A 225,083-nucleotide genomic window follows, 5' to 3' on the forward strand; every position below is an offset into this window, starting at 1 on the left:
CTGGCCGGGCATGTGATGGTCCAGGGCGACGGCATCGATACCGCCCTGCGCCAGCCGTGCCAGCCCCGCGGCGCCGTCGGGACAGATCTCGACCGCGTAGCCCCGGGCCTCCAGGGCGCGCCGGACCAAGCGACCGAGGCCTGGATCGTCGTCGATGTAGAGGATGCGTGCCGCCGCGGCGGTCCCGTCCCCGCTGACACGCCCGGTGCTCATGGGTTCTGGGGAACCTGCATGACCGAGAAGAACAATCCGAGCTGACGGATCGCGTTCGCGAAGCCGTCATAGCTGACCGGCTTGGTGATGTAGACGTTGGCCCCGAGATCGTAGCAGCGCTGGATCTCGCGGCTGTCATCCGTGGTGGTCAGCACAACCACCGGGGAGCGCCGCGTATGTGGGTTCGCCTTGACCTTCTCCAGGATGTCGAGGCCGGTCATGTCGGGCAGGTTGAGATCGAGCAGGATCAGCAGATGCCGCCGAGCACTCGCCTCGCCGGTGCCGTCCGCGCCGAACAGGTAGTCCAGCGCCGAGGTGCCGTTCCGGAACGGGACGATCTCGTTGTTGACGCCGGCGCGACGGATGTTGCGCTCGATGAGGCGCGCATGCCCCTCGTCATCCTCGATCATCACGATGCTGACAGGATGCACGGGCGGGCTCCACGCTCATTCGGCGGCGATGGGCGCCGGTTCGGGGTCTATCTGGACCGCTGTAGCCGGAGCGCGGGGCAAGGTCACGTCGAACGTCGTGCCGATGCCGAGTTCCGAACGGACCTCGATCCGGCCGCCGAACGAGCGCACCAGGGCTTTGACATGGGCCAAGCCTATTCCATCGCCCGGGCGATCCTGCAGGCCGGAGCGTCGAAAGAGTTCGAAGACGCGGGCATGATCCCGTGCGGCGATCCCCCGGCCGTTATCGGCGACGGAGAAACAAACCCGCCGGTCTCCGACGGCCGTGGCGGTCACGGTCACGCGTCCCGGCCGGCTGGGGTCGAGATACTTCACGGCGTTGTCCAGCAGGTTCCCGAAGACCTGCTCGACGGCCACGCGATCGGCAACGATCGTCGGCAAGTCGGGGGCGATCGTCACGGTGGCGCCCGTGGCCTCCGTCTGGTGCCTCTGGGCGTCCGCCACGCCGCGCAGCAGATTCGTCATGTCGAGGAGCTCGGGGGAAAATTGCCTCCGCCCTTCTCGGGAGAGCTTCAGGATGGCGGCGATCAGCCCTTCCATCCGGTTCACCGCCGCCTTGATGAAGCCGAGCGCCTCGGCGAGATCGCCGTCGAGCCGCTCCGCCTCCGGGTGCCCGCGAAGGGCCGCCTGGATCTCGGTCCGGGTCGCCTCCAACTCGCTGGTGAAACCCATGACGTTGACGAGCGGCGCGCGCAGGTCATGGCTCACGATATAGGCGTAGCGTTGGATCTCCTCGTTGGACTCGCGCAGATCGGCTTCGGCCTGTCTCTGTTCGGTGATGTCCGTATGGACGCCGACCCATTCGCGGATCGCGCCGCGTGCATCGAGCACCGGAATGGCGCGGATCGCGAAATGTCGCCATGATCCGTCGCGGGACCGGACCCGGTGTTCGTGGACGTAGGTTTGTCGCGCCCGGACGGTTGCGTTCCAGCTCTCGATGGAGGCCTGCACGTCGTCCGGATGCACCGCGTCGGCCCAGCCGTAGCCCTGGTACTCCGCCCGCGTCTGGCCGGTGATCGCGCTCCAGCCGGGCTGGTCGCCGAGCATCCGGCCTTCGGCATCGTTGGTCCACAGGACGCCACGCACGGCCTGCACCGCGGCTCGAAACCGTGCCTCGCTCGCCAGCAATTCGCGTTGCACCCGCTGCTGGTCCAGGGACGAGGCGAGGATCGCCAGGAACAGGATGAGGAAGGTCGCGCCGGCGACGTAGAGCGCGAGATTCTGCTGGCCCTGCACGCTCGTCATCGCATGGGCGGCGTGGGGGGCGCCTTCATCGACGGTGATCGTCGCGGCGGCCATGCCGGTGTAATGCATGCCGGCCACGGCAACCCCCATGACGCAGGCCGCGACAAGCTTCTGCCAGACGCCGTGCTGGTGAAACGAGAGCCACAAGGCCGCGGTCGCCGCGGTCACGGCGATCGCCACCGAGAGCGCGATTATGGGCCGATTGTAGGAAAGGTCGCCGGGGATCCGAAGCGCCGCCATGCCGGTGTAGTGCATGCCGGCGACCCCCAGACCCATCAGCACGCCCGCCACGAGGATGCTGCCGAGCCCCTCCCCGGTCCGCTCCACCCACAGAAAGCCGGCGCCGGTGGCCGCAACGGCGATCGCGAGGGAGAGGAGGGTCAGGCCGATGTCGTAGGTGGTGGGCATGCCGGTTTCGAAGGCCAACATGCCGACGAAATGCATCGACCAGATGCCGCCGCCCATGGCGAGCGCAGCGCCGGTGATCCACGGCCAGCGGGGGCCCGCCGCGACGGGCCCTCGGATGCGACTGCCCAGATCCAGCGCTGTGTAGGACGCAAAGATGGAGAGGCCGATCGACAGGGCGACGAGCGCCGGATTGTAGCCTGTATGGACCATCGACTGGGATCGACGTGTGGAGCGCGCAGATCGGGATGTATCCTGAGCCCTCGAAGCGCGCCATCGGGAATCGAAGGCCCCGTGGTCTCCCGCAGCCAGGATCGTGAGCGCGGGGCCGACCTGCCGGTCGGCTGCGGGTGGCGCGACGTGGCGGAAGCCCGGGCCTTCCCGTCGCCGCGGCGATCGCGCATTGTCCCGCGCGGCGGCCTTCGGCCTGTCCCGACAGGTTGCGGCAAGCAGGAGGAGCGACGATCCATCGTGGCCCCCGCCCGAGCCGAAGATCCGCCGCCCTGACGCGGGGTCGCGGTGGAGGGGGAGCCCAGATGCGGGCCCGATCCGGGCAACCCGACGGCCGGGCCCCGAACGACCCTGGGCGCCGCCGCCGGCGCGCCCATAGACTGCGTAGAAAAATCCGCGTTCGCCAGACCGCGATGGCCTCATCGGTCGCGCGCGCGCGTTCTAGAGTTCCGTCGATCGCTCATCGCGAATGCAGGTTCATGAACGGACACGCTGCGGCACGACTTCCGGACGACCTGCGCGACGCCCTGGCGCGGACCCTTTACGATCACGACCGTCCGGCGGGCGAGGCGTGCGCGGGCTGGGAGGCCGCGGATTTCGAGAGCCGTCACCCGGGTCTGCGCGAGCGCTATCGCCGCTCCGCCGACGCCCTTGCCGACGGCCCGCTCGCCGAATGGCTTCTGAGCCGCCTCGCCGACGAGGAAGAGTTGCGGGTGCTGCGTCGGCAGCGGATGTCGCCGGAGCGGGAGCGCGAGCTTCTGGAGGCCAACAACCGTCTTCTCGCGCGCGCTGAAACGGCCGAAGCGGCCCGGGAGGCGGCCGAGGGAGCGCTCGCCACGCTCCGCCGCGAGCGCGACGTTGCCCGGGAGGCGGAGGCGTTCTGGCAGCAATTCGCCTTCGATGCCGACGATCTCGCGACCCGCCGCCTCATCGAGCAGACGGATGCGCGCGCCGAGGCCGAGCGCCGGGCCATCGCGGAACGGTGCCGAAGGGAGCGCGCGGAGGCGGCGTTGCGCCTGTTCGCCGACCGCGCCGACGTGATGCCGAAGGAAGGCTGGGCCTCGGAACTGGCCCAGGCCAATCGCGACATACCGCTCTGGTGGTTTCACGCGGCGCGCGTCGCCCTGGACCCGCCGGATCTCACCCGGCCAGCCGAAGACGGAGAGGGTTGAGACCCTCAGGCGGCGGCGGACTGCTTGGCGGACTGGTCTCGGAACAGCGCCGTGCATCCGGAACCGCGGTGCATGCTCAGGATCGACGCGCGGTCGATCTCCGGGTGCGACTTGAGCACGTTCTGGACGCAGGCCAGGACACGCTCGTACTGCGCGGCATCGTAGTTCGGCTCGAGCGGACTGACCGCGATGTAGGTCTCCACGACGAGGACGCGCTCGGCGCGGTCTCGGGCGACGTCGACGGCGATCCAGGAGGATTTGATCAGGCTGGTGCTGGCGAGCATGGGCGTTCCTCGTGCAGCGTTGCGACTTTAATCCCGCGGCGGCGGGCCAATTTTGGCGAAATCATGGACCGCCCGGCCGCGAATGCCAAGGGGCGCTCCCACTTGGTCCGAGGCTGCAAGCTGTCTGTTGAGCGCCGCGTCTGGCCGGCTTACGCTTCGTCACGGGCCGCCATAGGCCCGATCCACAATCGGCACTCGCATCCGGCGAATGGCATGTGGTATACAAATTCGAGGACTCGTCACCCAGGGTCCGAGTGACGGTGTCGCGACACGACGAGACCGCGCATTGGGAGGGATAGCAGACATGATCCGTTCGAGGATGAGAGGTCCCTGCCCCGGCGTCGCGCGTTGCCCGTCACCGACCCGTGCAGGCAGCTTGCCGGCATTCCGCGCGGCCTGAGCCGCCCTCCGACATTCCCGAATCCAACTCCAGCTCCGAGACCGATCATGACCAAGGCCCTCGAAGGCGTCCGCATCCTGGACTTCACCCACGTTCAATCCGGCCCGACCTGCACGCAGCTCCTGGCTTGGTTCGGTGCAGACGTCATCAAGGTGGAACGGCCGGGCGTCGGCGACGCCACGCGTCAGCAGCTTCAGGACATTCCTGACGTGGACAGCCTCTATTTCACGATGCTGAACCACAACAAGCGCTCGATCACGCTGGATTCGAAGAATCCGAAGGGCAAGGAGGTCCTCTGGCGCCTCATCAAGGAATGCGACGTCCTGGTCGAGAACTTCGCACCCGGCGCGCTCGCCCGCATGGGCCTCACCTGGGAGAAGATCCACGAGGCCAACCCGCGCATGATTCTGGCCTCCGTGAAGGGCTTCGGTCCCGGCCGCTACGAGGACTGCAAAGTCTACGAGAACGTCGCGCAATGCGCCGGCGGCTCGGCCTCGACCACGGGTTTCCGGGACGGTATCCCGATGGTGACGGGGGCGCAGATCGGTGATTCCGGAACGGGTCTGCACCTCGCGCTCGGCATCGTCACGGCGCTGTATCACCGGACCCAGAGCGGCCTCGGCCAGAAGGTCGACTGCGCGATGCAGGACGGCGTGCTCAACCTGTGCCGGGTGAAGCTGCGCGATCAGCAGAGGCTCGAGCACGGGCCGCTGAAGGAATACAGCCAGTTCGGTGAAGGCATCCCGTTCGGCGAGGCGACCCCGCGCGCCGGCAACGATTCCGGCGGCGGTCAGCCGGGCCGCATCCTGCGCTGCAAGGGCTGGGAGCAGGATCCGAACGCCTACATCTACGTGATCACCCAGGCCGCCGTGTGGGAGCCGATCTGCGACATCATCGGCGAGCCGAGCTGGAAGACCGACCCGAACTACGCCACGCCGAAGGCCCGACTGCCGCATCTCAACGAGATCTTCACGCGGATCGAGGCGTGGACGATGAAGGTGTCCAAGTTCGAGGTGATGGACACGCTGAACAAGTACGACATCCCCTGCGGCCCGATCCTGTCCATGAAGGAGATCGCCGAGGACGAGTCGCTGCGGAAGACCGGCACGATCGTCGAGGTCGACCATCCGACGCGCGGCAAGTACCTGACGGTGGGCAACCCCATCAAGCTGTCGGCGAGCCCGAGCGACGTGAAGCGCTCCCCGCTGCTCGGTGAGCATACCGAGGAGATCCTGCGCAGCGTGCTGGGCTATTCCGAGGCCGAGGTCGGTGAAATCTCCGAGTCCGGCGCGATCGGCGTCGTTCAGAAGATCGCCGCAGAGTGAGCGGCGTGCGGCGATCCCGGGCTCCGGCCTGGGTTCGCCGCCGTCGTGTCCGGGGCCGCACCGTCCCGGACTTCGGATGACGCCGTCCGACCAACGGGGCACGACCGTTCGCCGCCGCGCCCCGCGCTCCGACCGTCCCTTTCCCGGGCCGCCATGGGCCCGGTCGAAGCCCAGGAGATTGCATGCGCATCGCCTTCATCGGCCAACAGGATTTCGGCAAGGCGGTCCTGGAGGCGTTCCTCAAGCGAGGCGATGAGGTCGCCGCGGTGTTCTGCGCGCCCGAGAAGCCCGGCGCCAAGCCGGACGTCCTCAAGACCGCGGCGGTCGAGAAGGGGTTGACCGTCTTCCAGTTCCCCAGCCTGAAGAGTCCCGAGGCCGAGGCCGCGATGCGCGGGCTCGATGCCGACATCGGCATCATGGCCTACGTGCTGCAATTCGCGCCCCAGAGCTTCGTCAATATCCCGAAGCACGGCACCATCCAGTATCATCCGAGCCTGCTGCCGCGGTATCGCGGCCCGTCCTCGATCAACTGGCCGATTGCCCGCGGCGAGCTGCAGACCGGCCTCACGATCTTCCGGCCCACCGACGGGCTCGATGAAGGGCCGGTGATCCTGCAGAAGACCTGCCCGATCGGCGCCGATGCGACGCTGGGCGACGTCTACTTCGACAACCTGTTCCCGATGGGCGTCGAGGCGATGCTCGAGGCGGCCGATCTCGTCGTTGCGGGAGAGCATGTCGAGATCGACCAGGATGAGGATGCCGCCAGCTACGAGGGCTGGTTCCGGGGGGCGGAGGCAGAGATCCACTGGTCCGCCCATGCCGAGCAGATCTACAACCTGATCCGCGCGGCCAATCCGGCGCCGGGCGCCTGGACGACGCTCGACGGCAAGAAGCTCCAGATCTTCGATTCCACCCTGCATCGGGTCCGTAAGCTCGGCGATGTCGTGGGCAAGCCCGGCGAGGTGATCGCCATCGACGACGCGGGGTTCAGCGTTTGCGCGCAGGGTGGTCGGATCGAGATCCGCAAGGTCAAGGCGGAGGGCGGCAAGAAGATCGCGGCCGCCGCGTTCGCCCAGGAGGTCGGGCTGGCGGTCGGGCAGGTGCTCGGGCGGTAGGATGCCCGCGCCGGCGGTGGAGCGCATCCGACCTTAGACGGCGCGGCGCCCGACCGATCCCGCGGGGGCCTCTCGGCTACGCGGTCGTTGAGCCTGTGCTCCCCGCCGCATTCAGCCCATAGCCGCGAAAGCGCTCGACGGTGATGCCGATCTCTTCATCGGACAGGATGATCGGCGTCCCGATCTGCCGGGCGACGGCGTATTGCTGGCAGAGGGTCTCCAGCTCGACGGCGAGCCAGAGGGCCTTCTCCAGATCGGTGCCGGCCGCGATCATGCCGTGGTTGGCGAGGAGGCAGACGTTGCGATCGGCCAGCGCAGTCAGGGCTAGGTCCGAGAGTTCAGCGGTGCCATAGGGCGCATACGGCGCGCAGCGCACGCACGGGCCTCCGAAGGCGGCAATCATGTAATGGATCGCCGGTATCGCCTGACCGCACATGGCGAAAGCGGTGCAGTAGACCGGATGTGCGTGGACCACCGCACCGAATTCCGGACGGGACACCAGAATGTCCCGATGGAAGCGCCATTCCGAAGAGGGCTTCTGATCCGGCGGGTGGGTGCCGTCGAATGCCATCGGGACCACATCGTCCGGTCCCGTCCTGTCGGTGGGCATGCCGGAGGGTGTGATCAGGAGCCCATCGCGGAACCGCACCGAGACGTTCCCCGACGTCCCGCGGTTCAGCCCCTGGGCGTCGAGCGCCCGTGCCGCCGCCACGACGCTCTCCCGCGCGATCCGCTCGTCCCTATCCATACCCGATCTCCGGAAGGCCCGGTCCCCGGTATGCAGGAAGCCCGGCGCCGTAAAGACGGCGCCGGGCTCATTCTCGTCGGTTCGTGTCGCCTGGACCGCGCTACTGGGCCAGAACCGGCGCGAGGCTCGCCTCGGGCTTCTTGGTATAGGCGGCCCGCATCGGCTTCAGGACGAAGAGCGCCAGCAGAGCCGCGACGATGTTGAGGGCCGCTGCCGCCAGGAACACCGCGTGCCAGCTCCCGGTCATGGTCGTGAGCACGCTGGTATAGGGGACGATCAGCGCCGCCGTGCCCTTGGCCGTATAGAGCAGACCGGCATTGGTGGCGGCGTATTTCGAGCCGAACGTGTCTCCGCAGGTCGCCGGGAACAGGGAGTAGATCTCACCCCAGGCAAAGAACACGAGACCGGTCAGAAGCACGAAGGCGATCGGGTTCTGGCCGAACTGGCTGAGCGCGTAGATGCCCAGGCCTTCGATCGCGAAGGACAGGAACATCGTGTTCTCGCGGCCGATATGGTCGGAGACCCAGCCGAAGAACGGACGCGTCACGCCGTTGAGCACCCGGTCGAGCGTGGCCGCGAAGGTCAGCGCCGGCAGCGTGATCCCGAGCAGCGAGACCGGAACGTCGGCGATCTTGAAGTCCTTGGCGATCGGGCCGAGCTGCGCGGTGGCCATCAGGCCGCCGGCCGCCATCATGACGAACATCGCGTACATGACCCAGAAGATCGGCGTGCGGACCATCTCGGAGGGCTTGTAGTCGCGCTTCGACTGGCTGACCCGGGCGATCTCCGGAACCTGCCCCTTCGCGGGCGACCGCAGGAACAGGGCGATGAGCATCACGATGACGCCCTGCCCGATACCGAAGTAGAAGAACGCCGCCTCGTAGCCCTGCGACTTGATCATGGCCTGGATCGGCACGACGGTCAGGGCCGAGCCCGCGCCGAAGCCCATCGCGGTGATGCCCGCGGCGAGGCCGCGGCGGTCGGGAAACCACTTCAGCGAATTGCCGACGCAGGTTCCGTAGACCGCACCGGCGCCGGTGCCGCCGATCGCGGCCGCGATGTACAGCACGGTGAGCGAGTCGGCGTAGGAGTTGATCACCCAGGCGATGCCGCAGAGCAGGCCGCCGAACAGCGTGACGATCCGCGGGCCGTACTTGTCGACGAACCAGCCCTCGATCGGGACCAGCCACGTCTCGGTGACGACGAACAGCGTGAACGCCACCTGGATCGCCGCGCGATCCCAGCCGTGCCGCTCCTGCATCGGGTTCACGAAGAAGGTCCAACCGTACTGCATGTTGGCGATCATGCACATGCAGACGACGCCGAAGGCGAGTTGCAGCCAGCGGCCACGCCCCGCCGGTTTGACGATCTCGGACATACCCATCCCTCCTTGGCAGTATTATTGTTGGGGTCTGTGCTCAGACCGGCTGTATGCCCTGCCGCGGCCCAGCTTGGCAGAACAAGATGACCGGGATTCTTCGAAAAATTCTTGGCCCGCAGGCAAATAAAGTCTCAAGTACTCGAGCATCCGCATTGAACTCAGCAGCGCGGGACTGATGGTCGACGGTATGCCAGCAGGATGCTGCTGGTATCCCTCCGGTCTGTCAATCGAACCGGCATAAAAATACACGTTTCGATGCTGGGATTAAAACCGATCGGCCGAACGTGCGGTCAAAACGGGGGATGGGGAGCCGCGCCTGCACAACTTCCACGAGGCGAAAAGTCGGCAAAGGTCACAGGTCTGTGGGGCCGCCCCGCAATTGACTAGGATCTGGCCAAGGTTTGGGTTAGTCCGCTTGGGAGCGCACGACAGAGAATGCGTGCGAGACATCATACGTGTGAGCTGACTGGACGAGGGATGTCGAATTCCGAACCGCTGAGCGTGAAGCCCATCGTCGCCAGCTCCAGTCTCCGGACCTTGGCCTACGAGGCGCTCAAGACAGCCATCACCAACATGGACATCTACGGACGTCCGGACGAGGTCCGCCTCGACGAGCGGAAGCTGTCGCAGGATCTCGGCGTCAGCCGGACGCCCGTGCGCGAGGCGCTGACGGTTCTGGAGCAGGAAGGCTTCGTCCGGTCCGAGGCGCGGCGCGGTGTCTTCGTGATCAAGAAGAACAAGCGCGAGATCGTCAGCATGATCCACGCCTGGACGGCGCTGGAAAGCATGGCGGCTCGCCTCGCCTGCACCCGCGCCACCGATGCCCAGCTTCGCGCCCTGCGGGAGTCCTTCCCGGAATTCTTCGAAGGACAGCCCTCAGAGCACATCGATGAGTACTCGGACGCGAACATCCGCTTCCATCAACGCATCATCGCTCTGGGACACTGTGATGCGATTGCCGATCTGACCAGCAATCTCCTGATGCATGTGCGGGGCATCCGCAGCACGGCGCTCCGGCAGGGCGACCGGGCCGAGCGTTCGATCCGGGAGCACGTCGCCATCATCTCGGCGCTGGAAGCCCGAGATGCCGACCTGGCAGAGCGTCTCGTGCGCGAGCATGGCCTCGGGCTGGCTCAGCACGTCGACACCTACGGCGACTACCTGGACTGATCGGCGTCGAGGCCGTCCCACAGGGTCCTTTTCCACCTACAAAGCCTCGCCGACCGCATCGGGAATTGTCGGCGAGGGCCGCACGGTCGTGCGCGTCGGCTGCGACAGCACCGACCGACCCGGTGCTCAGAACCCCGACCGAGCGCTGGTCACCAATTAAATCGCGCACAAACATTGCCGCACTGCAAAAATTTTGAAAGGCGCGCAGTCCCTCTGCTCCCCTCTCAACTGCGAGCGTGGCGCATGCGAGGTGTGGCTTCTGTGTGGAACGAGGGCGCATCTCCGTCCTCCATGCATAGGCCGCATGAACGGTATTCGTTATCTGGCATACCAGTTTGCGGGGCGGCATGACATCTCTCGCACCGCAACATATTGCGGTGCCCGGCCGCCCTGGAGAGTCCGATGATCGCCAGCTTCCTCGCCATCTTTGTCGCTTTCGCCGTTTGCCAGGCGCTGCTGACCGTGAAGTTCGCCGACTTTCTGAGCTCCGAGCGCACGTCCGGTCGTTCGACCGTCGCACCGACCGGCGACGTCGCCTCCGCCAAGCTGGCCTGACGCGATCCGTCGATGTTTCGGTGAGGGCGCCGAGCACGGTTAACGCTTTCCTCAAAACTTGCGCGTAGGGTAAATGGATCGTTGACCCTGCGGGCGAGGAGCGACCGCGTTGGCCCTCGGCGCCGCATCGCGATTCTCGGACGGCCCCTACGTCCTTCTGATTTCGGATCGCCCATCCGAGCAGAGAGCCCTTGAGCGCGCGATCGCGCTGGTGATGGATTGCCGGGCGCTCTCGCCGGGCGCGCCGATCCCGGCCGAGCGGCCCCACCTCGTGGTTCTGGATCTTCCACCGGTCCAAGCCGCAACGTTGCGGACCACTCTCGACCGGTACAGGCCGTCACTCCCGCTCCTGGTTCTCGTACGCGGCGAGCCCATGGCGGGTGCGTCCAACCTCCGCCAGCTCCCCGCCGCGGCACCGCGCCAGATCGTCCTGGCGAATGTCTTCGCCATGATCGAAGAGGCGACGCGGTCGGCCGAGGCGCGTCGGCGACAGCTCGCGGAGCGCGTCACGGGTGCCACCGCAATCGTCGCGGACCTGTTCGACAGCGCCGCCCTCGGCGCCCGACTCCGCCGTGCCGACGTGGAGCGGGGAACCGAGCTGGTCCTCGCTGCCGTTTCCGAGGTCGGCATCGGTGCGTGGCTCGCCGAAGTCTGGCGCCACGAGATCGGCGTCTATCAGCACACGCTCGGCGTCGCCGGACACGCTGCGACCTTCGGCGCGCAGATCGGCCTTAATCGGACCGACCTCGCGCGACTGGTTCGATCCGCGCTGCTGCACGACATCGGCAAGTCGCGCATTCCGGTCGAGATCCTCAACAAGCCGGGGCCGCTCAATCCTGAGGAGATGCGGCTCATGCAGCGCCATCCCGATATCGGCGCCGACCTGCTGGTCGCTCAGGGTGAGTTCGAGGCGGCAATCATCGATGTGGTCCGTCATCACCACGAGCGCCTGGACGGCAAAGGTTACCCCGACGGCCTGGCCGGCTCGGCCATCTCGGACCTCGTGCGCATTGTGACGATCTGCGACGTGTTCTCGGCCCTGACCGAGCGGCGCACGTATCGGCAATCGGCGACCCCCGCCGACGCCCTGGCGACGATGGTCGGCGGCACCGGTCATCTGGACCTGGATCTCCTCCGCGCCTTCGCACCCTCGATGCTGGCCGGCATGTCCCTGGCGGCGTGATCACGCCGGGTGCGTGGCGCGTGTGCCACGCGCGAGTGCGGCATCGTGCGGGCGCGCCGCGTGCCGCGCTTTCGCCGCAACCGCCCTGGAGGGAGGCGGGTGTCTGTCACCGATCGCCGTCCGGACCGTGCCGAAATTCAAGTTCGCCCTCGCCGCCGCCCTTCTGATGAGCCTCACCGCATGCGGCGGCGTCTCCGTCATGCCGGATGCGTCCATTGAGAATGCGACGCATACTGCCGTGCTCGACGAGGTCGCGGCCGCGGCCGCGATTTCGGCCTACCGGGTTCAGAACGGCCTGAGCCCCGTCGTGGTCGATCCGGTTCTCGTGAAGGCGGCGGCCTTCCAGGCCGGCAACAACGCGCGCCACGGCCAGCTCAGCCACGAGATCGGCGGCAGCTTCACGTCGCGCATGGCCTCCGTCGGTCTGGCGAAAGCCTGGGCGGCGGAGAATCTCAGTGCCGGCTCCGAGACCCTCGAGCAGGTGCTCGCCCGCTGGAAGGCGAGCCCCGAGCACAACAAGAATATGCTGCTGCCGCAGATCCGCAGGATCGGGATCGCCCGCGTGGATGCGCCGACCACGCGCTACAAGCGGTTCTGGGCCCTTGTCATGGCAGGAACCTGACGCAGCGGCTCTCAGGGGTCCACCGGCGCCAGATCGACGATCCGGAGCTGGGCCCGCTCGGCCCCGCGCCAGCGGTCGCAGGACAGCGTTCCGGCCACGTGCAGTTCCCGACCGATCCCGTTCAGCAGCGCGAGGCCGAGGGGGCGCTCGGCGGCACGGAAGCAGATGGCGCCCACCGCCTGTCCGTCGCGGCTGCGCAGGCGAGCCCTGACATGGCTCGACCCGACCACGCCGGCATCGACCAGGCGATGGCGACCGAGGGCGAAGATCGGCTCCGGCGCGCCCTGTCCGAACGGTCCGGCCTGCTGGAGCAGCCGGACCGTTTCTGCGGTGGCGCCCCCGGCGCTGAGTCCGCCGTCGATCAGCAGGGCGTCGGCCGCCCGCGCCACGGTCACGCTCGCCCCCAGCAGCATGACGAGATGCGCCTCGAAGCGGGGGATGTCGTCGGTCCGCACGGTGACGCCGGCCGCCATGGCGTGTCCGCCCCCCTTGAGGGCGATCCCGGCCTCGACGCAGGCGCGCACCGCAAGCCCGAGATCTGACCCCGGGATCGAGCGACCCGAGCCGGTGGCGCTGCCGTCGGGTCGGATCGCGAAGGCGAAGGCCGGGCGGTTGAACCGTTCCTTCAGGCGCGACGCGATGAGTCCGACGATGCCGGGATGCCACTCAGGACTGGCCGTGACCAGCACGGTGCGGGTCGGGTCGAGCGTCAGAGCACGGTCCATCTCGGCCTCGGCCTCGGAGACGGCCTGCGCCTCGATCGCCTGACGCTCGCGATTGAGGCGATCGAGGTCGGCGGCGATCCGGGCCGCTTCGTTCGGGTCCGCCGTCGTCAGGAGCCGGGCACCGAGGGCTGAATCGCCGATGCGGCCACCGGCATTAATCCGCGGCCCGAGGACGAAGCCGAGATGCCACGATTCCGGCGGTTCGCTCAGCGAGGCCGCGTCCAGCAGGGCCGCCAGGCCGATGCGGCCGCGATGGCGCATCACCGTCAGGCCCTGCGTCACGAAGGCCCGGTTGAGACCGGTGAGGGGCACGACGTCGGCCACGGTCGCCAGCGCTACGAGGTCGAGGGCGTCGGTGAGCTGCGGTTCGGGGCGGTCCGGCCCGAAGAAGCCCTCCAGCCGCAGGGCACGGTTCAGTGCCACCAGGGTGAGGAACACGATCCCGGCGGCACAGAGATGGCCGAGGCCCGACAGGTCGTCGAGGCGGTTGGGATTGACTACGGCGCGGGCCGGCGGCAGCACCTCGGAGGCCGCATGATGGTCGAGGACGATCACGTCGAGGCCCGATTTCTCGGCTTCTTCCAAAGGTGCGTGGCCGCTCGTGCCGCAATCGACGCAGACCAGAAGCGTCGCGCCGTCCGCCGCCAATGCGGTGATCGCAGCGATGTTGGGGCCGTAGCCCTCGGTGATCCTATCGGGGATGTGGATCGGAGCCCTCAGGCCCACACCGCGCAGGTAGCCGGCGAGCAGGGCCGCGCTCGCAGCGCCGTCCACGTCGTAGTCGCCGAAGACCGCCACCGTCTCGCCGCGGCGCACGGCCCGGACGAGCCGGCGGACGGCGGCGTCCATATCGAGCAGCGTATTCGGGTCCGGCATCAGGTCGCGCAGACGCGGCGCAAGGTGGCGCGGCGCGGCCTCCGGACCGATCCCGCGCCCTGCCAGCACACGGGCGAGCAATTCCGGCAGGCCGTGGGCCTGAACCATCTTGGCGATGTGATTCTGGACTGCCGCGCCGCCACAGCGCTCCTGCCAGCGCCGGCCGGTGATGGAGGCGGCGACCCCCAGGAAGGGCGGCGGATCGACGGAGAGCGGGGCGGATGACACGGATGCCACCCTACACCGGGTGGGCCGCGGAATCTTGCGCACCGCCGCAACAGCGTCGGCGAACGCGCGCTGCCGCAACGAAAAAGGGCGGGCATCGCTGCCCGCCCCGGAAATCCGCCCGAGACCCGGGCCTCAGAGCGACTTCAGGATGCTGTCGACGACCTTCTTGGCATCGCCGAACAGCATCATGGTGTTGTCCCGGAAGAACACCTCGTTCTCGACGCCCGCATAGCCGGAACCCATGCCGCGCTTGATGAACAGCACGGTCTTGGCCTTCTCCACATCGAGGATCGGCATTCCGTAGATCGGCGAAGCCTTGTCGGTCTTGGCCGCCGGATTGGTGACGTCGTTGGCGCCGATCACGAAGGCGACGTCCGCCTGCGGGAACTCGCCGTTGATGTCCTCCAGCTCGAACACCTCGTCGTAGGGCACGTTCGCCTCGGCGAGCAGCACGTTCATGTGGCCCGGCATGCGCCCCGCCACCGGGTGGATGGCGTACTTCACGTCGACGCCCTCCTTCTTGAGCATGTCGGCCATCTCGCGGAGCGAGTGCTGCGCCTGGGCGACCGCCATGCCGTAGCCCGGGACGATGATGACCCGCTCAGCATTCTTCATGATGTAGGCGGCGTCGTCGGCGGAGCCCTGCTTCACGGGGCGCGTCTCGACCTGGCCCGTGCCGGCCGCCGCGGTATCGCCGCCGAAGCCGCCCAGGATGACCGAGATGAACGACCGGTTCATCGCATGGCACATGATGTAGGACAGGATCGCACCCGAGGAGCCCACCAGCGAGCCGGTGATGATCAGCGCGAGGTTGCCCAGGGTGAAGCCGATGCCGGCTGCCGCCCAGCCCGAGTAGGAGTTCAGCATCGACACGACCACCGGCATGTCGGCGCCGCCGATCGGGATGATGATCAGGCCGCCAAGGACCAGCGCGGCGATGACGATCAGCCAGAAGATCGCCTTGGACTCGGTGCCGATGAACAGGGCGATGAGCAGGACGAGGCCGGCGGCCAGCAGCGCGTTGATAAGGTGACGCTGGGGCAGCATGATCGGCTTGCCGGACATGCGTCCGTCGAGCTTGGCGAAGGCGATCACCGAGCCGGTGAACGTGATGGCACCGATGGCGACGCCCAGGCCCATCTCGAACAGCGACTGCTTGTGGAAGTGGCCGTTCTCGATGATGCCGAAGGCCTGCGGCGCGTAGAGCGCGCCGGCCGCCACGAAGACCGCGGCGAGACCGACCAGCGAGTGGAAGGCGGCCACAAGCTGCGGCATCGCGGTCATCGGCACGCGCTTGGCGATCACCGCGCCGGCGCCGCCGCCGATGCCGAGGCCGAGGAGCACGAGGATCCAGGCGCCGAACCCGGCCGGCGGGTGGCCGACCAGCGTGGTGAGGATCGCGAGACCCATGCCGACCATGCCGTACAGGTTGCCCTGCCGGGAGGTGGTGGGGTGCGAGAGCCCCCGCAGCGCCATGATGAACAGGACGCCGGCGACGATATAGAGAAGGGAGGAGACGTTCTCAGACACCGGCTCAGCCCTTCTTCTTGTACATGCCGAGCATGCGCTGCGTGACGAGGAAGCCCCCGAAGATGTTCACGCTGGCGAGCACGATGCCGATGAAGCCGAAGAACCGGGCCAGTCCGGTGCCCTTCTCGATCAGGGGAACGCCGACCGCCAGGATCGCGCCGACGATGATCACCGACGAGATCGCGTTGGTGACCGACATGAGCGGCGTGTGGAGCGCCGGCGTCACCGACCAGACCACGTAGTAGCCGACGAAGATCGCCAGCACGAAGATCGCGAGCCGGAACACCGTGGGATCCACGGCGCCGCCGGTCGCGGCACTGAGCCCGTGGCCCATGCCGTCGGCGATGGCCTGTGCTTGGTCGGCGGCGTTGCGGGCCACCGCGGCCGCCGCGCGCGCGGCGTCGGCCAGCACGCGGGCCTGATCGGCCGCCTGATCGGGAGGGACGATGACGGTTGCCATTCTGCTACTCCTCTCGGCCGGGCTTCACTGTGCGCCGGCCGGAGCGGCCGTGCCGGTCTCCGGCTTGGCGAGCCCCACGGACGCGGCTTCCGAGGTCGCTCCCTCGGTCTTGGGCTGGAAGGATGCGTGGACGACCGAACCGCCGCGGGTGAGGTTCGTGGCCTTCACCAGCTCGTCGTCCCAGTTGATGGCGAGCGCTTTCGAGTCCTTGTCGATCAGGGTCTCGACGAAGGCGTAGAGATTGCGCGCATAGAGGCTCGAGGCTGTCGCGGCGAGGCGCCCCGGAACGTTGACGTGGCCGACGATCTTCACACCGCGGTCGTTGGTGACGACCTCACCGGCCTTGGCGCCGGCGACGTTGCCGCCACGCTCCACCGCGAGATCCACCAGGACCGAACCCGGCTTCATCGAGGCCACCATCTCCTCGGACACCAGCTTGGGAGCCGGGCGTCCGGGGATCAGCGCCGTGGTGATGACGATGTCCTGCTTGGCGATGTGGCCCTTGACCAGCTCCGCCTGCTTCTTCTGGTATTCGGCCGACATCTCCTTGGCGTAGCCGCCCGCGGTCTCGGCCTGCTTGAACTCGTCGTCCTCGACGGCCACGAACTTGGCGCCGAGTGATTCGACCTGTTCCTTGGTGGCGGGCCGGACGTCGGTGGCCGTGACCACCGCGCCGAGGCGGCGGGCGGTCGCGATGGCCTGAAGACCGGCCACGCCGACGCCCATCACGAAGACGCGGGCGGCCGGCACCGTGCCGGCGGCGGTCATCATCATGGGCATCGCCCGCCCGTACTCGGCGGCACCATCGACGACCGCGCGGTAGCCGGCGAGGTTCGCCTGCGAGGACAGCACGTCCATCACCTGGGCCCGGGTGATTCGGGGCATCAGCTCCATGGCGAAACCGTCGAGGCCGGCCTCGGCCATCGCCTTCAGGGCCGCCTCGTTTCCGTAGGGGTCCATGATCGCGATCACGGTGGCGCCGCGCTTCAGCTGCGGCAGCTCCTCGGCGCTCGGTCGGCGGACCTTGAGCACGAGATCGGCGTCACCGGCGGCGTCGGCCGCGCTCCCAGCGATGCTGGCGCCGGCCGCCTCGTACTCGCTGTCGAGGATGCCGGCTCTCTTGCCCGCACCGGACTGCACCACGACGTCGGCACCGAGCGAAATGAACTTCTTGACGGTCTCAGGAACCGCGGCGACGCGCGGCTCCGCGGAGTCCGTCTCGGACAGCACAGCAATGCGCATGCGAGGGTTCCCCTGGAAAAGCTCGGCCTTCGAATGCGCGAACCGGCGACGGTTTTCGAGAGGCGGATCTACGATACCGCGTTGGAAGCGGCCGGAATGTAACTTGTGCTCAATTTAATTGCCAACAATGCGTCAGCGGCCCGCTCGGCGAATGCGAGCGAGCTCCTCATCCGAGGCAGCCAGCGAACCGGCCGCTCGGGCCTCGCTTCAGGCGAAGAACAGGTAGAGGACGAGGAGGATGCCCACGACCAGCGGCGCACGCCAGCCGACGGCCGGCGCCAGGGCACCGACGGCTCCTGCCGCTCCAGCGACGATCACGCCGACGATGGCCAGCAGCCACGCCTCGCGGATTCCGCCGATCGCAAGGGCCAAGACCCAGCAAATCACGACGCCGGTGGCAATTTCGACGAACCGGACGAACCCGCGATAGGTCTGTTCGTGAGTCCTCGCGTCCATCGCCGGGCTGTAGGTGTGCCCGGCCACCGTGTCACTCTCGGCCATCGTGCGCTCGTTTCCCTAAGACGCGACTTCTTGCGGTCAGGGTCGGATGTAGCTCAAGCGTTTATCTGCCGCAATCGGACGCACGCAAGTTGATCGCTCTCTCGGTGGATCTTCGATCCCGATCAGACCGGTTCCGGCAATCCCGCCTCGGCAAGGGCCCGGCCCTGGCGATCCGACAATTCGTCCAGCGAGAAATGCTCGATCTCGGCCTCGAACAACCGGTGGTAGTTGAGTTCCGACCTGAGGTGGAGAAACACCGCGCCGAGGCCGACGGCGGCGCGGTCCATGAAGACGAATTCCTGCGGAACGGTCACGGGTCCGCGCTCCTTCAGCGCCTGGTGGACCTGGAAGGCCTGCCGCCGGCCATATTCTCCGGGCTTCACCCCGTCCGCGACCGTGCGGGTCCGATCCTCCAGCAGGGGGCCGTAGATGAACCGGGCCCAGATGTTCAGGATCTCGATCTTCTCCTTGTCGAGGTCCTTGAAGCCCCACACCTCGTAGGCGTGGACGATGCGGGCCTCGTCGTTCTCCAAGAGGCCGCGATACAGATCCACGACACCGCCCACGAATCGCGGATGGAAGATGCGGACGCAGCCGTAATCGAGCAGGTTGATGCCCGCGGCCTCGCCGCCTTCTGAGAAGACGGTGTAATTGCCGAGATGCGGATCGCCGTGGATCACGGCCGCGCGGCTGAACGGGTGCCACCACGCCTTGAACATCGCCTGGGCGATCCGGTTGCGCACCTCCACCGGCTCGTCGGCGAAGCCCAGGATCTTGTCTCCGTCGAGCCAGCCGAGCGTCAGGAGGCGCTTGGTGGAGAGGTCCGGAAAGACCCGGGGCACGCGCACCGCCGCGATGTCCTTCAGAACGGCTCCGTAGAGTGCCGCGTGCTTGGCCTCACGTTCGTAGTCGAGTTCCTCGCGGACCCGGGCGCCGATCTCCTTGGCGATCTCGCGGGTGTCGAGCCACGTGTTCATCCGGCGATGCAGCGCGAAGGCGACTTCCAGCTGCTTCAGGTCGGCCTCCACGGCCGATTGCATGTCCGGATACTGAAGCTTGCAGGCGAGCCGTTCACCATCCTGGGCGGTTGCACGGTGCACTTGGCCCAACGAGGCGGCGGCTGCGGGTTTGAGGTCGAAGCTGCCGAAGCGGCTCTGCCACCCGGCTCCGAGTTCCGATTGCATCCGGCGCCGGACGAAGGCCGCGCCCATCGGCGGCGCGTCGGCCTGGAGCTTCTGCAACTCGGTGGCGTATTCCGGGGGCAGGAGGTCGGGGACGGTGGCCAGCAACTGCGCCACCTTCATGATCGGACCTTTCAGCCCGCCCAGCGCCTGCGCGAGGGCGGCCGCGTTGGTCGTGCCCTCCTTCCCGAACAGCCGTGCCATGGCCATGCGAGCGGCTACGCCGCCGACATTGGCGCCCACGCTGGCGTAGCGCCCGGCACGGGCGGAGAAGCGGTTGGCTTCGCGGTCGGTCTCGGCCATCTCTCGATCTGCTTGTCGTGTGATGGTCCGGAGATAAGCCGCGCCCCCGCGTGAACCAGGGGCGTGGGGCCCGGCGCCGCGGGGGGGCACCCCGCGGCGTCGCTGTCAGGGCTGTCCTTCCATGCCTTCCAGTTCGGCAATCATCCCTTCGATCATGCCGAGCCCGATCTGCCAGAAGCCCGGATCCTTCGCGTCGAGCCCAAACGGCGCAAGCAACGTTCCGTAGGGCTTGGAGCCGCCTGCCGCGAGCAGCGCGAAGTAGCGCTCCACGAAGCCCTCCTCCGCCTGGGCATAGACGCCGTAGAGCGAGTTCACCAGGCAATCGCCGAACGCGTAGGCGTAGACGTAGAACGGCGAATGGATGAAGTGGGGGATATACGCCCAGAACGGCTCGTAGCCGGAATCCAGCGTGATGGCCGGACCGAGCGACTCGGCCTGCACGGACAGCCACAGGGCATTGATTTGATCGGTGGTCAGCTCGCCCTTCGCGCGGGCGAGATGCACCTTCCGCTCGAAAGAGTAGAAGGCGATCTGGCGCACCACCGTGTTGATCATGTCCTCGACCTTGGCGGCGAGCATGGCCCGGCGCTGGGTCGTGTCGGTGGTGGCGGCGAGGAGCCTGCGGAAGGTCAGCATCTCGCCGAACACGCTGGCGGTCTCCGCGAGCGTCAGGGGGGTCGGCGCCATCAGGGCGCCGTTCGGCCCGGCGAGAACTTGGTGGACGCCGTGGCCGAGCTCGTGCGCCAGCGTCATCACGTCCCGCGGCTTGCCCTGGTAGTTTACCAGGACATAGGGGTGAACCGACGGCACGGTCGGATGCGCGAAGGCGCCCGGCGCCTTGCCGGGACGGGTCGGCGCGTCGATCCAACGCTCATCGAAGAAGCGCTTCGCGATCCCCGCCATCTCCGGCGAGAAGGCATCGTAGGCGGAGAGAACCGTGTCGCGGGCCTCCGTCCAGGGGATCGTCCGCTGCTCGACCCGCGGGAGAGGCGCGTTCCGGTCCCAATAGGGCAGCGTCTCCTGCCCGAACCACTTCGCCTTCAGCTTGTAGTAGCGGTGTGAGAGCCGCGGATAGGCCGCCCGTACGGCGTCGACGAGGGCTTCCACCACCTCGGGCTCGACCCGGTTCGACAGGTGGCGCGCGTCCGCCACGTCCTTGAAGCCGCGCCAGCGGTCGGAAATCTCCTTGTCCTTCGCCAGCGTGTTGGTGATCAGCGTGAAGACGCGCAACTGCCCGCGCAAAACCTCACTGATCGCACCGGCCGCCTCCTTGCGGACGGCTCCGTCCGGATCCTGGAGCTTGTTGAGCGTCGGCTCCAGCGGCATCTCCTCGCCCTGCACGGTGAAGCGCAGCGAGGCGATCGTCTCGTTGAACAGACGGTCCCAGGCGGCGTTCGACGTGACCGACTTCTCGAGGAAGAGCTTCTCGGTCCGGTCGTCGAGCTGGTGCGGCTTCTCCTTGCGCAGGTCCTCGATCCACGGCGCGTAGTGGGCGAGCGGCCCCTCCGCCATCGCGGCATTCATCGCCGCGTCGTCGACGCGGTTCAGCTCCAGGGCGAAGAACAGGAGATCCGCGGAGGCGCTGGTCAGGCGCTCGCGCGTGTCGCCGTAGAACTTGGCCCGTGCCTCGTCGGTGGTATCGCCGGAATAGACGAGACCCGCGAAGGACATCAGCTTGCCCAGCAGGTCCTCGATCCCCTCGTAGGTGCGCACAGCCTCCGCCAGTCGGGCGGACGCCTCCGGTCCCGCGGCGAGCTCGGCTATGCGGCCGGCATAGAGTTCGGAGAACCGGCGGCACTCCTCCTCGGCCCGGGTCATGTCGCCGGAGAATTTGGGGTCATCGAGGCCGGAATAGAGGTCCGACAAATCCCATTCCGGAAGATGGCCGAGGTCGGCAGCCTTCGCGGCGGCGCGCGCGGCGCTCACGCCCTCCGGCAGGCGGACAGTCACCGGCGATGCGGCGTGGCTCGGCATCATGTCGTGCAATCCTCTCTAAGGGCAGCGGCCCCGTACCCTGATATCGAGCGTGCCGCCACGCGTTCAACGCGGCGTGTCGGTTCGAAGCCCCGCGCGATCGTCGACGACACGATGCAAACGTCGTTAAGCGCCACTTTACGTCTGTGGGTCACCCTGCGGCTCGAAACGAAACAGTCGCCGAATCGGAGCCCGTGACGGGGTTGAGCCCATGTCGCGAGTCCGGCCTTCGCGCGCCGTTCAGGGAGCCGCCATGTCCGCCACCGTGCTCATTGTGGACGACGATCCGGTCCAGCGGCGTCTCGCCGAGGCGGCGGTGCGCCGCTTCGGCTTCGAGCCCCGGGTCGCCGAAACGGGCGCGGACGCACTGGCCCTGCTCCGGTCCGAAGGCGCGGACGTCGTGCTCCTCGACCTCGTCATGCCGGGTCTCGATGGGCTTGGCGTGCTGGCCGAGATGCGCAAGAGCGGCCTCGCCACCCCGGTGATCGTCCAGACCTCCAACGGCTCCATCGACACGGTGGTCGGCGCCATGCGGGCCGGCGCCGTGGACTTCGTGGTCAAGCCGGCGGGTGCCGAGCGGCTGCAGGTCTCGATCAAGAACGCCCTGCGGGTCGATACGCTGGAGGAGGAGGTGCGCCGCATGCGCCGCCGGGCCTCCGGGGCGCTGACCTTCAAGGATCTCACGTCCAAAAGCCCCGACATGGAGCGGCTGATCCGCCTCGCCGAGCGGGCGGCGAAATCGAACATCCCGGTCCTGATCGAGGGCGAGTCCGGCGTCGGCAAGGAGGTGCTGGCCCGGGCGATCCAGGGATCCGGCGACAGGCGCGGCAAGCCGTTCGTGACGGTCAATTGCGGGGCGATCCCCGAGAATCTCGTGGAATCCACGCTGTTCGGTCACGAGAAGGGCGCGTTCACCGGCGCGACCGAAAAGCATGCCGGCAAGTTCGTCGAGGCCTCGGGCGGTACGCTCTTCCTCGACGAGATCGGCGAGCTTCCCCTCGACGCGCAGGTCAAGCTGCTCCGGGCCCTGCAGGAGGGCGAGGTGGATCCCGTCGGCGGCAAACGCTCCGTGCGGGTGGACATCCGCCTCGTCTCCGCCACCAATCGATCGCTGCTCGACCTCGTCAAGCAGGGCAAGTTTCGCGAGGATCTCTATTATCGCCTGAACGTCTTCCCGATGACGCTGCCGCCGTTGCGGGCGCGCCGCGAGGATATACCGGACCTCGTTCGCTCGTTCTGCGCGCGGTTCTCGGCCGAGGAAGGCAAGCGCGTGCGGGCCATCACGCCGGAGGCGATGGCGCTGCTGACGCGCTATCCCTGGCCGGGGAATGTCCGGCAGCTGGAGAATGCCCTGTTCCGCGCTGTCGTGCTCGCGGACGGCGACGAGCTGACCGTGGCCGAATTCCCCCAGATCGCCGCGCAGGTGGAAGGCTTCGACGTCCGCATCCCGGCCCTGCCGGTTCAGACGCAGATGCCGGCCTACGCCCCCGAGCCCGTGCGCGAGATCGTCCGCGTGGAGGTGCGCGACCCTCATGCCATGTCCCTCGTGACCGAGGAAACCGGCGAGATGAAGCCGATGGACGTCCTGGAGGCGGAGATCATCCGCTTCGCGCTCCAGTTCTATCGGCAGCGGATGTCGGAGGTGTCGCGTCGCCTCGGCATCGGTCGCTCCACCCTCTACCGCAAGCTCAAGGATCTGGGCTTGGAGGACGACGCGAAGACCGAGGACGCGGCCTGATCGAGCGCCGCGTGCGCTAACGCACCGACCGCATTCGGTCGGCGCGGTGGTGCGGGAAATTCACCTGATGCTGCACGCAATCGACCGACGATTAGGTAGATCATAAGCTGAGCAGCATTAGAAATGACACATTCATCTGCGCGACAGAGGTTCTATTCGCGACGACTGCGGTTGCTGAAAGCCACGCTTGCGCGGATAATCACACTCTGAGCGTGCGGTCCTGCCGCCGCACCCCGGGAGATCACGATGCGCGTCCCGCGCTCCAGCCTCATGGCGCTGGCCGCCCTTCTCTGCGGTACGCTGGCCCCGGCCGCCTCGCTTCGTGCGGAGACCGTCTCGCTGGACCAGCCCTCCGCCGATGTCCCGGCATCGCCAGCCGCCGCGCCGCCTGCGCAGGCGGCTCCCTCGGCTCCGGCCACGACGGCTCTACCCGACTACAAGCCTGAGGCACCGGCGGCCGAGCCGGCGCCGGCCCCCGCCGCCACGGCGCCGGTCGCCCCGACGGATCCGCTCGGTGCTGCGGTCTTCGCCCGCTTCGCGGATCCCGCCCCCCTTCTGCTCCGTCTGACCGGCAAGGATCGCGATGCGATCCGGAGCTTCTACGAAGCCCGCACCTACAAGCCGCTCTGGATCTCCGGCGGGGCGTGGACCGAGGCTGCAAAGGCGGTGTCGGCCCGGCTGGCGGCTGCCGCCGAGGACGGTCTCGACTCGCGTGCCTACACGGTCCCGTCGCTGCCCGATAAGCCGGACGAGAAGGCGCTCGCCGATGCCGATCTCCGCCTGTCCGCGGCGGCCGTGCTTTATGCCCGGGACGCCCGTGGCGGCCGCGTCAACCTGGCCTCGATCTCGCGGCTGATCACGCCGCATCTCGATCTTCCCGCCGGGGACGCGGTGCTGGCGAAGCTCGATGAGGCCGGCGCGAAGGCCGGCGAGGCGCTCCAGGGCTACAATCCGGCGACGCCCGGCTATCTCGCCCTCAAGGCGCGTCTCGCCGCCCTGCGCGGTCCCGTGCCGACCGCCGTGAAGCCGCTGCGCCTTCCGGCCGGACCAGCCCTGCGCGTCGGCATGCGCGATGCCCGCGTGCCGCTGCTCCGGGCGCATTTCAATCTCGAGAGCCGCCCGGCCGGAACGTTCGACAAGCCCCCCGGCGAGCCGGACGAGTACGACTCCGTCGTCGCCGACGCGGTCGCGAAGTTCCAGCGCGGCCGCGGGCTGCCGGGCAACGGGGTCCTGAACGTCCAGACGGTCCTGGCCCTTGCCGATGCCGGTCGCGCCGCACGCCCGACGGGGGGCGAGGCCGAACTCATCGTCAACATGGAGCGGTGGCGGTGGCTTCCCGGCGATCTGGGATCCGACTACATCCTGGTCAACGTCCCGGAATACCGCCTGCGCGCCTACCGGGGCGGCGTCCTGCGCGATGAGGCGCGGGTCATCGTCGGCAAGCCGGAATCGCGGACGCCCCTGTTCTCGGGGCTGATGGAATACGCGGTCGTCAACCCGTCCTGGTACGTGCCGCCCTCGATCCTGAAGACGATGGCGCCGAAGCTCGCCGGCTACGGTGGCAAGACCTGGGGGGGCTACGAGGTCGTCCGCCGCGGGGGGCACATCTCGCTCCGCCAGCCCCCCGGCGAGCGCAATGCGCTCGGCTTCATCAAGTTCATGTTCCCGAACCAGCACGCGGTCTACCTGCACGATACGCCCAACCGCTCGCTGTTCTCAGCCTCGAAGCGGGATTTCAGCCACGGCTGCGTGCGCGTCGACGACCCGTTCCGCCTTGCCGACGCGGTGCTGCCGGACTGGTCTCAGGACAGGTTGAAGAAGCTGATCGGCAAGGGCGAGCGGACGATCCGGCTGCCGGAGAAGCTGCCGGTCCATCTCGCCTACTTCACCGCCTTCGTGGACGATGGCGGCACCTACCGTACCTTGCCGGACCTTTACGGCTACGACGCGCCGATGCGCGCGGCCCTCGGGCTGCCCGGCGGCGGCGGACCGGCGATCGCCCGGCTGCCGGACGAGCCGCCGCGGCGCAAGGCCGAGCCCGCCCCGAAGCCGACCGTGGCGCGGACGGTCCATCGCCGCGCGCCCGAGCGCCCGGTGGCCAATGCCGAGGCGTGGCCCGAAGGGCGCTACGAGGACGCGGACACGCGGCGCCGGTCCCTGCGCCGCGCCGCTCGGGCCGACAGCGCGCCGGAATACGGCGAGCCCGGGCTCTGGACGCCTGCGCCGCAGCAATCGGCGCCGCGCGGGTGGTGGTAGGCCACCCGCGGAACCCGCAACTTTCGCGTGCGCAGACGCACAGCCGGGCACGATTTCGCCACGGTCGAGCCTTAGCCGTTTCGACCGACAGCCCGGGCTGAGATGCGTTCGGGCGAGGGTTTCGGGAGAGGATCAGGACCGTCGTGCCCAGTCTCCCGCGTCCCCTCCGTCACCTCGCCCTGGGCTTGTCCGGCCTCGTGCTCGGAGTGCTGGTCGGGACGGCCGAAACCGAGGACGCGGTGGCCAACGGCGACACCCGCTCGCTGACCATCTACCACACGCACACGCAGGAAAGCGCGACCATCACGTTCAAGCGCGATGGCCGCTACGACCGCGCGGCCCTCGATCAGCTGAACTGGCTGCTCCGCGACTGGCGAATCAACGAGCCCACCAAGATGGATCCGCGGCTGTTCGATACGGTCTGGGAGGCCTATCGCCAGGTCGGCTCGTCGCAACCGATCCACATCGTCTCGGCCTATCGGTCCCCCGGCACCAACGCGATGCTTCGCCGCCGCTCCAAGATGGTGGCCGAGTACAGCCAGCACATGCTCGGCAAGGCGATGGACTTCTTCGTGCCAGACGTCTCGATCGACCGAATCCGCGAGGTCGGGCTCCAGATGCAGCGGGGCGGCGTCGGCTGGTATCCGCATGCCGGAACGCCCTTCGTGCATCTCGATGTCGGTTCCGTGCGGATGTGGCCGCGGATGACCCACGATCAGCTCGCCCGGCTCTTCCCCGACGGCAAGACCGTGCTGCTCCCGAGCGACAACCGTCCCTTCCCGCGCTACGAGGAGGCCAAGGCCGAGATCCTGGCCCGCGGCGGTACCGTCGCGGGGATCACGACCCAGATGGCCGGCGGCGAGGAAGAAGACGGTCCCGGCCTGTTCGGCTTCCTGGCGAGTCTGTTCGGCGGCGGTCGATTTAGCCCCGAGCCCGCTCCGGCACCGCCGCCGGTGGCGGTCGAGAAGAAGGGGCGGCGCGCCCCCGTCGTCGCCGTGGCGAGCGCCGATCCGCAGGATCCGGTGGGCGCACGGACGGCCCTCGCCTATGCGGCCCCCGCCACCGACGACGCGCTGCGCGGTTCGCTGGCGGCGCGGGCTCAGGCGAAGAGCGCGGAGATCAAGCCGTCCGATGCCAAGTCGCTTCTGACGGCCGATCAAACCGCGCCCGCCGACGACGCTATGCCGGCGGTCACGACGCCGCTGCCGCCGCGGCGTCCCTCGGACCTCGCAGCCGCGGTTGCGAGCCTGAACATGCCGCTTCCGCCACCGCGCCCGGTGCAATTCGCCGCGCTCGAGCGCGGGATGGCCAATCTTCCGTCCGCGAGCGAGATCCGCGCCCTCGGCAAGCCCACGGCGCCGGATCCGGTTCGTCCGCGTTCGCTCGTGGCTCCGGACGCGGACGCCAAGGCCCAGCTGCGCGCCCTGTTCGATTCCGTGTCGGCCGGTCCCGTTGCGACGCCGGCGAGCCGCGCTGTCCCCGTGCATGTGGCTGCCACGCGTCTCCGCGGTGCAGCGCCCGACTCGGTCGTCGCTGCGGTTCCGGACCGCGTCACGACGCGGTTCAGCACGCGCAGTCCGGGCGATGACCTGACAACCCGGTTTACCGGCTCCGCCGCGCGCGCCTTGCCCGGAGCACGCTGATCGAGGCGTCGGTCTGACGGGGAGGTGCGCTTCGCCTGCCCGTCTGCGTCGGACGGCTCGTGCAGGATGACCAGCGCGCCCGTTCGATTCAGCGCAGGGGCTTGGACAGGTTGACCGCCAAGGCGCCGACCAGCGTTGCCGCGTAGCTGTCGTCCTGCGTCCCGGCGATGCGTTCGGCTTCGCCACCGCTGTTGGCCGCGACCGACATCATCAGCATCACGGCGGTCACCAAGCCGCCCAGGCCGCCGACCAGGGCGAGATACGCACGGACGGCCGCGCGCGGCACCGACACGGCCGCATCGGTCCCAGTGAGGCACAGCGGCGATGGGCTGTGAGACATCTTGACGGCCGATTCTGACGGGCGACGTTGACCCGACGCAGGCCGAATAGGCGCACGCCAGACCGCCTCGTTCAACGAAAGAACGCCTCACAAAGAGTCGAGTTCAACCGAAAGGCGAGGTTTTTCCACTGGTCTTCATTCGGATGGTTGATCGCCATCCGGAGGCCGCCGCGCGGCGGCCTCCGGCGCGCGCTCAGCCTTCCTTGCCCGAGACCTTGCCCAGCGCCGCCTGGGCGGCCGCGAGCCGGGCGATCGGCACCCGGTAGGGCGAGCAGGACACGTAATCGAGGCCGACCTCCTGGCAGAAGCCGATCGAGGCCGGATCGCCGCCGTGCTCGCCACAGATCCCGAGCTTGATGTTCGGCCGGGTCTTGCGGCCGCGCTCGACGCCGATGCGCACCAGTTCGCCCACGCCTTCCTGGTCGATGGTGATGAACGGATCGGCCGGCAGGATGCCCTTCTGGGTGTACGGACCCAGGAAGGTTGCCGCGTCGTCGCGGGAGATGCCCAAGGCCGTCTGCGTCAGGTCGTTCGTCCCGAAGGAGAAGAACTCGGCCGTCTCGGCGATCTCGCCGGCCTTGAGCGCTGCGCGCGGCAGCTCGATCATCGTGCCGACCTGATAGTCGAGGGTCGCGCCCTTCTCCTCGGCGACAGCCTTCGCCATAGCGTCGATGCGCGCCTTCACGATGTCGAACTCGGCGCGCGTGAACACCAGCGGCACCATCACCTCGGGCGTGACCGGGCTACCGGTATCGGCGGCGGCCTGGACGGCCGCCTCGAAGATCGCCCGGGCCTGCATCTCGGCGATCTCCGGGAAGGCGATGGCGAGCCGGCAGCCGCGGAAGCCGAGCATCGGGTTGTGCTCGGACAGCTCCCGCATCCGGTGCCGGATCTTCTCCTCGGAGACCCCGGTCGCCTTCACGACCTCGGCGACCTCGGCATCGGTATGCGGCAGGAACTCGTGGAGCGGCGGGTCGAGCAGACGGATCGTGACCGGCAGCCCGGACATGATCGTGAACAGCTCGAGGAAGTCCTGGCGCTGATAGGGCAGGATCTTCGCGAGTGCCGCACGGCGGCCCTCGGCGTCGTCTGCCAGGATCATTTCGCGCACCGCGATGATGCGGTCGCCCTCGAAGAACATGTGCTCCGTACGGCAGAGGCCGATGCCCTCCGCGCCGAAGTTGCGCGCCGTGCGGGCATCCGTCGGCGTATCGGCGTTCGCCCGCACCTTCATGCCGCGGAAGGCGTCGGCCCATTCCATCAGGGTGGCGAAGTCACCCGACAGCTCGGGCTCCAGCATTTTCACCTCGCCCTGGATCACCTGTCCGGTGGACCCGTCGATGGTGATCTTGTCGCCGGCCTTGAGCGTGTTGCCGCCGACCGTCAGGGTCTGCGCCTTGTAGTCGATCCGGATGGAGCCGACGCCGGAGACGCAGGGCTTGCCCATGCCGCGGGCGACCACGGCTGCGTGGCTCGTCATGCCGCCCCGGGTGGTCAGGATGCCCTCGGCGGCGTGCATGCCGTGGATGTCCTCGGGCGAGGTTTCGATCCGCACCAGGATGCACTTGCGCTCCGCCTTGCGATGCGCCTCCGCGTCCTCGGAGCTGAACACGATCTCGCCGGTCGCCGCGCCGGGCGAGGCCGGCAGGCCCGAGGCGATGACCTTGCGGTCCGCCTTCGGGTCGATGGTCGGATGCAGGAGCTGGTCGAGCGCCCCGGGCTCGACCCGGCCGATCGCCTCTTCACGGGAGATCAGCCCCTCGCCCGCCAGATCCACGGCAATGCGCAGGGCGGCCTTCGCCGTGCGCTTGCCGTTGCGGGTCTGGAGCATCCAGAGCTTCCCCTTCTCGATGGTGAATTCCATGTCCTGCATGTCGCGGTAGTGCGACTCCAGGATCCCGTAGATCCGGGTCAGTTCCGCGAAGCTCTCGGGCATGGCCTTCTCCATGGAAGGCTTGTCGCTCTCGGCCTCGATCCGGGCTTTCTCGGTGATGTTCTGCGGCGTGCGGATGCCCGCGACCACGTCCTCGCCCTGCGCGTTGATCAGGAACTCGCCGTAGAGCGCCTTCTCGCCGGTGGACGGATTGCGGGTGAAGGCGACGCCGGTGGCCGACGTGTCGCCCATGTTGCCGAACACCATGGCCTGCACATTGACGGCCGTGCCCCAGCTCTCCGGAATGTTGTTCAGCTCCCGGTACTTCTTGGCCCGGGGAATCATCCAGGAATTGAATACGGCGCTGATCGCGCCCCAGAGCTGGTCGTCCGCGACCTGCGGGAAGTCGGATCCGTGCTCGTCGCGCACGATCTTCTTGTAGGTCTGGATGAGCGTCTTCCAGTCCGCGGCGCTGAGCTCGGTGTCCAGCTCGAAGCCCTTGGCTTCCTTGTACTGCTCCAGCGCCTCCTCGAAGGCGTGGTGCTCAACGCCCAGCACCACGTTCGAATACATGGTGATGAAGCGACGGTAGGAATCGAAGGCGAAGCGCTCGTCTTCGGCCTCCTTGGCCAGCGCCAGCACGGTCTCATCGTTGAGCCCGAGGTTCAGGACCGTGTCCATCATGCCGGGCATCGACGCCCGGGCGCCCGAGCGGACCGAGACGAGGAGGGGATTCGTGGCATCGCCGAACTTGCGGCCGGTGAGCGTGCCGATCTGGGCGAGCGCAGCGGCGATCTGATCCTTCAACTCCGGCGGGTAGGACTTCCCGTGATCGTAGTAGTAGGTGCAGACTTCGGTGGTGATGGTGAAGCCGGGCGGAACCGGCAGGCCGAGATTGCACATCTCGGCGAGGTTGGCGCCCTTGCCACCGAGCAGGTCGCGCATCTGCGACTTGCCCTCCGCCTTGCCGTCGCCGAAGGCGTAGACCCACTTCGCGCTTCCGGTCGCCATGTCGATCCCGTCCGTATCTGGTGCCCGGCGCTGGCCGAGCTGATGGGCGGGGTTGGACCATCCCGCAGCGCAACGCAAGATGAACGCGCGATGGCCCTGTGCGTGCGTGGATGACGGGTTCGACGGTCTGTCAGGCCCCCCGCGTCGCGGTGCGGGCGCTGCCCCTCAATGGAGGATTCCGAGCCCGATCACGCCGACGATGATCAGGTAGATCGCGACGATGTAGTTGAGCAGCCGCGGCATCACCAGGATCAGGATCCCGGCAAGGATCGCGATGAGCGGTTGGAGGTTCGAGATGGTGATGGTCACGGGCGCCTCCTGAGGCCGAGCTTGGCCGCCGGTATCGACGCCTTTACCCAACAGAGGTTCCCCGGAGCTTGAGCGGAGCGGCCGGACGGTCCGGCCGCTCCGGTCCGATCACGGCTTCGGCGTCTCGGTGCCGGGAATCGGGTCCTTCGCCTCGCCCGTGGGCAGGTTCGCCGAAATCGTCGGGTGCGACAGTTCCGGATAGGGCTCGATCACGTTGGCGCCGTTGAGCGGCTTGTTGGCGCCGTTGTGACAGGTGGCGCAGTTGATCTTCGGCACGTCGCCCAGAACGCCGAGGCGATTCCGCGGAAAGACCGAGGTCAGCGGCGTCATGTAGTCCTGGTTCAGATCGCGGACCATGCGGATGCCGTACCAGGCATGGACGCGGTTCGGCGTGCTCGTATCCCACTGCGCCACCGAGCGGGTGTTGTGGCAGAAGGTGCAGTTCACGCCCAGTGACTGCGACATGCTGATCATGATTGCGAAGGTCTTCTCCGCGTCCTGGATCGGCTTGCCCTTCGTCTCGGGCAGCGCCGTGGTGGCGTTGACCCGCACCGCATCCTCGGGCGTGTCCTTGTGCTGGTAGAAGGCCTGATAGACGTCGTAGGGCAGCGACGTGTTGCCGACCTCTGCGGACGCGAGATTCTGGCTGTTGTTGCGCGGGATGAAACGCCCCGCCCCCTGAACCGGGTGGTCGAACCAGATATTCGCCGGCACCGGATTGCCGCGGTGACACGTGTAGCAGGTCACACCCGCCTCGTGGACGTGCTTCTCCTTCCAAGTGGAATTGATGTACTGAGTCATCTGCAGCATGCGCCGGGCGACGCGCTTCTGGTAGAGCTCGTCCGAAGCCATGTTCTCGGTGCTGTGGCAGTACGTGCAGCCCTGCTGGGGTGCGACCCACTCGGTGATCGACACCATCAAGCGGTTGAACTGCTCGGCCGAGAGATCTCCCAGCACTTGCACATTCTGGTAGACCGCCGAAGCCTTGTCGCCCCCTGCCTCAGCCGGGTCGGCCGGCGCCGGCGCCACATTGGCCGCCGACAGCGCCGCGTTCCCGGCCCGGGTGCGGATCAGGTCCATGCCCGTTCCGCGAAAGCCGGTCTGCTTGTTCGCCATCGGCGGATGGGTCCAGCCCGCGCCGCCGAACATCGCGATGGTGAGGAACAGGGCCAGAGCCCCGCCGATGACCGCCAGAATCGTCTTCATGACGGCCTCCTCACGGCTTCATGCCGGGTGCGAGATGAGCGGGATCCACGATCGGACCGTAGACCTGGGGATAGGAGGGCGCGACGCCGTGCTTGACCGCCCAGAGGTACCAGTTGTCCACCACGGTCCCGGTGAGCAGGATGCCGATGCCGCCCGTTAGCGTGGTCAGGACCGCGAACCACCAGGCCCAGCGGTGGATCGACTCCATCGTGGCGTTGAAGCCCATGGTCCAGCGCCAGAACAGGGCTGCGCGTTCGGTGGCCGTGCCGCGGTCGACGATCTGATCGATCTCCCGTTCGGCGCCGTAGCGCGAGCAGGCCAGGATCGTGCCGCCATGCATCGCGAACAGCAGCGTCGATCCGTAGAGGAACGTGATCGAGAGCATGTGGAACGGGTTGTAGAACAGGTTCCCGTAGCGGAGCGAGAAGGCCGCGGTCCAATCGAGGTGCGGGAAGATGCCGAAGGGCACGGCTTCCGACCACGATCCCATCAGCACCGGCCGGATGAAGCCGAGGACGAGGTAGAGCCAGATCGCCGACGCGAAGGCCCACGGCACGTGGGTGCCGAGCCCGAGCGCCCGCGCCCGCCGATAGAGGTGGACCCACCAGAGGAGGATCGAGGCCGTCAGGAAGAAGCCGGCGATCAGCCACCAGCCACCCTCGTTGAGGGGTGGAAGGACCTTCAGCCCGTACTTCGGGAGCGGCGGCTCCAGGGCGAGCCACGGCAATTGCCGGACGAACTGGACCGGATCCCAATTCACCGAGGCCCACATGTTGAGCCCGATGATCTCGAAGGCGATCAAGCCGCAGACGATCGAGAGCGCCGCGATATAGCCGATATAGATCGGACCGACTTGGCTGTTGCCGATGAGCCCGAACAGGTAGCTGTTGAACGGCTTGCCGATCCGGTCATCGACCGCCACCGGAACGCCGTGCTCCGGTACCAGCGGGCGCACCTGAACCTGCGTGAAGATGTTCTGGTAATAGGCCATGGCCTGCCCTCCCCCGGAGTGCCGCGCGCTCGACGGCGGCGACCCGCGTTATGTCCTTCGTTCCGATCGCGTCCGGCTTGTCATCGCCACACCGGCAGATTGAGCCACCAGCCCCACCATTGCGGCCAACCCTGCGTCCAGAACGGCCCGCTGATCACGATGCAGACCGCACTCCAGAACCCCGCTGAGAGGGCTAGGAACAGGCCGAGGCGGTGAACGCCGAGCGTGCCGATCGAGTAGCCGATCGTGTCGCGGAAGAAGGTGTCCTCGTGCTCCGGCGTCTTCACGACCTCGCCCTTCTTCGGGTTGGTCGCCGATAGGATCAGGCCGCCGTGCATCGCCAGGGCGAGCGTCGTGGTGAAGAAGAACGTCACGGCCAGCATGTGCGCTGGATTGTAGTGGAAGTGCAGATACTGATAGCCGGTGTTGGAAACCCAATCGAGGTGACTGAGGATGCCGTAGGGAAAGCCGTATCCCCAGGCGCCCATCAGGAACGGCCGGACCACCACCAGCGTGAAATACGCGAAGATCGCCATCCCGAAGGCCGCGGGCACGTGGTAGCCGATACCGAGCTTGCGGCAGATCTCGACCTCGCGCAGCGCCCAGGACACGAAGGACCCGAGCGCGCAGAACGTGATGATCTGCCAGAGACCGCCCTCCTTCAGCGGGGCGAGCCGCAGGCCGTAGCTGATATCCGGCGGCGCGATGTTGATCTGCCAGACGTTCCAGGTCGGCCCGATCGCCGCGCCGTAGATGACGAGGGCGGTGCCCAGCACCGTGAAGAACAAACCGACGACCCCGAAGAAGCCGACGAAGAACGGCCCGACCCAGAAGTCGAACAGGTCGCCGCCGAGCAAGGTGCCGCCGCGGACCCTGTATTTGCGCTCGAAGCTCAGCATCGCCATGGCGGCTGCTCCTCAGTCAGGCCGGAGAAAGGGAAGGTTTGGGGTGACCGCGGCCCTCGCGCGCCGCGGTCCGGACCGGCGGTCAGGCCGGCATCTGCGGCAGCGCGAGCGTGATGGTGTTCTCGGCCGCCTTGTTGTTTCTCGGACCGTCAAGCCAGTTGAACCGGTCGGTCGAGAGCAGGATGAAGTGGATCAGCAGCGCCAGGATGAAGAGGAAGGTGAACAGAGCCACCAGCGTGCGCCGCGGATCGAAGAGCAACCAAACCTTGTGCATTCGATCCTCCTCAGCCGATCATCGTGACGAGGGCGTGGGCCGCATCGCGGACGCCGTCGAGAGAGGCGTAGCCCTGCGGTCCGGGAAGCCAGGGGCGCCACAACCAGACGAGGATGTGAGCGACCACGGCAATCGCCGTGAAGATGAGGAAGCTCGTCAGGAAGATCGCATGGAACTCCTTGGCTTCCGGTTCCGTCAGCCCGGACAGGCTGCTCGGTCTTTCTGTTGTGACGGGTCCACTCGCCATCGTTCAGACCTCCGTGTGTTGGCCGCGCCTCTGACGAGGCGCGACGGGTTCAGCCACGATGCCGTGCGGCGGTCGCGGCTCGACTTCCCCCGCGTGACCGGACGGAAGTGTCTCGCTCAGGGGCGTGTCAGCCCATGAAGGCGAAGGGGATCGCCTGAACCGCCATGGCGCGGGCCTCGCCGAAGACCGAGCGCCGCGCCGGTGCCAGGCCAGGACGGGCCGCCTCGCGCGCCGGCCGGAACCGGTTCAGCGCGGCCGCGGCGAGGAAGAACGGGTAGGTCGCCGTCAGGATCAGCCGGAACTGAATGGCTTCCTGATGCTGGCGGCCGGTCGGGACCATCGTTCTCATCGTCAGGTCTCCTCTGGGTGAAACGGAAAGGCGGCTCACGCGGGGATCCCCCCGGCGAGATCGGCCCGGGCCCGCGCCACATGGGCGGGCGCCACGGCGGCGGATTCTGTGTCGCGGGCGGCGCGCTCGGCGGCGTCGCGCAGGCGCTTGGCGGCGGAGATCCGCGCCAGGACCGGCTGGGCCTCCACGAGGCTGTCGAGGGCCTGACGGGCGGCCTCGTCCCAGGGCAGCTCGCGGTGGAGGCGGGCCGGTGTGGCCTCGACCTTGTCCATGTCGCGGGCGAGCGGCAGGATGTGGAAGAGGGTGTCGAACAGGGCGTTGCAGACTTCCTGGACCAGGTAGGTGGCGCCCGCGTAGCCCATGAACGGCGTCCCGGTATGCCGCCGGATGATGGCGCCGGGGAACGAGGCCGGAACATAGGTCGCCCGGGCGCCGCACTCCGCGAGGTACATCCGCTCGTTGAACGACCCGAAGAGAACCAGGGGCGGCTTGGCCGCGATGGCGGCCCGCACGGCGTCGTTGTCGGGTTTCAGCCCGGCGGAGCGGCCGAAGGCGAAATGGCAGGGCAGGCCCATCTCGTCTTCGAGGAAATGGCGCACGCCCCGGGCGTAGGTCTCGGTGGCGACGATGCCGAAGCTCGCGGTACCGAAGAAATCCTGGGTCACCGACCGCCAGAGATCCCAGACCGGCTTGATGGTCGTATGCCGCTCCCGCTCGATGAACGGCTCCGGGTCGAGGCCCAGAATGGCACCCAGCGAGCGCAGGAACTTCGTCGTCGAGAGGATGCCGATCGGCGCCTGCAGGTAGGGCCGCTCCAAGTCTTCGCAGAGCAGGCGGCCGAATTCCCGGTACAGACAGATATTAGCGTCGGCGTTGACCAGCTTGGGCACGTCCGCGAGGTGCGAGCCCAGCGGGAAGGTCAGGTTCACCTCGGCGCCGATCCCCTCCACCAGCCGCCGGATCTCGGCGAGGTCGGAGGGCATGTTGAAGGTGCCGTAGGCCGGACCGATGAGGTTGACCCGCGGCCGCTCGCCGGGCTTGCGCTCCGGCCGGGCCGGGATGCCCTTCTTGGCGAACTTCTTCGCCCCGTATTCCTGCCACAGCCAGCGCATCGCCCTGTCGGCGGCCTGCCACTGGTCCTCGTCGATGGTCCGGGGCAGGAAGCGCTGGAGGCCGGTGCCCTCGGGGGTGACGCCGCCGCCGATCATCTCGGCGATGGAGCCGGTGACGACCACGCTGGGCTGGCCGGGATCGAGGGTCGCGTGAGCGCGCTTCATGGCGCCCTCGGTGCCGTGCCGTCCGAGCTCTTCCTCGGCGAGGCCCGTGACCACGATCGGCAATTCATGGGGCGGCAGCGCATCGGTGTAGTGCAGCACCGACGTCACCGGCAGGTTCTCGCAGCCCACGGGGCCGTCGATGACGACCTGCAGGCCCTTGATCGCCGTGAAGACGTAGACCGCGCCCCAGTATCCGCCGGCCCTGTCGTGATCGAGGATCAGCATTATGCCATCTCCCCGATCGGCTTCTTCGGGCCCTCGATCTTCGGGCCCTGCCGCCGCTGCGGCACCTCCTGCCAGACCCCCGCGGCGTAGCCGGTGCCGACGCCCTCGAAGAAGTCGCGCATGGCATCGAACCGCGCCTTGTTGCCGAGCGCGGCGTTGATCACCGTGGCGAGCGACCCGGCACCGGCCGCGCCCATCAGCGGGCGGGCCGAGATCAGGTTGGTGAAGTAGAGGGCGGGCGTGCCGCGCTCCTTGGCCCGCTGCACCACCGGCGTCGTGCCGATGGCGAGGTCGGGCTTGAGCGTATCCAGGGCGTAGAGATCGTCCTCCAGGGAGGCGCGGTACTGAACCTGCGTGCCCCGCGCTTCCAGCCATGCGCGGTCGGACTCGGACCAGGGCGTGCGCGGGCAGGCGGTGCCGACATAGGGGATCTCGGCGCCGCTCTCGACCAGCAGCCGGGCCACCAGCAGCTCCGAGCCCTCGTAGCCCGAGAGGGTGATCCGGCCCTTGATCGGCATGGCGGCGAGCGCCCCGCGGATGCCGGGCAGGATCCGGTTCTTGGCCGCCTCGACGATGGCGCGGGGCACCGCGCAGGCCTCGCCGATCCGGTCGAGCCAGTCGGCGGTTCCGTCGACGCCCACCGGGGCCGAACCGACGATCGGGCGGCCCGCCGCCTCGAATTCGCGGATGGAGGCGGTGTAGAACGGGTGGATCGCCGCCACGGCGGCGCAGTCGAGGGCGGCGTAGAGCTCGCGCCACTCGCGGGTCGGCACCACCGGGCCGGCCGCGAGTCCGAGCGGCTCCAGGAGCGACGCGATCACCACCGGATCGGCCGGGAAGACCTCGCCGAGGAGCGCCACGCTCGGGCGCTCCGAACGGCCGCCCCGGGGCGCCGCCACCGGTCCCTGCTCGGCTTCCGCGCGGGCGACCTTCAGCATGGCGCCGGCGAGCACGTCCTTCGCCTCGGCATGGGTCGGGACGCCGAAGCCCGGCACGTCGATGCCGATCACCCGGACGCCGTCGATCTCCTTCGGCAGAAGGCGTAGCGGGACGCCGGAGGCCGTGGGCACGCAGAGATTGATGACGACGACGGCGTCGTAATCCTCGGGCTTCGCCGTGGCGTAGACCGCCTCGCGGATATCCTCGAACAGCTTGCCGGTGACCAGGGTCTCGGAATTGAACGGCACGTAGCCGACGCTGCGCCGGGCCCCGTAGAAGTGCGAGGTGAAGGTCAGGCCGTAGACGCAGCAGGCCGACCCGGAGAGGATCGTGGTGGTCCGGCGCATGCGCAGCCCGACCCGGAGCGAGCCGAAGGCGGGGCACATGCTCTGGGGCTGGTCGTGCGGACCCTGCGGATAGTCGCTGCGGAGTTGTGCCAGGGTGTCCGACAGGCCGGCGGCCTCGGCGGCCGCCCGCATCGCGTCCTTGCCGGCGTGGCAGCCGAGCCCGTCGCCCTCGGTGGCGGCGCGATCGATGGTGGGCGCCGCCTGGCGGGCCCGCAGATCGGCGATGTCGAGGGAGACGGCCATCGCTCAGACCTCGTCGTAGACGACTTCGAGGGACGGCTTGGACACGTGGGCGACGCCGCACATGTCCTCGTGGGTCGCAGGCACCAGCACCACGTCGCGGCCGGTGACGTCGCTGGAGAACAGGCCGAGCAGCCCATCCTGTGTCAGCGGGGTCGGCCGGTGCGGCGCGGCGTCGGCGACATTGGCGGCCAGATCCGAGAACAGGCTGCCCCAGCGGCTCTCCGGCCGGCCGATGATCTCGTAATTCGCGCTCTTGCGGCGGATGTCGTCGTCGGCCGGGATCGAGGCGAGGACCGGGATGCCGGCGGCATCCGCGAAGGCCTGCGCCTCGCCGGTGCCGTCATCCTTGTTGATCACGAGGCCGCCGACGCCGACATTGCCGCCCAGCTTGCGGAAATACTCCACCGCCGAGCAGACGTTGTTGGCGACGTAGAGCGATTGCAGGTCGTTCGAGCCGACGACGATGACCTTCTGGCACATGTCCCGGGCGATCGGCAGGCCGAAGCCGCCGCAGACCACGTCGCCCAGGAAGTCGAGCAGGACGAAGTCGAAGCCCCATTCGTGGAAGCCGAGCTTCTCGAGGAGCTCGAAGCCGTGGATGATGCCGCGGCCGCCGCAGCCGCGCCCGACCTCCGGGCCGCCGAGTTCCATGGCGTAGACGCCGTCGCGCTTGAAGCAGACGTCGCCGATGGCGACCGCCTCGCCGGCCAGCTTCTTCTTGGTCGAGGTCTCGATGATGGTCGGGCAGGCCTTGCCGCCGAACAGCAGCGAGGTGGTATCGCTCTTCGGATCGCAACCGATGAGCAGGACCTTCTTGCCCTGCTGGGCCATCATGTAGCTGAGATTGGCGAGGGTGAACGACTTGCCGATGCCGCCCTTGCCGTAGATCGCGATGATCTGGGTCTCTTTCTTGGCCGGGCTCGTCGCGACGGGATCCGGTTCGACCGCGGCCTCGGCGCGGAGCTGCGCGGCTTGGGACAGGGCGGCCTTGTTGAGCTGAACGTTCACGCGGCGTCCCTCCAATCGAGGATCATCTTCAGGCAGGCCGGATCCACGAATGCGGTGCGGTAGGCGTCCTGGGCTCGACCCGCGGGAAGACGGTGGGTGATCAGTCCGTCGAGGGACAGGCGTCCGCGTTCGATCAGCGTCGTCACCGCCGCCGTGTCCTCCGGACGGAACTCGGCGGAGATCCGGATGCGCGCCTCGCGCATGAAGGCGGGCGGGAAGGCGAAGCTCAGGGGAGCCTCGTAGAACCCGGCCAGGACGATCTCGCCGCCGGGCGCCAGCCGGGCAATCAGGTCGTCGAGGCCGGCGGCGTTGCCGCTGACGTCGGTGATCGTCGCGTAGTCGCGGCGCGGGTCGGCGCCGGGCGCCATGACCGCGTAGCCATGGTCTCCCGTGGCCCGGGCCGGATCCGTCTCCCAGACCGTCGGCTCCGCGCCGGCCGCCAGGGTCAGGCGGGCGAGCAGCCGTCCGAGGACGCCGTGCCCGACGATGAGCGGGGTCGCCCCGGGCCGGATCCCGCCGAGGGCGCGATAGGCCGTCGCCGCCAGGGCCAGGAGGCAGGCCCGGTCGCCCAGCGACGCGTCCACCGGCACGAGCCGGGCGGCCGGCGCCACCAGATGAGAGGCCGCGCCGCCGAACAGGCCGCGGACGGAACCGAAGCAGCGTGCCCCCGGAACGTAGACGGTCTGGCCGACCCGAACCGAGGTATCGGCGCCGGCCTCAATGACGGTCCCGACGGATTCGTAGCCGGGTACGAGCGGATATCCCATCCCGGGAAAGGGCGGCATGCGGCCCGACCAGAGCAGGCGCTCGGTGCCGGTGCTGATCCCGCTCCAGGAAATGGCCACCACGGCATCGGCATCGCCGGGCGGCGTCAGAGCCAAGCGCTGAACCGAAAGGTGCTCCGGGTTTTCCAGAATGACGGCCAGAGCGTCCATGGCTGGAATCGTCCACCCTTTGCCTTGCGACTCTCTCTGATGCGAAGCCGCTAAGTGTCATCCTAGATAGACACAGGCCAGCGTCAAGTGACACTTACTTGAGACGGCCTGTTTTTTGGGCTTTCAGAACTCGGGTGAGCAGCGGGCGTCGGGTCGGATGTTCATGCGTCACGGCGAATCCTGCCGTGCCGAGCATCGCGCGAAGCTCCTCGGCACGGCGCGGGCGCCCGGATCCCATCGCCAGAAGATAGAAGCCGAAATAGGCGTCCCCGACCGGTTCCGCGCCCGGCGTTCCGGCCATGGGTTCCGCGAGCAGAAGCGTTCCGCCCGGCGGCAGAGCCGCGTGGGCCGCTCGAAGCAACGCCAGGGCGGGCTCGTCGTCGTGGTCGTGGACGATCCGAACGAGGGAGATCGTGTCGGCGCCTGTCGGCAGACCCCCGTGGAAATCGCCGCCGCGGCAGGCGATCCGGCCTTCGAGGCCGGCCCGCGCCAGTCGGCTGTCGGCGCGCTCGGCCACGGCGGGGAGATCGAACAGGGTCAGGCGCGGCGTCGCGTGCCGTCCTGCCACCGCTTGCAGGAAGGCGCCCTCCCCGCCTCCGACATCCATCAGGTGCCGGACCCCTGACAGGTCGCAGGCATCGAGCACGTCCTCAGCGATCAGCGACTGCGAGGCGCCCATCAGGCCGCTGTAGGGGGCCACCGTCTGCGCATCGCCCGAGAGGCCGGAGGCATAGGGCCAGTAGCGCGCGAGTCCGGTCGGTTGGGCCTGGCCGCGCAGCAGGGCCACCGGATCCGCAAGGTCTGCGTAGAGCAGCGCGTGATGCTCGATCATCGCGGCGATCCCGGGATTGCCGACGAGAGCGGCGCCGAGATCGGCCAGCCCGAACCGCTCGCCCGACAGGGCGCGGACAAGCCCGAGGGATTCCGCGGCCCGAAGAAGGCGCCGGGTGTTGTCCGGCGGCAGGTCGAGCCGGCGAGCCAGGGCTTCGATCGTCAGGGGGCCTTCGGCCAGGATCGCGAACAGGTCGAGGCGGACGCAGGCGGTCAGAACCTGCGCGTAGACGAAGCCCGCGCAGAGATCGAAGAGGGCGCGCGTGTTCCGGCGGGCGATGCCCCGCGTGAGGGGGAAGCCCGACGCCCAGCGCTGGAAGCGGGGGCTTGCGACCAGGCGGCTGCGCCAAGCGTTCCATCGATCCGTCCAGGCGGACGGGACGGACGCCGCCGCACCGATGCCGGAGAGCGATCGGCCGGTCAGGCCGTCACCGCCCGCAGGCTCGCGGGCAGGAACAGCCGCGCCTGCGCCTCGATCTCGGCGGTCAGCGCGGCCATGCCCGGGCAGGCCGGAATCGCCGCCACGGCCTCGCGCGTCAGTCTCGACAGCCGATCCAGCGCGCCGCCGGTGCCCAGAAGCGCCGCAGCGTTGGGCCGCCCCAGAGTTGCGTCGCGCCCGGCAGGCTTGCCGATCTCCTCCTGGCGGCAGGCGACGTCACGCAGGTCGTCGGCGACCTGATAGGCCTCGCCGAGGCACTCGCCGAGGCGGCGCCAGGGCTCCGAATCCGCTCCCGCCGCGGCGGCGCCGGCGACGGTGGCGGCGGCGAACAGGGCCCCGGTCTTCGCCTGCTGGTAGTCGCTGAGGCTGATATGGGCCTCCGATTCCCAGGCTTGCCCTGCGGCGATGCCCGACGGCGACCCGGCGGCGCGACCGAGGAGGCCCACGAGCCGTCCCAGGCGCGCGGGATGGGAGCCGGCGGACCGGGCCAGTGTCTCGAAGGCAAGGACGATCAGGGCGTCGCCGGTCAGGACGGCGATGGGCTCGCCGAAAGCGACATGGACGGAGGGCTTCTGCCGCCGCATCGGCGCATCGTCGAAGCACGGCAGGTCGTCATGGACCAGGGAGGCGCAGTGCAGAAGCTCGATGGCTGCGGCCGCCGCTTCTGAGCCGGCCGGGTCGTCATCACCGCAGGCGCGGGCGACCGACAGGCACAGCCGCGGCCGGATCCGATGCCCGCCCGGGAACACCGCGTAACGGAGCGCCTCCGCCAGAAGGGGCGGCGCGCCCGGCGCCTCCGCGTGAGCAACGGCGCGATCCAGCGCCATCTCGATCCGCCGACCGGACTCCATCGCGTTGCCTCCCGTGTTGTGTGCGGTTGTCAGCAACAAGTGTCATTTCTTATTGACACTTTGGCGCCGGCAGATCAATCCCGTTTCCGGGGGAGAAGGTGGAGCGACCGTGGCGCAGGAGCGCGTCGTCGTAATCGGAGCGGGGATCGGTGGTCTCGCCGCGGCCGTGCGGCTCGCTCATGCCGGATTCCACACCACGGTCCTCGAACGGGCGCAGCAGCCCGGCGGAAAGATGCGCGCCATCCCCGTCGGAGACCGCGCCATCGAGGCCGGCCCGACCGTCTTCACGATGCGCTGGGTCTTCGAGGAGCTGTTCGCGGAATGCGGCGCAGAGCTCGGGGACCGGGTCTCCCTGGCGCCGGCTCGGCTCCTCGCCCGGCATGCCTGGAGCCGGGACGAGCGCCTCGACCTGTTCGCCGACATCGAGGCGTCCGCCGACGCCGTCGCGGCCTTCGCGGGACGGCGTGAGGCGGACGGCTATCGGCGCTTCTGCGCCCGCTCGGCGGAGGTCTACCGCACCCTCGAAGGGCCGTTCATCCGCGAGGGCCGGACCGGCCCCGCCGGCCTCGCGCAAAGGGTCGGCCTGTCGGGCCTCGGCGACCTCTGGCGGATCCAGCCCTTCACCACGCTCCAGTCTGCGCTGGGCAGCTACTTCCGCGATCCCCGGCTGCTCCAGCTGTTCGGACGCTACGCCACCTATTGCGGCGCCTCACCCTACACCGCGCCGGCGACGCTGATGCTCGTCGCCCATGTCGAGCAGGCCGGAATCTGGACCGTTTCGGGCGGCCTCAGCGGCCTCGCGCGGGCCGTGGCCGATCTCGCCGAGGAGCGGGGCGCGGCCTTCCGCTACGCTGCGGAGGCCGAGCGGATCCTCACCGCGGGCGGTCGGGTCGTCGGCGTGCGCCTGGCCGACGGCACGACGGTTCCGGCCGACCGCGTCGTCTGCAATGCCGATTGCGCCGCCGTCGGCGCGGGCCTGTTCGGACCGGAAGCCGCCGTCGCCGGCGAGCGGCTCGCGCCCGGCGAGCGCTCGCTGTCCGCCGTCACATTCTGCGCGGAGGCGGTGCCTTCCGGCTTCCCGCTGGCGCACCACACGGTCTTCTTCTCCCGCGATTACCGGGCCGAGTTCGACACGATCCTGCGCGACCGTCGCCTGCCCGACGATCCCACGGTCTACGTCTGTGCCCAGGACCGGGACGCGGTGGGGACCGCGCCGCAGGGGCCCGAGCGCCTGCTCATGCTCGTCAACGCACCGGCGGATGGCCGGGAGCGACCGCTCACGCCGTCGGAGACCCAGAGATGCGAGACGACCCTGATCCGCCGGTTGGAGGCCTGCGGGCTCACCCTGACCTTCGCGTCGTCGGCGGTGACCACGACGCCACGGGATTTCGACGCCCTCTTTCCCGGGACGGGCGGAGCGCTCTACGGGCGGGCGGCGCAGGGATGGGCGACGACCTTCAAGCGCGCGGGCGCCCGGACGGCGCTGCCGGGCCTCTATCTGGCGGGGGGCTCGATCCATCCCGGCCCGGGCGTGCCGATGGCCGCGCAATCGGGTCGGCTGGCAGCGGCGGCGATCCTGGAGGACCGCGATTCGATGGCCCGGTCGCGCGGGGCGGCTACGCGTGGTGGTACGTCGATGCGGTGAGCGACGATGGCCGCCACGGCCTCACGATCATCGCGTTCATCGGAAGCGTGTTCTCGCCCTACTACGCGTGGAGCGCCGAGAAGGACCCCTTCGCCCATTGCGCCATGAACGTGGTCCTCTACGGCGATCGCGGTCGCTTCGCGATGACCGAGCGGCGCGCCGCCAGCCTGTCGCGCGGCCCCGACCACATCGCCATCGGCCCGAGCGTGATGCACTGGGATGGCACGGCGCTGACCGTTCGCATCGACGAGCGCGGGGCGCCGCTGCCCCATCGACTCCGCGGCACCGTCCGTCTCGAGCCGCGCGGTTTCACGGCGGGCCCGTTCCATCTCGACAAGGCGGGCCGCCACCGCTGGTGGCCGATGGCGCCGTCCTCCCGGGTCGAGGTGGATTTCGACCAGCCGGATCTGCGCTGGAGTGGCGGAGGCTACTTCGACACGAATGACGGCGACGAACCGCTGGAGGCCGCCTTCTCCCGGTGGACGTGGTGCCGGGCGGACCTGCCGGACGGCGCCGCGATCCTGTACGACGTCCACCACCGCGACGGCGGCGGACAGAATCTGTCGCTCCGGTTCTCAGCCGACGGCAGCCGGCGCGAGATACGGCCGCCGCCCGCGGCGTCGCTGCCGGCGACCGGGTTCTGGCGGATGCCGCGCGAGACCCGCAGCGATGACGGGCGGTCGCGGGTGCTCGCGACCTACGAGGACACGCCGTTCTACGCCCGCTCGCTCCTCGCCTCGACGCTGGGCGGCGAGCCGGTGCGGGCCATGCACGAGAGCCTGTCGCTCGACCGGTTCCGCAACCCGCTGGTGCGGCTCATGCTGCCCTTCCGGATTCCCCGGCCGCTGGCCCCGTGAGGGCCTGGATGTCGACGCCGCCCCTCCCGGTTCGGTGCCGACCTTCGAAGACCGTCCAGGGCCGGATGCGGTGGGCGATGCAGGCGAGCGTTGCGACGCTCAGCACGAATCCGAGGGGAAAGCCGGTCAGCCCCGCCACCTCCCGCGTGACCGCGAAGAGCGGCGTACAGCAGATCAGGACGCGTTCGTGCGGTCGCAATCCGCCCGCCCGGTGCGCGGCGAGGGCCAGCAGGAGCGTGGCCGGGACGACGGGCGCCAGATCGTAGACCGGCAGGTACGGCGACAGCATCGGCGCTGCGGCGACGAGCGCCGCCGCGCGCAGCGCCGCGTCGGTGGGGCGGCACCAGGCGCGGCAGGCCACCCCGAGGGCCAGTGCGGCGACGAGCACCTGCGCGATCCAGGCTGTGGCCATCGCGCCGCCGACCAAGCGCACGGCCCCGAACGCGCTGGCATTGAGGTCGAGGCCCGCGGCGGCGTTCTGCAGGATGATCCGATTCGTGTCTCCGAGCGTGCCGAAGAAGCCGCTCCAGGGCGCCGTGCCGAAGAGGGCCAGCGATGCGAGGCAGAGGACCAGCACCGTGGCGAGGCAGGCCGCCAGACAATCCCGCCGCCCGGTCGCCAGCAGGAGCACGGGCGCCAGCGCCGCGAAATGCGGCTTGTAGGCCAGCAGGCCGAAGCAGAGCCCGGCCAGCCAGGGGCGCCGGTCCACGAGCACCGCGCCGAGGGTCAGAAGCGACGCCGTGAACAGAGCGTTCTGGCCGTAGGCGAGGTTGCTCAGCACCAAGGGATGCGCGAGCGCGACGAAAGCCAGATCCATCCGGCCGGCTGCCACGCGCATCGTCAGCGCGAACAGGGCGACCGAGAGTGCAATCCAGAGCAGATAGGCCGGCTGCGGTTCCATGAGCGCCATGGCGGCCGCCGGCAGGAGGAACACCGGCGGGTAGTGCCAGGCGAAGCGGCAATCCTGCCCGAAGGCGGCCTTCATGTTCGCCAGATGCACCGGCAGATCGTAGGGCTCGCCGCCCCGGCCCTCCAGAGCGGAACGGCCCGCCGTCCAGACCTGAGCGAAATCGTTTCCGAGCGGATCGCCGTACCAGTTCCGCCGCGGCTCCGGGCCGGTCCCGTAGACCAGCAGGACCAGGGCGAGGCCGAACGGGACCAGCACACAGGCCGCGCGCGTGGCAAAGGCAGACAGCCGGGCGTCGCTGCTCACGAGATCCGCGAGGTCGGCCCATAAGGCAGGCAGGCGTGCGGTCGCGGGGCCCGGCGCGCGGGACTGGGAAGGCGCAGGCATCGGGCGATTTCGGTATCCGGACTTGGCGGAAGCTTAGGTTCCCGCGGTTTGAAGCCCGTTAACAGCGCTGTTTGCGGCCCGGCCCGGCTTGTGCGAGAGGGCGGCGGCTGCGATCCTTGCGCCGTCAACCGGGGCGGTCACCTTGATGCGACTGGACGAGGCGTCTTCGGCCCCGCGCGTCCTGATTTACAGCCACGACACCTTCGGGCTGGGGCATCTGCGCCGCTCGCGGGCGATCGCCAACGCGATCGTGGCGTGCAACCGCGGCGCTCAAGCGATGATCGTCTCGGGCTCGCCGGTGGTTGATCGCTTCGCCTTTGCGCCGGGCGTCCGGACCGTCCGGCTGCCGCCGGTGACCAAGTTCGCGGATGGCAATTATGCCAGCCTCGACGCGGCCACCCCCCTCGCCCGCACGGTCGAGCAGCGGTCGGCGATCATCGCCCAGGCCTGCGGCGCCTTCCGCCCCGACCTGATCATCGTCGACAAGGAACCGGCCGGCTTCCACGGCGAGTTGCTGCCGGTGCTGGAAGGCGCCGCCGACCGCGACATCCGCCTGGTCCTCGGACTGCGCGACGTCCTCGACGACGCCGATCGTCTCGTGCCCGAATGGGAGCGCAAGGGGGCGATCGAGACGATGGTGCAGTTCTACGACGAGATCTGGGTCTATGGGCTGAGCCGCATCCATCAGCCCCTCGCGGCGCTGCCGATGGATCCCGAGATCGCCGCGCGCATCGACGCGCGCCTGATCTATACCGGCTATCTGCGCCGGGACCTCCCGGAGCGCCGCGCCGGCCGCAAGGAGCCGGCCATCGCCGACGGCCCGTTCATTCTGGTCACGCCGGGCGGCGGCGGCGATGGTGCCGCCCTGATCGACTGGGTGATCGCCGCCTACGAGGCCGATCCTGCGATCCCTTTGCCCGCCCTGATTGCCTTCGGTCCCTTCCTCGATACCGCCACCCGCGACGGTTTCGCGGCGCGCATCCGCGCGCTCGGCGGAAGAATCGCCGCGATCACCTTCGATAGCGAGATCGAGTTCCTGTTGCGCAAGGCCGCCGGCATCGTCGCCATGGGGGGCTACAACACCTTCTGCGAGATTCTGTCCTTCGACCGTCGCGCAATCCTCGTGCCCCGGACCGAGCCGCGGCGGGAGCAGGCGATCCGGGCGCTCGCGGCCGAGCGGCTCGGCCTCGCGCGGGTCCTGATGGAGGCCGAGGGCCGGACGCCCGCACGCATGGCGGCCGCGCTCCGCGACCTGCCGGAGCAGGATCCGCCGTCGCGGGTGCTGGTGCCGGGTCTGCTCGACGGCCTCGACGCGGTGGCCCGCCGCGTGCGGGCGCTGACGGCGCGCGGCAGCGCGGACGAAGAGACCCGCCCGTGCCTGCAGGCCTATTCGTGAGCGCCAAACGGGTCGCCGTGGTGCTGAAGGGCTATCCGCGGCTCTCCGAGACCTTCATCGCGCAGGAGCTGCTCGCCTTGGAGCGGCGCGGTCTGTCCCTGGAGATCTGGTCCCTGCGCCGCCCGACCGACCGGGCGCGCCATCCGATGCACGGGCAGATCCGAGCCGAGGCCGCCTACCTGCCCGAATATCTGCGCGATGCGCCGCTGCGTGTGCTCCGCGGACTCGGTGCGGCGTTCCGGCGGCGGAACCTCCCGGCGCTTCTCGCGCTGTTCGCCCGCGACTTCCGGCGCGACCCGACGGCGTCGCGGCTGCGCCGCCTCGGGCAGGCCCTGGTCCTCGCCCGGGAACTGCCGGCCGACATCGCCCATATCCACGTGCATTTTCTGCATACGCCGGCCAGCGTCGCCCGCTACGCCGCGCTGCTCACCGCGCGCCGGTGGAGCTTCTCGGCGCATGCCAAGGATATCTGGACGACGCCGGACTGGGAGCTGACCGAGAAGCTGCGCGACGCCGCTTGGGGTGTGACCTGTACCCGCGACGGGCTTGCACGGCTGGACGCGCTCGCGCCCGGCCGGACGCTGCTCGCCTACCACGGGCTCGACCTCAGCCGCTTTCCGATCCCGCCGCCGCATGAAACGCGCGACGGCACGGATCCGGCCCGGCCGCTCCGGCTCCTCTGCGTCGGACGGCTCGTCGCCAAGAAGGGACACGACGATCTGATCGACGCCCTGGCCACCCTGCCCCCAGGCCTGCATTGGCAGCTCGACCTGATCGGCGGCGGAGAGCTGCGCGCTGCCCTGGAGGCGCGGGTTGGCACCTGTGGCCTCGCTGAGCGGATCCGCTTCCGGGGCGCCCTGGCGCAGCCTGCGGTGATCGAGGCCATGCGCGCGGCCGACCTGTTCGTCCTGCCGACGAAGCCGGCCCCGGGCGGCGACCGCGACGGATTGCCGAACGTGCTGATGGAGGCGGCAAGCCAAGCGTTGCCGATTCTGGCGACCGCATTCGCCGGCACGCCGGAATTCATCACCGATGGCACGCACGGGGTCCTGGTCCCGCCGGGCGACCCGGCGGTGCTGGCGGCGGCGCTGATCCGTCTCGCCGACGATCCGGGCCTCCGCCGGAGGCTGGGCGAGGCCGCCCGGGCGCGGCTTGTGCGAGACTTCTCCGAGGAGGCCGCGATCGCGCTGATCGCCGGCCGGCTGCGTGCCTCCGCGGGTCTGTCGTCGGACGTGGCCGCACACGAATCGGAGCTGCCCGCGTGCGCGTCCTGATCGCGGTGACGCATCTCTTGGGCGCGGGGCATCTCACCCGCGCCGCCGCCCTCGCCCGCGCCTTCGCGGCGGCCGGTCACGAGACACTGCTGGTCTCAGGGGGCGTTCCGGCGCCGATGGTCCGCCGCGACGGCCTGCGCCTCGTTCAGCTGCCGCCGCTACGGATCGCCGGCACGGAGTTCTCGACGCTGCTGGAGCCCGACGGCCGTCCGGCCGAGTCGGCGCTGCTGGCACGCCGAAGCGCCCTGATGATCGAGACCGTGACGGCCTTCGGACCGGATGCCGTCATCACCGAGCTGTTCCCCTTCGGCCGGCGCGCCCTGGCACACGAGTTCCTGGCTCTGGTGGATGCCGCTCGTGCAGGTCGGCCGCGCCCGCTCGTCCTCGCATCCGTCCGCGACATTCTCGTCGCCTCGACGAAGCCCGCGCGCATCGCCGAGGCGCACGCACGCGTGGCGGACCTCTATGACGCCGTTCTGGTACACGGCGATCCGGCTCTCGTGCCCCTCGATACCTCCTGGCCCGTCGATGCGGCCACCGCCGCGAAAGTCCGGTACACCGGCTACGTGGACGAGGGCACGGTCGCTCCGCCGGCAACCCGTCGCGCCGGCGTGCTGGTCGCCGCCGGATCCGGGCCGGCCGGGCTGGTTCTGCTCGGCGCTGCCGCCGAGGCGGCCCGGCAACGGCCGGATCTCGGCTGGCGGATCCTCGCCGGCCATGGCGTGCCCGAGGCGGCGCTGTCCGGGATCGGCCGCGAACTTCCTCCGGGCGTCCTCGGCCGTGCCCGGCCCGACTACCGCGCCCTCCTGGCCGGGGCCGCCGTCTCTGTGAGCCAGTGCGGCTACAACACGGCCATCGATCTCCTTGCCACGGGCACGCCCGCCGTGCTGGTGCCGTTCGAGGCCGGCGTCGAGACCGAGCAACGCCTGCGCGCCGCGTGCCTCGCCGCCCGCGGTCTCGCCCGTGTGCTGCCGGAATCGGAGTTGACGGCCCAAACCCTGGTCCAGGCCGTCGAGGCCCAGGCGGCTGCACCCGTCCCCGGTCCGCACGGCATCGACATCGCCGGCGCCCGGCGCACGGTGGAACTGGTCGAGAGCCTGCACGGCGTCGGTCCGGCGCGGCGCGGATCCGTTCCCGCGACGGATCCGGCCTTCGCGGTCATCGATCGCGCCCTGGATTCCGTGGCCGCCCGCGGCGGGCGTGTTCCGCTGTTCTGGCGCGACGACGATGCGATCGCGGCGAGTCCGAAGCTCGATCGGCTCGTGGGGCTTGCGGAGGCGCACGGCATCCCGCTGCTCCTCGCGGCGATTCCGTCCGGGATCGAGCCGTCGCTCCAACGGCGCCTCGAAACGGCTCCGGGCGTGAGGGTCGCCATTCATGGCCTCGCCCACAGCAACCATGCGCGCCCCGGCGAGAAGCCGGCGGAGTTCGGTGCGCACCGGCCTCTCGATATCCGGATCGCGGAGGCCGCGGCCGGCTTGCGGATCGCCCGCGCGCGGCTGGCGGAGGCCACGGTGCTGCCGGTCTTCGTCCCACCCTGGAACCGCCTCGCGCCGGATCTCGCCGCCGCCCTGCCTGATCTCGGCTATTGCGGCCTCTCGGCCGTACCCGGCCCACCGGTTCCGGGTCTGCGCCGGCTCGACGCCACGCTCGACCCGATCGACTGGCGGGGCACCCGGTCCCTGCGCGATCCGGAGGCGCTGCTGACCGGCGTCGCCGACGCCATCGTCCGTGCGCCGGAGCAGCCGGTCGGTCTGCTGACCCACCATCGCGTCCATGACGACGCCCTCTGGAGCTTCGTCGCGGCGCTGATCGCGCACCTCGTCCGGCACCCGGCGATACAGCTGCTGGATCTTCGCGAGCACTTCGGCGTCGCCGCGATGGACATGGGCCTCAAGGCGTCTAAGTCTCGGGTCTCACAGATCGCGAGGACGGGTTGAGCCCGCTATTGTCCATCCGCGACCTCGCGGTCGCGTTCCGCACGGAGAGCGGCCCGTTCGAGGCGCTGCACGGCCTGTCCCTCGACGTTCACCGCGGCCGGACCCTCGCTCTCGTCGGGGAGTCCGGCTCGGGCAAATCGGTGACCGCCCAGGCGATCCTCCGGATTCTGCCCCCGGCCGCCGCCATCACCCGCGGCCGGATCCTGTTTCGGGATGGCGAAACGGAGACCGACATCGCGCGCCACCCCGCCGACAGCGAGGCGATGCGGGCGATCCGCGGCCAGCGGATCGCGATGATCTTCCAGGAGCCGATGACCTGCCTGTCTCCGCTCCACACGGTGGGCGATCAGATTGGCGAGGCCCTGCGGATCCATACCGGTGCTGACCGCAAGGAGGCGGATGCCCGAACCGAGGAGGCGCTGGCCCGGGTCGGCTTCCCCGATCCGCACCGCGCCCTGCGGACCTATCCGTTCGAGCTGTCCGGGGGCCTACGCCAGCGGGCCATGATCGCCATGGCGCTCATCCTGAAGCCCGCCCTGCTGGTGGCCGACGAGCCGACCACCGCGCTCGACGTCACAACACAGGCCCAGATCCTCGCCCTGCTCGCCCGGCTCCAGGAGGAGACCGGGATGGCGATCCTGCTGATCACGCACGATCTCGGCGTGGTGGCTAACATCGCCCACGACGTGGCGGTCCTGTATCGCGGCCGCCTCGTGGAAGCGGGCCCGCGCGACACGGTGATGCGGACGCCGGGCCATGCCTATCTCCGCGCGCTCCTTCACGCGGTGCCCCGCTTCGACATGCAACCCGGCGAGCGCCTGACGCCGATCCGCCCCGCGCGGGCCGAGATACCGCCCGGGCAGAAGCCCGCGCCGCTGGCGGGGCCGCTCCTCCAGGTCGAGGGCGTCAGCAAGAGCTTCACCCTGCGCGCGGGACGGATGTGGCAGAAGCCGCGGACCGTCCATGCGGTCTCGGACGTCTCGCTCAGCCTCGCGGGCGGCCAGACGCTCGGGCTCGTCGGCGAGTCCGGATCGGGCAAAACCACCGTCTCGAAGATGATCATGCGGGCGCTGCGGCCGGATGCCGGGCGGATCCTGTTCGACGACGGCAGCGGCCCCCGGGACGTCCACGCCTTGAGCGGCGATGCGTTGTTCGCCTATCGCCGCACGGTCCAGTTCGTGTTCCAGGACCCTTACGCGTCCCTGGATCCGCGCATGACCGTGCGCCAGATCCTGTCCGAGCCGATGGAGATCCACGGCGTCCCGGCAGGAGAGCGACGGGAGCGCTGTCGTGCCCTGATGGCGATGGTCGGTCTGGAGTCGAGCGGTCTCGGCCGCTACCCGCACGCCTTCTCGGGCGGCCAGCGGCAGCGCATCGGCATCGCCCGGGCCCTCGCCCCGAAGCCGCGGCTGCTGGTGCTCGACGAGCCGGTCTCGGCCCTCGACGTCTCGGTCCAGGCCCAGATCCTGAACCTGCTCAAGGATCTCCAGGCGGCGCTGGGGCTCTCCTACCTCATCGTCTCCCACAATCTGGCAGTGATCGACTACATGGCTGATACCATCAGCGTGATGTGCCGGGGGCGCATCGTCGAGGAGGCGCCCCGCGCCGCCCTGTTCCGCCGTCCGGTGCATCCCTATACGCAGGCGCTGCTCGCGGCCGTGCCGGATCCGAGCCTCGACCATCCGCTCGATTTCGCGGCGGTCGCGGGCGACCAGAACGATCCGATGCGCTGGGAGGAGCCTTTTCGCCTGGCCCCCGACGAGGCCGGGGCGATGCGCGCGGTCGAGACCGGCCACCGGGTGCGTTTCGGCGCCGCCCACGCGGTCGAGGCCGCGTGATGCAGGCCCGGCCACCCGTGATGCTGGAGCGCCTGCGCCGCAAGGTGCTGTCGCCGCTCTTCGACCGCCTGGGCTACGACCTCGTCCCGGCGGCCCCCGACTGGAGCCACCGGCCGACGTCACCGCGCGAGGTGGCGACGCTGCTCGAATCGGCCGCCGCCATCCTGGAACGGGATCTCGCCGCCGCCGGCCTGGTTCCGGATGGCGACGTCCTCGAACAGGTTAAGGCGTTCTGGGCGCTGATCCCCACCGCGCCCGTCCGCCAGCGCCGGGGCGGCAGCGGCTTCAACGGCGCGCTGCAGCTCTACATCGCGATGCGGGCGCTGAAGCCGGATTTCGTGGTCGAATCCGGCGTGTTCCGCGGCCTCACCACCTGGGTCATCCGGCAGGCCCGCCCGCAGGCACAGATCTTCTGCCACGATCCCGACCTGTCGGGCCTCCAGTACCGCGACCGGCAGGCGCGCTACAGCACCGCCGACTGGTCGAAAGCCGACTGGTCCATGCTGGACCCGGCGCGGACGGTGGCGTTCTTCGACGACCACGTCGCCCAGGGGCGGCGGGTCGTCGAGGCGCAGGCCCGGGGCCTGACCCGTCTGCTCTTCGACGACGATGCCGCCGGACACCGGATCCACGCCCATGGCGGACCTGCGCATCCGACCATCGCGATGATCACCGGCCCCGAACGCAGCCCGGAGCCGATCCGCTGGACCCGGAACGGCCGCCACTTCGAGCAGCCGGCCGACGCTTCTCTTCTCCGGCAGGCTGCAGACCTGATCGTGCGGTCGCATGCCTTCGATGACCTGCACCGGGCCACGGGCTACTCGCCGGCGCGGCTGACCTCGGTGACGCTTCGGGGCAGCCCATGAGCGCCGGGGATTTCCGGGACGATTCTTCCGCCTCCCTCCCGCGCCGCGGCAGGCGGGACGGCACGGTCTCCCGCCGCGCCCTCCTCGTCGGCCTGGGCGCCACATTGAGCTGGTCGCGCGCGCCGTCATGGGCCTTCGCAGAGACGCCGCCGACGGATGCGCTCGGTCCGCCGACCAAGCCCGCCGTCGCCGACCTCGCTGCCCATGGCCGCCGTCTCGGGACGGCAGGCGGCACGATCCGGACCCTCATCGCGAAGGCCCGGGATGTCCGCTACCTGTCGGTCTACGGCTATACCCGCTTGGTCGGTTACGATGCCGAGCTGAACCTGCGGCCCGACGTGCTGGAACGTGTCGATGTCGAGGGCGGGCGCTTCACCTTCACGCTCCGCCAGGGCCACCGCTGGTCGGACGGCCATCCGTTCACCACGGAGGATTTCCGCTATTACTGGGAGGACGTCGCCAACGAGAAGGCGCTGAATCCCGATGGGCCGCCGGCCTTCTTCCGGGTCGACGGCAAGCTGCCGCAGGTGGAATTCCTCGACCCGGTCACGGTCCGCTACAGCTGGGACCGGCCGAACCCGATGTTCCTGCCCGCCCTGGCGGCGCCGCGGGACCCGCTGATCTACCGGCCGGCGCACTACCTGAAACCGTATCATGCCCGCTACATCGGCAAGGAGGCGGCCGACGCGAAGGCCAAGGCGCTCAAGCTCCGCAGCTGGGCGGCGCTGCACAACCGCCTCGACGACAATTACGAGCTCAACAATCCGGAGTGTCCGACCCTGCAGGGTTGGGTGCCGCGGACCCGCTCGCCGGCCACCCGGTTCCGCTTCGAGCGCAACCGCAGCTACCACCGGGTCGACACGGCCGGCACGCAACTGCCCTATGTCGACACCATCGTGATGGACGTGGCTTCGCAGGGCCTCCTGGTCGCCAAGACCAACGCCGGCGAGGCCGACCTGATGTTTCGCGGCCTGACGATGCCCGATATCCCGAGCCTCAAGGAGGGTGAGGCGGCCCATCGGTACCGCACCAACTTGTGGCCCGTGGCCCGGGGATCGGAGATCGCCCTCTACCCGAATCTCACCACGACGGATCCGGCCTGGCGGCAGCTCAACCGCGACGTGCGCTACCGGCACGCCCTGTCGCTCGCCATCGATCGCCGGACCCTGAACAACACGCTGCTGTTCGGACTGGGCACCGAGGGGAACGACACGATCCTCTCGGACAGCGCCCTCTTCGAGCCGGAGATGCGGACGCTGAACGCCGCCTACGATCCGGCGCAGGCGGCGAAGCTCCTCGATGAACTCGGTCTGACCGGACGCGACGGCGCGGGCACGCGGCTGCTGCCCGGTGGGCGGCCGCTGGAGATCGTGGTGGAGAGCGACGGCGAGGCCGAGATGGTGCTGGACGCGCTGCTCCTCATCACGGAGTTCTGGCGCGAGGTCGGCATCCGGCTGATCACCAAGCCGCAGGAGCGCACCAACCTGCATCGGCGCTCCATCGGCGGCATGACCATCATGGTGGCCGCCCAGGGGCTCGACCTCGCGGTGCCGACCGCGATCATGCCGCCGACCGAGCTGAGCCCTGCCCAGCCGGAGCACTATTCCTGGCCCCTTTGGAGCATGAACGTCGAGAGCCGCGGCAAGAGCGGCGAGCCCTGCGACGTTCCGGAGGTCCAGCGGCTGCTCGACCTCGACCGCCAGTGGCGCGACACCGACGACGCCGCCAAGCAGGCCGCGATCTGGCGCGAGATGCTGACGAATCACGCGCGCAACACCTGGGTGATCGGCACGGTGGCGGGGGCGCTCCAGCCCGTTGTCGGCGCGGATCGCCTGATCAACCTTCCGAAGCGCGCCCTCTATTCCTGGGAACCCACTGCGATGATCGGCGTGCAGCGCCTCGACGAGCTGTTCTGGGAGACAGGCGCCGACACCCGCGCGGAGGTCCGGTGATCCGTCAGATCCTTCGCCGGATCGTCACCATGGCGGTGACGCTGCTGGTCATTTCGGCGCTCGTCTTCATCATCATCAAGCTGCCGCCCGGCGACTACCTGTCCAACCGGATCATGGAGCTGCGCGCCACCGGCGATGCCAGCTCCGTGGCGAAGGCGGAGTTGCTGATCCAGCAATACGGGCTCGACCGCCCGGTCTGGCAGCAATACCTGATGTGGATCGGGGTGATGCCCGGCTCGGTGGGGTTCTCGGGCCTGCTCCAGGGCGATTGGGGCTGGTCGTTCGAGTACGACAAGCCGGTGGCGGATGTCGTCGGCGACGCCCTGTGGCTGACCCTGCTGATCAATCTGACGGCCGTGGTGTTCGTCCACCTCGTCGCGATCCCGGCGGCGATCTACTCGGCGACGCACCGGAACACGGTCGGCGACGCCGTCGTGACCCTGCTGGGCTATGTCGGCCTCGCGGTCCCGGGCTTCCTGCTGGCGCTGATCCTGCTCTTCTACGCCAACCGCTGGTTCGGGCTGTCGATCGGCGGCCTCTACGATTCGGCCCTCACCAACCAGCCCTGGACCTGGGAGAAGGTCCGCTCGCTCCTGGCGCATCTCATCGTGCCGACCCTGGTGATCGGACTCGGCGGTACGGCGGCCATGATCCGGCGGATGCGTGCCAACCTGCTGGACGAACTGGCCAAGCCCTATACGGTCACGGCCCGTGCCAAGGGCCTGCCGCCCCTGCAGGCGTTGCTGAAGTATCCGTTCCGGATGTCGCTGAACCCGTTCGTGGCGGATATCGGCAACCTGCTGCCGCACCTCGTCTCGGGTTCGGTTCTGGTCTCTCTGGTGCTCAGCCTGCCGACCGTCGGGCCGCTGCTCCTCGAAGCCTTGCGCAGTCAGGATCAGTTCATGGCCGGCTTCCTCCTGATGTTCGTCGCGGCCTTGACCCTCGTCGGCATGCTGATCTCGGACCTGATCCTGGTCTGGCTCGATCCGCGCATCCGCATGGGCCTGCGATGAACCGGCCCGCCATGAACGACGCGCTCCCCGCATCCGGACATTTCGTCGATCCGGCCCCCTTCGAGCCTGAGGCCAGGGCCGAGAGCCCAGTCGCGACGGCGTCCGCCTGGCGGCTGATCCTGCGTAAGTTCCTGCGCCATCGTCTGGCCGTGGCCTCGGCCCTGATCCTGCTCGCCCTCTACGCGATCGTGCCCTTCGTCGAGCAGCTGGCACCCTACGGCCAGGCCCGCCGCAACGGCGACTACCTCTATGCGCCGCCCCAGGGCGTTCACCTGTTCCATGCGGACCGCTTCGTCGGCCCGTTCGTCTATCCCTACCGGGCCCATCTCGACCTCGACACGTTCCGCCGCGACTACAAGGTCGACGCGTCCGCGCCGCAGCCGTTGCGGTTCTTCTGCCGGGGCGACGGCTACGACTGGCTCGGGCTCGTCCACACCGACTGGCACCTCGTCTGCCCGCCGGAGAACGGCACGCTGTTCCTCCTCGGAACCGACAAGCTCGGGCGCGACCTGTTCTCCCGCATGGTCTACGGGGCCCGGATCTCCCTCACCATCGGCCTTGTCGGCGTGGCGATCTCCTTCACCCTCGGGCTCTTCTTCGGCGGTATCGCGGGCTATTTCGGCGGCGTGGTCGATGCCGGGGTGCAGCGGCTGATCGAGGTGGTCCGGTCCCTGCCCGAGCTGCCGCTCTGGCTCGCCCTGTCGGCGGCCTTGCCGCCGAACTGGAGCCCGCTGCTGATCTTCTTCGGAATCACGGTGATTCTCGGGCTGCTCGACTGGCCCGGGCTCGCCCGGGCGGTGCGCGGCAAGCTGCTGGCGCTGCGCGAGGAGGATTTCGTCCAGGCCGCCGAACTGATGGGCGCCTCGCCCGCCCGGGTGATCGGCCGGCACCTGATCCCGAACTTCATGAGCCATCTGATCGCCTCGGCGACCCTGTCGATCCCGACTATGATCCTCGGCGAGACCGCCCTGTCGTTCCTCGGCCTGGGCCTGAGACCGCCGGTGACCAGCTGGGGTGTGCTGCTCAACGAGGCGCAGAATCTTGCGGCGGTGCAGCTCTACCCTTGGCTGCTCCTGCCGGTCCTGCCCGTGCTGGTGACGGTGTTGGCCTTCAATTTCATGGGCGACGGCCTGCGCGACGCGGCCGATCCGTATCACTGACGGAGGCGGCCGTCCCCGCGCCCACGGGCGGGCGTCTCGAAACCCCTAACCCGCGAGCGGCAACGGTGCGATCCGTGTCGGTGCAGCGACGCCCTTGCGCTCGAGCAGGCCCGGCGGCGGCACCGGGGCGTCGATGGTGCAGACCACGCCGGTCGGCTCGTAGCTGAGGACGACCTCGCCGGCGAGTTCCCGGGCGAGGCTGCGCTCGATCAGACGCGAGCCGAAGCCGGTCCGCGTCGGCTTCTTCACCGGCGGGCCGCCGCGCTCGGACCACCGCAGCGACAGCTGCATGTCCTCCGCGCGCCGGACGGTCCACGAGATCTCGACCACGCCGCCCTCCGCGGAGAGCGCGCCGTACTTCACGGCGTTCGTACCGAGTTCGTGCAGGGCCATGGCGATGGACAGCGCGAGCCGTGGCGGCAGACGCAGGGCCGGTCCCACGACCTGGAACCGCGAGTCCCGGCCGGCGCCGGCCTCCAGAGGCCGGATCGCGTCCGCCACGACCGCGGAGAGTTCCGCGCCCTCCCAGCTCTCCCGCGTCAGGACATCGTGGACCCGCGCCAGGGCCAGGAGGCGCGCCTCGAAGGCGGCGCGTGCCGCATCGGCCTCCGCGCCCTCCAGCCCGCGCAGCGACTGGGCGGCGATCGACTGGACCGTCGCCAGGGTGTTCTTCACCCGGTGGTTCAACTCGTGGATCAGGAGCAGCAGGTGCTCCTCGGCATTCTTCGTGTCGGTGATGTCGATGTTGCAGCCGGTGTAGCCCAGGAAATTCTGTCCGTCGTCCAGCCGCGGGACACCCTCGCACTGGAGCCAGCGCACCGCCCCCGTCCGGTCGATCACCCGGGCCTCCGTGCGGAACGGGATCCGGGCCTCGAAGGCCTCCGCGAAGGCGGTCCGGAAGCCGTCCAGATCATCGGGATGGACGATCTGGTGCCAGCCATCGTCGTTGAACTGGTTGGCCGGCAGCCCGAACAGGTGCTCGAAATGAAGATTGGCGAAGCTGACCGCCCCGGTCTCGTCGGTCATCCAGATCAGGGCCGGCGCCGAATCGGCCATGTGCCGGAAGCGCGCCTCGCTCTCGCTCAGGGCGCTCAGGCCGCGCTTGGTCTCCGCCAGCGCCCGGTCGCGCTCCTCTTCCCGGGTCCGCAGCCGGAGCGAGGCCTCGGACAGCACGACGGCGAGTCGCTGGATCTCGTGCACCGGTGAGGACACCCGCGGGATCGCCTCACCCCGGGCCAGGGCCGGCCCGGAGGCGGCCAGCAACCGGAGGGGGCGCGAGACCCGCGACCAGAGATTCACCGCCAGGAGCGACGACGTGGCGAGGACCAGCAGGCCGAAACCGGCGAACGCCCAGATCCAGCGCCGCACCCGCGCATCGACGACAGTCTGCGGGATGCTGGTGGCGACCATCCAGCCGGTGAGCCGCGAGCGCGCCTCGATCACCACCACCGGCTTGTGCTGGCGGTCCTGGCCGTCCCAGACGCCGGGCGTCGCCGACTGCACCTGTCGAAGGCTGGCAAGGCGCGGCTTGCCGACCACCGCCTCGGGATCCGGCAGCCGGGCGAGAACGATGCCGGCCCGGTCGCTGATGCCGGTGGTCCAGCCCGGGACGACCTCACGGGACAGGATGCCTTGGAGGCGCGACAGGGGCACCGTGAAGCTCAGGATGTAGCCGACCTCGCCGTCGATCATCACCGGCACGCCCACCGCGTAGGTCGCCTCGCCCGGCATCGGACCCGGCACGTAGCCGCTCACCATCGCCCGTTGCGTGCCCCGGGCGAGGTCCTGATCGAAGGGGAACGCGACGATCGGCATCGGCGCCCCACGGGGAACGCCGGTGTTCACCACCTCCTGACCGTTGGGCCGGCGCAGCAGGACGTCCAGATCGATCGATTCGCGCACGAGACGCGCTTGGGCGTCGAACGCCTCGAAATCGCCCTGCCTGATCCGCGGCGAGGTGGCCAGCGTCTGGAGCACCGAGACCAGACCGGCGGTGTCGCGGTCGAGGGACAGGCCGATGCCGCGCACGTTCTCGCGGGCGTCCTGCTCGAAGCGCGCCCGCTCGGCAGAGGCGTAGCGCATCAGCAGGATGCTGGTGAACAGCAGGCCCGGGCCGATCAGCGCGATCACCAGCGCGATCAGGTAGACCTGCGTCGAGAAGCCGTTCCGCCCGAAGCGATGCAGCCGCCGCGACAGCCACGATCGGCGCGCGGGGATGATCGCCGGGACGCCCGCCCCCTCGGCTTGGTGATCCGGACTCAAGCGGGGTCCGTCCCCGGCCCGCAGTGCCCCGCAGGCGCCTTGCCGTTCCCTCGCCTCATGATCGGTCGATATGGCCGAGATCGCGCGCCGGGTCGAGGTGGTCGCGCACGCGTTGCTTCAGGGTCTTCACGTCCGGGAAGCCGCCGTCCCGCACCCGTTCCCAGAGGAGCGCATCGCCCAGCGTGATGCGGAACAGGCCCCCCGAGGCTGGGACGAGGGCGACCTCGCCGAGATCGTCGCGAAAGGTTGAGAGGAGCTCCTGCGCCATCCAGGCTGCCCGCAGCAGCCAGTTGCACTGGGTGCAGTAGGTGATCGCAACGCGCGGCCGATCCGGCCCCGTCGCGCAGGCCGCCGTCACGTCGCTGCCCTGTCTCGCGCCCGCTGGCCCATCGTGCATGGCCCCACAGCGCACCGGGCCGCGGGCCTTGTCAACCTCGCCGGCGCCCGTGGTGGCGCGCCTGCCGCCGGCGACGGCCGAACCCGCACTCGGCAATCCGGGACGCGGAGGCGCTTCGCCGGCCCGTCTCCGTGCGGCAAAGATCGTCGGCCGCGCTTGACGTCCCGGGCCGCCGCGCTCTAGAACGCCGGCCACCGGGTTGCGGCGCCCTCGGGGGCGAGCGGCTCGATCGCGTGCGTTGAAACGGCACGTCGGTACGGACGGTTAGCACAGCGGTAGTGCGTTCCCTTCACACGGGAAAGGTCGCAGGTTCGATCCCTGCACCGTCCACCATCCCGCTCCCATCCCCAGACGGTCTGATCCCGCGGACCACCGTGTCGGTTTGCCACCCGAAATGCGCGTGCTAAGGGCGCTCGATCGGTGAACGCATAAGCTTGGACCCGGCCCGATCCGGGTCGCAGGTCACGGGCAGGGGAAGGGCGGGAACAGCCATGAAGGATATCCTCGACAAGCTCGAAGAGCGGCGGGCGCAGGCCCGGCTCGGCGGCGGTGAGAAGCGCGTCGAGGCGCAGCACAAGCGCGGCAAGCTCACGGCGCGCGAGCGGATCGAACTCCTCCTCGACCACGGGTCGTTCGAGGAGTTCGACATGTTCGTGCAGCACCGCTCCACCGATTTCGGCATGGAGAAGCAGAAGATCCCGGGCGACGGTGTCGTAACCGGATGGGGCACGATCAACGGCCGCACGGTCTTCCTGTTCTCCAAGGACTTCACGGTGTTCGGCGGCTCCCTGTCGGAGGCGCACGCCCAGAAGATCGTGAAGGTCCAGGACATGGCGCTGAAGATGCGCGCCCCAATCATCGGCATCTTCGACGCCGGCGGCGCCCGCATCCAGGAGGGCGTTGCGGCGCTCGGCGGCTACGGGGAGGTGTTCCGCCGCAACGTCATGGCTTCGGGCGTGATCCCGCAGATCTCGGTGATCATGGGCCCCTGTGCGGGCGGCGACGTCTATTCGCCGGCCATGACCGACTTCATCTTCATGGTCCGCGACACGAGCTACATGTTCGTGACCGGCCCCGACGTGGTGAAGACCGTCACCAACGAGGTCGTCACGGCCGAGGAGCTCGGCGGCGCCAAGGTCCACACCACCAAGTCGTCCATCGCCGACGGCTCGTTCGAGAACGACGTCGAGGCGATCCTGCAGATCCGCCGCCTCCTCGACTTCCTGCCGGCCAACAACACCGACGGCGTGCCGGAGATCACGAGCTTCGACGACGTCAGCCGCATCGATGCATCCCTCGATACGCTGATCCCCGACAATCCGAACAAGCCCTACGATATGGGCGAGTTGATCCGCCGCGTCGTGGATGAGGGCGACTTCTTCGAGATCCAGTCCGCCTACGCCCGCAACATCATCACCGGCTTCGGCCGGATCGAGGGGCGCACCGTCGGCTTCGTGGCGAATCAGCCGCTCGTGCTTGCGGGCGTCCTCGATTCGGACGCCTCGCGGAAGGCCGCGCGGTTCGTGCGCTACTGCGACGCCTTCGATATCCCGATCGTGACCTTCGTGGACGTGCCGGGCTTCCTGCCCGGCACGGCCCAGGAATATGGCGGCCTGATCAAGCACGGCGCGAAGCTGCTCTTCGCCTATTCGCAGGCGACCGTGCCGCTGGTGACGATCATCACCCGGAAGGCCTTCGGCGGCGCCTACGACGTCATGGCCTCCAAGCACGTCGGTGCGGACGTCAACTACGCTTGGCCGACCGCCCAGATCGCCGTGATGGGCGCCAAGGGCGCGGTGGAGATCATCTTCCGCAGCGAGATCGGCGACCCGGAGAAGATCGCGGCCCGCACCGGCGAGTACGAGGACCGCTTCCTGTCACCGTTCGTGGCGGCCGAGCGCGGCTACATCGACGAGGTGATCATGCCGCACTCGACCCGCCGCCGGATCGCCAAGGCCCTCGGCATGCTCCGCACCAAGAAGATGGAGCAACCCTGGAAGAAGCACGACAACATCCCGCTCTGACACGGGCTCGGTGGCCGGCGGCACGCTCCGCCGGCCTTTCAACTGCGGTCGCTGTTCTCGATCACCGCGCACAGGGTCAGCGGACCCTTGTCGGGCGACACCATGGCCGAACAGGTCACCCGAGCGCCGCCGAGATCGACATTGCTGTGGCGCAGCTTGGTCGCGGTGGCCTGGGCCCGGTGCGCGGCCTCCGTGATGACGGAGGCATCGATGCCCGTCACCGCGTGGCCGGCCTTGCCGAACACGTCGAAATAGCGATCCGGCGGAGTGGCGCCCCGATATTGGGCGCCGACCGACGAGTGGTCCGGTCCGCCGCAGGCGAGGGTCAGGGTCATGTCCTCACCGGCCGTGAAGCTGGCATAGTCGCTCCGGCGATCCGTAGTCTTGGCCGCAGTCTCGCCGGTCACCTTGTCGATCAAGGTGTCGCAGGATTGCGCCCAAGCCGTTCCTGAGCCGGCCGCGAGAAGTGTGAAGACGATCAGGGGGAAGAGTGCGCGCATTCCCCCGAGGTAGCGCGACGGCGCGCAAAGGCGAGCCAACCGGCGCTTCGGCGCCTCCGACCCGCCATGGTCCGGATCAGGCGGATTCGCCCCGTTGCGGGTCGAGAGCGGCCCCCGCGCCGGCGAGAAGCCGTCGCTTCAGGCGGGCGATGCCCTCGCGCTGCAACTCACTCGGTGGAGAATGCGCGCCAGCCACCTGGGTCAGCATCGCGATCAACTGCTCCCGCTCGGCCGGTGTCAGCGCGTCGCGCAGCAGCGGAGCCAGCGCGTCGGCGACGTGCGAGAAGGGAAGCCGCGCCTGCGTGTAGCCCCAGGCCCGCTCGAAGGTCGCCGAGATCCGCTCCACCTCCAGGGGCGTCTCCATGTATTCGAGGATCCGCGTCTTCTCGCTGGCGGTCAGGGGGCTGCCCGTACGGACCAGCTGAATCATCAGGATGATCGCGGCCAAGCGGGGATCGCGCACACGCTGCAGCGGCGTTCCGACGAGGTTCTCGAAGGTGGACACGGCGCGGCGCTGGAGCCCCTTCGTGTCCCGGTTGACCTCCTGCAGACCCTTGACGGTCCCGTGCGTCCGCAAGATCCAGAACAGTCCCGCAACGATGAGACCGATGAGGCCGAGCAGGATCGGCATGAACGTCCCCAGATCGAATCGATGCGGGACGGTCCCATGCACATCTCGATGTGTCAAATTGCCGCCGAAAGCCTCCGGGCACCGGAATTCATCATCTGATCTACAAAATTCCGATCGCATGACTTGCGCGCGGCTGGATTGTGCTTCGACGATCCATCGATCGTCTGACAGTCGAGCGGCGGTCCCGCGAATGCCCCGCGTTCAGCTGGCGGCTGTCACCGCGTCCGTCTTGCCGAGTTCGAGGAGGACGATCTCGGGAGGGACGCCCATCCGCACCGGGATGCGGCTCATCCCGAACCCGCCCGAGACGATCATGTGGCGGCCGTCCTGGATGACATGGCCGTAGGAATAGTCGTGTCCCTGCACCTTGCGGATCGCGGGGGCGTGGCCGAACAGGCGAATCTGGCCGCCATGGGTGTGCCCGGCGAGGGTCAGGGAGACGCGGTCGGGCACGGCGACGAAGATGTCGGGCTCGTGCGCCATCAGGATCACGGGTGCCGAATCGGTGATCGGATCGAGCGTTCGCGGCAGGTCGGCCAAGCTGAACGTGTTCCACGCGTCGAAGAAGGGCTGTTGGTCGCCGAGACCGGCGAGCCAGAATGGCCGGCCGTCCTTCACCAGGCGCACCGCACGATTCTCGAGAACCGGGATACCCTGTGCCTCCAGCAGGCGCCTGACCGCGGGCACGCCGCGGCCGTTCCTCTGGACCGTATGGTCGTCCCACCAATCGTGATTGCCGAGGATCGCGTGCGTGCCGAGGGGCGCCTTGAGTTCGGTCATCATCCGGGCGAACTGATCGAGCGGCAGCTTGCGCCACGCGATCCGCCCGGCCGGATAATCGCCGAGCAGAAGCACCAGATCCGGTTCGAGCGCGTTGGTCGCTTCGACGATCTGCGCCACCCGGTCGAACGGCATGAACGGCTCGCAGATGTGGAAATCCGCCAGGACCGCCACCCGTAGTTGCAGCGACGGATCCCACCGCGGCAGGGTCGGCGCATAGGATGTCACCACCAGCCGATGCAGCGGCTCGATGTCGAGGGCATAGACGCCGGTGGCGGCGGTGATGCCCGCGCCTGCAGCGAGCCCCGTCAGGACTTGCCGTCGGCTCGGCATGATCAGCATCGCGACAACACCCGTTGGCTCCGAACTACGCCGGTGTCCCGCTAGGAGCGCAGTCCGGCGAAAGCGGGGCAAGACTGGATTTCACGATCGCGCTTTGCCGCTTCGAAACCGCGAGACGGACCATGGCCTGCCGCCCCGCTCGGTTTATAAGGCAGTGTCTCGTCCAGCGAAGTGATCCGGAACCAGATGTTGAACCGCCCCCTGCGCATCGGCACCCGCGGCTCTCCGATGGCGCTCGCGCAGACCGGCATGGTGCGGGACCAAATCGTCGCCGCCAATCCGGGCCTGGAGACCGAGTTGGTGGTCGTGACCACCGTGGCCGACAAGATCCTGGACCGGCCGCTCTCCGAGATCGGCGGCAAAGGGTTGTTCACCAAGGAACTCGAGCAGGCGCTGTTCGCCGGCGAGGTCGACGTCGCCGTGCACTCGATGAAGGACGTGGAGACCTGGCTTCCCGACGGGCTCACCATCGCCTGCATCCTCGAACGTGACGATCCGCGGGACGCATTCCTGTCGCCGCATGCGGATGGTCTGGCGGGGCTGCCGGCGGGCGCGCGGATCGGGACCTCGTCGCTGCGCCGCGGCGCGCAGGTTCTGATGCGGCGGCCCGATCTCCGGGTCGTGCCGCTGCGGGGCAACGCCAACACCCGGATGCGCAAGCTCGAGGCCGGGGAATGCGACGCGACGCTGCTCGCCCTGGCGGGCCTCCAGCGCCTCGGGCTGGAAGACATGGCCCGCAGCGTCCTGTCGGTCGAGGAGATGCTGCCGGCCGTGGCACAGGGGGCACTGGGCATCGAGTGCCGTACGGACGACGCGGTCATCCGCGACCTCCTGGCGCCCATCGCCTGCGCCCGGACCACCATCGCGGTGTCGGCCGAGCGATCGCTGCTCGCGGAACTCGATGGATCCTGCCGGACGCCGATCGCCGCCCTGGCGCAGATCGACGGGGATGTCCTGCGGATCGACGGCTTGCTGTTCCTGCCCGACGGCAGCCGCCACTGGTCCGCGTCCCGACAGGGGCCCGTGACGGATGCGGAGCGGATCGGCCAGGAGGCGGGAGCCGCCCTCAAGGCGGCTGCCGGCGACACCTATACCCGTCACCTGCAGTAGAAGACGGGCCGCAGGACCCACGCTCCCGATCGCCTTCACGCAGGCCGGTGCGGATGGCGACCGGCCGCCGCCCTGTGGCGGGGAGCGTGACGTGCTGGAGGGCGAATTTGGGGCCTGACGTCGCCCGTCGCTGACAGAGCCCGGATCCGCCGAGGGGCGCTTTCAGCGCCTGGCCAGTCGGCCGGGACCTGTGCGGTGCGGATCGCCTCAGTCCGGCTTGCGATCGCGATCACGCCGGATGCTGCGGCGGACCACGATGAGCTGCCAAATCCCCACCCCAAAAGCCAGGGCGAAGACGAGGCCGATATCGAAAGCCGCGAATAGCCCGTCGCTCACCGATGTCCTCCAGGCTGCAGGTCAGGACGGCGCCGAGCGGCCGAACGTCTCGCGCTCACGCATCCGCTCGATCAGATCGAGGACGTGCACGACCCGGCCGCCGACATCCCACCACGGCCGCAGCGCCGGGCGCCGACGCGTCGGCACGAGCGGTTCGCGCGCGACAGCCTCGATCAGGAAGGCGGCTTCCGGCAGTGAAGGCCCGCCGAGGCCGGCCGCGACTGCGGGCGTGCGGGCTGCGCGGGCGATCAGAACCAGCTTCCGTGCCGTTCCGACCCGGGCGCGGTGCTGGACCGAATCGTAGTCGTGCGCTGCCACCACGCGGCCGATCTCGGAATAGATCAATCCGGCCGCCCGGATCGACGACCGGCAGCCGCGCGGCAGCGCTGCGATTCCGGCCTCCGCGCGGGCATAGAGGACGTCCGCTTCGGCGAGGAGGCGGGCCACCACCTTGGCCAGCGCCGGGCTCGGCCGCGGATCTGCGAGGAATGCCTCCGGATCGAGCCCGGCCGCATCCATCCAGTCCAGCGGCAAGTAGAGACGGCCCATCCGGGCATCCTCGCCGACGTCGCGGGCGATGTTGGTGAATTGCATCGCGGCGCCGAGGTCGCAGGCGCGGGCCAGGGCGTCCGGTTCGCGGGTGCCCATGATCAGCGCCATCATGGCACCGACGGAGCCGGCGACACGGGCGGCGTAGGCATGGAGCGCCCCCAGATCGGCGTAGCGCCGGCCTTCGGCGTCCCAGGCAAAGCCTTCGATCAGGGCACGCGGCAGGGCCTCCGGGATCGCGTACGTGGCGACGATCTCCGAGAAGGCCCGGTCGGCGGGAGCGTCGGCGGGTCGCCCGGCATAGGCACGGCCGATGCGTGCCTCGAGGCGGGCCACGGCGTCGCGTCGTCCGGCCGGATCGGCCGCGTCGTCGACGAGGTCGTCCGAGAGTCGGCAGAAGGCGTAGAGGCCGTAGGCCGCCTCGCGGACTTCGGCCGGCAGCAATTGGCCGGCGGCGAAGAAGCTCTTCGAACCGGCCCGGATCGCGACCCGGCAGGCGGTGCGGTCGGCCGCGGCGGCGAATTCAGGCGGTAACGCGGGCATCGGGGACCACGCTGTCGAGGATACGGGCAGAGGAGAGCACGCCGGGCAGGCCCGCACCCGGGTGTGTGCCGGCGCCGACCAGGTAAAGGTTGCGGACGGTGTTCGACCGATTGTGCGGCCTGAACCACGCCGATTGGGTCAGCACCGGCTCCAGACCGAAGCCCGAGCCCCGGTAGCTCAGGAAATCGTCCTGAAAATCCAGAGGGGTCGTCACCTTGGACGTGACGATGGACTCCGACAGGCCGGGCATCACACTCGCCTCCAGCATGGCGGCGATCCGGCGCCGATACGGTTCGGCAAGCGCCTGCCAATCCTGGCCACCCGCGAGATTCGGCACCGGGGCCAGGACGTAGAAGGCGTCGCATCCCGGGGGGGCGAGGCTCGGGTCGGTGGCGGTCGGCCGGTGCAGGTAGAGGCTCGCGTCCTCGGCCAAGACCTTCCGGTCGAAGATGTCGGCCAGCAGGCCGCGATACCGCGGTCCGAGCAGGATCGTATGATGATCTACCCCCGGATACTGCCGATTGGTGCCGAAATACCAGACGAAGAGCCCCATGGACGAGCGGGCCCGCCGAAACCGGGTGCGGCTCCAGCGCTGCGCTTCCGGCAGCAGACTCGCATGCGTCACGGCCGAGTCGGCGTTGGAGACCACGAGGTCGGCGCCGATCACCTCGCCGCTGGTCAGTACGACACCCGTGGCAGCGCCCTCCTCCACCTGGATGCGCGCGACGTCGACGCCGAGGCGGAGGCGGCCGCCCTGTGTCCGGATCAGACGCACCAAGCCGTCGACCAGCTGCCCGGTCCCGCCCATGGCGAAGTGGACGCCCCAACGCCGCTCGAGATCGGCGATCAGGCAGTAGATGGCGCTGGCTCGGAACGGGTTGCCGCCGATCAGCAGCGGGTGAAAGCTGAACACCGTGCGTAGCCGCTCGTCGCGGATGAACCGCGCCACCACCTCGTAAACGGAACGGTGTCCGGACAGGCGCAACAGGTCGGGTGCGATCTTGAGCATCGATCCGACACTGCCGAAAGGCACATGACCGAGCTGCTCGAAGCCGATCCGGCAAACGGCCCGGCTGTGAGCCATGAAGCGCTCGTAGCCCGCGACGTCGTCCGGTGCGAAGCGCGCGACCTCGGCGCGCATGCGATCCACGTCGCCGCTGTACGCGAAGGATGTCCCGTCGGCGAAGCGGATCCGGTAGAACGGATCCATCGGCACCAGCGTCACATCGTCCGCGAGCTGGCGGCCGGCGAGCTGCCAGAGTTCCTCGAAAAGCTGCGGGGCCGTGACGATCGTCGGACCGGCATCGAAGGTGAAGCCGTCCTGCCGGTGGACCCGGGCACGGCCCCCGGCCTGGGCCAGGCGTTCGAGGACGGTGACGCGGTAGCCCCGCGCACCCAAACGGATCGCGGCGGCGAGACCCCCGAAGCCTGAGCCGACGACGACGGCGTGCGGACGCCCATCGATCGAATGCGCAACCCTGTGGTCGACCGCGAGTGTCAGCATTGGTTGACACTACTGCGGCCTTTCACCGACGCGCAAGATCGAAGTGCCGTCCGCCGTGCCGGGTCCCAGTCGTTCAGAACTCGCCGGCCAGTCCGGCGCGGACGCCGACGGCGTTGTCGCCGCCATAGGCCATGCCGGCCGTGACCGCGATCGGGACGCAGCAGGTCGGCAAGCGGTGCGCCACCGCAAGGCCGCCGGCCCACTCGCCTCGATAGGTCGCGCCATTCGTCGCCCAGGTGGTCTTGCCCGGCGCGGACGGCATCGGCGCGGTCGCCATCGCGATGGCCATCGCCACGCCCTGCCGGGCCTCCTTGCGGGTCTGGATGGCGTAGCGCTGCACGGAATCGGTCTTGGCCTCCAAAGCGTTGACCTGTCCCTGGACCGAATCGATTCGGTTCCCGAGACCTGCGATCGTCGACGGCCCGTAGGCCGAGGCCGCAAGATTGCCGCTGGCATCGGTGGTCACGAAGGCCGTCGCTCCGCTCTGAGCGGCAGCGCTCGCCTGAGATGCGACGCCGGCCAGCCGGTAGGTGTTGGCGGAATTGCCGATCGCCACTTGGTTGGCCTGCGTGGTCTTCACGTTGGCGCCGATGGCGATCGTGTTGGCTTGGTCGGCGGCAGCCCCGTTGCCGAGCGCGACGCTGTTGTTTCCGGCGGCCGAAGCGGCCGCGCCGATGGCGGTGGAACCTGTCCCGGTCGCGCCGGCGACGAACCCGAGCGCGGTGCTCCCGGCCCCCGACGCCGCAGATGCCGTACCGATGGCCGTTCCGCCGAGGCCCTGAGCGCTCGCCGCAAAGCCGAGGGCGACGCTGCCGGTATTCGCCGCGCTTGCGCCGGTGCCCACGGCGGTCGATGCAGAACCGGCCGCACTTGAACCGGCGCCCACCGCGAGGGCGTCGGCGCCGACAGCGATCGGGGCGGCCAAGCCGCTGGTGTTGTTGGCGGCGACGCCGGTGATGCTGGACAGCTGCGAGAGCCTGAGGTCGGTGATTACGGTCTGGCCCTGGGACTGCGTGGTGCTCCCTGTGACGATGTAGAGGCCCTGATTGGAGCTGGCGGCTGCTCCGCTTCCCGCTGTTCCGCCGACGGCAGTCGCACTTCCACCGGTCCCGACGGCAGTCGCACTTCTACCGGTCCCGACGGCAGTCGCACTTCCGCCGGTCGCGACGGCTGTTCCACTTCCGCCGGTCGCGACGGCAGTCGCACTTCCACCGGTCCCGACGGCTGTTCCACTTCCGCCGGTCCCACCGACGGTCACACTTCCGCCGGTTCCGCCGGCGGCTCCAGTTCCGCCAGTTCCGGTTCCGCTCGCCGTCCCTAGGTTGAGACCGGTGCCGAGCAGTCCGTCGCCTGGGCCAGTCGTGCCGACGACCAGACCGGTTCCGAGGACGCCTCCGCTCGTGGTCCCCACGTTGAGGCCGGTCCCGAGGATGCCGGTCCCGGCTTCGGTGGTGCCGAGCGTCACGCCGGTGCCCAGTATGCCACTCGCGGTTGTGTCCAGGGTGCCGCGAAGAAGCTGCGCCTGGACCGGTGTCGTCTGCGCCGTGCAGATCAGGAGGCCGGCGGTGAACGGGATGGTCGGCGTGATCCACCAGCGGGGGACGGCGAGCCAGGCAGCCCGGGCGCGAGCCGGCACGAGGGTCGAGGGACGCATCTGGAACTCCATTGCTGCGCAGCGGGACGGGGTTCCGAACCGGCCATGCAACTCAGCGATCAGCGAGCGGGAACAGAATGCATCTTCTAGTGGAATGATTAACGCCAACTTTCGGTTGTATTGATATCGAAAGTGCCCGCACAGATAGGTGTTCTCCCAGCGGCCGAGGGGGCACCGGCAGCCGCCTCAGAAAACGCGTGTTTGCGCGGCGATATCCCGACGGAAAGGGGCTATAGGGGCTTGGAAATCCGAGCTTTCGGCAGGGAACGGACGCGTGATGGACGGTCGAGGTCAGACCATTTTCGTGGCGGGCCATCGGGGCATGGTGGGCTCGGCGATCGTGCGTCGGCTGCGTGAGCTGGGCCACGAGCGCATCCTCACGGCCGACCGCCAGAGTCTCGACCTTCTCGATCAGGCGGCGGTCCGTCGCTTCTTCGCCGACAACCGCATCGATCAGGTCTACCTTGCGGCCGCCAAGGTCGGCGGCATCCACGCCAACAACACCTATCCCGCCGAATTCATCCACGAGAACCTGCTGATCCAGTCGAACCTGATCGACGCCGCGCACACGCACGATGTCGACCGGCTGCTGTTCCTCGGCTCGTCGTGCATCTACCCGAAGCTGGCCCCGCAGCCGATGCGCGAGGACGCGCTCCTGACCGGGCTTCTGGAGCCGACCAACGAGCCCTACGCGATCGCCAAGATCGCCGGGATCAAGATGTGCGAGAGCTACAACCGCCAATACGGGCGGCGCTACCGCAGCGTCATGCCGACGAACCTGTACGGGCCGAACGACAACTTCCATCCCGAGAACGCCCACGTCCTGCCGGCGCTGATGCGCCGCCTGCACGAGGCGAAGGTCGAAGGCCGCCCGTCGGTCACGGTCTGGGGCACCGGCCGGGCGATGCGCGAGTTCCTGCACGTGGACGACATGGCCCGCGCCAGCGTCTTCGTGATGGAGATGGACGACGGGGTCTATGCGGCCAACACGCGGCCGGACCTGTCGCACATCAATGTCGGCACCGGCGAGGATTGCACCATCCGGGAGTTGGCCGAGGCGCTGGCCCAGGTAATCGGCTACGCAGGCCGGCTCGACTTCGACGCCACCAAGCCCGACGGGACGCCGCGCAAGCTGATGGACGTGTCGCGCCTCAGGGCCATGGGCTGGCGGCCGGAGATCGGCCTGGAGGACGGGCTGCGCCAGACCTATGGATGGTTCCTCGAGAACCACGCCTCGCTTCGGAGCTGAACGGCCGCGCCGGCGCGGCCGCCTCATCCTTTCACTCCATCGCCACCGACCAGCCGCTCGGGGAGGAGACGGTTCATGGCCCATCGGCCACCCGATGACAGCGCCGATGCGCGACGCCGGAAGTTCCTGCAGAGCTTCCAGAACTTCGACGCGAACAGCCGGTTTCCCGCACCGTACGTCCAGTTCGCCGGCAAGCCGCTGACGGTCGCGGGCGGCCAGGACTGGCGCTACGACGCCCTCGGGTATCGCAACGACGTGCATGCGGATACGCGGCCCTCATCTGAGACGCTGCGGGTCTTCGTCGTCGGCGACAGCACCCTGATCGACGGACAGGTCTTCGCCGATACCGTGCCGGGGCGGCTGGAGACCGGGCTGAAGCAGGCCCATGGGGCGGGGGCGCGCGTCTACAATTTCGGTGCCGTCTCGGCCTGCCTGAATCAGATGATCGCCCTGGTCACGACGCGGCTGATGGATCTTCAGCCCGATGTCATCCTGATCGTCGGCGGAGCGACCGACATCTTTCAGCCCTGGAGCTTCGATCCGCGGGCCGGCGTTCCATACAATCACTTCGCCAATGAAAGTCTCTACGATTACTTCTTCGACCCGAGGAAGAGCGCAGAGGACACGGTAGCACTGTCCTATGACGGCCTGCAGGCGATGATCTTCAACCGTCTCGAGAATCTGCGGGCGCTGACGAACTGGCAGTCCGAGATCTGGGAATGGGAGGTCGTGCGGCAGTTCGAGCTGGCGCTCAGGCGGCTCGCGCGGCTCGCTCCCGGCATCGGTGCCCCGGTTCGGTTCCTCCTGCAGCCCACGATCGTCCGCAAGGGCGCGCCCGTCGGCACGGAGGCGGGCACGGCCTCCGACGCGTTCCTGGCCTATCTCGATCGCCAGTATGCACGTTTCGAGGGTGTTCTCGGCCGGCTGGATACGCAGGATTCAGCCTTTGCGGCCCGGGACCTCAGCCGCCTGTTCGAAGGCGACGCCCGAAACCTTTTCACGGACATCGTTCACGTGACCTCAGAGGGCCGCCAGATGATGGCGGACCGCCTCCAGGCGGAGGTGGCCGAGACCCTCGGGACCGCGACGCCGGCCTGAACCGTGCGCGAACCGATCGTCTTCATCGGGGATTCAATCACCGAATTGTGGGGCTTCCACCGGGCCGGCACCTTCGAGGCCTACAACCTGATCCCCCGCGGCGGGTCCGGTCAGACGGCCCGCTGGATCACCATGCGGTTTCGGCGCGACCTCGAGGAAACGCGAGCCCGGGGCGTGCATCTTCTGTGCGGTGTGAACGATATCGGCCGCAACGAGGGCTTCTTCGTCCCGGCCGACGAGATCGCCCGAACGCTCGCCGGCATGCTCGACGAGGCCCGCGCCATGGGCGTGAAGGCCTGGATCGGCTCGATCATGCCCGCCGCCAGCATCCCCTGGAATCCGGAGGTGCGCGACGCGCCGGCGATGATCGCGGCGGTCAATGCATGGTTGCGAGACCATGCGCACGAGCACGGCGCGACATTCATCGACTACCATGCGGTGCTGGCGACCGAGACAGGCGGACTCCGGCCCGAATACGGCACCGACGGGCTTCATCTGAGCCCGGCCGGCTACGCCGCCATCGAGCCGCTGATGCTCGCCGCGCTCGGGCGCATCCCGCCGCCGACGCCCGGGGGGGTGGGGCGGGGCGCAGCCAAGGTCCGCCGACGGTGGATCGGTCTTGCGGTGGCAGCGGTAGCGCTCCTCGGTGCTGCCGCCGTTCTGGTTCTCGGCGCCCGCTGATCAGAGCCGGCGTACCGCCCCGTGGGCCGCGCTGGTCGTCAGCATGGCATAGGCACGCAGTGCCGTACTCACCTTGCGCTTGCGCGGGGTCGCCGGCTGCCAGCCCGCCGCGTCCTGCGCGATCCGCCGCCGATCCAGCTCCGCCTGATCCACGTCCAGATGAATGCGCCGGTTCGGGATATCGATGGCGATCCGATCGCCATCGCGCACGAGGCCGATCAGGCCACCCTCGGCGGCCTCCGGCGAGACGTGGCCGATGGATAGGCCCGAGGAGCCGCCGGAGAACCGCCCGTCGGTGACGAGGGCGCAGGCCTTTCCGAGCCCCTTCGATTTCAGGTAGCTCGTCGGATAGAGCATCTCCTGCATGCCGGGGCCGCCGCGGGGCCCCTCGTAGCGGATCAGCACCACCTCGCCGGCCGTGACCTTGCCGTTGAGGATGCCGTCGACGGCCGCGTCCTGGCTCTCGAACACCCGCGCCGTCCCGGTGAAGGTCAGGATCGAGGCATCCACGCCTGCGGTCTTCACGATGCAGCCCTGCTCGGCGAGGTTGCCGTAGAGGACCGCGAGCCCGCCATCCTGCGAATAGGCGTGCGCGGCATCGCGGATGACGCCGCCTTCCCGGTCGAGGTCGAGCTCGTCGAAGCGGGATTCCTGGCTGAAGGCCACCTGGGTCGGCACGCCGCCCGGGGCCGCCCGGTAGAAGGTCTGGACCGACGCGCTCGGCGCGGCGCGCACGTCCCAGCGGGCAAGGGCGTTGCCCAGCGTGCCGGCCGAGACGTTGCCGACCTCGGTGTCGATCAGACCGGCCCGGTCGAGCTCACCGAGGATCCCCATGATGCCGCCGGCCCGGTGCACGTCCTCCATATGGACGTTGGCCACCGCAGGGGCGACCTTGCACAGCACCGGCACCCGCCGGGACAGCCGGTCGATATCGGCCATGGTGAAGGGCACCTCGCCCTCGTGCGCCGCCGCCAGCAGGTGGAGGACCGTGTTGGTCGAGCCGCCCATGGCGATGTCGAGGGTCATGGCGTTCTCGAACGCCTTGAAGCTCGCCACGGCGCGCGGCAGCACGCCCGCGTCGTCCTGCTCGTAGTGGCGGCGGGCGAGATCCACGATGAGGTGACCGGCCTCCACGAACAGGCGCTTGCGGTCGGCATGGGTGGCGAGCACTGAGCCGTTGCCCGGCAGCGCCAGGCCCAGCGCCTCGGTGAGGCAGTTCATGGAATTCGCCGTGAACATGCCCGAACACGATCCGCAGGTCGGGCAGGCCGAGCGCTCGATCACCGCGACATCCTCGTCGGAGATGCGGTCGTCGGCTGCGGCGATCATCGCGTCGACGAGGTCGACCTTCCTGGCGATGCCCGGCAGCTGGACCTTGCCGGCCTCCATCGGGCCGCCCGAGACGAACACCGTCGGGATGTTGAGGCGTAAGCTGGCCATCAGCATGCCGGGTGTGATCTTGTCGCAGTTCGAGATGCACACCATCGCGTCGGCGCAATGCGCGTTGACCATGTACTCGACGGAATCGGCGATCAGCTCCCGGGACGGCAGCGAGTACAGCATCCCGTCATGGCCCATGGCGATGCCGTCATCCACCGCGATGGTGTTGAACTCCTTGGCGACGCCGCCGGCGGCCTCGATCTCGCGGGCGACCAGCTGGCCGAGATCCTTGAGGTGGACATGGCCGGGCACGAACTGGGTGAACGAGTTCACCACGGCGATGATCGGCTTGCCGAAATCGGCATCCTTCATGCCGGTGGCGCGCCAGAGGCCGCGGGCGCCGGCCATGTTGCGGCCGTGGGTGGTGGTGCGGGAACGATAGGCGGGCATCGAGAGCTTCGACTGGTTCAAAGGTGAAAGGCTTCTGCGCCGGTGCTCGCGCCTCTGCAAGCGTCGCGGAAGGGGCCGCACCCATGGCATGCTCCTGGCAGATGGCAGGAGGGAGGGAGCATATGGTGATGACACAGGTGGAATCGCTCCGGCAGGCCATCGCGCAGGGCCAGGGTCGCACGGAGGCTGACCTCGTCCTAAAGGGCGGCCGTTTCCTCGACCTCGTCACCGGGGCGCTTGTCGCCTCCGATATCGCGATCTGCCGCGACCGCATCGTCGGCACCTTCGGCCACTATCGCGGCACGCGGGAGATCGACATCTCCGGCAAGGTCGTTGTGCCGGGCTTCATCGACACGCATTTCCACGTCGAATCCTCGCTGATGCCCCCGCAGGAATTCGAGCGCTGCGTTCTCCCCCACGGCGTCACCACGGGGATCTGCGACCCGCACGAGATGGCCAATGTTCTCGGAACGGACGCCTTCCGATGGTTCCTCGCTTCGTCCGAAACGCTGGCGATGGACCTGCGCGTGCAGCTCTCGTCCTGCGTCCCGGCCACCGACCATCTGGAAACCTCGGGGGCGCGGATTGACGCGCAGGACCTGCTGTCCTTCGTCGGCCACCCGAAGGTCATCGGGCTCGCCGAATTCATGAACTTCCCCGGCGTGCTGGCGGCCGATCCCGGCGTGCTCGACAAGCTCGCCGCGTTCCAGGGCCGGCATATCGACGGTCACGCCCCGCTCCTGCGCGGCCTCGGACTGAACGCCTACATCGCGGCCGGCATCCGCACCGAACACGAGGCCACCACGCCGGAAGAAGCCCTGGAGAAACTGTCCAAGGGGATGACGGTGCTGATCCGAGAGGGCTCGGTCTGCAAGGATCTGCACGCGCTGGCGCCGATCCTGACCGAGCGGACGGCGCCGTTCCTGGCCTTCTGCACCGATGACCGGAACCCCCTCGACATTGCCGAGGAGGGGCATCTCGACTTCGTCATCCGGACCGCCATCGCCCTCGGCGTCCCACCCCTCGCCGCCTACCGTGCGGCCTCGTGGTCGGCGGCCCGGGCGTTCGGGCTTCACGACCGGGGGCTCGTCGCCCCCGGCCAGCGCGCCGATCTCGTGGTGCTTGACGATCTCGACACCTGCGCCGTGTCCCAGGTTCTCAGTGCCGGACGCCCGGTGAACGAGGCGTTGTTCGCCACGCGACCCGCCGTGGAGCCGATCGGCCGCGGCAGCGTGCGGGCGCGGCGGGTCAGCGCCGCGGATTTCGCCGCGCCGGGCTCCGGGCCTTCGACGCCGGTGATCGGGGTGATCCCGGGCCAGATCATCACCCTGCGTCACGACCTCGCCCTGCCCTATTCCGGCGGGGAGCGCCGAATCGACCTGGACCAGGACGTCATCAAGGTCGCGGTGGTCGAACGGCACGGCCGCTCCGCGCCGGGGGTGCGCGGCATCGGGGTCGCGTTCGTGAAAGGCTTCGGCCTGAAGCGGGGGGCCATCGCCTCGTCGGTCGGGCATGACAGTCACAACATCACGGTCGTCGGGGCGGATGATTCCGACATGGCCGTGGCCGTGAACCGTCTGGGCGAGATCGAGGGCGGCTTCGTCGTGGTCGAGGGTGGCGAGGTGCGCGCCGAGATCGCGCTGCCCGTCGCCGGCCTGATGAGCGTGATGCCGTTCGACGACATCCGCCGGTCGCTCGTGACCCTGCGGTCGGCCGCCAGAGGCCTCGGTGTCGTGCTGCCGGAGCCCTTCCTGCAGGTGGCGTTCCTGCCGCTCCCGGTCATCCCCCATCTCAAGATCACCGACCGGGGGCTTGTGGATGTCGACCGTTTCGCCCTGATCGACCCTTGATTTCGATTGTGCGCAATTTAAATGGGGCTGTGCGAAGGCCCGCCGGCGCCTACATGCCGACTTTCTTCCTCCAACCGGAGATCGCTATGTCCGTAGATGTGAAGTATCGCACCACCGCCACCGCCACCGGTGGCCGCGACGGCGCCGCCCGCACGGCCGACGGCAGCTTCGAGGTCAAGCTGTCGACGCCGAAGGAACTCGGTGGCGCGGGTGGCCCGGGCGCGAACCCGGAGCAGCTCTTCGCCTCCGGCTACTCGGCCTGCTTCCTCGGCGCCATGAAGGCCGTGGCGCCGTCGCTGCAGCTCAAGGTCCCGGCCGATACCAGCGTCACGGCTGACGTCGGCATCGGTCCGCGCTCCGAAGGCGGTTTCGGCATCACCGCCGATCTCACGATCAGCCTGCCGGGCCTCGACCGCGCCGACGCGCAGAAGCTCGTGGACGCCGCTCACCAGGTCTGCCCGTACTCCAACGCGACCCGCGGCAACGTCAACGTCGGTCTGAAGCTGGCCTAAGACGGCGTCCGGCGGGTTTCGCGTCCGCGAGGCCCGCCGTCGCACCACCCGCGGGCTCGATCCGCGGGTCGATGCTGTGCCGTCGTGGCGCCGCGACGCGTACGCTGATGGCGCTGGCCCGCAATCCGTGCCGGACGAGGCCGCCCTCCCCACTGACCTCGCGCGCCGGATCTCACATGTCGGCGCGGGCGCGCATGCAGACCTTCCCTGCTGCATCGAGGGTCACACCCTCGAACCCGGACCCGCGGGTTCGGCCGCAGACGCGAAAGGTCTGGTTGGCCGTCATCGGCGAGACGCCGCGATAGGTGAACATCCGCGGCACGTGTCCCAGAAGCGTGGCGGCGAGGTTCATCAGCAGCGTGGCCTGCATCGGGCCGTGGACGACGAGATCGGCATAACCCTCCACCTGCGTCGCGTAGGGCTGATCGTAGTGGAAGCGGTGGCCGTTGAAGGTCATCGCCGAATAGCGGAACAGCAGCGTCGGCGTCGCGGGCACTGCCCAGATTGCCGCGTAGTCATCGGGATCGTCGCGTTCGGGCGCGGCATCGGTTCCGGTCTGCGCCCCGGCCGCCTCGCGATAGACGATGTCCTGCCGTTCACGGATCGCGACGCCCCGTCCCGTGGCGACGGCGTGCTCGACGGTGACGAAGCACAGGCTTCCGCTTCGCCCGTCCTTGAAGACGACGTCCCGTACCGTCTCGGTGCGGGTGACCGCGTCTCCCGCGCGCAGATCCGAAAGGGTCTCGATCTGTCCGCCCGCCCACATCCGCCGGGGCAACGGCACGGGCGGGAGGAACCCACCCTTCGCGACGTGGCCGTCCGGCCCGAGGGCGTCGGCGGCCGGCGTCTCCGGGGCGAGACACCAGTGCAGCGCCGGCCACGCGATGCCGTCGGCGACCGGGGCGAGATGCGGCCCGAGGGTCGCGCGGAACTCGGCCATCAGGCGTGGGGTGACGAGGTCGGAGGCCTCGCGTGTCCGGCCGATCCAGGCGGCAAAATCGGTCATGTCAGTACGAACGCGGCAGGCCGAGCACATGCTCGGACAGGTAGGCGAGGATCAGGTTCGTGGAGATCGGCGCCACTTGGTAGAGGCGGGTCTCGCGGAACTTCCGCTCGATGTCGTATTCCTCGGCGAAGCCGAAGCCGCCATGGGTCTGGATGCAGGCATTGGCCGCCTCGAACGAGGCGTCGGCCGCCAGCATCTTGGCCATGTTGGCCTCGGCTCCCGGATTCGCGCCGCCCTCGTAGAGGGCCAGCGCCTCCCGGACCATCAGCTCGGCCGCGCGCATGTTGGCGTAGGCCTTGGCGATCGGGAACTGTACGCCCTGATTGGCACCGATCGGACGCCCGAAGACCGAACGCTCGCCGGCATAGATCCGCGCCCTCTCGATGAACCACTTGGCGTCGCCGATGCATTCGGCGGCGATCAGGATCCGCTCGGCATTCATGCCCGACAGGATGTAGCGGAAACCCTTCCCCTCCGCGCCGATGAGATTCTGGGCCGGCACCCTGAGGTTGTCGAAGAACACCTCCGTGGTGGCATGGTTCATCATCGTGCGGATCGGCCGGATGGTGAGGCCGTTGCCCCTGGCCTCCCGCATGTCGACGAGGAGCACCGACAGGCCGTCGGTGCGTTTCATGCCCTCGGTCCTGGGCGACGTGCGCGCCAGGAGCAGCATCAGGTCCGAATGTTCGGCACGACTGGTCCAGATCTTCTGGCCGTTGACGACGTAGTGGTCGCCCTCCAGGCGGGCCGTGGTCTTGAGGCTGCCGGTGTCGGTGCCGGAGGTGGGCTCGGTCACGCCAAAGGCCTGGAGCCGCAGGCGGCCTTCCGCGAGGGCCGGCAGATATTCGGCCTTCTGCGCCTCGGAGCCGTGCCGGAGGAGCGTGCCCATCGTGTACATCTGCGCGTGGCATGCGCCCCCGTTGCAGCCGGCCCGCTGGACCTCCTCCAGGATCGCGGCCGCGGCCGAGAGCGGCAGGCCGGAGCCGCCATACGCCTCGGGGATCAGAACCGACAGGTAGCCGCTCTCGGTGAGCGCGTTCACGAACGCGGTCGGGTAGGCCATCTCCCGGTCGAGGGCCCGCCAGTACGGGCCCGGGAAGCCGGCGCAGAGCTTGGCGACCGCCTCGCGGATCTCGGTATAGGCTTCCATCGACATCTCCTCAGGCCGTGCGGCCGCCGTCGACCGGCAGATCGACGCCGGTGATGAAGGCCGCCTCGTCGGAGGCGAGGAACAGGGCGGCCGACGCGATGTCGCTCGCCTGGGACAGGCGGCCGAGCGGGATCGTGGCGATGAACCGGTCGCGGTTCTCGGGGGTATCGGGCACGCCCATGAAATGCTCGAGGAGCCCGGTGGCGCCCATGACCGGGCAGAGGGCGTTCACCCGGATCTTCCAGGGCGCCAGTTCGAGCGCCAGGGACTTCGAGGCGAGGCTCGCCGCGCCCTTGGAGGCGTTGTACCACGTCAGCCCCGGCCGCGGCCGCAGAGCCGCCGTCGAACTGACGTTCAGGATAACGCCGCCGCCCGCATCGCGCATGAGCGGGGCGACCTCCCGGACGTAGTGAAAGATCGACTTCACGTTGACCTGGAAGACCCGGTCGAAGTCTTCTTCGGTGACCTCCATCAGCGGCTTGTTGCGGTGTGTGGTGCCGGCGTTGTTGACCAGGATGTTCGGCAGACCGAAGCGCTGCCGTGTCTCGTCGACGCTGGCGATGACATCGGCGGCGAGGCCGACATCTGCGGCGATGGCGATGGCGTTGTCGCCCAGATCCGCCGCGACCCGCGCGGCGGCCGCGCCGTCGATGTCGATGCAGGCGACCTTCGCCCCCTCGGCGACGAAACGCTGGGCGATCCCCGCTCCAAAGCCGCTGCCGGCGCCCGTCACGAGCGCGATCTTGCCGTCGAGCCTCATCGTGTCCTCCCCGCGTGTCGTTCGGTGTCGATCTCTAGGTCCTCAGGTGCCGGGCGCGAACTCGGCCCGGATACGCGCGCCGTGCGCGTCGATCGCCGGGACGGGGCCGAGGGCGCGGATCTGCCCGTCGACCAGCACCGGCGGCGCGACGATGCGGGCGGATCCGGCGGGTGTCCCGACCTCCGTGCGGATCAGCGCCGGGTGGGTGGCGAGGTCCGCAAGCGTGTTGACGAAGCCGTAGGCGGTGCCGGCGGCCTCCAGCCGGGCGGCGGCGGCGTCGCGGCTCAGCCGCACCAGCTCGGCACCGATGCGCAGGTCGACGGCGGCGCGGTTGGCGACCCGGGCGTTGTTGGACGCGAAGCCTTCGGCGCGGGCGAGATCCGGCTCTCCGAGCACGCCAGCACAGAAGCGCGCCCATTCGCGCTCATTCTGGATCGAGATCAGCACGAGGCTGCCGTCGGCCGTGGGGAAGGCGCCATAGGGACAGATCGAGGGATGGGCGAGGCCGACCCGCTGCGGCGCCTGCCCGGTTCCCTCGAAATAGAGCAGCGGCACGTTCATCCAGTCGGCGGCGGCGCTGAACAGGCTGACCTCCAGGGCGCAGCCCTGCCCGGAGATGCCCCGGGCGATCAGCGCCTCCAGCACGGCCGCATGGGCATCCATGCCGCAGGCGACGTCGCAGACGGACACGCCGACCCGGCCGGGTCCCGCCGGATGGCCGGTGATGCCCGCGAGCCCGCTCTCCGCCTGGACCAGCAGGTCGTAGGCCTTCATGTCGCTGTAGGGGTTGCCGGCGCCGTAGCCCGATATGTCGACGGTGATCAGCCGGGGATAGCGTGCACGCAGCTCCGCCGATCCGAAGCCCGCGCGCGCCGCGGCGCCGGGGGCGAGGTTCTGCACGAACACGTCGGCCCGCGCGAGGATCGCGTGCAGGAGCCGGGCATCGGCCGGGTCCTTGATGTCGGCGACGAGGCTCTCCTTGCCGCGGTTGAGCCAGACGAAGTAGCTCGCCAGGCCGTCGACCGCCGCGTCATAGCCGCGGGCGAAATCGCCTTCCAGCCGCTCGATCTTGATGACCCGGGCGCCGGCATCGGCGAGTCGTGAGGTGCAATAGGGGGCGGCGACGGCCTGCTCCAGGGCGAGCACGGTGAGCCCTCGCAACGGCAAGTTCTGGCTCATCCGCACCCTTCGTCTTTGCGCCGCCCCGCGAGGCCGGAGCTGGAACAAGTGGAACGGCCGGAGGCTCCGCCAAGCGGGCGGCGGTGACAGGGCTGCCCGGTCGTGGGCCTCCGGCCGGGCTTTCACCCGGTGCCGGCGAGGCCGGCGGTCGAGCCTACTCGGCTGCGTGCAGCGTGGGCGGTCCGCGGACCTCCTCCACCGGCTCCGCGTCCGCGCGGGCGACCTGCGTCGCCTCCGGCCGGTCGCGGAAGGACAGGCGGTGGGCGAGCCGGTCGAGATAGATGTAGATCACCGGCGTCGTGAACAGCGTCAGCACCTGGCTCACCGCGAGGCCGCCCACCATGGCGTAGCCCAGGGGCTGCCGGATCTCCGAACCGGTGCCGGTGGCGACCATCAGCGGGATGCCGCCGAGGAGCGCCGCCATCGTGGTCATCAGGATCGGCCGGAAGCGCAGCAGCGCGGCCTTCCGGATCGCGGCCTCGGGGGTGAGCCCCTCCTCGCGCTCGGCGACGATGGCGAAATCGACCAGCATGATGCCGTTCTTCTTCACGATGCCGATGAGGAGGATGATGCCGATCAGCGCGATCAGGCTGAAGTCGAACCCCGCCCACATCAGCACCGCCAGGGCGCCGACGCCGGCGGACGGCAGGGTCGACAGGATCGTGATCGGGTGGATGAAGCTCTCGTAGAGGATGCCGAGGATCAGGTAGACCACGAACAGCGCCGCCAGGATCAGGAGCGGCACCGTCGAGAGCGATTGCTGGAAGGCCTGGGCGGTGCCCTGGAAGCCGCTCACCACGGTCGGCGGCACCTGCAGCTCCCGCATCGCCCGGCCGATCGCCTCGGTCGCTTGGCCCAGTGCCACGTCGGGAGCGAGGTTGAAACTGATCGTCACCGCCGGGAACTGGCCCTGGTGGTTCACGGCGAGCGGCGCCACCGGAACGGTCGTCCAGCGGGCGAAGGCCGCCAGCGGTACTTGCCCGCCCCCGATCGGCGCCTTGATGTAGATCCTGTCGAGGCTCTCGACGCTGCCCTGCAGCGCCGGCAGAACCTCCAGCACGACGTGGTAGCTGTTCAGCTGCGTGAAGTACTGGGCGATCTGGCGCTGGCCGAACGCGTCGTAGAGCGTGTCGTCGATCAGCTGAGGCGTGATGCCGTAGCGCGAGGCGGCGTCGCGGTCGATCGACAGCGTCAGCGTCGTGCCGCGCGTCTGCTGGTCGGTGGCGACGTCGCGCAGCTCGGGCAGGGTCTTCAGCGTGTCGAGGATGCGCGGCGCCCAGGCGTTCAGCTCGGCGAGATCCGGATCCTGGAGCGTGTATTCGAACTGGGTCCGCGAGGTGCGGCCTCCGGTGCGCACGTCCTGGGTGGCCTGGATGAAGGTCCGGATGCCCTCCACGCGCTCGAGTTTCGGCCGCAGGCGGCCGATCACCTGGAAGGCATTGGCGTCGCGCTCGTCACGCGGCTTGAGCGTGATGTACATGCGCCCGGAATTGAGCGCCTGGCCGTTGCCGCCGAGCGACATGCCGACGGTGGCCACCGCCGGATCGGCCTGGACGATGGCGCCGACCTTCTCCTGCAGCGCCTGCATCGCCGAGAACGAGATGTCCTGCGACGCCTCGGTGACGCCGATCATGAAGCCGGTGTCCTGCTGCGGGAAGAAGCCCTTCGGGATCGCGACGAACAGGTAGCCCGTCAGTGCCAGCGTGGCGAAGAACACCAAGAGCGTGACGCGGCGGAACCGCAGAGCCACGTCGAGGGCATCGGCGTAGACTGCAAGCAGCCCGTCGAACGCGGCCTCGCTGATCCGGTAGAGGCGGCCATGGCGCTCGCCGTCGTGCGGCTTGAGAAGCCGCGAGGCCATCATCGGGGTCAGCGTCAGCGACACGAAGGCCGAGACCGCGATCGTCATCGACAGCACCACGGCGAACTCGCGGAACAGCCGGCCGATGATCCCGCCCATGAGCAGCAGCGGGATCAGCACCGCGATCAGCGATACCGAGATCGACACGATGGTGAAGCCGATCTCGCCCGCGCCCTTGAACGCGGCCTCCATGGGCCGCATCCCCGCCTCGACGTAGCGGCTGATATTCTCGAGCACGACGATGGCGTCGTCCACCACGAAGCCCACCGAGATGGTGAGCGCCATCAGCGAGAGGTTGTCGAGGGTGTAGCCCGCCATCCACATGAGCGCGCAGGCGCCGAGCAGCGCGAGCGGCACCGTCACGCTCGGGATCACCGTCGCCCAGAAGCTGCGCAGGAAGACGAAGATCACCCCGACGACCAGCACGATTGTCAGCATCAGGGTGAATTGCACGTCCTCGACCGAGGCGCGGATGGTCTGGGTGCGGTCGCTGAGGATGCCGACCTTGATGGCGGCCGGCAGGGTGGCGGTCAGGCGCGGCAGCTGCGCCTTGATGCTGTCCACCGTGTCGATGACGTTGGCGCCGGGCTGCTTGAACACGACGAGGAAGATGCCGCGCCGGCCGTTGGTCCAGCCGGCCTGCTTGGTATCCTCGGGGCCGGCGACGGCTTGGCCGATGTCGCGCACGCGCAGCGGCGCGCCGTCGCGATAGGCGATGATGACGTCGTTCCAATTCTGCGCCGCGGTGAGCTGGTCATTGGCGTAGATCGTATAGCTGTGGCTGCCGCCGTCGATGCTACCCTTGGGGTTGTTGACGGTGGTCAGCGTGAGCTGCGCGCGCACGTCCTCCAGGGACAGGCCCTTGGCCACGAGCTTGGCCGGGTCGATCTGGACGCGGACCGCCGGCTTCTGCTGGCCGCCGATGAAGACCTGGGCGACGCCGGAGATCTGGCTGATCCGCTGGGCCAGCTGCACGTCGACCGCGTCGTCCACATCGATCAGCGGCAGGCTGTCGGAGGTGGCCGAGAGCAGCAGGATCGGCGAGTCGGCCGGATTGACCTTGCGGTAGGTCGGCGGGGTCGGCAGGTTCTTCGGGAGCTGGCCGCTGGCGGCGTTGATCGCCGCCTGGATGTCGCTCGCCGCGCCGTCGATGTTGCGGTTGAGATCGAACTGGACCGTGACCGTCGAGATCCCGAGGGAACTCGTCGAGGTCATCTGCGCCACGCCCGGGATCTGCGAGAACTGCCGCTCCAGTGGCTGCGCCACCGACGAGGCCATCGTCTCCGGGCTCGCGCCGGGGAGCTGCGCGGTCACCTGAATCGTCGGGAAATCGACCTGCGGCAGCGGTGCGACGCCCAGCAGCGGATAGGCCACGACCCCGAGGAACAGGATGCCGACCATGATCAGCGTGGTCGCCACCGGAAACCGGATGAAGGGTGCCGAGATGCCGCCTTTCACCGCTCGGCCTCGCGCGGAACTGCTCTCGTCATCGCCGCCTCGCTCACCCTCAACGCACCGCCTCCGCCTGCGCGGTGTGGGCGGCGTGCGGGTCACCCACGAGGCTGCCGTCCTGAACCTTGTACTGACCGGCGACGATCACCCGCTCGCCGGGCTGCAGATCGCCGCTGAGGATCCGGGTCCGCCCGGAATCGGAGCGCCCCGCTTTCAGAGCGCGCTGATGGGCGTGGTTTCCGTCATCCACCGAGAAGACGAACAGGCCGTCGGGACCGTGCTGGATGGCATTGTCCGGTACGGTCATGGCGACGGCGACCGTGCCGACCCGCATCTTGGTGGAGACCGACAGGCCCGGCCATAGGGCGTGGATCTTGTTCTCGAAAACGGCCTTGAGGCGGATCGTGCCGGTCGCCGTGTCGACTTGGTTGTTGAACAGGGCGAGCTTGCCGTCCGCGAGCTTCGTCAGCCCGTCCGAACTCCAGGCTTCCACCGGGACGTCGCCCTTGCGCAGGGCTGCGGCGATCGCGGGCAACTGATCCTCCGGCGCCGTGAAGACGACGAAGATCGGCTCCACCTGCGTGATCGTGACGATCGGGGTCTGGCCCGCCGCGTTGACGATGTTGCCGATATCGACCTGCCGGAAGCCGGTGACGCCGTCGATGGGCGCGCGGACCGTCGCGTAGCCGAGCTGCGTCGTGGCGTTGTCGATGGCGGCCTGATCGGACGCCACCTGCGCGGTGAGCTGGGCGACCAGGGCGGTCTGCGTCTCGGTCTGCTGCCGGGAGGCATAGGCGCCCAGTCCGGTGTAGCGGACGAGGTCGGCTTTGGCGTTGCCGAGATTGGCCGTGTCCTGTTCCTTTTTGGCCTTCGCCTGAGCGAGCGCCGCCTGATAGGGCCGCGGGTCGATCTGAACGAGGACATCGTCCTTGTGGACGGTCTGTCCCTCCCGGAACGCCACCTGCTGGATCTCGCCGTCGACCCGCGTGCGGACCTGGACGGTGTTGTAGGCCTGCACGGTGCCCAGGCCGTTCGAGACCAGGGCGAACGGACCCTGCTCGACCGTCCCGAGGGTGACGGGCACAGGAAGCGGCGCCGCCGCCACGGGCTTCGCGACGGGCCGGTTCAGATACGTGTAGCCGTAGGCGGCGCCGCCCGTGATGGCGAGGAGGAGCAGGCCCAGACCGGCCGCGCCGGAGCGTCTCGATGCGGGGCCCGGCGCCGGTCGATGGACGCCGTCGTCGTCCGTGCGCGTCACCGGCGCGTCGGATCGAAAGGTGTCGCGCTCACGCACGTCCTCATTCAGCATGCGCCGTTATCCGCCCCTTGGCCCGAAAGCTCCGCACAGCCGGAAGATTTTGCATCCATTAGCATACAATCCGCGTTCCGAACATCGTGGCGTCCCGCCGATCACGGCAAAGTCCCCCGACGTAACGCGTGCAAGCGCCGACGGCAGAGGGTAGCGTCACGCCGTCCGACACCCCGTCCGGACGATCCGTGCCTGGTGCGGCGGCGCGGAACATCCGCCGATGCCGCGCCGAGGATGTGAGACCGGGACGCCGCATGGCCTCGACGCTGGAACTGGATGGCCTGAACGAGCTGCGCGATGCGCTAATCGAGGAACGGCAGATCATCGTCGCATCGGTGCGGAAACTGCGCGACGCGCGACGCCGGAAAGGCACATTCGTACTGGGTGACGGCGCCGATGCCGGTCCGCGGCTGGTCGCCGTGCAGGAGCAGATCGAAGTGGTCGAATCCATCATCGCCGCGCTCACGCAATCCCGGACCTGACGCGATCCGGATCCGCATCGTCGGAAAATCCGTTCCGGGCGCCTCGTCCGGAATGCCGTTGTCCGGCACTGCCACAGTTCGATGTCCGGGATGTTTCTGGGGTTTTTGCTCGGCCTTCCCGGGATCGGAGATGCGCCGCTCGGTCGGCCCTTGAAATCAGACGCCGGTGTGCCGAGTCATCGATCAGTCCTGCGGCAGGATTCGACGCCGCGCTTTGCCGAAAAAAGGCCCTTGATCCAGCCCTGCACAATATTGGTGCCTCGGCGGTGCTGGCAGGTCCCGGCAGTCGAATGGGACGGCGCGTTGCCGCGGCGTCGGTGCTCGTTTGCCGGTTATGGATTCGCCCGGGCGTGACGATCCACGCGGCTTGTACAGGCTCTGCACATCTTTCGGGCTGGACGATCGCGATGCCGTGCTGTTAGCCCAACGCAACTCAAGGCGCAGGACTACGAAGATGGACGCCTTCGATCACGCCGGAACGGCGCACGACGCCGACGAAACCCTCGACACGCCTCACGAGACCGAGCTTCTGGCCCTCTGGCGCGCGCTCGCGGCCGACAGGCGCGCGCGGGACGAGCGCATGGCACGCCTGCGCGCCATGCGCCTGATCGGCGGAGACGACGGAACCGACTGATCAATCGGTCTCCGGCATCCCGTCCTGAATGCGGCTCGCCAGGACGAAGCCGACCGCCATCGCCATGGCTTCGGCCTGTGCGATCAGCGTCGGCTCGCCGGCATCGCGCGCCGCCTGCAGCAGCTGGATCGCGTGGCGGCCCAGACGGAGGTTCACGTCCTCTTCGCCCGCTGGGTCGTCGTCCGGCATCCCGTGACTCTGGGCGCGGTCAGTCATTGTCGTGCCTCGATCTCGGGGCGGCTGGCATGGGCTTGAACGGCGAGGAGGTTGCGATCCACGATTGCGTGTCCGTGACGTCGCCGAAGACCCGCATCACCGCGCTCACCGACCGGTGGATCTCTTCGGCGCCGATGTCCTCCAGATCGTGGCTGGCGGAGGCATCGGACAGGAAGGTCACGTCCTGACCCCGGTGGAAGCCGTCGACCGCCGTCGCGAGGCAGGAGGATTCGGCGGCGAAGCCCGCCATGACCAGGGGCGGGCTTCCGCGCTCCATCGCGTCGGCGAAGGCGGGGCTCGCGTAGCAGGAGGGGCGGTCCCGGTCGAAGATCATGTCGCAGCCGTGGGGCTCGAACCCCTCGATCCAGCGGGCGTAGCGGCTGCCCGCCTGGAACAGCGGCGCCCCGACCCAGCGGACATAGGCCACCTGTATGCCGCTCGCGCGGGCATGTGCGAGGGCGCGGCGGCAGTTTTGGAGCGCGGGCTCGATCCCCGACAGGGCGAGCGGACGCCCGGCGATCTCGTATTCCTGCTGCATGTCCACCAGCACCAGAACCGGGACGCTGCGGGGCCGGCGATACAGCGCCGGATTGATCGGCCGGTTCATCGCGCCGCCACCGTCCGGTCCACGGAGGGCCGCGTCACGGCCCGGCTGCGAGACCGGTCGAGGGTCCCCGCCCGGTGCCAGCGTCCTTCCGGCCGGATGATGACATAGGGGTCGGCGCCGAGCCCGATGGCCTGCGGATGCGGCTCTGCCTCCATCAGCATCTCGACGTAGTCGAAGTCCGAGAAGACCAGTTCCTGCGCACCGTCGAAGATCCGGAAGCCGAAGCGGCTCCAGAAGCCGACGAGGCGCTTCTGGGCGTGGCCGTAGAGCCGGCGGTAGCCCTTCACCCGCGCGAGTTCGATGCCGGCCCGGACCAGGGCGAAGGCCAAGCGGGTGTTGCGGAACTCGGCCCGGACCGCAAGTCGCTCGATCTTGGCGAAATCCGCGAAGAACCGGATGCGCAGGCAGCCCGCCGGCTCGTCCCCGACATAGCCGATCAGGTGCGTCGCCGAGAGGTCGTTGCCGTCGAACTCCTCCTCGTAGGGGCAGGCCTGCTCTGCCATGTACACGGCGGCGCGCAGGGCGATGACCCGAGACAGATCCTCCAGGTTCCGCGCGACCGCGACGCTGGTGCCGGCCCCGCCCGGCTTGTGGCTGTCGTAGAGCGGTGCGGCCTCCGTCTTCGGCCCGCGGGCGAAATGGTACAGGTCCACACAGCCGGTCTTGCGGACCGTGAAGCCGAGCGTCGTGAGCAGATCCGCGCCCTCGGGCGTCGCCGCCCGGGCGTAGAAATCGACGCCGCGATAGGTTGGGCTCGACAGACGGTCGAAGACGAGGCTGACGCCACCGGCAAGCCGCCGCCGCGCGTAGACCGCCCAGACATAGATCCCGGCCGGACGTTCGTGCTGACCGGCCAGCATCGCGGCCGGTGGATCCGACGCATCGAGCGTTCCCGTCTTGAGCGCGGCCAGGCCGGCCGCATTCAGCATCAGGCAGGCGACGAAGCCGTCGCCCTGCGGATGTGCCGCATCGAACTTGTGTTTCTGGGCAATCGCCAGGACGCTGTCCGGATTGATCGACATCACGCGCTGCACGACGTGCAGGGGTGCCAGATCCGGCAGATCTGTACGCGCATCTTCGATCAGGCGTCTGAGATCGTCCGGCGCCGGCATGAATACGACGAGATGACGGGCGATACGATCGACGCGCAACATGCTCAGGTCATGCCGCGGCTCCACAGTGACTGACGCTGGACCAAGTTGATCCGTATCCCCCGCCACGAACTGGCCGCGAGCCATGTGCAGTGTCATCGGATGACCTGTCATTCGGTTTTGGATTGACGGTCCAGCACTTCGCATCTAGCGCTCTGGCTGTATGTGCAAAAATTGAAACAGGGGTGTTCCGTCGATGGAACAGACGGAGGCAAGCCGGGGCTCGATGCCCGACTGGCAGAGCATCCGAGTCTTCCTGACGCTCCAGCGGTCCGGAAGCTTCCGATCGGCGGCCGCCAAGCTCGGCCTGTCCGTGAATTCGGTGCGTCGCCGGATCGGCGATCTCGAGGCCCTGATCGGTGCCCCGCTGATGACGCGCCATGTCGACGGGATCCGTCTGACCACCGAGGGGCAGGCGATCCTGGACGCGGCCAACCGCATGGAGGCTGCGGCGTTCAGCCTGGTGCGCACGGGCGAGGTCGCTCCGTTCGCCGAGACCGGCGAGGTCCGCATCGCGGTGACGGAAGGGCTGGGGGCGTTCTGGCTCGCGCCGCGGCTCGTCGAGTTCCAGCGCGCCAATCCGCGCCTGACCGTCGACCTGCGCTGCGCCATGGAATCCGCCGACGTCCTGCGGCTCGAAGCGGACGTTGCCATCCAGCTGACGCGCCCGACGAGCCCGGACCTGCGCGTCGTCAAGCTCGGCCGGATCCACATGGTGCCCTATGCCGGGCGGAGCTACGTGGAGACGTATGGGCTTCCCGATCGCCCCGAGGATCTCGCGCGTCACCGGATCGTGGTTCAGGACGGCAGCCAGACCATGCGCCTCGAGGATTACGTGCGCTCAGTGCCGGGCTTTCCCGCGACGGTGCCGATCACCCTGAAGATCAATGTCAGCAGCGCGTATTACTGGGCGATCGCGAAGGGCGCCGGGATCGGCCTGCTCCCGACTTATGCCAGCGCGATCGGCGCGCAGGTCGTCCCGGTGGACAATCTCGGCCGCTTCGGCGTCGACATCTGGCTGACCTATCACCCGGATGCGGAGCGGATCGGCCGCGTGCGGCGGACGATCGACTGGCTGCGGGCGTCCTTCGATCCGAAGCGCTATCCCTGGTTCCGGGACGAGTTCATCCATCCCCGCGACCTGCCGGGCGCCGTCAAGGGCGAGCCCCTGCCGGACCTGTTCGCCGGGTTCATCGCCATGACGTCGTGACGTCGCCGAGACCCTGAGCGGCCCCCGACCGTCGATGGCCCGAAGCGTCTCCACGGGGTCCGCCTTGGCCTTGACCGCGCAACGCGCATGATCCTTGCTCCGGCGGCCACGACGACGAGGTTGCCCGTGCTGCTGACACCCCGCGAAAAGGACAAGCTGCTGATCGCCATGGCGGCACAGGTGGCGCGCAACCGCCTCGCACGGGGCGTGAAGCTCAACCACCCGGAGGCGGTGGCACTGATCACCGATTTCGTGGTCGAGGGCGCCCGGGACGGCCGCACCGTGGCCGATCTGATGCAGGCCGGCGCCAAAGTGCTGACCAGCGATCAGGTCATGGAGGGCGTGCCGGAGATGATCCACGACATCCAGGTCGAGGCCACCTTCCCGGACGGGACAAAGCTCGTCACCGTGCACCACCCGATCCGGGGGACGGCCTCGGCAGACGTCCCCGGGGCCGTGACGACGCTGCCCGGCGAGATCGTCTTCAACGCAGACGCCGAGCGGACCGTGCTCGAAGTCGCCAATGTCGGGGACCGGCCGATCCAGGTCGGCTCGCACTATCACTTCTTCGAAGTCAATCCGGGCCTCGTGTTCGAGCGGGAGCAGGCCCGCGGCAAGCGCCTCGACATCGCGCCGGGCACCGCCGTGCGTTTCGAGCCGGGATCGACGCGGGAGGTCGCGCTGGTGCCGCTCTCCGGCGGACGCACCGTGTACGGTTTCCGCGGCGACGTGATGGGCAAGCTCTGACCATGGCCAATTCGCCCAAGCCCGCCAGCCTGCCCCGGTCCGCCTACGCCGACATGTTCGGCCCCACGGTCGGCGACCGTATCCGCCTCGCCGATACCAGCCTGGAGATCACGGTCGAGCGCGACTTCACCACCTATGGTGAGGAGGTGAAGTTCGGCGGCGGCAAGGTCATCCGCGACGGCATGGGCCAGAGCCAGGCGACCAACGCCGACGGCGCCGTCGACACGGTGATCACCAACGCCGTGGTCCTCGACCATTGGGGCATCGTGAAATGCGATGTCGGAATCGTCCGCGGCCGGATCTTCAAGCTCGGCAAGGCCGGCAACCCGGATGTGCAGCCCGGAATCGACATCGTGGTCGGCCCGGGCACGGAGGTCATCGCCGGCGAGGGCAAGATCCTGACGGCGGGCGGCTTCGACAGCCACATCCACTTCATCTGCCCGCAGCAGATCGAGGAGGCGCTCTGCTCGGGGATCACCACGATGCTCGGCGGCGGCACCGGGCCGGCCCACGGCACCTTCGCCACCACCTGCACCCCGGGCCCCTGGCACATCGCCCGGATGATCGAGGCGGCCGACGCCTTCCCGATGAATCTCGCCTTCGCCGGCAAGGGCAATGCGTCCCGGCCGGATAGCCTCGTCGAGATGGTGCGGGCGGGTGCCTGCGCGCTGAAGCTGCACGAGGATTGGGGCACCACGCCCGCGGCGATCGACACCTGCCTGTCCGTGGCCGATGCCCACGACATCCAGGTCATGATCCACACCGACACGCTCAACGAATCGGGCTTCGTCGAGGACACGATCGCCGCCTTCAAGGGCCGGACGATCCACGCCTTCCACACCGAGGGCGCCGGCGGCGGCCACGCCCCCGACATCATCAAGGTCGCCGGGCTGCCGAACGTGCTCCCGTCGTCCACGAACCCGACGCGGCCCTACACGTGGAACACGATCGACGAGCATCTCGACATGCTCATGGTCTGCCACCACCTCGACCCGTCGATCCCCGAGGATCTCGCCTTCGCGGAGAGCCGGATCCGGCGCGAGACCATCGCGGCCGAGGACATCCTGCACGATATCGGCGCGCTCTCGATGATGTCCTCCGACAGCCAGGCCATGGGCCGGGTCGGCGAGGTCATCATCCGCACGTGGCAGACCGCCGACAAGATGAAGCGGCAGCGGGGCGCGCTGCCGGGGGATGCCTCCGGCACCGACAACCTGCGGGCGCGCCGCTACATCGCCAAATACACGATCAACCCGGCCATCGCGCACGGCATCTCCCGGCACATCGGCTCGGTGGAGCCCGGCAAGCTTGCCGACCTCGTCCTCTGGACGCCGGCCTTCTTCGGGGTGAAGCCCGATCTCGTGCTGAAGGGCGGCAGCATCGCGGCCGCCCCCATGGGCGACCCGAACGCCTCGATCCCGACGCCGCAGCCGGTGCATTACCGGCCGATGTTCGGTGCCTACGGTCGGGTCCCCTTCGCCACCGCCCTGACCTTCGTCTCCAAGGCCGCCGTCGACGACGGCCTGCGGGAACGGCTCGGCGTCCAGAAGGACCTGGTGGCCGTGGAGAATGTGCGCGGCGGCATCTCGAAGAAAAGCATGATCCTCAACGACGCCACGCCCGAGATCGAGGTGGATCCCGAGACCTACGACGTCCGGGCCGACGGCGAGCTGCTGGTCTGCGAGCCCGCCGAGGTGCTGCCCATGGCGCAGCGCTACTTCCTGTTCTGAGCGGTCCCGTCCGATGATTCGCGCCACCCGCATCCTTCGCCGGGACGCCCTGTCCGGCGGCGAGATCGTCGACCGCGTCGTGCTCGATCACGGCGACCGGCATCGCCGCCGGGTCGCCATGCGCGGCGCGGGCGGGCTGGGCTTCCTGCTCGACCTGCCGGAGCCGGCCGTGCTGGAGGACGGCGACGCCCTGGTCCTGCAGGACGGCCGCCTCGTCTGGGTCGAGGCGGCGCCGGAGCGCCTTCTGGAGATCCGCGCACCGGACGACCATGCCCTCAAGCGCCTGATCTGGCACATCGGCAACCGGCACATCCCCGCCGAGATCGGCGCGGACGCGGTGTGGATCGCCGATGACCATGTGCTCGCCGAGATGGTGCGCGGTCTCGGCGGCACCGCCGAGCCCGTGGAGCGACCGTTCCGGCCCGAGGGCGGTGCCTATTCCGGCGGCCACGCCCACGAGCATGACCATTCCCACGGCGGCCAACACCATCACCACCATGCCGGCGGCTGAAACCCTGGATTCGCTGCGTCTGATGGCGTGGCTGTCGCCGGGTTACCCGGTGGGCGCCTACGCCTACTCGCACGGCCTGGAATGGGCTGTCGAAGCCGGAGATATCCGCGACGAGGCCGGCCTGACGCTGTGGCTCGAGGACGTCTGTACCCGCGGCGCCCTGCGCAACGACCTGATCCTCGCGGCCGAGGCCCACCGGGCGGCAGGCGCCTCCGACGGCGTCGGCCTCATCGCCGTCAACGACCTCGCGCTCGCCCTCGCCCCGTCGCGGGAACTGCACCTCGAGACGAGCCAGCAGGGGCGGAGCTTTCTCGACGCGACACGCGGCGCCTGGCCCTGCCCGGCGCTTGCGGCGCTCTCCGAAGAACTGCCGGGTCCGGTCGCCTACCCGGTCGCCGTCGGGCTCGCCGCCGGGGCGCATCGCATGGCGCTGGCGCCGGTTCTCGCCGCCTACGGCCTCGCCTTCCTTCAGAACCTCGTCTCGGCGGCCCTGCGGGCGGCGCCCGTGGGCCAGGCAGCCGGGACCCGGGTGATCGCCGCCCTTGCTCCGCGGTTCGTGCCGCTGGCCGCCGCCGCCGCTGAGGCGGGGCTCGACGCCCTCGGTGCCGCAACCTTCCGCCTGGATCTCGGCTCCTTTCGGCACGAGACCCAATATTCCCGCATCTTCCGATCCTGAGCCTGAAGCATGACCTCCTCGAACGGCCCCCTCCGCGTCGGCATCGGCGGTCCCGTCGGCTCCGGCAAGACCGCCCTGATGGAGCAGCTCTGCAAGCGCTTCCGCGACCGCTACGAGATCTGTGCGATCACCAACGACATCTACACGAAGGAGGATGCGCGCATCCTGACGGTGGCCGGCGCCCTCCCCGAGGAGCGCATTCTTGGTGTCGAGACCGGTGGCTGCCCGCACACCGCGATCCGAGAGGACGCTTCGATCAACCTCGCCGCCGTCGCCGAGATGACCCGGCGGTTCCCCAAGCTCGATCTGGTCCTGATCGAATCCGGGGGCGACAATCTCGCGGCGACGTTCTCGCCCGAACTCGCCGACATCACCCTCTACGTCATCGACGTCGCCGGCGGCGAGAAGATCCCCCGCAAGGGCGGCCCGGGCATCACGCGCTCGGATCTGCTGATCGTCAACAAGACCGACCTCGCGCCCCTCGTCGGCGCCGACCTGTCGGTCATGGAATCCGACACGCAGCGGATGCGCGGCGCGCGGCCCTACGTGTTCGCGTCCTTGCGGGAGGGGGCGGGCGCGGATTCTGTCGCGCGCTTCGTCGAAGAGGCGGGCGGTCTCGGTCGCTGAACCGATGAGCCGGTCGCGTCGAACGCGTGGTGCTCGACTCTAGCGCCCGGCTTCGGCGGAGCGGGCGCGAACCGACGACGATTTCGGCACACCCATGAGCGCGTCGAGGCGGCTCATGCGGGCGTTGAAATCGTTCATGACGGTCTGGCGCGCCTTGAGTGCGGCGCTGGGCTGGACCTTGGCGGCCGCCTGACGCGGCCGTGCCTCAGCCTGGACCGTCGGAACGGCGAGAAGCGCCGCCAGCGCGGCGATGGTCAGGGTCGGTTTCATCGCGCGAAATCCCTCGTGCATCCGCGGCGCCGAACGTCGCGAAGCCGCACGAGATTAGGCGTGCCGGACCCGGGGCCGCGTGCGCGAGCGCACAACACGTAAGATTGATCTGTCTGCGCATCGAGCTGGCTCCGTCAGGTTGACAGTCCGTCGCGACTGATTCAACCCGCGGTATCGGGGCCTTCTGGACGGTATCGCGCATGCGAAATCTGCGGTGGCTCGCCGCCCTGCCCTTTCTGGGCATCCTGATCGGTCCGTTCTTTCTGAACCGGGTCGAACCCTTCGTTCTCGGCCTGCCGCTGCTCCTCGCCTGGCTGGTGTTCTGCGTGATCGGAACCTCGGCGGTGATGGCGGTGATCTATCTCGCCGATCCCCAGAACCGAAGCCCGGAGGAACCGCGATGAGCGTCGCCCTCATCATCGTGGCGGCCGGGTTCGCGCTGGCGATCGGCCTCGGGCTCTACGCACGGCTGGGTCGTGAGATGGGCCTGGAACAGTGGACGGTGGGCGGCCGGGGCTTCGGCACCACCCTCGTCTTCCTGCTGATGGCCGGCGAGATTTACACGACCTTCACGTTCCTGGGCGGGTCCGGCATCGCCTACGGCAAGGGCGGCCCGGCCTACTACATCCTCTGCTACCTGACGCTCGCCTACGTCACCTCGTATTGGCTGCTGCCGCCCGTCTGGCGCTACGCGAAGCAGAACGGCCTCTACACGCAGCCCGATTTCTTCGCCCGCAAGTACCGAAGCCCGACGCTCGGCATGCTGGTGGCTCTGGTGGGGATCGTGGCGCTGGTCCCCTACCTCGTGCTCCAGTTCAAGGGCCTGGGGATCATCGTCTCCACAGCGTCCTACGGAGCCATCTCGTCGACCGCCGCGGTCTGGATCGGGGCAGCCGCCCTCACCGTCTACGTGGTCGTCTCGGGCGTCCACGGCTCGGCCTGGACGGCGGTGATCAAGGACACCAGCATCCTGTTCGTGGTGGTCTTCCTCGGGATCTACCTGCCGGTGCACTATTACGGCGGCTATGGAGGGCTGTTCCAGGCCATCGAGGCGGCGAAGCCCGGCTTCCTCGCCCTGCCCGATCGCGGCCAGAGCCCGACCTGGTTCACCACGACGGTCCTGCTCACCGCCCTGGGCGGATACATGTGGCCGCACACCTTCGCGTCGCTCTACACGGCGCGCGAGCCCGGCGCCTTCCGGCGGAACGCCGTGATCCTGCCGATCTACCAGCTGATCAACCTCTTCGTGTTCGTAATCGGCTTCACGGCCGTCATGCAGGTGCCCGGCCTCACCGGCCCGGATGTCGATCTGTCGCTGTTCAAGCTCGCCCTTGCGACCTTCCCGCCCTGGGTCATCGGCCTCATCGGCGCCACCGGCGTGCTGACCGCTCTGGTCCCGGGATCGATGATCCTGATCGCCGGCGTGACGCTGGTGGCCAACAACCTCGTCCGGCCCCTGCGACCCGGCATGGACGATGCCGCCACCGCCCGGCTGTGCAAGATACTGGTGCCGATTCTGGCGCTGGTCTGCGTGGGCTTCACCCTGTCGGGCGGCGACACGATCGTGCAGCTCCTGTTGATGGGCTACAACTTCGTCACGCAGCTCTTCCCGTGCTTCATCGCCAGCCTGATGCGGCGCAACCCGCTCGATCGGCGCGCTGCGATGGCCGGCATCGTCGCGGGCGTCGCCACCGTGGCGGCGACCGTCCTGAGCGGGTTCAGCCTGTCCAGCCTCTCCGCCCTCGGACCGCTCCAGGACGTGAATGTCGGTATCGTGGCGCTGATAGTGAATCTCGTGGTCACCCTCGCGGTGGCGCAACTGATGCGCGTCGGGGCGACCGCCGCGCAGGCCGCTGAGTGACGGGCCTCAGGCCTGCCCCCGCCGGGTCGTGAGCCAGGATGCCAGCAGCACCGCGGCGCTCACCAGCCCGACCAGGAGGGTCGAGGCCGCGTTGATCTCCGGGTTCACCCCGAGTCTGACCTGGCTGTAGAGCCGCATCGGCAGCGTGGTCGAGCCGGGGCCGGACACGAAGCTCGCGATGACGAGGTCGTCGAGCGACAGGGTGAAGGCGAGGAGCGCCCCGGCGGTCAGAGCGGGCGCCAGAAGCGGCAGGGTGACGGTCATCAGCACCCGCGCCGGCGTCGCGCCGAGGTCGGCCGCGGCTTCCTCCAGGGATCGATCGAGACCGCGCAGGCGCGCCCCGACCACCACCGCCACGAAGCCCGTGCAGAACGTCGTGTGGGCGATGACGATCGTGAGGAGGCCCCGGTCCAGCCCGATCCCGATGAACATCAGCAGGAGCGAGAGGCCGATCATCACCTCCGGCATCACGATCGGTCCGACGACGAGGCCGGTGAACAGCGCCCGTCCGCGGAAGCGGCCCTGCCGCTCGAGGACTAGGGCTGCGAGGGTGCCGAGGATCGTGGCGAGCAGGCTCGCAAGGATCGCGACCTTCAGAGACACCCAGGCGGCCGCGATGAGCGGCGCGTCGGACATCAGCGTACCGTACCAGCGGGTCGAGAAACCGCCCCAGACCGTGACCAGGGGCGAGGCGTTGAACGAGTAGACGATCAGCACCACGATCGGCGCGTAGAGGAAGACGAGGCCGGCCGCGAGGGCGGTGCGGGTGACCCAGGTCACGGGGACTCTCCCTCGCCGGCGCGCAGGCTGTCCCGGAACAGCACCACCGGGCCGATGACGATGGCGAGGATCAGGACCGCCACCGCGGAGGCCAGGGGCCAGTCGCGGTTCGAGAAGAACTCGGTCCAGAGCACCCGGCCGAGCATCAGGGTTTCCGAGCCGCCGAGAAGGTCCGGGATCACGAACTCGCCGATCATCGGGATGAAGCACAAGCCCGCGCCGGCCGCGATCCCGGGCAGGCTGAGCGGCAGGGTCACGGTCCAGAACACCCGGGTCGGCGAGGCGCCGAGATCCGCAGCGGCGTCCCGCAGCGTCGGGTCGAGGCGGTTCATCACCGCGTAGAGCGGCAGGACCATGAAGGGCAGATACGCGTAGACGAGGCCGATGATAACCGCGGCGTCGGTGTTGAGGATCGTGAGCGGCTCGCCGATCAGCCCGAGCCGGATCAGCGTGAGGTTGAGCAGACCCTCCGGTTTGAGGATCGCGATCCAGGCGTAGACCCGGATCAGGAAGCTGGTCCAGAACGGCACGACCACCAGCGCCACGAGGAGCGGCTGCCATCGGGACGGGGCGCGGGCCAGCGCGTAGGCGAGCGGTGTGCCCAGGGCGACAAGGATCAGGCTGGCCAGGGCGGCGTAGGTCAGCGAGCCGAGGACGGCGTCCCGATAGAGCGGGTCGGCGTAGAGCGTCAAATAATTGTCGAAGTTCAGGGCTTCGAGAAAGCTCGACCAGCCGTCGAGGCCGGCCCGCCAGTCGAGCACCGGCAGATAGGGGGGAATCGCCGTCGCCGGCTCCGACAGGCTGATCTTGAGGGTGATCGCGAACGGCAGCAGGAAAAACGCCGCCAGCCAGAGGAAGGGTGGCAGCCGCACGAGACGATCGAACAGCCGTGCCGTTATCCGGCCGCTCACCGGTAGGCACCCGGATCGCGCCGCCTTGGGCGGGCATGCGGGTCGTCCGACGGCGCGATGGGCCTCATGCGGGCAGGATCACGGCGGCCTCGGCCGCGAAGCCGGCATGCGATACCGATCCAAGCGCCTGCCCGGCCTCCGTCGGTCGCCCGCTCGCCCGCAGCGTCGTGCCGTCGGGCAGGCGCAGGGTCCGACGCAGCCTGTCTCCGAGAAAGACGGAATCGGCGATCACCACCGGCAGCCCCTCCGTGCCGAGAACGAGGTCCTCCGGCCGCACGGCGACCACGACGGCGGCCCCCGTCTCCAACGTGCCCGCCGCGACGCCCCGCACGGCGCCATAAGCGGTCTCGACTTCGCGGGCGCCGCCGGGCCCTCCCGCGCCGAGGCGGCCGGGGATGAGGTTCACGTCGCCGAGCAGCCCGGCCACGAAGCGGCTCGCCGGGCGTCGGTAGAGCTCCGCCGGAGGTCCGACCTGGATCAAGCGCCCGCCTTCCATAACGCCGATCCGGTCGGCAAGCATCATCGCCTCCTCGGGATCGTGCGTGACGACGATAAAGGCGGTGCCGAGCCGCCGCTGGACGGCGCGCAACTCGCCCTGCGTCTCCTCGCGCAGGCCGCGATCCAGGGCGCCGAGCGGCTCGTCGAGAAGCAGCAGCTGCGGCTCCCGGGCCAGCGCCCGGGCCAGGGCGACCCGCTGCCGCTGACCGCCCGAGAGCGTGTCGGGTCGGCGGTCGCCGAACCCGTCGAGGCGCACGAGCCGGAGCAGGTCCGCCACCCGGCTCGCGGCGGCGGCGCGGCCGAGGCCCTTGAGACCGTAGCCGATATTGCCGGCCACGCTCATGTGCGGGAACAGGGCATAGGACTGGAACATCATGTTGACCGGCCGCCGGTGGGGCGGCAGCGCGGTCAAATCGGCCTCCCCCAGCAGGATCCGCCCGGCGGTCGGTCTCTCGAAGCCCGCGATCATGCGCAGAAGGGTGCTCTTCCCGCAGCCGGATGGCCCGAGCAGGCAGAAGAACTCCCCCGGCTCGAGATCGAGCGTCACGGCCTCGACGGCGTGGTGCGTGCCGAAGCGTTTGGTCAGCTCCTCGAGCCGCAGGCGCGGCGCCGGCAGGCCGGACAACGGATCAGGAATCCTCGCGCAGCGCCTCGGCCACGCGCGCTTCCAGGAGATCCGGCCGCCGCAGGACGAGGGCGCCGCGGGTGCGGTCGACCAGACCCTCGGCGGCCATCGCGGTGAATTCCCGGGTCACCTGCTCCCGCCGGCAGCCGATCCGGGCGGCGAGGACGTGGTGGTAGGGCGGGGGCGACACCACCCGCTCGCCCCCGGCCCCGGCCCGCGGCACGGAGAGGCGCAGCAGCTCGGCATACAGCCGGTGCTTGAGATCGAGCAGGGCGTGCTCCATCAGCCGCGTATTCAGCTCGCGCACGCGCTTGGCCAGGAGCCGGAACAGCCGGTCGGCGATCGCCTCGGACGCGAAGACGATCTGGCGGAACACCGGGGCCGGCACCACGCAGACCTCGCCGCGCGTCAGCGCCGTGACGTTGGCCGAGCGGCCGATCCCGTCGATCGCGGCGAGTTCGCCGAAGAAGGCCCCGCCCCGCATCTCCCCCAGGATGACCTCCTTGCCGGACTGGGTCCGGTTCAGGATGCGGACCTCGCCGGAGGCGATGAAGTACACGTCGGTGGAGATGTCGTCGAAGTCGACCAGAACCTCGTTCTCGTCGAAGCGGCGCCAGTGGCAGCGGGGCTCGTAGGGCCCGAGCTCAATGCCCGGATCCTTGAAGAAGGGTATCGTCCCCAACCGCGCCATCGATCGTGTTCCCTCAACTCCGGCCTCCGTCCCTGCCCTGACGGGGGCCAGCCAGCAGATCTGGGGACGGGAGCAGCCCGTACAGTGACGTCGCGCTCCGCCGGGGCGGTGCTGGATCGATCGGGCATGATGATCGTGACGGTCGCGGGCTGGACGGTCAAGCCGCGTCCCGATGAACAGGAGTTTATTGGCGTGGATCACCCATGAGGGCTAGGTTCCCTGTCCGCTGCGGCGGCCTGACTCGATGCATCAAGACGTTCCATTCCCGCTCTCGACAGCCTCTCCAGGCCCTCGTCTTCAGGCGACCTTGTCTCATCCGTTCGAGCGGTCGGGACGCAGCCTCCATTCGGGGCGACACGCCACGGTCCGCGTCAGCCCGGCGCCGGCCGGCCATGGCATCGTCTTTCGGCGTCGTCTGAAGGATGGTCGCGCGGTCGATGTGCCGGCCGATTGGCGACTTCGGGAATCGCAGCCGCTGTCCTCGGCGGTGCGGCGGGAGGGGGTCCTCGTCCGCACGATCGAACACCTCATGGCATCGCTGAGTGCCTTGCGGATCGACAACGTGCTGGCCGAGATCGACGCGGACGAGCTGCCGATCTTCGACGGCAGCGCCACGCCGTGGTGCGAGGCCATCCGGGCCGCGGGCCGGAGCGAGCAGACCTTGCCCTGCCGGGTCATCCGCCTGCTGCGGACCGTTGCGGTCGAGAACGGGCGGCGGCGGCTTCAGATCGAGCCCGGCGACGGACTTCACATCAGCGGCCACCTCGCGCTGGCGCATTTCGGGTCGGTCGACTGGTCGGGTGCGATAACGCCCGAAGGCTTCGAGCGGGAGATTGCGCCGGCGCGCAGCTTCGGTCGCTACCTGCGAGCCATGGCGGGGCGCGCCTACGGCTTCGTCCGGGGGACGGACTTCCTGCAGGGCGTATCGCCCCGCTCGGCGGCGCTCCTCGTGCGCGGGCACGTGCTCGGCGGGATGCGGGTCCCCGATGAGCCGGTGCGGCACCGCATCCTCGATCTCATCGGCGATCTCGCTTTGGCGGGGCACCCGATCGAGGGCCGCATCTCAGCCTTCCACACGGGACACGAACTCAACCACGCCCTGGTCGCGGCCCTGATGAGCGACAGCTCGGCCTGGGAACTCGTTTGAGGCGCAGCCGACAGATCGGAGGAGGCCTTAGGCGGAGGCAGGTCGAGGAGGTTCGCAGGCGGCCGCCACCTCACCGAAGGCTCGGACCAGATCGACATCGAGCTTCGCGGTCATCTGCCTCAGGATGGCGTAGGCCTCCGGGGCCGATTTCGGCGCCTTGTAGGGGCGCGCCTCGATCAGCGCGGCGAAGATGTCGCAAATGGTGATCAGCCGAACGAGATCCGGGATCTGCGACCCGCGCAAGCCGTCCGGATAGCCCGAACCGTCGAGATATTCGTGGTGCGAGCGGACCACCGACAGGGTCAGCGCGTCATAATCGCCCGTCAGCAGCATCGCGTGACCGAGCGCCGGGTGACGATCCATCTCCTTGCGCTCGAGGGGCGTCAGCGGTGCCGGCTTGTTCAGGATGGCGAGCGGGATCTTGGCCTTGCCGATGTCGTGGAGCAGCGCCCCTTTGACCAGGTACCGGGAATCGGCCTCGCTGAGCCCCAGAATACGGGCGAATTCGGCTGCGATCCCGGCTACGCTCAGGCAGTGGCGGTGGGTGACGTCGTCGAAATTCGCGACGACGTCGAGCCAGTTGCGCACCTTCGCCTCGCGGATGGCCTGATTGACCAAGTCGGCGCCGCTTTCGACCACCGCTGGCGGGGGCGCCTGATCGGCCCGGAACAGGCTGACGAAGGCCGCATGTGCCTCATGGATCTGATGCCGCCACCGGCGGGCGGATCGCGTATCCGGCCCGCCGTCGGTCAGGGTCGCGACCGCATTCAGCAGCAGGGCGCTCGCCGTGGAGGCCGCCATCACCCGGGTCGCCCCCAGAGCCGTCGCCTGGATCTCGCCGCGCCCGAGATTGCCGTGGATCAGGGCGAGAAACGGGACCCCGGGGGCCCGCACCGTGGACAGGACCTGACGCAGGCGCCGGACGGATTCGGAGGTAAGTGCGCTGACGTCGCTGATGATCAATGCGGCGCCCGATGGCGGGGCCGCGTCGCCGTAGAGGTCGTGCAACATCACGGAAATGCCGCCGCCGAGGTTGCGCGCGAGCCGCCCGCCCCGCTCGAGATCGTCGGTCAAGATCAGGGTCTGGCCCAACAACTCCCCCCGTCGCTCGCCTCGTTCCGGGCGTCCAACGTGTGCGAGCGCACTCTAACCAATGATCGGCCTATCGAAATCTGGATAGACGTCGCTCAAGATAATTATAGTCGCATTACGTTAAAATTTTAGCCGCCCAGGCAGGTATTCTCCGCTTCAATCAGGTATCCAACCCGTCACGCCGAGGCCTCGCGAATCGTGCCGGTCGGCGCGGAGCCGGCGCTTGCCTCGCCGCGTCCGGACAGCCAGAACGCCGTCATGCTGCGCGTCAATGACCTCACCTATCGCATCGGCGACCGTCTGATCCTCGATTCCGCGAGCTTCACGATCCCGGAAGGCGCCCGCGTCGGTCTCGTCGGGCGCAATGGGGCCGGCAAGACCACGCTGTTCAAGGCCATTCTCGGCGATCTGCCGGTGGATGCGAAATCGGTGGCGCTGCCCAAGGGCATGCGGATCGGCGCCGTTGCCCAGGAGGCACCGGCCGGGCCGGAGACGCTGCACGCCGTCGTGCTCGCCGCCGACACGGAGCGCACCCGGCTGATGGCGGAGGCCGAGCATGCGGACGGCTTGCGCCGCGCCGAGATCGAGACCCGGCTCGTCGATATCGGCGCCCACTCGGCGCCGGCCCGGGCCGCCGCGATCCTGCACGGCCTGGGGTTCGATGCGGCCGCCCAGGGGCGGCCTTGCTCGGACTTCTCCGGCGGCTGGCGGATGCGCGTGGCGCTGGCCGCCGTCTTGTTCTCGGAGCCGGACCTGCTGCTCCTCGACGAGCCGACCAACTATCTCGACATCGAGGGCACGCTCTGGCTGTACGATTACCTGGAGCGCTACCCGCGCACCGCCATCATCATCAGCCACGACCGCGACCTGCTCGACACCAGCGTCGATCACATCCTCCATCTCGATCGCGGCAAGCTGACGATCTACCGCGGCGGCTATTCGAGCTTCGCCAAGCAGCTCTCGGAGAAGCGGGTGCTCCAGGCCAAGGCGAAGGCCAAGCAGGATGCCGAGCGCGCGCATCTCCAGAGCTTCATCGACCGGTTCAAGGCCAAGGCCACCAAGGCGCGGCAGGCCCAGTCGCGGATGAAGCGGCTGGCCAAGATGGAGCCGATCGCGGCGCTGCTCGACGACGACGTGCCGGTGATCCACCTGCCGAGCCCGGAGAAGCCCCTGTCGCCGCCGATCGTGGCGATGGAGCGGGTCAAGGCCGGCTACGGGGACCGGATCGTCCTGACCGGGCTCGACCTCAGCCTCGCGCCGGACGACCGGGTGGCGTTGCTGGGCGCGAACGGCAACGGCAAGTCGACCTTCTGCAAGCTGATCGGCGGCCGGCTCGGCCCCGTGGCCGGCGAGGTCAAACGCTCCTCAAAGATGGAGGTCGCCTATTTCGCCCAGCATCAGCTCGACGAGTTGCGGCCCTCCGAGAGCGCCTACGCGCATGTCCGAACCCTGATGCCGGACGTTCCGGAGGCCAAGGTGCGCTCCGCGACGGCGCGGCTGGGCTTCGGCGCCAACAAGGCCGACACGCCGGTCGAGAAGCTCTCGGGCGGCGAGAAGGCGCGCCTGCTCATGGGCCTCGCGGCCTTCCACGGCCCACACCTCCTGATCCTCGATGAGCCGACCAACCACCTCGATATCGAGAGCCGGCAGGCCCTCGTGGAGGCGATCAACGACTACGAAGGGGCCGTCATCCTCGTGTCCCACGACCGCTTCCTGGTCGAGGCCTGCGCCGACCGGCTCTGGCTCGTCGCGGACGGCACGGTGAAGACCTTCGACGGCGACATGGACGATTACCGGCGCTTCGTCCTGTCGGGGCCGGAGCGCGAGGCGGAGCGCGAGACCGAACCGTCCGGCGGCCAGAAGGCCGAGGCGCGCCGGGCCGGCGTCGAGCGCCGCGCGGCCCTGGCGCCGCTGCGCAAACGCCTGGAGGCCATCGAGGCCCGCATGGCCAAGCTGACCGCGGCGATCCAGAAGATCGACGCGGCGCTGGAGGACGGGTCCGCCTTCCGCGAGAACGCCGCCAAGGCGGGCGAGATCGCCAAGATGCGCGCGGACGCCGCGCAGGCGCTCGCCTCCGCTGAGGAGGAATGGCTGAATGTGAGCGCGGAGATCGAGGCCGCCTGAGGCGTTCCCCGGCGCGCTCGGACCCCTCGAGGCCGGTGGTTCCCATCCGTGCGGGCGCTGCGAAACCATCCAGCAGCGCCACGGCAGGCCGGGCGGCGCGATGCTCGTTCAGAGCGACAGTTCGATCGCCCGCTCCAGGATGTCGACGCCGAGGTCGATCTCCTCGTCGGTGGCGGTCAGCGGCGGGGCGATGCGGAACACGCCGCCCATGCCCGGCAACTGCACGATGTTCATGCTCAGCCCGAGGTCCAGGCAGCGCCGGGTGATCGCATCGCCCAGATCCGGCGCCGGCACCTTCGTGCCCCGGTCGGCCACGATCTCGACGCCCTGCAGAAGCCCGCGGCCCCGGAGGTCGCCGATGCAGGCGAAGCGCTGCTGAAGGGCGCCCAACCGCGTGGCGAGCCGGGCGCCGGCCTCCTCGGCCCGGGCGACGAGGCCGTCGCGCCGGACGAGCTCCAGCACCTTGAGGCCCACCGCTGCGGGCAGCGGATCGGAGACGTGCGTGGTGTAGAACAGGAACCCGCGGGCGTGGCAGAGATCCTCGATCTCCGGCGTGGTCAGGACCGCCGCGAGCGGCAGGCCGGCGCCCAGGGTCTTCGACAGGGTGAGGATGTCCGGGACCACGCCGTCGCGTTCGCAGGCGAACATCAGGCCCGTGCGGCCGATGCCCGTCTGGGCCTCGTCGAGGATCAGCAGCATCCCCCGCTCCGCGCATTTCCGCTTGAGCGCGGCGAGGTAGCCCGGCGGCAGTTCGAGGATGCCCCCGGAGCTGAGGATCGGCTCGGCCAGGAACGCCGCGAGGTTGCCGGTCGATTGCCGGTCGACCAGCGCGAAGGCGTAATCGAGTTCGGTCTGCCAGTCGGGGGCTCCGTCCTTCTCGAAGGTGGGGCGGTAGGCGTTCGGCGCGGGGATCGCGAAGGAGCCGACGGAGGCCGGGCCGTAGCCCTTGCGGCCGGCGCTGTAGGTCGCCCCGGCCGCCCCCGCCGTCATCCCGTGCCAGGATTGCGCGAAGCTCACGACCTCCCAGCCGCCCGTGGCGAGCTTGGCCATGCGCAGGGCGGCCTCGTTGGCCTCTGCGCCGGTGGTCAGCAGGAGCGTCCGGTCGAGGTCGCCGGGGGCGATCCGGGCCAATTCCGTCGCGAGATCGACCACGGGCCGGCTCAGCATGCCGCTGAACAGATGGTCGAGATGTCCGACATGATGCGCGGCCACCGCGGCGATCTCGGGATGCCCGTGGCCCAGGATCGCGCTCATCTGGCCGGAGGTGAAATCGAGGATCTTCCGGCCGTCCGCGTCGTAGACGAAGCTGCCCTCCGCCCGCTCGATGATGACCGGCGCGAAGGAGCCGCCGTACCGCACGAGATGCCGACGTGCGCGCGTCCAGAAATCGGCGTCGTCGTTCCGTGTCATCGTCGGTCCTGCAGCCGGGTCCAGCCGCACCATGCTAGGACCGCCGCGGACGGCAGAAAAGCTTATCGTTCTGAACCGAGAGTTCAGAGGTTCTTATGGCTCACAGCCTCGACATCGATCTCCTGCGCAGCTTCGCCGCGGTGGCGGAGACCGGCGCCCTGAGCCGGGCGGCGGAGCGGGTCAGCCGCAGTCAGGCCGCCCTCAGCATGCAGATGAAGCGCCTGGAGGATCTCGTCGCGCAGCCGCTTCTGCGGCGGACGGGGCGCGGGGTCTCCCTGACGGTGCAGGGGGAGCGCCTTCTGGTTCATGCGCGCCGGATCCTGTCCGCGCACGACGACGCCCTGGCTGAATTGTCCGGACGGAGTCTCACCGGCACGCTGCGGATCGGCTGTCCGGACGATTATGCGCAGGCGTTCCTGCCGGCCCTGCTGCGCGGCTTCGCACCCCGACACCCCGCGGCGGCGATCGCGGTGGTCTGCGCCGCGACGCCCCGTCTGGAGGAGCGATGGCAACGCGGTGGACTCGATCTGGCGCTGGTTTCCGTTGCCCGCTCGGCCGAGGGGTAGATCCTCCGGCACGAGGATCTCGTCTGGGTCGCACCGCGCGGTACGCCCGCGGCTTGGCCCGACCCGCTGCCGCTCGCCCTCGGCGATCCCGATACCCTCGATCATCGGGCGGCGCGGGCCGCCCTCGACAAGGCGGGGCGCCCATACCGGATCGCCTACGCGAGCGGCAGCCTGTCGGGCCTGCTGGCCGTGACGCGCTCCGAGCAGGCCGTGGCAGTCCTGACCCGCGCTGCCGTCCCGCCCGATCTGCGCATCCTGACCGGCAGCAGCGGATTGCCGGCGCTGCCGCGCATCGGTCTGACGATCCGCCTGGATGAAGCGTATGCCACTCCGCTCACGCGGGCCTTCGCCGCCCATGTCCGGTCCGTTCTGCCGGCGCTCTGAGCCCGCGATCGATCGGCGAGGGAAAGCCGATCGACCACGACGGTGAAGCCCAGCGCCGCCGTATGCCAGGATCTATGCTTCGTCACCGGATTTCGGCCAGAACACAACGATGTCGTCGTTGTCGACATCGATCCAATTGAAGTGCGTCTTCGGGTTGTCCTGACTGATGCTTTCGAAATGCGCGCTGTTGCACAGAACGTAGACCTCCCGCTCCGGCCCGTGGAAGCCGATATCGATCTCCGACTGGCGAAGGGCCGAGCGGAAGTCCGTATCGGACAGGTGCGCGCCCCGGAACTTCCGGCCAGCCACGTCCGGAAAGGCCGCGCTCCAGGCTGCCATGACCCGGGGATTGTCATACTGAACGACCGTGTCGGTTCCCACGATGCGGGATGGACTGTGATCCAGCCGGACATCCTCGCTCCAGTTGCGGTTGGCTGCGCCGATCGTCTTGGTCGTTTCCGGAGAGACGACAGGCGTCGTCGCCGTGACCGTCGCCATGGCCGCCGCGGCAATCTGGGTGCTGCGCCGATCCGGCGGATCGAACGGCATGGCGTCGATCGCCCGGATCTGGGTTTCGGCCAGCGCGAAGACGGCGCCGGCCGCCTCGGGCGAGAGTGTGTAGATGGACCGGGGATCCGGTGCAGCCGAGACGGCGGCCGGCGCCGTCTTCGCTGTCGTCAGCCCGAGTTCTTCGGCGTGGTTCGCTTTCTGGGTGGCAGCCGTGACGGCAGCCAGGGGAGGTATGTAATCCATCGCGCGGTCTCCATCTCTTCGAGCCGATGCGCTCCCATTGCCGCTCAACGTGAGCAACGTGCCTCCGCGTGATGCGCCGGCAGACATACGTGCCGGCGGTACAGCGGGCGAATGCCGTCCGGACCGGCAACCGGCGCGGCGACGCCCGGCAAGGCCGGGCCGAGCTGCGGTGTCGCCGCGCGGCGCGACCAAGCGCGTCAGCGGTCGCGCCTGCCGGGTCATGCCGTAGGCGGCCGGCGGCGCGGGGCGGCCCGTTCAGAACTGGACGCGCCGGTCCGTGATGCCGGTTAGGCGGAGTGGCGGGGATGCAAGCGGGAAACGCCTCGGCTCTCGGGCGCCACGCGGCCTTCATGACCACCGGCACCCCATCCGCGAGCTTCATGCTCCGTTAATTCTTACGTGCACTCAAACACTTGAAGATGTCAAGTCTATTCTGGCCGTGCCCGCGCCTTTCCACGGTGTCGGCGCCGATGTGCGAAGACAATAGGCCTGTAACGCAACAGAGTTTTCTATTTTTATACTGAAACATGTAGTGGATGACACGCAGTTTTTGGCGGTCATGCCAAGGCATGCCCCATCATGCCATGAGCCGTCCCGATTCACAGGATGCGTGGTGCGCCTGTGCCGTGGGCACCCGGTGGATGCCATGCGGCGGTCCGCGGCCCGGTGATCGGGCGACCCGGTGGCCGGGGACGACGGTGCCTTTCGTCCAGCAAACGCCGCCGATCCCCTCGTCCGATGGGTGGGCGAAGGCTGCGTTTGCCCGCAGCCCGCGGACATGCGAGAGAGGCCGAATGTTGACCGTCGATAGCCTCTGGCGCGCGCGGCACCGGCTCGCGCAGTTCGGGAAGAAGCGGACCGGATCGCCGCGCATCCTCGTGATCGGCGTCTGCCAAGCGGGGTCCATCGCTAAGACGATGCGCTACCTGCTGCCCGAGGCGCGGGTGGATTTCGTTTCGGCCTTTACGGCGGCCCGCCGGTTCCCGCGTCTCGCGGACCTGATGGCGCATGCGGACGGCTACGATCACGTCTTCAGCAGCATCTACCTGCCCCGGTTCAAGGGCGGCGGCACGATCGACACGCTGCGGACGCACCCGAAGGTGCGGTTGATCCCCACCATCGTGTTCAGCGCCTATCATCCGGATCTCGTCCATGTGGGCATGCAGGATTCCGTCACGCTCAACGGCCTGATCTCGGGGCCGATGGGGCATTCGCACTCGGCGATCACGCTGTTCGCCTACCTCTCCGGATTCTCGCAGGCGCAGGCGCTGCGCCTGTTCTCCGAGCCGGTCTTCGAACGCCTCGGGTATTTCAATCTCTGGGACGAGTCGGTTTCGTATCTGCGCGGGCTCGGCGTCCAGGCCGGGTACGATCTGGACACGCACCTCACGCGCTGGGCGCGCCGGGGCTGCTTCATGCACTCGATCAACCACACGAAGCTCTACGTCGTCGCCGACCTCGCCCGGGGCCTGCTGACCCGGGCCGGCGTCCCGTTCGAGGAATGCGATCTCGACGCGTTCCTTCCGGACGATCTCGGCGGTCAGGGCAGCTGGCCGGTCTATCCGGAGATCGCCCAGCATTACGGCGTGCCCGGCAGCGCCCTGTTCTTCAAGGCGGAGACGCGCCGGTCCGGTCCCGCGCGCACGATGAGCCGGGCCGAGTTCGTCGCCGCCTCCTACGCGAATTACGACCGGCGCGAGCGCAAGCTTCTGATCTCGCAGCGTGTCCAGGGCTGGCTCACCGACCCGCCGACGGTGGATTTCCTGCGTGAGGCCGCGGGGCGCGACGCGGCGCCGGCGCGGTCGGAGAGCCGGGCCCCGGCCTTGAGCGCCGGCAGCCTCGCCGGACACGCGTCTTAAGGTTCGGGCGGGCACTTCCCATCGGTCCCGGCGTTGTCGCGCACGGCCCGCGGCTGCGGGATGGACGTCGAGGTGGTTCGATGGGCTCTCAGTCCCGGCACAGCGCCGGTCGATTCGCGGCCGCGGCGGCCCTGACGCTCGTCGGCTCGGCCGCGGCCCTGGCCGGCTGGAGCGGGCTCGCGGTGAACCGGCGGATGCCCCTGCCGCCCGCCCTGCCGGGACGGCACGAACGGCTCCGGACTCGACGCGCCGGCGACATCTCGCTCTACGGATCGACCGAGGTCGAGGGCGTGCCGCTCCTGCTGATCCATTCCATCAACGCCGCGGCCAACGCCTACGAGGTACGGCCGCTCTATCTGCGCTACCGCGGCACGCGGCCTGTCTACGCCCTGGACCTGCCGGGTTTCGGCTTCTCGGAACGGTCGCGCCGCCGGTACACGCCGCGGCTGATGGTGGAAGCGATCCACGCCGCGGTCGATGAGATCCGGCACCGGCATGGCGGCTGGGCGATCGATGCCCTGGCTGTCTCACTGTCGGCCTCGTATCTCGCGCGGGCCAGCCTGGAACGGTCGGATGCCTATCGTAGCCTCGCGCTGATCAGCCCGACGGGATTCGATGGGCGGCTCTCGGGGGACGGTCCCCCGGACGGTCATCGCGGCCGCGACTGGCTGCGCGACGCCCTCGACCGGCCGCCCCTGGGCCGGCCGCTGTTCGATGCCCTGGTCACGCGGCCGAGCATGCGCTTCTTCCTGCAGAAGACCTTCGGCTCGTCCGACATCGACGAGGGTCTGCTCGCCTATGATTACGCGTCGGCCCACCAGCCCGGCGCCGAGCACGCCCCCTGGTGCTTTATCGCCGGTCACCTGTTCCCCACCGACGCGACACGTCTCTACGAGCGCCTGCGCCTTCCGGTCTGGATGGTGCACGGCACGCGCGGCGACTTCGTCGATTACCGGCTGGCGCCGCGGGTCGCCGACCGGCCCAACTGGCGCGTCGAGACCCTGCCGACCGGCGCATTCCCGCATTTCGAGCAGCCGGCGGCGGTCGCGGCCGGCTACGACGCGTTCCTGACGAGCATCATCCGGCTGCCGGCGGCTCGACCGGCGTGATCCGGTAGCGCAGCCACACCACGCCGTCGGAAAGGCGCTCGCAGGCCGTCAGGTCGAGCTTGCGGCGGCTGCCCATCGTGTCCGCCTCCTCGCCGGCGAAGTCGAACACCGCGGGCGTCCCGGTCAGGCCATCGACGGCGGGCACCAGGAGCAGGCTCAGTTCGTCGATGATCCCGGCTTTCAGCATCGAGCCGTTGATGAGGCCGCCGCCCTCGACGAGGAGCCGCTCGATCCCGAACAGGGTGCGCAGCTTCGCCGCCGCCAGGGCGAAGTCGACGGTCCGCTCGCCCGCGAACAGGTAGGACTGGCCGCCTGCCCGGAGCGCGCGCAGATGCGGATCCGGCACGGATTCGGTGAGCACCACCACCACATGGTCCCCCTCGATCGCATTGCGCGCGCCCCAATCCAGACGTCCGCGCGCATCGAGGGCCACGGCGTAGCCCGGCGCGTCGCGGCGGGCGACATGATCCGTCCGCGGGACCGGAACGCCGTCGTCCCGGACCGGCTCCGGCAACGGATCGGCGCTGTCGGCATAGCCCTGCATCGTCACCCGCCCGCACATCCAGGCATCGCCCTGCAGCTCGCCGTGGACGCGCTCGTAATGGCTGTCGGCATCCAGCGTCTTCCAGCGGCGCACCTTGATCCGGCCGTCGACCGACGAGGTCATGTGACAGATGACGTATGGGCGTTCGGCGGATGCCATGGACGATCCTCGTTCAGCGCGCCGGGGCTCCCCCCGCAAACGCCCGCGAAACTAGGCGGATCGTCCCTTCGGCCCAGGGCGGCGCGCGGGATCGAACGCCGCAGCGATCCGCGTCTGTGGACCCGGCGCGCCCCGGTCCCTAAGAATGCGGCGGCCGCCGGGAGCGGCGTCCGTGTTGGATTCCAATGATCGACCTGACCCTCGAGGCCGCCCGCACCATCGTCGACACCGCCCTGCGGGAGGCACGGACACGGACGCTCAAGCCTCTGGCCGTCGTCGTCTACGATGCCCGCGGCGCCCTCAAGGCGGCCGCGGTCGAGGACGGGACCTCCCTGCGCCGGGCCGAGATCGCGAGCGGCAAGGCCAACGGCGCGCTGGCGCTGGGTCTCGGCTCCCGGGCGATCCAGGCGCGGGCGGAGCAGCAGCCCTATTTCGTCGCCGCCGTGACCCATCTCGCCGGCCCCGCCGCCCTCGTGCCGGTGCCCGGCGGCGTGCTGATCCGGTCCGGTGAGGGACGGCTCCTCGGCGCGGTCGGCATTTCCGGCGACACCTCCGACAACGACGAGATCTGCGCGGTGGCCGGCATCGAAGCCGCCGGCCTGAAGCCGGAAACCGGCGCCTGACCATGCGCCTGCGTCGGCGCGACTGGCTGGCCGGCGCGATGGCCCTCTCGGCCGTGCCGCCCGCCCGCGCGGCCGAGGCGCTCTACCGCCGCGGCAACGACGCCGATCCCGAGACCCTCGACCCGCACCGATCGTCCACGGTCGCGGAGGCGCATATCCTGCGCGACCTCGGTGACGGGCTGCTCACCTACGACAATTGCGGCGCCATCATCCCGGGCGCCGCACGCGCCTGGACCGTCTCGGACGACGGCGCGACCCTGCATTTCGACCTGCGGCCCGACGGTCGCTGGTCGAATGGCGAGCCGGTCACCGCGGCGGATTTCGTCTACTCGCTCCGCCGGATGCTCGATCCGGCCACGGCGGCGAAATACGCTGAGATCCTGTTCCCGATCCGCAACGCCGCCGCCGTGAACCGCGGCGAGAAGCCGGCCGACGCCCTGGGCGTGGTCGCGGAGGCGCCGCTGCGGCTCGCGATCACCCTGGAACAGCCGACGCCCTACATCCTGGAACTCCTCACCCATCAGACCGCCCTGCCGGTCCACCGCCCCTCGATCGAGCGCTACGGGGACAGTTTCACCCGGCCGGGAAACCTCGTGACGAATGGGCCCTATCGGCTCGCCGACCGCGTGCCGGGCGGCGCCATCACGCTGGAGGCCAACCCGCACCATCCGGATGCGGCGAGCCTCGCGATCCGCCGGGTCGCCTTCCTGCCGACGCCCGACATCGCATCGGCCGTGCGCCGCTACGCCGCCGGCGAGATCGACTCGCTCTCCGACCTGCCCGTCGACCAGATCGCCGACCTGCGTCGCCGCTTCGGAACGCAGGTGGTGCTCGGACCCTTGCTGGGACTGGCGGCGCTGGTGGTGAACACCCGCAAGGCGCCGTTCTCGGACAGGCGCGTCCGACAGGCGCTGTCGCTCGTGATCGACCGGGAATACTTGGCCGACGGGCTTAACAGCGGCACCATGAGTCCCGCCTATTCCCTATGTCCGCCCGGCCTCGACAATTACCGGACGCCGCCCGAGACCGAGGGCCGCCGCGGCCTGCCGATCGACCACGAGGCGGAGGCGCGCCGACTGCTCGCCGAAGCGGGCTTCGGCCCGGACCGCCCGCTCACGCTAGAGTACCGGTTCAACATCAGCGACAACAACCGCACCGTCGCGGTGGCGCTCGGCGACATGTGGCGCGACCTCGGGATCAGGACCCGCTTCGTCTACACCGACGCCAAGACGCATTTCGCCCACCTGCGCGACGGCGGCGATTTCGACGTCGCGCGCATGAGCTGGCTTGCCGACTATTCAGACCCGCAGAACTTCCTGTTCCTGCTCCAGAGCGGAAATGACGGCATGAATGCCGGCCATTGGTCGGATGCCGCCTACGACACCCTGATGGCGCAGGCGGCCGCCGAGCGCGATCTCACCCGACGGGCCGGCCTGCTCTACGACGCGGAGGCCATCGCCTTGCGCGAACTGCCCTGGATCCCGCTGATGCACTACCGCTCCAAGGCGCTGATCGCGCCGCGGCTGCACGGCTACCGTCCGAACCTGCGCAACGCCGCGCCGACGCGGTTCCTGAGGCTCGACGCGTGATCCGCTTCATCCTGCGCCGCCTGCTCCAGGCGGTGCCGACGCTGCTCGCCGTGGTGACCGTCAGCTTCTTCCTGATGCGGCTGGCCCCGGGCGGACCGTTCGACCTTGAGCGGCCGCTGGCGCCCGCCGCCATGGAGAACCTGCGCCGGGTCTACGGCCTCGACCGGCCGCTCGTCGCGCAGTTCGGCAGCTATCTCGCGGCGCTGGTGCGGGGCGACCTGGGCCCCTCCTTCTCGTTCCGCGACCAGAGCGTCCTCGATCTGATCGCCCGGGGCCTCCCGGTTTCCGCGACGCTGGGCGCCCTCGCCCTCGTGCTGGCCACCGCGCTCGGCGCCGGGCTCGGGATCGCGGCGGCGCTCCGGCGCGGCGGCGTCGTCGATCGGCTCCTGGGCGTCGGTGCGGCCCTGACCCTCTCGCTGCCGAGCTTCGTGGTCGCGCCCCTGCTCCAGATCGCCTTCGGGCTGACGCTGCGCTGGCTGCCGCTGGGAGGCTGGAACGACGGCGCCCCGAGCCACCTGGTCCTGCCGGTCGTGACGCTGGCCCTGCCGCAGGTCGGTGCCCTGGCCCGGCTGACCCGGACCTCGCTGGCCGAGACCCTGCGGACGCAGCCGGTCCGCACCATGCGCAGCCTCGGCCTGCCGCCGGCCCGCGTCACCCGCCACGCCTTGCGGGGCGCGCTCCTCCCGGTTGTGGCCTATCTCGGGCCGCTGGCCGCGTCCCTGCTCACCGGCTCGGTGGTGGTGGAGACGATCTTCGGCCTGCCGGGGATCGGCCGCTACTTCGTCGAGGGCGCGCTCAACCGGGACTACACGCTGGTGATGGGCACGGTGCTGCTGGTCGCCGGACTGGTCATCGCCCTCAACCTCGCCGCCGACCTCGCCTGCGCATGGCTCGACCCGCGCCTCCGGGCGGCGTCGTGACCATCACCGCCGCGGCTCCGGGGCCGGCCCGGCGCGCCGTTCTCCGCTTCGCCCGGGAACGCACCGCCATGGCGGCCCTCGCCGTGCTGATCCTGATCGCCCTCGCCTGCCTGATCGGTCAGGGGCTCACCGGCCACGATCCGGAGCGCGCCTATCCGGACCTGCGTCAGCTCCCGGCCGGCCTCACCGCACAGCCCGATGCCGAGCATCTCCGGCCGGCGCTTGAGCGCCTCGCCTTCCGGATGCGGGTCCGGCTCGACTCAGTCGCGCGCGACGGCGACACGCTGCGGCTCACCCTCGGGTCCGACGCGGGCGTCGATCGGCGCAGTCTGGCCTATCTGCCGCGCTCGGCGCTTTTCGGATCCCCCGACATCCTGGACGAGCGCGACGGCGGTCGGAGCCTCGTCGTCGCGGTGCCGATCCGGCGCCTGCACTTCCTCCTCGGCACCGACATCCAGGGCCGCGACCTGCTGACCCGCTGCCTCGTCGCCGGCCGGATCTCGCTGGCGATCGGGCTCGCCGCCAGCCTCGTCGCCCTGCTCATCGGCGTCGCCTACGGTGCCACGGCGGGTTTCATCGGGGGCGCCGTCGATGCCGTGATGATGCGCGGCGTCGACGTGCTGTACGCCCTCCCCTTCGTGTTCTTCGTAATCCTCCTGCTGGTGTTCTTCCGCCCGAGCCTGCTGCTCATGCTGGTGGCGATCGCCGCGGTGGAATGGCTCGACATGGCCCGGGTGGTGCGCGCCGTGACCCTGTCGCTGCGCGAGCGCGATTTCGTCCGCGCCGCACGGGCGCTCGGCCTCGGGACACCCCGCATCATCCTCCGGCACATCGTGCCCAACACCCTCGGTCCGGTGGCGGTGACCGCCACGCTGCTGGTGCCGCAGGTGATCCTGCTGGAGAGTTTCCTGTCCTTCCTCGGGCTCGGGGTGCAGGAGCCGCAGACGAGCTGGGGCGTCCTGATCGCCGAAGGCGCCCGTTCCATCGAGGGGGCGCCCCACATGCTCGCGGCCCCGGCCGCCTTCCTGATCGCGACCCTGGTGGCCCTCAACCTGATCGGCGACGGCCTCGCGGATGCGCTGGACCCCCGCGGAGACTGATGCCGCGGTCGGCGGCTTCCTCGACTCAGCCCAGCTGCCGGATCGGGGCACCGGCGAGCCAGGCTTCGATGTCCTCGACGGCCTGGGTGAAGAACGTCCGGTAATTGTTGCGCGACACGTAGCCGAGATGCGGCAATGCCAGCACGTTCGGCAGGCGGCGGAACGGGCTGTCGGCTGGCAGCGGCTCGGTCTCGAAGACGTCGAGGCCCGCGCCGGCGATCCAGCCCTCGTCCAGGGCCCGCACCAGGGCGTCCTGATCGATGATCGGCGCCCGTGAGGTGTTCACGAGGAACGCGTCGCGCCGCATGCGGCGCAACTCGGCCGGCCCCAGGAGGCCGCGCGTCCGATCGCCCAGCACGAGGTGGATCGTGACGACATCGCTCGCCTCCAGCAGCGCCTCCTTCGAGGCTGCCCGCTCGACCCCCGCGGCGGCCGCGCGGGCCTCATCGAGGTTCGGGCTCCAAGCGATCACCCGCATGCCGAAGGATCGCCCGATCTGGGCCACCCGCGTCCCGATCTTGCCGAGCCCGAGAATGCCGAGGGTGGCGCCCGCGAGATCGGTTCCGATCGTGCTCTGCCAGGGCCCCCCCTCGCGCATGGCCCGGCCCTCAGACGCCACGTGACGCGCCAGTCCAAGGATCAGCGCCCAGGTCAGCTCCGTCGGCGGCGTCGGACTCGAATCCGTGCCGCAGACGACCACGTTGCGCGCCCGGGCGGCCGCAAGGTCGATCGCGAGGTTGCGCATGCCGCTGGTGACGAGCAGCTGAAGCCGGGGCAGCCGCTCCAGCAGGGCTGCGGGGAACGGCGTGCGCTCCCGCATGATCACAAGAATCTCCGCCTGCGCGATCCGCGCCACGAGGGCATCCGCATCCGGAATGTGCTCGGCGATGGCCGAGACGGCGACGTGATCGGCGAGGCGCGTCCAGTCTGCGAGCGCGAGGGCTGCCTGCTGGTAATCGTCGAGGATGAGGCAGGTGCGCATGGCGATGGGGTAGGCCTCGGTGGGCAGAGCGTCAACGAAGTCCGATCGATGACACGACGTCGGCTCTTCGAAACTGCGGTGCGGTCAAGCGAGCCCGTCACGCCACGACCGCGCCGTCCAGCCCGGAGCCCGGGATCGACCAGGCCTTCGGGGCGGACGGCCAGTATGAGAGATCCCCCCTCTGTCGGGGCTCTCCCGACATTCGGCCGGCGGGATCGCGGAGGAGACGCGGACGGCTCCTAGGCCTCGGCCAATGCTGTGAACGCCACCGCGACGCCGGCGGCGCCGGGATCCTCAACACCGACGAGATCGCCCATAGCCAGGTAGCTCGAGCGGCCGGCGCCGGCGCGGGTCATGCGGGCCGTGGCTTCGGCACCGGCTCGGGCCGCCGCAGCGGCGGCGGTCAGATCTCCACTCCCCAGGGCCTCGACGGCGGGAATCAGCGCGTCGAGCAGGGTGCGGTCGCCGGCCTGAGCGCCGCCATGGCTCTGGACGCGCGCGACGCCCTGCCCGAGCGCCGTGGGCCATGCGGCCCCGTCGGCAAGGGCCGAGGCCGTCGCGGCGAAGAAGATCGAGCCGAGCACACCGCTCGATCCGCCGACGGCGCGGCCGATCCGCTCGGCCAGGGCCCGGCACAGGGCGGCCGGATCGGCCAGCGGCAGTCGGTCGAACTCAGCCCGTACGGCGCGCGCGGCCCCCGCGAAGGTCGTCCCAGCATCGCCATCGCCGACCTTGGCGTCGAGACCGTTGAGGGTCTCCTCAGCCTCGATCAGCGCCTTTGTGACGGCAGCGATGCGAGCCCCCGTGACGGCGTCGTGCGACGGCGTGAAGGTCTCACCCGCAAGCCCCTCCGGCACCGGCCGTAGGATCGGCGGCGCGATCCGGACTGCCGCCGGCCAGGCCGCGACCGGCACGGGCTCCGACAGGGCCCGCTCCAGCGCATCGTCGAGCGGGAGGACCGACAGCGAGGCGCCGTGCATGTCCAGCGCCGTCATCAGCGGCGCCGGACCGAGCAGCAGACGGACGCGCCGGCCCAGATCGGTGGCGAGCACCGCCCGCGTGAGAATCTGCATCTCCAGGGCTGAGGCGGAGCCGAGATTGTTCACGAGGAGGGCCAGACGGTCGGCGCCCGCGATCGCCCGCGAAAGCCTGTCGGCCATCATGTGGGCGAGATCGCTGGCCCTCGGCAGGGTGATGCGTTCCACGCCCGGCTCCCCGTGGATGCCGAGGCCGAGCTCGGCCTGACCCTCCGCCAATCGCTCGCTGCGCGGCGAACCGGGGATCGTGCAGGTCGAGACTGCGATGCCGAGCGACTTCGCCGCTTCGGCCGCCCGGCGGGCGAGCGCCGCAACGGTTTCGAGCGATTCCCCGGCTTCCGCAGCATGACCCGCCGCCTTGTGGACGAACAGCGTTCCGGCGACGCCGCGCGGCTGCTTGGCGTCCGGCAGGGCGATGTCGTCGGCGACGATCACGGTCTCGACCTTATGGCCCAGCGCCCGGGCCCGCTCGGCGGCGAGACCGAAATTCAGCCGGTCGCCCGCATAGTTCTTGATGACGAGCAGGCAGCCGGCCGGTCCCGTCACCGCGAGGATCCCGGCCAGCACCGCGTCGACGCTCGGCGAGGCGAAGACGTCCCCGCAGACGGCCGCGCTCAGCAGACCCGGCCCGACGAAACCGGCATGGGCCGGCTCGTGACCGGAGCCGCCACCGGAAACCACCGCGACCTTTCCGGGCTCCGGTACGGCGCGCAGGATCACGCGGATTCCGGGATCGCCCTCGAGGCGCGCAAGGCGCCCGCCGCTGGCTGCCAGCAGGCCGTCGAGGGCGTCGTTGACCAGGGTTGCGCGGGCGTCGATGACATGGGCCATGGCGTGACCTTCGATGGGGCGGTCACCGATTCTGGGTCGGCGGATCCGCATGCAGTGTCGGCGCAATCCGGTCGCCCAGGCAACGGCCTTGTCACGCCACCCGCGATGATGGAGGCGTAGAGCCGGTCTCCGTCACTCCTTCACGGCGCCTGTGAGCGCCGACACGTAGTACTCGACGAAGAACGAGTAGAGGATCACCAGCGGGAGCGAGCCGAGCAGCGCGCCGGCCATCAGCGAGCCCCACTTGTAGACGTCGCCGTCCACGAATTCGCTCACCACGGCGATGGGCACCGTCTTGTTCTGTGTCGAGGACAGGAAGGTCAGCGCGTAGATGAACTCGTTCCAGCACAGCGTCAGAGAGAAGATCCCGGCCGAGATCAGCCCCGGGAAGGCCAGCGGCAGGATGATCTTGGTGAGGATCTGCCACCGGCTGGCGCCGTCCATCAGCGCGCATTCCTCCAGCTCGTACGGGATGGTCTTGAAGTACCCCATCAGGAGCCACGTCGAGAACGGGATCAGGATCGTCGGGTAGGCGAGGATGAGGGCGATCGGCGAGTCGAACAGGCCGTAGGCCTGCACGATCGTGGCCAGCGGGATGAATAGGATCGAGGGCGGCACGAGGTAGGCGAGGAAGATCGCCGCGCCGACCCAGCCCGCGCCCCGGTAGCGCACGCGGACGCAGGCATAGGCGGCGAGCACGCTGGCGAACAACGACAGCACGGTCGCCGCCACCGACACGTACATCGTGTTCCAGAGCCAGCGCGGATACTGCGTCTCGAACAGCAGCTTGTGGATGTGCTTGAATGTCGGATCCACGACCCAGAACGGGTTGAACCGCTCCATGTCGATCAGCTGCTCGTCCGGTTTGATGGCCGTCAGCGCCATCCAGTAGAACGGGAACAGCAGCACGGCGAGGATGACGAGGAGCGGCAGGTAGGTGGTCACTAGCCGCCGGGGCAGGCGCTCGAGATAGGCCATCCCCTCCGAGTTGTCGGTGAGCCCGACCGGTCGCGCCTCCATCACGGGGGCGAGGTGCGGGTCGACGTGGGCGGGCGGTGCGGGCGCGCTCATCGGTCGGACTCCCCGGCCTGCCAGGCCCGGCGCTGCAGGCCGAACCACGAGATTCCGATGGCCGCGAGCAGGAACGGCACCATGGCGGTGGCGATGGCGGCGCCCTCCCCCAGGGTCCCCGAGAGGATGCCCCGCTGGTACGAGAGCGTCGCCATCAGGTGCGTGGCGTTGACCGGTCCGCCGCGGGTCATGGCCCAGATCAGCTGGAAATCGGTGAAGGTGAACAGCACCGAGAAGGTCATCACCACGGCGATGATCGGTGTCAGCAGCGGAAGCGTGATCCGCGAGAAGATCTGCCAGTTCGAGGCGCCGTCGAGGGTCGCGGCCTCGTAGAGGGACGGCGAGACCGTCTGCAGGCCGGCGAGCAGCGTGATGGCGATGAACGGCACGCCCCGCCAGATATTGGCGAAGATCACGCAGGCTCGCGCCATCGCCGGATCACCGAGGAAGTCGATGTTGCCGTCGATGACGCCGAGATGGCGCAACGACCAAGAAATGATCGAAAACTGACTGTCGAAGATCCACCAGAACGCGATGGCCGAGAGCACGGTGGGAACGACGAACGGGATCAGCACGATCGAGCGGATGATCGCCTTGAACGGCATGTTCTTGTTGAGCAGCAGGGCGAGATAGAGCCCGATGCCGAACTTCACCACCGAGGCCACCGCCGTATAGAGGCAGGTGTTGAACACCGAGAGCCAGAAGACGTCGTCGTCCCAGAGCCACGCGTAGTTCTCCAGGCCGATGAACACGCCCTCGCGGCCGATCCGCGCGTTGGTGAAGGACAGCCAGATGCCCTTCAGCAGCGGATAGGCCAGGAACAGGCCGAGGATCAGCGCCGTCGGCAGCATGAACCAGAAGCCCGCCCAGCCGCGGCTCGCGCGCACGCGCTGCCAGCCCGAGCGGATCGGGACAGCGACTGGCGCCGACTCTGTCAGTGCGGAATGCGCCATGGTCTCGCCTCCGGCAGCCGCGCTCAGGTGTTCCGGAAGATGCGGGTCGCTGCGCGTTCAGCGTTCTTGATCGCGCCCTTCACGTCCTCACGGCCGGTGCAGTGGCTCGCGAACATGTCGACGATCACGAAGTCGGCGAGCACCGCGGCGATGCGCTCGCTGACCGGTGCGAGGCCGCCGGCCGCGAGGGAGCGCCGGCCGGCCTCGGCGAAGACCGCGTTCTTCGGGTCGCTCGTCCAGATCGGGTTCTTGGGGTAGTTCGACAGCGGCTCGCACAGGTAGCCTTGCGCAGCTTCGAGCCAGGGATTGTAGTTCGCTGCCTCCATCATGAAGCTGATGAAGGCCTTACAGGCGTTCGGCGCCTTCGAGTATTTGAAGGCCAGGATCGGGAAGGCGAGCTGGAACTCGGTGGGCTTGCCGGCGGGGCCGATCGGCCAGACGGCGTGGTCCATGTCCTCGGCGAGCTTCGGGTTGTCCTTCTTGGCCGCGGCGTAGATCGAGATGCCGTTGTTGGTGAGGTACAGGTCGCCGGCGAGGAACGCCTTGTTGTTCGACGAGTCGTTCCACGACACCGTGCCGGGCACGAAGGTCTCGTAGAGGGATTTGACGTATTCCAGCGCCTTGGCGGTCTCGGGCGAGTTGATCACGATCTTCTCGTTGGCGTCCACGAGGTTGGCGCCGTGGGACCAGAGGGCCCAGTGGCACCACGTGTTGCCGTCGCCCGTGGCGTGACCCAGCGCGAAGCCCGCCGGCGTGTTGTTCTTCTTCAGGCCCCGACAAAGTTCGAGGAATCCGGCCGTGTCGGTGGGGAACTTGTCGAAACCGGCCTTCTTCATCGCTGAGATGCGGTAGTTCGGATAGCCGCCGTTGAAGGCGACGGGGATCGCGATCCACTTGCCCTTGACCTTGCCGTAGGCCTGCGCCGACGGGAACCAGGGCCCGTATTTCTTGGCGAGCGCGTCCGCCACGTCCTCCAGCGGCAGGCACTTGTCGGGGAAGAGTGCCGGGAACGAGAACAGGCCCCAGACCATGTCGGGGCCCTGTCCGGTATTGGCGGCCACCGATGCCTTGGGCTGGATGTCGTCGAAGGATTCGTTGGTCACCGTGACCTTGACGCCCGTCGCCTTGGTGAAGGCGTCGACCATCTTCATGAACGCCTCGTCCTCGCTCGGCACGAAGCGCTTCCAGCGCAGGAGCGACAGGCTGGCGCCGGGCTCGGGCTTCCACTCGGTGCTCTGCGCCCAGGCCCGGGCGAAGCCGAGGAGGTCGCCGCCGGCGAGGCCGGTCGCGGCGGCACCGGCGAGGAGGGAACGGCGGTCGAGAACGGGCATCGGTTCTTCTCCCTCAGTGAATCTGCTTCAGGTGCGCGCCGCGCGCGCGCCCGCATCGGCCCCGATGCAGGTCAGTTCGGCAGGCGACGGCCGGTCTCGGCGTCGAAGAAATGCACGCGGTTCGGACGCAGGGAGACGGTCTCGCCCGGCCGCTCGCGCACGCGCTCGCGCAGCACGCAGGTGAGCTCCTGGCCGAGGGCCCGGACCGCCAGCATGGTCTCGGATCCGGTCGGCTCCACGACCACCACCTCGGCTGCGATCCCGTCGGATGCGAGGTCGAAATGCTCGGGCCGGACGCCCAGGATGAGGGGGCGCCCCTCGACGCCGGAGGGGGCGTCGGCAAGCGGGATCGTCAGGCCGGTCTCGGTGGTGAAGGTGAGATGTCCGTTCGCCCGGACCTTCCCGGGCACGAAATTCATGGCCGGCGAGCCGATGAAGCCCGCGACGAACAGGTTGTCGGGCCGGTCGTAGAGTTCGAGGGGCGGCCCGATCTGCTCCACGACCCCGTCGTGCATCACCACGATCCGGTCGGCCATGGTCATCGCCTCGATCTGGTCGTGGGTGACGTAGATGGTCGTCGTCTTCAGGCGCTGGTGCAGCTCCTTGATCTCGGTGCGCATCGCCACGCGCAGCTTGGCGTCGAGATTCGAGAGCGGCTCGTCGAACAGGAACACCTGCGGGTCGCGCACGATCGCCCGGCCCATGGCGACGCGCTGGCGCTGGCCGCCGGAGAGCTGGCGCGGGTAACGGTCGAGCAGGTGGGTGAGACCGAGGATCTGCGCCGCCTTGTTCACGCGCAGGTCGATCTCGGAGGCCGCGGCCTTCCGGATCCGCATCGAGAACGCCATGTTCTCGCGGACCGTGAGATGCGGGTAGAGTGCGTAATTCTGGAACACCATGGCGATGTCCCGCTCTTTCGGCGGAACATCATTCACGACGCGCTCGCCGATCCGGATTTCGCCGCCGGAGATATTTTCCAGCCCGGCGATCATCCGCAGAAGCGTCGATTTTCCGCACCCCGACGGACCGACCAGGATCACGAATTCCCCGTCCCGGATGTCCACGGACACGCCGTGCAGGACGTTCGTCGACCCGAAAGCCTTGCGAACCTCGCGGATTCCCACCGAGGCCATGCTTCCTCCCGATCAAGGCCGCTCTATCGGCGGCTCTAGGGCGGCAGTACAAAGGAGGGGCCGGGGGAAAGCAAGCGGGGACCTGGGTAAAGCTACAGATAATCTTCGTTCTGTCAGGCGGCGCGATCTGTACCCGTGACGAGGGCGCCGCGGTGAAACCAACCGTCGCGTCTCGGCGCGCCGGGGATGATATGGCACCGCGATCCGGCCTCGCTGCCGGCAGGCCGATCCGGAATCGTGGCACCGAACCCCCGTCGCAGCGGGCTGCCCGGTTCCCGGACATCCGAGAGAGGTGAGCGCATGTCGTCATCGGGTCTGACTGCACGGGAGATCCTCCCCGCCGACGGATGCCGTGGCGCGCTCGTGGGCCGGGTCTGGCGTCCCGATGCGGCCGGGCCGAGCGTCGTGGCGATCCGCGCCGATTCCGTGGGTGAGGCCCGCGTCGTCGACATCACCGCGGCCTTCCCGACGGTCAGCGACCTGTGCGAGGCGCGCGACCCGGGAACGGCCCTGCGCGGCGCGGCGGGCGAGGATCTCGGAGGCCTGGACGCCATCTTGGCGAACACGCCGCCGGACGACCGCGACCCGGCCCGGCCCTGGCTCCTCGCACCGGTGGATCTGCAGGCGCTCAAGGCGGCCGGCGTTACCTTCGCCACCTCCATGCTGGAGCGGGTCATCGAGGAGCGCGCCCGGGGCGATCTCGCCGCCGCTGCGGCGATCCGTGCCGAGGTCGAGCGCTTGGTCGGCCACGACCTGCGTCGGCTGAAGCCCGGATCGCCCGAGGCCACGGCGCTCAAGGCGGTGCTGGTCGCGCAAGGGGCCTGGAGCCAGTATCTCGAGGTCGGCATCGGCCCGGATGCCGAGATCTTCACCAAGGCACAGCCGCTCTCGGCGGTGGGGTGCGGCGCGGATGCGGGCCTGCACCCGGATTCGCGCTGGAACAATCCCGAACCCGAAGTGGCCCTCGCCATCGCCTCCGACCAGCGAATCGTCGGCGCGACCCTCGCCAACGACGTGAATCTGCGCGACTTCGAAGGGCGATCGGCGCTGCTCCTCGGCAAAGCCAAGGACAACAACGCCTCCTGCGCCGTCGGCCCGTTCCTCCGCCTGTTCGACGACACGTTCGGTCTCGACGATGTCCGCCGGACCACGGTGACCCTCGAAGTCTCCGGGACGGATGGCTTCCGGCTTGAGGGCACCTCGCCGCTCGCCGAGATCAGCCGCGATCCGGAGGAACTCGCGGAGGCGCTCATGGGGCGCACGCACAATTACCCGGATGGGGCCCTGCTCCTCCTCGGCACGATGTTCGCGCCGATCCAGGACCGGCACGGGCCCGGCCTCGGCTTCACCCATGCCGAGGGCGACCGCGTCGTGGTGGCGAGCCCGGAGCTCGGCAGCCTCGTCAACCGCATGCGCCCCTGCGATGCCTGCGAGCCCTGGACGTTCGGCGCCCGCGCACTGATGCGAAACCTCGCGGCGCGGAAGATTCTATGAGAGAGCGTCGCGCGGAGTGCCGCCCGACGCGGCGACCAGACCAAGCCTGAGATGATGCCGATGACCGACGCCGCCTTCCTCGACCGCCTCGCCGCGATCGTCGGACCGTCCGGCCTCGTCACGGGCGCGGAGCTCCGCGGGCGCTCGGCCAACTGGACGCGCCCGGCCGAGCCTTGCGCCGCTCTGGCACTCGTTCGACCCCGCAGCACGCAGGAGACCAGCGCGGTCATGGCAGCGTGCCACGAATCCGGCGTCGCCGTGGTGCCCCGCGGCGGAGCCACCGGCCTCGTCGACGGGACGCTCTGCCAGCCTGACGAGATCACGCTGTCGACGGAGCGGATGATCGGCATCGAGCCGGTGGATCCGCTGGGCATGACGGTGGTGGTCGGGACCGGCGCCACCATCGAGAGCGTGCAGGAAGCGGCGTCGGCGGCCGGGCTGTTCTTTCCCCTGGACCTCGGCGCCCGCGGCTCGGCGACCATCGGCGGCGCGATCTCGACCAATGCCGGGGGCCTGCGCGTCCTGCGCTACGGCATGATGCGGGAGATGGTGCTCGGCCTGGAGGCCGTGCTCGCCGACGGCACCGTGGTGTCGTCCATGCGCCCCCTCATCAAGAACAACACCGGGCTCGACCTGAAGCAGCTGTTCCTCGGCACCGAAGGCACGCTGGGCATCGTCACGCGGGCCGTCCTGCGCCTGCGCCCCGAGCCGGCCGGCTACGCGACGGCACTCATCGCCTGCCCGGGGGTGGATGACGGCGCGCGGGTGCTGCGGGCAGCCCAAAGCGCCTTTCAGGGACGCGTGTCCTCCTTCGAGGGGCTGTGGCCGGATTTCTACCGCCTGATGACGGCAGCCGGACGGGCGACCCCGCCCCTCGGCCATGACTATCCGTTCTACGCGATCATCGAGATCGAGTGCGTCGCCGAGGAATCGGACCGTTTTCTGAGCCTCCTCGAAGGGCTGATGGGCGAAGGCACGATCCTCGACGCCGCCGTCGCCGCCTCGGAGGAGCAGCGCCGGGGCATGTGGCGCATCCGCGACCGCGTGGAGCATCTGAATGCCGACGGGATCGAACGCGCTTTCGACGTCAGCGTGCCGCTGTCGCGGATGGATGGCTACGTCCGCGGAGCGCTCGACCGGCTCGCGGCAATCCCGGGCTGCCGGGCCGTCGTCTATGGGCATATCGGCGACAACAACCTGCACTGGAACACGACCCGCCTCGACGTCGCCGGCAACGCCGCCATCGACGCGGCGATCTACGAGCCTCTCGCGGAGCTGAACGGCTCCGTCTCGGCAGAGCACGGGATCGGGCTGGAGAAGCGGAGCAAGCTGAAACTGTCGCGCTCGCCTGAGGAGATCGCCGTGATGCGGATGGTCAAGCGGGCGCTCGATCCGGACGGGCGGCTGAATCCGGGCAAGATCTTCTGAGAGATCGCCCGTGGTGACCCGGCTGGCTGTCCGCCTTACGCCGCGTGGCGGCCGCGACGTGGCGGAGGGCTGGGCACGGGACGAGAAGGGCCAGCCCTACCTGAAGGCGCGCGTCGCGGCGCCACCGGTGGAGGGTGCCGCCAACGAGGCCCTCGTGGCGATGATCGCCAAGGCGCTCAAGGTCGGACGCCGCTCGGTCCGCATCGTCGCCGGCGATCAGAGCCGGTTGAAGATCCTGGAGATCGACGGCGTCATCGAGGCGGATCTCGAACGGGTGTTCGGTCAGCCTTGAGAGGCTGCCGACCCGGCTTTTGCGCGGAGCGGGAACATCCAGCCGGGCACGCTCGCCGATGGCTCGCTCCGCTGAGCGGCTTTGCCCTGGTCGCCAGGAGGGCCTGGGATCGCGAAACCCCGCGGCGGGGGACAGTGCGCATCGCCAATCGCGACGCACTGTCCCGATTCGCAGGACGCGCTGTCAGAACGCGACCTTGTCGCCGCCCTTCAGCGCCAGCATCTCGCGCGCCTCATCGGGCGACGCGACGGCGAGGCCGAGCCCCTCGATGATCGACCGGACGCGGCGCACCTGCGCGGCATTGGTCTCGGCGAGCTTGCCGGGCCCGTCCCACAGGCTGTCCTCGAGGCCGACGCGGACGTTGCCGCCCATCGCGGCCGCCATGGCGGCGATGTTCATCTGGTTGCGGCCCGCCCCGAGCACCGACCAGCGGTACTGATCGCCGAACAGCCGATCGGCGGTGCGCTTCATGTGCATCACGTCGTCGGGATGCGCGCCGATCCCGCCCTGTAGTCCGAACACCGTCTGGATGAACAGCGGCGCCTGCACGAGGCCGCGGTCGAAAAAGTATTTCAGATTGTAGAGATGCGCGGTGTCGTAGCACTCGAACTCGAATTTCGTCCCGTTCGGACCGCAGGTCGTCAGGATGTGCTCGATCTGGCCGAAGGTGTTGCGGAAGATGATGTCCTTGTTGCCGAGATAGTCCCGCTCCCACTGATGCTTCAGGTCCTTGAAGCGGTCGAGCATCCCGAACAGGCCGAAATTCATCGAGCCGAGGTTCAGGGAGGCGACCTCCGGCTGAAAGGTCGCGGCCGGGCGCACCCGCTCCTCGATCGACATGGTCGGCGCGCCGCCGGTGGTGATGTTCACCACGCAGTTCGAGCGCTGCTTGATCACCGGCAGGAACTTGGCGAAGGCCTCGGGTGTCTGGTCGGGCTGGCCGTTCACCGGATTGCGGGCATGCAGATGCACGATGGCGGCGCCGGCCTCGGCGGCGCCGATGGCGGCGTCGGCGATCTCCTCGGGCGTCACGGGCAGGTGCGGCGACATGCTGGGCGTGTGGATCGCGCCCGTCACCGCGCAGGTGATGATGACTTTCCGCTGTGAGGCCATGCTCAGTCCTTCTGTGATGCCTTGTGGGCCCGGAGCGCCGCCAGCCGCGTGTCGCGGCGGTTCATGCGTGCGGGTAGATCGTCCGGCGGCTGCCACTTGGCCATGATCGCCTCGGTGGCCGGCGCCTCGTAGACCGAAGGCGGCGCCGGATCGGCGGCCAGGCTTTTGTAGAAGCCGGTATAGCGGGCGCAGTAATCGGCGATGCCGCCCGGCGCGTTCAGCTCGATCGTCTCGAACGGTCCCATGAAGCTCCAGCGCAGGCCGAGCCCGTCCGCGACGGTCTTGTCGAGATCCTGCGGGGTGACATAGCCCTCCGAGGCGAGACGGAACGCCTCCGCCAGCAGGGCGCCCTGAAGCCGGTTGAGGATGAAGCCCTCGATCTCCTTCAGCACCGTGATGGGGACCTGTCCGATGGCCTCGTACACCTCTCGCGCTCGTGCCAGAGCCGCCGGATCGGTCCAGGGCGCGCCGGAGATCTCCACGAGCGGGATCAGGTGCGGCGGATTCACCGGATGGCCGATGAGGCAGCGCGCCCGACCCGGCAGATCCTCGGTGAACAGCGAGCAGCGGATGGCCGATGAGGACGACGCGATCACCGCGTCCCGCGGCGCGTGGGCATCGAGCTCGGCAAAGAGGGTCCGCTTGACGTCGAGCCGTTCCGGCCCGTTCTCCTGGACGAAGTCCACACCGTCGAGGGCGGCGGCGAGACTCCCCGCGCTCCGGATGCGCCCGGCAGCTCCCTCCGGATCGGTACAGAGCCCGTTGGCCGCCAGGGTGCGGAGCCCTTCGGCGCAGAGCGGGAGCGCGGCCTCGGCGACGCCCTCGGCGGAATCGAACAGCCGCACGTCCCAGCCGGCGCGGGCGAAGATCATCGCCCAGGCCCGGCCGATCAGGCCGGCGCCGACGATCGCGACGCTTTCGGTCATAGCCACAGCACCTTCCGTCTCAGCTCCTGATCTTCGCGCAAGAGGCGCGACTCGCCCGCCCACTGCACGCTGCCCCGCTCCAGCGCCACGGTCCGGTCGGACAGGGCCAGCGCCAGATCGAGGTGATGGTCCACCAGGATGATCGCGATCTCGCGGCGCAGCCGATCGAAGGCCTCGAACAGCTCCTCGGTCACGGCCGGCGACAGGCCTTCGAACGGCTCGTCGAGAAGCAGGAGCCGCGTATCGCCCGACAGCGCGCGCGCCACCGCCACCATCTGCTGCTCGCCGCCCGACAGGCGGGCGGCATCGACGGTCCAGCGCTCCTTGAGCCGCGGGAAGAACTCCAGAACCTTCTCCTCGTCCCAATGGATGCCGGCACCGGTGAGCCGCCGCAGACGACCGAGGCCCAGATTCTCGGCGACGCTCATCCCGGCGAACAGCGCCCGCCCCTGCGGCACGTAGCCGATGCCGAGCCGGGCGATCTTGTCGGGCGAGAGGCCCGCGATGTCCCGGTTGGCGAGCACGATCCGGCCGGCGGCCGGTGATGCTGTGCCGATCAACGTCTTGAGCAGGGTCGACTTGCCGGCGCCGTTGCGGCCGAGGAGCGCCACCACTTCGCCCCGGTTCACCGTGAGGTTGACCCCGTTGAGGATGTGCGACTTGCCATAGAAGGTATCGACGCCCTCCATGGCGAGCAGCGTCTCGGCCTCGGCGGCGCTGGCGCGCGGCTTCGCGGCGATCGCCGCCGTGCCCGATCCGAGATAAACCGCCTGGACCCGGGCATCGTCCCGGGCATCCGCAACGGAGCCGTCGACCAGCACGGCGCCGTCGGCCATCACGGTGACGCGGTCGGCCAGACGGAACACGCGGTCGATGTCGTGCTCCACGAGCAGGACCGGGATGTCGGCCGAGAGCGCCTTGATCAGCTCGCCGACGCGCTCGCGCTCGGCGGCGGCCAAGCCGGCGAGCGGCTCGTCGAGAAGCAGCACGCGGGGTTGCGTGGCCAGCGCCAGCCCCATGTCGAGGAGCCGCTGGCCGCCGTACGACAGGCTGCCGGCCTCGGCCCGCTCGATCCCGGCGAGGCCCGTCCAGCGCAGCAGCTCGGCGGTATCGTCGGCGATCGCGCGGATCGAAAGGGCGTCCCGCCAGGGGCTGAAATGCGCCGCGTGGCGCGCCTGCACCGCCAGGCGGACGTTTTCCTCCACCGAGAGGCCTGGGAACAGGTTGGTGATCTGGAACGAGCGCCCGAGTCCGGCCCGGGTGATCGCGTGCGGTTCCAGGCCGGCGATCTCTTGGCCGTCGAGGCGGATGCTGCCGCCGCTCGGCCGGAACATGCCGGAGAGCAGATTGAAGGCCGTGGTCTTGCCGGCACCGTTGGGGCCGATCAGGGCGTGAAGCGTCTTGTCCGCCACCGCGAAGGAGACGCCCCGCACCGCGTTCACGGGGCCGAAGTTCTTCCTGATGGCATCGGCGACGAGAACCGGTCCCGTGCCGCGTCCCTCGGCGATGAAGCGCGCCGGAACGCGGCCCGAGGCGCCGGAGCGGCGGGCCGCCATGGCCGCGCCCTCGGCCGGAACGCGCCGGAACGGCTTGAGCAGCCGCGCCGCGATGCCGACCAGCCCGTCCGGCGAGAACACGATGAAGGCGACGAACAGCAGCCCGAAATACAGCAGCCAGTCGGCGGTGTAGATCGACAGGAACTCGCGGAACAGGATGTAGAACAGCGCGCCGAGGGCCGGCCCGAGGAACGAGCGCATCCCGCCGATCACCACCATGGCGAGCAGTTCGCCCGAGAACGCGATGGAGATCGGGTCGGCCGAGGTGAAGCGATGACTGTAGGCCGAGAGCGCCCCGGCCAGCCCGGTGATCGTCGCCGAGATCACGAAGGCCGCGAGCTTGTAGCGGTTGGTGGCGTAGCCGAGGAAGCCGGCACGCTGCTCGTTCTCGCGGATCGCCACGAGTACCGTGCCCATCGGCGAGCGCCGGAACCGCCAGAGCGCGACCAGCACCGCGAAGGCGATACCCGACACCGCCGCGTAGTAGGCGCCGGGCTCCTGCAGCACCGCCCAGCGGTGCAGGTTGCCGATGCCGTTCTCGCCGCCGGTCAGGTCGGTCCAGCGGAACGCGATGGCGTAGAGCATCGCCGTGAAGGCGAGCGTCAGCAGCGAGAAGTAGACACCCCGCCGTCGCAGGATCAGGGCTCCGGCCGCCAGGGCCGCGACTCCGGTGATCGCCAGGGCGCCGAGGAGCGGCAGCGCCATGTCGCCGGGGACAAGCCGGGTCTGCAGGATCGCCACCGCGTAGGCGCCGATCCCGAACCAGGCCCCATGGCCGAAGGAGGTGAGCCCGGTCCAGCCGACCAGGATGTTCAGGCCGAGCACGGCCAGGGCGAAGATCACCACGTCGGTGGCGGTGATCAGCGTCAGGCCAATGGCGTCGAGGGCGAAGGGCAGGACGATGAGGGCGGCGAGCGCCGCCCAGAGCTGGCGGCTCTCGCGCAGGATCAGGCCGCGCTGCGGCAGGGCGAGCGGCAGCGGCTCGGCGGTTCCGGACATGGGACGCTCTCCGCTCACTCGAACCGGGCGATGTGCTCGCCGAACAGGCCGCGCGGGCGCAGCAGCAGGACGAGCACCATGAGGGCGTAGACGGCGGCCTCGGTGGCCGGCGGATAGGCGTAGGCGGTGAGGCCCCGGACCACGCCGACGATCAGCGCGGCGAGCACCACCCCCCAGAAAGAGCCGAGGCCGCCGATCACCACCACCACGAAGGCGAAGGTGAGGATCTCGGCGCCCATGGCGGGCTGGACCCCCGTGACCGGGGCCATCATGGTCCCGGCCAGCGCCGCGAGCCCCACCGCGATGGTGACAACGGCGGTCATGTAGGGCCGGAGCGAGATGCCGAGGGCCGCGACCATGTCGGGGTTCTGCACGCCGGCCCGGACCACGCGCCCGAAGCTGGTGCGGGTCAGGAGCAGCCAAAGGCCGGCCACGCAGGCCACAGCCACCACGAGGATCGAGAGCCGGTAGCGCGAGTAGATCAGGTCGCCGATGAAGACCTGACCGCGCAGCCATGTCGGGATCCCGAACGGCACCGGCGCCGCCCCGAAGGCCATGCGCAGGGCCTGCTCGGCCACCATGGCGAGTCCGAATGTGAGGAGCAGACCGAGGGTCGGATCGCCGCGGTAGAAGCGCCGCAACAGGAAGCGCTCGATCACGAGCCCGAGCACCCCCACCGCCAGGGGAGATGCGATGAGGGCGCCGCCGAAACCGATCGAGGGCGTCAGCAGCACGGTCAGGTAGGCGCCGATGGCGTAGAAGGCACCGTGGGCGAGGTTCACGATGCCGCCGAGGCTGAAGATCAGCGACAGGCCGAGCGCGATCAGCAGATATTGCACGCCGATCAGCAGGCCGTTGAGCACCTGCTCCAGGATGAAGACCAGCTGCATGACGGCCTCACGCCGGGAAGGTGCAGGCGTTCTCGTCACGGGTGGTGGCGAGGACCTCCAGGCTCTCGCCGGGACCGGGGAGCGGCCCGGTCGAGGTGAAGATGTCGTAGGGGTTCTTGACCTGATCCGCCGGCAGGGCGGTGATCGCGAACATCTCCTGCATCAATTCGTGGTCCCAGGGGCGGAAATAGCCCTCGCGGACCTTGGCGATGTCGAACTTCGCGCCCGATTCCAGGTGCTCGACGACCCTGATCGACCCGGTCGCCTTCAGCTCGTTCATCGACTGCGCCACGATCTTGAGCGCAGTGTAGTCGCCCCAGCCCTGGTTCTCCGGCGGCTTCTTGTACTTGGCCTTGAAGGCGGCGACGAACGTCTTCGCCGAGGGCGAGTCGATCTGGTGATGCCAGATCACCGGCCAGGTTCCGAGGAAGTTGCCGGGCCCGGCACCCCAGGCGAGCGCCGTGTCAAAGCCGAAGCCGGCGACCGGGAACGGCAGGCCGAACTCGCTGTATTGCTTGAGGAAATTGGTGATCTGCGCGCCCGCGAGGTTGCAGATCACGAGGTCCGGCTTGGCCTGACGGAGCTTGAGCAGGAAGGGCGAGAAGTCCGTGAGCTCGGTGGGGATCAGATCCTCGCCGACGAGCGTCGCGTCGTTGGCCGCGAAGTATTTCTTGGCCTGCTTCAACAGGTCGTGGCCGAAGGCGTAGTCGGCCGTGAGCGCGTAGACCTTGCGACCCTTGATCAGGCCCCGGTCGAGCAGCGCCCGCCCGCAGGCGCGCACCATCATGGTGTTCTGCGATTCGACGTGGAACATGAAGCGCTTGCAGTCGGAGCCGCGCAGCGCGTCCGAATTGGCGCCGGTGTTGATGAACAGGATCTTCTCCCGCTGAGCCACTTGACTGATCGCCAGCGCCGAAGCCGAGTTGATCTCGCCGACGAGGCACGCCACGCGGTCCCGCTGGACCATGCGCTCGGCCTTGGCCGAGGCGGTCTGCGGGTTGACGCTGTCCTCGGAGAGAAGCTCGACCTTCCGACCCGCGATGCCGCCCGCGGCATTGATCTCCTCGACCGCGAGCTGCGCCGCCTGCACGGCGAACTCGCCGAGCGGTCCGAGGAAGCCGGTCCGCGGCGTCAGGTGCCCGATCCGGATCACGTCCGACTGACCCTGCGACAGGGCCGGGCTCGCAAGAGCCGGCGCGAGAAGCGCCGCGCCGCCGGCTTTCAGAAGGCTGCGGCGAGAAAGGGAATCCCCGAACCGGTCCGTCATCGTTCCGCTCCCGTGCGTTTCCTCCAGCCGGGTTGTTGTTGTGGGCTCTGGCGGCCCTCACCCAAACTGTGATCACAGATCACTAGCGCGATAGTGCCGGATCCGTCTAGGGTCGGCATATGAATTCCACATCGGTCCTTGCCGAACTGCCTCTGCTCGAACGGCGGACCCTGTCCGACACCGTCTACGAAGCGCTGTCGGACCTCCTGGCCTCGGGACGGCTGGCGCCGGGCGACCGGCTGTCCCTGCGCCAGAGCGCGGCGGCGCTCGGCGTCTCGGTCATGCCGGTCCGCGAGGCGGTGAGCCGTCTGGCGGCGGACGGCGTGCTGGAAGTGGCACCAAATCGAGTGATCCGGGTGCCGGTCATGAGCGCGGACGCCTTCCGGGCCCTGGTCGAGACCCGCATCGCCGTGGAGGGCATCGCCGTGGCCCGTGCGGCCGAGCTAAGGACCGCCACTGAACTCGCAGCGATCCGGCGGACCGAGGCCGCGTTCCGGGCGGAAGCGCAGGCGGCAGAGCCCGACCGGGCGCGCGCGGTGCAACTCAACCGCGATCTGCATTTCGCGATCTACGGTGCCTGCGGACTCGGTCCCCTGCAGGAGATCATCGCCCGGCTCTGGCTGAAGGCGGGCCCGGTGATCAATCTGGATCTGCGCGCCCATCCGGAGCGGCTGCGCCAGGGTTTCGCGCTTCGGCGGCACGCCGAGGCCGTGGTGGCGATCGAGAACCGGGACGGCGCGGCCGCCGCCGCCGCGATCGCGGCCGACATCCGGGAAGCCGCGGAGTTCATCTTGACCCGCGGCGGATTGCGGGACGTTCAGGGAGAGGACTGATCATGGATCTGGGGATTGCCGGCCTGCGTGTCCTGGTGACGGCGGGTGCTGCCGGAATCGGCCGCGGGATCGTCGAGGCCTTCCTGGAGGAAGGGGCGCGTGTCTTCGCCTGCGACGTAGACAGCGAGGCCCTGGCCGGTCTGCCGGACGCGGTCGGCCGTATCCGGACCGATGTCGCCGACCGCGATGGCGTCGCCACGATGATGGACCGCGCGGTCGAGTTCCTCGGTGGCCTCGACGTGCTGATCAACAATGCCGGCATCGCCGGCCCGACCGGCCGGGTCGAGGAGATCGCCCCCGAAGAGTGGGACCGATGTCTCACCGTGTGCCTGACCAGCCAGTTCAACTGCGCGCGCCTCGCGGTGCCCCATCTGCGCCAAAGCCCGAACGCCTCGATCGTCAATCTGTCCTCGGCGGCCGGCAAGTTCGGCTTCGCCCTGCGCAGCCCCTACGCGGCGGCCAAATGGGGGGTCATCGGCTTCACCAAGTCTTTGGCGATCGAACTCGGCGGGTCCGGCATCCGGGTGAATGCGATCCTGCCGGGCTTGGTGGCCGGCGACCGGCAGCGCCGGGTGCTCGAATCGAAGGCACAGCAGCAGGGCACGAGCTTCGCCGAGATGGAAGCCCGCGCCTTCTCGTTCGTTTCGGTCAAGGACTACGTCACCGCCCGGCAGCTCGCCGACCAGATCCTGCTGCTTTGCTCGCCCCGCGGCCGGACCATCTCGGGTCAGGCCATTTCCATCGACGGTGACACGCGGATGCTGTCCTGAAATCAATCCAGCGCCGATGAGGCTGCCCTGCCTGATGCGCCGGAGTATCCAAAACCGAGTCCGGGGCGCCGCGACCGCGACCGCGGTCGCGCGTCCTGCGGCCGCTGCCGAAGACAGGAGCCGGACCGTCCGCGCCGGCCACAGGATGCGAGGAAGCGACCATGAGCGACAAACGCCGGATCACCCCATCTGACCTGCGCTCCAAGGCGTGGTTCGACAACCCGCACAATCCCGGCATGACCGCGCTCTATTTGGAGCGATACCTCAACTATGGACTGACGCCGGAGGAGTTGCGTTCGGGCAAACCTCTGATCGGCATCGCCCAGACGGGGTCCGACCTGTCTCCCTGCAACCGCCACCATCTCGAACTCGCCAAGCGGGTCCGGGAAGGCATCACGGCGGCCGGCGGCGTTGCCTTCGAATTCCCCTGCCATCCGATTCAGGAAACCGGCAAGCGTCCGACCGCGTCCCTCGACCGAAACCTCGCCTACCTGTCCCTGGTGGAGGTGCTGTACGGCTATCCCCTCGACGGCGTCGTCCTGCTCACCGGCTGCGACAAGACCATGCCGGCCTGTCTGATGGCGGCGGCCACGGTCAACATCCCGGCGATCTCGCTGAATGTCGGGCCGATGCTCAACGGCTACTTCCACAAGGAGCTGACCGGCTCGGGGACGATCGTCTGGAAGGCCCGGGAGCGGCACGCGGCGGGCGACATCGACTTCCAGCAGTTCATGGACATCGTCGGATCCTCGGCGCCGTCCACGGGCCACTGCAACACGATGGGCACGGCCTCCACGATGAACGCGCTCGCCGAGGCGCTCGGTCTCGCCCTGCCCGGCTCGGCGGCGATCCCGGCCCCCTACCGCGAGCGCGGGCAAGCCGCCTACGCCACCGGCCAACGCATCGTCGAGATGGTCTGGGAGGACCTCAAGCCCTCCGACATCCTCACCCGCGAAGCCTTCGAGAACGCCATCGTGGCCAACGCGGCGATCGGCGGCTCGACCAACGCGCCGATCCACATCAACGCGATTGCGAAGCATATCGGTGTACCGCTGACGTGCGACGACTGGGAGCGGGTCGGATTCGAGATCCCTCTCCTGGTGGACATGCAGCCCGCCGGACGCTGGCTCGGCGAGGAGTACTTTCGCGCCGGCGGCCTTCCGGCGGTCTTCGCGGAGCTGATCGACGCCGGGAAGGTCCACGAGGGCGCCCTGACCTGCAACGGCCGAACCGTGGGCGAGAACTACCGCGGCCGGCACAGCTGGAACCGCGACGTGATCCGCGCCTATGGCGCGCCGCTGATGGAGCGCGCGGGCTTCCTGAACCTCAAGGGTAGCCTGTTCGATTCGGCGATCATGAAGACCTGCGTGATCTCCGAGGAGTTCGCGGCCCGCTACCTGCGCAATCCGAACGACCCGATGGCCTTCGAGGGGCGCGTCATCGTGTTCGACGGACCGGAGGACTACCACACACGGATCGACGACCCGGCGCTCGACATCGACGAGAACACGATCCTGATCATGCGCGGAGCCGGACCGATCGGCTATCCCGGCGCCGCCGAGGTGGTGAACATGCAGCCGCCGGGATCGCTGATCCGGCGCGGTGTCACCGCTCTGCCCTGCATCGGCGACGGCCGGCAATCCGGCACCTCCGGGACGCCCGCCATCCTGAACGCCTCGCCCGAGGCGGCCGCCGGGGGCGGGCTGGCCCTGTTGCAGACCGGCGACCGTATCCGCATCGACCTCAATCGCCGGAGCGCCGACATCCTGCTCCCGGCCGAGGATCTCGCCCGCCGGCGCGCGGATCTGGAGGCGCGCGGCGGCTATCCCTACCCGGCGACCCAGACGCCGTGGCAGGAGATCTATCGCGATCAGGTCGATCAGCTCGATCAGGGCATGGTGCTCAAGGGCGCGGTGAAGTTCCAGAAGGTCGCGCAGGTCTCCGGAGTGCCGCGGGACAACCACTGAGACCTGTTTCCCGGGTCGGCCGCGGGGTTGAAACATGCGGTGTCCTGAGCAACCCTTGCGACGGCCCTCCGGGCCTACGGCTGCACAGGGCATCGCGAGCCCGCTCTCCAGCGCGACAGCGCGGCCGGTTTGCTCCGCACTGAATTTTGAATACATTTCCCGTCAGGTGGGCATGTCCCATCACGGGAGGGATCGATCGTGACGGAAGCGAGGGCGCATGCCCCGGCGCCGCGTGCCGCGGCGCGCCTGGAAGCCGGATTGCCGCGCAGGCTGGCGGAGCAGCTCCAGGGCGAGGCGCGGTTCGACGCGTTCACGCGCGGACGCTACAGCACGGACGCGTCGATCTACCAGATCATGCCGGCCGGCGTGGTGCTGCCGCGCTCCGCGGCCGACATCGCCGCAACCCTGCGCATCGCCGCCGAACACGGCGCGCCGGTGATCCTGCGCGGCGGCGGCACGTCGCAGAACGGCCAGCCGATCGGGTCGGGCCTGGTGGTCGACTGCTCGCGGTACTTCAACGGCGTCCGGGCCTACGATCCGAAGGCGGGCACGATCACGGTCGAGCCCGGCATGGTGCTGGAGCGGCTGAACGCCCGGGTGAAGGCCGACGGATGGTTCTTCCCCGTCGAGCCCTCGACGGCGACCCGCTGCACCATCGGCGGTATGGCGGGCAACAATTCCTGCGGCGCCCGCTCCCTGCGCTACGGCAAGATGAGCGACAACGTCCTGGCGATGGAGGCGCTGTTCCACGACGGCGAGGCCTTCGGCTTCGGACTGACCGGTGACGTCCGGTCGGGCGTGAACGGCTCGGATCGGGCGGCGGCGCTGGCCGCGAGGATGCGCGGCCTCGCCGAGGATCACCGCGCCGAGATCGAGGCGCGCTTCCCGAAGGTCCAGCGCCGCGTCGGCGGCTACAACCTCGACGCGCTGATCGAAGCGCAGCCGAACCTTGCGCACCTGCTCGTCGGATCCGAGGGCACGCTGGCCGCGACCACGGCGGTGACGCTGAAGCTCTCGCGCCTGCCGACGCACCGGGTGATGGGCGTGTGCCACCTCCCATCCTTCCGGGCCGCCATGGAGACGACCCGGCACATCGTCGGCCTGGACCCGGTGGCGGTCGAGCTCGTCGACAACAACGTCCTCGTGCTCGGCGCCGATATCCCGCTGTTCCGCACGACGCTGGCCGACATCACCCGCGGACAGCCGAACTGCCTGCTGCTCACCGAATTCGCCGGCGACGACCTCGCCGCCGTGACGCGCGACCTGAAGCGCCTCGACGCCTGCATGGCCGATCACGGCTTCCCGGACGCCGTCGTGGAGGTGATCGAGCCCGCCCGCCAGAAATCGGTGTGGGAGGTTCGCGAGGCCTGCCTCAACATCATGATGTCCATGAAGGGCGACGCCAAGCCGGTCTCCTTCATCGAGGATTGCGCCGTCCCGCTGGAGCACCTCGCCGATTACACAGACGCGGTCACGGCGGTCTTTGCCAAGCACGGCACCCGCGGCACGTGGTACGCCCACGCTTCGGTGGGCTGCCTGCACGTTCGCCCGATCCTCGACATGAAGGAGGCTGGCGACGTCCGCCGGATGCGCGCGATCGCGGAGGAGACCTCCGAGCTGGTGCGCCGCTACAAGGGCTCGTATTCCGGCGAGCATGGCGACGGCATCTCACGCTCGGAATACATCGAGCCGCTGTTCGGCTCGGTCCTGACGCGCGCCTTCGAGGATGTGAAGGATGCGTTCGATCCCGAGAACCGCCTCAACCCCGGCAAGATCGTGCGCCCGCTCGCGATGGATGACCGGTCTCTGTTCCGCTTCAAGCCCGACTACACGGTGACGGAGCCGATGAAGCCGGCGCTCGACTGGTCGGATTGGGGCGGCTTCGGCTCCGCCGTCGAGATGTGCAACAACAACGGCACCTGCCGGAAGCTCGCCGGCGGCGCCATGTGCCCGTCCTACCGGGTGACGGGGGAGGAACAGCACCTCACGCGCGGCCGCGCCAATTCCCTGCGGCTCGCCATCTCGGGCCAGCTCGGCAAGGAGGCCTTCACCAGCCCGGAGATGAAGCGGACTCTCGATCTCTGCGTCTCCTGCAAGGCCTGCCGCCGGGAATGCCCGACCGGCGTGGACATGGCCAAGATGAAGATCGAGTTCCTGCACCATTACCACGCCCGCCACGGGCTGCCGCTCCGCGAGCGGCTCATCGCCATGATGCCGCTCTATGCCGGGGCGGCCGCGAAGCTCGCGCCGATCCTCAATCTGCGCGACCGGTACCCGGCCCTCGCGGCCCTGTCGGAGCGCGTCGCCGGCCTGTCGGCCAGGCGCTCGTTGCCGCGCTGGCGTCGGCCCTGGAGCGAGCAGGGCGAACCCGCGCATACCCACGACGTCGCGGGGGATTTCCGCGACGTGATCCTCTTCGGCGACACCTTCAACCGCGCCTTCGAGCGGGAGAATCTCGAGGCGGCCGAGCGCGTGCTGCTGGCCGCGGGCTACCGGCTGCATCGGGTCTATCCGGCCCGCGGCCGGCGCCCGCTCTGCTGCGGCCGGACGTGGCTCTCCGCCGGCCAGACGGACCGGGCCCGGCTGGAGGCGCGCCGAACCCTCGACGCGCTTCTGCCCTTCGTCCGCGCGGGCGCGCGGGTCGTCGGCCTGGAACCATCCTGCCTGCTCACGTTCCGGGACGAGTTCACAGCGCTCCTCCCCGGTGCGGATTCGGCGCTTCTGGCGCGGCAGTCCGTCCTGTTCGAGGAGCTGCTGGCGGCAGACCTGACGGCGGGCCGGATCGCGCTACCGTTCGCGGATCAGGGCGGGCGCGTCGCGCACCTGCACGGCCATTGCCACCAGAAGTCGTTCGGCGTGATGGGCTCGGTGGAGACGGTGCTCCGGGCCGTGCCGGGGCTCGACCTACGGGTCGTCGAATCGAGCTGCTGCGGCATGGCCGGCGCCTTCGGCTACCGGCCGGAATCCATCGAGACATCCTTCGCCATGGCAGAGCTGTCGCTGTTCCCGACCCTGCGCGCCGCCGGGCCGGACGATCTCGTGATCGCCGACGGGACGAGCTGCCGACATCAGATTCACGATGGCCTCGGTCTCGAGGCGGAACATGTGGCTCGCGTTCTCGATCGGGCCCTCGTGCCTCGACACTCCATTGCCGGAGACTTACACATACACAACAGGTCGCACTGATCTGGTTTGTGTCGGGGGACCATGAACAAGATCGAGCCCGGGATCGGCATCAGCCGCCGCTACCTCCACGACGAGGTCGCGGACCGGATGCGGGAGCTGATCCGGTCCGGGGAGATGGAGCCGAAGGCCCGGATCAACGAGAGCGAGCTGACGGAGCGCTTCGGGATCTCGCGGACCCCGCTCCGCGAGGCGATCAAGATCCTGGCGACGGAAGGGCTGCTCGAACTGCTTCCGAACCGCGGGGCGCGGGTCGCCAGCATCTCGGAGACCGAGCTCGAGGAAATGATGGAGGTGATCGCCGGGCTCGAGGCGACCGCCGGGGACCTGGCCTGCCGCACCATCACCGACGCCGAGATCGACGCCCTCGCGGTCGACCACGACGCGATGGTGGCGGCCTGGCAGTCGGGCGACGAGGCGGGCTACTTCAGCCACAATCGCCGGATCCACGAAGGCATCATGGCGGCCAGTCGCAACGTCATTCTGGCGAATATCTACGAGAGCCTGTCCGGCCGGATCCAAAGGTCGCGGTATTCCGCGCACCAGACCCCAGATCAGTGGGCCCGCGCGGTCTCCGAGCACGAACGGATGATCGAACTCCTCCGTGCTCGGGACGGCGCTGCCCTGGCCGTCCTGATGCGCGAGCATATCCGCGGGAAGAAGTCCGTCATCGCCGCCAATTACGGCGCGGCGGAGGTTGCCTGAAGGCTCAGCCCGGCATCCCCGTCATCTCGAACCAGAACGACGCGCCCGGGGTGCGGGAATCGTTCGCGTAGAGGAACGGAATGTCCGGTCCGGTCGCGCGGGCGGCAAAGACCGTCTTCACCCGGGCGCTCATCGCCGGGTCCTGACAGATATACATCACCGGCACGGTCACGCGGAACGGCGGAGCGCCGCACAGCAGCATCGCGGCCAGAAGATACTGCTCGTTGTACAGGCGGCAATTCCAGGCTGACGGATAATCGTCCGGAATGAAGATGTCGTGGATCTGTACGATCACGCCCGGCGCGAGGCGCGGCATCACCTCGAAAAAGAACACCGTGACGTCGGAATTCGCGAAGGACCGATGCGATCCATCGAAGAACAGGATGTCGCCGGCCTTCAGTTCCTCGAAGATTTTCAGGTCGCAGGATTCCAGCGGGCTGCGGACGGTCCAGTCGCACAGGGCGTCGATCTCGCGGCGTGGCATCGGATCGATGGAGGTGATCCGCGTCGGCAGCTTCAGCGTGTCGATCGCGTGGCGCGCGAAGCAGGTCGAGCACCCGGAGCCGATCTCGAAGTATCGTTCAGGGCGCTTCCAGGCCAGCATCGTCAGCAGGGCGGCGCCGTCGAGGGCGGTGAACCACGTGTTGTTCCAGTGCGGTGCAGCCGAACCCGCAGCGTGGGCGTCGTGCGGGACGCTGTGGAGCAAGTCGGCCTGCGCTTCCAGGGCGGTGAGGAATGCCTCGTAGGCCGCATGGTTCTGGCCGAGGACGGCTTTGAGCCGGCCGTGCGGCGCCTGGCCCGGCTTCCATCGCGCGGACGGCACGACCGGATAGTAATCGTGGACCGTATGACTCCAGCGGAAGGCTTCGCCGCTCGCCCGGAAGATATCCACCCCCGCGCGTCGGCCGGCAGTCCTGACAACGTCCTTCAGCATGGTGCCTCCCGGGTTCCGGGTGAAGGATGCCGGGATTGCAACTTCTGGTCGAGTCCGGTGGACCACCTACGCAGTCCGACCTGATTTCACGGTTAGGAGGCGATGAAGACGCACCGGCCTCGCGGCCCGCTGCGGGCGGTCTGCGCCGCGGGATGATCGTCAGGCACCCGGAGAGGTCGAAGCTTTCAGGCCGCGCTCTGCGCCCGCAACCCCGCGACCAGATCGGTGAACCGGTCACCCTGGACGATGACGTGGCTCCGGAGCGCCTCGGCCGCCCCGACTTCGTCTCCGGCGATGATGGCAGCGACGATCGCTTCGTGTTCGGCGAGCGATTGCGGCAAGCGCTGGCGCACGCGCAGCTGCAGACGCCGATACGGCGCGAGACGGCGATGCAGTGACAGCGCCTGCTCCGCCAGGAAGGCGTTGCGGCTGGCCCGATACACCACCGTATGGAACACGTAATTCTCAGCGTAATAGGCCTCGGTATCCTCCGTCGACAGGGCCCCGCGGCAGCCTTCGAGGGCCGCGCGCAGCGCGGCGGCATCCTCGGCCACGAGGCGGCGTGCGGCGAGGCGACCGCACGCCGCCTCGATTTCCGCCATCGTCTCGAACATGGCCAGCAGCAGGTGTGGCTCGGGCGCGCTGACGATGGCGCCGCGCCGGGGCTTCGTCTGGACGAGTCCGGTCACGGCGAGCTGCAGCAGCGCCTCGCGGATCGGCGTGCGCGAGACCCCGAAACGGGCCGCGAGCTGATTCTCATCGAGCCGCGATCCCAGCGCGAGTTCGCCCGCCACGATCTCGTCCTCGATTCGCTGCCGTAGCCGTTGCGCGTGGCTCATGCGCCTGGTTCCTCCCCCGATCGTCGGGCCGCGCGTCGTCCCGCCCGTTGAGGCCGGCGGATGTCCAACGCACGCGAACATTATGCTGGAGCATTGACAAAATATACAAGGCGGTTTTCCATGCATACAACGAAGCGCCCCACTATTGCGGCGCACAAAACTTTGCCGCGTTGTTTGCGGTGCGGGAGAAATCCATGACGCCAACTCGTCGCTCGCTGATCGCGGCCACGCTCGCGGCTCCGGCGGTCCTGCGGTTCGGGCTGGGCTCTGCCCAGGCCGCCACCACGCTGAAGCTGTCCCACCAGTTCCCGGGCGGCACCATCGACGAGGGCGACTTCCGCGACCGCATGTGCCGGAAGTTCGCCAAGATGGTCGGCGAGCGCTCGAAGGGCGCCCTGGACGTCCAAGTCTATCCCGGCTCCTCGCTGATGAAGACGAACGCCCAGTTCGGCGCGATGCGCAAGGGCGCCCTCGACATGTCGCTCTATCCGAGCCCCTATGCCGGCGGCGAGGTGCCGGAGCTGAATATCGGCCTGATGCCGGCGCTGGTGACGTCCTATGCCCAGGCGGTGGCCTGGAAGGCGGCGCCGGTCGGGCGCAAGCTCTCGGAAATCCTCGACGCCAAGGGGATCGTCCTGGTCTCGTGGGTCTGGCAGGCCGGCGGCGTCGCGAGCCGCGAGCGCGCCCTCGTTTCGCCGGCCGACGCCAAGGGCATGAAGGTCCGGGGCGGTTCGCGCGAGATGGACATGATGATGAAAGAGGCCGGCGCAGCCACCCTCTCCATCCCGTCGAACGAATCCTACGCGGCGATGCAGACCGGCGCCTGCGATGCGGTGATCACATCGTCCACCAGCCTGATCTCCTTCCGCCTGGAAGAGCTGTCCAAGGCCCTCACTTCGGGCCGCGAGCGCTCCTACTGGTTCATGCTCGAGCCGATCATGATGTCGAAGATCGTGTTCTCGGGCCTGCCGAAGGAGCAGCAGGACCTGATCATGGCGGTGGGCACCGAGCTGGAAGCCTTCGGCCAAGCCGGCGCCAAGGAGGATGACACTCGGGTCGAGGAGATCTTCTCCAAGGCCGGGGCCAAGGTCGTCCAGGTTGACGAGAAGTCGCTGGGTCAGTGGCGGGACCTCGCCCGCAACACGGCCTGGAAGGACTACGCCGCCAAGAACGCGAACTGCGCGGAACTGCTGAAGCTCGCGGAGCAGGTCGCGTGAGCCACGGCTTCGACGCGGCTACGGCCGCTCCGGAGGCGCGGGGCGCGGCCGAGCCGCGTCTGCCCGGCCTGCTCGGCGCCTTCGACCGGACGATGCGCCTGCTGAATCAAGTGATCCTGGCGGTCGGCGGCCTCTGCCTGGTGGCGGCCTGCCTCGTCCTGACCCACAGCGTGGTCGTCCGCTATCTCCTGAAGGAACCGACGGAGTGGCAGGACGAGATGGCGGTGTTCCTGATCATCGGGGCCACCTTCCTGTCGGCCGCCGGCGTCCAGGCCAAGCGCGGCCACGTCGCGATCGAGGCCCTGACCGGTCTCCTGCCGCCGGCCGCCAACCGCGTGCGCCTTCTGCTGGCCGACATCGTCAGCCTCGCCTTCTGCCTGTTCTTCGCCTGGAAGAGCTGGTCGCTGGATCACGAGGCCTGGGTCGACGGGCAGGTCTCGCAATCGACCTGGGGGCCGCCCCTCTGGATCCCCTATACGCTGATGTCCGTCGGGATGAGCCTGCTGTGCATCCAGTTCGTCCTCCAGATTGCCGAGGGCCTGGCCTACGGGCCGCGGGCCGCCGGCTGGGCACAGCCCAAGATCGGGCTCGGGGCCGACGTCAACCGCGACATGCACGGGGCGCCCGAGGTTGCGCCTCGAGGACCGGATCCGATGGGTCAGACCGTTTCCGCGAAGGTTGAACGATGAGCACGGCCGCGATCGGCTTCCTGTACGCGGGCGCGACCCTGGGTGCGATGCTCTCGGGCATCCCCATCGCCTTCGCCCTCGGCTTCGTGGCGCTCGCCTTCATGGTGGCGTTCATGCCCGGCGCCTCCCTCGATACGGTGGCGCAGAACGTCTACGAGGAGATGGCCTCCATCACCCTGCTGTCGATCCCGCTCTTCATCCTGAAGGGTGCGGCCATCGGCCGGTCCAAGGCCGGGCAGGACCTCTACTCGGCCATGCACGCCTGGATGCACCGCATCCCGGGCGGTCTCGGCATCGCCAACGTGTTCGCCTGTGCGCTGTTCGCCGCCATGGCGGGCTCGAGCCCGGCAACCTGCTCGGCGATCGGCTCGGCCGGCATCCCGGAGATGCGCAAGCGCGGCTACTCGCCGGGCTTCGCCGCCGGGATCATCGCGGCGGGCGGCACGCTCGGAATCCTGCTGCCGCCTTCGATCACCATGATCCTGTACGCGGTGGCGGCCGAGCAGTCGCTCGGACGCCTGTTCCTCGCCGGTATCGGACCCGGGCTGCTGCTCGTGGCCCTGTTCGCGGCGTGGTCGATCGTGCGCTTCCGCTCGGAATACGCCGCGGCCAAGGCCGTGATGGAGCGTGGCGGACCGGCCTCGCCGATCCTGGCCGACGATCAGTACAGCATGGCGCAGCGCTTCTCGACGCTGCCGCGGGTCCTGCCCTTCGTGGTCCTGCTCACCGGCGTGATGGTGGCGCTCTACGGCGGCTACGCCACGCCCTCGGAAACCGCGGGTCTCGGCGGCCTGATGGCGCTGGCGCTCATCGCCGCGATCTACGGCGTCTGGCGGTTCCGCGACGTCACGCCGATCCTGACCGCGACCCTGCGGGAATCGACCATGCTGATGCTGATCATCGGCATGTCGCTGCTCTACGCCTACGTGATGAGCTACCTGCACATCTCGCAATCGGCCGCCGCTGCGATCGTCGCGATGCAGCTCTCGCCCTGGCTGCTGCTGCTGACCATCCTGGCGTTGGTGATCGCGCTGGGCTTCTTCCTGCCGCCGGTCTCGATCATCCTGATGACGGCGCCGATCATCCTGCCGCCGCTCAAGGCTGCCGGCTTCGACCTCGTGTGGTTCGGCGTGGTGATGACCATCACCATGGAGATGGGCCTGATCCACCCGCCGGTGGGCCTGAACATCTTCGTCATCAAGAACATCGCCCCCGACATCCCGCTGTCGGACATCATCTGGGGGACGTTGCCCTTCGTGATCCTGATGGCGGTGGCGATCCTGATCCTGTGCCTCGTCCCGGGCATCGCCCTGTGGCTCCCGGACCTGCTGCTGGCGACCACACGGTAGGCGGACCGAAGCATCGATTCCTCAGGCAGGCCCTTCTCCGTCCGGGGAAGGGCCTGCCGCATGCCGGGGTGCAGCCGCGCGAGCGCCACCTCCCACGCACCGGCGGGTCGCGTCCAGGCGATGGCTGAAGCGTGCCGGGACGCCTATGGCAGCGGGCTTCCCGCACTGCCCTGATCGAAACTTCGGAACGAATCATGAGTCTCGCTTCCGTGCGCGCCTTCTTCGCCGAGAAGGCGCCCGACATCGCGGTCATCGAGCTCGAGGCCAGCACCGCGACCGTCGCCGAGGCGGCCGAGGGCCATGGCGTCGCCCCGGCGCAGATCGCCAAGACCCTGTCGATCCGCGTGGGCGATCATGTCGCTCTCGTCGTCACCCGTGGCGACGCGCGTCTCGACAACAGGAAAGCCAAGGTCGTCTTCGGCAGCAAGGTGAGGATGCTCGATCTCGGCGAGGTCGAGGCGGTTACCGGCCACCCGGTGGGCGGCGTCTGCCCGTTCGGCCTGGCCACGCCCCTGCCCGTCTACTGCGACGTCTCGCTCCAAGCGTTCGACGAGGTGGTGCCGGCCGCCGGCGGCACCCACAGCTCCGTGCGGATCGCGCCGGCGCGGATGGCCGAACTGACCGGCGCCGCCTGGGTCGATGTCTGCGCGCTGCCGACCTGAGGGCTGCCCTCAGCGCCCGGTCCAGTTGGGCGGGCGCTTGCCCAGGAAGGCCTCCATGCCTTCGCGGAAATCCTGGCTCATGTAGCACATGAGGATCAGGTCATCGCCGGGATGTGGCGCGCCCTCGGCGACCGCCTCCTCTTCCGCCAGCCGCCGGAGCCCTTCCTTGGTCGCCTGCATGGTCAGCGGCGCGTGGTTGGCGAGGAGCTGCGCCAGGGTATCGACCCGCTCGGTGAGCGCGGCACGATCGTCCACCATCTCGCCGATCAGCCCGATGGCCAGCGCCTCCTCGGCCCCGACCAGGCGGGCGGTGAAGATGATGTCCTTCACCCGCGCCGGCCCGATCAGACCGGAAAGCCGCTTCAGATTGCCCTGGCTCAGGCAATTGCCCAGCGTCCGGGCGATGGGGAAGCCGAAGCGGGCATCGCGGGTGGCGATGCGGAGGTCGCAGGCCGCCGCGATGGCCGCGCCGCCGCCCGTGCACGCACCCGCGATGGCCGCGATGGTCGGAACCCGCAGCCGCTCCAGGGAGCCCAGCACCTTGTCCATGAACCGCTCGTAGCCCAGCGCATCCTCCGCCGTGCTGAAGCTGCGGAACTGGGCGATGTCGGTGCCGGCCGCGAAAGCCTTCTCGCCGGCACCGGTGATGACCAGCGCCTTGATGGCCGGATTGCCGGCGATCGCCTCGCAGCAGGTGATCAGGCCCTGATACATCGCGAAGGTGAGCGCGTTGCGGGCCTGCGGCCGATTCAGGACGATGCGGGCGATGCCGGCCTCATCGGTCGTGAACAGCAGTTCGTCGGTGGCGGGCGTGGCACTCATGCGCGGGGTCTCCGGGTGGCGGGGTCAGGCCGCGGTCTCGCGGACCACGCCGCGCGCGATCAGCGCGTCGATCTCGGCCGAGGCGTATCCGGCCTCCGCCAGGATCGCCCGGGAATGCTCGCCAAGCAACGGGGCCGGCCCATGCACGCGCCCCGGGGTCTCCGAGAACTTCACCGGCAGGCCGAGGGTCTTCATGCGGCCGACCCGCGGGTGTTCGACCTCCACCACCATCTCGCGGGCGAGGGCCTGCGGATCCCGGTGCATGGCATTGACGTCGAGCACCGGCCCGGCCGGGACGCCGCCGGCTTCGAGCCGGGCGAGCCATTCGGCCGAGCTGTGCGCCCGGAAGACCGGTGCGAGGGTCGCGGCGAGTTCGTGCCGGTTGGCCATCCGGTCGCGATTCATGGCGAAGCGCGGGTCATCGGCGAGACTGTCGGCTCCGATCGCCTTCAGCAGGCGCAGCCAGTTGGTCTGGTTGGCCGCGCCGATGGTGATCCAGCCGTCGGCGGTCTCGAACGCCTCGTAGGGTGCGTTCAGCGGATGGGCCGAGCCCATCGGCCCCGGCGCGATCCCGGTCGCCATGGCGATGGCCGATTGCCAGTAGGTGTGGGTAATGCCCGCTTCGAACAGCGACGTGTCGACGGCCTGGCCCCGCCCCGTCCGGAGCCGGTTCGAATAGGCCGCCAGAACGCCCATGGCGGCCAGGATGCCGGCGGTGATGTCGGTGACCGGAGGCCCGCACTTCATCGGCGGCCGCCCCGGACCTTCGCCGGTGACCGACATGAGCCCGCTCATGCCCTGCGCCACGAGGTCGAATCCGGCCCGGTCGGCATAGGGCCCGGTGCGGCCGAAGCCGGACAGGGAGCAGTAGACGAGTTCGGGAAACTCCTCGCGCAGCGTCTCGTAGCCGATCCCGAGGCGCTCCATCGTGCCGCCGCGGTAGTTCTCGATCAGCGCGTCGGCCCCCTTGAGCAGGCGGCGCAGGACCGCGACACCGTCCGGGTCCTTCAGGTCGAGACTGATGCCGCGCTTGCCGCGGTTCATCATCATGTAGGCGGCGCTCTCGCCTTCCAGGGCCGGCGGAACGGTGCGACGCGTGTCGTCGCCGTCCATCTTCTCGACCTTGATCACCTCCGCGCCCATGTCGGCGAGCATCAGCCCGCAGACCGGACCGGCCATGATGTGGGCGAGCTCGATCACCCGCATCCCGGCGAGCGGACCGGACCGTTTCATCGCTTCCGCCATCGCGCGCTACTCCCCGGCCGCCACGGAGCCCACGCGACCATTGAGTGGCGGGGCGGGATCCACGAATTCCCGCTCGGGGTGCATCGTGAAGGCCAGCGCCGCACCGAGCAGGCACAGGCCGATCGAACCGACGAAGGGCAGCGTCCAGCTCCCCGTCATGTCGACGATCACGCCGAAGACGATCGGCGAGACGATCGCGGCCACGGCCGAACCGGTATTCATCAATCCGCTGGCGGTGCCGGCATATTTCGGCGCGATATCCATTGGCACGGACCAGATCGGCCCGATGACCAGCTCGGCGAAGAAGAAACCCGAGGACAGGAGCAGCGCCACCAGGGTCAGATCCCGCGTCATGAAAACGCCGGCGAGGCTCGCAGCGGCGCCGAGGAACCCGACGACGATCACCGACAGGCGGGCGAGCTTCACCTTGCCAGTCCGGTGCAGGATGGCGTCGCTCATCATGCCGCCAACCGTGTCGCCCACCACGCCGGCGAAGAACACGCCCGAAGCGAACAGCGCCGAGTTCTTCAGGTCGAGGCTGTAGTTCTCCTTGAAGAAGCTCGGCAGCCAGCCGAGGAACAGCCACAGGGTCCAGCCGTAGCAGAAATACGTGATGGTGACCGGCAGCATGCGGCGGGTCAGAGCGCCCCACGGGACGCTCTGCTTCGCCCCGACCTTGCGGGGCGGCGGCAGCGTGTCGAGTTCGGCCCGGGTGATCGCCGGGTGGTCGGAGGGATCGTCGCGGAAATACAGCCACCAGATCGCCACCCAGATAAAGCTCACGGCGCCGAGGATCACGAAGCTGGTCCGCCACCCGAAATGGAAGATCAGGAAGGCGACGATCGGCGGCGCCACCGCGTTGCCGAGGCGCGCGAAGGCGTGGGTGATGCCCTGGGCGAAGCCGCGGCGGCCGGGCGCGGTCCAGTTCTGCATTGCGCGGGTGGCGGTGGGGAAGGTCGCACCTTCGCCGAAGCCGAGCAGGACCCGGGCCAGGAATAGGCTCACCAAGCCGCCGACCATTCCGGTCAGGATCGTCGCGGCAGCCCAGATCACGCCGCAGGCGAGCAGCGTGCGCCGGGCGCCGAACTTGTCGCCGACCGACCCGCCGATCACTTGGAAGATCGCGTAGGGATACGCGAAGGCCGACAGAATCAGACCGAAATCGGTTTTCGACATCCCGAAATCGCGCATGATCTCTGCGCCGGCGGTCGCGATGTTCACCCGGTCCAGATAGGTGATGAAATACATCACGCAGAGCAGGCCGAGCACGCCGTTCGTGGCGCTGATGCGCTTCGACATCGACCGTTCCTCCCATCGGGGCGCCGCCGCTGGCGGTCGCCGGGCGCCTCGGCTGATGGACCGGACGCTCTTTCATAATGCATTATTCAAACGCGTCGCGCGGCAGAACGCAACCGCCGACTTGTATCCGGCGCGCGATCGATCCGGTCGCCCCAACGGAAAACGGGGGCCGCCCGGGCCCCCGTTCTGGGTGATCGCGTTCGCGACGCGGGCTGTCAGGCCGTGACGGGCTGCAGCTGGTTCTGTTCGGCTTCGGTCGCTGTGCCCAGGGCCTTGCCGCGAGGCCCGACCCAGCTTCCGACCCACTTCCGCTGCCAGAGGGCGAGGCAGCCGAGCACGACCGCCGTGAAGGCGGCGTAGCCGATGAAGCCGATGGAGAACGACCCGGTATACTGCTTGGACAGGCCCATGACGTTCGGAAGGATGGCGCCTCCGAGGGCCCCGATCTCGCCGATCATCGAGCCGGCGACGGCGGTGTTGTTGGGCCACCGCAGGGGAACGAGCTGGAAGAGGGCGCCATTGCCGGCCCCAAGCGCCGCGAAGCACAGCATGAACAGGATCGTGGTCAATGCCAGCGACGGGGTCGCCGTCAGGGACAGGAGCGTGGCGATCGCCGCGAGCAGCACCACCGACAGCACGGCGATCCCGCCCATCCGATCGGCGAAGTAGCCGCCGACGATCCGAATCCCCGAGCCCATGAAGGCCGCCAGCATGGTCAGGCGCCCGGCCTCGACCTTCGTCACGGCGAACTGCTCGTAGAAGAAGGTCGGCAGGAAGTTCGACAGGCCGATGAAGCCGCCGAAGGTGATGACGTAAATCAGCGAGAACGCCCAGCCATCCTTGGTGAAGAGGCAGGAGACGTGTTCCTTGAACGACTGGTGCTCGCAATCCGGCGGCTCCTTGGCGAGCACGATCATGATCGCCAGCGGCAGGAGCATGACGATGCCGGCGAAGGCGTAGGTGGTCTGCCAGCCATAGGCCTGCGCCAGCGGCGGGGCGAACAGCACGGCCAGCACGGTGCCAGAATTGCCGGCGCCCGCGATGCCCATCGCCAAGCCCTTGTGCTCCGGTGGGAACCATCCCGATCCGAGGGACAGTGCAACGCCGAAGGACGCGCCGGCGATGCCCAGCAGGACGCCCATGGCGAGCACGTCGTTGTAGGACGAGACGAAGAGATATCCGTAGGCCATCGCCAGCATGATCACGCTCATCTCGGTGATCGCGGCATTCTTGCGGCCGATATACTGGGCCAGAATTCCAAGCGGGAAGCGCATCAGCGCCCCGGCGAGGATCGGAAGGGAGATCATGAAGCCGGTCTGGGCCGGCGTGAGCTTGAAGGTCTCGGTGATGAACGGGCCCATGGCGCCGTTCAGGACCCAGATGGCGAAGCAGAAATCGAAATAGAGGAATGCCGCGAACAGCGTCGGGGGGTGACCCGACTTCATCACCGTTTTGAAGCTGGCCATAGCTGGTGCTCGTCGAAAGGAGGCGAACCGCTGCGCGGTCGCTCATGCCGGGGATCCGGACTCACACCGTCCGCTGTTTGGAGCGCCGTTGCTCCGCCGCCGCAGCAGGCGCGGCTGATCGAGCAATGCAGCATGCGTGCCACGTCGGGTTTGATGCGCGACGCGCCGATCGCCCCAAACGGGCGGGCCCGGGATCGGGTCGGAATCGATCCAACCGCTGCCGTTCATCGAGGCAGGCCTGCCGAGTAAACGGGCGGCCGGACGGCGCCATCACGGATCGGTGAGCGCCGCAGCTCGTAATGGTTGCTGCATGCGCGCAACACAGGGGCGGAGAAACGGTCCGGAAGACCCAGTAAATTGCCTTCGATCACGGTCGGCAACTTGGCGGCAAAGCGTGAGTTTTGCTAAGCCCCGGGACGAGCTCCGCCGCGACTTCGTGCAGGCCCGCTCGATTGCGCGCCGCGGCAAGTCCCGGTGTCGCCTCCCGAGGAATTTCGATCCATGTCCGCCTCGATCCGTCGCCTTCTCCTGGCCGGCTTCACAGTCCTCGCCTTTGCCTCGACCGTTCACGCCCAGGGCCGCGGCCCGGTCGGCGATGCCGGCATCGACGGGTTCGGCGATGACGGCCAGCTCTATCAGGATCAGAGCGGTGCGCTCTATGTGCGTCGCGGCGGCCGCTACCTGCCCTATACGGGCCGCACGGATTTCGTGCGCCCCGCCCCGGCGGTCCAGGCGCCCGTCGCGCCTCCAGCCGCCAGCTTCGACCCCGACGCGACCGTCCCGGCCCGTCCGGGCGGGGCACCGCCCGCCGAAGGTCTTTCGCCCCTGGAGGCCGCGAAGGCGAAGGCCATCCTGCGCGCGCCCGACAACGAGCCGATCGATTACGCCAAGATCTATGGCCCGATCACCGACGACGTGTTCCCGGTGCAGGCGTTCAACTACAAGAAAATGAACCCGGCCTTCTTGCGCCAGGAGATCGCCTATCACGGGCCCTACGAGCCGGGGACGATCATCGTCGACCCGCGGGCCCACCAACTGACCCTGGTGGAAGGCAACGGCCGGGCCCGCCGCTACGGCGTCGGTGTCGGCAAGCAAGGCTTCTCGTGGTCGGGCACCGCGACGGTCAATTCCAAGCAGGCCTGGCCGGATTGGTACCCGCCCAAGGAGATGATTGCCCGCAGCCCGAAGCTCGCGAGCGAGGTCGACAAGCTGCAGAGCGGCCTCGGCGTCTCGGGCGGCCTGCGCAATCCCCTCGGCGCCCGGGCCATGTACCTCTGGCAGGGCAACAAGGACACGCTGTTCCGCATCCACGGGACTCTGGAGCCTTTCTCCATCGGCAAGAGCGTGTCGTCGGGCTGCATCCGCATGATCAACCAGGACGCGATCGACCTGTTCAGCCGCGTCAATGTCGGCACCAAGGTGGTCGTGCTGAATTGATGCCCGGCTGAACCGCGATCAGCCGCGCCGCCGGTAGAACCGGCGGCAGCGGCCTGCGGCTTCAGGTTAAGCCGCGGCGGTGCTCGCCGAGGATTCGCCGGACCGTGCCGGCCTCGGAACGGTAGACCAGCGTCTCGGTCTGGATCCGGTCCGGTCGGAATCGGACGCCCCGCAGAAGCGCCCCGTCCGTGATGCCCGTGGCGGCCACGATGACGTCGCCGCTCGCGAGGTCGGTCAGATCGTATTTCCGGTCGAGATCCTCGATGCCCATCTCGGCGGCCCGGCGCCGCCGGTCGGGGGTGTCGAGGATCAGGCGTCCCTGCATCTGGCCGCCGATGCAGCGCATCGCCGCGGCGGCCAGGACGCCTTCGGGAGCCGCCCCGGTTCCGAGATAGATGTCGATGCCCGTCTCCTCGGGGCTCGCGGTGAAAATGATCCCCGCGATGTCGCCGTCCGAGATCAGGCGGACCGCCGCGCCGGCCGCCCGCACCTCGGCCACGAGGGCGGCGTGCCGGGGCCGGTCGAGGATCAGGGCCGTGATCTGCTTCGGCTCGACCCCCTTGGCCCGGGCCAGGGCAGCGATGTTGTCGGTGGGACTGGCGTCGAGATCGACGAGACCCGGCGGATAGCCCGGCCCGATGGCGATCTTCTGCATGTAGACGTCGGGGGCCGCGAGGAGCGAGCCGCGCTCGGCCATCGCCATGACCGCGATCGCCCCGGGCATGTCCTTGGCGCAGAGGGTCGTTCCCTCCAGCGGATCCACCGCGATGTCGACCTCCGGCCCCTCGCCGAGACCGAGCTGCTCCCCGATGAACAACATCGGCGCCTGGTCGCGCTCCCCCTCGCCGATCACCACGGTTCCGCGGATGGGCAGGCTGTTCAGCTCGTCGCGCATCGCGTCGACCGCCGCCTGGTCCGCCGCCTTCTCGTCGCCCTGACCGCGCAATCGCGCGGCGGCGATGGCGGCGCGCTCCGTGACCCGGGCGAGTTCGAGGGCGAGCGTGCGCGGGACGCCGCGCGATGCCGACTTGGGGGCCTCAGCCATGGTTTCCTGCCTTTGTCCGAGCCCGATCTTGAGGTCGGATCCCGGGTGGACGCCGTCGAATGACGGCCGCCAAGCCTATACCCCTGTTCGCGGGCGCCCACTATCCTGCATCAAGGCCTCGCGGATCACCGTCCGGCATGCACTGTTATTCGCGCTCGATCCGGATCACCTGCGGCGGCTCCGCCAGCAGGCCGTCGGCGCCGATCGCGTCGAGGGCGTCCCGGATGTTACCCTCGGTCGCCGCATAGGTGATCAGCACCAGCGGCACGGGCCGTCCGGAGCGGCCGTGCGGATCCGTCTCCGCGCCCTCGATGCGGCGTTGCAGGATGCTCTCCAGGGATATCTCCCGCTCGGCCATCCGCTGAGCGACACCCGCCGCGACGCCCGGGCGATCATGGACGGTGAGGCGGATGTAGTAGCCGCCCTCGTGCCGCTGCATCTCCACGCGCTCACTGGGGCGCATCGCGACGGCCGGAATGCCGAAGGTCGGGCGGATCACGCCGCGCGCCACGTCGGCGATGTCGGCCACGACCGCGGAGGCCGTCGCCTCGCCGCCGGCACCGGGACCGATCAGCGTCAGCTCGCCCACCGCATCCGCGTCGATCGTCACGGCGTTGGTCACGCCCATGACCTGCGCGATGGCGGAGGATTTCGGCACCATCGTCGGGTGGACCCGCTGCTCGATGCCGGCCTCGGCCGCCTGCGCGACGCCGAGGAGCTTGATCCGGTAGCCGAGCTCGTCCGCCATGCGCAGGTCGAGAGGCTGCACCCGGGAGATGCCCTCCACCGACACGCCCTCGGCGTCGACCGCGGTCCCGAAGGCCAGGCTCGTCAGAATCGCGAGCTTGTGGGCCGTGTCGAAACCTTCGACGTCGAAGGTCGGATCGGCCTCGGCGTAGCCCAGGGCCTGCGCATCCTTCAGGCAGGCCTCGAAGGTCAGGCCCTCGCGCTCCATGCGGCTGAGGATGTAGTTGCAGGTGCCGTTGAGAATTCCGTAGACGCGGGAGATCGTGTTGCCCGGCAGGCCCTCGCGGAGGGTCTTGATAACCGGGATGCCGCCGGCCACCGCCGCCTCGAAGGCGAGGGCTACGCCCTTGTCCTCGGCGCGCGTGGCGAGGGCGGCACCGTGGCGGGCAAGCAGCGCCTTGTTGGCGGTCACCACCGGCTTGCCGGCATCCAGCGCCGCCTCGACCACCGCCTTGGCCGGTCCTTCGGCGCCGCCGATCAGCTCGACCACGCAGTCCACGGAACCGGACCGGGCGAGCGCCACCGGATCGTCGAACCATTCGATGCCGGCGAGGTCGAGGCCGCGGTCCCGGGTGCGGTCCCGCGAGGACACCGCCGTGACGCGGAGATCGAGGCCCGCGGCGGTAAAGGCGGCGCGGCGGCGCTCGACCATCCGGACCACGGACGCACCGACGGTCCCGAGTCCGGCGATCCCGAGGCGAAAGCTCACTGTCATGACCCCTTCCGTACCCGGGCGACCGTGATGGGCCGGGCGCCCGATGCGGCGCACTTCTGCAAGAATTCCGCACCGCCCGCAAGGAAACGGCCCCGGATCGCCGGACGGCTCACCCGGCGGACTCGCGGTGCCGCACCGCCGTCGCCACCAGGGCGTAGAGGATGACGGCGTTCAGCACGTGCCAGAGCGGATGGGTGCCGGTCGGCAGAAGCGTGCAGGCGGCCTGATCGGCGGTCCGCGCGGCGAGCGAGATCAGGAACAGGAGGCCGATCCCGGCGAGCCGCCGCCCGGTCCCGAGAAAGCGCTCCTCCGGCCGACGCGTGACCGCGCCCGCGATCCCGAACAGCGCCAGCAGGGCGGGCAGGTAGTCGACCGATCCGTTGGTGAGCCGCGCGACGTCGAGGCCGGTAAGCCCGTCGAGCACGGGCGTGAGGGCGAAGCCGAGGAGCGCGAAGCCCCCCGTCGCCGCAGCGACCCGGATCGGCGCCAGCCTCAGGAATCGCCGCAGGGCGAGCGCGAGATACGCGTAGATGAACAGGGCGATCGGGATCACGTCGGCCAGCATCGACCAGTAGACCGCCAGCGTGTGAAACAGGAACGAGCCGATGCCCACCACCGCGACCAGGGCGGATAGGGCGAGGCCGGCTCGGTCCGGCGGCTCGGCTGCGGAGGCGCGTCGTGCAGCAGCGGCAGCCGCCACGAGGAAAGCCGCGTTCGACAGGGCGTTGGCCGGCTCGGCCCAGAATTGCGGACCGCCGCGCTCGCAATAGGCTCTCACCGGCTCGAACCAGTCCATCCGCCGACCCTAGATCCCCGTCCTTGCGCCGGGATGGCCTTGTCAGCGCGACGCGAAGCGCGGATGACGGCCCGGCGGCGACCGGAAGCGAGGCGATGCGGATCACCACCTGGAACGTCAATTCGATCAAGCAGCGGCTCCCGCATCTTCTCGCCTTCCTCGAGGAAGCGCGGCCCGACGTGGTCTGCCTGCAGGAACTCAAGTGCCAGGACGAGGCCTTCCCGCGGGCCGACATCGAGGCGGCGGGCTACACGGTCGAGACGCTGGGCCAGAAGGCCTATAACGGCGTGGCGCTCCTCGTCCGGGAACCGCTCACCCTCTCCGAGATCCGGCGCGGGCTTCCGGGCGATGCGTCGGACGAGCAGGCCCGCTACATTGAGGCGCTCATTTCCGGCGCGGAGACGCGCCCGGTCCGCGTGGCGTCGATCTATCTGCCGAACGGCAATCCGGTGGACAGCCCGAAATACGCCTACAAGCTCGCCTTCATGGAGCGGCTGCGGCTCCACGCCCGGGCACTCCTGCAGGACGAGATCGCGGTGGTGCTGGCGGGCGACTACAACGTCATCCCGGAACCTGCCGACGCGGCCGATCCGGAGGCTTGGCGCTCCGACGCGCTCTTTCTCGGAACGACCCGCGCGGCGTTCCGGGCGCTTCTCGCCGAGGGCTATACCGATGCGCTGCGCGCCTGCGACCCGCGCGATGGGCTCTACACCTTCTGGGATTACCAGGCCGGTTGCTGGCAGCGAAATGCCGGGATCCGCATCGATCACGTTCTGCTGTCGCCCCAGGCCGGCGACCGCCTGGTCTCGGCCTCGGTCCAGAAGCATCTGCGCGGGCTCGACAAGCCGTCGGATCATGTGCCGGTGACGGTGGAACTGACGGCCGGCTGAAAAGATAACCCATGTTGGCGGGCGCAGCGACCAGACCGGTCGCCACCCGTCTTTCAGCTCAGGAGCCACGCTTGATCGTCTACGGTACCGGCTATTCGCCCTACGTCCGCAAGGTCCTGGTCTCGCTCGCCGAGAAGGGCATCGCCTACGAGCACAGGCCTGTGATGTTCCACGCGCCGGATGCCGACTTCCAGGCGGCCAGCCCGCTCGGGAAGATCCCAGCCATCGAAGACGATGGTTTCCGCCTTGCCGATTCCTCGGCGATCCTCTGGTATCTGGAGCGGAAGCACCCGACGCCGGCCCTCGTTCCGACCGAACCGAAGGCGCTCGGCCGCGCCGTCTGGTTCGACAAGTTCGGCGACACCGAACTGTTCGCGAAGCTGATCGTGCCTTTCGTCCAGCGGGTGCTGAAACCCAACATGATGAAGCAGCCGACCGACGAAGGTGCGGTCGCCCAGGCGCTCGACACGGACCTGCCGCCGCTGTTCGACTATCTGGAGCGCGAGATCTCGGGCCCGTATCTGGTCGGTGACGCGTTCAGCATCGCCGACATCTCCATCGCGACCAGCTTCTACAATCTGCATTTGGCGCAGGCGAAGGTCGATGCCGACCGCTGGCCGAAGCTTGCGGCCTATGTCGACGCCACGCTGGCGCGGCCGTCGTTCAAGGCCGCACTCGAGGCCAAGAAGGGCTGAACCGGCCGGGCGGTCCGGCGGCGGCGCTCAGCGCCGCCGCCGGATCGAGCCCACGGTTTGCAGTTGCGTCTGCGCCTCGGCGCGGTCGTCCTCGCTCGCGGCCGCCCAGTTCTTGTCGTAGAGCGCGACGATCCAGTCGTCCTTCCGCGCTTCGGCCCCTTCCCGCGCGAGGGAGAGCCACATCAGGCCCCTCACCCGCTGGATCGGGATCCCGCCGAGACCGTTGACCAGCATGTCCCCGAGCAGTGCCTGCGCCGGATGGTGGCCCTTCTCGGCTGCGAGGTTGAACCAGCGCGCCGCCTGCTTCGGATCGGCCTCGACGCCCGTGCCGTCGAGGTAGAGCCGGGCGAGATTGTACTGCGCGTTGGGATCTCCGTAGTACGACGCGGCGTAGTTGAACATGTCGTAAGCGCGTTCGGGATTGGGGCGCACGTAGGTGCCCTTGATCCCTTCCAGGAAGTAGGTGCCCAGAGCCGTGAAGGCGCTCCCCAGAACCGCCGAGTTCTGCGGGTCGGGGCCGTCATCGGTGCTGGCATCGGCGATCCGGGAGAAGAACTCGAACGCCTTCAAGTCGTCATGGGGTACGCCGTCGCCGTCGGCATACATCCGGCCGAGCTTCCACAGAGCCAGGGCGTGGCCCTGGCCGGCCGCGTATTCGAGGGCGCGGGCCGCGCCCTGCTTGTCGCCGGCATTGTACTCCCGCATGCCGGCCCGGAGCGCGTCCTTGGCCGAGCGATAGCTCTTGTCGGCGACCGGCACCTGAACGGGCGTGCGGACATTGGCGTCCAGCGCACGCGAGGTCTCGACCGGAAGCGCAAGCAAAGCGAGCGCCCAGGTCGCGACGGCGAGGCCGCGGGCGAACCGGAACCGACCGGGATCGGCCCCGACCGGCGCCCTGCGCCGGCTGAGGTCAGTCCTAGACGTCCGCATAGCTCTGCGTCTCCTTGGCACCTCCCGGATGGGTCACGGCGCCGTAAAGCGCCGGGCCGACGCCTTGCGCGTATTTCCAGAGGTAGCCGGAGGTCGCGGAGTTCGGACGCGGCGTCCAGGCCTTCCGCCGCTCGGCGAGTTCTTCGTCCGAGAGAGCGACGCTGAGCGTGCCCTGGATGGCATTGAGGGTGATGACGTCGCCGTCGCGGATCAGGCCGATCGGACCGCCCACGGCGGCTTCGGGTCCCACATGGCCGACGCAGAAGCCGCGTGTCGCGCCCGAGAAACGCCCGTCGGTGATCAGCGCCACCTTGTCGCCCATGCCCTGCCCGTAGAGCGCCGCGGTGGTCGACAGCATCTCGCGCATGCCGGGACCGCCCCGCGGCCCCTCGTAGCGGATGACGAGAACCTCACCTTCCTTGTAGCTACGCGACTGCACGGCCGCGAAGCAGGCCTCCTCGCCGTCGAACACCCGGGCCGGGCCGGTGAAGACCTGCTTCTCGGCCGGGATGCCCGCGACCTTCACGATGGCGCCCTCGGGGGCGAGGTTGCCCTTCAGGCCCACGACGCCCCCGGTCGGGGTGATCGGCCGGTTGGCCGGGTAGACGACGTCCTGGTCCGGGTTCCAGGTCACCCGGTCCATGTTCTCGGCGATGGTGCGGCCGGTGACCGTCAGACAGTCGCCGTGCATGAAGCCGTGGTCCAGGAGCGTCTTCATCAGCAGCGGGATGCCGCCGACCTCGAACATGTCCTTGGCGACGTAGCGCCCGCCGGGCTTCAGGTCGGCGATGTAGGGCGTGCGGCGGAAGATCTCCGCCACGTCGAACAGCGTGAATTCGATGCCGCATTCATGCGCGATGGCCGGCAGGTGCAGGGCGGCGTTCGTGGAGCCGCCGGAGGCGGCCACCACGGTGGCGGCGTTCTCCAGCGCCTTGCGGGTGACGATGTCCCGCGGGCGGATCCGATTCGCGAGAAGCTCCATCACCTTCTCGCCGGCGGTGGCGCAGAACTTGTCGCGGATCTCGTACGGGGCCGGGGCGCCGGCCGAGTAAGGCAGCGCGAGGCCGATCGCCTCGGAGACGGTTGCCATCGTGTTGGCGGTGAACTGCGCGCCGCAGGCGCCGGCCGACGGACAGGCGACCTGCTCCAGCTCGTCCAGATCCTCCAGGCTCATGTCGCCGACGGCGACCTTGCCGACAGCCTCGAACAGATCCTGGACGGTCACGGGCTTGCCGCGGAACGAGCCCGGCAGGATCGAGCCCCCGTAGATGAAGATCGAGGGGACGTTGAGGCGCACCATGGCCATCATCATCCCCGGCAGGGACTTGTCGCAGCCGGCAAGTCCCACCAGGGCATCGTAGGCATGGCCCCGCATGGTCAGCTCGACCGAATCGGCGATGACCTCGCGGGACGGCAGCGACGCGCGCATGCCGCCATGGCCCATGGCGATCCCGTCGGTCACCGTGATGGTGCAGAATTCGCGCGGCGTGCCGTTGGCGGCGGCGACGCCCTTCTTCACCGCCTGCGCTTGGCGCATCAGCGAGATGTTGCAGGGCGCGGCCTCGTTCCAGCAGGAGGCGACGCCGACCAGCGGCTGGTGGATCTGCTCGCGCGTCAGACCCATGGCATAGAGATAGGAGCGGTGCGGGGCGCGGTCCGGCCCCTCAGTGACGTGGCGGCTCGGCAGCTTCGACTTGTCGTTCAAACGCGTCACCATGACTTCAGACCAAGCCTTCGCACAGCCGATCCCGAGGGTGCGCTGAACCGCGGCGCGTCGCCGTTCGCGAAGCGCCGGGATATTCATCCGCGTGCTCGGGAAGTCCTCGTTTCCGATCGGTAAATCGTTGTCGAGATTGCCGTTTACCGCGGATCTTGAGGTGGGCCCGGACTATGGCGGGATCGCGGCGTTTACAGGCAGGTCTCGGGGCGGAGCCGGGATCGTTTTACGGTGTTGCGACCCCGCCACAGCCACGCTTGCAGCCATTTCGCTCGCCAGGACCAAAAGAAGGACAATCGCGACGGCACCGCCCGGTGATCCGCCTCGATCCGTCTAGTCTTCAGGATCAGCGCGGATCTTCGCAGAGGAATCCGGCCGCGCCGCGGCAAAACCGGCCGGAGATCGTCGGCGCAGCATTATCGCCGTGCGCGGTCTGCGCCGGAAAGACCTGGGCGGATCGGGAAATAACCCGTGGGACCGGATCCGCGGTTCGTTCGAACGCGGGCCCTGCAGGACCGCACCATAGCCCGCCCGGGACAGGGCGTATCTCCAGGCGACCCCACCGGTGGGCACGCTTTCCGATGCGGGAAGACGATCCCGTGACGGCGTCCGCGGGCGGCCGGCCGGACGGGATCACAGGATCACGGGATGGCCTGATCCCAGGCGGGTCGCGGCTCAGGCCGCTCCGCTCTGCGGCGCCGGGATCTCGGTGGAGATGGCGTCGACCGTGCGCGGCATCGGGCTGCCCTGCCCGTCCGCGCGCTGAATCCGCACCTGCTGGTTGACCGGCTGCATGTTGCCGAAGGGCGTCGAGAAGGCGATCTCGGCGGCATCGCGTCCGACGCCGATCCGCACCAGCCCGTCGAGGTCGGCTTGCCGTGTGGCGTCGAACAGCCACCAGCGGCCGTCGAGATAGGCTTCGAACACGGCGTGGAAGTCGCTCGGAACGAGCCCGTGGGCGTAGCAGCTCACGAACCGGGCCGGGATGCCGAGAGCCCGGCAGAAGGCGGCGCCGAGATGCGCGAAATCGCGGCATACGCCGGCGCGCTTGAGCAGAGACTCATGCGCGGTGGTCTCGCCGTCGCTGGAGCCCGGCTGATAGGCGATGTGGTCGTGGATCCAGTTGCAGATCTGGTTCACGCGGCCATAGCCCTTGGGCAGCGCGCCGAACTCGGCCAGAGCGAACGGCGTCAGCCGGTCCGAGGACACGAACCGGCTCGGCAGCAGGAAGGGCAGGATGTCGAGGGGCAATTGCCCGATCGGCGTCTCGTTGATCGTCGCGGGATCGGCCCGATACACCGTGAGATCGACCTCGGCATTGTACTCCAGCGCGAACTGGCCGGTCGGCACGTTGACCGCGAGATAGCGGTTCTGGTGGTCGGGCGTGGTGTAGAGGTCGCGCTTGAGGTTCGGCGTCAGGACCAGGCTCTCGGTCAGGATCTCGACGCTCTTCAGCTTCGCCACCTCCAGATTGAAGATGAAGGTGGTGTCCGACAGGATATTGTATGACAGGCTGCAACCGAGGATGTAGCGCATCGGATCTCCTTGCCGGATGACGGCCTATCCGCCGCCCAAGCAAGGGGCGCGCCCGATCGTGGGTTCCGGTTCAGGCGCGCCGCGGCAGCATCAGCACCGTGAGCGAGCGCACGCCCTGCGCGCCGTGGATCAGCACGCCCTCGATGTCCGCGGTCGCCGACGGTCCGGTGTGCAGCACCGCGTAGGCCGAGCGGCCGAATTCCGGCCGGCGATAGGCGGCCTGCACGTTGGGCACGATATCGGCGGGATCGAGCAGAACGACGAGGTGCTGCGCGAGATAGGCGACCGCGTTGACGATCAGCTGATCCTCCGTGAACAGCACCGATCCCGTCTCGGCGATGCCGAACACGGCGCGCACCACCGCCACGTCCACGTCCTCGACCTCCTGCGGGGCGCGGACGTTCCGAAGGTCCCGGTTGCCGTTCAGTTCCGGTACCGCGGAGGCAATCACCTTGGCCGCATCGAGTCGCTCGCGGACCCCCGCGAAGACATCACCGGCGCCGGGCTCCGCCACCCGGCCGCCCATCCGCTTCAGCCGCTCGCCGAACTCGGCCACATGGTCGTCGCCGACGAGGGGCGTGAACAGCGGCACCTCCGGCAGCGGGAAATCGCCGGCTGGCCGGTTCCTGCGGATGCCGTCCAGGATCGCGTCGCGGGCGCTCATCGACGCGTGTCCTTCATGCGGTTCTGCTTGTACCAGGCGTGGAAGGTCTGGCGCGGTGCGTCGGGCATCTCGCGCTTCTTCCCCCAGGTGTTGAGCGGATTGTAGACGGCGAAACGCGGCAGGACCTTCAGGGCGGAGTCCGCCGCGCCGATCGCGGCCCGGTAGGCGGCCGGGCGCGACAGGACCGCGCCGGCGGCTTTCATCATGCCCTGCTTGAGCGCCGGGATCTGGTGCTCCTCGACCAGCACCTTGCGCCACGCGAAAATCTGCTCGTGGATGTTGATCTTCACCGGGCAGACGTTGGTGCACGAGCCGTTCATCGTCGAGGAGAACGGCAGCGTCGAGTATTTGCGCTTGTTGAAGGTCGGATCGATGATCAGCCCGATCGGCCCCGAATAGGTCGCCCCGTAGGAGAGGCCGCCCGAGCGCCGGTAGACCGGGCAGGTGTTCATGCAGGCGCCGCAGCGGATGCATTTCAGGGATGTCCAGAACTCCTCCATGCCGAGGCGCTCGGAGCGGCCGTTGTCGACCAGCACCATGTGCATCTCGGTGCCCGCCCGCGGCGCGCGGAAATGCGAGGTGTACTGGGTGATCGGCGAGCCGAGCGCCGAGCGCGACAGCAGGCGGATGAAGACGCCGAGATGCTCGACCTTCGGGATGATCTTCTCGATGCCGATGGAGTGGATCTGCAGCGGCGGCACGTTGCCGGAGAGGTCGGCATTGCCCTCGTTGGTGCAGGTGACGACCGAGCCGGTCTCCGCGATCGCGAAGTTGCAGCCGGTCATGCCGGCATCGGCCTTCAAGATATAGGGGCGGGTCGTCTCCCGCTGGCTCTCGGCGAGATAGTGGGCGTCGTCGTTGTTCGGGTCCGTCCCGAGCGTCTTGGCGAAGACCTCGGCCACGTCCATCCGGGTCTTGTGGACCGCCGGCGCGACGACGTGGCTCGGCTCCTCGTTGTCGAGCTGCTGGATCCGCTCGCCGAGGTCGGTCTCGATCACCTCGATCCCGTTCGCCGCCATGTGGTGGCGGAAGCCGCACTCCTCGGTGAGCATCGACTTCGACTTCACCAGCGTCTTGGCGCCGTGGCTCCGCAGGATCTCCAGGACGATCCGGTTGTGGTCGGCCCCGTCCTTGGCCCAGTGGACATGGACGCCGTTGGCTTTCGCGGCTGCCTCGAACTGCTCGAGATAGCGGTCGAGATGGCTCAGCGTGTGCGTCTTGATCTGCGAGGCGAGCTCGCGGAGCTCCTCCCATTCGGGAATGCCGTGGGCCGAGACGTCGCGCTTCTTGCGCAGGTCCCACAGCCGCTCGTCGTGGGCAGCCTGGTGCAGCGGCGCGGCGAGGAAGCGCTCGGCGGCCTCGGACTGATTGATCGGACGGTCACCCCGGATCTTCGCGCCGCGGGGCTGCGGCTCACGGACCTGGGGCGCGCGGATCGGCTTCGAGGCCGCCTCGGCGTGCTGGAGGCGCCGTCCGTCCTGCGCGCGTTCACTCTCGTCGTGGCTGGCGCGCACCTCCGGGTGGATGACGCCGTCGCGCTCGCGGGGATTCAGATCCTCGGCGCTCATGCGGTGGCTCCGTTCAGCACCTGGGCGATGTGGATGTACTTGAGGGGCAGGCCCAGGCGCTCGGCGCAGCCCTTCTGGTGCATGAGACAGGAGGAATCCGCCGAGACGACATATTGGGCGCCGGCGCGATTCTGGTCGGCCACCTTGTCGTAGCCCATCTTGGCCGAGACGGCGGGCTCGAACACCGAGAAGGTCCCGCCGAAGCCGCAGCACTCGTCCGGCCGGGCGAGATCGACGAGCTCGACACCCTTGACGAGGCGCAGCAGGTCGAGGGGCTTCGAATAGTAGGGCTTCACCAACTCGGATGGCCGCGCGTGATGGATGCCACGCAAGGCGTTGCAGTTGGTGTGATAGGCGACCTTATGAGGGAAGTTCGTCCAGGGCAGGTCCTCGACCTTCAGCACGTCGTGCAGAAATTCCACCAGCTCGTAGGTGCTGGCGCGGACGTGGCGCACCGCGTCGGTCTGGGGGATCGCGGTGAGATGCTCGCGGACTTGGTGGACGCAGGACCCCGATGGCGCGACGACATAGTCGAAGCCGGAAAAGTTCTTCACGAACAGCGCTTCGGTGGCGGCGGCTTCGGCGTGGCAACCGGTATTGGCCATCGGCTGACCACAGCACGTCTGATCGTAAGGGTATTCCACAGTGCAGCCGAGCCGCTCCAGCAGCTCGAGGGTGGCGATCCCCACCTCGGGCTCGAAGGCGTCGACGTAGCACGGCACGAACAGGCCGACCCGCATGGTGCGACAACTCCCTGAAGATCGGCCGCGCGGCGATCTGGAACGGTTCAAGATTGGTGGTGGGTCTACCGGATGTCGCTGATCTTGGCGAGATCGGACACTGCGTCACCGGGCCCGATGTAACGCAGCGCGCCGTTGATGCGGGGTCCGCAGCCCCTCCGTCTTCCAGGCCGTGGATCCGCGGTCAGGGGACGTCGTTCCCGGGGCTTGGCGGTCGGCGTCGTCGATCCGGTCGAGGGGTGACGCTCCTCCGTGCGCAGCCGGAGAGTTTCCCGAGGATGCTGGGCCGCGCGCTTGATTTCCGACGCCTCAGAGTCGAATGACGTCTGGAAGCGTTCCGAAGAGATCATCACCATGGAAGAACTGCTCGCCCGCGTCACCACCCGCACCGGGCTCGACGCCGCGACCGCTCAGACCGCCATCGGGCACATCCTGGCCTTCCTGCAGAAGGAAGGGCCGGCGACCGAGGTCGGTCAACTCCTGGCTGCCCTGCCGGGCTCCGAGTCCCTGATCGCCGAGTCGAATGCCGGCGAGAGCGGCGGCGGCGGTCTGATGGGCATGCTCGGCGGCATGATGGGCGGCGGCGGCGTCATGGCTTTGGGTCAGAAGCTGATGGCCGCCGGTGTCCCGATGGGTCAGATGCAGCCCCTCGGCCAGGAGCTGTTCGCTTTCGGTCGCGAGAAGGTGGGCGAGGACGCGATGGGCCCGATCATCGGCTCGATCCCCGGCTTGAACCAATTCGTCTGACGCCCATCGATGTGCGCGGTCGCACTGCATTCGGGTGCCGCCTGGACGAAGGTAAAAAAGAGGTTTCGAGGCGAAAGCTTGACGGAACCTGTCCACGCGATCCCCGTTATTAGTGATGCGGGCTGGATCGACGCCTTTGGCAGTGTCCAGTTCCGCTCTCAAGCAGGCCGGCCATGCCCGTCTTCGAAGCCAAAAATCTGGACAGCGAGTTTGAAGGGCAGACCCTGCTCGCTGCCATCCTGCATCCGACCCGCGCAGCGCAGACCCGCGCTCTGAGGCACGGTCGCCAACGGGCGGAGCGCGCGGCGGCCTTGGCCGATCCGATGACGATCGAGCCGCGTTTCCCGATTGCGCCCGGTGAACTGGCCCCGACCGGCTGTCCCAGCCGCTGAGGCTGTTCGGATTCGGTCAGCCTACCAGGGCTGCGACGTGACGAGACCCTGGCGCGTCACGACCACCCATTCCCGTCCGTGTCGCTCGACGCCTTCCACGCGACCGACGCCCGGAAGGATGTCGCCGGGCGAGACCTCGACCAGGCGGCGGCGCCGATTCTCCAAAACCGCCGTGCCCTCGTAGACGTCCCGCAGAGCCCAGCCTTCGATCACCGGCGGCCTGTCGAAGGTCGCCGGTTTCGGCTTGGTCTCGCCAATCTTGGCCTCGCCAGTCTTAGCCTCGCCTGCCTTGGCCTCGCCCACCTTGGCGTCCGCCCCCTTGACCTCGGGCTTCCCCTCGCTGGCGCGGGCGGGCTCGCCGATGCTTCCCGTCTGGGTCGGCTCCGCCTTCGCGGCGACCGGTGTTGCGGCTGTCCGGCGCTCCAGCTGCGCGGCGAGGCCGGTGAGCCGGGCGGTGTGCTCGCGCTCGCCCTGCTCAAGGCGCTCGCCTAGCGCCGCGACCTTGGCGTTAACACTCTTATCGACCTGCGCCAGACGCTCGCTGAGGGCGCTGCTGCGGGTCGCGGCCTCTTTCCGCGCGGCGTCGGTTGAGGCGCGAAGGTCGGCGAGGACGGTGTGGAGCTGCGCGATGTCGCCGGCCAGCCGAACGGTTTCGGTCCGGCCGGCATCGAGCGTGGTTTCGAGAGCCGCAATCGCAGCGGGCCGCACGGCTGCCGGGCGGGAGAGCACCATCACGCTCCCGCCCAGAATTGCGCCGACGGCCAAAGCCGCGCCCGGGAGCGCGAGCCGCTTATGATCGAGGCGCGACAGGAACGGACGAGCGAAGCCCTTGCCCGCGGGAGGCTCCACGGACGCGGTCGCCGCCGGGGCAACTTCCGCCTTTCCGGTCACCACAGCTTTGAGCAGATCCGCCGGCGAGATGCCCTCGGAAACGGCCTGCTTGGCTTGGATCTTCGTCATCGCCCCGAACTCCGCACGCGGCCTCGCGCTGCAAGCGTTCGTTAAGGACGTTTGTTTACGAAACCCTTACCGCGGGCGCGCGGCTCAGGCCGCCAGCCCGCGCTTCTTCAACAGCGGCTCGATGCTGGGCATCCGCCCGCGGAAGGCCGTGTAGGCCTCGCGCGGATCGCGCAGATTGCCGGCACCGTACACGAAGGTCCGCAGCCGCTTGGCCGTCTCCGGATCGAAGATGTCGCCCGCTTCGCGGAACGCGTCGAACGCGTCCGCATCGAGCACCTCCGACCAGAGATAGCTGTAGTACCCGGCCGCGTAGCCATCCCCCGAGAAGATGTGGGCGAAGTGCGGTGTCCGGTGTCGCATGCTGATCTCGGCGGGCATGCTGATCCGCCGCAACGCTTCGGACTCGAAGACGGGGACGTCGAGCCCGGCCTCGCCCTCCGCCGAGAGATGCAGCGTCATGTCGACGATGGCCGAGGCGGTGTACTCCACCGTGGCGAAACCCTGGTTGAAGGTCCGTGCCGCCAGCAGCTTCTGCAGCAGGGCGTCGGGCATCGGCTCGCCGGTCCGATGATGCCGCGCGTGGGCGCGTAGGACCTCCGGCTGCTCCAGCCAATGTTCGTAGAGCTGCGAAGGCAGTTCGACGAAGTCCCGCGACACGGCCGTTCCGGACAGGAGCGGGTAGGTCACGTCCGACAGCAGACCATGCAGGGCGTGGCCGAATTCGTGGAACAGGGTGCGTGCGTCGTCGAAGGACAGCAGCGTGCTCTCGCCGTCAGGCGCCTTGGCGAAGTTCATCACGTTGACGATGATCGGCGTGATCGGGCCGTTCAGGCGCTCCTGCGAGCGGAAGGCGCTCATCCAGGCGCCGGAGCGCTTCGAGGCCCGGGCGAAATAATCGCCGAGGAAGAGGCCCACCTCGGACCCGTCGGGATTGCCGACCCGCCAGACCCGGACATCGGGATGATACCGGGGGACGTCGGAGAGTTCCGTGAAGGTCAGGCCGAACAGCCGGGAGGCCGTGTCGAACGCCGCCTCAATCATCCGCTCCAAGGGCAGGTAGGCCTTGATCTCACTCTCGTCGAGGTCGTGCTCGGCGCGACGCACCTTCTCGGCGTAGTGCCGCCAATCGTGCGCCTGGAGCGCGAAGTTGTGGCCTTCGGCCTGGATCGTCGCCTGGAGGCGGTCCCGCTCTTCGGCCGCCCGCGCCCGGGCGGGCGTCCAGACGTCGCGCAAGAGCCCGGTCGCCGCTTCGGGACTCGCCGCCATCGTGTCGTCGAGGGCGAAATGAGCGAAGCTCGCGAACCCGAGAAGCCGCGCCCGCTCCGCGCGCAACCGGATGATCTCGGCGAGGATCGCACGGTTGTCGGTCTCGCCGCCGTTCTCGCCGCGCCGGGTCCAGGCCGCATAGGCGCGCTCGCGCAGGTCGCGCCGGGTCGAGAAGACCAGGAAAGGCTCGATCAGCGAGCGCGACAGAGTGATGACGTGCCCGTCGAGGCCACGCTCCTTGGCGGCGCTCTCGGCGGCGGCCCGCAGGAACGGCGGCAGGCCGGCCAGATCCTCCTCGCCCCGAAGCGGCAGGATGAAGCTGCTCTCGTCGGCCAGGAGATTCTGGCTGAACCGCGTGCCGAGTTCCGACAGGCGTGCCGCGATCTCCGCCATGCGGCCCTTGTCCTCGGGCGCGAGATCGGCCCCCGACCGCCGGAAGCGGATCCGGTATCGGTCGAGGACCCGGCGCTCCTCCGGCTCCAGGCCCTCGGGCGCGATCGCCGAGATCCGGGCCCAGAGCTCGGGATTCAGGTAGATGGCGCTTCCATGCCGAGCGAGCTTGGGGCCGATCTCGCGCTCGATGGCCTGAAGCTCCGGGTTCGTATGGCTGCCGGTCAGATTGTAGAAGACGCCGGCGACGCGCTCGAGGGCGAGGCCGGCCCGCTCCATGGCCTCCACGGTGTTGCCGAAGGTGGCCGGAGCATCCTGGCTCGCGATCACGCGGATCTCGGAAGCGTGGGCCTCTAGCGCCGCTGCGAAGGCCGGCCCGTAGTGCTCCGGTCGGATCCGCTCGAACGGCGGAAGGCCGTGCGGGGTGCTCCAATGCGCCTCGCGGAAGGGATTGTCCTGCGGCAGGCTCGGGAGCCCGGCATCAGCTGCGTCCGACATGCGGTCCTCAACGATACGTCCACGCGACGCCGCGTCTGTCCGCGCCGCCGGTGCGCCGACATGGGGTCTGCCGGCGCGATCGGAAAGACAGTGGCCCGTTCGACGGGTCCGTCAACCACATGGGCGCGATCCGAATGGCGTCTCGTCCGTTGTAGAGGCCAACGCCCACGCTTCGAGGCCCCATGCCGGGACGCACTCTGTCGATCCGCCCTCCGTCCGTCTTGCGCGCCGGGGTGGCCCTTGCATTGGCGCTCGGCCTGCTCGCCGCCGATCCGGTCGGGGCCGCCGAAACGCCCGCCGCGTCGGTGCCGACGCCCCCGCCCCTGCCGCCCGAACGCCCTGAGACGCTGAAGCCACCCATTCCGGAGCCGGCGCCGCCGACCCCGCCGGCCCGGCCTCCGGAACTGAAGCCTGCCGTCGCGGAGCCGGCGAAGGAGCCGGTCAAGGATCCCGGCCGGGAAAAGGCCTCCGAATCCGCGAAGGAAAGCCCGAAGGAAGGCTCGAAGGAATCCGCGAAGGAGGCGTCCAAACCCGAGATCCCGACGCCGCCACCCGCGCCGCCCGAGCGCCCGCCGGAACTGTCCGGCGGGGCGGCCCTGGCCCTGAAGGTCTCGCCGCCGGACGATACGGCCTGCCGGATGCGCCTGAAGCGACTTGGCGTCGATTTCGAGCCGCTGGCGCCCATCGCGGAAGGGCAATGCACCGCTCCGCTGCCGCTCAAGGTGACGAAATTCGCCGACGGCGTGGCGCTGCCGCAGGGCGCGACCTTGACCTGCCGGGCCGCCGAAGCCCTCGCGCGCTGGGTCACCGAGGTGCAGGTCGAGGCCGAGCGGACGTTGAAGCATCCCCTGACCGCCCTCGAACTCGGCGGCTCCTATGTCTGCCGAGGCCAGAATCACGACATCGATGCCAAGCTGAGCGAACATGCCTTCGCCAATGCCGCCGACATCATGGGCTTCGCCTTCGCCGGACGCGCAAGCATCCCCGTGAAGGCGATGCCGGACGGCTCCGAGGAGGCGCAGTTCCTGGGCGCGGTGCGCACCAAGGCTTGCGGCTTCTTCCGCACGGTCCTGGGGCCGGGTTCGAACGCCGCCCACGCCAACCATCTTCATGTGGACCAGCGCGAGCGCAATGCCGGCCACCGGCTGTGCGAGTAGCCTCGCGTGGAACGTTCCGGCCGGCTCGGCGCTTTTTGGCACGGGAGCGCCTCCGCTCTCCGGAATTGCGACGTCGATGATCCCAAAATCCTGGCGGCCCGTTGGCGCGGCTCTCGTGGCGAGCTGCATCGTCGTGCAAGGCGCGGCGGCCAAGCCCGAGAAAGACCGGACGACCGAAGCGGCGCAGCCGCCGGCGCTCACCGCCGACACCGTGAACGCCGCCGCCCTGGCCCCCCCGGAAGCGGGCAAGGATCGGGATGCCAAGCCGAACACGAAGGCGCGCCGGGCCGCTGCGTCCGCGGAGAAGCCCGACCCGCTGATCGTCAAGGCGCAGGTGCTGCTCGACCGGGCGCATTTCTATCCCGGCGCGATCGACGGCCGGACCGGCGAAAATTATAAACGCGCGCTCTCCGCCTTCGCTGTGGCGCAGGGGCTTTCAGCGACGCAGAGCCTGAATCCTGAGGTTTGGGACAAGCTCCAGGCAACGAGCGATAAGCCCGTCGTCACGGACTATACGATCACCGAATCCGATGCCTCGGGGCCCTATGTCGAGCGGATCCCGCCCAAGATGGAGCAGCAGGCCGAGCTCAAGACGTTGGGGTACACCAATGCCCGGGAGATGCTCGCAGAACGCTTCCACATGGGCCGTGACCTCGTCAGCGCGCTCAATCCCGGCAAGTCCCTGGACAAGGCCGGCACGGTCATCGCCGTCGCGGCCGTGGAGCCGATGGGGACCGACAAGCCGAAGGCCAAGGATCTCCCCGAAAGTCCGAAGGTCGAGCGCATCGAGGTCGGCAAGGCGAGCCGCGACGTCCGGGCCTTCGGCGCCGACGGAAAGCTGCTGGCCTACTACCCCGCCTCGATCGGCAGCTCCGAGAAGCCAGCGCCGAGCGGTGACACCAAGGTGAAGGGCGTCGCGTTCAATCCCGACTACACGTACAATCCGAAATACGCATTCAAGGGCGTGAAAGCGCAGCACAAGTTCACTATCCAATCCGGTCCCAACAACCCGGTCGGTCTGGTCTGGATCGATCTGGCGATCCCGAGCTACGGCATCCACGGAACGCCGGAGCCCGAGAAGGTCGGCAAGACCGAATCCCATGGGTGCATCCGGCTGACCAATTGGAATGCCCGCGACCTCGCCGCGCACGTCACGCGCGGTGCTGAGGTCGTCTTCAAGGAAGACTGATCACCCGGCGTCGATCCGCCCGGCTGCCGGGCGGACAAAAATGTATCAGCCGTTAACATAGCGCGCGGTCGCACCATCGGAACGGGCCGGGAACGCTTGACACGTTGCGGAATACGGGCGACGCCACAGGTTGTCTCGCGGGCCATCCTTCGGGCCGTGCTCGTTCATACGAGCGCTGCTGTCGCGGTGCGCGGGGCTCGACCGACCGCACGGCATAATCCCCGGAAACGGGGCGTTCGAAGGGAAGACGGCCCGGCGTGATTGCTGACTCCAACGACGACGTTCTCAACGGTGTCCGCGTTCTCGTCGTCGAGGACGAGGCCGCGATCTCCATGCTTCTGGAGGACATGCTCCTCGATTTCGGCTGTGCCGTAGTCGGGCCGGCCGCACGGCTCTCCTCCGCGCTGGAAATGGCGTCGCAGGAAGCGTTCGAGGTCGCCATCCTCGACGTGAACGTGGCGGGCGAGCCGATCTATCCCGTGGCCGAGGCCATCGCCAAGCGCGACCTGCCGCTGGTCTTCTCCACCGGGTACGGCGGCGCGGGCATCCGCGAGCCGTTCCGCGACCGGCCCGTCGTCCAGAAGCCCTTCAGCCAGGCCGATCTCAAGCGCACGCTGATCGGCGCGATCCGGGCCGCCCGCGCCTGACGCACGCCGGGTAACCGGCGCGTCCCCAGCACGGCGGCTGTCGGGTGAGGCGAGACGCCGCGGTTCCTGACCGCGGCTTCAGAGCCCTTCGATCGTGAAGACCTGCTCGACATGGGCTGGCCACCCGCGGGCCCCGACGAAAACGGCGTCGGCACGGAACGTCACACCAGCACACCACGCGTTGCGCCCGATCCACGCCCTGACCGCGCGGGAGAAGCGCCGCCGCTTGGCGGCATCGATCGCTTCCCGCGCGTCGTCACGCTTGGCACGCGCCTTCACCTCCACGAACACGATGGTGTTCCAGCGCTGGACGACGAGGTCGATCTCGCCCCCGGCCATGCTCACGCGCCGGCCGATCGGCCAGTAGCCCTTGAGCATCAGTGCGGCCAGCGCCAGCCATTCGGCGTGGTGGCCGCGCCGATAGGCGGCGCGGCGCCGGCCGGTCTGGTCCGGCACAGCCCCGTTCATCCCTGGCCCCGCGCCAAAGCCAGCGCCCGCGAATAGACCTGACGCCGCGGCTGTCCGGTCTCGTCAGCGACGAGGCTGGCGGCATCCTTGATCGAGTGCCGCTCCAGCGCCGACAGGATCAGCGCGTCGAGGGCGGCATCCGCATCAATCGTTCGCTCCGGCGTTGTCGCCGCACCGATGATCACCACGATCTCACCCTTGGGCGGTCCTTCCTGGGCGAAGCGCTCGCTCAGGCTGCCCAAGGTATCGCGTCGGATGGTTTCGTAGAGCTTGGTCAATTCCCGGGTCACGGCGGCCGGGCGCTCCGGGCCGAGCACCGCAGCGGCATCGGCCAGCATATCGGGCAGGCGATGCGGCGATTCGAATAGGACCAGCGTGCCGGGAACCTGGACCAGTGCCTCCAGGCGGTTGCGCCGGGCGCCGGCCTTCTGCGGGAGGAAGCCCTCGAAGAAGAAACGATCGGTCGGTAGACCCGCCGCGACCAAGGCCGTCATCACCGCCGACGGGCCCGGAACCGGCGTGATGGCGATCCCCGCCTCGATCGCGGCCTGGACCAATTTGTAGCCGGGATCCGAGACCAGCGGCGTCCCGGCATCCGAGACGAGAGCCAGGGCTTCGCCGGCGCGCAGCCGCGCGATTATCCGCTCCCGCACGGCATCGTTGGAATGCTCGTGATAGGCGAGCAGCGGCGTCGTGATCCCGTAATGCGCCAGCAGGTTCCGGGTGACGCGGGTGTCCTCGGCCAGGACCGCATCCGCGGCCGCCAGGGTGGCCAGGGCCCGGATGGTGATGTCGCGCAGGTTCCCGATGGGCGTCGCCACGATGTGCAGGCCCGGCGACAGGGGTTCGGTCTCGCTCGCCAGACCGAAGGCGGTGAAGGTGGTGTTGCGCGGCCGATCGGGGGCGAGCTTCGGGGACGGAGCTCGGGTCGGGGCGGCGGGCCCCGGGGCATCGAATCTGCGTGTCATCATCGGTGATCTTGCCACACCGGCCGTCTCCCGTCGCGGTGAAGGCGTCCGACCGGGGGCAACTCTGCCGCTCCGCGTTTACAATTCGGATTCCGATCGTCAGGCTGCGGTGCCTGCCGAGAGGAGTCCGCGCGATGGCGCGCCCGACGAGCATGCGGGACCGTCTCGTGCGCGTCACCGCCCCGACCGCTGCGCTGTGCGCCGTCCTGCTGTCATTGGGCGGCTGCCTCGGCACCGACATCGCTCGGCGCGCGACGGCGCCACAGGCCGAGCTGACGCCGCCGGCGGCCGTTCCCGGGGCACCGCCACCCGCACCCGCAGCGCCGCCGATGCCGGCGGCGGGTGGCACCGGGCGCATCGGTTCCGGAGCCGTCAAGGTCGCCCTCGTGCTGCCGCTGACCGGCCAGGGGGCAACGGTGGGTGCCGCCATGCGCAACGCGGCACAACTCGCCTACGACGAGGCACAGCAACCCGACCTGACGCTTCTGGTGGAAGATGACCGAGGCAGCCCGGACGGCGCCCGGGACGCGACGCAGGAGGCGCTGCGCCAGGGGGCCGAGATCGTGCTCGGTCCGCTCTTCGCCGGCAATGTTCAAACGGCGGCGGCCGCGGCCAGAGCGGCGGGCAAGCCGGTGGTCGGCTTCTCGACCGACGTGACCGTGGCCAGCCGGGGCGTCTACCTCCTGAGCTTCCTGCCGCAGCCGGAGGTGGACCGCGTGGTCGAGGATTCCGTCGCCGGCGGAAAACGCTCCTTCGCGGCTCTGATCCCCGAGACGGCCTACGGCAATGCCGTGGAGGCGGAGTTCCGGGAGGCCGTTGCCCGGAAGGGCGCGCGGGTCGCCGCCGTCGAACGCTACCCGGCCGGCGTGCCGGGTCCGGCGGTGGAACGGCTGACCCGGGTCATCGCAGGGCCGGGCGCCACCGCCGATGCGCTGTTCATCCCCGAAACCGCCGACGCGCTGCCGGGCGTGGCCGCGGCGCTGACCAAGGCGGGTTTCTCGCCCGCCCGGATACGCCCCATCGGCACCGCCCTCTGGAACGAGCCGTCGCTCTTCGCCCTTCCCGCCCTGCAGGGCGGCCGCTTCGCCTCGCCGGACCGCACCGGGTTCTCGAATTTCAGCGGCCGCTACCAAGCCCGGTTCGGCGCCGTTCCGCCGCGCGTCGCATCCCTGGCCTATGATGCGGTGATGCTCGCGGCCGCCCTGTCCCGACGCTACGGCTCGCAGCGCTTCGCGGAGTCGACCCTGACGAACGGCTCCGGCTTCGCCGGCATCGACGGGACCTTCCGCTTCCGGCCGGACGGGCAGAGCGAGCGGTCCCTGGCGGTCTATGAGATCCGCAACAATGCCGCGATACCCGTCAGCCCCGCGCCGCGGGTGCTGGCAAAGCCCGGGATCTAATCAGGCCGCAAGTTCGGCAACCAGGGCATTGAGCACCGGCGCCCCCTTGGCGGTCGCGGCGATGCGGCCGCCGGGAAGCCGCTCCAGCACGCCATCGCCGATCAGCATGCCGATGCGGTTGCCGTTCAGCGGCCGGCCCTTGAGGGCAGCGTAGCGATCCGGATCGATGCCCTCGCGAAGGCGAAGCCCCATCACCAGGAACTCGTCGGCCTGGTCGGCGGCCGTGAGCGTTTCGGTCTCGACGACGGCATGTCCGTCGCGCTCGACCCGGGCCAGCCAGGCTTCCGGCGACCGCTCGGTGACGGTCCCGATCCGTCCCCCCGCCGTCACGAGCCGCCCGTGCGCGCCAGGACCGATGCCGGCATACTCGCCGTAGCGCCAATAGAGCAGGTTGTGCCGCGACTCCGCCCCGGGCCGGGCGTGGTTCGAGATTTCATAGGCCGGCAGGCCGGCCTCTGCACAAAGTTCCTGGGTGACGTCGTAGAGGGCGCGTCCGACCTCGTCGTCCGGCGTCACCAGTTTGCCGGCGGCGGCGAGGCCGTAGAACGGCGTCCCCGGCTCGATGGTGAGCTGGTAGAGCGAGAGATGCTCTGCGGCCCGCGCCAGCGCCGCTTTCAGCTCCGCCCGCCACAGCGCCGGAGTCTGTCCGGGCCGGGCATAGATCAGGTCGAAGGAGGTCCGCTCGAAGGCCGACTGCGCCAGCGTGATCGCCTCCAGGGCCTGTGCGGCGTCGTGCAGGCGCCCGAGGGTCCGAAGCGACGCGTCGTCGAGGGCCTGGATGCCGAGGGAAACCCGGTTGACCCCGGCGGCGCGGTAACCCCGGAAGCGCCCGGCCTCGACACTCGACGGATTGGCCTCGAGGGTGACCTCGGCGCCTTGAGCCACCGGCCAGTGTTCCGCGACGGCGTCGAGCAGGCCCGCCACGGTCGCGGGCTGCATCAGCGAGGGTGTCCCGCCGCCGAGGAAGATGCTGGTGACGGTCCGCCCCGGGGTGCGGGCGGCCGTGTGGGCGATCTCGGCCCGGAATGCCGCGAGGAAGCGCGGCTCGTCCACGCCCGCGTGGCGGACGTGGCTGTTGAAGTCGCAATACGGGCACTTCGCCGCGCAGAAGGGCCAGTGCAGGTAGATTCCGAAACCCACGTCGCGGGTCGGATGGTCCGGGCCGGTCGATACCATGATGACCGGGATGTGAGCGCGACCGCGCCGTTTGGCAATCAGGAACCGGAGGCCAGACAGGCCCGGCTCAACGCCACGAAGGCCCGGGCCCGGTGCGAGAGCCCCTGACCCTTCTGCCAGTCGACGCCGTGCTTCTCCTCGGCGCTCATCTCGCCGAAGGTGCGCGCGTGCCCGTCCGGCCGAAAGATCGGGTCGTAACCGAAGCCGGCGGTGCCCCGCGCCGCCACGAGGTCGCCGAACACCCGCCCTTCGAACAGCTCGGTATGGCCGTCCGGCCAAGCCAGGACCAGGGCCGAAACGAAATGGGCCCGGCGGTCGGCCGCGCCACGGTCGTCGAGTTCGGCGAAGATCCGCGCCATCGCGGCGGCGAAATCCTTGTTCGGGCCGGCCCAGCGGGCCGAGAAGATGCCCGGCGCTCCGTCGAGTGCGTCGACGCACAGGCCGGAATCGTCCGCGAAGGCGGGCAGTCCGGTGGCGTCGGCCGCCGCCTTCGCCTTGATGGCGGCATTCTCGGCGAACATCGTGCCGGTCTCCTCGGGCTCGGGCAGTCCGAGTTCGCCGGCCGACACCGCCTCGACCCCGAACGGCGCGAGCAGCTCGCGCATCTCGGTGAGCTTGCCGGCATTGTGCGTGGCGATGACCACCTTCCCGGTCAGGCGGCGGCTCACGCGATGGCCTCCTTCTGCAGGGCGACCAGCCGCTCGGTGCCGGCGCGGGCGAGGCCGAGAAGTTCGAGAAGCTGCTCCTGGGTGAAGGGCTCCATCTCGGCGGTGCCCTGCACCTCCACGATGCCGCCGCGCCCGGTGAGCACGAAATTGGCGTCGGTCTCGGCGGCGGAATCCTCGGCGTAATCGAGATCGAGGACCGGCATGCCCTTGTACAGGCCGCACGAGACGGCAGCGACATGGTCGCGCAGGGGATCGACCGAGATGATCGAGCGCGTCCGCATCCAGGCGAAGCAATCGTGCAGCGCCACCCAGGCGCCGGTGATGGCGGCCGTCCGGGTGCCGCCATCGGCCTGGATGACGTCGCAATCGATCGTCACCTGACGCTCGCCCATGGCCGGCAGGTTCGTGACGGCCCGGAGGGACCGGCCGATCAGCCGCTGGATTTCCTGCGTTCGACCCGACGGCTTCCCGGAACCAACCTCGCGGCGGGTGCGTTCGTGCGTCGCACGCGGGAGCATGGCGTACTCCGCCGTGACCCAGCCCTTGCCCGATCCGCGCAGCCACTGGGGCGAACGCTCTTCGAGCGACGCGGTGCAGAGCACCCGGGTATTTCCGAAGCTGACGAGGCACGAGCCTTCTGCGTAGCGCGAAACCGCGCGCTCCAGGCTCACGGGCCGCAACTCGTCGGCGGCACGCTTGGAAGGCCGCATCGCGGGCCCCTTCTGTCGAGAGTGTCGAGGGCCGGGCTCTTAGGCCGCCGCGACATCACGGGCAAGCATCGCCATACGGATTGATCCGCGCGGGTCGGTTGCGCATGATCGGACCACAGGATGACCGCGTGACACACCCCAGTCCCAACTTTGCCAACGGCCAATCCATGCAGGCCCTCGCCGCCCTCAATGAGCGCGCCCGCGAGATCTTCCGGCAGATCGTCGAGAGCTATCTCACGACCGGCGAGCCGGTGGGCTCCCGGAATCTCGCTCGGATCCTCCCGATGGCGCTGTCGCCGGCCTCGATCCGGAACGTGATGGCGGATCTGGAGCATTCCGGCCTGATCTTCGCGCCGCATACCTCGGCCGGACGCCTCCCGACCGAACTCGGGCTGCGGTTCTTCGTCGACGCGATGCTGGAACTCGGCGACGTCAGCCAGGACGAGCAGGCGCGCATCGAGGCACAGATGCGGGCCGCAGCCTCGGGCCACACGTTCGATTCCGCCTTGGCCGAGGCCTCGACCATGCTGTCGGGCGTCTCGCGGGGGGCTGGCGTGGTGCTGACCACGAAGGCCAACGTCAATCTGAAGCACATCGAGTTCGTGCGGCTCGATCCGGCCCGCGCCCTCGTCATCCTCGTCTCGGATGACGGCTCCGTCGAGAACCGCATCGTCGATCTGCCGCCCGGACTTCCGGCGGGTGCGCTTCAGGAGGCCACGAATTTCCTCAACGCGCGCCTGCAGGGCCGCACCCTGGGGTCGCTGCGCGCCGAGATCGAGGCCGGCCGCAAGGCCATGAAGCGCGAGCTCGACGCGATCACCGAACGCCTCGTCGATGCGGGGCTCGCAACGCCGGTGGGGCCGACGGAAGCGCGCCAATTGATCGTTCGCGGCCAGGCCAACCTGCTCGACGACCTGCGCGCGGTCGAGGATCTCGAGCGGATCCGCCTGCTGTTCAACGACCTGGAGACCCAGAAGGACGTCATCGACCTGCTGGCCCGTGCCGAGGGCGGCGAGGGCGTGCGTATCTTCATCGGCTCCGAGAACAAGCTGTTCTCCCTCTCGGGGTCATCGCTGATCGCGGCGCCGTTCCGCGACGGATCGCAGAAGATCGTCGGCGTGGTCGGAGTCATCGGTCCGACCCGCCTCAACTACGCGCGCATCGTGCCGATGGTGGATTATACGGCGCGGGTGGTGTCGAAGCTTCTGGACGGCGGCCGGTAGGTCCTGTCGGGCCTCAGGCCGCCCGAACCGAATCCAGGAATCGTGCGACCTCGACACCGAGGCGCGCGGAGTGCTGCGACAGATCCGATGCGGAGCCCAGGACCTGTCGCGCGGCCTCGCCCGTTTGCGCGGCGGCTCCGGCCACCCCGGCGATATTCACCGTCACGTCCGCGGTCCCGTCTGACGCCTGGGTCACGTTGCGGACGATCTCCTGCGTGGCCGCCCCCTGCTCCTCGATCGAGGCGGCGACGGCCGCAGCGACCGCGTTGATGTCCCGGATCCGCGTGACGATACCGTCGAGTGCCCGGGTGGCTTCGCCGGTGGAGCCCTCGACGCGCGCGATATGATCGTTGATCTCCTCGGTGGCGCGGGCGGTCTGCGCAGCCAGATCCTTCACTTCGGCCGCCACCACGGCGAAGCCGAGCCCGGCCTCGCCGGCCCGCGCGGCCTCGATGGTGGCGTTGAGGGCCAGCAGGTTGGTCTGCGCGGCGATCGAGGCGATCAACCCGGCGGCGTCGCTGATCCGGGATACCGCCTCCGACAGCGCCTGCACGCGGTGTCCCGTCTCGTCGGCCTCGTCCACGGCCGTCCGGGCGAGGCGTGACGAGCCTGCGACCTGCCCGGCGATCTCGCGCACGCTCGCGCCGAGTTCTTCGGCCGCAACCGCGACGGTGCGGACGCTGGTCGAGGCTTGGTCGGCGGCCGCAGCGACGCTGCTGGATCGTGCCGCGGCCTGCGTGGCGGTGTTTGTCAGGGCTTGGGCGGTGGCGTGAAGCTCGGACGCCGCCGACGACACCGAACCGACGATCGTGCCCACGGCCTCTTCGAAACCATCGGCGAGCGCCGCCATGGCCCGCTTGCGCTCCGCTGCGGCCGACGCCTCGGCCGAGCGCCGAGTCTCTTCCTGCTCACGTGCCTTCTGCGCCACAACGGCCTTGATACCCTCGACCGCCCGCCCGACCATCCCGATCTCGTCTCGGCGCCTGGCCTCGGCGATCTCGGTATCGAGGTCGCCGAGGCTCATGCGCTGAAGGACTTCCACAAGTCGGTCTAGGGGATGTGCGACAGTCGCGGCCATCATCCGGCTGACGGTGACGGCCAGCAGAAGCAGCGTGATCGCGGTTGCGATGGCCAAGTTCTGCGCGAGATGCGTGATGGGTGCGAACGCGGTGGCGTGGTCGACCGAAAGCGCGATGTACCAGTCGAGCGCCGGCGGCAGGTTTGGGACGCGCGCGAAGACCGTGCGGACGGACCGTCCCGCCTCGCGCGTGTCCACCGCCCGACCGGCGGCGATGCCGGGAACCGGACCGTCGATCAGCTCCGACAGGGGCTTGCCGATGAACGCGGCCCGCGGGTGGATCAGGATCGTGCCCGCGCCCGACACCAGATAGGCATAACCGCCGTCACCCGGCGCGACCTCGGTGATCATCCGGGCAAGAACCGAGACGTCGAAATCGCTTCCGACCACGCCGCCGAGACCGTGCGCCGCATCCTTCACCGGCGCCGCCGCCGTGATGATGAAGGTGCCGCGACTGGCGGAGATGTACGGCTCGGTCAGGATCGGGCCGTCCGTCGCGGCGGCCTCCTTGTACCACGGACGCTGACGCGGATCGTAACCCGGCGGAATCTCGGCCTTGGGCATCTTGGTGTAGAACCCGTCCGGACGCCCGAAGAAGCTGACGTAGAACGAGTCGCGGATGATGGGCGCGTCGAGCACCCGATCCGTGTCCGACTCACGGCCGCCAGCGGTGATCTGCTGAGCCATCATCTGCGTCAGATCGAGCTTGCCGCGCAGCCAGTTGCCGACGCTGCGGGCGGCAGATCCGCTCAGGCTCGACATGCTGGCGTCGACGTCGCCCTGCAGGGTGCTGGACTGGGACAGGTACAGATAGGACGAACAGGCGACGAGGGCCGCCGATACGATCGCGAGAATCAGGAGTGTCGCGCGACCCGATATCCCGACGCGTACCTGGCGTGCCGCTCCAGAAAAGCCACCGATTTCAATCGACATGCACACCCCGATCTTCAGGAGTCGCGCCTGACGAGGCCAAATTCAAACCTAAACCGCGACCTGTGGCGTCTGTGTTCTTTTTATCAGATCGTGGATGGCATGGATCAGGACGTCGATCGGGCGTGACACCATTCCCCGCGCAAAGCCGGTCCGCGCCTTGTCGGGCGCGGACCGGATCGACGGTGATGATCGTGTGCTTTGCTTGCGCCGGTGTGTCGGCGGCCGGAAGAGCCGTTTCGACCGACGCGCGGCCAGGCGTTAGGCCGGGATCACGTCCACGATCTCGTAGGTGTCGGGGTCGATGATCACGATGTCGTCGCGCACGAGGATGAACTCGTAGCCCTCGTATTCCGGCACGATCGAGATGATCGCCGGCGGCAGCCGGTGCAGGGTCACCGACCGCGGGATCGCGGTGCCGACCGCGAGACCGAAGGCCACGTCCCGGAGCGGCGACACGCCCAGGCGGGTGATCGAGCTGCGGAACTCGGTCCGCTGCCGGGTATCGAGGCGGCCGACCGCACCGCGAACGGCGCCGCCCTCGCGGGCGCCGGCACGTCCGCCCCGCTCGCCAGCCGGACCGCGGCCGCCCCGATCGGGGCCGGCTGCGTCGCGATTGCCGCGCTCGCCGCCGGCACCGGGTTCACGGGCACCGCGCTCGCCCCGGTCACCGCGATCACCGCGATCACCGGCATCGGGCTTCGCGGCCGGGCCGGCCCGACCGGACGATCCGTCGCGCTCGGCGGCGCCATCCGGGCGGCCCGGTCCCTCGGCACCACGACCCGCCGGTCCACCCGGCTCGGCGCCGCGCGGACCGCCCTCGGCACCGCCAGGCCCGCGCATCGCGCCGCCGTCCGCGCCGCCGGCACCGCCCCGCATCCCGCCGCCAGCGCCGCCGCCAGCGCCGCCGCCACCGGCCGGACCGGCGCCTGCGCCGGCAGCTCCACCGGGACCGCCGGGTCCGCCGCCGCCGGGGCCGCCCCCGCCGCCTGGGCCGCCCTGCGCGAATGCCGTTGCCGCTCCGGCCACGACGATGGCCGCCGCAACCGTGTCTCTCAGAATGCGCTTCATGGCCTCTCCTCCTGCGGCCGTCGGACCATCCCCGACGCCCATGCCGGCCCGCAACGGGCCTCGGGGCGAACCGTTCCGTCCCGCGGCGTCGTGGCCATGCGGCCGGTGACACCCGCGCGGGCTGTCCTCGGCTAAGTCCGCTCACGGTCTTGCGATCAGGCCCGTCACCTGTAACGTCGCGCCGCACCAAGTAGAGACCGGCCCAGGCCGGCATCGAGATTGATCGACGGAGACGCCATGTCCGCCTCGCGCGACGATACGATCGGTATCGCACCGAGCGCCCACGATGACGCCGCAGACCGCAAGCGCCGCATCTGGGCCATCGTCGGATCGTCCTCGGGCAATCTCGTCGAATGGTACGATTTCTACTGTTACGCGTTCTTCGCCCTCTACTTCGCGCCGGCCTTCTTTCCGAAGGGCGATTCCACCAGCCAGCTCCTCCAGACCGCGGGCATCTTCGCGGTCGGATTCTTCATGCGACCGGTCGGCGGCTGGCTGTTCGGGCGCATCGCCGATCGTGTCGGACGCCGGACCTCGATGGTCGTCTCGGTGCTGCTGATGTGCTTCGGCTCGCTGCTGATCGGCATCCTGCCGACCTACGAGCATGTCGGTACCCTGGCCCCGGTGCTGCTGCTCCTCGCCCGCATGCTCCAAGGCCTGTCCGTCGGCGGCGAATACGGCACCTCTGCAACCTACATGAGCGAAGTCGCGATCAAGGGCCGACGCGGCTTCTTCGCCTCCTTCCAGTACGTCACGCTGATCGGTGGCCAGCTCCTGGCCTCGCTGGTCCTGGTCCTGCTCCAGGCGGTGATGACCGGCCCGGAACTGACCGCCTGGGGCTGGCGCATCCCGTTCTTCATCGGCGCCGGGCTGGCGGTCGTCGCACTCTATCTGCGACGCTCCCTGGCCGAGACGAAGGACAGCAGTGACAAGGAGACCGCCGGCACCTTCGCCGAGCTGTCGAAGCACTGGCGGGCGTTCCTGGTCGTCGTGGCCTACACGGCGGGCGGCTCCCTGAGCTTCTATACCTTCACGACGTATATGCAGAAGTATCTCGTCAACACCGCCGGCATGCCGAAGACCTCGGCGTCGCAGACGATGACGGTGGTGCTTTTCGTCTACATGATCATCCAGCCGATCTTCGGCGCGCTGTCCGACAAGATCGGCCGCAAGGCGAACATGCTGCTCTACAGCGGCCTCGGCACTCTCATGGTGGTGCCGCTGATGACGGCGCTCGGCACCAACAAGGATCCCTATCTGGCTTTCGCGCTGATCACCCTCGGGCTCGCGGTCGTGTCGTTCTACACGGGCATCAGCGGCATCGTGAAAGCGGAGCTGTTCCCGACCAACATCCGCGCCCTCGGGGTCGGCCTCTCCTACGCGGTGGCCAACGCCACCTTCGGCGGCACCGCCGAGTTCGTCGCCCTGTGGTTCAAGGACAACGGGATGGAGAGCACGTTCTTCTGGTACGTCACCGTCCTGATGGCGATCGCTTTCGTGGCCTCGCTGATCATGCCGAACCCCAAGGTCCACGGCTATCTCGACGGCGCCGGCACCGTCGAGGAGGCGCTGGGGAAGAAGCGCGGCCTCGCACACGCCTGATCGGTGGGCCGTCCGGCTGGACCGGGCCCGACTTTCACGCTGATATGCCTCCCGCCGGACGCGCCAGACGTCCGCGGGAGGACGCCATGCTCAGGAAGGCCGCCGCCGGGGCACTGACTCTGCTCTGCCTCGCAACCGCTTCGGCATCCGAGGCCACCGAGGGGGGCTCCGGCGACACGCCGTTCAAGCCGAAACAGCCCGCGGGCTATTTCTTCGTCGGCGGCCGCTCCGCGACGGCGGCAGGCAAGACCACGGCCTCCGGGCAGATGTTCGTGGAGTATCGCGCACCGGCGCGGGTGACGCAGCCCTATCCGATCGTCCTGGTGCACGGCACCGCCCAGACCGGGACCAACTTCCTCGGCACGCCGGACGGACGGCCTGGCTGGGCTGACCGCTTCGCCGCCAAGGGTTTCACGGTCTACGTTGTGGATCAGGTCGGGCGTGGCCGCTCGGGCGGCGATCCGGAGACCTACGGACCCTATGCCCGGCTGCCCGTCGAGGATCTGGAGACGGTGTTCACCGGGCAGGAACGCGTCCCGCTCTACCCGCAGGCGAAGCTGCACAGCCAGTGGCCGGGGGGCCCGGGGGTGCGCGGCAACGCCGCCTTCGACCAGTTCTACCTGTCCCAGGTGCCCTACATCGCCAGCGCGCTGAAGAGCGAGGAACTGGTCGATCCGGCCCTGATCGCCCTTCTGGAGAAGATCGGCCCCGCGATCCTGCTGACGCATTCGCAGGCCGGCGTCTTCGGCTGGGCGGTTTCCGATCAGCGCCCCGACCTCGTGAAGGCGCATGTCGCCGTCGAGCCCAACGGGCCGACCTTCTTCGACATCCGCTTCAAGGGCGGCGCCGATTGGTACGAGCGCGTCGGGGAGGCGCGGGCCCGGCCCTACGGCATCACCCGGGTGCCGCTGCATTTCGAGCCCCCCGTGAGCAGCCCGGCCGATTTGACGGTCGTTCAGGACGACCGCGCCGCCGCACCCGACAAGATCCGTTGCTGGCTTCAGGCCGAGCCCGCTCGAACGCTGCCGAACCTCGCCCGCGTGTCCGCCGTGCTCGTCACCGCCGAAGCCTCGTTCCGCGCCACCATGGATGATTGCACGGCTGCATTCCTGGCCCAGGCGGGCGCGAAACCGGACCGGCTGGCGCTCGCCGAGCACGACATCCACGGCAACGGCCACATGATGATGCTGGAATCGAACAGCGATGCGGTGGCGGATGCGATCGTCGGCTGGATCGAGAGCCGGGTCCACGCGCCGGGCCGTCCTTAACCGGTCGCTTACCCTGTCCCGGCGAGGGTGCCGCCGTCATCCGACGAGGGAATGCATGACCGACATGACCGACACCGTGGGCGTCGCGGGCGACCGCATCCGCTCGATCATCGAGCGCGTGGAACGGCTGGAGGAGGAGATCAAGGACCTGATGGAGGCCAAGAAGGAGGTCTTCGCCGAGGCCAAGGGCGAGGGTCTCGACGTCAAGGTGCTCAAGGAGATCCTGAAGATCCGCAAGCAGGACAAGGATGAGCGCGACGAGCAGGAGACGCTCCTCGACGTCTACCTGCGCGCCATGGATGCGCCCTCGCCGGCCCCGATCGCGGCCGCGGCCTGATCCTCTCGACGGAGTGCGGCGCGGCGCGCGCCGCCCTCCCCTCAGGACTGCGGGGAGCCCGCGAGATAGGCGGCGATGTTGCGCCGGATGCGCTCCAAGGGCTCCTCGCTCGGATCCGGCAGGACGAAGCGCGCCCCCGTGATCGTCTCGTAGGCGCGGATGTAGACCGCGGCCGTCTCCAGGACGACCTCCGCGGGAATCTCCGGAATCGGGTCCTTGTACGGATCGCAGCGGGCGACGACCCAATTACGCACGAAATCCTTGTCGAAGCTCTCCGGCGCGGAACCCGCGGCGAAGCGCTCCGGATAGCTCTGCGCGAACCAGTACCGGCTGCTGTCGGGCGTATGGATCTCGTCGGCGAGGACGATCCGGCCTTCGGGATCGGTGCCGAACTCGTATTTCGTGTCGGCCAGGATGAGACCGCGCTCGGCCGCCAGCGCCGTGCCGCGGGCGAACAGCGCCAGCGCCGCGTCGGACACGGTGCGCCACTGCTCGGACGTGAGCAGCCCGCGTTCCAGAATCTCGGTCTCGGTCAGCGGTTCGTCGTGGCCACCGTCGAACGCCTTGGTGGTCGGCGTGATGATCGCCTCCGGCAGACGCTCGTTCGGCCGCATGCCATCCGGGAAACGGTGGCCGTACATATCCCGCTCCCCGGCGCGGTAGCGCGTCAGGACCGACGTGGAGGTGGTGCCGGCGAGGTAGCCCCGAACCACCACCTCCACCGGCAGGATCTCCAGACGCCGGCCCACGACCACGTTCGGGTCAGGATAGGCGATGACGTGGTTCGGGCAGATGTCGGCCGTCCGCTCGAACCAGTAGCGCGCGGTCTGGGTCAGGACCTGGCCCTTGAAGGGGATCGCCGCGAGCGCCCGGTCGAAGGCGCTGATCCGGTCCGAGGTGATGAGGATGCGCCGGCCGTCGGGCAGGTCGTAATTGTCCCGGACCTTGCCGCGATAATGGTTCGGCAGTTCGGGCAGGGTCGCGTCGCGCAGGACCTGGTGCGCGTGCGGGGCGAGATCTGCCGTCTTCATCGGGCTTTCCGTCAGGCTGTGCGGCGACCGCGCCGCCTGATCTCTGTGCGCGGATGGGGCGGAGAATTCCAGTCCCGGGATTCACCGAGGCCCGGCGCGCAGCTCCGGCCGCCACCCCGACCCCCGCGGCTGCGGGCGAGCAGCCCTGCCGCTCTGGCCGGGCCCGGCCGTCGGCCCTATCCTTGCCGTGGATGGCAGACGGTGAATTGCCGACTGCGAAATGCCGGCCGGGGCCGCCGGACGGCCGAGGCGCAATGTTCGAGACACCGCACCAAGCAAGCCGACAACCTTTCCTGCGCCGCATCGAGACCGTCGCCCTGTTCACGCTCAGCGATGCGGAGCGGGCCGCCCTCGTCGCGCTGCCGATGCAGGTGGCGCAGTTCGAGCCCAATCAGGACATCGTTCGGGAGGGCGACCGCCCGACCCGAAGCTTCACCCTGCTCAGCGGGATCGCCTGCACTTACAAGTCGACGCTGGCCGGCAAGCGGCAGGTGATGACCTACCACGTCCCGGGCGATGTGCCCGATTTCCAGAGCCTGTATCTGGAGGTGCTCGACATCAACATCGCCACGGTCAGCGCCTGCAGGCTCGGCTTCGTTTCGCATGAGGCGGTCCGCGGACTGATGCGTGCGCATCCGCGCCTCACCGAGGTCTTCTGGCGCGCCACACTCATCGACGCCGCTCTGGTCCGCGAGTGGATGCTCAACACCGGTCGCCGCGACGCCTACGCGCGGATGGCCCACCTGTTCTGCGAACTCGTGACCCGCCTCGGCGCGGTCGGGCTTGCGCCGGATCGGACCTGCGAGCTGCCCATGACGCAGCCCGAACTCGCAGACGCCCTCGGCATAACGTCCGTTCACGTCAATCGCACGATCCGGGATCTCAAATCGGCCGGGCTGATCACGCTGCGCGACCGCCGCCTGACCGTCCACGACTGGCCGGGGCTGCAGGCCGCGGCCGGGTTCGATCCGGCCTATCTGCATCTGCGGGATGCGGAGACTCGCTGAACCGGGCGGGAGAGCGCAGGCTTTCGAGCTGACGAGGGCGCGCTGTCGCCCTGCCCGATGTATCGCCGGCCGTCGAAAGCCAAAGCCGAGCCGACGCGGGACCGCAGTCTGGATCTATCGATATGAAGATAACGCGGCGCCGTTTTCGCTAACCGTTGCCGGAGCGGGCACTCAGCGGGAAGATGGTGCCCAGGGGCGGAATCGAACCACCGACACTGCGATTTTCAGTCGCATGCTCTACCAACTGAGCTACCTGGGCGTCGTCCGCGCCGGTGTCGGCCTCGGACGCCGCGGGGTATAGTCAGTGCTTCGCGGCCTGTCCAGCCTTGCCGTGACGTCGACACGACGGAAATGCCGGAAAAATTCATCGCTCCGGATCGGGCTCGGGCGGAACCTCGTCGGAATCGAGGTCCTCGGGGATCGCGTAGCGCTCGTTAAGCCACCGTCCGAGATCGACGTCGGCACACCGCTGAGAACAGAACGGCTGGAATTCCGGTGTGGACGGTTGCCGACAGATCGGACAGGGCGGCCGGCGCTCGCTTCTCATGCCAGGGCGCCCCAGCCAGCCCGCACGGGATACCCCTCCCCGTCGAGGAGGCTCAGGGTCTCGTAGAGGGGCAGCCCGACCACGGCGCTGTAGGAGCCGACCAGTTTGACGACGAACGCCCCCGCCAGGCCCTGGATCGCGTAGCCGCCGGCTTTCCCGCGCCATTCGCCCGACGCCACGTAGCCCTGGATATCGCGGCCCGAGAGCCGCTTGAATCGGACGCGGGTCTCCACGATCCGCTCCCTGCGCCCGCGGGGCGAGAGGACGCACACCGCCGTGTAGACGCGATGCTGACGTCCAGAGAGCAGGCGCAGGCAATCCGCGGCCTCGTCGGGGATCTCGGCCTTCGGCAGGACCCGACGCCCGACCGCCACAACCGTATCGGCCGACAGGAGCCAGGTGGGCGTGGTGGTGTCCTGGAGGTGCAGCGCCGCCTCGGCCGTCGCGAGCTTCGTCCGGGCGAGGCGGCGTGCCAGTTCGCGGGGCGGCTCGGCCTTGCGGGGCGTCTCGTCGATCTCGGCCGGCAGGAGAGCCGCCGGTTCGATGCCGATCTGCTGCAGCAGCGCGAGGCGGCGCGGCGAAGCGGAGGCGAGCACAAGTCGCGCCGTCGGCCCCTGCGTCGCGCCGATCGCTTCAGGTTTGGCGTCCATGATGTTCCGTTCGCACAATCGACCGGAGCCGTGCGCGCCCTGCGCGGCGGCCCTTCGTCGGCCGGGACAGGCTCGATCCACCCGCCTGATAAGGGATGGGGTCGGGCTTGTGAACTCGGAGGGGCTTCTGCAGATCTCCCAGACCCCGGCCGGCCCGGGTCATGATCCGGGATACCCCCGCCCGCCCGCCGGCAAGAGTAGGCCGACCGGGGGCCGCGGCCGGCACTGTGATCGCGGCGCGGCAAGCCAGACTAGAGGTGCTGCCCGACGATCTGGTAAGCTTAGAGCAAGACGTCGTCCGCGATCGTAACCGACCGTTAACTACGTGCGGCTGAGAGTGTTGTCCTCCGAAGGGGATCGACATCGATGCTGAACGCTGATCCGCTCCTGCAGCGCCCGACGCTGGTAACCACGGCCCTGCTCGCCCGTGCCCTCGACGGGCTCCGGCCGCAGGTCACGTCGCCGGTCGAGATGTGGCAGCGTCTCACCGAGCGGTACGTCGTCGATCTCGACGCCGTCGCGGCCCTCCTGCCCGCCGACGAACCGGAAACGCACTGGCTGTCGTCCCGCGACTGAGGGCGCGCAGATCAAGTATTCCGCCGTCCACCCAACTGGCACACGACGTGCTTGAAGGGTCCGGCAACCGGGAGGAAGCACTCAGGCAACGACAACGCGGCGGCTCGCACGCCAGAGCACCCCGCGGACCTTTCGATCGCTCGAAGCTGAGGTCCGTCATGTCGGAACTGCTCTCTGTTGCCTTGGTCTGTGCCGGTACGCTTCTGGCTCAGGATTGCTCCCGCGACACCGCCCTGGACGTCATCATCGCCCCGGCGCATACGCCGATGGAGTGCCTGATGCACGCCCAGACGATGGCAGCCCAGGCCGGGTTTCCGGGGGGCAGCGACCGGTATCTCAAGATCGCCTGCGAGCATCGCCGGACCGAAGGCGAACCCCGCACGGTCGTCCGGCGCGCGTCCTGACGCGGCCCGGCGCGTCGGCGGTGTCCGTGCCGTCGCGCCCGGCCGCGATTTGGTCTGGTGCATCAAAGCCACGTCACGATTTTTCTTGTTCGCATCCGCCGTTCGGACAGTTGCCGCCTCCGGGAACGGGACCCATCCTGCACGGCCACGCTGATGCAATTCAAACCCCGGCATCCGCCACCTTTGCCGCCCCGATGGCCCGCGTGCCGGGCAGGGCTCCAGCGAGTGCCTGCACGATGCTGTACGACGCGTTCGACCTGCAGACCGACATCGCTGCCCAGACCCGGGCATGGGGCCGGCTGCTGAACGACATCTGGTCGCCCTGGATCGGGTTGGGCGAGCCGGTCACCTGGATGTCCGCCGGCGCCCGGATGATGATGCGCGCCGGTCTGACCTTCGCGCGGCCGCCCTACGGCATCGAGACGGTCAACGTCGGGAACCGGAGCGTCCCGGTCTCAGAGGAGCCGGTCGAGGTGACGCCGTTCGGGACGCTGCTGCACTTCAAGAAGGACATCCACACCGAGCAGCCCAAGGTGCTGATGGTCGCGCCGATGTCGGGCCATTTCGCCACGCTGCTCCGCGCCACCGTGCGCACCATGCTGCCCGACCATGACGTCTACATCACCGACTGGCACAATGCCCGCGACGTGCCGCTGTCGGAAGGCCAGTTCGGTTTCGACGACTACGTGGGCCACCTGATCCACTTCCTGCAGACGATGGGTGAAGGCGCCCACATGGTGGCGGTCTGCCAGCCCGCCGTTCAGGCCCTCGTGGCGGCAGCCGCGATGGCGCAGGCGAAGGATCCCGCCGCCCCGCGCAGCATGACCCTGATGGCCGGCCCGGTGGATTGCCGCATCAACCCGACGGGCGTGAATGCACTCGCGACCTCCAAGCCCATCGACTGGTTCGAGAAGAACCTGATCGCGACGGTCCCGACGCGCCACAAGGGCGCCGGCCGCAAGGTGTATCCGGGCTTCATGCAGGTCTCGGCCTTCATGGCGATGAACGCCAAGCGCCATATCCAGGGTCACGCCGATCTCTTCTGGCACATGGCCAACGGCGAGCGCGAGAAAGCCGAGGCGATCGAGACCTTCTACGACGAGTATTTCGCCGTGCTCGATCTCGCGGCCGAATTCTACCTGGAAACGGTCAAGACCGTGTTCCAGGATCACGCCCTGGCTCGGAATGCGGTGAGCTATCGGGGGGAACCGATCGACCTTCGGGCAATCCGCCGCACCGCCCTGATGACCGTCGAGGGCGAGCGCGACGACATCTGCGCGGTCGGCCAGACCATGGCGGCCCATGATCTGTGCTCGGACCTCGCCCCCTACATGCGGACCCATCACCTCCAGGCGGGCGTCGGCCATTACGGGGTCTTCGCCGGGCGGCGCTGGGAGTCGCAGATCTACCCGCAGGTGCGCAACTTCATCCAGGCGCACAACTGACCGCGCGACCGGGGAAGCGTCGCGCCGATTTGACCCGCCGACCCGCGCGGCCCACCATGCTACCGTCTTCTGATGGGAGCCCGGTTCGCGTGGTTCCTGGGGCCACTCCTGCGGCGTGAGGCGGAACGGTCGGCGTGATCGGCACCGAGAACAAGACCAGCGCGGACGGCCCGACAACGGTCTCCGCACGGCTCGACCGGCTGGTGGCTCGCGCCCGGGCGGCAGCTCTCTGGGAGCAAGCCTGGCCTGTCCTCTGGCGGGGGATCGGGGTCGGACTGATCTTCCTCATGCTGTCCTGGTCGGGGCTGTGGCTCGATCTCACGCCGATCTGGCGCCAGATCGGTCTGGGCATCCTGGGACTTCTCCTCGTCGCCGCGCTCGTACCGCTGATCCATATCGCCCGGCCCGATCGGCGCGTCGCCCTGGCACGGCTCGATCGCGAGGCGGCGGCCCGCGATCCGGCCCTGCGTCACGGACCGGCCTCCGCGGCACAGGACAGCCTCGCCGTGGGTGCCGCCGATCCGGGAAGCCGAACGCTCTGGGAGCTCCATCAACGGCGGGCCGCGCAGGCGGTCTCGGCCCTGCGGGTCGGTTTGCCGAGGCCCGGCATGGTCCGGCACGATCCGTTCGCACTTCGCGCCGGCCTGGTGGTCGCCGCCATCGCCAGCCTGTTCGTCGCCGGGCCCGAGTGGCGTCAGCGCCTTGGCGCGGCGTTCGACTGGCAGGAGCCCGCGGCGCAAAGCCCCAATTTCCGCGTGGACGGCTGGATCGACCCGCCGCTCTACACGCGGCTTCCGCCCCTCCTGATCGCCATGGACGGAAGCGATCAGCGCCTGCGCGCCCCCGTCAACGCGCAGCTGATCGTGCGGATCGCCGGTCAGGGTAAGGCCGCGTCCGAGACGACGCTGACACCCAATGCCGGCCTGGTCCCCGTCCCTGGCCAGGAGGCGCGCCCCGACCTGCGCGAGGAGCGCTATCGCATCGTTGGCGGCGCCGAACTGACGATCGTGACTCCCGCAGGCCGGCAACGCCTCACCGTGGACGCGATCCCCGACCGGCCGCCGGAGGTGACGGCCGTCGGCGGCCCCGAAGTGAACGGCCGCGGTACCTTCAACCTGACCTACCGCGCGAAGGACGATTACGGGCTCAGTTCGGCGGAGGCCGTGATCGAGCCGCTGAAATCGGCCCGTGCTCTGGTCCCGGTTCCCCACATCAATCTGGCATTGCCCGGGGACGCCAACGGCGAGTCCGACACCAAGACCCTGGTCGACCTGACCGACAGCCCATGGTCCGGGGCGCGGGTCCGCTATCACATCGTCGTCAAGGACGAGGCCGGTCAGGAAGGCCGGACGCCGGATGCCGAGATCGTCCTGCCGGCGCGCCCGTTCCGCGAGCCGTTGGCGCGGGCGCTCGCCGAGGAACGACGCCGCCTCGTGACGGCACCCGATACGGACCGCCGGTGGGTTCAGGGGGCCCTGGACGCCCTCCTGGTCGCGCCCGACACGTACACGCCGCAGCCTGCCATCTTCCTGGGCCTGCGGACGGCCACCGAGCGGCTGCGCCGCGCCCGGACGGACGCCGATCTCATCGCGGTGGCCGATCTCCTGTGGGAGATGGCCCTGAAGATCGAGGATGGCGACCTTTCGGATGCCGAGAAGCAGCTCCGCCAAGCCCAGGATCGCTTGAAGGAGGCGATGGAGCGCAACGCGCCCGACGACGAAATCAAGCGCCTGACCCAGGATCTGAAGCAGGCGCTCGACAAGTTCCTGTCGGAGATGGCGCAGAAGCAGGGCCGCGAGCCTCGCGAGCAGAGCGATCGCGGGCAGAACAATGCTCAGTCGAAGACCGTCACGCCCGAGGATCTCGATAAGATGATCCAGGACATGGCGGAGGCGATGAAGCGCGGCGACACCGCCGAGGCACAGCGCCTGATGGAACAGCTGCGCAACATCCTGGAGAACCTGCAGACGGCCGAACGCGGAAGCCGGTCGGATCAGGCGTCCCGCGAGATGCAGAAGCAGATGCGCGATCTCGACGCCATGTCCCGCGAGCAGCAGGGCCTGCGCGACGAGACCTTCAAGGACGGCGAAGAGCCGCGCGGCGGCCAGCGGCAGCAGAATCGCGGGCAGCCGCAGCAAGGCCAGCGCGGACAGCAGGGCCAGAGACAGCCGGGTCAGCAAGGCCAAGGACAACAGGGCCAAGGACAACAGGGCCAGGGACAGCAGGGCCAGGGGCAGCAGGGCCAAGGTCAGCAGGGCCAGAAGGGCGATGTCGGAGAGCGGCAGCAGGCGCTTCGGCAGCGGCTCGAAGATCTCCAACAGCGCATGAAGGAGAACGGCATGCGCGGCGAGCAAGGTCTCGCCGATGCCGAGGAAGCCATGCGCGAGGCCGAGAACGCCCTGAAGGACGGCGATTCGAGCGGGGCGGTCGACGCGCAGGGGCGCGCCCTCGACGGCCTGAAGCGCGGCGCCGACGGCATGGCGCAGCAGATGCAGGACATGGCCGAGGGCCAGGGTGAAGGCCAGCAGGACGGCGGTCAGCAGCCGGGGCAGCAGGGCCAGGCCGGGGCACGGGACGACGATCCCCTCGGACGTCCGACGCGCGGCCGCGATATGAGCGACGGACGTGTCCGCGTGCCGACAGCCGATGAATCAGCGGTCCAGCGCGCCCGGCGCATCATGGAAGAGCTGCGGCGCAAGCTCGGCGACCCGACCCGCCCCCGCGAGGAACTCGATTATTTCGAGCGCCTGCTCCGCCGCAACTGAGCGTCCGCACCCTCACGACGCGCCGAGCCGGATCACGGCTCCGGCCCCACCCGGATCCCCACCCGCATGTCGTCGAATACCCTCGTCCTGATCGCCTGCCTTGCCGTCGCCGCCATCCTGCTCCTGGGCTTGGCCAACATGATGCGGGGCGGCAGCGCCAGTCTCTCGCAGAGGCTGATGCGCCTGCGCGTGCTCCTGCAATTCGTGGCGATCGTGATCATCATGGGCGTCGTCTGGTGGCGCTCGGCCTGAATTCCGCCGGGACGGGTGTGACTGCGCCGCCGCACCGAACACCTTTCGGCCCGGTAACGGATGAATTGGCCGCCGCATATCGCGGGCCTCTGCTACGCTCGGTAGAAGCAAATCGCTGCGCCTAACCGGCCGAGCCCGCATGACTGCCCCTTCCCGCCTCTGTCTGTTCGGCATCCTGACCGGGGCGGCGATCATGCCGGCTTCGGCCGCGGACGCGCCACCGCCGCCTGCCGCCTACCTGGCCCCCGTCCAGCCGCTCAGCATCGTGTCCGAGATCCGGATCGGCGGCGCGGTGCAGGACCCGGGCAGCGCAGAGGGCAAGCTTCCCGGGTTCAGCAAGGCGAACGTCAACGGCGAGATCCTCTTCGCCAAGCCGATCCTCAGCGCCGATCCGTTCTGGCAGGCTTTCGTGCCGCGGCCGACCGTCGGCGGCAGCTACAACACCGGCGGCCGGACCAGCTACGCCTATCTCGGCGCGACCTGGACCCTCGAAGTCTTTCCCGAGACCTTCAACCGCCGCGTCTTCCTCGACGGGTTCTTCGGCGGCGTGGCCCATAACGGCTGGACCGGCCCGAAGGCGGAGACGCCCTACGGCTTCAACACGCTCGGGTGCTCACCCATGTTCCGCGAGGCGGCGGCTCTCGGCTTCCGTATCACGGAACATTGGAGCATCATGGCGACGATCGAGCACATGTCGAATGCCGGGCTCTGCGCGAATAATCGCGGCCTGACGAATTACGGCGGCAAGATCGGCTACACGTTCTGAGGCATCAAACCCTTTGGTCAAGCTCAACCGCATCTACACGAGGACCGGCGACAAGGGCACGACCGCCCTGGCGGACGGACAGCGTCGCTCGAAGGCGGATCTGCGGGTCGAGACCTACGGGACCGTCGACGAGACCAATGCCTGCATCGGACTGGCGCGCCTGCACACGCAGGGGCCGCTCGACCAGATGCTCGGGGCGATCCAGAACGACCTGTTCGACCTCGGGGCTGACCTCGCGACGCCGCCGAGCCCGGAGCCCCTCCCCTACGAGCCGCTGCGGATCGTCGCGAGCCAGGTCGAGCGGCTGGAGCGCGACATCGACGGCCTGAACGAGGCGATCCCACCGCTGAAATCCTTCGTGCTTCCCGGTGGATCGCCGGCCGCGGCGGCCCTGCACCTCGCCCGCACCGTCTGCCGCCGCGCCGAGCGCCTGGCGGTCAGCCTCGCCGCCCAGGAGGACGAGTCGGTGTCGCCGGAGGCGCTGCGCTACCTCAACCGCCTCTCCGACTTCCTGTTCGTGGCGAGCCGGGCCGCCAATGCCGACGGCGCCGACGACGTGCTCTGGGTGCCCGGCGCCAATCGTTGAGCCCGGGCCGAGGGGTTTTCGCCGGGCCGCCACGGCGCCGCGTTGACAAGGCGGAAATGTGGCCGTTACGGTCCGCGCGCCTTGCGTGCCCCCGCCACGCTGCGCCTTGCGCGCCGTGGAAGTGGCCTGCACGACGACAAGAATCCTCCGGGGAAGGATCGTGACCGCCATGAAGGTGCTGGTGCCCGTCAAGCGGGTTGTTGACTACAACGTCAAGATACGCGTGAAGGCCGACGGCTCCGGGGTCGAGCTCGCCAACGTGAAGATGTCGATGAATCCCTTCGACGAGATCGCCGTTGAGGAGGCGATCCGGCTCAAGGAGAAGGGCACGGTCACCGAGATCGTGGCGGTGTCGATCGGCCCGCAGCAGGCGCAGGAGACGCTGCGCACCGCGCTGGCCATGGGCGCCGACCGTGCCATCCTGGTCAAGACGGACGTGACCTGCGAACCGCTGGCGGTGGCGAAGCTTCTGAAGTCCGTCGTCGAGAAGGAGAGCCCGCAGCTCGTCATCCTCGGCAAGCAGGCGATCGACGACGACTCGAACCAGACCGGGCAGATGCTCGGTGCGCTGCTCGGCTGGCCGCAGGGCACCTTCGCGTACAAGATCGAGCCGGGCGAGGGCAGCCTCGACGTGACCCGCGAGGTCGACGGCGGCCTGCAGACCGTCAGCCTCAGGCTGCCGGCCATCGTGACGACGGATCTGCGCCTCAACGAGCCGCGCTATGCATCGCTGCCGAACATCATGAAGGCGAAGAAGAAGCCGCTGGAGGAGCTGACGCCCGACGCGCTCGGCGTCGACGTGACGCCGCGGCTCACGGTGCTGAAGACCGCCGAGCCGCCGGGCCGCTCGGCCGGCGTCAAGGTCGGCTCCGCGGCCGAGCTGGTGCAGAAGCTCAAGGTCGAAGCCGGCGTCATCTGATCCGCAGGCGGGGCTCCTGAGCCACGGTCGAGCCCCGCGCCACAACCCTCAAGGGCACCAGCAGACCATGACGACACTCCTTTTCGTCGAGCACGGCAACGGTCAGATCAAGGACGGGACGCTGAAGGCGCTCTCGGCCGCCAAGGAGATCGGCGCCCCGATCCACGCTCTGGTCCTGGGTTCGGGATCGCAGGCCGTGGCCGCGGCGGCGGCCAAGCTCGACGGCGTCGAGAAGGTCCTGAACGCCGAGGACGGCGTCTACGACCACGATCTCGCCGAGCCGGTCGCGGCGCTGATCGCGTCGATTGCCGAGCCCTACGACACGATCATCGCCTCGGCTTCGACGACCGGCAAGAACGTGCTGCCCCGGGTGGCGGCCCTGCTCGACGTCGCGCAGGTCTCCGACATCATCAAGGTGGTTGCGCCCGACACGTTCGATCGGCCGATCTATGCCGGCAACGCGATCCAGACCGTTCAGGCGCCGGCGGGCAAGAAGGTGATCACCGTGCGGACGGCCGCCTTCAAGGCTGCGGCCGAGGGTGGCGCGGCCGCCCCCGTCGAGGCCGTGTCGGCGGGAGCGCCCGAGGCCGGCGGCTCGACCTTCAAGGGCGAGGAGATCGCCAAGTCGGATCGCCCGGAGCTGGCCTCGGCGCGGATCATCGTGTCCGGCGGCCGCTCGCTCGGCTCGTCCGAGAAGTTCCACGAGCTGATCGAGCCGCTGGCCGACTCGCTCGGAGCCGCCGTCGGCGCCTCTCGGGCCGCCGTCGATGCGGGCTACGCGCCGAACGACTGGCAGGTGGGGCAGACCGGCAAGGTCGTGGCGCCGGACCTCTACGTCGCGGTGGGCATCTCGGGGGCGATCCAGCACCTCGCCGGCATGAAGGACTCGAAGGTCATCGTCGCCATCAACAAGGATGAGGACGCACCGATCTTCCAAGTGGCCGATTACGGGCTCGTGGGCGATCTCTTTCAGGTCGTGCCGGAGCTGCAATCCGAGATCGGCAAAGCCAAGGGTCAATAACGGAACGGAATCTGGCAACCCGCGAGTATTGTCGCCGAAGGCGGATTCGCGGGTTCCTTCCGGATCGAAGATTGGTCTAGAACGCTGCGACGGCGAGACTTCGCGCGGTGCCGTCGCGCTCGTGCCCTCGGTCGAACCGGGCGGCCGTGTATCGGCATCCGCATTGGGGGCACAGGTCGGCACATGCATATGGAGATCAAGCGGGTCGGCATCATCGGCGCAGGCCAGATGGGAAGCGGCATCGCGCAGGTCTGCGCCACCGCCGGCCTCGACGTCCTGCTGAACGATCGCGATCCCGCCCGGCTCGAGAATGGTCTGACGGTCATCGAGGGCAGCCTGGGCCGCCTCGTTTCGAAAGGCACGCTGTCGGAGGAGGACAGCGCTCAGGTTCGGTCGCGGATCGTATCCGCCCGGGACTTCGCCGCCCTCGAGCCGTGCGACCTCGTGATCGAAGCCGCGACCGAGAACGAGGCCACGAAGCGCGAAATCTTCAGCAGCCTGTGCGGATCGCTGCGTCCGGAGACGTTCGTAGCGACGAACACGTCGTCGATCTCCATAACCCGGCTGGCGGCGGCGACGGACCGGCCGGAGAAGTTCATCGGCATCCACTTCATGAATCCGGTGCCGGTGATGCAGCTTGTCGAGCTGATCCGGGGCATCGCCACCGAGGATACGACCTACGAATCCGCCAAGGCGTTCATCGCCAAGCTCGGCAAGACTTCGACGATGTCGGAGGATTTCCCGGCCTTCATCGTCAACCGCATCCTGCTGCCGATGATCAACGAGGCGATCTACACGCTCTATGAGGGTGTCGGATCGGTCGAATCGATCGACACGGCCATGAGGCTGGGCGCGAACCATCCGATGGGCCCGCTTCAGCTCGCGGACTTCATCGGTCTCGACACCTGCCTGTCGGTCATGCAGGTGCTCTACGAAGGCCTGGCGGATTCGAAATACCGCCCGTGCCCTCTGCTCGTGAAGTATGTCGAGGCCGGCTGGCTCGGCCGTAAGGCCAAACGCGGGTTCTACGATTACCGCGGGCCGACGCCGATCCCGACCCGCTGAGCCGCCAGGCCGCGGGACGGCTGGAGAAGCCGTCCCGGGTCGGTGTTATTTCGGCGCGTTGCCGTTGGCCCCCGGTTGCGCGGGCTGCGGATAGGACGGGTTGCCGCCCGGCACGCCTGTACTGTTGGTCGGCGACGCGGCGCCCGACTGCCCGTTCACCGAACCCGTCACTTCCTTGCGGGACGCGTCCTGGCTCTGGCTGGCGTAATCCTTCGGCGAATTGGCGCCGTTCCACGTGAGGAGACCCACGGTGGCGATCGCCAGCAGAACGAGGCTCCCCACCAGGACCCAGAGCATCGGTTTGCCGCGCTCGCCCTGACGGCTCTCGTTGGGATTCAATCTCTCGACCATCTGCAGGACCTTCCTCGGCGGGACGCCACACGCCGAAACGGGCGCGGTGCGACACGATCTCGTTACCGGCCGCCAACGCGGGGCCGCCGAGGCAGGTTCCTGCCGGATCGCGGTGTCACCGCCCGGTCGTCAGAAGGATCTTGCCGAGATGCGCGCTCGACTCCATGAGTTCGTGCGCCTCCCGCGCCTGCTCCAGCGGGAACGTGGCGTGGGTGACGGACCGGATGCGCCCGGCATCGAGCTCGGGCCATATATCCCGGCGCAGCCCCTCGGCGATCGCTGCCTTGTCGGCCTTCCCGCGCGGCCGGAGCGTCGAGCCGGTAAAGGTCAGGCGGTTGCGCATGATCGGCGTGATGTTCAGGCCATCGACCTTGTAGCCGCCCATCAGGGCGATCATCACGAGCCGGCCGTCCGGAGCCAGCGACTTCAGGTTCCGGGCCAGATAGCTCGCACCGATCATATCGAGGATCACGTCGACGCCACGTCCGTCGGTGAGGCGCTTCACCTCCTCGGCGAAGTCCGCCTCCTTGTAGTTGATCGCGGCATCCGCCCCCAGATCTTCGCAAAACCGGCACTTCTCGGCCGAGCCCGCCGTGGCGAAGACCCGCGCGCCGACATGCTTGGCGATCTGGATCGCCGTGGCACCGATGCCGCTCGATCCGCCATGCACGAGGAAGCTCTCGCCGGGCGCGAGCCGTCCGCGCTGGACGACGTTCGAATAGACCGTGAAGAAGGTTTCCGGCAGGCCGCCGGCATCGACGAGCGAGACCGCCTTCGGACGCGGCAGACAATGGGCCGCCTCGGCCACCGCATACTCCGCATAGCCGCCGCTGATCACCAGGGCGCAGACCTCATCGCCGAGCGACAGACCCGTGACGTCGCTCCCCATCGCGACCACACGACCGGCGACTTCGAGGCCGGGAATCTCGGTGGCGCCGGGCGGCGGCGGATAGACCCCCGCGCGTTGCGCGACATCGGGGCGGTTCACGCCGGCCGCCACCACTTCGATCAGGACCTGTCCGGGTCCCGCATGCGGCACGGGGGCGGTCTCGACGCTGATCACCTCCGGGCCCCCGGAACCCGCGAAGCGGATCTGACGCATGGTCCCGGGCAGGTCGGTGCTGGCCATCAACGATAATCCTTTGCGCGCACGTGATCTCAGCCGCGTTCACGCTGACGCGGTACGGCTCTACTTGCGGCAACGGGCGCGCTTGGCAAGCCGAAGGCGCCGCACGCGTCCGTTGCCGGTCCAAACGGCAAGCTAGCGGGCGGCCGCCTTGACCGCCGCCGGCAAGACGATCGCGCCCTGCGCCAGGCTCTTCGGCCAGACCGCGACCTGCTTGCCGTCCTGCCACTGCGCCATCAGTCCGGTGACGAAGCCGGGACCGTATTTGATCGAGTGCGTGAACGGGTCGTCCTTGCCGTAGAACTGCGTCCGCCCCACGGTGCCGACCCAGTCGGTCTTCTCCAGGGCCTCGACGAGCTTGTCGGCCTCGGTCGAGCCGGCGCGCTTCACCGCATCCGCCGCGTAGTAGACCTGATCGTAGGCCATGTAGCCTGCGTAGGACGGATCGCTGCCGAAGCGCTTCTTGAACGCGTCGCTGAAGGCGAGCGACTTGTCGGTGATCGCCGCGCCCGGCACCGCGATGCTCTGGAAGATCACGCCCTGCGTGGCGCCGTTGGTGTTCGCCCAGAAGGTCGAGGAGGTCGCCTGCGAGTTCATCCCCGTCATGGCGAGGGGAACCTGCTGGTTCTGCCACTGCACGGTCGGCTGCACGCCGACATGCGAGATGCCGGTGACGATCAGGTCGGGCTTGGCCGCCTCGATCTTGTTGTAGATCGGCGTGAAGTCCCCCGTGTCCGGCGAGAAGCGGATATGGTCGACGACCTTCACACCGATCTCGGGCAGGCACTTCTCGTAACCGACATCGAGGGGACGGGTCCAAGCCGCGTCCTCGCTCATGATCGCGGCCGTCTTCACCTTCATCAGATCGATCAGCATGTCCTTCGTGGAATCGCAGATCGACTGCGCCAGGGCCGCCGAGGTGAGGTAGCCGTGGAAGGTGTACTTGTTGCGCGCGTAGTCCTTGTGGACGGCGAGGCTGATCTCGTTGGAGGCGGCACCGGGCGTGATCATCGGCGTCTTGAGCCGCGCCGCCCAGGGCATCAGTGCCAGCACCACCTCGGAGATGTAGCTGGCGATGACGACGTTGACCTTGTCCTCGGAGACCGCCCGCTGGAAGGCCCGGACCGCGTCGGAGGCGGACGACTTGTCGTCGTAACTGACGATCTGGATCTGGCGCCCGTCGATCCCGCCGTTGGCGTTGATCTCGTCGGCGGCGAGCTGGACGGCCTGCGGGATCGAGGCCCCGACGACCGACTGCGCCTCGGCGATGACCCCGATCCGGATCGGGTCGGCGGCGCGTGCCTGCGTCGACCCCAGCACTCCGGCCACTGCGAGCAGGGCCAGGACACGACTCGAAACGCTGCGTTCCATCGGCATGGGCTTCCTCCTGCGGTCCGTGCGGCTTTTGGCGCCGCATCGGATCCGAGGCAGGATTGTGCTCTATTCAGGCGCGTGAATACAATGTGCAGATACGGAAAGCGGTGACAGATGATCCGTCTGCCGCGCGCACATCTGAAATCGCGATCCGACCGCGACGACGGCTGAGTTTGGATCCTACCGGGTGCCGTACATCCGGTCGCCGGCATCGCCGAGGCCGGGGACGATATAGCCATGGTCGTTCAGATGGCTGTCGATCGCCGCGGTCCAGACCGGCACGTCGGGATGGGCGGCCTGGAACTTGGCGAGGCCCTCCGGAGCCGCCAGCAGGCAGACGAAGCGCAGATCGGAGGCACCACGCGCCTTGAGCCGGTCGAGGGCCGCGATGGCCGAATTGGCCGTCGCCAACATCGGATCGAGGACCAATACGGTCCTGTCGGCGAGATCGGACGGCGCCTTGAAGTAGTATTCGACCGCCTCCAGCGTCTCGGGATCCCGGTACAGCCCGATATGGGCGACGCGGGCCGACGGAACCAGCGACAGCATACCATCGAGGAAGCCGACCCCGGCCCGCAGGATCGGCGCCAGGACCAGCTTCTTGCCCTGGATCTGCCGCCCCTCCATCGGCTGAAGCGGCGTCTCGATCGTCACCGGTTCCAGCGGCAGGTCGCGCGTCACCTCGTAGGCGAGGAGCATGCCGATTTCGTTCAGGATCTGACGGAAGCCCTTGGTCGAGCGGTTCTTGTCACGAAGATGCGTCAGCTTGTGTTGCACAAGCGGGTGATCGACCACGGTGACCCGACCCGTCGGCATTCGCCCCCCCTCCATCAGTAAGGGAGGATCAATGCCGGAGCCCGCGCCGAGGCGCAACTCGACGCTGCGGCCCGGCGACGGCCCATGTGTCGAGGGCGCTCGGAGGCACTGCGGAGCGCGCGGCGCAAAGACAAGTTCGGCGCGGGCGACCGGTCGCCGCGGCGATCGGAACATTCAGGCGAGCCGCGGAATGCCTATCCAACGAGTGCCGGGTTGAAAGCCGCGGATCATGGGGCTTAAAAATCGCGGCCGCCGGCCCTCATAACAGATCTTTTATCATGGCCATTCATTTTTATATCAATACGCCAGCGGATTGTAATCCAATACATAATAGTAAAATCGCTACATTTACAATACATGCGACGATAGTAAAATAATATCTTGTGCCATATTGCAGAGTTTTGTTTTAGCTTGCACGCCATAGCCGTGACTTGCTCAGATTCATTAAAGCTCTAAATCGGATCACGAGCATCCTTGCTTCTGATGCGACCCTTCGATCCTCCGATCCGATCGGCCCCGTTTATGCGTCTGACCACGTCAATCACAGCAATGCTTGGAATCCTCTTCGGAGGGCTCGCACTGATATCGGCGGCTCAGGGTGGCCTGTCCCTGCATCAGCTCAGCGACATCGGTGATGCGGCGGCGACCCTTGCTAAAAACTGGATCCCCTCGCTGGAGAAAGTGGGCGCCATCGAGATGGCGGCATCCGAGGTGCGCATCAAGCAATACCGCCTCATCATGCTGTCGGACACGCCTCAGCATCGGATGAGCAACGCGGCCAACCTCGCGGAGACGCACGCCCAGTTGTGGCGAGCGCGTCGCGCCTACGAGCCCCTGATCAGCACGGCTGAGGAACGGAAGCTCTACGATGCCTTCGCGGCCTCATGGAGCCGATTCAAGCAAGCGGATCACGAGGCGCTTCGCCTGCTCGAATCGGGCCAGGAACGGGAGGCCCGCGCCCTCCTGGTGAACCCCGACGTCGTCGGAATGTACGATACCGCCCGTGCGGCCCTCGCGCGTCTGGTGGCCCATGATGAGGAGGCCGCGGCCCGGAACGCCGATACCGCGATAGCCAGGGTCAACACTGCGTCGGTGGCCGCATATGTAGGAATCGCCCTTGCCCTCGTGTCGGCTCTGGGCGCGGCGATCTTCGGCTTGCGTCATGTTTCGCGCCCGATCGCCGCGATGACGGGTGCGATGACCAAATTGGCCGAGGGCGACGCTCGCGCGGACATCCCGTTCAAGCACCGGCGCGACGAGATCGGCGCCATGGCGGCGGCGGTCCAGGTGTTCAAGGACAATCTGCTCCGCACCCATCAGCTCGAGGCCGAAGCGGAGGCGGCGCGACGGCATGCGGAGACCCAGCGCAGGCTCGGGATGCGCCAGCTCGCCGATCGCTTCGCGGAGACCGTCGGCGGAATCATCGCGGAGGTCTCGGCCTCGGCCATCGGGCTGCAGACCACGGCCCGGTCCATGACGGCCACTGCGGCGGTGACCGCCGAGCAATCCACGACGGTCGCTGCCGCGGCCGAGCAGGCGGCGAGCAACGTCAGCACCGTCGCGGCGGCCGCCGAGGAACTCGGCACCTCCGTGCAGGAGATCGGCCGGCAGGTCGATGGCTCGGCCAACTTGGCGCGGGGTGCCGTGGACGAGGCGGATCAGACCGGTGCGCTTGTCCAGAAGTTGAGCGAGGCCGTGTCGCGGATCGGCGACATCGTCGGTTTGATCTCGACCATCGCCGGCCAGACCAACCTTCTGGCGTTGAACGCCACGATCGAGGCGGCCCGAGCGGGTGTCGCCGGACGCGGCTTTGCTGTCGTCGCCACGGAGGTCAAGGCGCTGGCCGAGCAGACCGCCCGCGCCACGGAGGAGATTTCAAGTCAGATCACGCGGGTGCAGGCTTCGACGGGGGAGGCCGTATCGGCCATCGGCGCCATCACGGCGCGGATCCGCGAGATCAACGGGGTCGCGACCTCGATCGCCGCCGCCGTGGAGCAGCAGGGCGCCGCCACCCACGAGATCGTTCGCAACGTCGGCCAAGCCGCGGCCGGCACGAGCGAGGTGACCAGCAACATCGTCAGCGTCGCCGATGCAGCCGAAAAGACCGGCGCGGCGGCCGGTCAGGTTCTGGTCGAAGCGTCTCGGCTCTCGGAGCGATCCGAGCACCTGAACGCCGAAGTGGCACGGTTCCTGGAAACCGTCCGCGCGGCCTGAACCGTCGGATAGGCGTCACGCCGGCGCTTGAACCACCGGGACGGCGCGTCCGGGCCCCTGAGCCCGGACGCCCACAGATGCAGGATCAGACGGAGCGATCCCCGCCCTCGGCCCGGCGCTTGGCCATGAAGGCATCGAACTGCTCACGATCCCGGGCGCGCTTCAGCTCCTCCACGAACTCCGAGAAGGCGCGGCTCTCTTCCTCGAGGGCACGCCGCTGCGCCTCAAGACGGTCGAGCTCGGTGCGACGGTACGCGTCGAAGGCGGCATTGCCGCTGCTGTCGCGTCGGTTGGCGGCCTCGAACGCCCGGGCGAAGCGCGAGGCGGGGCGTCCCCCCTCGAACTCGGAAGCCGCGCGCCGCGCCGCGTCGCGCATTTCCGCGAAGGCCGGATAACCCGCAAGCTTCCAGGCCACCAGCGCGAGGCCGACCGGCCACCAGTAGATGAAACCGACGACGATTGCGCCAATCTCCAGCGACCGGCGCGGGAACGGGCCAGTCCGGCAGAGCTTGCCGGTCGCCCAGGGTGAAGAGGTTTGAGAGGTCACGGCTGTGCTCCGCTGTTCATGTGAACGCGGTTAACATGCGGGTCCCGGAGGTGCCTTTCAAGGTCGTCCGAGACCGCCCTCGCGCTCGGTCTGTCGGGAGGCTCCGTGGACGAGCGCCAGGACCCCGGCCCGCAGCAATTCGTACTTGTCCGGAAATCCCGGTCCGCGCGGCAGATGTCCGGCGGCCGACAGGGTCGCGAGGCCGTGGGCCAAGGCCCAAACCTCCAGGGCGATGAAGCGGGGTGCCACGCCCCCGAATCCGTCCGAGAACGTCGCCTGCAGCGCCTCGACCAAGAGATCGAACGGGCTCGGCCGCGACGCCACCGCATCGCTGGCCGCCGTGTCGAGGTCGGCGCCGCCGGTGGGGAAGCCGCGCGTCTCGAAGATCGCCGCATAGTAGGCCGGCTCTTCTTCGGCGAAGGCGAGGTAGGTCTCACCCATCCGCGTGAACCGCTCCAACGGCGTCCCGCGCGACGTCAGGGCCCGCGCCAGACGGGCGGCGAGTTCCGCGAAACCGCGCCCGGCCAGCTCCTCCAGAAGCGCCTCCCGGCCCCGGAAATGGCGGTACAGCGCGGCCGGGGTGACGCCGACGAGGCGCGCGGCTTCCACCAGGGTGAAGCCGCCGATTCCGCGCTCGGCGATGAACCGGCGCGCGGCCTCCAGGAGGGCCTCCTTCAGATTGCCGTGATGGTAGCTGCGCCGGTCGTCCGGCCCGTCCCGCCAGGGTCGCAAGATCTCATCATCCTTCGCGCGCCTGTTGCACCTCACAGGACCCCAGCGCCGCTGTCGAGTCCAAGGCCGCCAGAGACTGTGTCTCCAGGCCCGCCCTTCGGTATGACGGCCGAACGCGACGGTTGTTTCGGGCCGCCCCGCACCACGCTTGACCACCTCCCGAGCATGCAACACTATTACATCGGAAAATCCAGAGGGATCGACGATCCCCCCAGACGGCGGCGAATGCCGGGGCTTCCAGTGCAGGACGAAGAGCATCGCGCATGGCCTTTGTGAGCCTCAAGGCGTGGCGCGCCCGCTCGGCGGAGCGTGCCGAGATCGCGTCGCGCCTGAAGCAGGACCTGCGGTTGGCCCTGCGCCTCGGGGAGGACGATACCCTGGCGGTGAACGAGATCGCCTGCACCGATCCAGGCTGTCCCGACATGGAGACCATCGTGCTGGTGATGCGCGCCGGCGCGCCCACGCGGGCGTTGCGGATCCGGCGCCCCATCGACGCGGTGGATGCCGACGACATCGCGGCGTTGGCCGAGGAAGACCGGTCGTCCGGAGCGCCGTCGACCGGCGTCTCGACAATGTGATCGTGCGCGGGCGCTTTCGATCTTCGGGCCGCCCAGGATCTCGCGACGCGCCCGGGCTCGCGGCGTAGCATTCCTCAAACACCGCAATCCGGTCCATCAGCAGGCCGGGAGGAAAGCACGCCATGAAGAACCGCCGTCACGTCCTCGCGCTGGCCGGCCTCGCCCTCACCTGCCCCATCCTGCTCGGAATTCCGGCCCCGGCCAGGGCGGCCGAGACGCTCCCGTTCACGGATGCGGCCTTCGAGGCTGCGCAGAAAGCCGGAAAGCCGGTCCTGGTCGCGGTCAGCGCCCCCTGGTGCCCGATCTGCCGCACGCAGAAGCCGATCCTCGCGAAGCTCGCGGCCGAGCCGCGCTTCAAGGACCTCCAGATCTTCGACATCGACTTCGACAGCCAGAAGGATCTGCTGAGGCGCCTGAACGTCCGGATGCAGAGCACGCTGATCGCCTACAAGGGAGCGACCGAGGTCGGACGCTCGGTCGGCGAGACTCAGCCGGAATGGATCGAGGGCCTCGTGGAGAAGACCCTGTGATCGGCCGCGTCCTGCGAGGCCGGCCTGTCCGGTCCCGTTCAGGGAAGCTCCGACATAAGCCCGATGCGGGCCCGCGCGACGGGTCCGGCGGAGAACTTCACCGGTGTCGAGCGCCCTCCTGTCAGACGATCCGTGTCCCGATGCGATCGTGGCCGTACCCGTGCGAAACGAGGAGGAGCGGATCGCCGCCTGCCTGAAGGCGATCGACGCCCAGGAGCGTCTGGAACCCGGTCGCCTCGGGCTGGTGCTGTTCCTGAACAACTGCACGGACGGTACGGAGGCCCTCGTGTCGGCCCTGGTGCCGACGCTGTCGATCCCGGTCCGGGTGCTGAGCGAGAACTTTTCCGGCGCGCATGCCGGCTGGGCCCGGCGCAGGGCCATGGATGCCGCCGCCGCCTGGCTGGGTGATGCGGGGAATGCGGGGATCATCCTGTCCACCGACGCCGACAGCCGGGTCCCGCCCAATTGGGTCGCCCGCAATCGCGCGGCGATCCGGGCGGGGGCCGACGCGGTGGCCGGCCGGGTCGAGCTCGATGCCGCGGAGGCGGCGCTGCTGCCGCCCTCGCTCCCTGCCCGCGGGCGCCTGGAGGATCTCTACGACGCCCTCATCACCGAAGCCGAGGCGCGGATCGACCCCGACCCGCACGATCCCTGGCCGTGTCATCGGACAGCGATCGGGGCGACCCTGGCGGTGACCCGAAGCGCCTACCTTGCGGTCGGCGGCATGCCCGAGATCCCCCTCGGGGAGGACGGTGCCTTCATCGCGCGCCTGCTCGAACACGGCTTGCGGGTCCGTCACGCCACCGATGTGTGCGTGACCATCTCGGCGCGACTCGCCGGGCGGGCTCCGGGCGGTGTCGCCGACACCATCCGCTCCCGTTGCGAGGAGCCCGACGCGCTCTGCGACGCCCGGATGGAAACCTTCCCGCGCGCCGTGCGGCGCTACGCCTGGCGCCGGCGGTTCCGTCGGATGCACGATCGCGGGCTGCTCGCCCGGAACGAGGCCTGGGCGCGGGCCATCGGGATCGCCCCGGTGGAGGCGCGGCGGATCGCTGCCCTCCCCCTTGGCCAGGCCATCGCCGAGGCTGAGCGGCTCAGCCCGGATCTGGCCTATCGTCCCATCGGTCCGCGGCAGCTGCCCGGCCAGATCCGGATCGCGCGGCTCGGCGTCGCCGCACTCCGCCTCGGTTTCGGCCTCCTGGGCTTCGCGCGGCGGATCGCGGGTTCAGCGGCCTCCGGCCGGCCGGTCGCGGATCCGCGGGGCAGCCGGATCTGATATCCTCAGAAACGGCCTTCCAAGACGTCCCGTGGGGCCATGCCGAACCGGCGGCGGAAGGCGCGGCTGAAGGCGGCCGCATCGGTGAAGCCGCAATTGGCCATCACGGATCCGATCCGGGTTCCGCTCGTACGCGACCGCAGCCGCCGGTAGGCGCGGTCGAGACGCGCGTCGCGGATCTTTGCCGCCACGCCCTCGTCGCCCGTGAAGGCCGCGTAGAGCCGGCTGCGCGAGACCCTCAGGGCGGCCGGAAGCGATTCGGGCCCGAAGGCGGGATCGTGCAGCCGGCGCTCGATATGGGCGAGGGCCAGAGACCGGACGGCATCGCCGGAGAGATCGTTGTCCCCCTGGTCGCCCTGACCGTCGGCGAGCGCGCGCAGAAGATGCAACACGCCCTCCAGCGCAATGCCGGCCTCCGCCTCCGTCATGCCGCCGACCGTCTCCGAGAACGACCGGAGATAGGTCGCGAACAGGCCGCTGAGCGGCGTGGCCCGGAGCTTGCGCCCGACAAAGGCCGGCACGTTGCCCACTTGCGCCAGGAAGGCGGCACGGGGCACCTGTAGGCGAATCTCCTCGTAGGCGTCGCGGCTGCCGATCGCGAACGGTTGATCCATGGCATGGACCGTGATGTCGCCGGCGCTCAGCAGGGCGCCGCTGTTACCCTGCTCGACGAAGCCGCCCCCCTGAACGAGAAACGCGATCGCGATGTCGTCGCGCCCGTCCTGGCGCACATGGTGCGCCGTGCGCTCGACCCCGATCGGACCGCTGAGGGTGTGCAGGACCACGCCGTGCGTGGAGACCGCGAGCCTGCGGCCCGCCGTGAACGGCACATCGGGCGCGAGCATCGTCGCGTCCACCCGGGCCAACGCTGTGCTGCGCCAGTAATCGAAGGCGCGCTTCTGCTCGACCGTGTCGGTCGTCTGGATGACGATGGGAACCGTCTCGCGGACACTCAAAGCGGGTCTGCCCCGGGCGCCAACAACAGCCTGCGCGCCTTCGCGCGTTGGAACCTCAACGAAGCAAATTGCAGATCTGAGGTCGCGGCGCAACCTTAAATAGATGACGCCGATAAGCCGAATGGTCTCGCCGCGGAGCGACGCCGGGAGCGATCAACGCTCGGACGCTGCCACCCGCGCGTCCGGCCGGGCGCCCGACGCATCGGCGAAACGCACCAGGATCGCGCGGCCATCGGACGGGGGTGCCGACAGGCTCGCACGGAATCGGGCGGTCTCGGTTGCGGCGAGGACTGCCCGGGGCGGCGCAACCGAGAAGGTGCGGATCGTCCGGCCACCGGCGTCGCGAATTTCAACGCTCAGCGGCGCGACCGCAGCGTCCTTACGGGCAACGCCGACGAGGTCGCCTTCCACCACCAGTTCCGCAGGATGGCCGTCCTCGGCAGGGTTGGTGAAGGCCACCACGTCGCGGATCTCGATGCCTCGGATGTTCACGGGCAGGCCGACGCGTGCGAACAAGGAGGCGGTCTGCGGCGCGGCTTTGACCACGCTCGTCCGGGCGAGGCAGGCGAGCGGCAGTGCCGCGAGGAGCACCAGACCGAAGGCCAGGGACGGCGACAGGCCTGGAATCGCGCGACGGCCCTTCCCGGCGGATTTCGAACGCCGGGCCTTTCGCGGGACGGTGGGAGCTGGGACGTCGGCCGCCGTTCGAACCGAGGCCGTCGCCTCCTCCCACGCGGCGTCGGCGAGCGGATCGGCCTCGGCACGCGCGGCGAGTTCCGCCTCATGGCCGGCGAGAACATCGGCCGGCGTGATGAACCACGTCTCGCGACAGGCGGCACAGCGGACCGAACGGCCCTCCATGCCGACCTTGCTGGCATCGATGCGATATTCGCTCGCGCAGCTCGGGCAGGCGATCAGCATACGCCGCAATCTCGCATCGATCGGCCGCAGCCGGGGCGGAAATTAAAAGTGCTTGAGGAAGTGTCGCTGAACAGGGTTAAGCGGCGGTGAAACTCAGGAGGCCTTGAAAACGCCCGCCCGTCCGGCGATTCCCGAGGCATGGACAGACGAGACACGGCACGGCCTTGAACCTACAGGCGAGCATGAAAAGCCTGCTGCCCGGCGCTGAGCGGCCGGTGGTGCAGTTCGAGAATGTCGGCATGCGCTACGGGCTCGGGCCGGAAGTGCTGTCCGACGTGAGCTTCCGCATCGCGCCGCGCTCCTTCCAGTTTCTCACCGGTCCCTCCGGAGCCGGGAAGACGACGCTGCTGCGCCTCATTCTGCTGTCGGTGCGTCCGACCCGCGGCCTCGTCTCGATCTTCGGCGAGGAGGTCAGCGGGATCTCAGCCAAGGCGTTGACCGGACTCCGGCGGCGCATGGGCGTGGTGTTCCAGGATTTCCGGCTCCTCGACCACCTCACCACCTACGAGAACGTGGCCCTGCCCCTGCGCGTCCAGGGCCGGGCCGAGGCCAGCTATCGGGCCGAGGTGGTGGAGCTGCTGCGCTGGGTCGGCCTCGGCGAGCGCATGCACGCCCTTCCCCCGCTGCTCTCGGGCGGCGAGAAGCAGCGCGCCGCGATCGCTCGGGCGCTGATCGCGCGGCCCGACCTGCTGCTCGCCGACGAGCCCACCGGCAACGTCGATCCGGGCCTCGGGCGACGGCTGCTTCGACTCTTCCTCGAACTGAACAAGCTCGGGACCTCGGTCATCATCGCCACCCACGATTTCGGCATCATGGACGCCGTCGACGCCCGCCGGATGGTCCTGGGCGAAGGCCGGCTGCGGATCGAGGAATGAGCACGCAGGCGATCCCGCGGACGAAGCCCGGCGGATCGGCCGTGCCGCCCGACCCGTCGATGCCGGCCAACCTGCGTCGCAACGCGCCGCTGGTCCCCACCGACACCGCGGCCGGCCGCTCGTTGGCGGCCGTCATCGCGATCCTGACCTTCCTGGCGGGGCTCTGCGCTGGGGCCGCCGAGATGGTCGCGACGAATGCCGCCCAATGGCAGGGCGATGTGGCCCGGGAGGTCACCATCCAGGTCCGGCCGGGTCCCGGCCGCGACGTCGATGCCGACGTGTCCCGCGCCGACGGCATCGCCAAGGCCGAACCGGGGATCGCGGAGACGCGGGTCTTCAGCAAGGCCGAGGCCGAGCGCCTCCTCGAGCCGTGGCTCGGGACCGGGCTCGACCTCTCGGACCTCCCGGTCCCGCGGCTCATCGCCCTCAAGCTCGCGAGCGGCCAGGTTGCGGATCTGAAGCGCCTGCGAACTCGGCTCGTCGAGGCTCTGCCGGGTGTGGCCAGCCTGGATGACCACGCCCTCTGGCTGCAGCGGCTCTCGACCGCCGCCAACGCCTTCGTGGGGATCGGGATCGGACTCGTGCTGCTCGTTCTGATCGCCACCGGGCTCGCCGTGACCTTCGCGACCCGCGGCGCCATGGCGAGCAACCGCGAGGTCGTGGAGGTTCTCCACTTCGTCGGTGCCGACGACGACTACATCGCCCGGGCATTTCAGCGGCGCTTCTTCGGCCTGGGCCTGCGGGGTGGCGCGATCGGGGCCGGACTGGCTCTCGTCGCCTTCGTCATCGCCGGACTTCTGGCCAGGGCCGCCCGGTCTGGACCGGCCGGCCAGGAGGTCGAGGCTCTGTTCGGCGCATTCCATATCGGCGTGCGCGGCTATGCCAGCGTGCTCCTGATCGGCGTGATCGCGTCTCTGGTCACCGGCATCGTCTCGCGCGTGACCGTCCGGCGGTTCTTGGCGTGAGGGCGTGCGACGTCGCGTTCAGGTGGAAATAGGGAGTCTCGATAGCACGTTTACCATCTGGAAACTTTATCATCGCGGTGTTGATACGGCTGACGGCGCCGGCCTCCGGGTTGCCGCAATCGGCTCCGATCTTCCGGAGGATGACCACGCGTATGCTGCGCGCATCGGATCCGCTCATGACCGACCCCGTCGGCTGGGCTTGGCACGTGTGGGATCACCCGCCCCGCGCCGTCGTGCGCCCGCGCCGCCGGCGGCGGATCGCGCTGTGGACCTGCAGCCTCGGCACGGGTTTGGGCGCGCTGGCGCTGTTTGCCGGATTCTTGATCTTCGTCGGCGCGCTGGCGCGACACGAGCGTGCGCCGTCTGATCGGGCCGACGGAATCGTGGCGCTGACCGGCGGCGCGCAGCGGATCGGCGATGCGATCGACCTGCTGGCCGGAGGCTACGGCCGGCGGCTTCTCATCACCGGCGTCAACGAGCGGACCAGCCGCGACGAGATCGCCCGCCTGAACCCGACCCAGCGCGCGCTGATCGCCTGCTGTGTCGATCTCGACTACCGGGCGCGCAACACGATCGGGAACGCGATCGAAACCCGGCGCTGGATGCGGGCGCACCGCTTCAGCACCGTCGCGGTCGTCACCTCGAATTATCACATGCCGCGGACGCTGATCGAACTCGATCATGCTCTGCAGGACAGCGACCGGGTCCTGCCGCATCCCGTCGTGACGGAGGCATTCGACGCCGACCGCTGGTGGCACGACCCGCCTGCCGCGCGCCTTCTGGCCTCCGAATATATGAAATTCCTGGTCAGCTGGGTCCGTACGCGCTTCGAGGCGGACCCCGAGCGCTCGCGCGCCGCGATCCTTATCGGGCGGGGCAAGCCGGTGAAGATGGTGGCCGAGCCGCTGATGATGCGCGGCGTGGACTGACCTCGCCCCCGGATGCGCCGTCCCGTCGGAGCCGACAGTTCGGCCCCAGGCCATCGTGGATCACCGCGCGTGACCGTCTGCCGGATCACGGGCGCTCGGCAGCGGTCTAAGGGCCCTTGCAGCGTGCCTTGATGGCCGCCGAGAATTCCCGGTCCGATCCCTGAACCTGGGCGAGGCGCTCGCTGCGCTCGGTGCCCGAAAGGCAGCGCCCGTACACGCTCGCCACGCGGCGCATCGTCTCCACGTGACGGCGCCAGATGCGGCAGTTCTTGGCGTCGTCACCGTCGGCCTGCTCGAGCTGGTCGAGGGCTTGGCGCTGCATCGATTGCGCCACGAGGACATCGCGGGCGCAGGTCGTCTCCCCCTGCGCCGCGGCGGCGGTCGAGGCGATGGCCGCGAAGGCCAGAGCGGCGGTGGTCCGAAAGATCGGCATCATCAGGCCGCCTGCGGTGCCGTCGAGCGCGTCAGAAGGGCGTAGAGGGCACCGGCATCCCGAGCGGCGCGGATATGCGTGAGCATGCCCGGCTCGCGAAGAATGCGGGCAACCTGCGCGAGCGCCTTCAGGTGATCGGCCCCTGCCCCTTCGGGCGCGAGGAGCAGAAAAGCGATATCCACCGGCTGGCCGTCGAGGGCGTCGAAATCCACCGGGCGGTCGAATCGGGCGAACAGCCCGAAGAGCCGATCGAGTCCGGGCAGCTTGCCGTGGGGAATCGCCACCCCATCACCGATGCCGGTCGATCCGAGCCGCTCGCGCTGGAGAAGGGTGTCGAAGACGGGCCGCTCGCCGAGCGCCGGCAGGCGCCGCGCCGCGTGCGCGGCGAGATCCTGCAGAACCTGCTTCTTGGCGCGGGCGCGCAGGGCCGGCACGACCGACTCGGGGTCGAGAAATTCCAGAACTGGCATCGAACGACCGTTGCCCCGTCACCCGTTCGCGAGGAAGCGGGCCTCGTCGCAGGGGCGTCGTCGACCGTTCCGGCCGCGCCCCTGCTGGATCAATAGGTGGGGAAACCAGCCGGTTCCGGCTTCGCTTCTCCCGACCTATCGCGTCACTCGGCGGCGCTCGGTGGGTCCACCCAGCCGATCGCTCCGTCGCTGCGCCGATATACGACGTTGACGCGTCCGGTGCCAGCGTGGACGAACACGACCACCGGGGATCCCGTCATATCCAGGGCCGTCACGGCCTCGCCGATGGTGCGGCGCTGGAGGGTCTTGGTGCTTTCGGCGACGATCGGCGGATGGGCGTCACCCTCGACGGCGTCCTCGTCGTCCTCCTCCGGCGGGGCGGCGAACACCGCATAGGCGGCCTCGATCGCGGCGTCGTCCCCCGGTCCGGTGGCGTGCTGCTTGAGCTTGTGCTTGTAGCGGCGCAGCCGCGTCTCCAGGCGCTCGGCGGTCTGCTCGAAACTCGCCCGGGCATCGTGGGCGAAGCCGTTCGCCTCGATCGTGAGGCCGGACACGAGGTGCAGCACGCAATCCGTCCGGAAGGCGGTGCCGTCACGCCGGAGCGTGACATGGCCGTTGCAGGAATCGTGCATGTGCGAGTCGAGATATTTGGCCTGGATCGCGGACATCCGCTCCTCGACGCGGCCGCGCAGGCTCTCTCCGAGATCCACGCCGTGGCCAGTGACTCGCAACGATCCCATGCTGCCTCCCCCGTTTCGATGCAGACGGCCGACTTAGAGAGCCGGCTCGGGTTAAGTCAACGGAGCCACTTGCGGTTCAGGCGGTTGCTTAACCCTGGGTTCAGCCGGCCTGTCCGTATACAGGGAGGCTCCCGAGACGTGAGACGACTGCCTGCATGACGATCGACGCCGTGCCTTCCGCCGCACCGACACGCCGCGCCCTGCTGGTCGGCACGCTGGGTGCCGCCGCGGGACTGCTTCCGGCAGTGGCCCGTTCGGCCGAGCCGGACAAAGCGCCCGCGCTGCCCGGCAAGGGCGAGGCCTTCGAGGCGAACACCCTGACCGACCTGGCCCGCGCCCGTGCCGCAGCACCCTATGCGGGGCCGAAGACCGGCGACGTCCCGGCGGTCTTGAAGGCTCTGTCCCGGGAGGCGTACGACGCGATCCACCCGGCGGAGGGCCGCGCGCTCTGGGCCGACCGAAACGTGGGCTACGTTCTGGAGCCGCTCCTGCGCGGATCGATCTTCGAGACGCCGGTGTCGCTGTTCGTCGTCGAGAACGGGCTGGTTCAGCCCGTCGCGTACGACAAGACGGCGTTCGTCGCCCCCGGCCTCGATCTGCCAGATCTCGAACCCGACGCCGCCTTCTCGGGCTTCCGCCTCCGGGCCCGGTTCGAGGGTGCGGAGGACGTATCGAGCTTCGCGCTGTTCCAGGGCGCCTCGTTTTTCCGGCTCGTCGCGGAGGGCCAGGATTTCGGCATCAACGCCCGCGCGCTGGCCCTGCGGCCGGCCGATTCCCGCGGGGAGGAGTTCCCGCTCTTCCGGGCCCTGTTCGTGGAGACGCCCGCGCCCGGTCAGCCGGTCGTCGTTCATGCCCTCGCCGATTCCGAGTCGGCGACGGCGGCGTTCAAGATCACGCTCACGCCCGGCCGTGACGTCTCCACGGCGGCGATCGAGGGAACGGTCTTCGCCCGCGCCGACCTCGACCATATCGGGCTCGGCGGCATGCAGGGGAGCTACCTGTTCGGACCCCTCGACCGGAACCGCGTCGACGATCTGCGCGCCGCGGCCTTCTCGGTGGAGGGCTTGGCGATCCACAACGGCTACGGCGAGCCGATCTGGCGGCCCGTTCACAATCCGGAGGCCCTCCAGGTCTCTGCCTTCGTGGATCGGGGTCCGAAGGGGTTCGGCCTCATGCAGCGCGCCCGCGCGTACGATGACTTCGAGGATGACCGGCGTCATTGGGAACAGCGCCCGTCCCTGTGGCTGGAGCCGCTGGATGACTGGAACGAGGGCGCCGTCACTCTGCTTGAGATCCCGAGCGATTCCGAGCTGAACGAGAACGTCTTCGCCTATTGGCGACCCAAGGCGAAGCTGGCGAAGGGCGTGGAGATGCGCTTCCAGTGCCGTCAGCATTGGTCCAAGGGCTGGCCGGATCCACTGCCTCCGGAGATTGCACGGGTGCGCGACAGCCGCTGCGGCCATGGCAGCACCGGCAGCCGCCGCCTCTTCGCCGTCGACTTCGAGGGCGACACGCTGTTTCAGCCCGGCGATATCGACGTCGATCTCAGCGCGTCGGCCGGGACGATCACACGCCAGGACCGGTTTCGGTATCCCGAGCGCAAGACGTTGCGGATCCTATTCGAACTCGATCCCGGCAGCGCCCGCGCGAGCGAGCTGCGCCTCGCCCTCCGGCGCGGCCAAGCCCGGGTCAGCGAGTCGTGGTTGTTCCGCTGGACACCGTGATCCCCGATCCGCCTCAACATCAAGGACCGGCCTGCACCGTGCAATTGGACGAGACGATGACCGTGCCGCCCGCGATCGACGCCGCGCGCGTGGCCGAGGCGAGCCCCGATGACGGAGGCGGCATGCCGCGCGAAGCGCCGCTGGCCATGCCCGTCCAAGATCTGTCGCATTGGGACATGGGCCTGGGCCATCGGCCCGCACGACCCGGCCGTGATCCCTGGCCGGCGCGGATTCTGGTCTTCGGCGGCGCGCTGGCGCTCACCGCCTTCGGCGGCTGGCAGATGGTCGAGACCGTGTCGGTCTCGGGCAATCCGACCGCGCTCCAGCTCGTGCTGGTCGTCCTGTTCTGCCTGACGTTCTCGTGGATCGCGCTCGCCTTCACCAGCGCCGTACTCGGCTTCGGGATGCTGCTGCGGCGGCCGCGTCCGATGTCGGCTCCGACGGCCCTGACCACGCGGACCGCGGTCCTGATGCCCGTCTACAACGAGGCGACAGCCCGCACCTTCGCGGGTGTCGAGGCCATGCGCGAGGCGGTCGAGGCCACCGGACTGGGAGACCATTTCGACTGGTACGTCCTGTCGGATTCGACCCAGCCCGATGCCTGGATCGCCGAGGAGCGCGCCTTCCTCGAATTGCGCGGCCGCCTGGGTCCCGATGCCCGGCTCTACTACCGCCACCGGGCGAAGAATCACCATCGCAAGGCCGGCAATATCGGCGACTTCGTCACGCGGTGGGGTGGCCACTACGAGCACATGCTCGTGCTGGATGCCGACAGCCTGATGAGCGGATCGGCGATCGTGGCGCTGGCCTCCGCCATGGAGGCGGATCCGGATGCCGGTATCATCCAGACCCTGCCGCTGATCATCAACCGCAACACCCTGTTCGCCCGGCTTCAGCAATTCGCGGCCCGGATCTACGGCCCCGTGATCGCAGCCGGGCTTTCCGCGTGGTCGGGGCGGGACGGCAACTACTGGGGGCATAACGCGATCATCCGCACCCGCGCCTTCGCGGAATCCTGCGGCCTGCCGGATCTGCCCGGGAAGCCCCCCTTCGGCGGCCATATCCTGTCGCACGACTTCGTGGAGGCGGCCCTGATCCGCCGATCGGGCTGGGCGGTGTACATGCTCCACCGCCTGCCGGGCTCGTACGAGGAGAGCCCGCCGTCGCTGATCGACGTCGCGGTGCGCGACCGGCGCTGGGCGCAGGGCAACCTCCAGCATGCGCGAGTGATCGGCGCCGCGGGGCTGCATCCCGCGACCCGCCAGCACTTCGCCACCGGCATCGCCGGCTATCTCGCCTCGCCACTCTGGCTGATGCAGCTGGTGGTCGGCATCCTGCTTGTGCTGCAGACCGCCACGGAACGGCCGGACTATTTCGGGGGGGCGGGCTTCTCGCCGGTTTTCCCGCGATTCGATCCGGTCCGCGCGCTCCAGCTGTTCGGCCTGACCATGGCGGTTCTGCTTGCGCCCAAGGTCCTGGGCCTGATCCTGGCCCTCTTGGATGGTCCGGTGCGGCGCGCCTGCGGGGGCGCCGGGCGGCTCATCCTGTCGAGCCTGGTCGAAATCCTGCTCTCCGCGCTGGTGGCGCCGGTGGCGATGGTCATCCAGTCCGGCTCGGTGATCGGTATTCTGCTGGGACGGGACACGGGCTGGAATCCGCAGCGCCGCGACGACGGCTCGATCCCGCTGCGGGACATCGTCCGCCGTCACCGCTGGCACACGGTTCTGGGGCTCGTGGCGGGAATTGCGGCCTTCGCGATCGCGACGTCGCTGTTCCTCTGGATGAGCCCGACGATTCTGGGTCTGGTGCTCGCGATCCCGATTTCCTGGGCGAGCGGACAATTGACCCTGGGCCTGGCGCTCAAGCACCGGATGCTACTCGCCACGCCCGAAGAGGCATCGCCGCCGGAGATCGCGCTGCGGGCAGCGGCGCTTGCGACCCGCAATGCGGCTCGCGGCTACGACGACACCGATTCCCTCGTGGCGATCCACGCCGATCCCGCCCTTGCGCATGCCCATAGCCGGATGCTTCCGAAGGGACAGCGGCGGCCCCGGGGCGCGATCGACGCCGACCAGACGCTTGCGGCCGCCAAGATCTGCGAGGCCGAGACGGTGGCGGAGGCACAGCTGTGGCTCTCCCAGAAGGAGCGGATGGCCCTGCTTCACGACCGGGCCCTCGTGGACCGTCTCGTGCGCCTCGAGACCAGCCAAGCCTGATTGCGGTTCGCGCCGGAATCTCGGGCGGGGTGTTCGGCGATCACGTCCTCGTGCTGCGCGCAGCCGTCGCGGCACCGGCTCAAGGGCGCGGCCGGGTGTCGAGAGAAGGGATTAACCATTCGGATCCTAGACTCGGCCATCGTCACTCGGATCCGGTCATGACCCTGCTGTTCGTGTTCCTGCTCCTACCGCTCGCGCTTGCCATCGTTCTGGCCCGCGGCGAGCCGGTCCGCACCATCAGCTGCCTCGGCGCGATGGGGGTGGGCTGCGTGATCGCCTGCTTGAGCGTGGCCAGCCTCCTCCGCCACCGGGCGCGGCCGACCTGAGAGGAATCGCCGTCCGGCCCGAAGCGGGGAGTCGTTTCTCTACAGGAAGCCCACCGGTCGCGGACCGCCGGTCAAACTCCGCCCGGCCCGCGCAACCAGCTGAGAAAACGCGAGCGCCGCCGCCGTCGCCTGCGCGCGGGACGGGAAGCTACGCCGCGATTCGAGCACCGGCTCGTCGGTCTCGTTGACGAGAACCCACGACCAAAGCGACCGGCTGTTCTCACGGATCTCGAATTGCACGGGCGCCTGCCTTTCCGGGACATGCGAAGGGAAAGGCTCGCATCAGCCGGTGACATCCCGATGACGACACGGGATGATCGTCACGGCTTTCGAGCCGCCCGTCCGGTTCAGGGAAGTCTTCCACCGGGTTCGGTGCGTCGCTGGCTGGAAACCATGCCGAAGCGCGTGCGGGATCCGGCTGCAGAAGCGGCGGCATGCGAACGGGCCTGACGGACGCCTTGTTTCCGACGGCTTGGCGTTTCAGGCAGACGGCGCATCCCTGCTGCGCACCCCGCCGGAGTTTCCATGAAAGCCGTCAACGCGCTGATCGCCGATGAACTCGGTGTCGGGGAGGCGCAGGTTGCCGCCGCCGTCGCGCTCCTCGATGGCGGGGCGACCGTGCCGTTTATCGCGCGCTATCGGAAAGAGAATACGGGCGGCCTCGACGACACGCAGTTGCGCCGGCTCGAAGAACGGCTCTCGTATCTGCGCGATCTCAACGAGCGGCGCGCCACGATCGTCGCGAGCATCACCGCGCAGGGCAAGATGTCTCCGCCTCTCGCAGCAGCCCTCGAGGCCGCCGATACGAAGGCACGCCTGGAAGACCTGTATCTGCCGTTCCGACCCAAGCGGCGCTCGAAGGCCCACGCCGCCCGGGAGGCCGGCCTTGAACCGTTGGCCGAGCTTCTCCTGCGCCGGCCCGATAACGCGCCCGAGACGGTGGCGGCGCGCTACCTGTCGGACGCCCATGGCATCACCGATGTCGACGCCGCGCTGGACGGTGCCCGTGCGATCTTGATCGAGCGCTTCGCCGAGGACGCCGACCTCGTCGGGCGCCTGCGCACGGATTACTGGCGGGGCGGCCAGCTCGTCTCCCAGGTCCGGAAGGGCAAGGCGAACGAGGGCGCGAAATTCTCGGATTACTTCGCCTGGAGCGAGCGGCTGGAGCGGATGCCCTCACACCGCATCCTGGCGATCTTCCGCGGCGAACGGGAGGAGATTCTCGAGGTCGGCTTCACCGCGGAGGGTGAGGATTCCGCGCCCGGGATTCCCGGACCGTTCGAAACCGCGATCTGCCGCCGCTTCGACATCGCCCTGCGGGGCCGCGCAGGCGATTCCTGGCTCGTTGAAACCGTCCGCGCGGCTTGGCGGACGAAGATCCGGGTGGGCATCAAGCAGGATCTGCGCAACCGCCTGTTCGAGCGGGCCGAGGATGAGGCCGTGACGGTCTTCGCGGGAAACCTGAAGGACCTGCTCCTGGCCGCTCCGGCGGGCGGCCGCACCACGATGGGGCTCGATCCCGGCTATCGGAACGGCGTGAAGGTGGCGGTGGCGGATCGCACCGGCCGCGTCGTCGCGGTGGAGACCACCTATCCGCACGAGCCCCAGCGCCGCTGGCGCGAGGCGGTGGCGGCGTTGGGGCGCCTGTGCCGCCTCCATAACGTGGAGCTTCTGGCCATCGGCAACGGCACGGCCTCCCGCGAAACCGAACGCCTCGCCGCGGAGATCATCGCGTCGAACCCGGATCTTCCGCTCGCGAAAGTCATGGTCTCCGAGGCCGGCGCCTCGGTCTATTCGGCCTCGGAGATCGCCGCGCGGGAATTGCCCGATCTCGACGTGTCCCATCGCGGCGCCGCGTCGATCGCCCGGCGCCTTCAGGATCCCCTGGCCGAACTGGTCAAGATCGATCCGAAGTCCATCGGCGTCGGGCAGTACCAGCACGACGTGAGCGAGGCGAAGCTGTCGCGCTCGCTCTCCGCGGTGGTGGAGGATGCGGTCAACGCCGTCGGGGTGGACGTCAACACAGCCTCCCCGGCCCTGCTGGCGCAGGTTTCCGGCCTCGGCGGCGCGATGGCGGCGCGGATCGTCGCCCATCGCGACGCCCAGGGCCCGTTCCGAACGCGCACGGCGCTCAAGAAGGTCCCGGGGCTCGGCCCGAAGACCTTCGAGCTCGCCGCCGGCTTTCTTCGCATCCAGGGCGGCGACGACCCGCTCGACGGGTCGGGCGTCCACCCGGAAGCCTATCCGGTGGTCCGCCGCATCCTCCAGGCGACGAAGAGCGACATCCACGTCCTGCTCGGCAATGCCGCCCTCCTCGGCCGCCTGGCGCCGGAGCCGTTCGTCGACGCGCGTTTCGGCCTGCCGACGGTCCGCGACATCATCGCCGAGCTCGAGAAGCCGGGGCGCGATCCGCGGCCGGCCTTCAAGACGGCGCGCTTCCAGGAGGGTGTCGAGACGATCGGGGATCTCAAGCCCGGCATGCAGCTGGAGGGCGTCGTGACCAACGTGGCCGCGTTCGGTGCCTTCGTCGATATCGGCGTTCATCAGGACGGGCTCGTCCACATCTCGGCGATGGCGCGGCGCCGGATCGCGTCGCCGACGGAGATCGTCCGGATCGGCGAGGTCGTCCGGGTGCTGGTCCTCGGGGTCGATGTACCGCGCAAGCGCATCGCATTGTCGATGCGGCTCGACGATCCGATCGACCCGGCTCAGCCCGCCCGACGCGGGGGCGAATCGAAGATCGACGCGCCACGAACCCGGCCGAACGCCACCGCGGAATCCGCGCCGACCGGACCGCTGGCGGAAGCGCTCCGTCGCGCCGCCGCATCGGCGCGGCGCAGCTGACCATCGCGAGACACGCGGCATCCGCCGGCGCGGAACGGGAAGCGCCTCGGCTGACGTCCCGCATGCGCCCCGTTATGGTTAGCGCTTCGTAAACCTCCCTCCGGCCACAGATCGGGGATCGTGCCGCCCTGTGCGATCCCTGTGGCCGGATACCGGCGGCCGCATCGCAGCGGCGGCTCCCCTTTTCGGAGGCTGTGATGCAAGCGCGTGCTGCGGGGATCGACAATCCGAGCCCGATGATCGGCCCGGCACGCCTCATCAGAGCCGCCTTCGAAGCTTCGGACATGGCCGCGCTGGCCCAGGAGATCCTCGCCCGATCGCCCGATGGCGTCATCGACGCCGGGGCGGCGATGGATCTGGCGACGATCCTGTTGCTGATGCACCGCACCGACGAGGCACTGCAGCTCCAGACCGACATCCTTCAGGGCCAACGGCTCTTCTCGCTGCGTTCGAACCCGGATCAGGCGCGGGTCCGCGTGCTCATCCTCGTCACGGCCGGCGATCTCATGGCCAACACGCCGATCGATTTCCTGCTGAACGACGACGATTTCAGCCTCACCTATCTCTTCCTCTGCCCCGGCGAAGACATGCCGCGCGACCTGCCGGAGCACGATGTGCTGATCACGGGCATCGCGTATTCGAGTGGCGCCGAGCCGCTTTTGGAAGCCGTCGCGGCCGCCGCCGAAGGGTGGTCGCGGCCGATCGTCAATCACCCGCGCGCGGTTCTGAAGACGTCCCGGCACGGGATCGCGGATGCGCTCCGCGGCGCCGAGGGGATCCTGGCGCCTGCCGTCGCCCTCCTGGACCGGGCGGCGCTGAGCGCCTCAGCGTCCCGCCTTCCCGAGGGCCTGGACTATCCGGTGCTGGTGCGCCCCCTGGATACCCATGCCGGCAACGACCTCCAGAAGGTCGATCGGGCCGAGGATCTGACGCGCTACCTCGATCACGCAACCGCGGAGCGATTCTACGTCACGCAGTTCTGCGACTATCGTGGCCCCGATGGACTATTCCGAAAGCTCCGGGTCGTTCTGATCGACGGTGTCCCGTTCCTGTGTCACCTGGCCATCCGCGACCACTGGATGATTCATTACCTCAACGCCGGAATGCTCGAGGATGCCGAGAAGCGGACGGCGGAGGCCACCGCCATGGCCACGTTCGACGCCGCGTTCGCGCAGCGCCATCGCGCCGCGTTCGCCGAGATCCACCGAAGGATCGGGCTCGATTACCTGATCCTCGATTGCGCGGAGAGCACGGACGGCCGGCTGCTGATCTTCGAGGCGGATACCGGGATGGTCGTCCACGACATGGATCCCGTGGACCTGTTTCCCTACAAGCTGCCGCAGATGCGCAGGGTGTTCTCCGCATTCCAGCAGGCCGTCCGCGGGCGCGCTCAGACGCGCCCCGCCTAGGACGCGCACGGTCGGGCATTCACGCCCTTTCCGAAGCGGGCGGGCCCCGATCCAGGCCTTGCGGGAGTTCGAACGGCGGACAGGGCCGCCCTGTCACCAGGGGATGCGGCCGAAGCGGTCGATCAGCCGCTGATACTCGGCGTCGCTCTCGACTCTCGACGTCCCGCCCTGGCCGACATCCGAGGTTCCGGAGCCGGGATGCACCAGGCGGCACACCAGCGGCAGGATGAAGCCGTGGCGCACGAGGTGCGTGTTGGGGCCGCCGAACCGAAGCACGTTGGCGAGCCACGGGCGGACCTGAACGGCGTTCTCGAAAGTGCCGGGCGCCGTCGCCTCGACGAGGTGGGCGCGGCGCAGGCCGGTCTCGGCGAGGCGGCCGAGCCACTCGTTGTCGTAATGCCATTTCGAGGCGGGGTTGATCGCGCCGACCTGCGCGAAAGTGGACCGACGCATCAGCCAGCCCGACGGCGTCGGGAAGTCGTTGATCCGGACGACCTCGCCGGCCTCGTCCGTCTCGACCTGGGTCGAGGAGACGAAATCGAAGCTGTCCAGGGTCCGGAGCGCGAAACCGAGATAGGGCGGCAGCCAATGGTCGTCGTCCTCCAGGAAGCCGACGAAGTCCCAGCTTTCATCGACGGCCCGGATAGCCGCGTTCAGGGCGGGGATCTGCCCCTTGCGCTCGCCGCGCACGAAGGTGATCTGCGGATGCGCGGCGAGCCGCGCCGGGATCTCGGTCTCGGGGTCGGTCCCGACGAAGAAATGGATCGTCGCCGGCCTGTCGAGTTCCTGGCTGTTCGCGCTCTCCACCGCGTGTTCCAGGAAGTACTGGCCGGATTTACCGGCCAGAGTCGAAGGTTTCATCCGGGACGGCGTGATGATCGCAATCCGCATTCCCACGCCTCATCGTTTGGAGCGCAGCTCGCGGAAGCGCGGCGCGCAGTTGCGTCGCGGCCGATCGAATTGCCGGCCGTCACTCAGAGCTTGAAGGACTGTTCGCCGATATGTCCGAGCTCCTTGCTCAGATACGGATCGCACCAGATCCGGTAGCCGGCTGCACGGACCCGGTCGCTGAAGTCGAAGTCCTCGCCGATGTTCACCCCGGCCTCCTCATCGACGCGGAACCGGAAATACGGCCGCTTGAGGCTTTCGAAGACGGTCGATTTGATCAGCAGGAAGCCGGTGGGGATCCGAGCCATCTCCAGCAGGCCCTTGGGGGCGTCGGCCGGCTGCTCCGGCAGGATTTCGCCGAGGAAATGGAAGGGCGCCGTGCGCCGGGAATAGGTCGCGCCGATGATGTCGACCTGCCGCACCAGCAGTTTGAGCAGGGCGTCCTTCGGGAAGGTCATGTCGCTGTCGATGAACAGGACGTATTCCGCATTGTGTTTCTGCGCGTATTCCAGGCCCAGGTTTCGCGCGTCGGCGACGATCGATGATTTCCCGACCACGATCGACATCGGCATCTCGCCGAGGGAATGCATCATGGATCCGAGGCTGACGGCGAAATCCGCGTGGACCATGGTCCCGCAGGGGATCGCGATCGCCACATGGGGAAATTTCGTCGGCGCGGAGGGGGCCGGGTCGCCAACATCACCGGACGCTTGAGCGATCACAGTTGAGCTCCGTACTAGGGTGTGCCCCATTTCCCTTCGCCTGCCACGCCGGATCGAGACCGGCCGGGCAGGCACCACAGAATTGGCGAGCGCCGTCGGTTATGGCCGCGGATGGTTAATGGATCTTGAACGGCGCCGTCTTCCATCAATACTTAATGGATTTCGATGGCGATTCATTAAGGATCACTTCGGTCGACTTGAGTGTCGACAATCGGATTAACCCCCACGAAACATCTGGAGCGCGATTACTGGCGTGCCCGAGAAACGGGCGCATCAAATCAGAAAGATACGACCCATGTCCTCCATCACCCTGTCGGCCGCCACGCGTCAGAACCTGCTCTCCCTGCAGGATACCGCCCAGCTGATGGCGACCACGCAGAACCGCCTCGCCACCGGCAAGACGGTCAACTCCGCCCTCGACAACCCGACCAACTTCTTCACCTCCCAGTCCCTCGACGCCCGGTCCTCGAGCCTGAACACCCTGCTCGACGGCATCTCCAACGGCGTCCAGTCGATCCAGGCCGCCAACCAGGGCATCACCTCGATCCAGAAGCTGGTCGATCAGGCCAAGTCCATCGCCAACCAGGCCCTCTCGACCCAGCTCTCCACCACCGGAACCGCCGCCAACGCCTACAGCGCCAGCACCGCCTCCCAGACGGTGCTCCTGACCATCAACGGCACCTCCGTGTCGGCCAACGTCGCCGCCTCGTCGAGCATCAGCGCCACCGTCGCGGCCCTGAACTCGGCGGTCAGCTCGGCGTCGACCTCGTCCAGCGGCTCGTTCGGCGCAGGCGCGATCTTCTCGATCGACAGCACCGGCACGAAGATCGTCCTGAACGCCCAGGCCGACGTGGAGTTTCAGAACTCCGGCAGCCAGACGGCGCTCGGCTTCACCGCGTCGAGCACCACCGCCTCGACCTACGGCACCGCCGCCACCACCGTCGTCTCCAGCGACCTCTCGGTCTCCGGCGTGTCGCAGCGCGCCTCTCTGGCGAGCCAGTACAACAACCTGCTCAACCAGATCACGCAGCTCGCCGGCGATGCCAGCTACAACGGCGTCAACCTCATTGCCGGCAAGGGCAATGACATGAACATCAAGTTCAACGACACCGGCAGCTCGACCCTGAACGTCGCCTCGGTGGATGCCACGGCCAGCGGCCTGGGCCTGTCGTCGATCACCAACTCGAACAGCACGGCCAGCCAGAACGGCCTCGGCAACTTCCTGTTGAACTCGGACGTCAACAAGACCCTGTCGACCCTCACGAGCGCCGGCAACGCGCTGAGCTCCGCGGCGAGCGCGCTCGGCTCGAACCTGTCGGTCGTGCAGAACCGCCAGGACTTCTCCAAGCAGCTGATCAACGTGCTGCAGACCGGCTCGGCCAACCTGACCAACGCCGATCTCAACCAGGAAGCGGCCAATTCCCAGGCGCTGTCGACCCGGCAGTCGATGGGCATCTCCGCCCTGTCCCTGGCCAACTCCGCGCAGCAGGGCGTCCTCCAGCTCCTGCGCTAAGCGGCACGCGGTTCAAAACGACGGCCGGCCAGGGTTCCTGGCCGGCCGTTTTCGTTTGGGCGCGATCGGGTGGATTGACCGGACGGACGAGATGCGGATCCGCTCCGTCCGCTCTCGCAACGGCCAACCGCCCATCGAGCCCGGACCCGGCATGTCCGCGGCTTCGGCCGCAATCCACATCGCGATCACGCGATCCCGCACGGTCCCGGTTGCACCTGCCATCGCCATCCGCTCCAGGTGGCGAAGGTCTCCGTCGGCCCGTGCACGGCACCCTGAACCCGGCGCTCGCACAGCATCGAAGCCGACGGACCGATCGCCGTGATCCAAAGCGTGATACGCCCGCAGGCTTGCCAAGCTTGACCATATGCGCCAGCCTCTACGCAGTTCATACGGATCGATCCGAGCCGGAGCGCCGATGCTGGTGAATCACGAGCGCCGCCTTCTCATCCGAGCAGCCGAGACTCTGGGACACCGGATTGC

Annotated in this window: 205 protein-coding genes, 2 tRNA genes and 1 pseudogene (1 of these 208 running past the window's edge); 98 read left to right on the forward strand and 110 right to left on the reverse strand. The window is 69.0% G+C overall.

Going from position 1 to position 225,083, the window contains the following annotated elements; translation table 11 throughout:
- The 3 genes in view from MCBMB27_RS10670 to MCBMB27_RS10680 are tightly spaced (at most 36 nt apart) and all read right to left on the reverse strand, a layout consistent with a single transcriptional unit that may run on beyond the window.
- Nucleotides 1-213, reverse strand: the start of a protein-coding gene (locus MCBMB27_RS10670) for a sensor histidine kinase (RefSeq protein WP_051975973.1). The gene continues 852 nt to the left of window position 1, outside the view; only the first 213 of its 1,065 coding nucleotides appear in the window; it begins with the start codon at nucleotides 211-213; its stop codon lies beyond the left edge, outside the window.
- The gene (locus tag MCBMB27_RS10675; RefSeq protein WP_043351430.1) at nucleotides 210-623 is read right to left on the reverse strand and encodes a response regulator; all 414 of its coding nucleotides are present in this window, start codon (nucleotides 621-623) and stop codon (nucleotides 210-212) included. The genes MCBMB27_RS10670 and MCBMB27_RS10675 overlap by 4 nt, the downstream gene beginning before the upstream one ends.
- A gap of 36 nt (nucleotides 624-659) precedes the next feature.
- Entirely contained in the window at nucleotides 660-2,546 is a 1,887-nt protein-coding gene (locus MCBMB27_RS10680; RefSeq protein ID WP_075380386.1) for an MHYT domain-containing protein, read from the reverse strand.
- A gap of 431 nt (nucleotides 2,547-2,977) precedes the next feature.
- Between MCBMB27_RS10680 and MCBMB27_RS10685 the strand changes: the two genes are divergently transcribed.
- Nucleotides 2,978-3,736 carry a hypothetical protein gene (locus MCBMB27_RS10685; protein WP_236952945.1) on the forward strand — a complete coding sequence of 253 codons (759 nt, stop codon included), beginning with the start codon at nucleotides 2,978-2,980 and terminating at the stop codon, nucleotides 3,734-3,736.
- Between the two features lie 5 nt (nucleotides 3,737-3,741).
- Here the strand turns inward: MCBMB27_RS10685 and MCBMB27_RS10690 are convergent, their stop codons facing one another.
- Nucleotides 3,742-4,020: a hypothetical protein gene (locus tag MCBMB27_RS10690; protein WP_043380811.1), complete on the reverse strand. Its 279-nt coding sequence runs from the start codon at nucleotides 4,018-4,020 to the stop codon at nucleotides 3,742-3,744.
- A 447-nt stretch (nucleotides 4,021-4,467) separates the two neighbouring features.
- On the opposite strand from MCBMB27_RS10690, the gene frc reads away from it, so the two are divergent.
- Together frc and MCBMB27_RS10700 are read left to right on the forward strand one after the other, a co-directional pair.
- Nucleotides 4,468-5,745, forward strand: a complete 1,278-nt coding sequence (gene frc, locus MCBMB27_RS10695) for a formyl-CoA transferase (RefSeq protein ID WP_043351422.1) — start codon at nucleotides 4,468-4,470, stop codon at nucleotides 5,743-5,745.
- A gap of 182 nt (nucleotides 5,746-5,927) precedes the next feature.
- The gene (locus MCBMB27_RS10700) at nucleotides 5,928-6,860 is read left to right on the forward strand and encodes a methionyl-tRNA formyltransferase (protein WP_075380388.1); all 933 of its coding nucleotides are present in this window, start codon (nucleotides 5,928-5,930) and stop codon (nucleotides 6,858-6,860) included.
- Between the two features lie 76 nt (nucleotides 6,861-6,936).
- Here MCBMB27_RS10700 and MCBMB27_RS10705 read toward each other — a convergent pair whose 3' ends face one another.
- Together MCBMB27_RS10705 and oxlT are read right to left on the reverse strand one after the other, a co-directional pair.
- Nucleotides 6,937-7,608 (reverse strand): class II aldolase/adducin family protein, encoded by a 672-nt coding sequence (locus MCBMB27_RS10705; protein WP_043351426.1) that lies wholly within the window; start codon nucleotides 7,606-7,608, stop codon nucleotides 6,937-6,939.
- 100 nt (nucleotides 7,609-7,708) lie between these two features.
- Nucleotides 7,709-8,986: an oxalate/formate MFS antiporter gene (gene oxlT / locus MCBMB27_RS10710; protein WP_075380389.1), complete on the reverse strand. Its 1,278-nt coding sequence runs from the start codon at nucleotides 8,984-8,986 to the stop codon at nucleotides 7,709-7,711.
- A gap of 480 nt (nucleotides 8,987-9,466) precedes the next feature.
- Here oxlT and MCBMB27_RS10715 point away from each other — a divergent pair, with 480 nt between their 5' ends.
- From MCBMB27_RS10715 to MCBMB27_RS10725, 4 genes are all read left to right on the forward strand, one after another.
- Nucleotides 9,467-10,159, forward strand: a complete 693-nt coding sequence (locus MCBMB27_RS10715) for a GntR family transcriptional regulator (protein WP_043357745.1) — start codon at nucleotides 9,467-9,469, stop codon at nucleotides 10,157-10,159.
- A gap of 402 nt (nucleotides 10,160-10,561) precedes the next feature.
- Nucleotides 10,562-10,714, forward strand: coding sequence for a hypothetical protein (locus tag MCBMB27_RS30205; protein WP_167380416.1), 153 nt, complete (start codon nucleotides 10,562-10,564; stop codon nucleotides 10,712-10,714).
- A 109-nt stretch (nucleotides 10,715-10,823) separates the two neighbouring features.
- A complete protein-coding gene (locus tag MCBMB27_RS10720; RefSeq protein ID WP_043357744.1) occupies nucleotides 10,824-11,897 on the forward strand; it encodes an HD-GYP domain-containing protein in 1,074 nt (357 codons plus the stop codon).
- A gap of 127 nt (nucleotides 11,898-12,024) precedes the next feature.
- Complete coding sequence (locus MCBMB27_RS10725; RefSeq protein ID WP_075380390.1) at nucleotides 12,025-12,519, forward strand: CAP domain-containing protein; 495 nt, start codon at nucleotides 12,025-12,027, stop codon at nucleotides 12,517-12,519.
- A gap of 11 nt (nucleotides 12,520-12,530) precedes the next feature.
- Here the strand turns inward: MCBMB27_RS10725 and recJ are convergent, their stop codons facing one another.
- The 7 genes from recJ to MCBMB27_RS10760 form a co-directional block, all read right to left on the reverse strand.
- Nucleotides 12,531-14,348: a single-stranded-DNA-specific exonuclease RecJ gene (gene recJ, locus MCBMB27_RS10730; protein ID WP_083683471.1), complete on the reverse strand. Its 1,818-nt coding sequence runs from the start codon at nucleotides 14,346-14,348 to the stop codon at nucleotides 12,531-12,533.
- A gap of 132 nt (nucleotides 14,349-14,480) precedes the next feature.
- Entirely contained in the window at nucleotides 14,481-15,878 is a 1,398-nt protein-coding gene (locus tag MCBMB27_RS10735) for an NAD(P)(+) transhydrogenase (Re/Si-specific) subunit beta (protein ID WP_043357739.1), read from the reverse strand.
- Between the two features lie 4 nt (nucleotides 15,879-15,882).
- Nucleotides 15,883-16,338, reverse strand: coding sequence for a proton-translocating transhydrogenase family protein (locus MCBMB27_RS10740; protein ID WP_043379880.1), 456 nt, complete (start codon nucleotides 16,336-16,338; stop codon nucleotides 15,883-15,885).
- Nucleotides 16,339-16,362: 24 nt separating this feature from the next.
- Nucleotides 16,363-17,580 carry a Re/Si-specific NAD(P)(+) transhydrogenase subunit alpha gene (locus MCBMB27_RS10745; RefSeq protein WP_075380391.1) on the reverse strand — a complete coding sequence of 406 codons (1,218 nt, stop codon included), beginning with the start codon at nucleotides 17,578-17,580 and terminating at the stop codon, nucleotides 16,363-16,365.
- 207 nt (nucleotides 17,581-17,787) lie between these two features.
- Complete coding sequence (locus MCBMB27_RS10750) at nucleotides 17,788-18,081, reverse strand: aa3-type cytochrome c oxidase subunit IV (protein WP_043357734.1); 294 nt, start codon at nucleotides 18,079-18,081, stop codon at nucleotides 17,788-17,790.
- A gap of 122 nt (nucleotides 18,082-18,203) precedes the next feature.
- Entirely contained in the window at nucleotides 18,204-19,565 is a 1,362-nt protein-coding gene (locus tag MCBMB27_RS10755; RefSeq protein WP_043757960.1) for an ABC1 kinase family protein, read from the reverse strand.
- 105 nt (nucleotides 19,566-19,670) lie between these two features.
- Nucleotides 19,671-21,542, reverse strand: a complete 1,872-nt coding sequence (locus MCBMB27_RS10760; RefSeq protein ID WP_091955064.1) for a M3 family oligoendopeptidase — start codon at nucleotides 21,540-21,542, stop codon at nucleotides 19,671-19,673.
- Nucleotides 21,543-21,792: 250 nt separating this feature from the next.
- Here MCBMB27_RS10760 and MCBMB27_RS10765 point away from each other — a divergent pair, with 250 nt between their 5' ends.
- From MCBMB27_RS10765 to MCBMB27_RS10775, 3 genes are all read left to right on the forward strand, one after another.
- The gene (locus tag MCBMB27_RS10765; RefSeq protein WP_043357728.1) at nucleotides 21,793-23,277 is read left to right on the forward strand and encodes a sigma-54-dependent transcriptional regulator; all 1,485 of its coding nucleotides are present in this window, start codon (nucleotides 21,793-21,795) and stop codon (nucleotides 23,275-23,277) included.
- 246 nt (nucleotides 23,278-23,523) lie between these two features.
- Nucleotides 23,524-25,533 carry a L,D-transpeptidase family protein gene (locus MCBMB27_RS10770; RefSeq protein ID WP_075380392.1) on the forward strand — a complete coding sequence of 670 codons (2,010 nt, stop codon included), beginning with the start codon at nucleotides 23,524-23,526 and terminating at the stop codon, nucleotides 25,531-25,533.
- Between the two features lie 143 nt (nucleotides 25,534-25,676).
- Complete coding sequence (locus MCBMB27_RS10775; RefSeq protein WP_075380393.1) at nucleotides 25,677-27,176, forward strand: peptidoglycan L,D-endopeptidase MepK; 1,500 nt, start codon at nucleotides 25,677-25,679, stop codon at nucleotides 27,174-27,176.
- An 88-nt stretch (nucleotides 27,177-27,264) separates the two neighbouring features.
- Here MCBMB27_RS10775 and MCBMB27_RS10780 read toward each other — a convergent pair whose 3' ends face one another.
- The 15 genes from MCBMB27_RS10780 to MCBMB27_RS10850 all read right to left on the reverse strand — a co-directional run bounded on the left by MCBMB27_RS10780 (nucleotide 27,265) and on the right by MCBMB27_RS10850 (nucleotide 41,776).
- Nucleotides 27,265-27,468, reverse strand: coding sequence for a hypothetical protein (locus tag MCBMB27_RS10780; RefSeq protein WP_236952946.1), 204 nt, complete (start codon nucleotides 27,466-27,468; stop codon nucleotides 27,265-27,267).
- Between the two features lie 241 nt (nucleotides 27,469-27,709).
- A complete protein-coding gene (gene ppdK / locus MCBMB27_RS10785) occupies nucleotides 27,710-30,400 on the reverse strand; it encodes a pyruvate, phosphate dikinase (protein ID WP_043379890.1) in 2,691 nt (896 codons plus the stop codon).
- A gap of 165 nt (nucleotides 30,401-30,565) precedes the next feature.
- Entirely contained in the window at nucleotides 30,566-30,709 is a 144-nt protein-coding gene (locus MCBMB27_RS10790) for a DUF3096 domain-containing protein (protein ID WP_075380395.1), read from the reverse strand.
- 108 nt (nucleotides 30,710-30,817) lie between these two features.
- A complete protein-coding gene (gene pufC, locus MCBMB27_RS10795; RefSeq protein ID WP_043379892.1) occupies nucleotides 30,818-31,915 on the reverse strand; it encodes a photosynthetic reaction center cytochrome PufC in 1,098 nt (365 codons plus the stop codon).
- 10 nt (nucleotides 31,916-31,925) lie between these two features.
- Entirely contained in the window at nucleotides 31,926-32,906 is a 981-nt protein-coding gene (gene pufM / locus MCBMB27_RS10800) for a photosynthetic reaction center subunit M (RefSeq protein WP_043379895.1), read from the reverse strand.
- Nucleotides 32,907-32,986: 80 nt separating this feature from the next.
- Entirely contained in the window at nucleotides 32,987-33,811 is an 825-nt protein-coding gene (pufL, locus tag MCBMB27_RS10805) for a photosynthetic reaction center subunit L (RefSeq protein WP_043379897.1), read from the reverse strand.
- Nucleotides 33,812-33,893: 82 nt separating this feature from the next.
- Nucleotides 33,894-34,085 carry a light-harvesting antenna LH1, alpha subunit gene (gene pufA / locus MCBMB27_RS10810; protein ID WP_012319766.1) on the reverse strand — a complete coding sequence of 64 codons (192 nt, stop codon included), beginning with the start codon at nucleotides 34,083-34,085 and terminating at the stop codon, nucleotides 33,894-33,896.
- Nucleotides 34,086-34,095: 10 nt separating this feature from the next.
- Entirely contained in the window at nucleotides 34,096-34,332 is a 237-nt protein-coding gene (gene pufB / locus MCBMB27_RS10815) for a light-harvesting antenna LH1, beta subunit (RefSeq protein WP_043349888.1), read from the reverse strand.
- A 127-nt stretch (nucleotides 34,333-34,459) separates the two neighbouring features.
- Nucleotides 34,460-34,681 (reverse strand): hypothetical protein, encoded by a 222-nt coding sequence (locus MCBMB27_RS10820; RefSeq protein ID WP_170861823.1) that lies wholly within the window; start codon nucleotides 34,679-34,681, stop codon nucleotides 34,460-34,462.
- Nucleotides 34,682-34,716: 35 nt separating this feature from the next.
- On the reverse strand, nucleotides 34,717-36,183 hold the full coding sequence (bchZ, locus tag MCBMB27_RS10825; RefSeq protein WP_043757976.1) for a chlorophyllide a reductase subunit Z: 1,467 nt from the start codon (nucleotides 36,181-36,183) through the stop codon (nucleotides 34,717-34,719).
- A complete protein-coding gene (gene bchY / locus MCBMB27_RS10830) occupies nucleotides 36,183-37,712 on the reverse strand; it encodes a chlorophyllide a reductase subunit Y (RefSeq protein ID WP_075380396.1) in 1,530 nt (509 codons plus the stop codon). Before bchY ends, bchZ begins: the two co-directional genes overlap by 1 nt.
- A gap of 3 nt (nucleotides 37,713-37,715) precedes the next feature.
- Complete coding sequence (locus tag MCBMB27_RS10835) at nucleotides 37,716-38,720, reverse strand: chlorophyllide a reductase iron protein subunit X (protein ID WP_043761204.1); 1,005 nt, start codon at nucleotides 38,718-38,720, stop codon at nucleotides 37,716-37,718.
- Nucleotides 38,717-39,655, reverse strand: coding sequence for a chlorophyll synthesis pathway protein BchC (bchC, locus tag MCBMB27_RS10840; protein WP_075380397.1), 939 nt, complete (start codon nucleotides 39,653-39,655; stop codon nucleotides 38,717-38,719). Before bchC ends, MCBMB27_RS10835 begins: the two co-directional genes overlap by 4 nt.
- A gap of 94 nt (nucleotides 39,656-39,749) precedes the next feature.
- Nucleotides 39,750-40,910: a methyltransferase gene (locus MCBMB27_RS10845; protein WP_418287735.1), complete on the reverse strand. Its 1,161-nt coding sequence runs from the start codon at nucleotides 40,908-40,910 to the stop codon at nucleotides 39,750-39,752.
- Nucleotides 40,907-41,776 (reverse strand): polyprenyl synthetase family protein, encoded by an 870-nt coding sequence (locus MCBMB27_RS10850; RefSeq protein WP_043352586.1) that lies wholly within the window; start codon nucleotides 41,774-41,776, stop codon nucleotides 40,907-40,909. Before MCBMB27_RS10850 ends, MCBMB27_RS10845 begins: the two co-directional genes overlap by 4 nt.
- A gap of 109 nt (nucleotides 41,777-41,885) precedes the next feature.
- Between MCBMB27_RS10850 and crtD the strand changes: the two genes are divergently transcribed.
- Both crtD and MCBMB27_RS10860 read left to right on the forward strand, forming a co-directional pair.
- Entirely contained in the window at nucleotides 41,886-43,421 is a 1,536-nt protein-coding gene (gene crtD / locus MCBMB27_RS10855; protein ID WP_075380399.1) for a 1-hydroxycarotenoid 3,4-desaturase CrtD, read from the forward strand.
- A complete protein-coding gene (locus tag MCBMB27_RS10860; protein ID WP_075380400.1) occupies nucleotides 43,418-44,278 on the forward strand; it encodes a carotenoid 1,2-hydratase in 861 nt (286 codons plus the stop codon). Before crtD ends, MCBMB27_RS10860 begins: the two co-directional genes overlap by 4 nt.
- Here MCBMB27_RS10860 and MCBMB27_RS10865 read toward each other — a convergent pair.
- Entirely contained in the window at nucleotides 44,238-45,491 is a 1,254-nt protein-coding gene (locus MCBMB27_RS10865) for a glycosyltransferase family 87 protein (RefSeq protein WP_236952947.1), read from the reverse strand. The two genes, MCBMB27_RS10860 and MCBMB27_RS10865, sit on opposite strands and share 41 nt — an antisense overlap.
- A gap of 226 nt (nucleotides 45,492-45,717) precedes the next feature.
- Here MCBMB27_RS10865 and MCBMB27_RS10870 point away from each other — a divergent pair, with 226 nt between their 5' ends.
- The 8 genes from MCBMB27_RS10870 to MCBMB27_RS10905 are packed head-to-tail and all read left to right on the forward strand — an operon-like array spanning nucleotide 45,718 to nucleotide 57,011.
- Nucleotides 45,718-46,968, forward strand: a complete 1,251-nt coding sequence (locus MCBMB27_RS10870) for a glycosyltransferase family protein (RefSeq protein ID WP_075380402.1) — start codon at nucleotides 45,718-45,720, stop codon at nucleotides 46,966-46,968.
- On the forward strand, nucleotides 46,965-48,242 hold the full coding sequence (locus MCBMB27_RS10875) for a glycosyltransferase family 4 protein (RefSeq protein WP_075380403.1): 1,278 nt from the start codon (nucleotides 46,965-46,967) through the stop codon (nucleotides 48,240-48,242). Before MCBMB27_RS10870 ends, MCBMB27_RS10875 begins: the two co-directional genes overlap by 4 nt.
- Nucleotides 48,230-50,182, forward strand: a complete 1,953-nt coding sequence (locus tag MCBMB27_RS10880) for a glycosyltransferase (protein WP_075380404.1) — start codon at nucleotides 48,230-48,232, stop codon at nucleotides 50,180-50,182. The genes MCBMB27_RS10875 and MCBMB27_RS10880 overlap by 13 nt, the downstream gene beginning before the upstream one ends.
- Nucleotides 50,179-52,020 (forward strand): ABC transporter ATP-binding protein, encoded by a 1,842-nt coding sequence (locus tag MCBMB27_RS10885; protein ID WP_075380405.1) that lies wholly within the window; start codon nucleotides 50,179-50,181, stop codon nucleotides 52,018-52,020. The genes MCBMB27_RS10880 and MCBMB27_RS10885 overlap by 4 nt, the downstream gene beginning before the upstream one ends.
- On the forward strand, nucleotides 52,020-52,886 hold the full coding sequence (locus tag MCBMB27_RS10890) for a hypothetical protein (RefSeq protein ID WP_075380406.1): 867 nt from the start codon (nucleotides 52,020-52,022) through the stop codon (nucleotides 52,884-52,886). Before MCBMB27_RS10885 ends, MCBMB27_RS10890 begins: the two co-directional genes overlap by 1 nt.
- Entirely contained in the window at nucleotides 52,883-54,838 is a 1,956-nt protein-coding gene (locus MCBMB27_RS10895) for an ABC transporter substrate-binding protein (protein WP_075380407.1), read from the forward strand. The genes MCBMB27_RS10890 and MCBMB27_RS10895 overlap by 4 nt, the downstream gene beginning before the upstream one ends.
- Entirely contained in the window at nucleotides 54,835-55,851 is a 1,017-nt protein-coding gene (locus tag MCBMB27_RS10900) for an ABC transporter permease (RefSeq protein WP_043758002.1), read from the forward strand. Before MCBMB27_RS10895 ends, MCBMB27_RS10900 begins: the two co-directional genes overlap by 4 nt.
- Nucleotides 55,852-55,862: 11 nt before the next feature.
- Nucleotides 55,863-57,011, forward strand: a complete 1,149-nt coding sequence (locus MCBMB27_RS10905) for an ABC transporter permease (RefSeq protein ID WP_075381927.1) — start codon at nucleotides 55,863-55,865, stop codon at nucleotides 57,009-57,011.
- Between the two features lie 45 nt (nucleotides 57,012-57,056).
- Here MCBMB27_RS10905 and MCBMB27_RS10910 read toward each other — a convergent pair whose 3' ends face one another.
- Together MCBMB27_RS10910 and MCBMB27_RS10915 are read right to left on the reverse strand one after the other, a co-directional pair.
- Nucleotides 57,057-59,273: a sensor histidine kinase gene (locus MCBMB27_RS10910; protein ID WP_081948575.1), complete on the reverse strand. Its 2,217-nt coding sequence runs from the start codon at nucleotides 59,271-59,273 to the stop codon at nucleotides 57,057-57,059.
- A 55-nt stretch (nucleotides 59,274-59,328) separates the two neighbouring features.
- A complete protein-coding gene (locus MCBMB27_RS10915; protein WP_083683805.1) occupies nucleotides 59,329-59,670 on the reverse strand; it encodes an Rdx family protein in 342 nt (113 codons plus the stop codon).
- A gap of 258 nt (nucleotides 59,671-59,928) precedes the next feature.
- On the opposite strand from MCBMB27_RS10915, the gene MCBMB27_RS10920 reads away from it, so the two are divergent.
- Nucleotides 59,929-60,003 (forward strand) — tRNA-Val (locus tag MCBMB27_RS10920).
- A gap of 158 nt (nucleotides 60,004-60,161) precedes the next feature.
- Nucleotides 60,162-61,694, forward strand: a complete 1,533-nt coding sequence (locus MCBMB27_RS10925) for an acyl-CoA carboxylase subunit beta (protein WP_043379941.1) — start codon at nucleotides 60,162-60,164, stop codon at nucleotides 61,692-61,694.
- A gap of 38 nt (nucleotides 61,695-61,732) precedes the next feature.
- Here the strand turns inward: MCBMB27_RS10925 and MCBMB27_RS10930 are convergent, their stop codons facing one another.
- The 3 genes from MCBMB27_RS10930 to MCBMB27_RS10940 all read right to left on the reverse strand — a co-directional run bounded on the left by MCBMB27_RS10930 (nucleotide 61,733) and on the right by MCBMB27_RS10940 (nucleotide 63,947).
- Entirely contained in the window at nucleotides 61,733-62,194 is a 462-nt protein-coding gene (locus tag MCBMB27_RS10930) for an ABC transporter ATPase (RefSeq protein WP_075381928.1), read from the reverse strand.
- Nucleotides 62,195-62,270: 76 nt separating this feature from the next.
- Entirely contained in the window at nucleotides 62,271-62,825 is a 555-nt protein-coding gene (locus tag MCBMB27_RS10935) for a tellurite resistance TerB family protein (RefSeq protein ID WP_043355960.1), read from the reverse strand.
- 201 nt (nucleotides 62,826-63,026) lie between these two features.
- The gene (locus tag MCBMB27_RS10940; protein ID WP_043379947.1) at nucleotides 63,027-63,947 is read right to left on the reverse strand and encodes a metallophosphoesterase; all 921 of its coding nucleotides are present in this window, start codon (nucleotides 63,945-63,947) and stop codon (nucleotides 63,027-63,029) included.
- Between the two features lie 186 nt (nucleotides 63,948-64,133).
- On the opposite strand from MCBMB27_RS10940, the gene hemC reads away from it, so the two are divergent.
- Nucleotides 64,134-65,057, forward strand: a complete 924-nt coding sequence (gene hemC, locus MCBMB27_RS10945) for a hydroxymethylbilane synthase (RefSeq protein WP_053610721.1) — start codon at nucleotides 64,134-64,136, stop codon at nucleotides 65,055-65,057.
- Between the two features lie 207 nt (nucleotides 65,058-65,264).
- On the opposite strand, the gene MCBMB27_RS30815 is transcribed toward hemC, so the two are convergent.
- The 4 genes from MCBMB27_RS30815 to MCBMB27_RS10960 all read right to left on the reverse strand — a co-directional run bounded on the left by MCBMB27_RS30815 (nucleotide 65,265) and on the right by MCBMB27_RS10960 (nucleotide 69,643).
- Nucleotides 65,265-65,393 (reverse strand): hypothetical protein, encoded by a 129-nt coding sequence (locus MCBMB27_RS30815; protein ID WP_257787419.1) that lies wholly within the window; start codon nucleotides 65,391-65,393, stop codon nucleotides 65,265-65,267.
- Nucleotides 65,394-65,414: 21 nt separating this feature from the next.
- Complete coding sequence (locus MCBMB27_RS10950; RefSeq protein WP_075380408.1) at nucleotides 65,415-66,485, reverse strand: phytoene/squalene synthase family protein; 1,071 nt, start codon at nucleotides 66,483-66,485, stop codon at nucleotides 65,415-65,417.
- Nucleotides 66,466-67,989: a phytoene desaturase gene (locus MCBMB27_RS10955; protein ID WP_075380409.1), complete on the reverse strand. Its 1,524-nt coding sequence runs from the start codon at nucleotides 67,987-67,989 to the stop codon at nucleotides 66,466-66,468. Before MCBMB27_RS10955 ends, MCBMB27_RS10950 begins: the two co-directional genes overlap by 20 nt.
- Nucleotides 67,990-68,062: 73 nt before the next feature.
- Nucleotides 68,063-69,643 carry a hypothetical protein gene (locus MCBMB27_RS10960; RefSeq protein WP_075381929.1) on the reverse strand — a complete coding sequence of 527 codons (1,581 nt, stop codon included), beginning with the start codon at nucleotides 69,641-69,643 and terminating at the stop codon, nucleotides 68,063-68,065.
- 277 nt (nucleotides 69,644-69,920) lie between these two features.
- On the opposite strand from MCBMB27_RS10960, the gene fcl reads away from it, so the two are divergent.
- From fcl to MCBMB27_RS10975, 3 genes are all read left to right on the forward strand, one after another.
- Nucleotides 69,921-70,892: a GDP-L-fucose synthase gene (fcl, locus tag MCBMB27_RS10965; protein WP_053610724.1), complete on the forward strand. Its 972-nt coding sequence runs from the start codon at nucleotides 69,921-69,923 to the stop codon at nucleotides 70,890-70,892.
- 75 nt (nucleotides 70,893-70,967) lie between these two features.
- Nucleotides 70,968-71,990 (forward strand): lipase, encoded by a 1,023-nt coding sequence (locus MCBMB27_RS10970; protein ID WP_075380410.1) that lies wholly within the window; start codon nucleotides 70,968-70,970, stop codon nucleotides 71,988-71,990.
- Between the two features lie 3 nt (nucleotides 71,991-71,993).
- The gene (locus MCBMB27_RS10975) at nucleotides 71,994-72,671 is read left to right on the forward strand and encodes a GDSL-type esterase/lipase family protein (RefSeq protein ID WP_043758020.1); all 678 of its coding nucleotides are present in this window, start codon (nucleotides 71,994-71,996) and stop codon (nucleotides 72,669-72,671) included.
- Here MCBMB27_RS10975 and ilvD (MCBMB27_RS10980) read toward each other — a convergent pair whose 3' ends face one another.
- The gene (gene ilvD / locus MCBMB27_RS10980) at nucleotides 72,672-74,501 is read right to left on the reverse strand and encodes a dihydroxy-acid dehydratase (RefSeq protein ID WP_043357638.1); all 1,830 of its coding nucleotides are present in this window, start codon (nucleotides 74,499-74,501) and stop codon (nucleotides 72,672-72,674) included.
- A gap of 128 nt (nucleotides 74,502-74,629) precedes the next feature.
- On the opposite strand from ilvD (MCBMB27_RS10980), the gene ade reads away from it, so the two are divergent.
- Nucleotides 74,630-76,351, forward strand: a complete 1,722-nt coding sequence (gene ade / locus MCBMB27_RS10985; RefSeq protein ID WP_075381930.1) for an adenine deaminase — start codon at nucleotides 74,630-74,632, stop codon at nucleotides 76,349-76,351.
- Between the two features lie 86 nt (nucleotides 76,352-76,437).
- On the forward strand, nucleotides 76,438-76,863 hold the full coding sequence (locus MCBMB27_RS10990; RefSeq protein ID WP_043357630.1) for an organic hydroperoxide resistance protein: 426 nt from the start codon (nucleotides 76,438-76,440) through the stop codon (nucleotides 76,861-76,863).
- 172 nt (nucleotides 76,864-77,035) lie between these two features.
- Here MCBMB27_RS10990 and MCBMB27_RS10995 read toward each other — a convergent pair whose 3' ends face one another.
- The 6 genes from MCBMB27_RS10995 to MCBMB27_RS11020 all read right to left on the reverse strand — a co-directional run bounded on the left by MCBMB27_RS10995 (nucleotide 77,036) and on the right by MCBMB27_RS11020 (nucleotide 85,580).
- Nucleotides 77,036-77,869 (reverse strand): HTD2 family dehydratase, encoded by an 834-nt coding sequence (locus MCBMB27_RS10995; RefSeq protein ID WP_043357632.1) that lies wholly within the window; start codon nucleotides 77,867-77,869, stop codon nucleotides 77,036-77,038.
- Between the two features lies 1 nt (nucleotide 77,870).
- Nucleotides 77,871-79,019 carry an acyl-CoA dehydrogenase family protein gene (locus tag MCBMB27_RS11000; protein WP_075380411.1) on the reverse strand — a complete coding sequence of 383 codons (1,149 nt, stop codon included), beginning with the start codon at nucleotides 79,017-79,019 and terminating at the stop codon, nucleotides 77,871-77,873.
- A gap of 10 nt (nucleotides 79,020-79,029) precedes the next feature.
- Nucleotides 79,030-79,779 carry a glucose 1-dehydrogenase gene (locus MCBMB27_RS11005; protein WP_075380412.1) on the reverse strand — a complete coding sequence of 250 codons (750 nt, stop codon included), beginning with the start codon at nucleotides 79,777-79,779 and terminating at the stop codon, nucleotides 79,030-79,032.
- Between the two features lie 42 nt (nucleotides 79,780-79,821).
- A complete protein-coding gene (locus MCBMB27_RS11010; protein ID WP_075380413.1) occupies nucleotides 79,822-80,958 on the reverse strand; it encodes a CaiB/BaiF CoA transferase family protein in 1,137 nt (378 codons plus the stop codon).
- Nucleotides 80,959-81,112: 154 nt separating this feature from the next.
- Nucleotides 81,113-84,277, reverse strand: a complete 3,165-nt coding sequence (locus tag MCBMB27_RS11015; RefSeq protein ID WP_075380414.1) for an efflux RND transporter permease subunit — start codon at nucleotides 84,275-84,277, stop codon at nucleotides 81,113-81,115.
- Nucleotides 84,278-84,326: 49 nt separating this feature from the next.
- Nucleotides 84,327-85,580: an efflux RND transporter periplasmic adaptor subunit gene (locus MCBMB27_RS11020; RefSeq protein ID WP_075380415.1), complete on the reverse strand. Its 1,254-nt coding sequence runs from the start codon at nucleotides 85,578-85,580 to the stop codon at nucleotides 84,327-84,329.
- Nucleotides 85,581-85,834: 254 nt separating this feature from the next.
- Here MCBMB27_RS11020 and MCBMB27_RS11025 point away from each other — a divergent pair, with 254 nt between their 5' ends.
- Both MCBMB27_RS11025 and MCBMB27_RS11030 read left to right on the forward strand, forming a co-directional pair.
- Nucleotides 85,835-86,062, forward strand: a complete 228-nt coding sequence (locus tag MCBMB27_RS11025; protein ID WP_043353185.1) for a hypothetical protein — start codon at nucleotides 85,835-85,837, stop codon at nucleotides 86,060-86,062.
- A 454-nt stretch (nucleotides 86,063-86,516) separates the two neighbouring features.
- A complete protein-coding gene (locus tag MCBMB27_RS11030; RefSeq protein WP_043353187.1) occupies nucleotides 86,517-86,696 on the forward strand; it encodes a hypothetical protein in 180 nt (59 codons plus the stop codon).
- On the opposite strand, the gene MCBMB27_RS11035 is transcribed toward MCBMB27_RS11030, so the two are convergent.
- Genes MCBMB27_RS11035 through MCBMB27_RS11045 form a run of 3 tightly spaced genes read right to left on the reverse strand, consistent with a single transcriptional unit; the run spans nucleotide 86,697 to nucleotide 88,673 of the window.
- Nucleotides 86,697-86,885, reverse strand: a complete 189-nt coding sequence (locus MCBMB27_RS11035; protein ID WP_236952948.1) for a hypothetical protein — start codon at nucleotides 86,883-86,885, stop codon at nucleotides 86,697-86,699.
- 19 nt (nucleotides 86,886-86,904) lie between these two features.
- On the reverse strand, nucleotides 86,905-87,519 hold the full coding sequence (locus tag MCBMB27_RS11040; RefSeq protein ID WP_043353190.1) for a cysteine hydrolase family protein: 615 nt from the start codon (nucleotides 87,517-87,519) through the stop codon (nucleotides 86,905-86,907).
- Nucleotides 87,516-88,673: a GNAT family N-acetyltransferase gene (locus MCBMB27_RS11045; protein WP_236952949.1), complete on the reverse strand. Its 1,158-nt coding sequence runs from the start codon at nucleotides 88,671-88,673 to the stop codon at nucleotides 87,516-87,518. Before MCBMB27_RS11045 ends, MCBMB27_RS11040 begins: the two co-directional genes overlap by 4 nt.
- Nucleotides 88,674-88,866: 193 nt before the next feature.
- Between MCBMB27_RS11045 and MCBMB27_RS11050 the strand changes: the two genes are divergently transcribed.
- From MCBMB27_RS11050 to ureG, 6 genes are all read left to right on the forward strand, one after another.
- Nucleotides 88,867-89,880: a LysR family transcriptional regulator gene (locus MCBMB27_RS11050; RefSeq protein ID WP_075380417.1), complete on the forward strand. Its 1,014-nt coding sequence runs from the start codon at nucleotides 88,867-88,869 to the stop codon at nucleotides 89,878-89,880.
- 126 nt (nucleotides 89,881-90,006) lie between these two features.
- The gene (locus MCBMB27_RS11055) at nucleotides 90,007-90,627 is read left to right on the forward strand and encodes an urease subunit gamma (protein WP_051975955.1); all 621 of its coding nucleotides are present in this window, start codon (nucleotides 90,007-90,009) and stop codon (nucleotides 90,625-90,627) included.
- A 2-nt stretch (nucleotides 90,628-90,629) separates the two neighbouring features.
- A complete protein-coding gene (ureC, locus tag MCBMB27_RS11060; RefSeq protein ID WP_043379983.1) occupies nucleotides 90,630-92,357 on the forward strand; it encodes an urease subunit alpha in 1,728 nt (575 codons plus the stop codon).
- 13 nt (nucleotides 92,358-92,370) lie between these two features.
- A complete protein-coding gene (locus MCBMB27_RS11065; RefSeq protein WP_075380418.1) occupies nucleotides 92,371-92,868 on the forward strand; it encodes an urease accessory protein UreE in 498 nt (165 codons plus the stop codon).
- Complete coding sequence (locus MCBMB27_RS11070) at nucleotides 92,819-93,544, forward strand: urease accessory protein UreF (protein WP_418287729.1); 726 nt, start codon at nucleotides 92,819-92,821, stop codon at nucleotides 93,542-93,544. The genes MCBMB27_RS11065 and MCBMB27_RS11070 overlap by 50 nt, the downstream gene beginning before the upstream one ends.
- A 9-nt stretch (nucleotides 93,545-93,553) precedes the next feature.
- Nucleotides 93,554-94,171: an urease accessory protein UreG gene (ureG, locus tag MCBMB27_RS11075; protein ID WP_043353197.1), complete on the forward strand. Its 618-nt coding sequence runs from the start codon at nucleotides 93,554-93,556 to the stop codon at nucleotides 94,169-94,171.
- Between the two features lie 39 nt (nucleotides 94,172-94,210).
- Here ureG and MCBMB27_RS11080 read toward each other — a convergent pair whose 3' ends face one another.
- Complete coding sequence (locus MCBMB27_RS11080) at nucleotides 94,211-94,441, reverse strand: hypothetical protein (protein WP_043379988.1); 231 nt, start codon at nucleotides 94,439-94,441, stop codon at nucleotides 94,211-94,213.
- Nucleotides 94,442-94,641: 200 nt separating this feature from the next.
- On the opposite strand from MCBMB27_RS11080, the gene MCBMB27_RS11085 reads away from it, so the two are divergent.
- Nucleotides 94,642-94,845 (forward strand): DUF3311 domain-containing protein, encoded by a 204-nt coding sequence (locus tag MCBMB27_RS11085; protein ID WP_075380419.1) that lies wholly within the window; start codon nucleotides 94,642-94,644, stop codon nucleotides 94,843-94,845.
- Entirely contained in the window at nucleotides 94,842-96,302 is a 1,461-nt protein-coding gene (locus MCBMB27_RS11090) for a sodium:solute symporter family protein (protein WP_075380420.1), read from the forward strand. Before MCBMB27_RS11085 ends, MCBMB27_RS11090 begins: the two co-directional genes overlap by 4 nt.
- 6 nt (nucleotides 96,303-96,308) lie before the next feature.
- Here the strand turns inward: MCBMB27_RS11090 and MCBMB27_RS11095 are convergent, their stop codons facing one another.
- From MCBMB27_RS11095 to MCBMB27_RS11110, 4 genes are all read right to left on the reverse strand, one after another.
- Entirely contained in the window at nucleotides 96,309-97,082 is a 774-nt protein-coding gene (locus MCBMB27_RS11095) for an ABC transporter permease (protein ID WP_075380421.1), read from the reverse strand.
- Nucleotides 97,079-97,993, reverse strand: a complete 915-nt coding sequence (locus MCBMB27_RS11100; RefSeq protein ID WP_043379998.1) for an ABC transporter permease — start codon at nucleotides 97,991-97,993, stop codon at nucleotides 97,079-97,081. Before MCBMB27_RS11100 ends, MCBMB27_RS11095 begins: the two co-directional genes overlap by 4 nt.
- A 64-nt stretch (nucleotides 97,994-98,057) precedes the next feature.
- Complete coding sequence (locus MCBMB27_RS11105; protein WP_083683474.1) at nucleotides 98,058-99,116, reverse strand: ABC transporter ATP-binding protein; 1,059 nt, start codon at nucleotides 99,114-99,116, stop codon at nucleotides 98,058-98,060.
- A 4-nt stretch (nucleotides 99,117-99,120) separates the two neighbouring features.
- Nucleotides 99,121-99,807, reverse strand: coding sequence for a Crp/Fnr family transcriptional regulator (locus MCBMB27_RS11110; protein WP_043353212.1), 687 nt, complete (start codon nucleotides 99,805-99,807; stop codon nucleotides 99,121-99,123).
- An 84-nt stretch (nucleotides 99,808-99,891) separates the two neighbouring features.
- Between MCBMB27_RS11110 and MCBMB27_RS30820 the strand changes: the two genes are divergently transcribed.
- Entirely contained in the window at nucleotides 99,892-100,014 is a 123-nt protein-coding gene (locus MCBMB27_RS30820) for a hypothetical protein (protein WP_257787420.1), read from the forward strand.
- Nucleotides 100,015-100,051: 37 nt separating this feature from the next.
- Nucleotides 100,052-100,954: a UDP-3-O-acyl N-acetylglycosamine deacetylase gene (locus MCBMB27_RS11115; protein ID WP_075380423.1), complete on the forward strand. Its 903-nt coding sequence runs from the start codon at nucleotides 100,052-100,054 to the stop codon at nucleotides 100,952-100,954.
- A 27-nt stretch (nucleotides 100,955-100,981) separates the two neighbouring features.
- Here the strand turns inward: MCBMB27_RS11115 and MCBMB27_RS11120 are convergent, their stop codons facing one another.
- Complete coding sequence (locus tag MCBMB27_RS11120; RefSeq protein WP_236952950.1) at nucleotides 100,982-102,028, reverse strand: HD-GYP domain-containing protein; 1,047 nt, start codon at nucleotides 102,026-102,028, stop codon at nucleotides 100,982-100,984.
- Nucleotides 102,029-102,304: 276 nt separating this feature from the next.
- Between MCBMB27_RS11120 and MCBMB27_RS11125 the strand changes: the two genes are divergently transcribed.
- Nucleotides 102,305-104,170, forward strand: coding sequence for an ABC-F family ATP-binding cassette domain-containing protein (locus MCBMB27_RS11125; protein ID WP_075380424.1), 1,866 nt, complete (start codon nucleotides 102,305-102,307; stop codon nucleotides 104,168-104,170).
- Nucleotides 104,171-104,278: 108 nt separating this feature from the next.
- Here the strand turns inward: MCBMB27_RS11125 and MCBMB27_RS11130 are convergent, their stop codons facing one another.
- Nucleotides 104,279-105,580: an aspartate aminotransferase family protein gene (locus MCBMB27_RS11130; RefSeq protein ID WP_075381932.1), complete on the reverse strand. Its 1,302-nt coding sequence runs from the start codon at nucleotides 105,578-105,580 to the stop codon at nucleotides 104,279-104,281.
- Nucleotides 105,581-105,675: 95 nt separating this feature from the next.
- On the opposite strand from MCBMB27_RS11130, the pseudogene MCBMB27_RS11135 reads away from it, so the two are divergent.
- A pseudogene (locus MCBMB27_RS11135) lies at nucleotides 105,676-106,530 on the forward strand (LysR family transcriptional regulator).
- A gap of 72 nt (nucleotides 106,531-106,602) precedes the next feature.
- Here MCBMB27_RS11135 and MCBMB27_RS11140 read toward each other — a convergent pair.
- Nucleotides 106,603-107,340, reverse strand: coding sequence for a hypothetical protein (locus MCBMB27_RS11140; protein ID WP_236952951.1), 738 nt, complete (start codon nucleotides 107,338-107,340; stop codon nucleotides 106,603-106,605).
- 737 nt (nucleotides 107,341-108,077) lie between these two features.
- On the opposite strand from MCBMB27_RS11140, the gene MCBMB27_RS11145 reads away from it, so the two are divergent.
- Together MCBMB27_RS11145 and MCBMB27_RS11150 are read left to right on the forward strand one after the other, a co-directional pair.
- A complete protein-coding gene (locus tag MCBMB27_RS11145) occupies nucleotides 108,078-109,142 on the forward strand; it encodes a WcbI family polysaccharide biosynthesis putative acetyltransferase (protein WP_075380426.1) in 1,065 nt (354 codons plus the stop codon).
- 80 nt (nucleotides 109,143-109,222) lie between these two features.
- Nucleotides 109,223-110,251 (forward strand): alpha/beta fold hydrolase, encoded by a 1,029-nt coding sequence (locus MCBMB27_RS11150; protein ID WP_075380427.1) that lies wholly within the window; start codon nucleotides 109,223-109,225, stop codon nucleotides 110,249-110,251.
- Here the strand turns inward: MCBMB27_RS11150 and MCBMB27_RS11155 are convergent.
- Entirely contained in the window at nucleotides 110,220-110,954 is a 735-nt protein-coding gene (locus tag MCBMB27_RS11155) for a dihydrofolate reductase family protein (RefSeq protein ID WP_075380428.1), read from the reverse strand. The genes MCBMB27_RS11150 and MCBMB27_RS11155 overlap by 32 nt on opposite strands.
- A gap of 185 nt (nucleotides 110,955-111,139) precedes the next feature.
- Between MCBMB27_RS11155 and MCBMB27_RS11160 the strand changes: the two genes are divergently transcribed.
- Genes MCBMB27_RS11160 through MCBMB27_RS11175 form a run of 4 tightly spaced genes read left to right on the forward strand, consistent with a single transcriptional unit; the run spans nucleotide 111,140 to nucleotide 115,186 of the window.
- A complete protein-coding gene (locus MCBMB27_RS11160; RefSeq protein ID WP_075380429.1) occupies nucleotides 111,140-111,577 on the forward strand; it encodes a GlcG/HbpS family heme-binding protein in 438 nt (145 codons plus the stop codon).
- A 2-nt stretch (nucleotides 111,578-111,579) separates the two neighbouring features.
- Nucleotides 111,580-113,166 (forward strand): peptide ABC transporter substrate-binding protein, encoded by a 1,587-nt coding sequence (locus MCBMB27_RS11165; protein ID WP_075380430.1) that lies wholly within the window; start codon nucleotides 111,580-111,582, stop codon nucleotides 113,164-113,166.
- Nucleotides 113,163-114,086, forward strand: a complete 924-nt coding sequence (locus tag MCBMB27_RS11170; protein WP_075380431.1) for an ABC transporter permease — start codon at nucleotides 113,163-113,165, stop codon at nucleotides 114,084-114,086. Before MCBMB27_RS11165 ends, MCBMB27_RS11170 begins: the two co-directional genes overlap by 4 nt.
- Entirely contained in the window at nucleotides 114,053-115,186 is a 1,134-nt protein-coding gene (locus tag MCBMB27_RS11175; RefSeq protein ID WP_075380432.1) for an ABC transporter permease, read from the forward strand. The genes MCBMB27_RS11170 and MCBMB27_RS11175 overlap by 34 nt, the downstream gene beginning before the upstream one ends.
- Nucleotides 115,187-115,211: 25 nt before the next feature.
- Here MCBMB27_RS11175 and MCBMB27_RS11180 read toward each other — a convergent pair whose 3' ends face one another.
- The 6 genes from MCBMB27_RS11180 to MCBMB27_RS11205 form a co-directional block, all read right to left on the reverse strand.
- On the reverse strand, nucleotides 115,212-116,168 hold the full coding sequence (locus MCBMB27_RS11180; RefSeq protein ID WP_170861851.1) for a D-2-hydroxyacid dehydrogenase family protein: 957 nt from the start codon (nucleotides 116,166-116,168) through the stop codon (nucleotides 115,212-115,214).
- Between the two features lie 239 nt (nucleotides 116,169-116,407).
- Nucleotides 116,408-118,036 (reverse strand): dihydroxyacetone kinase subunit DhaK, encoded by a 1,629-nt coding sequence (locus tag MCBMB27_RS11185; RefSeq protein WP_043380016.1) that lies wholly within the window; start codon nucleotides 118,034-118,036, stop codon nucleotides 116,408-116,410.
- Nucleotides 118,037-118,168: 132 nt separating this feature from the next.
- The gene (locus MCBMB27_RS11190; protein ID WP_075381933.1) at nucleotides 118,169-119,056 is read right to left on the reverse strand and encodes a carbohydrate ABC transporter permease; all 888 of its coding nucleotides are present in this window, start codon (nucleotides 119,054-119,056) and stop codon (nucleotides 118,169-118,171) included.
- Between the two features lie 47 nt (nucleotides 119,057-119,103).
- Nucleotides 119,104-120,060 carry a carbohydrate ABC transporter permease gene (locus MCBMB27_RS11195; RefSeq protein ID WP_075380433.1) on the reverse strand — a complete coding sequence of 319 codons (957 nt, stop codon included), beginning with the start codon at nucleotides 120,058-120,060 and terminating at the stop codon, nucleotides 119,104-119,106.
- A 23-nt stretch (nucleotides 120,061-120,083) separates the two neighbouring features.
- A complete protein-coding gene (locus MCBMB27_RS11200; RefSeq protein ID WP_075380434.1) occupies nucleotides 120,084-121,391 on the reverse strand; it encodes an ABC transporter substrate-binding protein in 1,308 nt (435 codons plus the stop codon).
- A gap of 71 nt (nucleotides 121,392-121,462) precedes the next feature.
- Nucleotides 121,463-122,524 carry an ABC transporter ATP-binding protein gene (locus tag MCBMB27_RS11205; RefSeq protein WP_075380435.1) on the reverse strand — a complete coding sequence of 354 codons (1,062 nt, stop codon included), beginning with the start codon at nucleotides 122,522-122,524 and terminating at the stop codon, nucleotides 121,463-121,465.
- Nucleotides 122,525-122,824: 300 nt separating this feature from the next.
- Between MCBMB27_RS11205 and MCBMB27_RS11210 the strand changes: the two genes are divergently transcribed.
- The 3 genes from MCBMB27_RS11210 to MCBMB27_RS11220 are packed head-to-tail and all read left to right on the forward strand — an operon-like array spanning nucleotide 122,825 to nucleotide 125,738.
- The gene (locus MCBMB27_RS11210; RefSeq protein WP_075380436.1) at nucleotides 122,825-124,018 is read left to right on the forward strand and encodes a fumarylacetoacetate hydrolase family protein; all 1,194 of its coding nucleotides are present in this window, start codon (nucleotides 122,825-122,827) and stop codon (nucleotides 124,016-124,018) included.
- Between the two features lie 60 nt (nucleotides 124,019-124,078).
- Nucleotides 124,079-125,446 carry an FAD-binding oxidoreductase gene (locus MCBMB27_RS11215; RefSeq protein ID WP_236952952.1) on the forward strand — a complete coding sequence of 456 codons (1,368 nt, stop codon included), beginning with the start codon at nucleotides 124,079-124,081 and terminating at the stop codon, nucleotides 125,444-125,446.
- A 10-nt stretch (nucleotides 125,447-125,456) separates the two neighbouring features.
- On the forward strand, nucleotides 125,457-125,738 hold the full coding sequence (locus tag MCBMB27_RS11220; RefSeq protein ID WP_043380025.1) for a DUF167 family protein: 282 nt from the start codon (nucleotides 125,457-125,459) through the stop codon (nucleotides 125,736-125,738).
- A gap of 183 nt (nucleotides 125,739-125,921) precedes the next feature.
- Here MCBMB27_RS11220 and kce read toward each other — a convergent pair whose 3' ends face one another.
- From kce to MCBMB27_RS11245, 5 genes are read right to left on the reverse strand one after another with little or no spacing between them, the layout of a single operon-like run.
- On the reverse strand, nucleotides 125,922-126,851 hold the full coding sequence (gene kce, locus MCBMB27_RS11225; protein ID WP_043380028.1) for a 3,5-dioxohexanoate:acetyl-CoA acetone transferase: 930 nt from the start codon (nucleotides 126,849-126,851) through the stop codon (nucleotides 125,922-125,924).
- A gap of 2 nt (nucleotides 126,852-126,853) precedes the next feature.
- Nucleotides 126,854-127,777, reverse strand: a complete 924-nt coding sequence (locus MCBMB27_RS11230) for a 3-hydroxyacyl-CoA dehydrogenase (protein ID WP_075380438.1) — start codon at nucleotides 127,775-127,777, stop codon at nucleotides 126,854-126,856.
- Nucleotides 127,774-130,332 (reverse strand): branched-chain amino acid ABC transporter ATP-binding protein/permease, encoded by a 2,559-nt coding sequence (locus MCBMB27_RS11235; RefSeq protein WP_075380439.1) that lies wholly within the window; start codon nucleotides 130,330-130,332, stop codon nucleotides 127,774-127,776. The genes MCBMB27_RS11230 and MCBMB27_RS11235 overlap by 4 nt, the downstream gene beginning before the upstream one ends.
- Before the next feature lie 14 nt (nucleotides 130,333-130,346).
- Nucleotides 130,347-131,222, reverse strand: coding sequence for a branched-chain amino acid ABC transporter permease (locus MCBMB27_RS11240; RefSeq protein ID WP_043353271.1), 876 nt, complete (start codon nucleotides 131,220-131,222; stop codon nucleotides 130,347-130,349).
- Between the two features lie 7 nt (nucleotides 131,223-131,229).
- Nucleotides 131,230-132,489, reverse strand: coding sequence for an ABC transporter substrate-binding protein (locus MCBMB27_RS11245; RefSeq protein WP_075380440.1), 1,260 nt, complete (start codon nucleotides 132,487-132,489; stop codon nucleotides 131,230-131,232).
- Between the two features lie 119 nt (nucleotides 132,490-132,608).
- On the opposite strand from MCBMB27_RS11245, the gene MCBMB27_RS11250 reads away from it, so the two are divergent.
- The 5 genes from MCBMB27_RS11250 (at nucleotide 132,609) to MCBMB27_RS11270 (ending at nucleotide 139,947) form a co-directional block, all read left to right on the forward strand.
- On the forward strand, nucleotides 132,609-133,322 hold the full coding sequence (locus MCBMB27_RS11250; RefSeq protein WP_075380441.1) for a GntR family transcriptional regulator: 714 nt from the start codon (nucleotides 132,609-132,611) through the stop codon (nucleotides 133,320-133,322).
- A gap of 2 nt (nucleotides 133,323-133,324) precedes the next feature.
- A complete protein-coding gene (locus tag MCBMB27_RS11255) occupies nucleotides 133,325-134,092 on the forward strand; it encodes an SDR family oxidoreductase (protein WP_043380039.1) in 768 nt (255 codons plus the stop codon).
- 161 nt (nucleotides 134,093-134,253) lie between these two features.
- The gene (locus MCBMB27_RS11260) at nucleotides 134,254-136,059 is read left to right on the forward strand and encodes an IlvD/Edd family dehydratase (RefSeq protein ID WP_075380442.1); all 1,806 of its coding nucleotides are present in this window, start codon (nucleotides 134,254-134,256) and stop codon (nucleotides 136,057-136,059) included.
- Between the two features lie 198 nt (nucleotides 136,060-136,257).
- Nucleotides 136,258-139,245 (forward strand): FAD-binding and (Fe-S)-binding domain-containing protein, encoded by a 2,988-nt coding sequence (locus tag MCBMB27_RS11265; protein WP_075380443.1) that lies wholly within the window; start codon nucleotides 136,258-136,260, stop codon nucleotides 139,243-139,245.
- A 21-nt stretch (nucleotides 139,246-139,266) separates the two neighbouring features.
- Nucleotides 139,267-139,947 carry a GntR family transcriptional regulator gene (locus MCBMB27_RS11270; RefSeq protein ID WP_043353288.1) on the forward strand — a complete coding sequence of 227 codons (681 nt, stop codon included), beginning with the start codon at nucleotides 139,267-139,269 and terminating at the stop codon, nucleotides 139,945-139,947.
- A gap of 4 nt (nucleotides 139,948-139,951) precedes the next feature.
- Here MCBMB27_RS11270 and MCBMB27_RS11275 read toward each other — a convergent pair whose 3' ends face one another.
- Complete coding sequence (locus MCBMB27_RS11275) at nucleotides 139,952-140,881, reverse strand: class I SAM-dependent methyltransferase (RefSeq protein WP_043353290.1); 930 nt, start codon at nucleotides 140,879-140,881, stop codon at nucleotides 139,952-139,954.
- Between the two features lie 185 nt (nucleotides 140,882-141,066).
- Nucleotides 141,067-141,720, reverse strand: a complete 654-nt coding sequence (locus tag MCBMB27_RS11280; protein WP_043353293.1) for a GntR family transcriptional regulator — start codon at nucleotides 141,718-141,720, stop codon at nucleotides 141,067-141,069.
- A 194-nt stretch (nucleotides 141,721-141,914) separates the two neighbouring features.
- Between MCBMB27_RS11280 and dctP the strand changes: the two genes are divergently transcribed.
- The 4 genes from dctP (at nucleotide 141,915) to MCBMB27_RS11300 (ending at nucleotide 145,637) form a co-directional block, all read left to right on the forward strand.
- On the forward strand, nucleotides 141,915-142,937 hold the full coding sequence (gene dctP / locus MCBMB27_RS11285) for a TRAP transporter substrate-binding protein DctP (protein ID WP_043353295.1): 1,023 nt from the start codon (nucleotides 141,915-141,917) through the stop codon (nucleotides 142,935-142,937).
- Entirely contained in the window at nucleotides 142,934-143,626 is a 693-nt protein-coding gene (locus MCBMB27_RS11290) for a TRAP transporter small permease (RefSeq protein WP_043380051.1), read from the forward strand. Before dctP ends, MCBMB27_RS11290 begins: the two co-directional genes overlap by 4 nt.
- Nucleotides 143,623-144,975 carry a TRAP transporter large permease gene (locus tag MCBMB27_RS11295; RefSeq protein ID WP_043356157.1) on the forward strand — a complete coding sequence of 451 codons (1,353 nt, stop codon included), beginning with the start codon at nucleotides 143,623-143,625 and terminating at the stop codon, nucleotides 144,973-144,975. The genes MCBMB27_RS11290 and MCBMB27_RS11295 overlap by 4 nt, the downstream gene beginning before the upstream one ends.
- A gap of 194 nt (nucleotides 144,976-145,169) precedes the next feature.
- A complete protein-coding gene (locus MCBMB27_RS11300) occupies nucleotides 145,170-145,637 on the forward strand; it encodes a YbaK/EbsC family protein (protein WP_075380444.1) in 468 nt (155 codons plus the stop codon).
- A 9-nt stretch (nucleotides 145,638-145,646) separates the two neighbouring features.
- Here MCBMB27_RS11300 and MCBMB27_RS11305 read toward each other — a convergent pair whose 3' ends face one another.
- The 4 genes from MCBMB27_RS11305 to MCBMB27_RS11320 form a co-directional block, all read right to left on the reverse strand.
- Nucleotides 145,647-146,459 (reverse strand): enoyl-CoA hydratase/isomerase family protein, encoded by an 813-nt coding sequence (locus tag MCBMB27_RS11305; RefSeq protein WP_053609882.1) that lies wholly within the window; start codon nucleotides 146,457-146,459, stop codon nucleotides 145,647-145,649.
- A 24-nt stretch (nucleotides 146,460-146,483) separates the two neighbouring features.
- Nucleotides 146,484-147,704 (reverse strand): CaiB/BaiF CoA transferase family protein, encoded by a 1,221-nt coding sequence (locus MCBMB27_RS11310; RefSeq protein ID WP_075380445.1) that lies wholly within the window; start codon nucleotides 147,702-147,704, stop codon nucleotides 146,484-146,486.
- A gap of 6 nt (nucleotides 147,705-147,710) precedes the next feature.
- Nucleotides 147,711-149,003 carry an MFS transporter gene (locus MCBMB27_RS11315; protein ID WP_075380446.1) on the reverse strand — a complete coding sequence of 431 codons (1,293 nt, stop codon included), beginning with the start codon at nucleotides 149,001-149,003 and terminating at the stop codon, nucleotides 147,711-147,713.
- A gap of 215 nt (nucleotides 149,004-149,218) precedes the next feature.
- On the reverse strand, nucleotides 149,219-150,469 hold the full coding sequence (locus tag MCBMB27_RS11320) for a nitrate/nitrite transporter (protein ID WP_043380057.1): 1,251 nt from the start codon (nucleotides 150,467-150,469) through the stop codon (nucleotides 149,219-149,221).
- A gap of 501 nt (nucleotides 150,470-150,970) precedes the next feature.
- Here MCBMB27_RS11320 and MCBMB27_RS11325 point away from each other — a divergent pair.
- A complete protein-coding gene (locus MCBMB27_RS11325) occupies nucleotides 150,971-151,906 on the forward strand; it encodes a L,D-transpeptidase (protein WP_043758118.1) in 936 nt (311 codons plus the stop codon).
- A 61-nt stretch (nucleotides 151,907-151,967) separates the two neighbouring features.
- On the opposite strand, the gene glpX is transcribed toward MCBMB27_RS11325, so the two are convergent.
- From glpX to MCBMB27_RS11340, 3 genes are all read right to left on the reverse strand, one after another.
- Nucleotides 151,968-152,951: a class II fructose-bisphosphatase gene (gene glpX, locus MCBMB27_RS11330; protein WP_043345791.1), complete on the reverse strand. Its 984-nt coding sequence runs from the start codon at nucleotides 152,949-152,951 to the stop codon at nucleotides 151,968-151,970.
- Between the two features lie 145 nt (nucleotides 152,952-153,096).
- Complete coding sequence (locus MCBMB27_RS11335; RefSeq protein WP_075380447.1) at nucleotides 153,097-154,413, reverse strand: homoserine dehydrogenase; 1,317 nt, start codon at nucleotides 154,411-154,413, stop codon at nucleotides 153,097-153,099.
- A 109-nt stretch (nucleotides 154,414-154,522) separates the two neighbouring features.
- Nucleotides 154,523-155,209 (reverse strand): ceramidase domain-containing protein, encoded by a 687-nt coding sequence (locus MCBMB27_RS11340; protein ID WP_075380448.1) that lies wholly within the window; start codon nucleotides 155,207-155,209, stop codon nucleotides 154,523-154,525.
- Between the two features lie 95 nt (nucleotides 155,210-155,304).
- Here MCBMB27_RS11340 and xth point away from each other — a divergent pair, with 95 nt between their 5' ends.
- Together xth and MCBMB27_RS11350 are read left to right on the forward strand one after the other, a co-directional pair.
- Nucleotides 155,305-156,099: an exodeoxyribonuclease III gene (gene xth / locus MCBMB27_RS11345; protein ID WP_075380449.1), complete on the forward strand. Its 795-nt coding sequence runs from the start codon at nucleotides 155,305-155,307 to the stop codon at nucleotides 156,097-156,099.
- 71 nt (nucleotides 156,100-156,170) lie between these two features.
- A complete protein-coding gene (locus tag MCBMB27_RS11350; protein WP_043380068.1) occupies nucleotides 156,171-156,794 on the forward strand; it encodes a glutathione S-transferase family protein in 624 nt (207 codons plus the stop codon).
- A gap of 27 nt (nucleotides 156,795-156,821) precedes the next feature.
- Here MCBMB27_RS11350 and MCBMB27_RS11355 read toward each other — a convergent pair whose 3' ends face one another.
- From MCBMB27_RS11355 to MCBMB27_RS11380, 6 genes are all read right to left on the reverse strand, one after another.
- Nucleotides 156,822-157,724 (reverse strand): tetratricopeptide repeat protein, encoded by a 903-nt coding sequence (locus MCBMB27_RS11355; RefSeq protein WP_043345803.1) that lies wholly within the window; start codon nucleotides 157,722-157,724, stop codon nucleotides 156,822-156,824.
- Nucleotides 157,711-159,441 (reverse strand): dihydroxy-acid dehydratase, encoded by a 1,731-nt coding sequence (ilvD, locus tag MCBMB27_RS11360; protein ID WP_075380450.1) that lies wholly within the window; start codon nucleotides 159,439-159,441, stop codon nucleotides 157,711-157,713. Before ilvD (MCBMB27_RS11360) ends, MCBMB27_RS11355 begins: the two co-directional genes overlap by 14 nt.
- 675 nt (nucleotides 159,442-160,116) lie before the next feature.
- Nucleotides 160,117-160,977 carry a transglutaminase-like domain-containing protein gene (locus tag MCBMB27_RS11365; RefSeq protein WP_075380451.1) on the reverse strand — a complete coding sequence of 287 codons (861 nt, stop codon included), beginning with the start codon at nucleotides 160,975-160,977 and terminating at the stop codon, nucleotides 160,117-160,119.
- Between the two features lie 70 nt (nucleotides 160,978-161,047).
- Nucleotides 161,048-161,641 (reverse strand): LutC/YkgG family protein, encoded by a 594-nt coding sequence (locus MCBMB27_RS11370; RefSeq protein ID WP_075380452.1) that lies wholly within the window; start codon nucleotides 161,639-161,641, stop codon nucleotides 161,048-161,050.
- Nucleotides 161,638-163,209 carry a lactate utilization protein B gene (locus MCBMB27_RS11375; protein ID WP_043758131.1) on the reverse strand — a complete coding sequence of 524 codons (1,572 nt, stop codon included), beginning with the start codon at nucleotides 163,207-163,209 and terminating at the stop codon, nucleotides 161,638-161,640. Before MCBMB27_RS11375 ends, MCBMB27_RS11370 begins: the two co-directional genes overlap by 4 nt.
- Nucleotides 163,206-163,949, reverse strand: coding sequence for a (Fe-S)-binding protein (locus tag MCBMB27_RS11380; protein ID WP_043380077.1), 744 nt, complete (start codon nucleotides 163,947-163,949; stop codon nucleotides 163,206-163,208). The genes MCBMB27_RS11375 and MCBMB27_RS11380 overlap by 4 nt, the downstream gene beginning before the upstream one ends.
- 354 nt (nucleotides 163,950-164,303) lie before the next feature.
- Here MCBMB27_RS11380 and MCBMB27_RS11385 point away from each other — a divergent pair, with 354 nt between their 5' ends.
- Nucleotides 164,304-164,696, forward strand: a complete 393-nt coding sequence (locus MCBMB27_RS11385; RefSeq protein ID WP_043345824.1) for a DUF2267 domain-containing protein — start codon at nucleotides 164,304-164,306, stop codon at nucleotides 164,694-164,696.
- 173 nt (nucleotides 164,697-164,869) lie between these two features.
- Nucleotides 164,870-165,088 (forward strand): hypothetical protein, encoded by a 219-nt coding sequence (locus tag MCBMB27_RS11390; protein ID WP_043345819.1) that lies wholly within the window; start codon nucleotides 164,870-164,872, stop codon nucleotides 165,086-165,088.
- Between the two features lie 21 nt (nucleotides 165,089-165,109).
- Here the strand turns inward: MCBMB27_RS11390 and MCBMB27_RS11395 are convergent, their stop codons facing one another.
- Nucleotides 165,110-166,048: a hypothetical protein gene (locus MCBMB27_RS11395; RefSeq protein ID WP_075380453.1), complete on the reverse strand. Its 939-nt coding sequence runs from the start codon at nucleotides 166,046-166,048 to the stop codon at nucleotides 165,110-165,112.
- Between the two features lie 84 nt (nucleotides 166,049-166,132).
- A complete protein-coding gene (locus MCBMB27_RS11400) occupies nucleotides 166,133-168,202 on the reverse strand; it encodes a M3 family metallopeptidase (RefSeq protein WP_075380454.1) in 2,070 nt (689 codons plus the stop codon).
- Between the two features lie 182 nt (nucleotides 168,203-168,384).
- On the opposite strand from MCBMB27_RS11400, the gene MCBMB27_RS11405 reads away from it, so the two are divergent.
- The 3 genes from MCBMB27_RS11405 (at nucleotide 168,385) to MCBMB27_RS11415 (ending at nucleotide 171,195) form a co-directional block, all read left to right on the forward strand.
- On the forward strand, nucleotides 168,385-169,359 hold the full coding sequence (locus tag MCBMB27_RS11405; RefSeq protein ID WP_075380455.1) for an extensin family protein: 975 nt from the start codon (nucleotides 168,385-168,387) through the stop codon (nucleotides 169,357-169,359).
- 76 nt (nucleotides 169,360-169,435) lie between these two features.
- The gene (locus MCBMB27_RS11410; RefSeq protein WP_075380456.1) at nucleotides 169,436-170,548 is read left to right on the forward strand and encodes a L,D-transpeptidase family protein; all 1,113 of its coding nucleotides are present in this window, start codon (nucleotides 169,436-169,438) and stop codon (nucleotides 170,546-170,548) included.
- A 257-nt stretch (nucleotides 170,549-170,805) separates the two neighbouring features.
- Nucleotides 170,806-171,195 (forward strand): response regulator, encoded by a 390-nt coding sequence (locus tag MCBMB27_RS11415; protein ID WP_043345829.1) that lies wholly within the window; start codon nucleotides 170,806-170,808, stop codon nucleotides 171,193-171,195.
- 78 nt (nucleotides 171,196-171,273) lie between these two features.
- Here MCBMB27_RS11415 and MCBMB27_RS11420 read toward each other — a convergent pair whose 3' ends face one another.
- Nucleotides 171,274-171,663 (reverse strand): YraN family protein, encoded by a 390-nt coding sequence (locus MCBMB27_RS11420; protein ID WP_075380457.1) that lies wholly within the window; start codon nucleotides 171,661-171,663, stop codon nucleotides 171,274-171,276.
- Entirely contained in the window at nucleotides 171,660-172,631 is a 972-nt protein-coding gene (gene rsmI, locus MCBMB27_RS11425; protein WP_075381934.1) for a 16S rRNA (cytidine(1402)-2'-O)-methyltransferase, read from the reverse strand. The genes MCBMB27_RS11420 and rsmI overlap by 4 nt, the downstream gene beginning before the upstream one ends.
- A gap of 134 nt (nucleotides 172,632-172,765) precedes the next feature.
- Between rsmI and MCBMB27_RS11430 the strand changes: the two genes are divergently transcribed.
- Nucleotides 172,766-174,031 (forward strand): penicillin-binding protein activator, encoded by a 1,266-nt coding sequence (locus MCBMB27_RS11430; protein ID WP_083683476.1) that lies wholly within the window; start codon nucleotides 172,766-172,768, stop codon nucleotides 174,029-174,031.
- Here the strand turns inward: MCBMB27_RS11430 and hemW are convergent, their stop codons facing one another.
- From hemW to rph, 3 genes are read right to left on the reverse strand one after another with little or no spacing between them, the layout of a single operon-like run.
- Nucleotides 174,032-175,207 carry a radical SAM family heme chaperone HemW gene (hemW, locus tag MCBMB27_RS11435; protein WP_053609894.1) on the reverse strand — a complete coding sequence of 392 codons (1,176 nt, stop codon included), beginning with the start codon at nucleotides 175,205-175,207 and terminating at the stop codon, nucleotides 174,032-174,034. It lies immediately after the preceding gene.
- A gap of 38 nt (nucleotides 175,208-175,245) precedes the next feature.
- Nucleotides 175,246-175,875 carry an RdgB/HAM1 family non-canonical purine NTP pyrophosphatase gene (rdgB, locus tag MCBMB27_RS11440; protein ID WP_043758149.1) on the reverse strand — a complete coding sequence of 210 codons (630 nt, stop codon included), beginning with the start codon at nucleotides 175,873-175,875 and terminating at the stop codon, nucleotides 175,246-175,248.
- Nucleotides 175,872-176,585, reverse strand: a complete 714-nt coding sequence (gene rph / locus MCBMB27_RS11445) for a ribonuclease PH (RefSeq protein ID WP_075380458.1) — start codon at nucleotides 176,583-176,585, stop codon at nucleotides 175,872-175,874. The genes rdgB and rph overlap by 4 nt, the downstream gene beginning before the upstream one ends.
- Before the next feature lie 167 nt (nucleotides 176,586-176,752).
- Between rph and hrcA the strand changes: the two genes are divergently transcribed.
- Entirely contained in the window at nucleotides 176,753-177,808 is a 1,056-nt protein-coding gene (gene hrcA / locus MCBMB27_RS11450) for a heat-inducible transcriptional repressor HrcA (RefSeq protein ID WP_085987606.1), read from the forward strand.
- Between the two features lie 13 nt (nucleotides 177,809-177,821).
- Here hrcA and MCBMB27_RS28810 read toward each other — a convergent pair whose 3' ends face one another.
- Nucleotides 177,822-179,819, reverse strand: coding sequence for a methyl-accepting chemotaxis protein (locus tag MCBMB27_RS28810; protein ID WP_075380459.1), 1,998 nt, complete (start codon nucleotides 179,817-179,819; stop codon nucleotides 177,822-177,824).
- 258 nt (nucleotides 179,820-180,077) lie between these two features.
- A complete protein-coding gene (locus MCBMB27_RS30915; RefSeq protein WP_335633083.1) occupies nucleotides 180,078-180,215 on the reverse strand; it encodes a DUF1236 domain-containing protein in 138 nt (45 codons plus the stop codon).
- On the opposite strand from MCBMB27_RS30915, the gene MCBMB27_RS30920 reads away from it, so the two are divergent.
- The 4 genes from MCBMB27_RS30920 to MCBMB27_RS11475 all read left to right on the forward strand — a co-directional run bounded on the left by MCBMB27_RS30920 (nucleotide 180,204) and on the right by MCBMB27_RS11475 (nucleotide 184,094).
- Nucleotides 180,204-181,022, forward strand: a complete 819-nt coding sequence (locus tag MCBMB27_RS30920; protein ID WP_335633085.1) for a hypothetical protein — start codon at nucleotides 180,204-180,206, stop codon at nucleotides 181,020-181,022. The genes MCBMB27_RS30915 and MCBMB27_RS30920 overlap by 12 nt on opposite strands.
- A 102-nt stretch (nucleotides 181,023-181,124) precedes the next feature.
- A complete protein-coding gene (locus tag MCBMB27_RS11465; RefSeq protein ID WP_043758154.1) occupies nucleotides 181,125-182,489 on the forward strand; it encodes an MFS family transporter in 1,365 nt (454 codons plus the stop codon).
- An 86-nt stretch (nucleotides 182,490-182,575) separates the two neighbouring features.
- Complete coding sequence (locus MCBMB27_RS11470) at nucleotides 182,576-183,757, forward strand: alpha/beta hydrolase (protein WP_075380460.1); 1,182 nt, start codon at nucleotides 182,576-182,578, stop codon at nucleotides 183,755-183,757.
- 55 nt (nucleotides 183,758-183,812) lie between these two features.
- A complete protein-coding gene (locus MCBMB27_RS11475) occupies nucleotides 183,813-184,094 on the forward strand; it encodes a DUF2312 domain-containing protein (RefSeq protein WP_020091862.1) in 282 nt (93 codons plus the stop codon).
- Nucleotides 184,095-184,135: 41 nt separating this feature from the next.
- Here MCBMB27_RS11475 and MCBMB27_RS11480 read toward each other — a convergent pair whose 3' ends face one another.
- Nucleotides 184,136-185,125, reverse strand: a complete 990-nt coding sequence (locus MCBMB27_RS11480; RefSeq protein WP_075380461.1) for a phosphoribosylaminoimidazolesuccinocarboxamide synthase — start codon at nucleotides 185,123-185,125, stop codon at nucleotides 184,136-184,138.
- A 254-nt stretch (nucleotides 185,126-185,379) separates the two neighbouring features.
- Here MCBMB27_RS11480 and MCBMB27_RS11485 point away from each other — a divergent pair, with 254 nt between their 5' ends.
- Entirely contained in the window at nucleotides 185,380-186,132 is a 753-nt protein-coding gene (locus MCBMB27_RS11485) for a Crp/Fnr family transcriptional regulator (RefSeq protein WP_043347678.1), read from the forward strand.
- A 183-nt stretch (nucleotides 186,133-186,315) separates the two neighbouring features.
- On the opposite strand, the gene MCBMB27_RS11490 is transcribed toward MCBMB27_RS11485, so the two are convergent.
- The 3 genes from MCBMB27_RS11490 to MCBMB27_RS11500 form a co-directional block, all read right to left on the reverse strand.
- Nucleotides 186,316-186,391, reverse strand: a tRNA-Phe gene (locus MCBMB27_RS11490).
- 105 nt (nucleotides 186,392-186,496) lie between these two features.
- Nucleotides 186,497-186,679 carry a DNA gyrase inhibitor YacG gene (locus MCBMB27_RS11495; protein WP_075380462.1) on the reverse strand — a complete coding sequence of 61 codons (183 nt, stop codon included), beginning with the start codon at nucleotides 186,677-186,679 and terminating at the stop codon, nucleotides 186,497-186,499.
- Nucleotides 186,676-187,329 carry a Maf-like protein gene (locus tag MCBMB27_RS11500; protein ID WP_043380104.1) on the reverse strand — a complete coding sequence of 218 codons (654 nt, stop codon included), beginning with the start codon at nucleotides 187,327-187,329 and terminating at the stop codon, nucleotides 186,676-186,678. The genes MCBMB27_RS11495 and MCBMB27_RS11500 overlap by 4 nt, the downstream gene beginning before the upstream one ends.
- A gap of 366 nt (nucleotides 187,330-187,695) precedes the next feature.
- On the opposite strand from MCBMB27_RS11500, the gene MCBMB27_RS11505 reads away from it, so the two are divergent.
- From MCBMB27_RS11505 to MCBMB27_RS11550, 10 genes are all read left to right on the forward strand, one after another.
- Complete coding sequence (locus MCBMB27_RS11505; protein ID WP_043347681.1) at nucleotides 187,696-187,905, forward strand: hypothetical protein; 210 nt, start codon at nucleotides 187,696-187,698, stop codon at nucleotides 187,903-187,905.
- A gap of 158 nt (nucleotides 187,906-188,063) precedes the next feature.
- Nucleotides 188,064-188,309: a hypothetical protein gene (locus MCBMB27_RS11510; RefSeq protein WP_075380463.1), complete on the forward strand. Its 246-nt coding sequence runs from the start codon at nucleotides 188,064-188,066 to the stop codon at nucleotides 188,307-188,309.
- A gap of 236 nt (nucleotides 188,310-188,545) precedes the next feature.
- Nucleotides 188,546-189,754, forward strand: a complete 1,209-nt coding sequence (locus MCBMB27_RS11515; RefSeq protein ID WP_043380107.1) for a polyhydroxyalkanoate depolymerase — start codon at nucleotides 188,546-188,548, stop codon at nucleotides 189,752-189,754.
- A 134-nt stretch (nucleotides 189,755-189,888) separates the two neighbouring features.
- Entirely contained in the window at nucleotides 189,889-192,519 is a 2,631-nt protein-coding gene (locus tag MCBMB27_RS11520; RefSeq protein WP_075380464.1) for a TIGR02302 family protein, read from the forward strand.
- A gap of 66 nt (nucleotides 192,520-192,585) precedes the next feature.
- A complete protein-coding gene (locus MCBMB27_RS11525) occupies nucleotides 192,586-192,771 on the forward strand; it encodes a twin transmembrane helix small protein (RefSeq protein WP_043380112.1) in 186 nt (61 codons plus the stop codon).
- Between the two features lie 139 nt (nucleotides 192,772-192,910).
- A complete protein-coding gene (locus MCBMB27_RS11530) occupies nucleotides 192,911-193,537 on the forward strand; it encodes an acyloxyacyl hydrolase (RefSeq protein ID WP_075380465.1) in 627 nt (208 codons plus the stop codon).
- Between the two features lie 13 nt (nucleotides 193,538-193,550).
- On the forward strand, nucleotides 193,551-194,123 hold the full coding sequence (locus tag MCBMB27_RS11535; RefSeq protein WP_075380466.1) for a cob(I)yrinic acid a,c-diamide adenosyltransferase: 573 nt from the start codon (nucleotides 193,551-193,553) through the stop codon (nucleotides 194,121-194,123).
- A 169-nt stretch (nucleotides 194,124-194,292) separates the two neighbouring features.
- On the forward strand, nucleotides 194,293-195,042 hold the full coding sequence (locus tag MCBMB27_RS11540) for an electron transfer flavoprotein subunit beta/FixA family protein (protein ID WP_043758169.1): 750 nt from the start codon (nucleotides 194,293-194,295) through the stop codon (nucleotides 195,040-195,042).
- 67 nt (nucleotides 195,043-195,109) lie between these two features.
- Entirely contained in the window at nucleotides 195,110-196,063 is a 954-nt protein-coding gene (locus MCBMB27_RS11545; RefSeq protein WP_043351329.1) for an electron transfer flavoprotein subunit alpha/FixB family protein, read from the forward strand.
- A gap of 183 nt (nucleotides 196,064-196,246) precedes the next feature.
- Complete coding sequence (locus MCBMB27_RS11550; RefSeq protein WP_043351327.1) at nucleotides 196,247-197,128, forward strand: 3-hydroxybutyryl-CoA dehydrogenase; 882 nt, start codon at nucleotides 196,247-196,249, stop codon at nucleotides 197,126-197,128.
- A 45-nt stretch (nucleotides 197,129-197,173) separates the two neighbouring features.
- On the opposite strand, the gene MCBMB27_RS11555 is transcribed toward MCBMB27_RS11550, so the two are convergent.
- The 4 genes from MCBMB27_RS11555 to upp all read right to left on the reverse strand — a co-directional run bounded on the left by MCBMB27_RS11555 (nucleotide 197,174) and on the right by upp (nucleotide 200,795).
- The gene (locus MCBMB27_RS11555) at nucleotides 197,174-197,479 is read right to left on the reverse strand and encodes a hypothetical protein (protein WP_043351325.1); all 306 of its coding nucleotides are present in this window, start codon (nucleotides 197,477-197,479) and stop codon (nucleotides 197,174-197,176) included.
- Between the two features lie 115 nt (nucleotides 197,480-197,594).
- The gene (locus MCBMB27_RS11560) at nucleotides 197,595-198,608 is read right to left on the reverse strand and encodes an NAD(P)H-quinone oxidoreductase (RefSeq protein ID WP_075380467.1); all 1,014 of its coding nucleotides are present in this window, start codon (nucleotides 198,606-198,608) and stop codon (nucleotides 197,595-197,597) included.
- Nucleotides 198,609-198,740: 132 nt separating this feature from the next.
- Nucleotides 198,741-199,982 (reverse strand): ABC transporter substrate-binding protein, encoded by a 1,242-nt coding sequence (locus MCBMB27_RS11565; RefSeq protein ID WP_075380468.1) that lies wholly within the window; start codon nucleotides 199,980-199,982, stop codon nucleotides 198,741-198,743.
- Between the two features lie 177 nt (nucleotides 199,983-200,159).
- Nucleotides 200,160-200,795 (reverse strand): uracil phosphoribosyltransferase, encoded by a 636-nt coding sequence (gene upp, locus MCBMB27_RS11570; protein ID WP_043351319.1) that lies wholly within the window; start codon nucleotides 200,793-200,795, stop codon nucleotides 200,160-200,162.
- A 522-nt stretch (nucleotides 200,796-201,317) separates the two neighbouring features.
- On the opposite strand from upp, the gene MCBMB27_RS11575 reads away from it, so the two are divergent.
- Entirely contained in the window at nucleotides 201,318-203,009 is a 1,692-nt protein-coding gene (locus MCBMB27_RS11575) for a methyl-accepting chemotaxis protein (protein WP_075380469.1), read from the forward strand.
- An 85-nt stretch (nucleotides 203,010-203,094) separates the two neighbouring features.
- Here MCBMB27_RS11575 and MCBMB27_RS11580 read toward each other — a convergent pair whose 3' ends face one another.
- The gene (locus tag MCBMB27_RS11580; RefSeq protein ID WP_043351315.1) at nucleotides 203,095-203,556 is read right to left on the reverse strand and encodes a DUF2852 domain-containing protein; all 462 of its coding nucleotides are present in this window, start codon (nucleotides 203,554-203,556) and stop codon (nucleotides 203,095-203,097) included.
- A gap of 57 nt (nucleotides 203,557-203,613) precedes the next feature.
- Complete coding sequence (locus tag MCBMB27_RS11585) at nucleotides 203,614-204,288, reverse strand: TetR/AcrR family transcriptional regulator (protein ID WP_043380129.1); 675 nt, start codon at nucleotides 204,286-204,288, stop codon at nucleotides 203,614-203,616.
- Between the two features lie 263 nt (nucleotides 204,289-204,551).
- Here MCBMB27_RS11585 and MCBMB27_RS11590 point away from each other — a divergent pair, with 263 nt between their 5' ends.
- From MCBMB27_RS11590 to MCBMB27_RS11600, 3 genes are all read left to right on the forward strand, one after another.
- Nucleotides 204,552-204,866 (forward strand): hypothetical protein, encoded by a 315-nt coding sequence (locus MCBMB27_RS11590; RefSeq protein WP_043351311.1) that lies wholly within the window; start codon nucleotides 204,552-204,554, stop codon nucleotides 204,864-204,866.
- Between the two features lie 122 nt (nucleotides 204,867-204,988).
- Nucleotides 204,989-205,396, forward strand: a complete 408-nt coding sequence (locus MCBMB27_RS11595) for a thioredoxin family protein (RefSeq protein WP_075380470.1) — start codon at nucleotides 204,989-204,991, stop codon at nucleotides 205,394-205,396.
- A 103-nt stretch (nucleotides 205,397-205,499) separates the two neighbouring features.
- Nucleotides 205,500-206,672 (forward strand): glycosyltransferase family 2 protein, encoded by a 1,173-nt coding sequence (locus MCBMB27_RS11600; RefSeq protein ID WP_083683479.1) that lies wholly within the window; start codon nucleotides 205,500-205,502, stop codon nucleotides 206,670-206,672.
- A 5-nt stretch (nucleotides 206,673-206,677) separates the two neighbouring features.
- Here the strand turns inward: MCBMB27_RS11600 and MCBMB27_RS11605 are convergent, their stop codons facing one another.
- The gene (locus MCBMB27_RS11605) at nucleotides 206,678-207,628 is read right to left on the reverse strand and encodes a helix-turn-helix domain-containing protein (protein ID WP_043758189.1); all 951 of its coding nucleotides are present in this window, start codon (nucleotides 207,626-207,628) and stop codon (nucleotides 206,678-206,680) included.
- Nucleotides 207,629-207,781: 153 nt separating this feature from the next.
- Entirely contained in the window at nucleotides 207,782-208,549 is a 768-nt protein-coding gene (locus MCBMB27_RS11610) for a zinc-ribbon domain-containing protein (RefSeq protein ID WP_075380471.1), read from the reverse strand.
- 182 nt (nucleotides 208,550-208,731) lie between these two features.
- Between MCBMB27_RS11610 and ftsE the strand changes: the two genes are divergently transcribed.
- The 3 genes from ftsE (at nucleotide 208,732) to MCBMB27_RS11625 (ending at nucleotide 211,318) form a co-directional block, all read left to right on the forward strand.
- A complete protein-coding gene (ftsE, locus tag MCBMB27_RS11615) occupies nucleotides 208,732-209,424 on the forward strand; it encodes a cell division ATP-binding protein FtsE (protein WP_043380143.1) in 693 nt (230 codons plus the stop codon).
- Complete coding sequence (locus tag MCBMB27_RS11620; RefSeq protein ID WP_043351301.1) at nucleotides 209,421-210,389, forward strand: cell division protein FtsX; 969 nt, start codon at nucleotides 209,421-209,423, stop codon at nucleotides 210,387-210,389. Before ftsE ends, MCBMB27_RS11620 begins: the two co-directional genes overlap by 4 nt.
- Nucleotides 210,390-210,541: 152 nt before the next feature.
- Nucleotides 210,542-211,318 carry a YdcF family protein gene (locus MCBMB27_RS11625; RefSeq protein WP_043380146.1) on the forward strand — a complete coding sequence of 259 codons (777 nt, stop codon included), beginning with the start codon at nucleotides 210,542-210,544 and terminating at the stop codon, nucleotides 211,316-211,318.
- Between the two features lie 106 nt (nucleotides 211,319-211,424).
- Here the strand turns inward: MCBMB27_RS11625 and MCBMB27_RS11630 are convergent, their stop codons facing one another.
- From MCBMB27_RS11630 to MCBMB27_RS11640, 3 genes are all read right to left on the reverse strand, one after another.
- Complete coding sequence (locus tag MCBMB27_RS11630; RefSeq protein ID WP_043351297.1) at nucleotides 211,425-211,751, reverse strand: hypothetical protein; 327 nt, start codon at nucleotides 211,749-211,751, stop codon at nucleotides 211,425-211,427.
- A 2-nt stretch (nucleotides 211,752-211,753) separates the two neighbouring features.
- Nucleotides 211,754-212,221, reverse strand: coding sequence for a PTS IIA-like nitrogen regulatory protein PtsN (ptsN, locus tag MCBMB27_RS11635; protein WP_053609909.1), 468 nt, complete (start codon nucleotides 212,219-212,221; stop codon nucleotides 211,754-211,756).
- Nucleotides 212,222-212,364: 143 nt separating this feature from the next.
- Nucleotides 212,365-212,961, reverse strand: a complete 597-nt coding sequence (locus MCBMB27_RS11640; RefSeq protein WP_043380150.1) for a ribosome hibernation promotion factor — start codon at nucleotides 212,959-212,961, stop codon at nucleotides 212,365-212,367.
- A 155-nt stretch (nucleotides 212,962-213,116) separates the two neighbouring features.
- Between MCBMB27_RS11640 and MCBMB27_RS11645 the strand changes: the two genes are divergently transcribed.
- The 3 genes from MCBMB27_RS11645 (at nucleotide 213,117) to MCBMB27_RS30210 (ending at nucleotide 217,227) form a co-directional block, all read left to right on the forward strand.
- Entirely contained in the window at nucleotides 213,117-214,685 is a 1,569-nt protein-coding gene (locus tag MCBMB27_RS11645; protein WP_043352603.1) for a glucan biosynthesis protein D, read from the forward strand.
- 56 nt (nucleotides 214,686-214,741) lie between these two features.
- Nucleotides 214,742-216,901 (forward strand): glucans biosynthesis glucosyltransferase MdoH, encoded by a 2,160-nt coding sequence (gene mdoH / locus MCBMB27_RS11650; protein ID WP_075381937.1) that lies wholly within the window; start codon nucleotides 214,742-214,744, stop codon nucleotides 216,899-216,901.
- A 158-nt stretch (nucleotides 216,902-217,059) separates the two neighbouring features.
- Nucleotides 217,060-217,227 carry a hypothetical protein gene (locus MCBMB27_RS30210; protein WP_164706379.1) on the forward strand — a complete coding sequence of 56 codons (168 nt, stop codon included), beginning with the start codon at nucleotides 217,060-217,062 and terminating at the stop codon, nucleotides 217,225-217,227.
- Between the two features lie 39 nt (nucleotides 217,228-217,266).
- On the opposite strand, the gene MCBMB27_RS11655 is transcribed toward MCBMB27_RS30210, so the two are convergent.
- On the reverse strand, nucleotides 217,267-217,467 hold the full coding sequence (locus MCBMB27_RS11655; protein ID WP_043380155.1) for a hypothetical protein: 201 nt from the start codon (nucleotides 217,465-217,467) through the stop codon (nucleotides 217,267-217,269).
- 285 nt (nucleotides 217,468-217,752) lie between these two features.
- On the opposite strand from MCBMB27_RS11655, the gene MCBMB27_RS11660 reads away from it, so the two are divergent.
- Both MCBMB27_RS11660 and MCBMB27_RS11665 read left to right on the forward strand, forming a co-directional pair.
- Nucleotides 217,753-220,071 carry a Tex family protein gene (locus MCBMB27_RS11660; RefSeq protein ID WP_075380472.1) on the forward strand — a complete coding sequence of 773 codons (2,319 nt, stop codon included), beginning with the start codon at nucleotides 217,753-217,755 and terminating at the stop codon, nucleotides 220,069-220,071.
- 197 nt (nucleotides 220,072-220,268) lie between these two features.
- A complete protein-coding gene (locus tag MCBMB27_RS11665; protein ID WP_075380473.1) occupies nucleotides 220,269-221,480 on the forward strand; it encodes an ATP-grasp domain-containing protein in 1,212 nt (403 codons plus the stop codon).
- Between the two features lie 93 nt (nucleotides 221,481-221,573).
- On the opposite strand, the gene MCBMB27_RS11670 is transcribed toward MCBMB27_RS11665, so the two are convergent.
- The gene (locus MCBMB27_RS11670; RefSeq protein ID WP_236952953.1) at nucleotides 221,574-222,341 is read right to left on the reverse strand and encodes a glycosyltransferase family A protein; all 768 of its coding nucleotides are present in this window, start codon (nucleotides 222,339-222,341) and stop codon (nucleotides 221,574-221,576) included.
- A gap of 113 nt (nucleotides 222,342-222,454) precedes the next feature.
- Nucleotides 222,455-223,165, reverse strand: a complete 711-nt coding sequence (locus tag MCBMB27_RS11675) for a glycosyltransferase family 2 protein (protein ID WP_236952954.1) — start codon at nucleotides 223,163-223,165, stop codon at nucleotides 222,455-222,457.
- Nucleotides 223,166-223,385: 220 nt separating this feature from the next.
- Between MCBMB27_RS11675 and MCBMB27_RS11680 the strand changes: the two genes are divergently transcribed.
- Nucleotides 223,386-224,603, forward strand: coding sequence for a flagellin N-terminal helical domain-containing protein (locus tag MCBMB27_RS11680; RefSeq protein ID WP_043353054.1), 1,218 nt, complete (start codon nucleotides 223,386-223,388; stop codon nucleotides 224,601-224,603).
- Nucleotides 224,604-225,083 lie beyond the last annotated feature (480 nt).

This window comes from Methylobacterium phyllosphaerae (genome assembly GCF_001936175.1).
Taxonomy (GTDB): Bacteria; Pseudomonadota; Alphaproteobacteria; order Rhizobiales; family Beijerinckiaceae; genus Methylobacterium; species Methylobacterium fujisawaense.

Excerpts from the sequence above, each read along its gene's own strand:
- MCBMB27_RS10755 (WP_043757960.1), bottom strand. The coding sequence starts at position 19,565 with ATGGCCGAGACCGACCGCGAAGCCAACCGCTTCTCCGCCCGTGCCGGG.
- hemC (WP_053610721.1), top strand. The coding sequence starts at position 64,134 with ATGTTGAACCGCCCCCTGCGCATCGGCACCCGCGGCTCTCCGATGGCG.
- MCBMB27_RS11230 (WP_075380438.1), bottom strand. The coding sequence starts at position 127,777 with ATGACCGAAAGCGTCGCGATCGTCGGCGCCGGCCTGATCGGCCGGGCC.
- MCBMB27_RS10705 (WP_043351426.1), bottom strand. The coding sequence starts at position 7,608 with ATGGATAGGGACGAGCGGATCGCGCGGGAGAGCGTCGTGGCGGCGGCA.
- MCBMB27_RS11130 (WP_075381932.1), bottom strand. The coding sequence starts at position 105,580 with ATGACACGGAACGACGACGCCGATTTCTGGACGCGCGCACGTCGGCAT.
- MCBMB27_RS11320 (WP_043380057.1), bottom strand. The coding sequence starts at position 150,469 with ATGGCCAGCTTCAAAACGGTGATGAAGTCGGGTCACCCCCCGACGCTG.
- MCBMB27_RS11665 (WP_075380473.1), top strand. The coding sequence starts at position 220,269 with ATGCAAGCGCGTGCTGCGGGGATCGACAATCCGAGCCCGATGATCGGC.
- MCBMB27_RS11335 (WP_075380447.1), bottom strand. The coding sequence starts at position 154,413 with ATGACAGTGAGCTTTCGCCTCGGGATCGCCGGACTCGGGACCGTCGGT.
- MCBMB27_RS11395 (WP_075380453.1), bottom strand. The coding sequence starts at position 166,048 with ATGACGAAGATCCAAGCCAAGCAGGCCGTTTCCGAGGGCATCTCGCCG.
- MCBMB27_RS11050 (WP_075380417.1), top strand. The coding sequence starts at position 88,867 with ATGGAACAGACGGAGGCAAGCCGGGGCTCGATGCCCGACTGGCAGAGC.
- MCBMB27_RS11470 (WP_075380460.1), top strand. The coding sequence starts at position 182,576 with ATGCTCAGGAAGGCCGCCGCCGGGGCACTGACTCTGCTCTGCCTCGCA.
- MCBMB27_RS11410 (WP_075380456.1), top strand. The coding sequence starts at position 169,436 with ATGATCCCAAAATCCTGGCGGCCCGTTGGCGCGGCTCTCGTGGCGAGC.
- MCBMB27_RS10995 (WP_043357632.1), bottom strand. The coding sequence starts at position 77,869 with ATGACCGATTTTGCCGCCTGGATCGGCCGGACACGCGAGGCCTCCGAC.
- MCBMB27_RS10680 (WP_075380386.1), bottom strand. The coding sequence starts at position 2,546 with ATGGTCCATACAGGCTACAATCCGGCGCTCGTCGCCCTGTCGATCGGC.
- pufB (WP_043349888.1), bottom strand. The coding sequence starts at position 34,332 with ATGGCGAGTGGACCCGTCACAACAGAAAGACCGAGCAGCCTGTCCGGG.
- pufA (WP_012319766.1), bottom strand. The coding sequence starts at position 34,085 with ATGCACAAGGTTTGGTTGCTCTTCGATCCGCGGCGCACGCTGGTGGCT.
- kce (WP_043380028.1), bottom strand. The coding sequence starts at position 126,851 with ATGGCCTCACAGCGGAAAGTCATCATCACCTGCGCGGTGACGGGCGCG.
- ppdK (WP_043379890.1), bottom strand. The coding sequence starts at position 30,400 with ATGGCGACCGGAAGCGCGAAGTGGGTCTACGCCTTCGGCGACGGCAAG.
- MCBMB27_RS11390 (WP_043345819.1), top strand. The coding sequence starts at position 164,870 with ATGCCCGTCTTCGAAGCCAAAAATCTGGACAGCGAGTTTGAAGGGCAG.
- MCBMB27_RS11545 (WP_043351329.1), top strand. The coding sequence starts at position 195,110 with ATGACGACACTCCTTTTCGTCGAGCACGGCAACGGTCAGATCAAGGAC.
- MCBMB27_RS11115 (WP_075380423.1), top strand. The coding sequence starts at position 100,052 with ATGCATCAAGACGTTCCATTCCCGCTCTCGACAGCCTCTCCAGGCCCT.
- frc (WP_043351422.1), top strand. The coding sequence starts at position 4,468 with ATGACCAAGGCCCTCGAAGGCGTCCGCATCCTGGACTTCACCCACGTT.
- MCBMB27_RS11430 (WP_083683476.1), top strand. The coding sequence starts at position 172,766 with ATGGCGCGCCCGACGAGCATGCGGGACCGTCTCGTGCGCGTCACCGCC.
- MCBMB27_RS11210 (WP_075380436.1), top strand. The coding sequence starts at position 122,825 with ATGTCGTCATCGGGTCTGACTGCACGGGAGATCCTCCCCGCCGACGGA.
- MCBMB27_RS11045 (WP_236952949.1), bottom strand. The coding sequence starts at position 88,673 with ATGTTGCGCGTCGATCGTATCGCCCGTCATCTCGTCGTATTCATGCCG.
- MCBMB27_RS11540 (WP_043758169.1), top strand. The coding sequence starts at position 194,293 with ATGAAGGTGCTGGTGCCCGTCAAGCGGGTTGTTGACTACAACGTCAAG.
- MCBMB27_RS11485 (WP_043347678.1), top strand. The coding sequence starts at position 185,380 with ATGTTCGAGACACCGCACCAAGCAAGCCGACAACCTTTCCTGCGCCGC.
- MCBMB27_RS11365 (WP_075380451.1), bottom strand. The coding sequence starts at position 160,977 with ATGCGCTACATCCTCGGTTGCAGCCTGTCATACAATATCCTGTCGGAC.
- MCBMB27_RS11110 (WP_043353212.1), bottom strand. The coding sequence starts at position 99,807 with ATGGCGCGGTTGGGGACGATACCCTTCTTCAAGGATCCGGGCATTGAG.
- MCBMB27_RS11325 (WP_043758118.1), top strand. The coding sequence starts at position 150,971 with ATGTCCGCCTCGATCCGTCGCCTTCTCCTGGCCGGCTTCACAGTCCTC.
- MCBMB27_RS11040 (WP_043353190.1), bottom strand. The coding sequence starts at position 87,519 with ATGAACCGGCCGATCAATCCGGCGCTGTATCGCCGGCCCCGCAGCGTC.
- MCBMB27_RS11405 (WP_075380455.1), top strand. The coding sequence starts at position 168,385 with ATGCCGGGACGCACTCTGTCGATCCGCCCTCCGTCCGTCTTGCGCGCC.
- MCBMB27_RS11475 (WP_020091862.1), top strand. The coding sequence starts at position 183,813 with ATGACCGACATGACCGACACCGTGGGCGTCGCGGGCGACCGCATCCGC.
- MCBMB27_RS11370 (WP_075380452.1), bottom strand. The coding sequence starts at position 161,641 with ATGAGCGCCCGCGACGCGATCCTGGACGGCATCCGCAGGAACCGGCCA.
- MCBMB27_RS11495 (WP_075380462.1), bottom strand. The coding sequence starts at position 186,679 with ATGAGAAGCGAGCGCCGGCCGCCCTGTCCGATCTGTCGGCAACCGTCC.
- MCBMB27_RS11680 (WP_043353054.1), top strand. The coding sequence starts at position 223,386 with ATGTCCTCCATCACCCTGTCGGCCGCCACGCGTCAGAACCTGCTCTCC.
- MCBMB27_RS11175 (WP_075380432.1), top strand. The coding sequence starts at position 114,053 with ATGGCTCGACCCGCGCCTCCGGGCGGCGTCGTGACCATCACCGCCGCG.
- MCBMB27_RS11020 (WP_075380415.1), bottom strand. The coding sequence starts at position 85,580 with ATGCTGAATGAGGACGTGCGTGAGCGCGACACCTTTCGATCCGACGCG.
- MCBMB27_RS11235 (WP_075380439.1), bottom strand. The coding sequence starts at position 130,332 with ATGTCCGGAACCGCCGAGCCGCTGCCGCTCGCCCTGCCGCAGCGCGGC.
- MCBMB27_RS10765 (WP_043357728.1), top strand. The coding sequence starts at position 21,793 with ATGTCCGCCACCGTGCTCATTGTGGACGACGATCCGGTCCAGCGGCGT.
- MCBMB27_RS10905 (WP_075381927.1), top strand. The coding sequence starts at position 55,863 with ATGAACGACGCGCTCCCCGCATCCGGACATTTCGTCGATCCGGCCCCC.
- MCBMB27_RS11620 (WP_043351301.1), top strand. The coding sequence starts at position 209,421 with ATGAGCACGCAGGCGATCCCGCGGACGAAGCCCGGCGGATCGGCCGTG.
- MCBMB27_RS10990 (WP_043357630.1), top strand. The coding sequence starts at position 76,438 with ATGTCCGTAGATGTGAAGTATCGCACCACCGCCACCGCCACCGGTGGC.
- MCBMB27_RS11530 (WP_075380465.1), top strand. The coding sequence starts at position 192,911 with ATGACTGCCCCTTCCCGCCTCTGTCTGTTCGGCATCCTGACCGGGGCG.
- MCBMB27_RS11660 (WP_075380472.1), top strand. The coding sequence starts at position 217,753 with ATGAAAGCCGTCAACGCGCTGATCGCCGATGAACTCGGTGTCGGGGAG.
- MCBMB27_RS11190 (WP_075381933.1), bottom strand. The coding sequence starts at position 119,056 with ATGGAGGCGCGACCGGTCGGGCTCACCGACAACTCGGAGGGGATGGCC.
- MCBMB27_RS11625 (WP_043380146.1), top strand. The coding sequence starts at position 210,542 with ATGCTGCGCGCATCGGATCCGCTCATGACCGACCCCGTCGGCTGGGCT.
- MCBMB27_RS10750 (WP_043357734.1), bottom strand. The coding sequence starts at position 18,081 with ATGGCCGAGAGTGACACGGTGGCCGGGCACACCTACAGCCCGGCGATG.
- MCBMB27_RS11080 (WP_043379988.1), bottom strand. The coding sequence starts at position 94,441 with ATGAAACCGACCCTGACCATCGCCGCGCTGGCGGCGCTTCTCGCCGTT.
- ilvD (WP_043357638.1), bottom strand. The coding sequence starts at position 74,501 with ATGCCCGCCTATCGTTCCCGCACCACCACCCACGGCCGCAACATGGCC.
- MCBMB27_RS10770 (WP_075380392.1), top strand. The coding sequence starts at position 23,524 with ATGCGCGTCCCGCGCTCCAGCCTCATGGCGCTGGCCGCCCTTCTCTGC.
- rsmI (WP_075381934.1), bottom strand. The coding sequence starts at position 172,631 with ATGACACGCAGATTCGATGCCCCGGGGCCCGCCGCCCCGACCCGAGCT.
- MCBMB27_RS10925 (WP_043379941.1), top strand. The coding sequence starts at position 60,162 with ATGAAGGATATCCTCGACAAGCTCGAAGAGCGGCGGGCGCAGGCCCGG.
- MCBMB27_RS11025 (WP_043353185.1), top strand. The coding sequence starts at position 85,835 with ATGGCCTCGACGCTGGAACTGGATGGCCTGAACGAGCTGCGCGATGCG.
- MCBMB27_RS11185 (WP_043380016.1), bottom strand. The coding sequence starts at position 118,036 with ATGGCCCATGTCATCGACGCCCGCGCAACCCTGGTCAACGACGCCCTC.
- MCBMB27_RS10895 (WP_075380407.1), top strand. The coding sequence starts at position 52,883 with ATGAGCGCCGGGGATTTCCGGGACGATTCTTCCGCCTCCCTCCCGCGC.
- ade (WP_075381930.1), top strand. The coding sequence starts at position 74,630 with ATGACACAGGTGGAATCGCTCCGGCAGGCCATCGCGCAGGGCCAGGGT.
- MCBMB27_RS11500 (WP_043380104.1), bottom strand. The coding sequence starts at position 187,329 with ATGGACGCCAAACCTGAAGCGATCGGCGCGACGCAGGGGCCGACGGCG.
- MCBMB27_RS11400 (WP_075380454.1), bottom strand. The coding sequence starts at position 168,202 with ATGTCGGACGCAGCTGATGCCGGGCTCCCGAGCCTGCCGCAGGACAAT.
- MCBMB27_RS11155 (WP_075380428.1), bottom strand. The coding sequence starts at position 110,954 with ATGGCATCCGCCGAACGCCCATACGTCATCTGTCACATGACCTCGTCG.
- MCBMB27_RS11205 (WP_075380435.1), bottom strand. The coding sequence starts at position 122,524 with ATGGCCTCGGTGGGAATCCGCGAGGTTCGCAAGGCTTTCGGGTCGACG.
- MCBMB27_RS11065 (WP_075380418.1), top strand. The coding sequence starts at position 92,371 with ATGATTCGCGCCACCCGCATCCTTCGCCGGGACGCCCTGTCCGGCGGC.
- MCBMB27_RS11090 (WP_075380420.1), top strand. The coding sequence starts at position 94,842 with ATGAGCGTCGCCCTCATCATCGTGGCGGCCGGGTTCGCGCTGGCGATC.
- MCBMB27_RS11295 (WP_043356157.1), top strand. The coding sequence starts at position 143,623 with ATGAGCACGGCCGCGATCGGCTTCCTGTACGCGGGCGCGACCCTGGGT.
- MCBMB27_RS10955 (WP_075380409.1), bottom strand. The coding sequence starts at position 67,989 with ATGCTGACACTCGCGGTCGACCACAGGGTTGCGCATTCGATCGATGGG.
- MCBMB27_RS11125 (WP_075380424.1), top strand. The coding sequence starts at position 102,305 with ATGCTGCGCGTCAATGACCTCACCTATCGCATCGGCGACCGTCTGATC.
- MCBMB27_RS11565 (WP_075380468.1), bottom strand. The coding sequence starts at position 199,982 with ATGCCGATGGAACGCAGCGTTTCGAGTCGTGTCCTGGCCCTGCTCGCA.
- MCBMB27_RS10715 (WP_043357745.1), top strand. The coding sequence starts at position 9,467 with ATGTCGAATTCCGAACCGCTGAGCGTGAAGCCCATCGTCGCCAGCTCC.
- MCBMB27_RS10935 (WP_043355960.1), bottom strand. The coding sequence starts at position 62,825 with ATGCCGATCCTGCTCGGCCTCATCGGTCTCATCGTTGCGGGACTGTTC.
- MCBMB27_RS11150 (WP_075380427.1), top strand. The coding sequence starts at position 109,223 with ATGGGCTCTCAGTCCCGGCACAGCGCCGGTCGATTCGCGGCCGCGGCG.
- MCBMB27_RS11275 (WP_043353290.1), bottom strand. The coding sequence starts at position 140,881 with ATGCTGAAGGACGTTGTCAGGACTGCCGGCCGACGCGCGGGGGTGGAT.
- MCBMB27_RS11630 (WP_043351297.1), bottom strand. The coding sequence starts at position 211,751 with ATGCCGATCTTTCGGACCACCGCCGCTCTGGCCTTCGCGGCCATCGCC.
- MCBMB27_RS11005 (WP_075380412.1), bottom strand. The coding sequence starts at position 79,779 with ATGAGGCTCGACGGCAAGATCGCGCTCGTGACGGGCGCCGGCAGCGGC.
- MCBMB27_RS11640 (WP_043380150.1), bottom strand. The coding sequence starts at position 212,961 with ATGGGATCGTTGCGAGTCACTGGCCACGGCGTGGATCTCGGAGAGAGC.
- upp (WP_043351319.1), bottom strand. The coding sequence starts at position 200,795 with ATGCCGACGGGTCGGGTCACCGTGGTCGATCACCCGCTTGTGCAACAC.
- MCBMB27_RS11030 (WP_043353187.1), top strand. The coding sequence starts at position 86,517 with ATGGACGCCTTCGATCACGCCGGAACGGCGCACGACGCCGACGAAACC.
- MCBMB27_RS11670 (WP_236952953.1), bottom strand. The coding sequence starts at position 222,341 with ATGAAACCTTCGACTCTGGCCGGTAAATCCGGCCAGTACTTCCTGGAA.
- MCBMB27_RS11160 (WP_075380429.1), top strand. The coding sequence starts at position 111,140 with ATGATCGACCTGACCCTCGAGGCCGCCCGCACCATCGTCGACACCGCC.
- MCBMB27_RS10700 (WP_075380388.1), top strand. The coding sequence starts at position 5,928 with ATGCGCATCGCCTTCATCGGCCAACAGGATTTCGGCAAGGCGGTCCTG.
- MCBMB27_RS11240 (WP_043353271.1), bottom strand. The coding sequence starts at position 131,222 with ATGCAGCTGGTCTTCATCCTGGAGCAGGTGCTCAACGGCCTGCTGATC.
- ilvD (WP_075380450.1), bottom strand. The coding sequence starts at position 159,441 with ATGGTGACGCGTTTGAACGACAAGTCGAAGCTGCCGAGCCGCCACGTC.
- ureC (WP_043379983.1), top strand. The coding sequence starts at position 90,630 with ATGGCCAATTCGCCCAAGCCCGCCAGCCTGCCCCGGTCCGCCTACGCC.
- MCBMB27_RS28810 (WP_075380459.1), bottom strand. The coding sequence starts at position 179,819 with ATGTCGATTGAAATCGGTGGCTTTTCTGGAGCGGCACGCCAGGTACGC.
- pufL (WP_043379897.1), bottom strand. The coding sequence starts at position 33,811 with ATGGCGATGCTGAGCTTCGAGCGCAAATACAGGGTCCGCGGCGGCACC.
- MCBMB27_RS10940 (WP_043379947.1), bottom strand. The coding sequence starts at position 63,947 with ATGCTGATCATGCCGAGCCGACGGCAAGTCCTGACGGGGCTCGCTGCA.
- MCBMB27_RS11035 (WP_236952948.1), bottom strand. The coding sequence starts at position 86,885 with ATGCCGGACGACGACCCAGCGGGCGAAGAGGACGTGAACCTCCGTCTG.
- MCBMB27_RS11305 (WP_053609882.1), bottom strand. The coding sequence starts at position 146,459 with ATGAGTGCCACGCCCGCCACCGACGAACTGCTGTTCACGACCGATGAG.
- MCBMB27_RS11610 (WP_075380471.1), bottom strand. The coding sequence starts at position 208,549 with ATGCTGATCGCCTGCCCGAGCTGCGCGAGCGAATATCGCATCGATGCC.
- MCBMB27_RS11215 (WP_236952952.1), top strand. The coding sequence starts at position 124,079 with ATGACCGACGCCGCCTTCCTCGACCGCCTCGCCGCGATCGTCGGACCG.
- MCBMB27_RS11385 (WP_043345824.1), top strand. The coding sequence starts at position 164,304 with ATGGAAGAACTGCTCGCCCGCGTCACCACCCGCACCGGGCTCGACGCC.
- MCBMB27_RS11255 (WP_043380039.1), top strand. The coding sequence starts at position 133,325 with ATGGATCTGGGGATTGCCGGCCTGCGTGTCCTGGTGACGGCGGGTGCT.
- MCBMB27_RS11000 (WP_075380411.1), bottom strand. The coding sequence starts at position 79,019 with ATGGAAGCCTATACCGAGATCCGCGAGGCGGTCGCCAAGCTCTGCGCC.
- MCBMB27_RS11510 (WP_075380463.1), top strand. The coding sequence starts at position 188,064 with ATGTCGGAACTGCTCTCTGTTGCCTTGGTCTGTGCCGGTACGCTTCTG.
- MCBMB27_RS10690 (WP_043380811.1), bottom strand. The coding sequence starts at position 4,020 with ATGCTCGCCAGCACCAGCCTGATCAAATCCTCCTGGATCGCCGTCGAC.
- MCBMB27_RS10675 (WP_043351430.1), bottom strand. The coding sequence starts at position 623 with ATGATCGAGGATGACGAGGGGCATGCGCGCCTCATCGAGCGCAACATC.
- MCBMB27_RS11575 (WP_075380469.1), top strand. The coding sequence starts at position 201,318 with ATGCGTCTGACCACGTCAATCACAGCAATGCTTGGAATCCTCTTCGGA.
- MCBMB27_RS10890 (WP_075380406.1), top strand. The coding sequence starts at position 52,020 with ATGCAGGCCCGGCCACCCGTGATGCTGGAGCGCCTGCGCCGCAAGGTG.
- MCBMB27_RS11380 (WP_043380077.1), bottom strand. The coding sequence starts at position 163,949 with ATGCGGGTCGGCCTGTTCGTGCCGTGCTACGTCGACGCCTTCGAGCCC.
- MCBMB27_RS11355 (WP_043345803.1), bottom strand. The coding sequence starts at position 157,724 with ATGCGGACGTCTAGGACTGACCTCAGCCGGCGCAGGGCGCCGGTCGGG.
- MCBMB27_RS10760 (WP_091955064.1), bottom strand. The coding sequence starts at position 21,542 with ATGATGCCGAGCCACGCCGCATCGCCGGTGACTGTCCGCCTGCCGGAG.
- MCBMB27_RS11145 (WP_075380426.1), top strand. The coding sequence starts at position 108,078 with ATGTTGACCGTCGATAGCCTCTGGCGCGCGCGGCACCGGCTCGCGCAG.
- MCBMB27_RS11260 (WP_075380442.1), top strand. The coding sequence starts at position 134,254 with ATGAGCGACAAACGCCGGATCACCCCATCTGACCTGCGCTCCAAGGCG.
- MCBMB27_RS10820 (WP_170861823.1), bottom strand. The coding sequence starts at position 34,681 with ATGAGAACGATGGTCCCGACCGGCCGCCAGCATCAGGAAGCCATTCAG.
- MCBMB27_RS11555 (WP_043351325.1), bottom strand. The coding sequence starts at position 197,479 with ATGGTCGAGAGATTGAATCCCAACGAGAGCCGTCAGGGCGAGCGCGGC.
- MCBMB27_RS11375 (WP_043758131.1), bottom strand. The coding sequence starts at position 163,209 with ATGAGCGCCGAGGATCTGAATCCCCGCGAGCGCGACGGCGTCATCCAC.
- MCBMB27_RS11550 (WP_043351327.1), top strand. The coding sequence starts at position 196,247 with ATGCATATGGAGATCAAGCGGGTCGGCATCATCGGCGCAGGCCAGATG.
- MCBMB27_RS11465 (WP_043758154.1), top strand. The coding sequence starts at position 181,125 with ATGTCCGCCTCGCGCGACGATACGATCGGTATCGCACCGAGCGCCCAC.
- pufC (WP_043379892.1), bottom strand. The coding sequence starts at position 31,915 with ATGAAGACGATTCTGGCGGTCATCGGCGGGGCTCTGGCCCTGTTCCTC.
- bchZ (WP_043757976.1), bottom strand. The coding sequence starts at position 36,183 with ATGCTGATCCTCGATCACGACAGGGCCGGCGGATACTGGGGCGCGGTC.
- glpX (WP_043345791.1), bottom strand. The coding sequence starts at position 152,951 with ATGGCTGAGGCCCCCAAGTCGGCATCGCGCGGCGTCCCGCGCACGCTC.
- MCBMB27_RS30205 (WP_167380416.1), top strand. The coding sequence starts at position 10,562 with ATGATCGCCAGCTTCCTCGCCATCTTTGTCGCTTTCGCCGTTTGCCAG.
- bchC (WP_075380397.1), bottom strand. The coding sequence starts at position 39,655 with ATGGACGCTCTGGCCGTCATTCTGGAAAACCCGGAGCACCTTTCGGTT.
- MCBMB27_RS11085 (WP_075380419.1), top strand. The coding sequence starts at position 94,642 with ATGCGAAATCTGCGGTGGCTCGCCGCCCTGCCCTTTCTGGGCATCCTG.
- MCBMB27_RS11250 (WP_075380441.1), top strand. The coding sequence starts at position 132,609 with ATGAATTCCACATCGGTCCTTGCCGAACTGCCTCTGCTCGAACGGCGG.
- MCBMB27_RS11245 (WP_075380440.1), bottom strand. The coding sequence starts at position 132,489 with ATGACGGACCGGTTCGGGGATTCCCTTTCTCGCCGCAGCCTTCTGAAA.
- MCBMB27_RS10970 (WP_075380410.1), top strand. The coding sequence starts at position 70,968 with ATGGCCCATCGGCCACCCGATGACAGCGCCGATGCGCGACGCCGGAAG.
- MCBMB27_RS11525 (WP_043380112.1), top strand. The coding sequence starts at position 192,586 with ATGTCGTCGAATACCCTCGTCCTGATCGCCTGCCTTGCCGTCGCCGCC.
- MCBMB27_RS11070 (WP_418287729.1), top strand. The coding sequence starts at position 92,819 with ATGACCATTCCCACGGCGGCCAACACCATCACCACCATGCCGGCGGCT.
- MCBMB27_RS11010 (WP_075380413.1), bottom strand. The coding sequence starts at position 80,958 with ATGAGCCAGAACTTGCCGTTGCGAGGGCTCACCGTGCTCGCCCTGGAG.
- mdoH (WP_075381937.1), top strand. The coding sequence starts at position 214,742 with ATGACCGTGCCGCCCGCGATCGACGCCGCGCGCGTGGCCGAGGCGAGC.
- MCBMB27_RS30210 (WP_164706379.1), top strand. The coding sequence starts at position 217,060 with ATGACCCTGCTGTTCGTGTTCCTGCTCCTACCGCTCGCGCTTGCCATC.
- MCBMB27_RS11310 (WP_075380445.1), bottom strand. The coding sequence starts at position 147,704 with ATGGCGGAAGCGATGAAACGGTCCGGTCCGCTCGCCGGGATGCGGGTG.
- MCBMB27_RS10960 (WP_075381929.1), bottom strand. The coding sequence starts at position 69,643 with ATGCGTCCCTCGACCCTCGTGCCGGCTCGCGCCCGGGCTGCCTGGCTC.
- MCBMB27_RS11420 (WP_075380457.1), bottom strand. The coding sequence starts at position 171,663 with ATGAACGGGGCTGTGCCGGACCAGACCGGCCGGCGCCGCGCCGCCTAT.
- hemW (WP_053609894.1), bottom strand. The coding sequence starts at position 175,207 with ATGGTATCGACCGGCCCGGACCATCCGACCCGCGACGTGGGTTTCGGA.
- ptsN (WP_053609909.1), bottom strand. The coding sequence starts at position 212,221 with ATGCCAGTTCTGGAATTTCTCGACCCCGAGTCGGTCGTGCCGGCCCTG.
- ftsE (WP_043380143.1), top strand. The coding sequence starts at position 208,732 with ATGAAAAGCCTGCTGCCCGGCGCTGAGCGGCCGGTGGTGCAGTTCGAG.
- xth (WP_075380449.1), top strand. The coding sequence starts at position 155,305 with ATGCGGATCACCACCTGGAACGTCAATTCGATCAAGCAGCGGCTCCCG.
- MCBMB27_RS10950 (WP_075380408.1), bottom strand. The coding sequence starts at position 66,485 with ATGCCCGCGTTACCGCCTGAATTCGCCGCCGCGGCCGACCGCACCGCC.
- MCBMB27_RS10915 (WP_083683805.1), bottom strand. The coding sequence starts at position 59,670 with ATGCACGATGGGCCAGCGGGCGCGAGACAGGGCAGCGACGTGACGGCG.
- MCBMB27_RS10745 (WP_075380391.1), bottom strand. The coding sequence starts at position 17,580 with ATGCGCATTGCTGTGCTGTCCGAGACGGACTCCGCGGAGCCGCGCGTC.
- MCBMB27_RS11590 (WP_043351311.1), top strand. The coding sequence starts at position 204,552 with ATGGCCTTTGTGAGCCTCAAGGCGTGGCGCGCCCGCTCGGCGGAGCGT.
- MCBMB27_RS11200 (WP_075380434.1), bottom strand. The coding sequence starts at position 121,391 with ATGCCCGTTCTCGACCGCCGTTCCCTCCTCGCCGGTGCCGCCGCGACC.
- MCBMB27_RS10685 (WP_236952945.1), top strand. The coding sequence starts at position 2,978 with ATGGCCTCATCGGTCGCGCGCGCGCGTTCTAGAGTTCCGTCGATCGCT.
- MCBMB27_RS11280 (WP_043353293.1), bottom strand. The coding sequence starts at position 141,720 with ATGAGCCACGCGCAACGGCTACGGCAGCGAATCGAGGACGAGATCGTG.
- MCBMB27_RS10870 (WP_075380402.1), top strand. The coding sequence starts at position 45,718 with ATGCGACTGGACGAGGCGTCTTCGGCCCCGCGCGTCCTGATTTACAGC.
- MCBMB27_RS10850 (WP_043352586.1), bottom strand. The coding sequence starts at position 41,776 with ATGGAGTCCGGTCGGCGGATCGAGATGGCGCTGGATCGCGCCGTTGCT.
- MCBMB27_RS11515 (WP_043380107.1), top strand. The coding sequence starts at position 188,546 with ATGCTGTACGACGCGTTCGACCTGCAGACCGACATCGCTGCCCAGACC.
- fcl (WP_053610724.1), top strand. The coding sequence starts at position 69,921 with ATGGACGGTCGAGGTCAGACCATTTTCGTGGCGGGCCATCGGGGCATG.
- MCBMB27_RS11165 (WP_075380430.1), top strand. The coding sequence starts at position 111,580 with ATGCGCCTGCGTCGGCGCGACTGGCTGGCCGGCGCGATGGCCCTCTCG.
- MCBMB27_RS11645 (WP_043352603.1), top strand. The coding sequence starts at position 213,117 with ATGACGATCGACGCCGTGCCTTCCGCCGCACCGACACGCCGCGCCCTG.
- hrcA (WP_085987606.1), top strand. The coding sequence starts at position 176,753 with ATGCAGGCCCTCGCCGCCCTCAATGAGCGCGCCCGCGAGATCTTCCGG.
- MCBMB27_RS11300 (WP_075380444.1), top strand. The coding sequence starts at position 145,170 with ATGAGTCTCGCTTCCGTGCGCGCCTTCTTCGCCGAGAAGGCGCCCGAC.
- MCBMB27_RS11270 (WP_043353288.1), top strand. The coding sequence starts at position 139,267 with ATGAACAAGATCGAGCCCGGGATCGGCATCAGCCGCCGCTACCTCCAC.
- bchY (WP_075380396.1), bottom strand. The coding sequence starts at position 37,712 with ATGGCCGTCTCCCTCGACATCGCCGATCTGCGGGCCCGCCAGGCGGCG.
- MCBMB27_RS11180 (WP_170861851.1), bottom strand. The coding sequence starts at position 116,168 with ATGCGCACCTGCCTCATCCTCGACGATTACCAGCAGGCAGCCCTCGCG.
- MCBMB27_RS11595 (WP_075380470.1), top strand. The coding sequence starts at position 204,989 with ATGAAGAACCGCCGTCACGTCCTCGCGCTGGCCGGCCTCGCCCTCACC.
- rph (WP_075380458.1), bottom strand. The coding sequence starts at position 176,585 with ATGCGGCCTTCCAAGCGTGCCGCCGACGAGTTGCGGCCCGTGAGCCTG.
- MCBMB27_RS11195 (WP_075380433.1), bottom strand. The coding sequence starts at position 120,060 with ATGGCGCATTCCGCACTGACAGAGTCGGCGCCAGTCGCTGTCCCGATC.
- MCBMB27_RS10740 (WP_043379880.1), bottom strand. The coding sequence starts at position 16,338 with ATGGCAACCGTCATCGTCCCTCCCGATCAGGCGGCCGATCAGGCCCGC.
- MCBMB27_RS11505 (WP_043347681.1), top strand. The coding sequence starts at position 187,696 with ATGCTGAACGCTGATCCGCTCCTGCAGCGCCCGACGCTGGTAACCACG.
- MCBMB27_RS10930 (WP_075381928.1), bottom strand. The coding sequence starts at position 62,194 with ATGCGCGCACTCTTCCCCCTGATCGTCTTCACACTTCTCGCGGCCGGC.
- MCBMB27_RS11560 (WP_075380467.1), bottom strand. The coding sequence starts at position 198,608 with ATGGCCAGCACCGACCTGCCCGGGACCATGCGTCAGATCCGCTTCGCG.
- oxlT (WP_075380389.1), bottom strand. The coding sequence starts at position 8,986 with ATGTCCGAGATCGTCAAACCGGCGGGGCGTGGCCGCTGGCTGCAACTC.
- ureG (WP_043353197.1), top strand. The coding sequence starts at position 93,554 with ATGACCTCCTCGAACGGCCCCCTCCGCGTCGGCATCGGCGGTCCCGTC.
- pufM (WP_043379895.1), bottom strand. The coding sequence starts at position 32,906 with ATGGCCTATTACCAGAACATCTTCACGCAGGTTCAGGTGCGCCCGCTG.
- MCBMB27_RS11340 (WP_075380448.1), bottom strand. The coding sequence starts at position 155,209 with ATGGACTGGTTCGAGCCGGTGAGAGCCTATTGCGAGCGCGGCGGTCCG.
- dctP (WP_043353295.1), top strand. The coding sequence starts at position 141,915 with ATGACGCCAACTCGTCGCTCGCTGATCGCGGCCACGCTCGCGGCTCCG.
- MCBMB27_RS11480 (WP_075380461.1), bottom strand. The coding sequence starts at position 185,125 with ATGAAGACGGCAGATCTCGCCCCGCACGCGCACCAGGTCCTGCGCGAC.
- MCBMB27_RS11315 (WP_075380446.1), bottom strand. The coding sequence starts at position 149,003 with ATGTCGAAGCGCATCAGCGCCACGAACGGCGTGCTCGGCCTGCTCTGC.